The sequence below is a fragment of the Heyndrickxia shackletonii genome (assembly GCF_001420715.1).
Lineage (GTDB): Bacteria > Bacillota > Bacilli > Bacillales > Bacillaceae_C > Margalitia > Margalitia shackletonii.
In genome coordinates this window covers 438,599-639,318 of the sequence record NZ_LJJC01000015.1, presented here as the reverse complement: position 1 = coordinate 639,318, position 200,720 = coordinate 438,599, and the positions used below count along the sequence as shown (strand labels likewise).

General features: G+C 36.7%; 186 protein-coding genes, 4 pseudogenes, 1 riboswitch and 1 other annotated feature (1 of these 192 cut by a window edge). Of the genes and pseudogenes, 122 read left to right on the top strand and 68 right to left on the bottom strand.

The annotated features are described in order from the left end of the window. From AN964_RS24785 to AN964_RS24775, 3 genes are all read right to left on the bottom strand, one after another. A partial coding sequence (locus AN964_RS24785) for a transposase (RefSeq protein WP_161809322.1) occupies positions 1-260 on the bottom strand: 260 nt, incomplete at its 3' end. Between the two features lie 163 nt (positions 261-423). Further along, positions 424-810: an iron chaperone gene (locus AN964_RS24780; protein WP_055742445.1), complete on the bottom strand. Its 387-nt coding sequence runs from the start codon at positions 808-810 to the stop codon at positions 424-426. Between the two features lie 77 nt (positions 811-887). Beyond that, the gene (locus AN964_RS24775; RefSeq protein ID WP_055742444.1) at positions 888-1,382 is read right to left on the bottom strand and encodes a DinB family protein; all 495 of its coding nucleotides are present in this window, start codon (positions 1,380-1,382) and stop codon (positions 888-890) included. Between the two features lie 151 nt (positions 1,383-1,533). Here AN964_RS24775 and AN964_RS24770 point away from each other — a divergent pair, with 151 nt between their 5' ends. After that, a complete protein-coding gene (locus AN964_RS24770; RefSeq protein ID WP_055742443.1) occupies positions 1,534-2,199 on the top strand; it encodes a hypothetical protein in 666 nt (221 codons plus the stop codon). Between the two features lie 586 nt (positions 2,200-2,785). Here AN964_RS24770 and AN964_RS26580 read toward each other — a convergent pair. After that, entirely contained in the window at positions 2,786-2,947 is a 162-nt protein-coding gene (locus AN964_RS26580) for a hypothetical protein (RefSeq protein ID WP_161809321.1), read from the bottom strand. Between the two features lie 748 nt (positions 2,948-3,695). On the opposite strand from AN964_RS26580, the gene csaA reads away from it, so the two are divergent. The 13 genes from csaA (at position 3,696) to AN964_RS24705 (ending at position 17,539) form a co-directional block, all read left to right on the top strand. Continuing rightward, entirely contained in the window at positions 3,696-4,025 is a 330-nt protein-coding gene (gene csaA / locus AN964_RS24765; RefSeq protein ID WP_055742442.1) for a chaperone CsaA, read from the top strand. Between the two features lie 428 nt (positions 4,026-4,453). Beyond that, positions 4,454-4,786 (top strand): hypothetical protein, encoded by a 333-nt coding sequence (locus AN964_RS24760; protein WP_083489550.1) that lies wholly within the window; start codon positions 4,454-4,456, stop codon positions 4,784-4,786. A gap of 656 nt (positions 4,787-5,442) precedes the next feature. Next, positions 5,443-6,228 carry a helix-turn-helix transcriptional regulator gene (locus AN964_RS24755; protein WP_055742441.1) on the top strand — a complete coding sequence of 262 codons (786 nt, stop codon included), beginning with the start codon at positions 5,443-5,445 and terminating at the stop codon, positions 6,226-6,228. Between the two features lie 59 nt (positions 6,229-6,287). Next, positions 6,288-6,644, top strand: coding sequence for a VOC family protein (locus AN964_RS24750; RefSeq protein ID WP_055742440.1), 357 nt, complete (start codon positions 6,288-6,290; stop codon positions 6,642-6,644). A 2-nt stretch (positions 6,645-6,646) separates the two neighbouring features. After that, positions 6,647-7,111, top strand: a complete 465-nt coding sequence (locus AN964_RS24745) for an SRPBCC family protein (protein ID WP_055742439.1) — start codon at positions 6,647-6,649, stop codon at positions 7,109-7,111. An 86-nt stretch (positions 7,112-7,197) separates the two neighbouring features. Beyond that, positions 7,198-8,400, top strand: coding sequence for an ATP-binding protein (locus AN964_RS24740; protein WP_055742438.1), 1,203 nt, complete (start codon positions 7,198-7,200; stop codon positions 8,398-8,400). Positions 8,401-8,610: 210 nt separating this feature from the next. Beyond that, positions 8,611-9,702, top strand: coding sequence for a metallophosphoesterase (locus AN964_RS24735; protein WP_055742437.1), 1,092 nt, complete (start codon positions 8,611-8,613; stop codon positions 9,700-9,702). 101 nt (positions 9,703-9,803) lie between these two features. Further along, positions 9,804-10,451: an SIMPL domain-containing protein gene (locus AN964_RS24730; RefSeq protein WP_055742436.1), complete on the top strand. Its 648-nt coding sequence runs from the start codon at positions 9,804-9,806 to the stop codon at positions 10,449-10,451. Between the two features lie 329 nt (positions 10,452-10,780). Further along, positions 10,781-11,464 (top strand): helix-turn-helix transcriptional regulator, encoded by a 684-nt coding sequence (locus tag AN964_RS24725; protein WP_055742435.1) that lies wholly within the window; start codon positions 10,781-10,783, stop codon positions 11,462-11,464. Between the two features lie 15 nt (positions 11,465-11,479). Continuing rightward, entirely contained in the window at positions 11,480-12,670 is a 1,191-nt protein-coding gene (locus AN964_RS24720) for a MalY/PatB family protein (RefSeq protein ID WP_055742434.1), read from the top strand. 184 nt (positions 12,671-12,854) lie between these two features. After that, on the top strand, positions 12,855-14,225 hold the full coding sequence (locus AN964_RS24715; protein ID WP_055742433.1) for an APC family permease: 1,371 nt from the start codon (positions 12,855-12,857) through the stop codon (positions 14,223-14,225). A 44-nt stretch (positions 14,226-14,269) separates the two neighbouring features. After that, entirely contained in the window at positions 14,270-14,926 is a 657-nt protein-coding gene (locus AN964_RS24710; RefSeq protein ID WP_055742432.1) for a carboxymuconolactone decarboxylase family protein, read from the top strand. Between the two features lie 582 nt (positions 14,927-15,508). Next, positions 15,509-17,539 (top strand): Na+/H+ antiporter, encoded by a 2,031-nt coding sequence (locus tag AN964_RS24705; RefSeq protein ID WP_055742431.1) that lies wholly within the window; start codon positions 15,509-15,511, stop codon positions 17,537-17,539. Between the two features lie 212 nt (positions 17,540-17,751). On the opposite strand, the gene AN964_RS24700 is transcribed toward AN964_RS24705, so the two are convergent. Continuing rightward, complete coding sequence (locus AN964_RS24700; protein WP_055742430.1) at positions 17,752-18,825, bottom strand: branched-chain amino acid aminotransferase; 1,074 nt, start codon at positions 18,823-18,825, stop codon at positions 17,752-17,754. A gap of 203 nt (positions 18,826-19,028) precedes the next feature. On the opposite strand from AN964_RS24700, the gene AN964_RS24695 reads away from it, so the two are divergent. After that, positions 19,029-19,703, top strand: a complete 675-nt coding sequence (locus tag AN964_RS24695; protein WP_055742429.1) for a GNAT family N-acetyltransferase — start codon at positions 19,029-19,031, stop codon at positions 19,701-19,703. Between the two features lie 2 nt (positions 19,704-19,705). Here the strand turns inward: AN964_RS24695 and AN964_RS24690 are convergent, their stop codons facing one another. Continuing rightward, entirely contained in the window at positions 19,706-20,113 is a 408-nt protein-coding gene (locus AN964_RS24690) for a hypothetical protein (protein ID WP_055742428.1), read from the bottom strand. Positions 20,114-20,690: 577 nt separating this feature from the next. On the opposite strand from AN964_RS24690, the gene AN964_RS27405 reads away from it, so the two are divergent. Continuing rightward, positions 20,691-20,819 (top strand): hypothetical protein, encoded by a 129-nt coding sequence (locus AN964_RS27405; RefSeq protein WP_268888360.1) that lies wholly within the window; start codon positions 20,691-20,693, stop codon positions 20,817-20,819. A 227-nt stretch (positions 20,820-21,046) separates the two neighbouring features. Here the strand turns inward: AN964_RS27405 and AN964_RS24685 are convergent, their stop codons facing one another. The 5 genes from AN964_RS24685 to AN964_RS24665 form a co-directional block, all read right to left on the bottom strand. Then, the gene (locus tag AN964_RS24685) at positions 21,047-21,715 is read right to left on the bottom strand and encodes an MgtC/SapB family protein (RefSeq protein WP_163258595.1); all 669 of its coding nucleotides are present in this window, start codon (positions 21,713-21,715) and stop codon (positions 21,047-21,049) included. Between the two features lie 114 nt (positions 21,716-21,829). Further along, entirely contained in the window at positions 21,830-22,300 is a 471-nt protein-coding gene (locus AN964_RS24680) for a low molecular weight protein-tyrosine-phosphatase (protein ID WP_055742426.1), read from the bottom strand. A 132-nt stretch (positions 22,301-22,432) separates the two neighbouring features. Further along, complete coding sequence (locus AN964_RS24675; RefSeq protein ID WP_055742425.1) at positions 22,433-23,242, bottom strand: MurR/RpiR family transcriptional regulator; 810 nt, start codon at positions 23,240-23,242, stop codon at positions 22,433-22,435. A gap of 34 nt (positions 23,243-23,276) precedes the next feature. Then, the gene (locus tag AN964_RS24670; RefSeq protein WP_055742424.1) at positions 23,277-23,957 is read right to left on the bottom strand and encodes an N-acetylmannosamine-6-phosphate 2-epimerase; all 681 of its coding nucleotides are present in this window, start codon (positions 23,955-23,957) and stop codon (positions 23,277-23,279) included. 1 nt (position 23,958) lies between these two features. After that, positions 23,959-25,494 (bottom strand): PTS transporter subunit EIIC, encoded by a 1,536-nt coding sequence (locus AN964_RS24665; RefSeq protein WP_055742423.1) that lies wholly within the window; start codon positions 25,492-25,494, stop codon positions 23,959-23,961. 463 nt (positions 25,495-25,957) lie between these two features. Between AN964_RS24665 and AN964_RS24660 the strand changes: the two genes are divergently transcribed. From AN964_RS24660 to AN964_RS25895, 9 genes and pseudogenes are all read left to right on the top strand, one after another. Continuing rightward, positions 25,958-26,449 carry a PTS sugar transporter subunit IIA gene (locus AN964_RS24660; RefSeq protein WP_055742422.1) on the top strand — a complete coding sequence of 164 codons (492 nt, stop codon included), beginning with the start codon at positions 25,958-25,960 and terminating at the stop codon, positions 26,447-26,449. Positions 26,450-26,640: 191 nt separating this feature from the next. Further along, a complete protein-coding gene (locus tag AN964_RS24655) occupies positions 26,641-27,909 on the top strand; it encodes a beta-ketoacyl-[acyl-carrier-protein] synthase family protein (RefSeq protein ID WP_055742421.1) in 1,269 nt (422 codons plus the stop codon). A 474-nt stretch (positions 27,910-28,383) separates the two neighbouring features. After that, entirely contained in the window at positions 28,384-28,998 is a 615-nt protein-coding gene (locus AN964_RS24650; RefSeq protein WP_055742420.1) for a 3'-5' exonuclease, read from the top strand. 60 nt (positions 28,999-29,058) lie between these two features. Beyond that, positions 29,059-30,855, top strand: coding sequence for an oligoendopeptidase F (pepF, locus tag AN964_RS24645; protein WP_055742419.1), 1,797 nt, complete (start codon positions 29,059-29,061; stop codon positions 30,853-30,855). Positions 30,856-31,064: 209 nt separating this feature from the next. Further along, entirely contained in the window at positions 31,065-31,709 is a 645-nt protein-coding gene (locus tag AN964_RS24640; RefSeq protein ID WP_055742418.1) for an SDR family oxidoreductase, read from the top strand. Positions 31,710-31,786: 77 nt separating this feature from the next. After that, positions 31,787-32,557: a class I SAM-dependent methyltransferase gene (locus AN964_RS24635; RefSeq protein ID WP_055742417.1), complete on the top strand. Its 771-nt coding sequence runs from the start codon at positions 31,787-31,789 to the stop codon at positions 32,555-32,557. Positions 32,558-32,605: 48 nt separating this feature from the next. Beyond that, positions 32,606-33,079 carry a DinB family protein gene (locus tag AN964_RS24630; RefSeq protein ID WP_055742416.1) on the top strand — a complete coding sequence of 158 codons (474 nt, stop codon included), beginning with the start codon at positions 32,606-32,608 and terminating at the stop codon, positions 33,077-33,079. A gap of 84 nt (positions 33,080-33,163) precedes the next feature. Then, positions 33,164-33,700, top strand: coding sequence for an HAD-IIIA family hydrolase (locus AN964_RS24625; RefSeq protein ID WP_055742415.1), 537 nt, complete (start codon positions 33,164-33,166; stop codon positions 33,698-33,700). Positions 33,701-33,739: 39 nt separating this feature from the next. Then, positions 33,740-33,973, top strand: a pseudogene (locus AN964_RS25895) (helix-turn-helix domain-containing protein); the annotation flags it as partial. Positions 33,974-34,275: 302 nt separating this feature from the next. Here the strand turns inward: AN964_RS25895 and AN964_RS24620 are convergent. Further along, a pseudogene (locus AN964_RS24620) lies at positions 34,276-34,688 on the bottom strand (class I SAM-dependent methyltransferase); the annotation flags it as partial. Positions 34,689-34,769: 81 nt separating this feature from the next. After that, positions 34,770-35,345 (bottom strand): LOG family protein, encoded by a 576-nt coding sequence (locus AN964_RS24615; RefSeq protein WP_055742414.1) that lies wholly within the window; start codon positions 35,343-35,345, stop codon positions 34,770-34,772. Between the two features lie 155 nt (positions 35,346-35,500). Between AN964_RS24615 and AN964_RS24610 the strand changes: the two genes are divergently transcribed. After that, positions 35,501-36,037 carry a GNAT family N-acetyltransferase gene (locus tag AN964_RS24610; protein ID WP_055742413.1) on the top strand — a complete coding sequence of 179 codons (537 nt, stop codon included), beginning with the start codon at positions 35,501-35,503 and terminating at the stop codon, positions 36,035-36,037. 149 nt (positions 36,038-36,186) lie between these two features. After that, positions 36,187-36,750, top strand: coding sequence for a GNAT family N-acetyltransferase (locus AN964_RS24605; protein WP_055742412.1), 564 nt, complete (start codon positions 36,187-36,189; stop codon positions 36,748-36,750). Positions 36,751-36,945: 195 nt separating this feature from the next. Here the strand turns inward: AN964_RS24605 and AN964_RS24600 are convergent, their stop codons facing one another. Then, a complete protein-coding gene (locus AN964_RS24600) occupies positions 36,946-37,659 on the bottom strand; it encodes an SGNH/GDSL hydrolase family protein (protein ID WP_055742411.1) in 714 nt (237 codons plus the stop codon). Between the two features lie 361 nt (positions 37,660-38,020). On the opposite strand from AN964_RS24600, the gene AN964_RS24595 reads away from it, so the two are divergent. From AN964_RS24595 to qoxD, 6 genes are all read left to right on the top strand, one after another. Continuing rightward, on the top strand, positions 38,021-38,488 hold the full coding sequence (locus AN964_RS24595) for a GNAT family N-acetyltransferase (protein ID WP_083489548.1): 468 nt from the start codon (positions 38,021-38,023) through the stop codon (positions 38,486-38,488). Between the two features lie 253 nt (positions 38,489-38,741). After that, on the top strand, positions 38,742-39,806 hold the full coding sequence (locus AN964_RS24590; RefSeq protein ID WP_055742409.1) for an alpha/beta hydrolase family protein: 1,065 nt from the start codon (positions 38,742-38,744) through the stop codon (positions 39,804-39,806). A gap of 496 nt (positions 39,807-40,302) precedes the next feature. Continuing rightward, on the top strand, positions 40,303-41,238 hold the full coding sequence (gene qoxA, locus AN964_RS24585) for a cytochrome aa3 quinol oxidase subunit II (RefSeq protein WP_055742523.1): 936 nt from the start codon (positions 40,303-40,305) through the stop codon (positions 41,236-41,238). Between the two features lie 19 nt (positions 41,239-41,257). After that, positions 41,258-43,204, top strand: a complete 1,947-nt coding sequence (qoxB, locus tag AN964_RS24580; RefSeq protein WP_055742408.1) for a cytochrome aa3 quinol oxidase subunit I — start codon at positions 41,258-41,260, stop codon at positions 43,202-43,204. Further along, on the top strand, positions 43,201-43,806 hold the full coding sequence (gene qoxC / locus AN964_RS24575) for a cytochrome aa3 quinol oxidase subunit III (protein WP_055742407.1): 606 nt from the start codon (positions 43,201-43,203) through the stop codon (positions 43,804-43,806). Before qoxB ends, qoxC begins: the two co-directional genes overlap by 4 nt. Then, positions 43,806-44,093, top strand: coding sequence for a cytochrome aa3 quinol oxidase subunit IV (gene qoxD, locus AN964_RS24570; RefSeq protein ID WP_055742406.1), 288 nt, complete (start codon positions 43,806-43,808; stop codon positions 44,091-44,093). Before qoxC ends, qoxD begins: the two co-directional genes overlap by 1 nt. Before the next feature lie 210 nt (positions 44,094-44,303). Here the strand turns inward: qoxD and AN964_RS24565 are convergent, their stop codons facing one another. From AN964_RS24565 to AN964_RS24550, 5 genes and pseudogenes are all read right to left on the bottom strand, one after another. Continuing rightward, a complete protein-coding gene (locus AN964_RS24565) occupies positions 44,304-45,098 on the bottom strand; it encodes a hypothetical protein (protein WP_055742405.1) in 795 nt (264 codons plus the stop codon). Next, positions 45,088-45,612 carry a sigma-70 family RNA polymerase sigma factor gene (locus AN964_RS24560; RefSeq protein ID WP_055742404.1) on the bottom strand — a complete coding sequence of 175 codons (525 nt, stop codon included), beginning with the start codon at positions 45,610-45,612 and terminating at the stop codon, positions 45,088-45,090. Before AN964_RS24560 ends, AN964_RS24565 begins: the two co-directional genes overlap by 11 nt. A gap of 496 nt (positions 45,613-46,108) precedes the next feature. Then, positions 46,109-46,195, bottom strand: a pseudogene (locus tag AN964_RS27230) (YjcZ family sporulation protein); the annotation flags it as partial. Positions 46,196-46,369: 174 nt separating this feature from the next. After that, positions 46,370-47,281: a DMT family transporter gene (locus AN964_RS24555; protein ID WP_055742403.1), complete on the bottom strand. Its 912-nt coding sequence runs from the start codon at positions 47,279-47,281 to the stop codon at positions 46,370-46,372. A 421-nt stretch (positions 47,282-47,702) separates the two neighbouring features. After that, positions 47,703-48,995, bottom strand: coding sequence for a serine hydrolase domain-containing protein (locus AN964_RS24550; RefSeq protein ID WP_055742402.1), 1,293 nt, complete (start codon positions 48,993-48,995; stop codon positions 47,703-47,705). 315 nt (positions 48,996-49,310) lie between these two features. On the opposite strand from AN964_RS24550, the gene AN964_RS24545 reads away from it, so the two are divergent. The 3 genes from AN964_RS24545 to AN964_RS24535 all read left to right on the top strand — a co-directional run bounded on the left by AN964_RS24545 (position 49,311) and on the right by AN964_RS24535 (position 52,314). After that, positions 49,311-50,090 carry an arginase family protein gene (locus AN964_RS24545; protein ID WP_055742401.1) on the top strand — a complete coding sequence of 260 codons (780 nt, stop codon included), beginning with the start codon at positions 49,311-49,313 and terminating at the stop codon, positions 50,088-50,090. A 189-nt stretch (positions 50,091-50,279) separates the two neighbouring features. Then, entirely contained in the window at positions 50,280-51,527 is a 1,248-nt protein-coding gene (locus AN964_RS24540; RefSeq protein ID WP_055742400.1) for a multidrug effflux MFS transporter, read from the top strand. 112 nt (positions 51,528-51,639) lie between these two features. Beyond that, positions 51,640-52,314 carry a YdeI/OmpD-associated family protein gene (locus AN964_RS24535; RefSeq protein WP_055742399.1) on the top strand — a complete coding sequence of 225 codons (675 nt, stop codon included), beginning with the start codon at positions 51,640-51,642 and terminating at the stop codon, positions 52,312-52,314. Between the two features lie 70 nt (positions 52,315-52,384). Here AN964_RS24535 and nhaC read toward each other — a convergent pair whose 3' ends face one another. Next, positions 52,385-53,782 carry a Na+/H+ antiporter NhaC gene (gene nhaC, locus AN964_RS24530; RefSeq protein WP_055742398.1) on the bottom strand — a complete coding sequence of 466 codons (1,398 nt, stop codon included), beginning with the start codon at positions 53,780-53,782 and terminating at the stop codon, positions 52,385-52,387. Positions 53,783-54,231: 449 nt separating this feature from the next. Between nhaC and deoR the strand changes: the two genes are divergently transcribed. From deoR to AN964_RS24505, 5 genes are all read left to right on the top strand, one after another. Beyond that, a complete protein-coding gene (gene deoR, locus AN964_RS24525) occupies positions 54,232-55,176 on the top strand; it encodes a DNA-binding transcriptional repressor DeoR (RefSeq protein WP_055742397.1) in 945 nt (314 codons plus the stop codon). 212 nt (positions 55,177-55,388) lie between these two features. Continuing rightward, entirely contained in the window at positions 55,389-56,060 is a 672-nt protein-coding gene (gene deoC, locus AN964_RS24520) for a deoxyribose-phosphate aldolase (protein ID WP_055742396.1), read from the top strand. Positions 56,061-56,227: 167 nt separating this feature from the next. Continuing rightward, entirely contained in the window at positions 56,228-56,626 is a 399-nt protein-coding gene (locus AN964_RS24515; RefSeq protein WP_055742395.1) for a cytidine deaminase, read from the top strand. A 90-nt stretch (positions 56,627-56,716) separates the two neighbouring features. Continuing rightward, a complete protein-coding gene (locus AN964_RS24510; protein WP_055742394.1) occupies positions 56,717-57,895 on the top strand; it encodes a NupC/NupG family nucleoside CNT transporter in 1,179 nt (392 codons plus the stop codon). Positions 57,896-58,050: 155 nt separating this feature from the next. Continuing rightward, positions 58,051-58,683 (top strand): AmiS/UreI family transporter, encoded by a 633-nt coding sequence (locus AN964_RS24505; protein WP_055742522.1) that lies wholly within the window; start codon positions 58,051-58,053, stop codon positions 58,681-58,683. A 336-nt stretch (positions 58,684-59,019) separates the two neighbouring features. Here the strand turns inward: AN964_RS24505 and AN964_RS24500 are convergent, their stop codons facing one another. Together AN964_RS24500 and AN964_RS24495 are read right to left on the bottom strand one after the other, a co-directional pair. Then, entirely contained in the window at positions 59,020-59,652 is a 633-nt protein-coding gene (locus tag AN964_RS24500) for a TetR/AcrR family transcriptional regulator (protein ID WP_055742393.1), read from the bottom strand. 887 nt (positions 59,653-60,539) lie between these two features. Next, positions 60,540-61,517: an aldo/keto reductase gene (locus tag AN964_RS24495; RefSeq protein ID WP_055742392.1), complete on the bottom strand. Its 978-nt coding sequence runs from the start codon at positions 61,515-61,517 to the stop codon at positions 60,540-60,542. Between the two features lie 432 nt (positions 61,518-61,949). Between AN964_RS24495 and rlmN the strand changes: the two genes are divergently transcribed. Then, entirely contained in the window at positions 61,950-63,011 is a 1,062-nt protein-coding gene (gene rlmN / locus AN964_RS24490) for a dual-specificity RNA methyltransferase RlmN (RefSeq protein ID WP_055742391.1), read from the top strand. Between the two features lie 38 nt (positions 63,012-63,049). Here rlmN and yfkAB read toward each other — a convergent pair whose 3' ends face one another. Together yfkAB and AN964_RS24480 are read right to left on the bottom strand one after the other, a co-directional pair. Next, on the bottom strand, positions 63,050-64,174 hold the full coding sequence (gene yfkAB / locus AN964_RS24485) for a radical SAM/CxCxxxxC motif protein YfkAB (protein ID WP_055742390.1): 1,125 nt from the start codon (positions 64,172-64,174) through the stop codon (positions 63,050-63,052). A gap of 196 nt (positions 64,175-64,370) precedes the next feature. Then, on the bottom strand, positions 64,371-64,892 hold the full coding sequence (locus AN964_RS24480) for a ribonuclease H-like YkuK family protein (RefSeq protein ID WP_055742521.1): 522 nt from the start codon (positions 64,890-64,892) through the stop codon (positions 64,371-64,373). Between the two features lie 156 nt (positions 64,893-65,048). Between AN964_RS24480 and AN964_RS27220 the strand changes: the two genes are divergently transcribed. Further along, entirely contained in the window at positions 65,049-65,678 is a 630-nt protein-coding gene (locus AN964_RS27220) for a hypothetical protein (RefSeq protein ID WP_235950604.1), read from the top strand. Between the two features lie 392 nt (positions 65,679-66,070). Here the strand turns inward: AN964_RS27220 and scpC are convergent, their stop codons facing one another. Both scpC and AN964_RS24465 read right to left on the bottom strand, forming a co-directional pair. Next, positions 66,071-67,582 (bottom strand): succinyl-CoA:acetate CoA-transferase ScpC, encoded by a 1,512-nt coding sequence (gene scpC / locus AN964_RS24470; RefSeq protein ID WP_055742389.1) that lies wholly within the window; start codon positions 67,580-67,582, stop codon positions 66,071-66,073. Between the two features lie 318 nt (positions 67,583-67,900). After that, entirely contained in the window at positions 67,901-68,551 is a 651-nt protein-coding gene (locus AN964_RS24465; RefSeq protein WP_055742388.1) for a LytTR family DNA-binding domain-containing protein, read from the bottom strand. Between the two features lie 251 nt (positions 68,552-68,802). Here AN964_RS24465 and AN964_RS24460 point away from each other — a divergent pair, with 251 nt between their 5' ends. Then, positions 68,803-69,054, top strand: coding sequence for a DUF3949 domain-containing protein (locus AN964_RS24460; protein WP_055742387.1), 252 nt, complete (start codon positions 68,803-68,805; stop codon positions 69,052-69,054). A 184-nt stretch (positions 69,055-69,238) separates the two neighbouring features. Here AN964_RS24460 and AN964_RS24455 read toward each other — a convergent pair whose 3' ends face one another. Beyond that, entirely contained in the window at positions 69,239-70,360 is a 1,122-nt protein-coding gene (locus AN964_RS24455) for a LuxR C-terminal-related transcriptional regulator (protein ID WP_055742386.1), read from the bottom strand. A gap of 213 nt (positions 70,361-70,573) precedes the next feature. On the opposite strand from AN964_RS24455, the gene AN964_RS24450 reads away from it, so the two are divergent. Both AN964_RS24450 and AN964_RS24445 read left to right on the top strand, forming a co-directional pair. Next, the gene (locus AN964_RS24450) at positions 70,574-71,329 is read left to right on the top strand and encodes an SDR family NAD(P)-dependent oxidoreductase (RefSeq protein WP_055742385.1); all 756 of its coding nucleotides are present in this window, start codon (positions 70,574-70,576) and stop codon (positions 71,327-71,329) included. Positions 71,330-71,371: 42 nt separating this feature from the next. Further along, positions 71,372-72,115 (top strand): SDR family NAD(P)-dependent oxidoreductase, encoded by a 744-nt coding sequence (locus AN964_RS24445; RefSeq protein WP_055742384.1) that lies wholly within the window; start codon positions 71,372-71,374, stop codon positions 72,113-72,115. On the opposite strand, the gene AN964_RS27685 is transcribed toward AN964_RS24445, so the two are convergent. Beyond that, positions 72,086-72,415: a DUF5673 domain-containing protein gene (locus tag AN964_RS27685; protein ID WP_055742383.1), complete on the bottom strand. Its 330-nt coding sequence runs from the start codon at positions 72,413-72,415 to the stop codon at positions 72,086-72,088. The genes AN964_RS24445 and AN964_RS27685 overlap by 30 nt on opposite strands. Positions 72,416-72,848: 433 nt before the next feature. Between AN964_RS27685 and AN964_RS24435 the strand changes: the two genes are divergently transcribed. Then, positions 72,849-73,682, top strand: a complete 834-nt coding sequence (locus AN964_RS24435) for a hypothetical protein (RefSeq protein WP_055742382.1) — start codon at positions 72,849-72,851, stop codon at positions 73,680-73,682. A 78-nt stretch (positions 73,683-73,760) separates the two neighbouring features. Here the strand turns inward: AN964_RS24435 and AN964_RS26865 are convergent, their stop codons facing one another. Together AN964_RS26865 and AN964_RS24430 are read right to left on the bottom strand one after the other, a co-directional pair. Next, positions 73,761-73,937 carry a hypothetical protein gene (locus AN964_RS26865; protein ID WP_163258594.1) on the bottom strand — a complete coding sequence of 59 codons (177 nt, stop codon included), beginning with the start codon at positions 73,935-73,937 and terminating at the stop codon, positions 73,761-73,763. Positions 73,938-73,972: 35 nt separating this feature from the next. Continuing rightward, positions 73,973-75,922, bottom strand: coding sequence for an aconitate hydratase (locus AN964_RS24430; RefSeq protein ID WP_055742381.1), 1,950 nt, complete (start codon positions 75,920-75,922; stop codon positions 73,973-73,975). Between the two features lie 93 nt (positions 75,923-76,015). Between AN964_RS24430 and AN964_RS26570 the strand changes: the two genes are divergently transcribed. The 4 genes from AN964_RS26570 (at position 76,016) to AN964_RS24415 (ending at position 78,206) form a co-directional block, all read left to right on the top strand. After that, entirely contained in the window at positions 76,016-76,162 is a 147-nt protein-coding gene (locus AN964_RS26570) for a hypothetical protein (protein ID WP_161809319.1), read from the top strand. 13 nt (positions 76,163-76,175) lie between these two features. Next, a complete protein-coding gene (locus tag AN964_RS24425) occupies positions 76,176-77,201 on the top strand; it encodes a 2-hydroxyacid dehydrogenase (protein WP_055742380.1) in 1,026 nt (341 codons plus the stop codon). A 24-nt stretch (positions 77,202-77,225) separates the two neighbouring features. After that, complete coding sequence (locus AN964_RS24420; RefSeq protein WP_055742379.1) at positions 77,226-77,609, top strand: VOC family protein; 384 nt, start codon at positions 77,226-77,228, stop codon at positions 77,607-77,609. A gap of 129 nt (positions 77,610-77,738) precedes the next feature. Next, positions 77,739-78,206, top strand: a complete 468-nt coding sequence (locus AN964_RS24415) for a hypothetical protein (protein ID WP_055742378.1) — start codon at positions 77,739-77,741, stop codon at positions 78,204-78,206. A 111-nt stretch (positions 78,207-78,317) separates the two neighbouring features. On the opposite strand, the gene AN964_RS24410 is transcribed toward AN964_RS24415, so the two are convergent. After that, positions 78,318-79,058, bottom strand: coding sequence for an IclR family transcriptional regulator (locus tag AN964_RS24410; protein ID WP_055742377.1), 741 nt, complete (start codon positions 79,056-79,058; stop codon positions 78,318-78,320). A 166-nt stretch (positions 79,059-79,224) separates the two neighbouring features. Between AN964_RS24410 and AN964_RS24405 the strand changes: the two genes are divergently transcribed. From AN964_RS24405 to AN964_RS24390, 4 genes are all read left to right on the top strand, one after another. Then, a complete protein-coding gene (locus AN964_RS24405; RefSeq protein ID WP_055742376.1) occupies positions 79,225-80,100 on the top strand; it encodes a dimethylarginine dimethylaminohydrolase family protein in 876 nt (291 codons plus the stop codon). Positions 80,101-80,120: 20 nt separating this feature from the next. After that, complete coding sequence (locus tag AN964_RS24400) at positions 80,121-80,882, top strand: dimethylarginine dimethylaminohydrolase family protein (protein WP_126647835.1); 762 nt, start codon at positions 80,121-80,123, stop codon at positions 80,880-80,882. Between the two features lie 49 nt (positions 80,883-80,931). After that, positions 80,932-82,341, top strand: coding sequence for an amino acid permease (locus AN964_RS24395; protein ID WP_055742374.1), 1,410 nt, complete (start codon positions 80,932-80,934; stop codon positions 82,339-82,341). A gap of 70 nt (positions 82,342-82,411) precedes the next feature. Beyond that, complete coding sequence (locus AN964_RS24390; protein ID WP_055742373.1) at positions 82,412-84,043, top strand: M20/M25/M40 family metallo-hydrolase; 1,632 nt, start codon at positions 82,412-82,414, stop codon at positions 84,041-84,043. A 21-nt stretch (positions 84,044-84,064) separates the two neighbouring features. Here the strand turns inward: AN964_RS24390 and AN964_RS24385 are convergent, their stop codons facing one another. Then, positions 84,065-85,483, bottom strand: a complete 1,419-nt coding sequence (locus AN964_RS24385; RefSeq protein ID WP_055742372.1) for an amino acid permease — start codon at positions 85,481-85,483, stop codon at positions 84,065-84,067. Positions 85,484-85,538: 55 nt separating this feature from the next. Beyond that, entirely contained in the window at positions 85,539-86,609 is a 1,071-nt protein-coding gene (locus tag AN964_RS24380; RefSeq protein ID WP_055742371.1) for an aromatic ring-hydroxylating oxygenase subunit alpha, read from the bottom strand. Between the two features lie 138 nt (positions 86,610-86,747). Between AN964_RS24380 and dsdA the strand changes: the two genes are divergently transcribed. The 9 genes from dsdA to AN964_RS24335 all read left to right on the top strand — a co-directional run bounded on the left by dsdA (position 86,748) and on the right by AN964_RS24335 (position 96,401). After that, positions 86,748-88,100 carry a D-serine ammonia-lyase gene (gene dsdA, locus AN964_RS24375; protein ID WP_055742370.1) on the top strand — a complete coding sequence of 451 codons (1,353 nt, stop codon included), beginning with the start codon at positions 86,748-86,750 and terminating at the stop codon, positions 88,098-88,100. A 109-nt stretch (positions 88,101-88,209) separates the two neighbouring features. Further along, positions 88,210-89,046 (top strand): basic amino acid ABC transporter substrate-binding protein, encoded by an 837-nt coding sequence (locus tag AN964_RS24370; protein ID WP_055742369.1) that lies wholly within the window; start codon positions 88,210-88,212, stop codon positions 89,044-89,046. A 195-nt stretch (positions 89,047-89,241) separates the two neighbouring features. Beyond that, positions 89,242-89,898 (top strand): amino acid ABC transporter permease, encoded by a 657-nt coding sequence (locus AN964_RS24365; RefSeq protein ID WP_055742368.1) that lies wholly within the window; start codon positions 89,242-89,244, stop codon positions 89,896-89,898. Then, a complete protein-coding gene (locus AN964_RS24360) occupies positions 89,895-90,617 on the top strand; it encodes an amino acid ABC transporter ATP-binding protein (RefSeq protein WP_055742367.1) in 723 nt (240 codons plus the stop codon). The genes AN964_RS24365 and AN964_RS24360 overlap by 4 nt, the downstream gene beginning before the upstream one ends. Before the next feature lie 165 nt (positions 90,618-90,782). Next, positions 90,783-91,805: a Bug family tripartite tricarboxylate transporter substrate binding protein gene (locus tag AN964_RS24355; protein ID WP_055742366.1), complete on the top strand. Its 1,023-nt coding sequence runs from the start codon at positions 90,783-90,785 to the stop codon at positions 91,803-91,805. 91 nt (positions 91,806-91,896) lie between these two features. Beyond that, on the top strand, positions 91,897-92,352 hold the full coding sequence (locus AN964_RS24350) for a tripartite tricarboxylate transporter TctB family protein (protein WP_055742365.1): 456 nt from the start codon (positions 91,897-91,899) through the stop codon (positions 92,350-92,352). 21 nt (positions 92,353-92,373) lie between these two features. Next, positions 92,374-93,900 carry a tripartite tricarboxylate transporter permease gene (locus tag AN964_RS24345; RefSeq protein WP_055742364.1) on the top strand — a complete coding sequence of 509 codons (1,527 nt, stop codon included), beginning with the start codon at positions 92,374-92,376 and terminating at the stop codon, positions 93,898-93,900. A 213-nt stretch (positions 93,901-94,113) separates the two neighbouring features. After that, positions 94,114-95,706: an ATP-binding protein gene (locus tag AN964_RS24340; RefSeq protein ID WP_083489543.1), complete on the top strand. Its 1,593-nt coding sequence runs from the start codon at positions 94,114-94,116 to the stop codon at positions 95,704-95,706. Continuing rightward, positions 95,703-96,401, top strand: a complete 699-nt coding sequence (locus AN964_RS24335; RefSeq protein ID WP_055742363.1) for a response regulator — start codon at positions 95,703-95,705, stop codon at positions 96,399-96,401. Before AN964_RS24340 ends, AN964_RS24335 begins: the two co-directional genes overlap by 4 nt. Before the next feature lie 74 nt (positions 96,402-96,475). Here AN964_RS24335 and AN964_RS24330 read toward each other — a convergent pair whose 3' ends face one another. Then, positions 96,476-97,357 (bottom strand): DUF4349 domain-containing protein, encoded by an 882-nt coding sequence (locus tag AN964_RS24330; protein WP_055742362.1) that lies wholly within the window; start codon positions 97,355-97,357, stop codon positions 96,476-96,478. A gap of 406 nt (positions 97,358-97,763) precedes the next feature. Between AN964_RS24330 and tet the strand changes: the two genes are divergently transcribed. Next, positions 97,764-99,731 carry a tetracycline resistance ribosomal protection protein gene (gene tet / locus AN964_RS24325; protein WP_055742361.1) on the top strand — a complete coding sequence of 656 codons (1,968 nt, stop codon included), beginning with the start codon at positions 97,764-97,766 and terminating at the stop codon, positions 99,729-99,731. A 47-nt stretch (positions 99,732-99,778) separates the two neighbouring features. Here tet and AN964_RS24320 read toward each other — a convergent pair whose 3' ends face one another. Then, positions 99,779-100,960, bottom strand: a complete 1,182-nt coding sequence (locus AN964_RS24320; protein WP_055742360.1) for a NupC/NupG family nucleoside CNT transporter — start codon at positions 100,958-100,960, stop codon at positions 99,779-99,781. Between the two features lie 218 nt (positions 100,961-101,178). Here AN964_RS24320 and AN964_RS24315 point away from each other — a divergent pair, with 218 nt between their 5' ends. After that, a complete protein-coding gene (locus tag AN964_RS24315) occupies positions 101,179-101,628 on the top strand; it encodes a MarR family winged helix-turn-helix transcriptional regulator (RefSeq protein WP_055742359.1) in 450 nt (149 codons plus the stop codon). A gap of 18 nt (positions 101,629-101,646) precedes the next feature. Further along, the gene (locus tag AN964_RS24310) at positions 101,647-102,840 is read left to right on the top strand and encodes an MFS transporter (protein WP_055742358.1); all 1,194 of its coding nucleotides are present in this window, start codon (positions 101,647-101,649) and stop codon (positions 102,838-102,840) included. 54 nt (positions 102,841-102,894) lie between these two features. Here AN964_RS24310 and AN964_RS24305 read toward each other — a convergent pair whose 3' ends face one another. Together AN964_RS24305 and AN964_RS24300 are read right to left on the bottom strand one after the other, a co-directional pair. Further along, positions 102,895-103,380 carry a QueT transporter family protein gene (locus AN964_RS24305; protein ID WP_055742357.1) on the bottom strand — a complete coding sequence of 162 codons (486 nt, stop codon included), beginning with the start codon at positions 103,378-103,380 and terminating at the stop codon, positions 102,895-102,897. Between the two features lie 8 nt (positions 103,381-103,388). Further along, positions 103,389-103,433, bottom strand: a riboswitch (PreQ1 riboswitch). Between the two features lie 65 nt (positions 103,434-103,498). Further along, positions 103,499-103,960, bottom strand: a complete 462-nt coding sequence (locus AN964_RS24300) for a PaaI family thioesterase (protein WP_437177126.1) — start codon at positions 103,958-103,960, stop codon at positions 103,499-103,501. Positions 103,961-104,120: 160 nt separating this feature from the next. Between AN964_RS24300 and AN964_RS24295 the strand changes: the two genes are divergently transcribed. Then, a complete protein-coding gene (locus AN964_RS24295) occupies positions 104,121-104,885 on the top strand; it encodes a MerR family transcriptional regulator (protein WP_055742356.1) in 765 nt (254 codons plus the stop codon). Between the two features lie 897 nt (positions 104,886-105,782). Here AN964_RS24295 and AN964_RS24290 read toward each other — a convergent pair. Next, positions 105,783-107,531 carry an alpha-glycosidase gene (locus AN964_RS24290; protein WP_055742355.1) on the bottom strand — a complete coding sequence of 583 codons (1,749 nt, stop codon included), beginning with the start codon at positions 107,529-107,531 and terminating at the stop codon, positions 105,783-105,785. 163 nt (positions 107,532-107,694) lie between these two features. Between AN964_RS24290 and AN964_RS24285 the strand changes: the two genes are divergently transcribed. The 9 genes from AN964_RS24285 to AN964_RS24245 all read left to right on the top strand — a co-directional run bounded on the left by AN964_RS24285 (position 107,695) and on the right by AN964_RS24245 (position 118,975). Beyond that, a complete protein-coding gene (locus tag AN964_RS24285; RefSeq protein ID WP_055742354.1) occupies positions 107,695-108,966 on the top strand; it encodes an extracellular solute-binding protein in 1,272 nt (423 codons plus the stop codon). Between the two features lie 227 nt (positions 108,967-109,193). After that, on the top strand, positions 109,194-110,477 hold the full coding sequence (locus AN964_RS24280) for a carbohydrate ABC transporter permease (RefSeq protein WP_055742353.1): 1,284 nt from the start codon (positions 109,194-109,196) through the stop codon (positions 110,475-110,477). Further along, positions 110,478-111,320, top strand: a complete 843-nt coding sequence (locus AN964_RS24275; RefSeq protein WP_055742352.1) for a sugar ABC transporter permease — start codon at positions 110,478-110,480, stop codon at positions 111,318-111,320. It begins immediately after the preceding gene. Between the two features lie 96 nt (positions 111,321-111,416). Continuing rightward, the gene (locus AN964_RS24270) at positions 111,417-113,786 is read left to right on the top strand and encodes a glycoside hydrolase family 31 protein (protein ID WP_055742351.1); all 2,370 of its coding nucleotides are present in this window, start codon (positions 111,417-111,419) and stop codon (positions 113,784-113,786) included. 30 nt (positions 113,787-113,816) lie between these two features. Continuing rightward, a complete protein-coding gene (locus AN964_RS24265; RefSeq protein WP_055742350.1) occupies positions 113,817-114,839 on the top strand; it encodes a LacI family DNA-binding transcriptional regulator in 1,023 nt (340 codons plus the stop codon). A 170-nt stretch (positions 114,840-115,009) separates the two neighbouring features. Further along, positions 115,010-115,732 (top strand): ThuA domain-containing protein, encoded by a 723-nt coding sequence (locus AN964_RS24260; protein ID WP_055742349.1) that lies wholly within the window; start codon positions 115,010-115,012, stop codon positions 115,730-115,732. 97 nt (positions 115,733-115,829) lie between these two features. Next, positions 115,830-116,858, top strand: a complete 1,029-nt coding sequence (locus AN964_RS24255) for a Gfo/Idh/MocA family protein (protein WP_055742348.1) — start codon at positions 115,830-115,832, stop codon at positions 116,856-116,858. A gap of 92 nt (positions 116,859-116,950) precedes the next feature. After that, on the top strand, positions 116,951-117,988 hold the full coding sequence (locus tag AN964_RS24250; RefSeq protein ID WP_055742347.1) for a Gfo/Idh/MocA family protein: 1,038 nt from the start codon (positions 116,951-116,953) through the stop codon (positions 117,986-117,988). An 18-nt stretch (positions 117,989-118,006) separates the two neighbouring features. Further along, positions 118,007-118,975 (top strand): sugar phosphate isomerase/epimerase family protein, encoded by a 969-nt coding sequence (locus tag AN964_RS24245; RefSeq protein ID WP_055742346.1) that lies wholly within the window; start codon positions 118,007-118,009, stop codon positions 118,973-118,975. Between the two features lie 309 nt (positions 118,976-119,284). Here the strand turns inward: AN964_RS24245 and AN964_RS24240 are convergent, their stop codons facing one another. Both AN964_RS24240 and AN964_RS24235 read right to left on the bottom strand, forming a co-directional pair. Beyond that, the gene (locus tag AN964_RS24240; RefSeq protein ID WP_055742345.1) at positions 119,285-119,575 is read right to left on the bottom strand and encodes a hypothetical protein; all 291 of its coding nucleotides are present in this window, start codon (positions 119,573-119,575) and stop codon (positions 119,285-119,287) included. A gap of 127 nt (positions 119,576-119,702) precedes the next feature. Then, positions 119,703-120,116: an NUDIX hydrolase gene (locus AN964_RS24235; protein WP_321198488.1), complete on the bottom strand. Its 414-nt coding sequence runs from the start codon at positions 120,114-120,116 to the stop codon at positions 119,703-119,705. A 252-nt stretch (positions 120,117-120,368) separates the two neighbouring features. On the opposite strand from AN964_RS24235, the gene AN964_RS24230 reads away from it, so the two are divergent. Beyond that, the gene (locus tag AN964_RS24230; protein ID WP_055742344.1) at positions 120,369-122,036 is read left to right on the top strand and encodes a hypothetical protein; all 1,668 of its coding nucleotides are present in this window, start codon (positions 120,369-120,371) and stop codon (positions 122,034-122,036) included. Positions 122,037-122,276: 240 nt separating this feature from the next. On the opposite strand, the gene bioB is transcribed toward AN964_RS24230, so the two are convergent. From bioB to speD, 6 genes are all read right to left on the bottom strand, one after another. Further along, positions 122,277-123,254: a biotin synthase BioB gene (gene bioB, locus AN964_RS24225; protein WP_055742343.1), complete on the bottom strand. Its 978-nt coding sequence runs from the start codon at positions 123,252-123,254 to the stop codon at positions 122,277-122,279. 316 nt (positions 123,255-123,570) lie between these two features. Then, complete coding sequence (locus tag AN964_RS24220) at positions 123,571-123,942, bottom strand: hypothetical protein (RefSeq protein ID WP_235950599.1); 372 nt, start codon at positions 123,940-123,942, stop codon at positions 123,571-123,573. A gap of 68 nt (positions 123,943-124,010) precedes the next feature. Further along, positions 124,011-124,529 carry an acyl-CoA thioesterase gene (locus AN964_RS24215; protein ID WP_055742341.1) on the bottom strand — a complete coding sequence of 173 codons (519 nt, stop codon included), beginning with the start codon at positions 124,527-124,529 and terminating at the stop codon, positions 124,011-124,013. A 170-nt stretch (positions 124,530-124,699) separates the two neighbouring features. Then, entirely contained in the window at positions 124,700-125,587 is an 888-nt protein-coding gene (gene cidR, locus AN964_RS24210; protein ID WP_055742340.1) for a cidABC operon transcriptional activator CidR, read from the bottom strand. A gap of 136 nt (positions 125,588-125,723) precedes the next feature. Beyond that, on the bottom strand, positions 125,724-125,849 hold the full coding sequence (locus AN964_RS25875) for a YjcZ family sporulation protein (protein ID WP_152982461.1): 126 nt from the start codon (positions 125,847-125,849) through the stop codon (positions 125,724-125,726). 108 nt (positions 125,850-125,957) lie between these two features. After that, the gene (gene speD / locus AN964_RS24205) at positions 125,958-126,776 is read right to left on the bottom strand and encodes an adenosylmethionine decarboxylase (RefSeq protein ID WP_055742339.1); all 819 of its coding nucleotides are present in this window, start codon (positions 126,774-126,776) and stop codon (positions 125,958-125,960) included. Between the two features lie 186 nt (positions 126,777-126,962). Here speD and AN964_RS24200 point away from each other — a divergent pair, with 186 nt between their 5' ends. Beyond that, the gene (locus AN964_RS24200) at positions 126,963-127,628 is read left to right on the top strand and encodes a Dph6-related ATP pyrophosphatase (RefSeq protein WP_055742338.1); all 666 of its coding nucleotides are present in this window, start codon (positions 126,963-126,965) and stop codon (positions 127,626-127,628) included. A 224-nt stretch (positions 127,629-127,852) separates the two neighbouring features. On the opposite strand, the gene AN964_RS24195 is transcribed toward AN964_RS24200, so the two are convergent. Together AN964_RS24195 and AN964_RS24190 are read right to left on the bottom strand one after the other, a co-directional pair. Further along, positions 127,853-129,211: an IS1182 family transposase gene (locus AN964_RS24195; RefSeq protein ID WP_055742329.1), complete on the bottom strand. Its 1,359-nt coding sequence runs from the start codon at positions 129,209-129,211 to the stop codon at positions 127,853-127,855. A gap of 141 nt (positions 129,212-129,352) precedes the next feature. Beyond that, a complete protein-coding gene (locus AN964_RS24190; protein ID WP_055742337.1) occupies positions 129,353-130,465 on the bottom strand; it encodes a 3D domain-containing protein in 1,113 nt (370 codons plus the stop codon). A 609-nt stretch (positions 130,466-131,074) separates the two neighbouring features. On the opposite strand from AN964_RS24190, the gene AN964_RS24185 reads away from it, so the two are divergent. Beyond that, on the top strand, positions 131,075-132,910 hold the full coding sequence (locus AN964_RS24185; protein WP_055742336.1) for a PAS domain-containing sensor histidine kinase: 1,836 nt from the start codon (positions 131,075-131,077) through the stop codon (positions 132,908-132,910). A gap of 162 nt (positions 132,911-133,072) precedes the next feature. On the opposite strand, the gene AN964_RS24180 is transcribed toward AN964_RS24185, so the two are convergent. Both AN964_RS24180 and AN964_RS24175 read right to left on the bottom strand, forming a co-directional pair. Continuing rightward, positions 133,073-134,053: a DMT family transporter gene (locus AN964_RS24180; protein ID WP_055742335.1), complete on the bottom strand. Its 981-nt coding sequence runs from the start codon at positions 134,051-134,053 to the stop codon at positions 133,073-133,075. Positions 134,054-134,318: 265 nt separating this feature from the next. Beyond that, positions 134,319-134,867, bottom strand: coding sequence for a DUF3231 family protein (locus tag AN964_RS24175; RefSeq protein WP_055742334.1), 549 nt, complete (start codon positions 134,865-134,867; stop codon positions 134,319-134,321). Between the two features lie 224 nt (positions 134,868-135,091). On the opposite strand from AN964_RS24175, the gene AN964_RS24170 reads away from it, so the two are divergent. The 4 genes from AN964_RS24170 (at position 135,092) to lipA (ending at position 137,926) form a co-directional block, all read left to right on the top strand. Then, positions 135,092-135,589: a CBO0543 family protein gene (locus AN964_RS24170; RefSeq protein ID WP_055742333.1), complete on the top strand. Its 498-nt coding sequence runs from the start codon at positions 135,092-135,094 to the stop codon at positions 135,587-135,589. After that, positions 135,582-136,067, top strand: coding sequence for a CBO0543 family protein (locus tag AN964_RS24165; RefSeq protein ID WP_055742332.1), 486 nt, complete (start codon positions 135,582-135,584; stop codon positions 136,065-136,067). Before AN964_RS24170 ends, AN964_RS24165 begins: the two co-directional genes overlap by 8 nt. 128 nt (positions 136,068-136,195) lie before the next feature. After that, complete coding sequence (locus AN964_RS24160; RefSeq protein ID WP_235950830.1) at positions 136,196-136,960, top strand: lipoate--protein ligase family protein; 765 nt, start codon at positions 136,196-136,198, stop codon at positions 136,958-136,960. Between the two features lie 12 nt (positions 136,961-136,972). Beyond that, positions 136,973-137,926, top strand: coding sequence for a lipoyl synthase (lipA, locus tag AN964_RS24155; RefSeq protein ID WP_055742330.1), 954 nt, complete (start codon positions 136,973-136,975; stop codon positions 137,924-137,926). A gap of 143 nt (positions 137,927-138,069) precedes the next feature. Here the strand turns inward: lipA and AN964_RS24150 are convergent, their stop codons facing one another. Beyond that, entirely contained in the window at positions 138,070-139,428 is a 1,359-nt protein-coding gene (locus AN964_RS24150) for an IS1182 family transposase (RefSeq protein ID WP_055742329.1), read from the bottom strand. Positions 139,429-139,903: 475 nt separating this feature from the next. On the opposite strand from AN964_RS24150, the gene AN964_RS24145 reads away from it, so the two are divergent. The 7 genes from AN964_RS24145 (at position 139,904) to spoIIP (ending at position 148,121) form a co-directional block, all read left to right on the top strand. Further along, positions 139,904-141,409 (top strand): DHA2 family efflux MFS transporter permease subunit, encoded by a 1,506-nt coding sequence (locus AN964_RS24145; RefSeq protein WP_055742328.1) that lies wholly within the window; start codon positions 139,904-139,906, stop codon positions 141,407-141,409. Between the two features lie 204 nt (positions 141,410-141,613). Further along, on the top strand, positions 141,614-142,387 hold the full coding sequence (locus tag AN964_RS24140) for a class I SAM-dependent methyltransferase (protein WP_055742327.1): 774 nt from the start codon (positions 141,614-141,616) through the stop codon (positions 142,385-142,387). 348 nt (positions 142,388-142,735) lie between these two features. Beyond that, a complete protein-coding gene (locus tag AN964_RS24135) occupies positions 142,736-143,929 on the top strand; it encodes a GTP-binding protein (protein WP_055742326.1) in 1,194 nt (397 codons plus the stop codon). 85 nt (positions 143,930-144,014) lie between these two features. Continuing rightward, positions 144,015-144,956 (top strand): metal ABC transporter substrate-binding protein, encoded by a 942-nt coding sequence (locus AN964_RS24130; protein ID WP_055742325.1) that lies wholly within the window; start codon positions 144,015-144,017, stop codon positions 144,954-144,956. 186 nt (positions 144,957-145,142) lie between these two features. Beyond that, complete coding sequence (locus tag AN964_RS24125) at positions 145,143-145,871, top strand: metal ABC transporter ATP-binding protein (protein ID WP_055742324.1); 729 nt, start codon at positions 145,143-145,145, stop codon at positions 145,869-145,871. Beyond that, a complete protein-coding gene (locus tag AN964_RS24120; protein WP_055742323.1) occupies positions 145,796-146,650 on the top strand; it encodes a metal ABC transporter permease in 855 nt (284 codons plus the stop codon). The genes AN964_RS24125 and AN964_RS24120 overlap by 76 nt, the downstream gene beginning before the upstream one ends. A gap of 307 nt (positions 146,651-146,957) precedes the next feature. After that, positions 146,958-148,121: a stage II sporulation protein P gene (gene spoIIP / locus AN964_RS24115; protein ID WP_161809318.1), complete on the top strand. Its 1,164-nt coding sequence runs from the start codon at positions 146,958-146,960 to the stop codon at positions 148,119-148,121. Between the two features lie 95 nt (positions 148,122-148,216). Here spoIIP and AN964_RS24110 read toward each other — a convergent pair whose 3' ends face one another. Further along, the gene (locus AN964_RS24110; RefSeq protein WP_055742322.1) at positions 148,217-148,684 is read right to left on the bottom strand and encodes an NUDIX domain-containing protein; all 468 of its coding nucleotides are present in this window, start codon (positions 148,682-148,684) and stop codon (positions 148,217-148,219) included. A gap of 220 nt (positions 148,685-148,904) precedes the next feature. Between AN964_RS24110 and AN964_RS24105 the strand changes: the two genes are divergently transcribed. Then, positions 148,905-150,137, top strand: coding sequence for an ATP-binding protein (locus AN964_RS24105; RefSeq protein ID WP_055742321.1), 1,233 nt, complete (start codon positions 148,905-148,907; stop codon positions 150,135-150,137). Positions 150,138-150,220: 83 nt separating this feature from the next. Further along, entirely contained in the window at positions 150,221-151,033 is an 813-nt protein-coding gene (locus AN964_RS24100) for a VOC family protein (protein ID WP_055742320.1), read from the top strand. Positions 151,034-151,318: 285 nt separating this feature from the next. On the opposite strand, the gene AN964_RS24095 is transcribed toward AN964_RS24100, so the two are convergent. After that, positions 151,319-152,143, bottom strand: a complete 825-nt coding sequence (locus tag AN964_RS24095) for a GDSL-type esterase/lipase family protein (protein WP_055742319.1) — start codon at positions 152,141-152,143, stop codon at positions 151,319-151,321. 296 nt (positions 152,144-152,439) lie between these two features. Here AN964_RS24095 and AN964_RS24090 point away from each other — a divergent pair, with 296 nt between their 5' ends. The 8 genes from AN964_RS24090 to AN964_RS24055 all read left to right on the top strand — a co-directional run bounded on the left by AN964_RS24090 (position 152,440) and on the right by AN964_RS24055 (position 160,914). Beyond that, complete coding sequence (locus AN964_RS24090; RefSeq protein ID WP_055742318.1) at positions 152,440-152,949, top strand: RNA polymerase sigma factor; 510 nt, start codon at positions 152,440-152,442, stop codon at positions 152,947-152,949. Beyond that, positions 152,946-154,022 carry a DUF4871 domain-containing protein gene (locus AN964_RS24085; protein ID WP_055742317.1) on the top strand — a complete coding sequence of 359 codons (1,077 nt, stop codon included), beginning with the start codon at positions 152,946-152,948 and terminating at the stop codon, positions 154,020-154,022. Before AN964_RS24090 ends, AN964_RS24085 begins: the two co-directional genes overlap by 4 nt. A 100-nt stretch (positions 154,023-154,122) precedes the next feature. Further along, positions 154,123-154,902: an ABC transporter ATP-binding protein gene (locus tag AN964_RS24080; RefSeq protein ID WP_055742316.1), complete on the top strand. Its 780-nt coding sequence runs from the start codon at positions 154,123-154,125 to the stop codon at positions 154,900-154,902. Between the two features lie 2 nt (positions 154,903-154,904). Further along, positions 154,905-156,536 (top strand): hypothetical protein, encoded by a 1,632-nt coding sequence (locus AN964_RS24075; RefSeq protein ID WP_055742315.1) that lies wholly within the window; start codon positions 154,905-154,907, stop codon positions 156,534-156,536. Between the two features lie 344 nt (positions 156,537-156,880). Next, positions 156,881-157,597: a DUF8832 domain-containing protein gene (locus AN964_RS24070; RefSeq protein WP_244885905.1), complete on the top strand. Its 717-nt coding sequence runs from the start codon at positions 156,881-156,883 to the stop codon at positions 157,595-157,597. A 432-nt stretch (positions 157,598-158,029) separates the two neighbouring features. Next, positions 158,030-158,605 (top strand): DeoR family transcriptional regulator, encoded by a 576-nt coding sequence (locus AN964_RS24065; protein WP_055742313.1) that lies wholly within the window; start codon positions 158,030-158,032, stop codon positions 158,603-158,605. A gap of 28 nt (positions 158,606-158,633) precedes the next feature. Continuing rightward, positions 158,634-160,253 carry a copper resistance CopC/CopD family protein gene (locus AN964_RS24060; protein WP_055742312.1) on the top strand — a complete coding sequence of 540 codons (1,620 nt, stop codon included), beginning with the start codon at positions 158,634-158,636 and terminating at the stop codon, positions 160,251-160,253. Positions 160,254-160,266: 13 nt separating this feature from the next. Then, the gene (locus AN964_RS24055; RefSeq protein WP_055742311.1) at positions 160,267-160,914 is read left to right on the top strand and encodes a YcnI family copper-binding membrane protein; all 648 of its coding nucleotides are present in this window, start codon (positions 160,267-160,269) and stop codon (positions 160,912-160,914) included. A gap of 36 nt (positions 160,915-160,950) precedes the next feature. Here AN964_RS24055 and AN964_RS24050 read toward each other — a convergent pair whose 3' ends face one another. Further along, positions 160,951-161,889, bottom strand: a complete 939-nt coding sequence (locus tag AN964_RS24050) for an alpha/beta hydrolase (protein ID WP_055742310.1) — start codon at positions 161,887-161,889, stop codon at positions 160,951-160,953. Between the two features lie 464 nt (positions 161,890-162,353). Between AN964_RS24050 and AN964_RS24045 the strand changes: the two genes are divergently transcribed. The 3 genes from AN964_RS24045 (at position 162,354) to AN964_RS24035 (ending at position 165,441) form a co-directional block, all read left to right on the top strand. Then, positions 162,354-163,307: a GNAT family N-acetyltransferase gene (locus AN964_RS24045; protein WP_055742309.1), complete on the top strand. Its 954-nt coding sequence runs from the start codon at positions 162,354-162,356 to the stop codon at positions 163,305-163,307. After that, the gene (locus AN964_RS24040) at positions 163,304-164,116 is read left to right on the top strand and encodes a nucleotidyltransferase domain-containing protein (RefSeq protein WP_055742308.1); all 813 of its coding nucleotides are present in this window, start codon (positions 163,304-163,306) and stop codon (positions 164,114-164,116) included. Before AN964_RS24045 ends, AN964_RS24040 begins: the two co-directional genes overlap by 4 nt. Before the next feature lie 34 nt (positions 164,117-164,150). Next, positions 164,151-164,397 (top strand) — a binding site (T-box leader). A gap of 48 nt (positions 164,398-164,445) precedes the next feature. Further along, positions 164,446-165,441 (top strand): tryptophan--tRNA ligase, encoded by a 996-nt coding sequence (locus AN964_RS24035; RefSeq protein WP_055742307.1) that lies wholly within the window; start codon positions 164,446-164,448, stop codon positions 165,439-165,441. Between the two features lie 185 nt (positions 165,442-165,626). Here the strand turns inward: AN964_RS24035 and AN964_RS24030 are convergent, their stop codons facing one another. After that, positions 165,627-166,139: a hypothetical protein gene (locus AN964_RS24030; RefSeq protein ID WP_055742306.1), complete on the bottom strand. Its 513-nt coding sequence runs from the start codon at positions 166,137-166,139 to the stop codon at positions 165,627-165,629. Between the two features lie 136 nt (positions 166,140-166,275). Here AN964_RS24030 and AN964_RS24025 point away from each other — a divergent pair, with 136 nt between their 5' ends. Then, complete coding sequence (locus tag AN964_RS24025; protein WP_055742305.1) at positions 166,276-166,671, top strand: VOC family protein; 396 nt, start codon at positions 166,276-166,278, stop codon at positions 166,669-166,671. Between the two features lie 34 nt (positions 166,672-166,705). Here the strand turns inward: AN964_RS24025 and AN964_RS25870 are convergent, their stop codons facing one another. Continuing rightward, positions 166,706-166,873, bottom strand: coding sequence for a DUF4083 family protein (locus AN964_RS25870; protein WP_235950465.1), 168 nt, complete (start codon positions 166,871-166,873; stop codon positions 166,706-166,708). 476 nt (positions 166,874-167,349) lie between these two features. Between AN964_RS25870 and AN964_RS24020 the strand changes: the two genes are divergently transcribed. Continuing rightward, positions 167,350-170,097, top strand: a complete 2,748-nt coding sequence (locus AN964_RS24020; protein WP_055742304.1) for a dynamin family protein — start codon at positions 167,350-167,352, stop codon at positions 170,095-170,097. 223 nt (positions 170,098-170,320) lie between these two features. Here the strand turns inward: AN964_RS24020 and AN964_RS24015 are convergent, their stop codons facing one another. Further along, positions 170,321-171,376, bottom strand: a complete 1,056-nt coding sequence (locus AN964_RS24015; RefSeq protein WP_055742303.1) for a lactonase family protein — start codon at positions 171,374-171,376, stop codon at positions 170,321-170,323. Between the two features lie 235 nt (positions 171,377-171,611). Here AN964_RS24015 and AN964_RS24010 point away from each other — a divergent pair, with 235 nt between their 5' ends. The 4 genes from AN964_RS24010 (at position 171,612) to AN964_RS23995 (ending at position 175,798) form a co-directional block, all read left to right on the top strand. Beyond that, positions 171,612-172,298 carry an IspD/TarI family cytidylyltransferase gene (locus AN964_RS24010; RefSeq protein ID WP_235950454.1) on the top strand — a complete coding sequence of 229 codons (687 nt, stop codon included), beginning with the start codon at positions 171,612-171,614 and terminating at the stop codon, positions 172,296-172,298. Positions 172,299-172,302: 4 nt separating this feature from the next. Beyond that, a complete protein-coding gene (locus AN964_RS24005) occupies positions 172,303-173,058 on the top strand; it encodes an SDR family oxidoreductase (protein ID WP_055742301.1) in 756 nt (251 codons plus the stop codon). A gap of 22 nt (positions 173,059-173,080) precedes the next feature. After that, positions 173,081-174,397, top strand: a complete 1,317-nt coding sequence (locus AN964_RS24000) for a CDP-glycerol glycerophosphotransferase family protein (RefSeq protein WP_055742300.1) — start codon at positions 173,081-173,083, stop codon at positions 174,395-174,397. A gap of 177 nt (positions 174,398-174,574) precedes the next feature. Continuing rightward, positions 174,575-175,798, top strand: coding sequence for a CDP-glycerol glycerophosphotransferase family protein (locus AN964_RS23995; RefSeq protein ID WP_055742299.1), 1,224 nt, complete (start codon positions 174,575-174,577; stop codon positions 175,796-175,798). A gap of 225 nt (positions 175,799-176,023) precedes the next feature. Here the strand turns inward: AN964_RS23995 and AN964_RS23990 are convergent, their stop codons facing one another. From AN964_RS23990 to AN964_RS23985, 4 genes are all read right to left on the bottom strand, one after another. Continuing rightward, positions 176,024-176,212, bottom strand: a complete 189-nt coding sequence (locus AN964_RS23990; protein WP_055742298.1) for an aspartyl-phosphate phosphatase Spo0E family protein — start codon at positions 176,210-176,212, stop codon at positions 176,024-176,026. Between the two features lie 479 nt (positions 176,213-176,691). Next, positions 176,692-176,847 (bottom strand): YjcZ family sporulation protein, encoded by a 156-nt coding sequence (locus tag AN964_RS25865; protein WP_083489538.1) that lies wholly within the window; start codon positions 176,845-176,847, stop codon positions 176,692-176,694. A gap of 33 nt (positions 176,848-176,880) precedes the next feature. Further along, positions 176,881-176,970, bottom strand: a complete 90-nt coding sequence (locus tag AN964_RS25860; RefSeq protein ID WP_083489537.1) for a YjcZ family sporulation protein — start codon at positions 176,968-176,970, stop codon at positions 176,881-176,883. Between the two features lie 247 nt (positions 176,971-177,217). Then, positions 177,218-177,826: a nucleotidyltransferase family protein gene (locus tag AN964_RS23985; protein WP_055742297.1), complete on the bottom strand. Its 609-nt coding sequence runs from the start codon at positions 177,824-177,826 to the stop codon at positions 177,218-177,220. Between the two features lie 338 nt (positions 177,827-178,164). Here AN964_RS23985 and pepV point away from each other — a divergent pair, with 338 nt between their 5' ends. Further along, on the top strand, positions 178,165-179,577 hold the full coding sequence (gene pepV, locus AN964_RS23980; protein ID WP_055742296.1) for a dipeptidase PepV: 1,413 nt from the start codon (positions 178,165-178,167) through the stop codon (positions 179,575-179,577). A gap of 45 nt (positions 179,578-179,622) precedes the next feature. Here pepV and AN964_RS23975 read toward each other — a convergent pair whose 3' ends face one another. Together AN964_RS23975 and AN964_RS23970 are read right to left on the bottom strand one after the other, a co-directional pair. Beyond that, positions 179,623-180,585, bottom strand: coding sequence for a D-2-hydroxyacid dehydrogenase (locus AN964_RS23975; protein WP_055742295.1), 963 nt, complete (start codon positions 180,583-180,585; stop codon positions 179,623-179,625). A gap of 135 nt (positions 180,586-180,720) precedes the next feature. Continuing rightward, positions 180,721-181,281 carry a 3D domain-containing protein gene (locus AN964_RS23970; protein WP_055742294.1) on the bottom strand — a complete coding sequence of 187 codons (561 nt, stop codon included), beginning with the start codon at positions 181,279-181,281 and terminating at the stop codon, positions 180,721-180,723. A gap of 261 nt (positions 181,282-181,542) precedes the next feature. On the opposite strand from AN964_RS23970, the gene AN964_RS23965 reads away from it, so the two are divergent. Continuing rightward, the gene (locus tag AN964_RS23965; protein WP_055742293.1) at positions 181,543-182,625 is read left to right on the top strand and encodes a helix-turn-helix domain-containing protein; all 1,083 of its coding nucleotides are present in this window, start codon (positions 181,543-181,545) and stop codon (positions 182,623-182,625) included. Positions 182,626-182,728: 103 nt separating this feature from the next. On the opposite strand, the gene AN964_RS23960 is transcribed toward AN964_RS23965, so the two are convergent. Next, positions 182,729-182,929 (bottom strand): cold-shock protein, encoded by a 201-nt coding sequence (locus AN964_RS23960; protein ID WP_055742292.1) that lies wholly within the window; start codon positions 182,927-182,929, stop codon positions 182,729-182,731. Between the two features lie 304 nt (positions 182,930-183,233). On the opposite strand from AN964_RS23960, the gene AN964_RS27625 reads away from it, so the two are divergent. Further along, positions 183,234-183,758, top strand: coding sequence for a CotG/ExsB N-terminal domain-containing protein (locus AN964_RS27625; RefSeq protein WP_437177125.1), 525 nt, complete (start codon positions 183,234-183,236; stop codon positions 183,756-183,758). Positions 183,759-184,210: 452 nt separating this feature from the next. Here the strand turns inward: AN964_RS27625 and AN964_RS23955 are convergent, their stop codons facing one another. Continuing rightward, a complete protein-coding gene (locus tag AN964_RS23955) occupies positions 184,211-184,684 on the bottom strand; it encodes an exosporium protein C (RefSeq protein WP_183102066.1) in 474 nt (157 codons plus the stop codon). A 397-nt stretch (positions 184,685-185,081) separates the two neighbouring features. On the opposite strand from AN964_RS23955, the gene helD reads away from it, so the two are divergent. The 6 genes and pseudogenes from helD to AN964_RS23925 all read left to right on the top strand — a co-directional run bounded on the left by helD (position 185,082) and on the right by AN964_RS23925 (position 193,262). After that, positions 185,082-187,379, top strand: coding sequence for an RNA polymerase recycling motor HelD (gene helD / locus AN964_RS23950; RefSeq protein WP_055742291.1), 2,298 nt, complete (start codon positions 185,082-185,084; stop codon positions 187,377-187,379). 142 nt (positions 187,380-187,521) lie between these two features. Next, positions 187,522-188,787, top strand: a complete 1,266-nt coding sequence (locus tag AN964_RS23945) for an ATP-binding protein (protein WP_055742515.1) — start codon at positions 187,522-187,524, stop codon at positions 188,785-188,787. 1,109 nt (positions 188,788-189,896) lie between these two features. Beyond that, complete coding sequence (locus AN964_RS23935) at positions 189,897-190,988, top strand: CotH kinase family protein (protein WP_055742289.1); 1,092 nt, start codon at positions 189,897-189,899, stop codon at positions 190,986-190,988. A gap of 167 nt (positions 190,989-191,155) precedes the next feature. Then, positions 191,156-191,365 (top strand): annotated as a pseudogene (locus AN964_RS27680) (DUF2642 domain-containing protein); the annotation flags it as partial. Between the two features lie 610 nt (positions 191,366-191,975). Continuing rightward, positions 191,976-192,485, top strand: coding sequence for a hypothetical protein (locus tag AN964_RS26560; RefSeq protein ID WP_161809316.1), 510 nt, complete (start codon positions 191,976-191,978; stop codon positions 192,483-192,485). Between the two features lie 111 nt (positions 192,486-192,596). Further along, positions 192,597-193,262, top strand: a complete 666-nt coding sequence (locus tag AN964_RS23925; protein ID WP_055742287.1) for a YwrJ family protein — start codon at positions 192,597-192,599, stop codon at positions 193,260-193,262. 314 nt (positions 193,263-193,576) lie between these two features. Here AN964_RS23925 and AN964_RS23920 read toward each other — a convergent pair whose 3' ends face one another. The 3 genes from AN964_RS23920 to galU all read right to left on the bottom strand — a co-directional run bounded on the left by AN964_RS23920 (position 193,577) and on the right by galU (position 196,898). Continuing rightward, entirely contained in the window at positions 193,577-194,566 is a 990-nt protein-coding gene (locus AN964_RS23920; RefSeq protein ID WP_055742286.1) for an NAD-dependent epimerase, read from the bottom strand. 55 nt (positions 194,567-194,621) lie between these two features. Continuing rightward, positions 194,622-195,923 (bottom strand): UDP-glucose dehydrogenase family protein, encoded by a 1,302-nt coding sequence (locus AN964_RS23915; protein ID WP_055742285.1) that lies wholly within the window; start codon positions 195,921-195,923, stop codon positions 194,622-194,624. Positions 195,924-196,016: 93 nt separating this feature from the next. Further along, positions 196,017-196,898 (bottom strand): UTP--glucose-1-phosphate uridylyltransferase GalU, encoded by an 882-nt coding sequence (gene galU / locus AN964_RS23910; RefSeq protein ID WP_055742284.1) that lies wholly within the window; start codon positions 196,896-196,898, stop codon positions 196,017-196,019. A gap of 286 nt (positions 196,899-197,184) precedes the next feature. Between galU and AN964_RS23905 the strand changes: the two genes are divergently transcribed. The 3 genes from AN964_RS23905 to AN964_RS23895 form a co-directional block, all read left to right on the top strand. Further along, complete coding sequence (locus AN964_RS23905) at positions 197,185-198,282, top strand: CotS family spore coat protein (RefSeq protein ID WP_055742283.1); 1,098 nt, start codon at positions 197,185-197,187, stop codon at positions 198,280-198,282. After that, the gene (locus AN964_RS23900) at positions 198,279-199,943 is read left to right on the top strand and encodes a glycosyltransferase family 4 protein (protein WP_083489536.1); all 1,665 of its coding nucleotides are present in this window, start codon (positions 198,279-198,281) and stop codon (positions 199,941-199,943) included. Before AN964_RS23905 ends, AN964_RS23900 begins: the two co-directional genes overlap by 4 nt. Positions 199,944-200,227: 284 nt before the next feature. Next, a protein-coding gene (locus AN964_RS23895; RefSeq protein WP_055742282.1) for an amidase family protein crosses the window boundary here: on the top strand, positions 200,228-200,720 show its start. Its footprint extends 998 nt past the window's final position; the window shows 493 of its 1,491 coding nt (coding positions 1-493); it begins with the start codon at positions 200,228-200,230; the stop codon falls past the right edge of the window.

Below are 200,720 nucleotides of genomic sequence, written 5' to 3'. Positions count from 1 at the left end.
ATATTCGTTTTTAATTCTTCAATCGTTTGACGCATCGAACGAATGCCAAATGTATATTGAATAAAGGTAAGTTTAATCAAGATCACGGGATCAATACTTGGGCGTCCAACTGCGGAATATGTTTCTTCCACTAAATCATAAATGAAAGAGAAATCAATCGCTGCCTCCATTTTTCGGACTAAATGATTTTCGGGAACCAACTGGTCTAAAGCGATCATTTCTACTTGATCACGTTGAATGGAATTATGTTTTGAAAGCATCTTCATCACCCCAAGTATTATTTCTATTTATATTTTAAAACAAAAAAGACTGTAGGCAAGCTCGATCTTCATCGAGTTTGTCTACAGTCTGAAGCTCAGATTTAGATATCTGAGCTTTTTATTATTTTTTTTATTTACTAAGCCTAGTTACATTATTAAAAAGTTATTTCTTGTCCACTAATTTTTCTTGTGCTTTCTTCATATTCTCAGCAACCCTAAATTTAACTATCCTACTAATCAATTCATATGGAAGTGGCTTCGATAAAGGAAAATGAATCGAACCTTTTGTTCTCTTATATTCTGATAGTTCTTGTTTAAAAGCATTCATTCCACTTGAAGTTGGATAAAACCCTATATGATTTTTCCACACAGCAAAATGTACTAGGTTCCCGTAAAACGAAAAGGTTGGCATTTGGTAGCTTATCTTTTCATCGGCTTCAGGTGCAGCCTCTTTTATAACTAATCGTAATTTTTTTAGTGTCTTCTGAATCTCAAGAGGAAATTGTAAGATGTATTCATCAATTGTTTTAAATGTTTTTTTATCTTCCATATTTTCTCCTTGTCAAAAACAGATAAATTTTAGAGACTTATTTTAACCTATACCTTATTAAATAGTCCTTCCCCTTTTTAGTCAAACAGTCCCCTTCTGATTAGATTAGCTGTAATAGGTTTTCGTCCTAGTTCACGGGACCACACAGATAACTGACCAATATGATGTATTTCGTGAGCAATAACATGACGCATTGCTTCTCCATACTTGAAAATTTCTAATTCTCCATCTGAATTAGTTTCTGAAAAGAATAGATTCTCCATATCAGGTTCCCAAGCCAATACAAAAGCTTTTACTTCCTCATGATATGATTTTGATAGTTCTCTGACTTTCTCCAATGTAGCCCATGACTCAAATGGTTCACTACATTCCTGTTTTTTCGGTATTTTTCCTTTCATATCGCAAATCCAACTGTATTCCACATCCACAATGTGAAAAAGTGTTTTTAGGATTCCTCCAACTCCTCCAACTCCTCCAGTTCTTACCTTCAGCAATTCATCTTTTGGTACATCCTCACACCAAGAAAACCACTCATTACGAACTTGCCAGTTATATTGAAACATTGTTTTCATCAATTATCCCACCTTAATTTAGCTACTATTATAATTAATTCGGGATACAAGCAATGTATACCTCTTTTAAGAAACACGGGGATGTATATTGCTCCTGACCAAAAGGTAAATTAACTATGAGGTGTTTATTATTCGATGCAGAATAGTGTTTTTGCTTTTTCTTATCAGTGGAATAAGTAGTAATCAAGTTTTAATTAACGCAGAATCTAAAACGATTGTTGCAAAATCCGAAGAGGCAAAGGTTGTTTTATATGCTGTTAAAAGTGATGGAATGTACAGAAATTTTGAAATGAAGATAAATAAAGGGATGAGGTTCTTCCCCTTTTGGTTGAATGTTACGAATCCAACGTATGCACCGGAGATTTTATACAAAGACATAAACCGGGATGGCATTAAGGATTTAATTATTGTTTTAACAAGAGGTTATGGGACAGGTGCCCGAGATTCTGAGGTTCATGTGTTTCATAAAATTCGCACCAATATAGGTGAAGTTGATAAAGAAAATCTGGTAGACAATCCAACCGCCATTATTTTAAAAAACGTAAAAACAAGTCTTTCCAAGCATCAAGCCATAGTGAGAATCGGCAACCGGAAAACAATTATTAATATTGATTCATTGCATATTCCGCAAGAGCACTTATTCAGTGATATAGCATTGGGAAATATTAAGCACTATGATGTTATCAACGATCATTTGGTGGCGTCCGTTAGTGCACAAATTTCTCCTACTACGTTTATTGGCATGTTAGAAATTACATACGAATTTAAAGATAAGATGTATCAGGCAAAGAAAATAGAGTTTAAACGAGTGAAATAGTATAAGGGCTTCGAGAATTTATACTTTTTAAAATCAAAATGTGGAGAATGTGAATGCTACTGTACCAAGCTCATTTATGCAGGAAAAAGCTTTGAAACAAAAACAGCTTGCAACGGTACCAATAGAAGTATTTTGGAAGTAAGGCGCATAACTTGATAAAGCGGTCAACAGTTCCGTTATTTGTGACAAAATGGAGTATTTTCTTAGTTTTGCGGACAGAGAATCCCTTATTTACCGAAAAAACATGGTTTTCCTTGTGGTTTTTAGTAAATAACGGAACCAGTGTCCGCATAACTCTTAAATTAGGGTCATTTTATGTGAATAGCGGATTCTCTGTCCGCTAACTACAAACATGGGAATGAACCTACAGTTTCTAGAGTGCAGGTCTCTAATCCCACTTATACAAAAGTGATTACAAGTAAGGAAAAATATGAATTTACATTGACAAAAACTTCTGTCATTTTATATTTGAATTTTCTCAGGTCAGGGTATACTATAAATGTATAAACATAAAATAAACCAAGGAGTTGTAACTCCTTGGTCAAATCTGTAACTACTGTTGCAAAGACGGTATGTTCTGGTTGAATTATTGCTGAGAAGAACCACCTTTACGTTTTGGTCGACGCGGGTGGTTTTTCTTTGTCGTTTTTTTACGCTTGCCACTTACTAATCGCTTTGCAAAAGCAGTAGCAAGTGCAGCAAAGAATACATTTAATGTATTCTCTATTAACGACTTGAAAACATCCATAGGTACATCACCTCCTTAACCATAAAAGGAAGAGGGAACATACCGTCCCGCATCAAAGTAGTTACTAAAAGAAGTATAACATAATAGTATAATGCGATTTAGAATATTCTATTTTTTTGTGGTGTATCTTCAAAATCCTCTGTTTTGGATCTAGCTAATAACTGAAGTATACAAAAGTTGTACAATGAAGTAATTTCTCTTGTCCAAAATAAAATGATGAACGGCTTTCAAGCAATTCGAAAATTTTATCAGCTCATCCTGATCTAATAAATAACAAGTTTATAAGTATTACGTACCAAAATTAGAAAAGACACTTGATATTATCTACGAAATCCAACAAAAAATGAAAAAATCCTTATATTTACGGAGTTTAAGAAAATCCATTCGAAAAAGGTTTAATATTAATCCGCAAATTATTAATGGAATGACATCAAGAAGTATTCAAACAGTTAAATATCTGATGAAATGAAAAACTCATTCATACCAGAATGGGTTTTTTTTAATATATAGTGGAACTTTGTATGTATTGCCCGCAGGACGGTATGTTTACGTAATTTAATTACGTGAAGATCTATCCTTACATTTGCGATGATTCGGGTGGTTTATTCTTTGTCTTTTATTACGCTTGTTGTTTCCTATTTGCTGTGCAAAAGTAGTAGCAAGTGTAACTTGGACGTGTTTGTTTGATTTTCCCTCCCATGAGTAATATTGTAAAATCAGAAGAACTAATAAAATGGAGGTAATATTCATGGCAACAATCGAAGATTTTTTAAAGTTAGATATTCGTGTTGGTACCGTGATAAAGGCAGAACCATTTCCGGAAGCACGAAAACCTGCCATAAAATTAGAAATTGATTTTGGCGAAATTGGAATCAAACATTCTTCCGCACAAATAACAAAAAGATATGACCCACAACAACTTATTGGGAGACAAGTAGTAGCTGTAGTAAACTTTCCTACCAGGAGAATTGCGGGTTATAAATCTGAAGTATTGGTACTTGGCGGAGTTCCAGAAGAGGGGGATGTGGTACTATTAAAACCGGATGAGCAGGTTAAAAACGGTACTCCAATAGCTTGAAATACAAAAGCAAACCTTATTATTTCTAGTAAACGTAGCGGTTCTCTAAGAAGGATCGCTTTTTTTCATCATCATCTTTTTTAGCTATAATTACACTGCACAATTTCATAATCTAGGTGAATTTTGTCGAATATTTGGTATTGACATTCTATTTCATTTTATGTAAATATTTTACTGGATATATTTTTTTCTCCGAAAAATTAAACTACAAACTCTTCTTTGATTAGAAGTCATCAATAACCACATTATTACTTCTATGTTTTTATCTCTATTAATAAATTCCAACACCTTATAGTAAGTAAAGTACTTGGTAACCTAGAAAACAGTAAAGCTATATTCTGTCTTTTTGTTAAGCCATCTTATGGGTACATTTTTATATGTACTCATGAGGGTATATATATAAATTTATCCTAAGGAGGATTTTATTTATGGGACATGATATTTACGGGCAAAATAAAGCGGGTGAAGCAATTGCTTATATTCGTTTTACGATGAGGGATTCTTGTGCCTACACTTTTTACCATTTATTAGATGCAACGGATTGTTATGCAGGTGTTAGCGGATCAGGTGACAGCAAAACCCTTTCATTGCCGCAAATGGAAAAGGCATTGGAGGCAAAAAATGAATTATTTAATGAAGATTTTTCAAAACAGCCAAAGGATGATTTTTTAGTATGGCAACAGAAGGAAATCCAGAAATTTATTACTAGTTGCTTGGAAACAGCTCAAAAAGAAGGAAGTGTCAAAGTCTTGTTTTCTTAAATGTTTTAATAGCAGCTTAAGTGTATAGCGGATTACCCACATTTTCCTCTTCCTTGTTGCCACATCTTCCTTACCTTTTCAAAAATCCGGAGACTACAAGTTTTTCATTTTTTTTCAATGACCTAAGAGCAATATCAAGGGTATACTCCTGAAAGAATTCTTCGTCCCATTTTTATAGAGAAGTTGGAATTGGAGATGAAAAGACAATAAATTTTTGATTTGTAATTTACAAAATATTCTTTATTCTAATAGTTGATTATTTGCGGGAAGAACCGAACCACCCTTATGCTTGCGGCGAAAAGCGGGTGGTTTTTCTTTTCGGTTTTTTTACTTCTGCTGCTTAATATTCGCTGAGTAATAGCGGTAGCAAGCGCAGCAAAGAATACATTCACTGTATACTCTATTAACGACTTGAAATTATCTATAGGTATATCACCTCCTTACCCATAATAGGAAGGAGAACATACCGTCCCGCATCAAAGTAGTTACTACAGTCAGTATAGAATATGTCTTCTAAAAAAATAGTGTAAAGGAAGGAGCGCGCCGAGGCTCCATACGAGCAGCATAATGCTACATATAGTTGAAGGAATTCTCAATAGTTCAGAAGAATCTTATAAGAGCAGAGAAGTAAATTCTAATAAAAATAGGTGGCTGTAATGGAAAATAAGAATGATCAAATGAAGGCGGTAAAAATATCTATCGACTATATGAAAAAGAATATAGATACAGAGATTACTTCTGAAGAACTTGCTTACTTAGTCGGTTATAGCACCTATCATTATTCACGGATTTTTAAAGAAATTACAGGTGTTTCGCCACGGCATTATTTATCTGCCTTAAGAATGGAGGCAGGGAAGGAAATGCTGATAAGCTCCAAATCGCCTTCTATTTTAAAAATCCTTTTGTTAATTGGTTTTAGAAGTTTAGGAACATTTAGTTCGAAATTTAAGCAATTTGTAGGATTATCACCTAAGCAATTTCAATTAAGTACTAACGATTTACATGATTTTGTTAATGATTACAAGGACAAGGAATCCCCTTTACTGCTTGCATCTGCACCGCCGATATTATCTTGTCACCTTGAAGTGCCGGCAACTTTTAAAGGAATTATTTTTGTTGGCCTTTTTCCACGTGCGATTCCAGACCAGAAACCTATAATAGGCACAGCTTTTACCCAAAATCAAACAAGTTGTGTTTTTTCAGATATTCCGCTTGGAACTTATTATGTATTAGCGGCTGCATTAAAATGGAGTGTAAATCCGAAAGACTACTTTCTACTGAACAGGGCTTTGCGAGGCAAGTACGATAAGCCGATTGAAATAACCAAGTTTACTGATACAGAAATTACAATAAGCCTGAGAGAACCCTTACCAACCGATCCGCCGATTTTAGTGAACTTGCCCCAGCTTCTATATGAACAGGTAAAGAAGAAAGCAAACTAGAAGAAAGTTTCGGAATAATTAACTGGTAAACTATTCATAAAACCGAGGAGGGAAATAAAATGTTAAATAAAGTATGTGTTCTTACCGTAAAAGTGGAAAATTTGAAAAAAGCGATTGAGTTTTATACGGAGGTTCTGGATTTTAAAGTTTATAAACATTATGGGGAAAAAATCGCTACTTTAGTTCATGATGAAATTCCGATTGTGTTGGAGGAAGAGGGAACAAATAAATCCGGAGAAGGTCAAAATGTTTTACTTGGCATTCTTTCAGAGCATATTGAAAGTGATTTTAATCGATTAAAGTCAAAAGGGGTAAAAATTCTCTTCGATGAACCTAAACCGTGCCCACCTGGCCGCTATATTGTCATAGAAGATCCTTCGGGAAACCAAATTGAAATTTTGGAGTTTACGAATTAAATATGGTGGGAATAAAACACCAGGCATACATTAAGGTAGAAAAGGAGAAGGTATTTCAGACGTTAACCACCGCAGAGGGTTGGAATGCATGGTTCACCGATCGAACAATCATCAATATAAATATTGACGGGACAGGTGAAATCTGGCTTCGTTGGTCATATGGGGATGATCATCAAAGAGAAATCGTTGATGGTGGAAAAATAATAGAAACCATTCCTTGTGAGTCTTTTATTTTTCAATGGAAACCAGGTAAAAATACGACGACTGTAAAATTTCAATTACATCCCTTTAAAGAGGGGACGTTGCTAATCTTAGAAGAAGACGGCTATACAAATGATGATATAACCTCTTGTATTGGATGTTCGGTAGGATGGGGAGAAGCTATTACCTTATTAAAAGTTTTTTTAGAGCATGGGATTGTTTATAAAGGAGATTTATTACTAGGTTTTGAGGATGACCACGGGTAGTGCCTGACACCATGATGTGATACTATATGAGTAGGAATATTTATCCTGTATAGGAAAATGCTAAAAAGACTTTTTTAAGGTGCAACATGGAAGAATTTTATACTCATATAAATAAAAAATTATATTATATAACAGTTTGCATTGTAATAACTATTATGGCAATGGGATTATTAGAGGGTAACGCTATTATTGGCTGGTTGGAGTTTGGGTTTGTTTTACATAGTCTGTTAGTAGTGATTTTATCTGTATGTTTATTGCTATATCCTAAGCATGTAACTCATTTGTTCAGAGCCGTCATTATTATCTTAGCGTTTTGTTATTTTTATACCATCTTTTTTCTGTACCCTGGTATTGGGTCTAATTTTATTTTTCTTTGTTTTATTCCTGCAGTTGCTATTTTGTTTTTTGATTCAAAGCTATTTTATTTTTCCATTCCGCTTAACAGCATTCTAATGACATTTACGTTCGTTTATATTAATTATTTGGATGAAGAATCTGCTTATTACTATATTAAAGAAAATTTAATCGGCAATGTGATAAATTTTATCGGGAGTCAAGCACTGATCTGCTTTACTTTCTATTTAACGTACGGGCGAATGAAAAAACAGCAATTATATTATGAACAAATTAAGCAGTCAGAGCGATTAAAGACAACTGGCCAATTGGCCGCTGCATTGGCCCATGAGATAAGAAATCCTTTAACAGTGGTCAAAGGCTTTTTACAGTTATATGAAAAAGACACAGCATATAGCGCCGACGCAAAAAGACATTTCAGGCTAATGATAGATGAATTAAATATAGCAGAAGAGGTGCTTTCTCAGTTTCTATCAATCGCGAAACCGAATAGAAATGCAGTGACAGAAACCGTGAATGTTAGATCTGTTCTTCAAAGTGTAGTAGATCTGCTTCAATCCTATGGGTTTTTTCGAGATAATAAAATTGAACTTAAGGTAATGGAAGATTGCTTTATCGCTGTCAATAACATTGAGATTAAACAAATGCTCGTCAATATTATCAAAAATGCCATTGAGGCTTCTAAAATTGGCGATTCCGTTATTGTAACGGCAGAAAGGAAAAAGGATTTTGTTGAAATAAAAGTGACCGACTTCGGGGATGGAATGTCTGAAGAGGAAGTGAAATCTCTCGGTACTCCTTTTTATTCATTAAAGAGTAAAGGGACTGGCTTGGGGATGATGATTTGCTTTAATATAGCAGCTAAGTATAATGGGACTATTGACTTTCATAGTAAAAAAGGCGAAGGAACCACCGTTACGATACGATTTCCTTAATAAGGAATAGGCAAAGAGCAAAAGGCATCTTTGCTTTTTTGTTTCCCTTCATTTTTAAAGATGCCTTAATTCGGGTGTATAGCCGTATAAATGAACGATGTGTAAATAAGGAGAGGGTAATGTCCACGAGTATGCCTGACACCGAAAGGAAAATGGAGAATTTTGTCGAATATCAAAAAATAAAATCAAGGAATAAAGGAGTTCCCTACATTGGACAAAATAAGAGAATTATCTATCCCAAATCATGCAAGAATTATTGTTATATCCGATATCCATGGAGAATTAGAGCTTTTTCAAAGGCTGCTAGACAAAGTTCAGTTTAGCAAAGAGGATTACCTCATTATTAATGGTGATCTTTGTGAAAAGGGAAGCAACAGTATGGGCGTAGTCCAATACATAATGGAATTAGAAGCAAATAATCCAAAAGTTCACGTCATAGAGGGCAATTGTGATACATTAGTGGAATATCTTTTAAATGAAGATCAGAATATTATAAACTACTTATGCACAAGAAAGCATTCCATCATGAATGAATGGCTGGAGAATATCGGTTACAAGATTTCATCAGAATCAAGCGTTAAAGAGGTAAAGGAACAATTATGGAGGCATTTTTCAAGGGAAATAAAATGGTTAACAGAACTACCAACTGCCATTGAAACGGATCATTATATTTTCGTTCATGCTGGGCTGGAGGACATTGAAAACTGGAAAGACACGAGCAGAGTTGCTGCCATTTCGATCCCAGAGTTTTTACTTAAGTCACATCAAGCAAATAAATATGTTATTGTCGGACATTGGCCAGTTGGAAATTATACTTCAAAAACTTTATCGAACAATCCAATCATCGATCAGGAGAAAAAAATCATTGCAAATGATGGTGGGAATAACGTAAAACTTTCTGGGCAACTAAATGCCTTTATTATTACTCCGTCCTCCTCAGGGGATAATTTTTCTCATACATACGTGGACCGTTTTCCTACAACGAAGGTAATAAAACAATTTAACGCAGATTCATCTTGGACAGGTTCCATTTCTTATGTAAATTATGCTCTTACTCCAATTGAAAAAGGAGAGCATTTCACCTTATGCAAACAACCGGGAACTGACCAATTACTCTATGTGAAAAATGAGTATATCCTTCAAAAGGATAGAGGCTATGAGGCAAAAGAGGAGGTCTCTTGCACACAAATAAGTGTAGAAAAAGAGGACATTGTTTCTATCATTGATGACAGTTGCGCAGGATATGCCTTGATAAAAAAAGACGGATTCGTCGGCTGGGTAGCTAAGGAAGCTATAGAATGATAGTAAGTCCTAAACATTAGGAAATTTTTAATACTTTTCACACTCCCCATTCCACCTTTTTCTTCATAAAATCTAATATTAAAGAAAAAGGTGGAATGCCTATGTATTATCCCTCCTATCGTGATGATTCTCCTCGTGTAATAACGGTTATTGGAAGGGCAACTCTTTCTCGAAAACCGGATACCGTTATCATCCAATTAGAAGTGATGACAGAGAATGAACAGATTCAACAAGCACAACAGGAAAATGCGTATAAAATGAATCAAGTAATCCAAACTCTTATACAATCAGGAATTATAAAGGAAGATATTCAGACTTCTTCTTATATCATCCATCCTCGATATGATTACGTGGATGGAAAACAAGTATTTAAGGGCTATCAAGTAATCAATTCGATCATGGTTAAAATAAAAAAACTGGATCTAGTCGGACATATTATTGATACGGCTGTTAAAAATGGGGTAAATCAGGTATCCAACATTCAATTTACACTCGAAAATCAACCAATTTACTATCAAAAGGCGCTGAGCGATGCCTTAAAAAATGCTCTGGTAAAGGCACAGACGCTTGCGGAAACATTAAAGGTAAATTATGACCCCATCCCCATAAAAATTGTAGAGGATATTAGTGAAATGCCCCACCCTTTTCAAAAATTTGCGTTGGTGGAAAATAGTATGTCTACTCCTATTGTGCCTGGCGAGATGGAGATTAAGGCAAAAGTGGAAGTGCAAATGGAGTATTATGGATAAACATCCGTTAAAAAAGCGCATATCAGTCATTTTGATTTGCGCTTTTTTAAGTGGCCCAAGTCGAAAAATGTAGTTTTTTTAATGTTGTGAATATTCCATAAAAATATTGACACATAAATAAAAATAAAATATATTTATCGTAATAAAAATTTATTATCCTAATAAAAAATAATCATTGATGAAAGCGAGGGGAATATGTAACAACATTTTTTTACATCTCTATTGAAAGCGTTTTCATAAAAGGTAGAACTGTCCTTGTGGAACGGACAAATAAAGAAAATGTCCACGGGTGGTGCCTGACACCACTTGGTGAGGGGTGGTAGTTTCATATGAGTGAGAGCGTGTCTTTGCAAATTAAGAAGTATATACCGTTGGTGGAGTTCTTGGGAAGTGTAATGGGAAGCCATTGTGAAGTGGTTTTGCATGATGTTCGTAATATCGAAAATTCTATTGTTGCCATCAAAAATAGTCATATAAGCAATAGAAAGGTAGGGGGTTCCTTAACAGATCTTGCATTAAAAATATTAAAAGATAAATCATATATAGGAAAGGATTTTCTGATTAATTATGCCGGCAAGACACAGGATGGCAAGATTGTCCGTTCGTCCACCTTTTTTATAAAGGACGATATGGGAAATGTAATAGGAATGCTTTGCTTTAATATGGACGTAAGCAAAATGGTGGAAACTAGGAATCTATTAGATAGTTTGATTAACGGGGCAATGGAGGTTCCGGAAAATGGCTTGCAGCTTGAAGGAAAACAACCTGGACATCATGATCCGCCTATAGAAGATTTGCATACTTCCATAGAGGATCTTACAACATCCATCGTTTGCAAAACTATATCAGAAACAGGTATTACTCCAGATAGAATGTCATCGGAAGAAAAAATGGAAGTGATTCAAAAACTAAATGAAAAAGGTGTTTTTTTAATCAAAGGCTCCGTATCAGAGGTAGCAAAACATATGAAAACATCTGAAGCAACGGTATACAGATACTTAAATAAAGCTTAATGGAGGAAAAAGAACATGAAATATAATTTTGATGAGGAAATAAATCGTTTTAATACCAGTTCCGTTAAATGGGATGAAGTAGATACTATTTTTAATGGTGAAAACCTTCTGCCTATGTGGGTAGCTGATATGGATTTTAAGGTGCCAGAACCTGTCATTGAAGCAATAAAACAACGGGCAGAACATGGCATCTTCGGTTATACAGCACGGAACGATTCTTATTACGAAGCAATCATTAATTGGATGCAGCGGCGCCACAATTGGAAGGTGGAAAAAGATTGGATTTGCCATGCACCTGGTGTCGTTCCAGCATTAGGGATGATCGTTCGAACCTTCACAAAACCGGGGGATAAAATCATTATACAATCGCCTGTCTACTACCCTTTTACAAATGTAGTAGAAAAAAATGAGAGAGTCATTGTCCAAAATCCATTAAAATACGAAGACGGTAAGTATGTTATGGATTTCGAAGATCTGGAGAGTAAAATCGATCACGACGTAAAAATGATCATTATTTCCAGTCCTCATAATCCGGTTGGAAGAGTGTGGACGAAAGAAGAACTTACCCAACTAGGAGATATTTGTCTAAAACATAATATCCTTGTTGTATCAGATGAAATCCATTTTGATTTAATTTTAAAGGGACATTCCCATACGCCATTTGCTTCCATTTCAGAAGAGTTTGCCCAAAATTCGATTATTTGCACTGCTCCAAGTAAAACATTTAATTTAGCAGGATTGCAAACATCCAATATTATTATTCCGAATAAAAATATACGTGAAAAATTTACAAATACATTAGAGTCCCTTTTCATAGGCATGACTAGTACCTTTGGCCTTGTAGCAACAGAGAGTGCATACCGTTATGGGGACGAATGGCTCGATCAACTACTAGTATACTTACAGAAAAATCTAGAGTTTTTAACTGATTATATTAATCAAAATATTCCAGAGTTAAAAGTAATCCCAACAGAAGGCACCTATCTTGTTTGGATTGATTGCAGAGAATTGGGGCTTGAGGCAAAAGAGCTTGAACATTTAATGCAAAAAGAAGCGAGAGTTGCATTAGATGAAGGCTATATATTTGGCAAAAGCGGTGAAGGCTTTACAAGAATGAACATCGCTTGTCCGCGCTCTATTTTGGAAGAAGGGTTAAAAAGAATCGAGAAGGCAGTTAAAAGTGTCAGGGGGGTTGCCTCGAAATAAAAATTCAATAGGATTTCCCAACTGTGAAAATGTCGTTCGAGTACTTTCATAAAGCAGTTAATTCCCTCTTCGTACAGATTCGGGCGACAAAGATTACTAAGATAGTGAATGAGAAAGCTATTTTAGTAATTTTTTTAACGAGAGTATTCAGAATGTTCCAAATAATGTTAAGGGGGATTGGGAAATGGCTAGTCAAGAATCGAATTTAAAGAAAGTATTAGGATTAGGGGATGTAATGGGAATTGCGGTAGGTCAAATTATCGGTGCAGGTGTTATGGCATTGACAGGCGTTGCAATCGGAATGACTGGAAGTGGTATAACACTCGCTTTTATTCTTTCTTCTGTTTTTACCATTATTACTATTTTGCCAATCGCCATAATGGGATCTGCTATACCTACAACAGGCGGATTATATCGATATTCCAGCCGCTTATTATCTTCAAAAGTAGGATTCTTTTGGATGTTGTTATTTATTCTTGGTAATTTGACTATTGCAATGTACGCCATTTCGTTTGCCCAGTATATGCAAGGATTAGTGCCATCTATACCGATGACACCTATTGCATTCGGACTACTCACGATATTCTATCTTTCTAATATTGTAGGTGTAAAATTTGCAGCAATAGTGGAAAAAGTGATGGTAATCGTGCTCTTCCTTGGTTTAGCAGTCTTTATCATATGGGGTTTTCCAGAAGTAAATTATTCCGTATTTAATGCTAAAGAGATGTTTCCACATGGGGCAGGTGGATTTTTTACCGCTGTCGCATTGCTTTCCTTTGCAACTGGAGGTGCTCAAGTAATTGCTGAGCTAGGCGGGGAAATGAAAAGACCTGGAAGGGATATTCCATTAACCATCATTGTTACGACCATTGGAGTAGGTATTCTTTATGCGTTTATGGCAACTATTGCAGTTGGAATTCTACCGATCTCCGATGTTGCTAACAAGCCGTTAACCGATGTTGCAAGAACGATTCTACCGCATCCGCTATTTATTTTCTTTATGATTGGCGGGGCAATGTTTGCATTAGCAACAACCTTAAATGCCACCTTATCTTGGATCACAAAGGGAATCTTGATATCTTGCGAGGATGGATGGCTTCCGAAATCATTGGGGAAGGTCAATAAGAAATTCGGAACACCACATTGGCTGCTAACTGTATTTTATGTTGTTGGTTTGATCCCAATTCTTACAGGACTATCGCTTGAAACCATTTCGGCATTAGGTACTGGAGTGTTACTGGTTGCAAATGTTATCCCAATCATTGCCTCTTCACAATTGCCGAAAAAATATCCGGAATTATATATGAAAGCACCATTTAAATTATCGAAAACAGCATTAAATATTGTCGTTGTTCTTGCCGTGATTCTCTTGGCAGTTCAAGGATACTTACTATTATCATCCTTATCTTACAAGTTTATGATCGGTGCTGGTATTTACATGGTTGCCGCTGCACTTTATGTCATTATCTTCGGTAACAGATTAAATATCAAAAAAAATCTAAGCTTTGCGGAGGATCCAGATTCCCCGCAACATCCAACCAATATTGGAGCTTAGGGTTTTCTGAATAAAAAAATGTCAAATAGTGGGAGGTATCGAAAATGACAGACGATAATTTATATAAAAAGTCGTATATTCGTAGATTAAGTGAATTAGGAAAGCTGGCACCGGATACGATGAAAAAGTTTACGGCTTTCGATCAGCAGGCATTAGCAGAAGGGGTGCTATCTAAAAAGACAAAGGAACTAATTGCGGTTGCAGTGGCTCATGTTACTGGTTGCCCGTACTGTATTGAGGCGCATGTTTCAAGTGCAAAAAGATTAGAGGTTTCAAAGGAAGAAATGCTGGAAGCCATTATGGTGGCAACAGCGTTAAAAGCAGGTTCAGCACTCGCTCATGGGGTAAATGCGTTAAATGCCTACGATGGAACAGGTGGGGAGGAGCTTTACAAGAGGTCGAATAAAAACCGACTGATGGAGTTTAAAGAGATGAATGCTGATTCGTTTCATGCTTTTTCTCTGTTTAATCATCAAGCATTGAAGGATGGATTGTTGAGCCGAAAAGAGAAGGAATTAATTGCCGTTGCGGTTGCTCATGTTACAGGGTGTGCCTATTGCATTGATTCCCATACGAAGAGTGCGAAACAATTAGGAGTCACCCTAGAAGAACTTGCGGAATCCATTTTTGTAGCTACCGCGTTAAAGGCAGGTTCAGCACTCGCACACAGTGTTAATGCTCTCAATGCTTATAACGACTAGTTAACAGTAATTTCTGCAAAACTAGATAAGCAGGAGGGGGTATGGAATGAAGATTCCAAAAACATTTCCTTCACTAGGGTTTCGTGATTATCGATTGCTTTGACTAAGCTTTTCTATGGCTAATTCCGGACAATATGCCGTTACGGTTTCAGTTAGCTGGCTTATCTTTTCTTTATCTAAATCATCCGTTCTTGTGGGTTTGATTATGTTCGTTACCATGATTCCGGGAGTAGTATTTGGTACCATCAAAATAATAATAAGTTTAAGGATTCCGAGTTAATGGACTTGGAATCTTTTTTTTGAGGGTAAAAAAATGTAGAAGCAATGAAACAAGGTTTTTCATTTTAAAACATGACCAATATTAAATGGTCGGTGATGTAATAAAAGCAACAAATAAACGAAAAATAGAATGGTAAAACTGTTTTCGTAATTGGTATTAAATACTTAGGCAGACTTCGTTTCGGGCATCTTTTCTTAAAAAGGATATCCATTCTTAAATCGGGTAAGTAAGTTTATAAGATTACTTTTACAAAAGCAACAAAATCTAAGAAAAGAGCCAATGGTAAAGGAGAATGAAAATGAATGGATAATTTACTGATTGTCTTATTGTTATTAGCAATTATTGGTCTTTCCAACGTTATTAATCATCTTGTTCCATTTATTCCTGTACCCCTTATTCAAATTGCTCTTGGTGTCGCTATTGCTGTCCTTCCATTGGGAGTCCATGTTCCGATGGAAACCGAATTGTTTTTAGTATTATTCATTGCACCACTGTTATTTAACGATGGAAGAAATGTATCGAGGATTGCTTTGTGGAAACTAAAAACACCTATTTTATTATTGGCACTCGGGCTTGTGTTTGTTACCGTGTTCATCATTGGGTATTTCATCCATTGGTTAATTCCAACGATTCCTCTTCCTGCATCTTTTGCCTTGGCAGCGCTTTTGTCACCGACAGATGCAGTAGCAGTAAGTGCAATGTCAAGCCGGGTTAAGATGCCGAAAGTTATTATGCATATTCTTGAAGGAGAAGGCTTGATGAATGATGCATCAGGACTTGTCGCTTTTAATTTTGCCATTGCGGCAATGGTAACCGGAGTGTTTTCATTAGCAAATGCCAGCATAAGCTTTGTTATTATTGCAATTGGCGGTTTTGTGGGTGGTGCCTTTCTGGCATTTATTATTATTAGGTTAAGGGTTTTAATACGGAGATTTGGGATGGAAGATGTAACAATCCATATGCTGATTCAAATTCTTACTCCATTTGTTATTTACCTGATAATCGAACATTTTCATCTATCAGGAATATTGGCAGTAGTGGCAGCTGGAATTGTGCATGCCATTGAAAAGGATCGTGAAAAATCACCAACTGTTGACCTGCAAGTTGTTTCCAAAAGCACTTGGACAGTCATTTTATACGTTTTAAACGGTTTGGTATTCGTTTTACTTGGAATTCAGATTCCCAGTGTAGCTAGTACGATTATAAAAGACCCATTATATAATAATTTTGTTGCATTAAAATATATCGTTCTCATTACTGCCGCATTATTAATTCTTCGTTTTGTCTGGGTTCTTCTGTCGGGAACTATCGGTTTGAAGATTAGAAAACGTAAGATTGGAAAATTAGGTTTCAGACAAATAGCCATTACGACGATTGGCGGTGTAAGAGGGGCAGTCACATTAGCAGGAGCTTTTTCCATTCCGTACGTTTTAGAGGATGGAAGCCCATTTCCTGAACGATCCTTAATTCTTTTTATTGCAGCAGGTGTCATCCTATTAACGCTGATTATTGCAAGTATATTCTTACCTGTGATTGCAAAATCCGATGGGGCTAAGGAAGTAGAGAGGGAAAAAATAAAGGAATGGGCCCTTATTCAAATGAGTATTGCTGCAATTCGTACTATAAGGAATAGCATGAATGATGATAATCGCGCATCCGCTTTGTCTATTATTACATCCTACAATAAAAAAATTCATCAACTTCGATATGGAAATGAAGAAGCAGGCTCATCCGCCATAAAGAAGGCAGAAGTAGATATTCGGATGGAAGCATTAGAAGCGGAGTCTCAATATGTTGCAAAACTTATTAAAAATAAAGAAATTGACAGAGATACCGCCTATCGTTGCCAAGAACATATTCACCGAATGGAAATTGCGATTACCAACCAAATGAAATACAAAGCTCTCGTTTTCTGGAGTATGGTAAAAAGAATCCTCATTCGTATCGCACAAATTTTTACTCCTAAAAAAGAGGCACTGCTACAGCAACGCAGGAAGCAATTTCAAAAAATAGCGGAGTTAAAAATAGAAATGGCAAAAGCAGCAATCGATCAATTGATCAAAGCAATGTCGCAAGAAAATAAAGATATTTGTTATTTAGTGATTGGCGAATATAATGAATTGATAATGAAGCTAAAGAAAATGAAGGATAAAAATACATCAAAAACCAATGAACGGTATGAACGAGAGCTAAAAGATAAGGCTTTCCAAGCAGAAAGAGATGCGCTCCAAAATATGTTTGAAAAGGGGCAAATACCTGCTGATCTTGTTAGAAAGCTAAGGCAGCAAATCAATATTAGGGAAGTATATTGGATGGAAGGGAAAAGTTTGTAGCGAATGCAAATAAAAGAAAGCCACTAGGAAATTGAGGCTTTCTTTTTTAAGTCTTTGTTTAGCGCAAGCAGCCGTCGGTTAGCGGATCTCTCCAACTTCTTCCGATAATAAGTCAACATCTGCTCGTGAACTGCCTAGCTGTGTTTCCTTTCTCTCAGTCGAAGACTAGGAAATCCGTACTCCGATGAGCAAGGCGCCTGCGCTTTTCTAAATTATTTTACTTCAAGAGTCCAATCAAATGGATCGGGTTCCGTTCCATTTTGTAAATTTGTTAGTGTATTATATAGCTTTTGGGATAACGGTCCGGTTTCTCCATTATTAATATCCATCTTTTCGCCTTCCCAATTTAATTCACCGACTGGAGAGATGACAGCTGCTGTCCCTGTTCCGAATATTTCCTCAAGGGAACCATTTTTGTAACTGTCATAAATTTCATCGATTGAAATTTTTCGCTCGCTTACAGGAATACCCCAGTATTTTAATAGACTGATGACAGAATCACGTGTGACCCCTGCTAAAATACTGCCATTAAGTTCAGGAGTTACTACTTCCCCATTGATTTTAAAGAAGATATTCATACTTCCTACTTCTTCAATGTATCTTTTTTCGATTCCATCTAACCATAAGACTTGAGAATAACCTTGTTTTTCCGATACTTCCTGTGCCTTTAAACTAGATGCATAATTTCCTGCAGTTTTTGCTTTTCCTGTTCCACCGGCTACTGCACGGACATACTCCCGTTCTACAAAAATTTTAACAGGATGAATTCCTTCTTTATAGTAAGAACCAACCGGAGATAAAATAATCATTAGTTTGTAGGATGTAGATGCTGCTACACCTAGATAGGGTTCCGTTGATATGATAAAAGGACGAATATAAAGGGATGTCCCCTCAGCAGTTGGAATCCAATCCTTTTCCATCTCTATCAATTTTATTAAAGCCTTCAAAACAAAATCTTCATCAATCCGGGGAATACATAAGCGCTCATTAGACAAATTTAATCTTGCCATATTCATTTCAGGCCTAAATAGAAGTACTTTGTTTTCCTTTGTTTTATAAGCCTTTAATCCTTCGAAAACGGTTTGTCCATAATGAAAGATCATGGCGGCAGGATCTAATGTGATGGGCTGGTAGGGCACAATTCGAGGATCATACCATCCCTTCTCTACCGTATAATCCATAATGAACATATGGTCTGTGAAAATTCTTCCAAATTCAAGCTGTTCCGAATTCGGTTTCTGCTTTTTAGAATGGCTTTGGGTAATTTGAATTGTTTGATCTTCCATTTCAATCCTTCTTTTCTTATGGAGTTTAATAATTTTAAATACTATTATTACAGTTTTAAAGCATTAAAGCAATCCTTTTTGCAAGAATATTAGATAAACTTCATTCCATATTAAACCCTTTTCCACTTCTTCTATTTTAGAGGAGTTATTCGGGTCTGAATCGAAACTATAGGAAGTGAATGTGTATTATAGGAGGAATTTTATTGTTGTCTGATTTTGAACTAATGAGAATTCATGTAAACGTTTTGTTTCGACATGATGAGGAAAATAGAATTACGTATGTGAACGAACCTCCGTATGATGAAGCGCCCCGGGTTTTTATCGGTGGAACTAAAGATGGTTATGTAGTCAGGTATCATCGATCTCTTAGTGAAGAAGTGGTCAATGAATTGGAGCAAACTATTAGTTCGGATAATAATCCTCCCTTAGCTGAAATTATTTGTATTCTAAACAAAGATCGGGAGATAAACAGTATTGAGGTTGGACCTGCATATTTTTTTTCGGGTGTGAAAAGTAGTGCAAACAGAGCAGTGAAGGTCACTTCCTCCAATCAAGAGATTTTATTGCCGAATTTCCCCTATACATATGAGGAATTTGAATTGAAGCAGCCATGTTACGCCATCATCCAAAATGGAATTGCTGTTTCTTTATGCTGCAGTGCCAGACAAACGGATGCCGCTGCCGAGGCAAGCTTATTTACATTGGAAGAATATCGTGGAATGGGATACGGGATGGAGGTTGCGAATGCATGGGCATCGGATGTGCAGAATCAAGGGAAATTAGCCTTGTACAGAACGTCTTGGGATAATTTCTCCTCTCAATCAGTGGCGAAAAAGCTGCAATTAAGTCAATATGGAATAGATATCCATATTAGCTGATTTCAATGTGGGGATTTTTCCCTTACCTTCAAAATATCCTCGATAATCGCCAAATGAAAAGCTGCCCAAGCTTTTTCACGAAAATGGAGCAATACACTAACAATTAGAATAAGCAGGTATATAATTCCAAAAATAGCCCAAAGTTTACTGCCATCTTGAAAGAGAAACTTCTCTAATTGTGTGGCAAAAAGGAATAATAGCCACGGAATGGAGGACACAAAGAGAGGAATGATACCGGACGCATTTCTCTCTTTTATCATGCGATAATAAATAAGTGTTAAAGTATTGCTATCAATAGATTCATAAAAATCCTTTATTTCCTTGATTTCGGTTAAAAATTTGACCTGTTTCACTCCGCTTTGCTTTAATTGCAAATAAACCTTATGTGCATCTCCACGCAAAGAAAACATATTTCCTCCTTGTATTGATTCATGTCGCTGAAACGAATCTTTTCCGGTTACATTTTATCTAGTTTGTGGAAAATAATACATTCTATACGGTTTATGGTTATAGCAGGTAGGGTGATGCCTGAAAACGTGATTGGAATGATAATACGTTCAGCAAAGAGGAGGATTTGTGCTCGAGAATAAGATCGGACCGGGAATTAGTCTATGAAAGAGGTGGGAATGTGCCCGAACGCTGTACAAATTGAGAGCAACAGTAATATTGGGAGGGTGAATGTGCCCGAACGCTGAATAAATTGAAAACAACGGTAATATTCAGAAAAAGAATGTGCCTGGAAGAAGACGGTAACAATACGAGGAGAATCTTTCCCGCAAATGGGGCTGGAGAAGAAAAACGGTAACAATACAAAGAGAATCGTTCCCGCAAATAAGGCAGAAGAAGAAGAACGGTAACAATACGAGGAGAATCTTTCCCGCAAATGGGGCTGGAGAAGAAAAACGGTAACAATACAAAGAGAATCGTGCCCGCAAATAAGGCAGGAGAAGAAGAACGGTAACAATACGAGGAGAATCTTTCCCGCAAATGGGGCTGGAGAAGAAGACGGTAACAATACGAGGAGAATCTTTCCCGCAAATGGGACTGGAGAAGAAAAACGGTAACAATACGAAGAGAATCGTGCCCGTAAATAAGGCAGGAGAGGAAAAACGGTAACAATACGAGTAGAATCGTGCCCGCAAATAAGGCAGGAGAAGAAGAACGGTAACAATACAAAGAGAATAATGCCTGAGAATGCGGTCGGAATAAAAAAACGGGAACAATACGAGGCAGATTGTTCCCGTGAAAAGGAAAACAGTAACGAGTGGGGAGCAAATGCCCGAATATGAAGCCTAACCAAAGAAACTGGCATCATTGAACTTGGATTCTGACAAAATGACAATCTAATCAAATTTAATCCTTTCAATTTCAGGCAGTTGCTGAAGCGCTTTTATAATATCATTATCTTTTATTCCCTTATTTGATTTTAGCTGAAAGTCGATAATATAGTGGGGTTGCGTATCGGTTAATTTAACTTTTACTTGATACGTTACTACTTCAAGGTTTTGTGATGTCAAGGTATCCAGAATACTAGGTATGACTTCGTTGGAAGAAACGTGGATATTCATTTTATGTGACTTCGATATAATAGGTTGAAATAATCTTTTTAATACTTCTAGACCTACTAAAACAAGCACAGTTCCGCAAATACTTACAATGTACATACCCGATCCGATAGCAAGCCCGATTCCCGAAGTTGCCCAAAGTCCTGCTGCTGTCGTAAGGCCGCGAACAGATTGGCGCTGAACAAGGATGGTTCCAGCTCCTAAAAAGCCGACTCCGCTAACTACCCCGGCTGCAATACGGCTCGGATCAAGCTCAATCGTACCATTATGTACAACGTCGAAAAAAGCGTACTTAGAAACGATCATTGCAAGGGCGCTACCAACTGCCACTAGAAAATGAGTGCGCAATCCTGCTTCTTTGAAACGCTTCTCCCGTTCAAAACCAACGAGTGCCCCAAGAATCCCGGCTATCACGAGCCTCGCGATGAGTTCAATTTCTGTCATAATGCTAACTTTCCCCTTTTCACAAAGTGTTTGATTATTCGTTTTATTTAGGATACCATTGCCAAACTTTTAATTCCAGAAATTAAAAAAATCCCGCCGAAAGACGAGATAATTTTATTACTTCTGTAAATGATGTTCCTCACGAATTTTCTCAAGCAACGCCCTGCACCCTTGTGAAACTAAATCATACGTTTCCTGAAAATCACCCGTATAATATGGATCTGGAACATCTTTTTTATGTTCGGTTAAATCCAGCAGGCGAAGGATCTTCGGATGATTTGTTTTCCCAGTTAATTGATAGATGTTTTTTACATTGCTCGTATCCATGCCAACTATGTAATCGAAATTCTCGAAGTCATCCTGTTTCATTTGGCGTCCCACAAGACCCTCAGTGGAAACGCTGTATTTCTTCAAGATAGTAAGAGTGCCCTTATGCGGCGGATCCCCAATATGCCATGAACTAGTAGCTGCAGAATCTACTGTTATTTGATTGGTCAAATTTTCTTTTACAAGCATGTCACGAAAAAGGGCCTCTGCCATAGGGGAGCGACAAATATTCCCGAGACAAACGAATAGGACATTGATCATGTGTTCGGCTCCTTTCCTTCTATTATATAGTGCTTATTATATCACCTATTCTAAGAACGGTATTCTCTTAAAAATCTGTTGAGTAAAAACATGAAAAGAAAAACTCCTCTACAGAAGAGGAGTCGATGTTTGTTAAGTTCTATCTATATGCGATAAAGAAGAGATTACTGATACTGTTTCAGTATATATTTTATTTCTATAAGGATCTTGTAAAAAATGCACGGTAATTCGGTCGATTAAAAATAATGCACTTAAATCAAGCCCCGTAGAGAAATAGCCATTTCGAATAGGGTGAACTGTCCACAGTACCTCGTGTGATAATTTGGTTAACGGAGTATCACCGTAAGCCGTGAAGGAAACGATTTTTGCACCATTTTTCTTTGCTCTTTCTATTGGAATAAGTAGATCCCTTGTTTGTCCGGAACGGGAAAATGCGAGTAGAAGATCGCCTTCCTTCAGCAATGCACTCCTTATGACCATTAAGTGCGGATCTGTTACTGCTTCGGCAATAAACCCCATCCTGCTTAAACGGTAGTTAAGTTCCTGTGCGGCAAGTCCTGAACTGCCTAAACCATATATAAAAATTCGATTTGCTTCTTTTATTAATGATAAAACACGAGAAAAGGATTCCTTTCCAGATAACGATTGGATATCATGGAATATTTCGATGTATTGATGATGTAATGCATCATCGATATCCGTGCTCTCCTCCGTATGATTTTCCCGAGCCAGCTTTAATTTTAGCTCCACAAAATTTCGGCAGGAGACTTTTTTGGAAAATCTAGTAATAGAAGCAACAGAGACTCCTGTTTTTGCCGCAATCTCTTTAATATGACTTTGGGAAGCTTCCTCTGGAGAAGAGAGTAAATAATCCGCTATTTGCCGTTCTTTATCTGAAAAAGAAGAATATCTTTCCTGAATATCCTTTAAAAGTGATGCCACTTATAACTCCTTTCTCCTTCGAAACAGTGGTTAACTACTTGCGAATCATATCAGTAAAACGTGCTGTAATTTGCTGTGGTCTGGAAATGGCACCGCCAACCACAACGGAATGTGCCCCAAGATCCAACACCTGTTTAGCCATTTCCGGCGTAATAATATTTCCCTCTGCTATAACAGGAATGGACACGGTTTGAAGGATGTCTTTTAAAAATTTAAAATCACTATCATATAGTTTACATCCTTTTGTTTCATTTGTGTATCCGAATAGGGTAGTAGAAACACAATCGAAACCTAATTGTTCCGCATTTTTTGCATCCTCCACAGAAGAGATGTCAGCCATTAACTGTACTTCCGGCCCATTGGTTCTGATATAGGATACAAGCTCTTCAAGTGTTTCTCCATTCGGTCTCGTTCTTAACGTAGCATCTAGTGCAATCATTTCACAGCCGCTTTCAAGCAACTCAGCCAATTCTTTTTTTGTTGCGGTGATAAATACCTCACTATCCGGATAATCTCTCTTGAGGATACCTATCACTGGTAAATCAATTTCCTGTTTAATAGCGATAATATCCCCTTTAGAATTAGCACGTATTCCAACTGCTCCGCCCATTTTAGCAGCAAGAGCCATTTTTGCCATAATAAATGAGCTGTGAAGCGGTTCATCTGGAAGTGCCTGGCAAGAGGCGACTAGCCCTTTTTTTATGGTCTCTAACATTTTATCCACCTACAATTTCTTCGATTTCGTTTTTGATAATTGTTACATCCGGTCCATAAATAACTTGAATGCCTTTTCCTTTCGAAACGACACCTTTTGCACCGGTTTGCTTCAAAATATCTTCATTAATAGAAGTTTCGTCTTTTACCGTTACACGCAAGCGAGTAGCACAGCAGTCCACATTTTCAAGGTTTTCAGCGCCACCTAATGCGCCAATAATGACTTGGGCACGTTCACTTTTATTAGTAAAGGTAGCAGTTGTTTCACCTGCATCCTCACGTCCTGGTGTTTTAAGATTAAACTTTTTAATGAAGAAGGTGAAGGAGAAGTAGTATAGGAAGAACCATACAACTCCAACAACTGGAACAAGCACCCAGTTTGTTTTTGCATTACCTTGTAAGATTCCAAATAAAATAAAGTCAATAAATCCGCCAGAGAATGTTTGCCCAATCGTAATATGAAGGATGTGGGCCATCATAAACGCTAAACCATCGAAAAATGCATGTAGAACATAAAGCCCTGGTGCAATAAATAAGAATGAAAATTCAAGTGGTTCTGTAATCCCTGTTAAGAAAGAAGTTAATGCAGCAGATCCCATTAAACCAGCAATTTTCTTTTTGTTTTCAGGTTTTGCAGTCCGATAGATGGCAAAAGCAGCACCAATCAATCCGAACATCATCGTAATAAAACGGCCAGACATAAATCTAGAAGTTCCTATAAAGAAGTGCTTTGTATTTGGATCAGCTAATTGAGCAAAGAAAATTCGTTGAGTTCCTTCCACTAAATGGCCGCCAACAACAGCAGTACCTCCTAGACTTGTTGTCCAAAATGGCATGTAAAAAATATGATGAAGTCCAAAAGGTCCAAGTAATCTGAGAATAAATCCATAGAAGAATGTTCCGATATACCCTGTTGCTTGAACAATTCCACCAAGCTTAAAGATTCCGCTTTGAATAAATGGCCAAATAATAAACATTACAACGCCTAAAATAATAGCTGCAAATGAAGCGATAATTGGAACAAAACGAGAGCCACTAAAGAATCCTAAGAATGGCGGCAGCTGAGTCTTGTTATATCGATTGTGTAACCATGCTGCTAAAATTCCGACCACTACCCCTCCGAATACACCTGTTTCTAGGGTTTGAATACCAAGAACCATCCCTTGTCCTGCAGCAGCAGGGTTTTCTGTATTCATCTTATGAGTGATAGTAAGCATTGCTGACATCGTCGCATTCATTACCAAAAAGGCAAGAACACCGGCAAGACCAGCTGTACCTTTATCTGATTTTGCTAAACCAACTGCAATACCAACTGCAAAAAGTAAAGCTAAGTTAGCGAAAACTATATTTCCTGCACTTGACATAATTGTAAAGATGGATTGAAGCCAAGATACATCTAAAAATGAATAGGCTTTTACGGTATTTGGGTTCGATAATGCTCCACCAATTCCCAATAAAAGACCGGCAGCCGGCAATACAGCAATTGGTAACATAAAGGACTTACCGAACTGCTGAGCTTTCTCGAAGAAACTATTCATCAAAGTACCTCCTAACATGAAAATTATTTACACACAAAGTATATAACATTACTAAAATATAATTCAAGAAAAATTTAAAAGCGTTTTCAATTGATATTCAAAAATTCATGATTTGAAAAAGAATATATACATGCGAAAAAATGGTTTGCAGCAAGGGTTTATCCATATCATTTTCTGGACCTTTGAAAAATTTTAATGTATATGATTTTTCAAAATCGTAATCTTGCGTTAGAATAGTAATCGTTTTTTATTGCAGATTAACGGGAAGGTAATACCCGCCTTAAAAATTGAAGGAAACTAAGTAGTGGAGAGTGACTGCACGAAAAGCTCGATTGGTTCGGGCATGCAGGAGCAGGTCACCAAGACGTTGCAACAGGCTGTTGCGTGTTTAGCCATATCAGTTGGAAACCCTCGACTGATATAAGTTCCACTTTATTTAGGCCAAATGACTGGAGGAATTTACATGTTTAAATCATTATTTAAAAAAAGTGATAAATCTATTACACTATTGGCACCCTTAACGGGTAAGGTTGTTCCATTAGAAGAGGTTCCTGATCAGGTCTTTTCACAAAAAATGATGGGGGATGGAGTAGCTATTATTCCATCAAATAGCACAGTATACTCCCCGTTTGACGGAGAGATTGTAAATGTTTTTCAAACAAAGCATGCCATTACGTTACGTTCAAACGAAGGCGTAGAGATTTTAATTCATATGGGATTAGATACTGTTAACCTTAAAGGAGATGGGTTCGACATAAAAGTATCAGATGGAGAAAAAATAACAAAAGGAAGTTTATTGGCAAATTTTGATCTAACTAAAGTAAAAGAAGCAGGCTATGAAGTCATTACCCCGATTATATTATTAAATGGGGACACTTATGAAATAAATCAACAGTCTCTTAGTAATATGGTTAACGGCGGAAATGATATTTTGATGGAGATAACTAAAAAGTAATCAATGAGGAAAAGTACTTTTGCCATAGGTAAAGGTACTTTTTTTAAATAGAAAAATACTGAATATAGCAAAAAAGCGTCATATTGTATGAATCCCAAAAAAAGAGTTATATTTAATTATGACATCATAAATTTTCTATAACTATGCATAATGAATAGATTTTTAATTAGGAATAGTAGGAAGTGAATAGTATGACATTAAAGTCTACACGAATTGTTGTGACAGGTATGGGTGCTGTCACTCCTTTTGGGATTGGGGTAAATCCATTTTGGGACGCTTTGCTTGCAGGTAAGTCTGCTGTAAAGGAAACGGAAAATGAGCTATGGAAGAAGTGGATTCCAGTGCTAGCGGAAATCCCTGAATTTGATCCTTTAGAGTATCTTACGAAAAAGCAAGTAAGAAATACAGACCGTTTTACCCAAATCACGCTTATTGCGGCGGCGGAAGCAATCAAGGATGCGGGCTTGTCATCGGATGACCCGGATGTGGCATGGAAGCCTGATACTTCTGCTCATCGAATTGGTATTTCGGTTGGTACTGCATATGGCGGTGTTGGCACATTGGCGGAAGGCGCCGAGACTTTGACGATGAATCCAGATAAAAGAATGAGTCCTCGCTTACTATCCAAGTCATTGCCTAATGCAGCTGCGGCTGCGCTTGCCTTGAATTACGCAGTTCGCGGACCAGTGATGACATATACAACGGCCTGTGCCTCTTCCGCCAATTCGATTGGGGAAGGGGTGGCCTGGCTGCAGACTGGGAAAGTAGATCTCGTCATTGCCGGCGGTTCAGAATCTTTGTTCTCACCGGTTGTTTTATCAAGTCTTCGTTCTGCAGGAGCGATTGCAACCGAAGGACCAGAGGACTTTAGTGCTTGGAGCAGACCGTTTGATGCGAATCGCAAGGGAATGGTTGCCGGAGAAGGAGCAGCTTTCATGGTGTTGGAACCTTATGATCGTGCAGTGAAACGCGGTGCGAAAATCTATGCAGAACTTGCCGGCTACGGGGCTTCCAATGATGCCTACCATGAAACAGCACCGCATCCAGAAGGAGCTGGTGCAGCGCTTGCTATTGTACAAGCGCTTGAAGATGCGGGAATTGATGCTAATAAAATCGATTATATCAATGCTCATGCTACAGCGACGCCAGCTGGAGACAAGGCGGAATCTATTGCTCTTAAGCGGGTATTTGGGGAACAGCTTGCCGACATTCCGGTGAATTCTATTAAAGGAGCGATTGGCCACTTAATTGGAAGTGCCGGTGCTATTGAAAGTATTGCATGTATTAAATCCATCGAAACCGGAATGCTGCCGCCTACGCTTCATTGTACAGACCCTGATCCAGATGCACCAAGTAATCTTGTTTTAAAAACACAGCAGCATCATGTGAAGCATGTTTTATCCAATTCATTTGGCTTCGGTGGACAGAACGGATCTTTGATTTGGAAAAGCGTAGAATAAGAGCATTTGCTGGGAAAAATGAAAAATGAAACTAATCGGAGGACCAAATCTCATAATGATTTGGTCTTTTTTATAAAAACAATGTAATGGTTTTGGCGGACAATGGTTCCGTTATCTGTGACAAAACGGGTTCATTTCACATGTATGCGGACATCAGTTCCGTTATCTAGCAAAAAAGCAGTGATTTTCTTGCACTTTTTCGTAAATAACGGATTCAGTGTCCTCATAACCCTGAAATGGAGGCCATTTAATCAAAATAGCGGATCTGGTGTCCTCCTATGATTTTTATTCCACAATATCGGTCCAACTGACCTGCTTCATAAAAAGGCATTTTTTAATGATGCTGTGAGCAAAAAGATAAAAATTGCTGGACAATAAAGGTTATAATAAGAATATAATTGAAGAGATATTTTTGTGAACGAAATGTTAAGACTATTCAAACATATTATATAGTGAAATTGGAAAGGAGTAATAATGAAAAATTTCATTGCATTTGATTTTGAAACGGCAAATCGCAATCGCCATAGCATTTGTTCTGTAGGGATGGTATTCGTGGAGGATGGCAAAATCGTGGATTCTGTATATTCATTAGTGGATCCGGAAGAATCGTTCGATTATGGGAATATTCAAGTCCATGGGATTCAGGCCTACGATGTTGAAGGGGCGCCAACTTTTGACGCCTTTTACGAGTCTATTAAAGGCAGAATAGAAAATCAGGTCATGGTCGCGCATTTCCTCCCTTTTGACGGCTACGCTCTTAGAGATAATTTAAATCGATACAATGTAACTCCAGTATCCACCCAACTACTTTGCAGCTATCAACTATCTAAAAAACTTTTAAAGGGACGATCAAGTTATACTTTAAAATCCTTGTGTGACCATTATGAAATTGACCTTCTCCATCACCATAATGCACTGGACGATGCGAAGGCTTGTGCGGAAATTATGATCAACCTTTCCAATGAATTTGGAATATATGATCTGGATACGATTTTTCAAAAAACGAATATCAGAGCTGGCGAGATTGCTCCTAGCTACTATCGTTCATCATTAGTTTCTAAAAAAATGAAAACAAGTGATGCTTCATAATTTGGGGGTACCGAAAAGCGGAGTCCAACTATTTATCATATAAAAAAGGGGTAATGAATAATGACTATATATGCATCAAGGCAAGAGATACCAGAAAAGGAAAAGTGGAATTTAACAGACATTTATCCAACAGTCGAGGATTGGAATAAGGATGTTCAGTATATTGAACAGGCAGCGGAAGAATTGAAGAAATTTGATGGGAATATTCATGATGGCAAAGCGTTGCTTTCTTATTTAACAGAAAACGAAAAAGTATCGTTTAAATTTGGTAAAGTGTATGCATATAGCATGCTGTCTGTTGATCTTGACACAAGAGATACCGCTTCTCAGTCTCTCCAGGATAAAGCGAAACAGGTTGGGGTGAAGGTGAGTTCAGCTACATCCTTTTTCATGCCTTTCTTACTTGGGCTAGAGGAAACAACTTTGAAAGCCTATATGGAGGAAGAAAAAGGGCTTCAGTATTTTGAAAAGGATTTACATGATGCCTATCGTTATAAAGCACATGTTTTATCGAAAGAAAAGGAAGAGGTATTGTCCCAGCTGGGTGAAGCTCTTTCGGCACCTAGCCATACATACGGTATGATGAATAATGCAGATATTAAATTTGGTAAAGTGACGAAGGCAGATGGAGAAAAAGTGGAGCTTACACGCGGTATGTATGCGAAGCTGATTGAAGATCAAGACCGAAATAAACGAAAAGAAGCCTATAAAGCTTATTATCAACCATATGTTCACTTGAAAAATTCTATTGCATCCACACTCGGTGCAGCCATTAAAAACAATGTGACGGTTTCGCGTTTACGTCACTATCCTTCTGCTTTGGAAAAAGCATTGTTTGCAGATAATGTCCCGAAAGAAGTGTATGATAATTTAATTTCAGCTACAAAACAAAATATTGAACCGCTTCACCGGTATGCGGAAATCCGTAAAGAAAAGCTAGGACTGGATGAGCTGCATCAATATGATTTAAATGTTCCGCTTGTGGAAGGCGTGGAAAAGGAAATTTCCTTTGATGAAGCTTATAAAACAATGCTAGATGCGTTACGTCCGCTCGGCGATGATTATATCAACACACTTGCATCCTTCAAGGAAGCTCGTTACATTGATGTTCGCGAAACACCGGGAAAACGTTCTGGTGCATATAACTTGGGCGTATATGGAGTTCATCCATATGTGCTGTTAAACCATCGCGATAACATCGATGGATTGTTTACATTGGCACATGAGATGGGTCATGCTATGCACAGTCATTATTCTCATAAAACACAGCCGCAGAATACGGCTAAATACAGTATTTTTGTAGCGGAGGTAGCCTCTACTGTCAATGAGGTACTATTGATTAACTATTTGCTCAATAAAGAAACGGATGAAAAACTCCGTCAGTATTTGCTTAATCATTTTATCGATAAATTTAAAGGGACATTATTTACCCAAGTCATGTTTGGGGAGTTTGAAAAAATTACCCATGAGCTGGCTGAAAAAGGTGAACCGTTAAATGCTAAGGTATTTAGCGAAGTATACGAAAATCTATTTAGAGAATACAACGGGGATCAAATCGTATTTGATGAGGAAGTAAAATATGGATGGTCACGAATTCCGCATTTTTACCGTCCATTTTATGTATACAAATATGCGACAGGATTTGCTTCCGCCGTCCATATTGCAAACCGTATTCTAGACGGCGATTCCAAAACCCAAGCTGCATATTTGGAATTTTTGAAGAGCGGAAGTGCGGAATATCCGCTAGATCTTTTGAAAAAGACTGGTGTGGATTTAACCTCTCCAGAACCGGTGGAAAAAGCCTTAAAGCAATTTAGCGAGTTAGTGGAAGAGTTTGCAAAGATACCGATAAAATAATAGCTCCTCAAAAAGAATTAGCATACCATGAACTTGATGTTGGTATGCTTTTTTCTTAAATTATTTTTTGCTTTCGGAATGGGGAAAATGGTGTATAAGGGCTAAAGAAGTCAAAGAATATTCCATTTACATCGAAGACAATAATAGGTAGATGGTGAAATCTCTGTTGAAAATTTCTCATGAATTAATTGTAGAAAGGAGTGTTTGCTTTGAAGGTATTAGTAGTTGGAGCAAACGGTCAAATTGGAAAACAGCTGGTGAGGCTTTTAAAAGAAAGCTCCGAATACAGTGTTCGTGCATTCGTGAGAACAGACAAGCAAATAGAGGAGTTCGAACACTTAGGGGTAGAGGCGATACTAGGGAATCTCGAAGGAAAAGTGGGTGAACTTGAAGAAGCAGCTAAAGGCTGTGACGCAGTGGTCTTTACAGCTGGATCCGGCGGACAAACGGGCTATGATAAAACACTGCTGATTGATCTGGATGGAGCAGTAAAAATGATAGAAGCGGCTGAAAAAGCAGGGGTAAAAAGATTTATCATGGTCAGTGCTATTCAAGCTCATAACCGTAATAATTGGAATGATCAGATCAAGCCATATTATGTGGCAAAACATTATGCAGATAGAATTCTTACACAAAGTGAATTAATATATACCATTATACGGCCAGGAGGTCTCGTTAATGAGCCTGGTACAGGTAAGGTGAGAGTTGCAGAGAACCTTGAAAGAGGATTTATTCCAAGGGAGGATGTGGCAAAAACAATCTTCGCAGTTATGAACGAAGCGAATACTTTTCATAAATCATTTGATATTGTATCAGGAGAAACCCCTATTTCAAAAGCGGTTAGAAGTATATAAACTGTCTTTTACATGCCTTCAAAATTTCCGCCACATAATAAGGAAAGTGTTCTTAAAAAAATATTGGCGATGTGAAGATGACAAATATAACTAAGTTTAATGGAAAATCAATCGTTTATTCGAAATTCCGTCCAGATTATCCGAACGAATTAGTAATGGATATGATTTTTGAAAATAAGCTAAAAGAAGATTCAATCGTCGCGGACATTGGTTCTGGTACTGGTATTATGACAAAGAAATTATTAGATCATGGCTTCAAAGTATTTGCAGTGGAGCCAAATACTGAAATGCGTAAGGTAGCAGAAGAGAAACTGAAAAAATATAAACTTTTCATTTCTGTTGAGGGTTCTGCAGAAAATACCACATTGTTAAAAAGAAGTGTTGATTTCATAACGGTTGCTCAAGCATTTCATTGGTTTGATTTAAAAAGGTTTCAAAAAGAGTGTCAAAGAATATTAAAAGTATATGGAAAAGTTGCAATTATATCCAATGAACGAATGACAGAAACTTCTATTAATCAAGAAATTGAAACCGCCTATAAACGATTCTGTCCAGATTTCAATGGTTTTTCTAATGGATTAAATAATTCCGAAGAAATTTACGATAGATTCTTTAAAGAAAATTATTCAGTGAAAATTTACGAAAACCCACTGTCATATAATAAAGAGGGTTTTATTGGCCGTCATTTATCCTCTTCCTTTTCCTTAACGAAGGACGACAAATATTATCCAAATCTCGTCGAAGCCTTAAGCAACATATTTGAAAAATACAGTAAAAATGGCATTATTTCAGTGCCTAATTTAACTAAATATCGATGTGGATGTGTCAAAATAATCGATGAAGGTTAAAAAGTAGTAATGCAATATGAGAGAACCACATGAAAAGGAGAATAGGAAATGAAACATTATTTATTTGATCAATTATATTTTGTTCGGAACAATACCTTGAATGAATTGGCGGATGTTACCGATAGTTTATCTGATATTATCCCGGCAGGTTTTAATAACAATATCAAGTGGAACGCAGGCCATATTTTCTTTATTCAAGAGAAGTTTTCTTTTCATTTTGCCGGAGAGGAAATGAGTATTACGGAAGAATTTTCAAAGTTGTTTTGTTCAGGCTCAAAACCGGAAGAAGGCAACTCGAATGTACCATCAATTATGGACATTAAAGAAATGCTTAGTAAGCAAGTGGAGCGGATAGAAAAAAACTTTAAACACCGCCTTAAAGAAATTTCCCCCATAGGAGGATATACAACATCTAAAGGATTGCCTCTGTCAAGTGTGGAAGAATTCCTCAGTTTTTGCCTTTATCATGAAGGGATGCACTTTGAAAAAATAAAGCTATTAAAAAAAATGCTTAATGCATAATTTTCCTTTTGAAGAATTTCTATAGGTTTCTTGTTTAAGAGGTAGGTTACTAGAATAAGAGAATTTGAAAGGAGAAATATATATTTGAATTCAAAAAAGATAGAAGCAGTGTTTATTGATCGTGATGGGACGATTGGTGGTACTGGGCATTTTATTCACCCAAAAGATTTTACACCTTATCCTTTTAGTAAAACTGCTTTAAAGCTATTGAAAGATAATAATATTAAAATATTTGCATGTACAAATCAACACCGAATAAGTAAAGGGGAAGCTACAATCAGTGAATTTTACAATGAGTTTAAGTTATTAGGATTTGATGATGCATTTATTTGTCCCCATAACCCTAGCGAGGGATGTGATTGCCATAAACCTAACCCGGGATTGCTTTTAGAAGCATCAAAAAAATACAATTTGGACTTAATGAAGACTGCGTTTATCGGGGATGTTGGTTCAACTGATATGTTAGCCGCTCATTCTGTTGGGGCAATCAAAGTTTTAGTATTAACTGGATGGGGAAATGGTTCCCTTCATCATCACCGGCATACATGGTCAAACGTGGTGCCGGATTATATTGCGGAAAACTTACTGGATGCAGCGAAATGGTTAATGGATAATGTTTAGTAAAAGGTTGATCAGCAAAAAATTAATAAATTCAGATGGGAAATTGCTGATCGTTTACAAATCCGACAGCCACAAGCTTCGAAACACCTGCGTGTACTTAGTGATGCAGGAATTGTTGAAGCACACGCAGATGCGAATCGGCGCATCTACAAATTAAGACCAGAGCCATTTATTGATTTAGATGCATGGGTTAAGTCTTACAGTCAAATCTGGGAGGAAAGATTTGATCGCTTGGATGATTATTTAAAGGATATGCAAAAAAAGAACAATTGAGAAAAATGGGTTAATATATCAAAAAATTCGCAATTTTACCGACTTGATTATCTTTTGGAAGCCTTAAAATAAGTAGAGAAAACAGACCAAACGCATACGTAAGTGTTTTATTTTGCGGTGTATTTTATATTAAAGGCGTGACAACTGACATCTGTTTTGGCACGCCTTTTTTTGACAACTAAAGCTCCACGTTTGCCAATCATGAAGAAGAGCTTCGCCAGAGACCCTGTAAGAATACTATGTTCTTAAAGTGGTTGAATAAGAAAACGTCCCTACATCTCGTAGGAACGTATAAAAAACATTTACTTTTCTGCTGAGATAATTAAGAACATAGGTCTCCGAAGTTCATCTTTCATTTTCAGGAATGTTCTTTAACATTTCATCAGAGGGAACTGGTTCCTTGACTGTCCTTATAATAAATTAAGTCATTGACATAAGTTGAAAAAGTACGGTGATATTTTATCACGTTTTCAGTTATGAATGTTGTCTCACGAAGCCCTTCCGATTGGTAATGATCAACTGCCCAATGCCAGGCAATTCCTCTGGTCATCATAATACCAATCTTGTTCATTCCGAGAAGTGAAAATGGGATGTTCAACTGAAAAGAACCTCCAAGCTTCAGACAAGCGTAGACTTTTTTACAGATTGCTTCAAAGGACTTAATATAGTAAAAGGCCAATGAACTGATTACAACATCAAATGGTGAGTCTGAAAATTCCTGTGTCAATTCCATTTAACAAAATGCACTTCAAAAATGAACCCTTTAAAATAGCCAGGTCTGCTTTTTTGTCGATCTTTATTTTTCGGTATTGTATGATTTTACTGTAGGCGGTTCGTATGAATTAAATTTATCAAGCAAGCCTTTTGGATCATTATCTACTATGGCCAAATTACGATACTTTTCATGTAAAAACTGCTCTTCTGCCATGTGATTAAATAACGCGACTAGAGGGTCATAGTAATGATTAATATTTAAGAGTCCGCATGGTTTTTGATGCAGTCCTAATTGAGCCCATGTAAAAATTTCAAAGAACTCTTCTAAAGTTCCTGGACCACCAGGCAGTGCTATAAATCCATCCGCCAAATCTGCCATCTTTGCTTTTCTATCATGCATGGAATCTACGATAATCAATTCTGACAAGTTCTTATGGGATATCTCTCTTTTCTCTAAAAAACTCGGCATAACACCAATAACAGTTCCTCCTGCTTCCAGAACTGAATCCGCAACGGCACCCATGACTCCAACACTAGCTCCACCGTAAACAAGGGCAATTTTTCGTTCTGCTAATTCTTTGCCAAGTTTTTTTGCCTCTTCTATATAGACATTTGATGCTCCATTACTCGAACCACAAAATACGGCTAACTTTTTCAATATATCGCCTCCTAAATTATTTCCTTTTACGATTATATTAAACTTTCAGATATTGTTAAACTTAAAATATTAAATGAAATGAATTTCAACAAAGGTAAAAGGATTATTCTGATATTGGAATTATATAGGAAGTCAAATAAAAAGGAGCTCAACTGATGGATTTAACATTAGAATCTAATCGAATATTATTAATGTGTTTTAAAAAGGAAGACGCTTATAGAATTGCAGAGTTAGCAAATAATGAGGAATTAGCTAATATACTTGGTCTTCCACACCCATATAAAATAGATATTGCACAAGAATGGATTGCTACTCAACCTGAATTAATTAAAATGGGAATCGAATACCCATTAACCATCATCGATAAGCAAGTAAAAGAAATAGTTGGGACAATTACTATAAGGGTGGATAACAAAAATAATAAAGGTGAACTTGGTTATTGGATAGGTAGGGATTTTTGGGGAAAAGGTTATGCATCAGAAGCAGTAAATAGGATGATAGAATTTGGTTTTATTGAACTCCATTTAAATAAGATTTGGGCGTCTGCTATTTCCAGAAATATTGCGTCCATCAAGGTATTGGAAAAATCGGGATTTCAAAAGGAAGGAACGTTAAGACAAAATAAACTACTTTTAGATACTTATGAAGATGTAGATGTATTCGGTCTTTTAAGATGCGATTATATCAAATAATAATCGTGTATTGTAATTTTCTTGAAATGGCACAGCAATATGGTAAGTTTTTTTCATATTTATTTTCTCCATTATCTTTCTTTATAAAATTTTATAAAGTAAAAGTAATACCCTATTACAGAAAAATATTTAATAATGGAGTGAAACCAATGGTAGATTTGAGGTATAAACCACTAATTGTAGGAGAGAAGGTAAAACTAAGGTCTTTTAATGATTCGGACCTTCCTTATTTAGAAGAGTGTTTAAAGGATCCGGAGGTTATAAAACTTACAGGAAGTACTTCAGAATTCGATAGGGAATCTGTTATTCATTGGTATAAAACAAGAAATGAACAAAAAGACCGTTTGGATCTAGCAATTGTTGATAAATCCGTAAACATCTTAGTAGGAGAGGTGGTAGTCAATTTATATGATGAAAAAAAGGAAAGTATGAATTTTAGGATCCTCATTGGACCACGGGGAAGAAATCGTGGATTAGGAACGGAAGCTACCAACCTCATAATTGATTACGTCTTCAAAAATACGAATCTAAATCAATTAACCTTAAGTGTTTATGAATTTAATCCTAGAGCAAAAAAAGTATATGAAAAGGTTGGATTTGTTTTAGATAGTATAGATAAAAACGATTTAGAATTTGAGGGAGAATGGATCGACTCCATAAATATGATATTGACAAGAGATAATTGGTTGAAAATGCATAATGAAGAAGAGTAGATGAAGATCAATGGGGAAAGGCAGCTTTCTTAATTGAACGTATGGGCAAAGAGATAGTAAGGAGTTGCGGTGGAATCGCTTTTCTTTTTTTAATATAATAACTTAATAATTATAAAAAATAGGAAAGGATTTTTATCGCCTTTCCCATTTTGACAATAGCACCATCATTTCCATCTATTTTTTGTAAATCTCCTATTATTGGAGACCTAATGCTTCCAATCCGATTTTGGCAAGTATCTCATGCCCTAATGGTGTTGGATGGTTATCCTCGGGTAAAATATATCTATCTTGTTTTTCTTCAAAAGCATTAAATGCATCTGCAAAAACTACACTATTTCCTGTATTTGAAATAACATCCCGGATAGAGGTGTTGATTGGTGAAAGTAAATAATCAACATAATAATGTAATCCATCATCTCCTAATTGAAACGGATTAAAAATATTGTAAGCAATGATTTTAGCATCAGTCAGTGACCGAATTTCATTAACAATATCACCAAGGTTTTGCAGCATAGGATCAATGTAAGTCTGTAAAACGTCGGGGTCTCCATTACCAGCTAATAATCCTTGTAGAAAATCATTTGTGCCGATGTTCAAAGAAACAACATCTGCATGTTTTACTGCATTACGAAAGGCATTATCCGTCCGCAACGCATTTAACAATTGGCCAGATGACATTCCTGGTACACCAAGGTTGCGTAACCGCATATCCGTATTTTGCGCAATAATAGAAGGATAAGCAAGTTTAGATGGATGATTATTATTATCCAAATTGTATCCGTACGTTATCGAATCCCCCAGCGCAACGAATGCTTTTTTGGCATTTACGCTCTTTGCTTCTCCCGTAGATGCAAATAAAGAACCGACCAACATTAATACTCCTAACCACACCATTAGCTTTGTCTTCATCACTTCACCTCTTTATTATTTATAAAACCAGTATAAATAAAGTAAAAATACAGAAGTGTCGAATCCTGGAAAATATATGAATTTTATTTTCATCCATATTGTTAAGTTATAAGTATTTCATTATATGAAGCGATCAAATTTAGATTAAGAAGGAATTGCAGCAAGAGAAGCAGAATAGATAATATACGTTTTCTTAGCATCTAAATATTATCTAAATTGAGTGGGTTAGTATTATGAAACTAATAAATGGCGAATTTACGGTAAAACTTAATGGCATAAATCATTGGGTTAAATTTGAGGGCAGCGAGAATAGTACCGACTATATTAAATAGAATCGGAACGTTTTAGAAGGAGAATTATTATGGAGTTTCATTATTATAATGAAAGATATAAAAATTTAATTGAACAATATACCTTATCAGAGGAACAGCTCTGTTTTACTGCCACTCCAAAAGACTGCGTGGAACTTTCAAAGAAAGATCCAGAAAGATATTCTATATTAGCTATTGAAGGTGAACAGTTAGTAACGTTTTTTGTTCTACATAAAAATGAGGGAGTAAAGTCTTATTCAAATAATAAACATGCAATATTATTAAGAGCTTTTTCAACAGATTTTCATCATCAAGGCAAAGGATATGCAAAACAGGCATTAATGTTATTACCTAAATTCGTTAGGTCACATTTTCCCGAAATGAACGAAATTGTTCTAGCAGTGAATCTAAAAAATGAAGTGGCACAAGGATTATATAAAAAATGCGGTTTTGTTGATGAAGGTGTAAGAATGATGGGGGAAAAAGGCGAACTTATTATGATGAGCTACCATTTGTAACTTTTAAAATGTGTATTATTTACGGAAGACCCAGAAATGCATTTCATTTTCCACAAGTTCGAACAAAGACTGAACATGTCAAAAAAGTCCAGGCTTTTTTAGCATGGTCTATAACCTACATCATTCCTCTATTTCAATAGAATGCCAGAAAATCAATGGTTATCATCAGCTGTTGGTTTGGTCATAAAAAGTATATGAAACAGGTAAGTGAGAGATTGGTTAATGATGAAATATGAACAGGGGGTATACTAAAATGAATTCGAATATAAAGGTTGGCAGAGTTATTAAAGTAATAGAGGATTTCAATAGACAAGAAATTTATGAGGAAAATAGATATTTTCGTTCTTTTCCCATTAGCATATTTTATCCAACAAATGAAATACAGGAGACAGACATTACTTCATTATTCCATCCTGCTATCCATGATGCTATAGATGCTTTTTCAAAGGCGGGGATTGGGGAGGAGAAGTTGAGAGAAGTTTTTATTTCGGTTAAGGACAATGCAACGCCTTTACAAAATACTTCGTTTCCAGTCGTTCTTTTGTCACCTGGTTTCGGCATTGATCGTGATTTGTACATAGAAATCATTACAGCTATTGTTCAAAAGGGATATATAGTAGTTGCCATAAGTGTCCCATATGATAGTTTTTTAACGGTTTTTCCAAATGGGAAAGTTATAAAGCAAGCAGAAAGATTTCCGGATGATCAATCACAGATAGTAATGAGAATGGACGATGTTCGTCTTGTATTAGATTCTTTGGACAAATGGAATCAAGAAGAATTTTTTAATGGTATATTTGATACTGATAAAATCGGTATGATTGGGCATTCCCTTGGTGGAGCTACCGTTTTTAATCTAGCAGCTATTGAAAAACGTGTACGTTGTGCTATTTTATTAGACGCAAGTTTGCATTTACTCGATGACAAGATTCCAAATATCCCTATACTAAATATTCGGCAAGAGGCAGCTTCGTTTGAAGAGTATCTTACTGCAATTATGGAGGAAGAGGACGATGGGGCAAGCGAGACGATTGCTAAGCGTTATATAGAAAAACAATTAGATATGTATGAACACTTACCAGCAAGCAGTTCATTTATAAAAGTAATAGGAGCCCATCATCTGTCATTTTCAACAATTGGAAGACTAATATCCGATGTATCTCCAGATGTTACTAATTCGATACAGGAGCTAGCTAGTGCATTTCTGGAGGAGTTTTTGAAAGAAGAACAAGGTACCTATTCAGAAAGAATGAACGAAAAAAATAGACCATTGAATATCGTGGAAATCAATGGAGGCGGTTTTCCTGTTATTTCATAAATTTCTCTGATGTTGTTATAACATATTTCAAAGAGCTTTTCACATAAAAGGTATTTCTGCAAATATGCAGAAATGTTTTTTTTAAACATTTAATAAGTTAAGGGTATTTTTTAGTAATTTAAGTTTGCTAGATACCTAATTTTCCAACCAATTTCCCCTAATTAGTTATTAACAAAACCGTAAATTTTTTCATTAATTTTCACAAATTGTCCGCGTAGAAAAGACAAAATACAGAAATGTCCACGGGTAGTGCCTGACACCAAAATGGGAACAGCGTTTGTCCCTTCATTAGTGACGGCAATATGAACTAGTGGTGAACGACATATGAAGAATTGTTGTCGACTTTGTGAAATTGCGCACAAATTATTTTATTTTGAGTAGAATTTACCATAAAGATTAAAAGAGAATGAGAAACACATTAAAAAACAACGAAATTTCACTAAAAAAATTTGTGAATCAATACACAAACTCTGACTTAAGAAAGGAGAAGAGAATGTTGCAAATAAAAAAACTCCCATGGAAACGGTTATCTTTCATACTGTTATCCGCGCTATTTTTATTAAGTGGCTGTGACACTAGTAATATTGCAGTTTTAAATCCAAAAGGGCCAGTTGCCCAAAAACAATATGATCTTATTGTTTATTCATTTTGGCTGATGATGATTATCCTAGTCGTTGTTATGGGACTCTTTATTTTTATGGTATTCAAATATCGAGAAAAACGACTAGCAGCAGATTATGTTCCGCCAGATCATCATGGCAATAAGTGGCTTGAAATTATTTGGACGGCAATCCCGATTGTCATCATTATCGCAGTTGCCATACCGACTATTAAAGCAAATTATGCATTGGAAAAAGTGCCTAAGGGTTATGAGGATAAAAAGCCTATTATCATTAATGTTACATCGGCAGACTGGAAATGGATTTTTAGTTATCCGGATCAAAATATTGAAACGGTAAACTATGTCAATATTCCAGCCGGAAGACCGGTTAAGTTTCAATTAACATCTGCTGGAACTATGGCTTCTTTCTGGGTGCCGGAATTGGGAGGACAAAAATATACGATGCCAAATCACTCCATGGAATTGATTCTTCTAGCAGATAAACCAGGGTCCTACCAAGGAAGAAATTCCAACTTTAATGGTGAGGGTTTTGCTCATATGGATTTCGAAGTTCTTTCACAATCTCAAAAGGATTTTGATAAATGGGTAAAAGATGTGAAGGGATCAGCACCTAAACTAACAAAGAAAGACTATAACAAAATTTTAAAACCAGGTTTAGTTGGACGAATGACATATACGGGAACTCATTTGGCATGGGTGAGTACACCACATCAACACAATGTTATGAAGGTAAAAGACAATAGTCAACACGAACATAATATGGATGGAATGGACATGGACAACATGGATATGTCCGATCATAAACACTAGAAGATGGGAGGAGAACAGAATGAAGCTTGATGAATTTTTCGTCACAGGTGAGCCGATTATTTACGTAACGGAAGCGGGAATTGCTCTTGCGATGATCGGTATACTGTTTTACTTAACCTATTTTAAAAAATGGAAATGGCTTTGGAAAAACTGGCTTACAACTGTTGATCATAAAAAAATCGGTGTCATGTATATATTAGTTGCGGTCTTAATGCTATTCCGCGGCGGTGTCGATGCACTAATGATGCGAGCCCAACTTACGGCTCCTAATTTAAAACTATTAGATGCAAATCATTACGATGGAATTTTTACGACACACGGTACTATCATGATTTTGTTTATGGCAATGCCATTTTTAATGGGGTTAATAAACATTGCAGTTCCATTGCAAATTGGGGCACGTGATGTTGCCTACCCAATGTTAAATTCCTTTAGCTTCTGGACATTCGCAGCAGGCTGTGCACTATTTAATATTTCGTTTATTATCGGTGGTTCACCGACTGCAGGATGGACGTCCTACTTTCCGCTCGCAGGAACGGAATTTAGTCCTGGCGTAGGAAACAACTATTATGCAGTTGCCTTGCAAATTGCAGGTATAGGTACATTAATTACAGGAATTAACTTTTTAGTGACGATTCTTAAAATGAGAACAAAAGGCATGACCATGATGAAGATGCCGATGTTTGTATGGTCCGTGTTAATCATGTGTATCATTATCATTTTTGCATTCCCGGTATTAACGGTGGCATTGGCATTAATGACATTTGATCGTATAGCCGGAACTCACTTCTTTACGATGGCAGCTGGCGGTATGCCAATGCTTTGGAGTAATCTGTTCTGGATTTGGGGACATCCTGAAGTATATATCGTATTACTGCCATCATTAGGTATTTACTCAGAAATTATCAGTACGTTTGCGAAAAAACGTCTCTTTGGTTATAAATCAATGGTCTTTTCGATGTTGGCAATAGCTTTATTCAGTTATTTTACATGGGTTCACCACTTCTTTACGATGGGGAACACCGCAGCCGTTAACTCGTTCTTCTCGATTTCGACGATGCTGATTGCAATACCAACCGGTGTAAAACTGTTTAACTGGATTTTTACCATCTATAAAGGAAAAGTGAAACTAACATCCGCCATGCTTTGGTCTTTAGCTTTTATCCCGAACTTCCTTATTGGTGGGGTAACTGGTGTCATGCTTGCGATGGCGGCAGCGGATTATCAATATCACAATAGTTATTTCTTGATCGCGCATTTCCATTACACATTGATACCAGGGGTAGCATTCGCATGTTTTGCCGGTTTGCATTATTGGTATCCGAAGATGTTCGGTCATATGTTAAACGAAAAGCTTGGAAAAATTACGTTTTGGTTCTGGATGGTCGGATTTAACGTATGTTTCTTACCGCAGTTCGTTCTTGGTTTAAAAGGAATGACTCGTCGGATGTATACGTATCAAGCAGGACTTGGCTGGGATAATTTAAACATGGTTTCCACAATCGGCGGTGTATTGATGGGTATCGGTTTCCTTGTCCTTGTATGGAATATTGTCTATAGCGTTCGCCACGGTGAGCGTGATGTAACAGGTGATCCATGGGATGGACGTACATTGGAATGGGCTACACCAACTCCAGTACCTCATTATAATTTTGCGGTAGCTCCTGTTGCGGAAGATATCGATGCGTACTGGAATATGAAGCAAAAGAAAACACCTTTATATAAAAAAGAAGATGTAAAACCAATCCATATGCCAAATAATACAGGAATGCCGTTCGTTGCGGCCGTAGGATTTGGACTTGGTGGTTTCGGACTTGTCTTCTCATGGTGGTGGCTTGCGATCATTGGGTTAATTATTGTACTTGGATGTCTTGCATGGAGATCTTTTGATCCCGATAAAGGCCACCATATCCCAGTGAAGGAAATATTAGAAACGGAAGAAGCTGCAAGGGGTGAGGTAGTATGAGTGAACATTTAGACACTTCTTTACCGTTAGAATATCAATCTGAACAAAGCAGATTAAATATATTTGGCTTTTGGATTTTCTTAGGTGCAGAGATCGCTCTTTTCGCGACTCTCTTCGCTACCTATTTTGTCCTTTCCGGAATGACTGCTGGAGGACCGAGTCAACTGGATTTGTTTAAAGAAAAAGATGTTATGGTAGAAACGATACTACTGTTAGTCAGCAGTTTCACTTGCGGTCTTTCGATTTTTTCTATGAGAAATAATAATAAGAACGCAATGCTAACATGGTTCATCCTAACATTACTCTTAGGTGCCGGCTTTATCTACTTCGAACTGCATGAGTTTATTGACTATGTACACGAAGGAGCTACCATGCAAACAAGTGCTTTCTTATCTGCCTTCTTTGTCTTGCTTGGTACACATGGTGCCCATGTTACAATGGGGATTCTTTGGGGAATTTTACTGATTATCCAAGTGATCAGAAATGGTTTAAACCCTGTAACATCTAGAAAATTCTTTATCATCAGCCTATATTGGCATTTTCTTGATGTTGTTTGGATCTTTATCTTTACATTTGTGTATTTAGGAGGGCTGATACAATAATGGAACATCAACATTCCAAATATCCTATTGGTCATATTATTGGTTTCCTTCTTTCGTTAGCAATGACGATACTCGCTGCGATTGTGGCGCTGCGTTCAGGGTTGCCTAAACCAGCAATCATGAGCATCATCGGTGTCTTGGCCTTCATGCAAGCAGGTATGCAGCTCTTCATGTTCATGCATATCAAAGAAAGTGACAACTCAGTTGTTCAAATCGGCAACATTATATACAGCATCATCATCGCCCTAACCATCGTCCTGGGCTCTGTCTGGGTAATGCATAACTAAACTGCATTGAAGGGTGCCTGGCACCACTCGTGGACAATTTGCATTTTTGTTCACATACAGAGGACAGATTTAAAAAGGCGGAAGTAATCATGCAAAGGTAGTTTTTCGTTATGATCGAGGGGATTTACAAATAATAAGCTGATGCCGGATCCTTGTATTTAAAACTAAAACAACCTTATCCTGGGAATGGATAAGGTTGTTTAATTCTTTTTAATAAATGCCTCCAAATTCATCACAATTAAATTCGATTGTAAATGCTTTTTCATTGGATACCTTATTCAAAATGAAAATTCCTTCAATTCGTATACGATATTTTTTGCCGCCATCTACTATAGAAGATTTATAGGAAGTCTGTTCCCATGTACCTGCACCAGAATACTTTGCTAATTGTGTTGATACATTGTCTACTCCTACAAATATATTACGGTCAAGTTCTGCATTATATTGCGTTTTAAATTTGGCTGTTACTTCAATTTTTCTTATAATATTAGGAATGTATATATAGGTTGGTTTAGTTGTTTCTCCATCCAAATCTGTTACTGCAGGCTCAAGATCGGAGGACCTAGCAGCTATTTCTTCACGTTCTGTTTTTAAGTCTGCCTCTAACATACTTTGAATCTCTTTTTTAAATTTTTCTGGTGTAACCCAATGATTAAACTCTTCAAAAGGTGAAAGGCCGATAGTTGAGCCGACTTTCTGTTCGTTCGCTTTTTTTACAATTTTTTTATATTGCTCATAATATTGTTGTTTCTGTTCTTCTGTAAGTGGATGGGAAGAATGATTGGAATTACTCTGGGGAGTATTTTCTTCTTTAACGATGGAAAGCATAACTGGTACTGCTAAAACTACTGTTATCATTATAAAGAGAGCAAATACCACTACCGGTTTTAAATAAAAATTAGACGTACGTGATTGACGAACACGATATCGAATAGTTGCTTTTTCATTTTCTGTTAATGTAATATTTACCGGAATAGACTTCTCTAGTTCATCTTTAATATTCATACTCTAAGTCACTCTCCTCCATTGTTAATTTCGCTAACTTTCTTCCTCTTGCTAAACGTGTTTTTACTGTATTAGCTGAGCAATTTAAAACATCTGCAATTTCAGTTATTGATAATTCTACATAGTAATACAGCCAGATGACCTCTCGATATTTAACAGGGAGGGTACTTACTACTTCTGCAATGTTTTGATTTTGTTCTTTTTGTATATATTCAACTTCAACGGAATCGTAATTTTTCCATATTTTCATTTTCTCTGTAACTACTAATTTTCTATAATGCCAGCTTTTTAAATAATTTTGACACTCATTTACTGCAATCCGATATAAATAAGTTTTAATAGAAGAACGACCTTCGAAACGATCCAGATTTTTATAAAATTTAATGAAAACTTCTTGTATGATATCTTCTGTTTTTTGAATATCTTTTACATATGTAAAAATTAAGCGTTTTAAATAATCGCCATGTTGATCCATCGCTTCATTTAAGTGACGCTCCTTCTCATCAACAGTCAAAAGATTACCCCCTCTCATATAGGTTAGACAAAGCGGTAAGCTATTCGGTTTCATTTTGAAAATAAAAAAACTATAAAATCCTTTGTTGATTTTATAGCGTGGATCATTTTATCGTTATGGAAAGAAACTGTGTGTTTTATATTATTTTTGTGCGGTAGTTCTGGATGAGGTGTTCCACTATCTAAATATGCATTTATCCAGTTAAATTTATAATAACAAAAAGATTTATACTCTTTAAATTTTTTGTTTTTAATAAACGATGTCCAAACTAGTGGCTGGTTATTTATGCATTTTTAATTCAGGAATATTTAATAAGTTTAAGTATTTCAGTAGTTCCATATAAGTAGCAAGTAAAAGGAATGGAGTGATACCCCATTCTCAATTCATTTATCAAAATAAGGTGAAGTCTGTGTACAACAATTATCACATCATCTTACCAGAAAAACGGGAAAAATCCTCCGATAAATACAGGGTCAGCTCCGCCAGCAGCACCGGCTCCACCTACATATGATGCACCAACAATAATTAACAGAATAAATAAAACAACAATTAACGCAAATCCGCCTCCAGTAGTGCCACTCATCTCAACACCTCCCACCGTAACTCATTCAATAGTTAAACTATGATATTTAAATAAAAATTGTCTGTACATGCACCTATTCATAGATGAAGAAAAGGTGCCAGGCACCACCCAAAAAAGATACCTATGAAAACATAGGTATCTCGTAATTTATTATACTTTCAATGTATTTACATTTTATTTAGATGCGCCGACCTGAATATCTGTAGCGTTGTGGATTTTCGGTGTGCGATTTACAAAATAAATACTGAAAACAATGAGGATAAGTCCGATAACTAAATTAATAGTAACTGGTTCATGAAGAACGATCGTACCAACCACTAAAGCGATAAGTGGAACTAAAAATGTGCAAGTCGCCACTTTACTAGCCTCACCAGAACGCACCAAGACAAAATAAGCAAGCCAAGCTAACGGGATTCCGAAAATAGCCCCATATAATAAACCAGAAATATAAGGTAAGGTCAAATGGATGGCAGCAAGACTCTCTGTATCAACTCCCACAACAGACATAACGAATCCACCGACTAGGCATTGGATCGTAACAAGCCAAATGGCATCGACCTTGTCTCCAGACTTTTTCAAGAATACCGTACCAATCGCCCAGCTAATCGCTGTAATTAGTGCTAAAACTACTCCAATAACAGAAACTTCAGCACTTAAACTTTTAAAACTAATGACTATTACTCCAAAAAATCCGAGAATCAAGCCTAAAATCTTGAATCCAGACATTTTTTCCCCGAGCCATAGCCATGCAAGAAAGCCGACTAACACTGGCTGGAAATAGACAATAACGGAAAATAACCCAGATGGCAAGTATTGCAATCCGACGGTTTGCAACCCGAAAAATAAAATGACATTAAAGATTGTGGAGATCAAGTATACAAACCAGTTCTCCTTCATATGAATTTGTTTATACCTTGGAATCGTTACAATAAGGAGAAAAATTCCTCCTAAAAATGTCCGCATTCCCGAAAATAAAATAGGCGGTGTGTAGTTCAACGCAATTTTATAAATGGGCCAGCACAAACCCCAAACGAGCACAAGAAATGATATCAATAATACAGATCGGGTTCGTGATAGTTCACCCATGATGATTCCCCCCTCATTTTTTACATACAAAAAGATTATACGCCTGTTATAAAAAAATGACTATACTCTAGAATCACCAATATGAAAAGTACAAGCACCACAATTATAACGTACGGATTTCGCGTCTTCGACGAGCTTATGCCTTACCACTGGGAGAAGTGGTAAATATACGCTAGCTGATAGGCGCTAGAATTAGACAGAGACTAGAAATCTGGTAATTAAAAAGGAATCTAGATGCCCGAACATGCAATTGGAAACGGAAATTGGTAACGAAAGAGGAGGATAGGTGCCCGAAAATACGTTTAGAAAGGGAAACCGGTCACCAATGCTGAGGATTGATGGCCAAAAGTGCGATTGGAAAAATACTTATTTTTAAATCTTTAATTAAGAGCCAAGCAAGCCTGGCTCTTCATCACCACTATTATTCAACCTTGAGCAGCATTCTCATTCCTAAAAACGCTGCCCATGATTCCTTTTTTTCATTGAAATGGAAACGGATAGTTCTTCCTTTTTCGCTTATAAGCGTGTTGTTTTCTCCAACCCTTAAAGGCAATGTTTCATTTTCCAATATTGCTTTCAAATGATTATCCTCTAAATGAATTTGCAAACGGGAGCCTTCGTTTGACTGATAGGTACCAACATATGAAACTAATTCCTCTTTCGCAACATTCTCTGCAAAAGGCTCCACACTTCGCTTTTCACCAAGTGGAATTCCGAGAGCTGTATTCACCGCTTCCAGCCAAATATCCGCGGCAGGAGCATTCGAAACATTTGTTAAAACCGCTACAACAAGTCCCTGTTCCGGAACGAATCCAAAATTAGACGATACACCAGGCTGCCCTCCGCCGTGCTCCACTAAGGTAACTCCATGATAACGAGGGGTAACCTCTAAAGCATATCCATAGTAGGAATTTCTGGCATATTGAATTACAGGACGCCACATTTTTTCGATGAATTTCTTTGAAATGATTTCTTTTCCCCCATTAACAAAGACCTCACCATACTTCACTAAATCGCGTACACTAGAACGGATTCCACCCCCAACTTCATAGTTTCCGAGAGTTGGCCATGGCTGCTTCTGATATTCGCCCTCAGTAAAAACATATGGGGTAGAGACGTTATCCATTTTAGACAGCTCTTCAATACTAAAAGTGGAACGGTACATTTTTAACGGATTTAATAGGCGTTCCGTAACAAATCGCCTAAATAAACAGCCGGTTACTCTTTCGATAATAGCTCCTAATAATAAAAACGCATCATTACAGTAGCTAAAATATTCGCCCGGCCTTCCTAAAATATCGTGGTCATCCCCCGCTAAATAATCAAGATGCTCCCGAAGTTTGTTTAACTCCTCTCGCCGTCTCAATGGTGCTAGACCAGTTGAATGAGTTAGCAAATGATGAATTTTAATAGAATCTATGTCCGCTATGGTAGGAATTCTGAATTCAGGCAAGTATTTTGTTACCGGGTCATCTACACATAGTTTTCCTTCCTCCTCTAATGTTAAAATCGCAAGAGCGGTAAAAGATTTTGTTACGGAGGCAATGCCAAACATCGTATCGGCATTTATAGGTTCCCCAGTTTCAACATCTTGTACACCGAATCCTTTTTCATAAAGAACTTTTCCATTTTTGCTGACGGCAATAGCTAGCCCCGGAATATGATCTGACTCCATTCTGGCATAAACTTGCTTTTCAAAGGATGTCCAATCCATTTCAATCACCTCTTATAAAGTTACTATTACTATATTATCTAAAAATTCTATGCATTTTGGAAGCGGGAATGAGGGACAAGGGCCCTACCTCCTCAACCCACCCTTATCCGAAGCAAAATCTTTTGTTGAAAAAGGAGGAAGTTATATAATATCCATATAACAATTTTCAGTAGCATTTTGCCATATCTAAAACTAGTTTTTATGAGATTGGATAACATGCAGCACTGATTTCACCTCGATTTATTTACTATTCTCTATTAAAATATTGCTCGTGTTAAAACCAATCTCTTATAATACGATAGGAGATGAAAGAGGATGGGGTTATTAAATAAAGGAATAACCATCATGAACTTTGACGAAACGTATTTTGCACAGCAAGCGCTACAGCATTACCCACATGACAACATTAATGTTCAGCAATTACAACATGTTAGTCTTTATTGCGAAGAAGACTCTTTAAAAGAGATAAATAGCTTTTTACAGAAAAGACAGCATAGAGGAATTACGTTTATTGGTAGTGGCAACTATCATTATGTCACTTACTTATTATTAAAAGATATGAAAAAGCCATTTAGCTTAGTATTATTTGATAATCATCCAGATATTGGCCAAAACAAAGGGGATCGAATGCTCTCTTGTGGTACATGGGTCTCTTATGCACTTTCCAACATTCCGCTTTTAAAAAATGTCATCATCATTGGCCCGACTGGCAGTGAGGCAAGTCGTATCCAAAGCCCTCGTATAAATGTTTTTTCTTTCAAAGGTAATCAAGTCTATTCAACTGCATCTATTCTATCTGCGATTCCAACCGACAGAGTGTATATAAGTATTGATAAAGATGTCTTAAATCCAAATGAGGTTCAAACAAACTGGGACCAAGGTGTGATGACAATCAATACGTTACTTAGCTACTTAAAGTCTATCCTACAGTTTAAAAAAGTGGAGGGGGTGGACATATGCGGGGAGGAAAAGCTATCTCCTCTCCAAGCTATACTTCCAAACTATCAAAGTATTATTCACAAAAATGAAAAGGCTAATCTAAAAATTTTAAATAGCTGCTTAAAAGGGTATGAAGCACAATTAAAAGGGGCATAAAGTTTTTTTTATCCTTCCTAGATGCTGAGGAGGGATTTTTTTATCCTGCATTTCTGTTCGGCGGCATTCGTTTTTCATTGAGTAAATTTCCGATTCATTTTCTTTGAAAAGTAAAGCATGAATATACTAAAATTTAATGAATATATTCATTACTTAGATATATTTCCACCATCATCTTAAAAAAGGAAGATAAAGAATATGAGTTTAAACAACTTGGGTTTAGAAAGTAATGCAAAAATGCACCGATTAAGACTGGCTCTCATCCTCGGTTCACTTACCGCATTTGGCCCGTTATCCATCGATATGTATTTACCTGCACTCCCAACTTTAACCAAACAACTTCATACTAGTACATCTGTTGCACAGCTTAGCTTGACAGCGTGCCTCATTGGGATGGCAGTAGGCCAACTTTTTGTGGGCCCATTAAGCGATGTGAAAGGGCGGAGAAAGCCTCTTTTAATGACGCTTATCTTTTATTCCATTGCATCCCTGCTTTGTGCTGTAAGTTCGTCCATCTGGATACTCATAATTTTACGTTTTATTCAAGGTGCGACTGGTGCTGCTGGCATTGTCATTGCTCGGGCTTCTGTTCGGGATATGTTCTCGGGAACCGAGTTAACAAAATTCTTTGCTTTATTAATGCTTGTGAATGGTGCAGCACCAATTTTAGCACCGATTGTCGGAGGACAAATTCTTCATTTTGTTTCATGGCGAGGAGTATTTATCGTATTGTTTTTCATTGGCATCCTTATGTGGGCTGCTGTTACATTTGGACTTCACGAAACATTGCCAATGGAAAGACGATCTAAAGGTGATATCTCCCATACGTTTGCTGCTTACCTTCGATTATTAAAAGACAGGGAATTTATGAGTTTTGCCTTTTCGCAAGGCTTTGTTTCGGCTGCGATGTTCGCGTATATTTCAGGGTCACCTTTCGTATTACAGGAGATTTTCGGTGTCTCCCCTCAAGTTTTCAGCATTATTTTTGCCATTAATGGGATTGGTATTATTATCGCTTCGCAGGTTACAGGGCGGCTTGCAGGAAAAATTGCAGAGTTAAAGTTATTTATATTCGGTATTAGTTTAGCCGCTATTGGCGGTTTGATTTTTCTTATAGTGATCTTAACCGGTGGAGGATTAATAGCTGTAATTCCATCATTGTTTATTGTCGTTTCTTGTGTAGGGATTGTCGGGACCACCTCATTTTCATTAGCTATGCAAAATCAAGGCGGCTCTGCAGGAAGTGCGTCTGCATTACTTGGTTTGTTGCCATTTATTTTTGGCTCGATTGCTGCACCGCTTGTCGGAATTGGCGGCAGTCATACCGCATTGCCGATGGCGATTGTTATTGCTGTCTGTGACCTCGGAGCCTTATTTTTATTTTTACTGATTAAAAAGAGCACCAAGAAAAAGGTTGCACAACAAACCATCCATTAAAACTGTTTGGAGCCTAATCCGAACGGTTTTTCTTTTGCTAAAAAAGGCAATATTGTAGGAAGAAATGATAAACTAAAATTATAAATTTAGTAGAGGGAGAAATGAATGTAGTATGAGTGCACCGAAAACTGTAATTGAAAAATTAAATTTAAACAAATATCCTACTAAGCTTATTTTGAACAAGCCTGATGATATAAATGATTTTAATGAACTGGAATATGATACGGATATCAAACAGAATCAATATGATCTCGTTTTTCAGTTTATATTTTCGATAGAAGATTTCCTTCAGAAATTACAATTCGTAATCGAAAAACAGTTAGTAGAAGATAATGGTTACTTATTTTTTGCCTATCCGAAAAAGAATAATCCTCAATATGAGGAATACATTGATCGAGACCGTTTTTTACAAGAAATCAATTTAGATGAAGATGGATATGTTCCTGGAAGCAATTTAAAATTCTCGAGAATGGTAAGTTTGAATGATGTGTTTACAGTTGTAGGTCTGAAAGCTGCACCGAAGAAAGCGAAGAAGCCATCTAGTGCAAAAAGTCAATGTGTCGACGATTATATTGAGCATGTGGAAGATATTAAGCAATATTTGCAGTCAAAAGAGGAAATATTAAATGCCTACAATCAGCTAACCCCTGGATATCAAAAGGATTGGGCACGTTATGTATACAGTGCAAAGCGAAAAGAAACACAAGAAAAGCGTCTGCTGGAAATGGAAACTGTTTTAGCAGAGGGATATAAAACAATGGATTTATATAGAAGAAATAAGAAATAAATATAAAATTAAGCTGATATTAAAGGCAGCTAGCCTCCTTTAATATCAGCAGTATCTAATCTAAAGTCTATTAAGCACTGATTTTTTCTGTTTCTTTAATGGTTAATGTTTTCCCCGTAAATCCAAAAAATATGGTTAAGATTGGGGAAAGCAAACAAAAGAAGGAGAATGGTAAGTAATGTAAGGTGCCGACACCTAGAACTTTCGTTAAAAAGACACCACATACACTCCAAGGGACTAACGGGTTGACAACTGCTCCCGCATCTTCAAGAACTCTGGAAAGATTCTTATTGGCAAGGCCAAGCCTCGCAAATGATTGCTGAAACGCTTCTCCTGTTAAAATGACAGATAAATATTGTTCTCCAATGAAAACATTCACACCGATTGCTGTGAAAGCAGCCGACATAATGACCGTACCAATTTTGTTTAATCCTCTACTTAAGGATTGTAATAAAACTGGAATTATACCTAAGGTTAAAGTGAGACCAGCCATACAAAGTGCAAGAATGACTAATGACATTGTGAACATCATGCTATTTAGCCCTCCTCTAGTAAGCAGGCTATCAATCATTTTGTTCCCAGTATGAGATACATAACCATTAAATAGTACTTGGAATAATTCTGTGCCTGATATAGGGTGATGAAAATAAGAAAGAATAATGGCAAAAAATGAATTAAAGGCCAGCGAAATAAACGCAGATATTTTTTTATAGGCAAAAATTCCAAGTAACACAATTGGAAGCAAGCTATACCAATGAATTAAATGGGTATGAACTAAACTGTCTTGAAATCCTGAGAGTCTCGTCATATTTTTGGATGATATGTTAAATGAAAGAATAACATAACCAATACAACTAATAATAAAAGCTGGGATGGTGGTCCATGCCATATTACGAATATGTTCAAATAAATCTACTTTCATAATGCTAGATGCTATATTCGTTGTATCTGATAATGGTGACATTTTATCACCGAAAAATGCTCCGGAAACAATGGCACCGGCCGTAATGGCTAATGATGCGTCAAGTGCCGATGCAATTCCGATAAATGCAACACCTAATGTAGCGGAAGTCGTTAACGAGCTTCCAATCGACGTTCCTACAATTGCAGTAAGGACAAAGACAATCGCATAAAAGAAATGTTGAGTAACAATATGAAAGCCTCCGTATATTAAAGTTGGAATAGTCCCGCTGATCATCCATGCAGCAATCAATATTCCGATTAGGAAAAAGAGAAAGACGGCTGATAAACCATTTTGCGCCCCAATTACCATACCTGTCTCCAAGTCCTTAAAAGAAATTTTTTTGATGAGCCCGAAAATAATTAATACAAAGATAGATAGCAGTATGGGGATTTGTGGTGCTGCAGAAAATTTAATGATACTAAAACTGATTAATCCCACAATCAAGATAGTTAGTATTAATGCTTCCGGCAACGAAGGTGTATACACCTTTTTCATTTGATTCATGTTGCAAACCTCCTATGATGTAAAAAGAAATAAAAAAGAGAGCTTCCTTGTCCCAATTAGGGACGAAGAAGCTCTCCGCGGTACCACCCTAGTTAATGATATTACTCATTCACTCATTTCTTTCCAAAAATGCACACGGTGTATTTCATTCTGCTTATCGCCTGGATTTTCAGCGACCATCCAGTTTCTTTATGCTGCTAATAAGAGAATTACTAGTGTCCGTGATTTGGAATAAACTATTAACTTTTATACTTAAACGCTTTTAAGCTTTTATGCAATAAAGTAATCGGTTATTAATATATCATGTTTTGAAAAATAATCAAGTGGAAATTTTGGCTTCATCTGAAGAAGTGAAGAAGCTAAAATAGAATTCCCTTTTACAAATGTTCAATTTCCTACCTTAATTTGTTAATATAAATATATAGTACGTTCAAATTTGGAGGATGGGTATGGAAGCGGAAAAACTTAAAAAGGTAATAGAGGCTGCAAGACTCTATTATTTACTTGATTATAATCAACATCAAATTGCAGATAAATTAGGAATTTCGAGACCCACGGTATCAAGATTGTTGCAAATTGCAAAAAATGAAGGCATCGTTCAGATAAAGATTATGGATCCGAATGATGATGTTGAACAATTATCCAAACAAATTGAAAAAAAGTTCAATTTAAAAAAAGCAATTGTTGTTTCAGTCCCTCAATATGAAGACAATATTATTAAAAATTATATTGGGGAGAAAGCAGCAGCATATATGCATGATATCGTGAAAGATGGCGATATAATTGGGGTTACTTGGGGAACAACCTTATATCATGTTGCGTTAGAATTAAAGCAAAAGTTTGTGAAAGACGTGAAAGTTGTTCAACTAAAAGGTGCAATCAGTCATTCTGAAACAAACACCTATTTTTCAGAAATTCTCTATCTTTTTGGGAAAGCATTTAATACGAATCCAATCCATTTGCCGCTGCCGGCAATTGTGGATCATATCGTCGTAAAACAGGCGATGGAGGCGGATAGACATATTAAGAAAGTGTTGGATATAGGGAGAGAAGCAAATATTGCTATGTTTACTATTGGTGCTGCAAAATCAGAATCACTATTGTTCCAATTAGGATATTTTTCCGAAGAGGATATGAGAATGATTCGTTCCAAAGGTGTCGGTGATATTTGTTCGCGATTCTTTGACCAGGATGGCAACATCTTAAATGAAAACTTAAATAATCGGACATTAGGCATTGAATTAAGTGAATTAAAACAAAAAGAATATTCCATCCTAGTCGCTGGTGGAGCGCAAAAAATAGACGGAATTTATGGAGCGCTTAAGGGTGGATATGCTAATGTAATCGTCATTGATCAATTTACAGCTAAATTTTTGCTGGATAGAGATGAATAATTAATAATGAAAGCTCTCAGAGGGAACTGAGAGCTTTCATTTTGTAAAAATTTAACCTCTGGAAGAATTTGATTTTTACATTTGTTCAAGTCAATATTTACAATTGTTCTATCTCTTGGTATAGTACTTGTGTAAAGGTTTTCAGATTAATTCATAAAATCGTTTTCATATAGTTGATAAATTAGTAACGAGAAAAAGGGAGGAATAGTAAGATGAATCATTCTTTAGCCAAAATGATTGACCATACTTTGTTAAAAGCAGATGCAACGAAAGCAGAAATTCAAAAATTAGCAGAGGAAGCAAAAGAATATTCATTTGCATCCGTTTGTGTCAATCCAACTTGGGTAAAAACGGCTGCAGAAATATTAGAAGGAACACCTGTTAAAGTGTGTACGGTAATCGGTTTTCCGCTTGGAGCAACTACAACAGAGGTTAAAGCGTTTGAAGCAAATAACGCCATTGAAAACGGTGCTACTGAAATCGATATGGTCATTAATATCGGGGCTTTAAAGGACAAGCAGTATGACATGGTTGAAAAAGATATCAAAGCGGTTGTAGAAGCTGCAAAGGGCAAAGCTTTAACTAAAGTTATTATTGAAACTTGCCTTTTAACTAATGAGGAAAAGGAAAAGGCATGTGAGTTGTCCGTTAAAGCAGGTGCTGATTTTGTGAAAACATCAACTGGGTTCTCCACAGGTGGAGCAACAGCAGAAGATGTGGCATTAATGAGAAAAGTTGTAGGTCCAACAATTGGAGTTAAGGCTTCTGGCGGTGTGAGAAGCTTGGAGGACGCAGAAAATATGGTGAATGCAGGTGCTACACGTATAGGTGCAAGCTCCGGTGTTGCTATTGTAAACGGTCAAACATCAACATCTTCTTATTAATTGATTGATTTATATTAAGTTTAGTTTCAAGGCATCTTTTCTTAAACGAGGTATCCATTCCCTGGAATGGGGAAACCAATATTGTTTTCTTTAAAATAGTTATTGTCACTGAAAAAGCCAACAAAGTTTAAGAAAAGTGCCTTGGTTTTTAGAGAGGAGAATGAAGGATGAATGTAAATTGGCTGATAGAACAAGCGATAGAAGCTCGGCAAAAGGCGTATGTTCCGTACTCATCATTTCAGGTTGGCGCTGCTTTGTTAACGGAAAATGATAAACTTTACCTTGGTTGCAATATTGAAAATGCCTCCTATGGTTTAACAAATTGTGCGGAAAGAACAGCGATTTTTAAAGCGGTTTCAGAAGGGGAAAATCGTGTTAAAGCAATTGCGATTGTTGGAGATACGGAAGGGCCTATTTCCCCATGTGGTGCTTGCCGTCAAGTTATTGCAGAGTTCAGTGATGACAATACGAAAATTATCCTGGCTAATTTAAATGGTGATTTTGTGGAAACAACCATTAATGAACTTTTACCTGGCTTTTTTTCCAAAAAAGATTTAATAAAATAAATAATTTGTTTAATCTATAGCACTAATATTTTTAATTGTTTTGTAACCGTATCCAATTGAACTTAAAAACTACAACTAGGAGAGACAATAATGAAATATCTAATTTCCATTCTCGGAATTATAGTCGTTCTCGGTCTAGCATTTCTGGCAAGTAATAACCGTAAAGGGATCAAATATAAACCGATTGTGATTATGATTGTGATTCAGTTAGCTTTGTCGTATTTATTATTAAATACTAAATTTGGATTACTTATTATTAAAGGAATCGCGGATGTTTTCACTAAGTTATTAGAATATGCAAATGAAGGAGTTTCGTTTGTTTTTGGCGGAATCGCCAACAAAGGGGAAGCACCTTTCTTCTTAAATGTCTTACTGCCAATCATTTTTATCTCTGTGTTAATAGGAATCTTTCAATATCTTAAAATCCTTCCGTTTATTATGAAAGGGATCGGGTTGCTGATAAGTAAAATTAATGGTATGGGAAAATTGGAATCTTATAATGCGGTTGCCTCCTTAATGGTTGGACAATCAGAGGTATTTATCACACTAAAAAAACAATTACACCATTTACCTAAGCATCGTTTGTATACTTTATGTGCATCTGCAATGTCAACCGTTTCTATGTCTATCGTTGGTGCATATATGACGATGATCGAACCGAAATATGTTGTAACAGCGTTAGTCATTAACTTATTCGGAGGATTTATTATATCTTCTATTATCAATCCATATACAGTAGATAGCAAAGAAGATATATTAGAAATCCAGGAAGAAAAACAAAGCTTTTTTGAAATGCTGGGCGAATATATTATGGATGGTTTTAAAGTAGCAATCATCGTTGGTGCAATGTTAATTGGTTTCGTTGCATTAATGGCTGCAATTGATAATGTTTTCGATTTAATTTTTGGCATTTCCTTCCAGCAAATACTAGGATACATCTTTGCTCCAGTCGCATTTTTAATGGGTATTCCGGCTGGGGAAATAGTGAAAGCAGGAGGAATTATGGCAACAAAGCTTGTAACCAATGAATTTGTGGCCATGATAGATTTAACGAAAATTAAAGATAGCTTAAGTCCTAGATCTCTTGGAATTATTTCGGTTTTCCTTGTATCTTTTGCAAACTTCTCTTCCATTGGGATTATTTCAGGAGCAGTGAAAGGGTTGAGTGAAAAGCAAGGTAACGTCGTTGCACGCTTTGGACTAAAGCTTCTGTTTGGTGCAACATTGGTAAGTGTTTTATCCGCTATTATTGTTAGCTTTATTTTGTAATGAAAAATGGAAAAAGGCATTTCCTATTAAATACATAGGAATTGCTTTTTTCTTTTTCATTCCATATTCAGAAATTCCCATCAAGCGCAAGAAACAATATAAAGAGAGGTGAAATAATGCGGTGATAAACGACGATGTTTTTCACAGCATTCTATATGGGTGACGTTGGTTTATTATTATCCGGAGCAACATTATTTTTGAATAGTTTAATGTTACTTGGCAAAGCAGATAATAAGAGTGTAGGAGTCTTCAATTTGTTTGTAGGGCTACTACAAATTATTTTTCCTATTTATTTAATCGCTGTATCTGATCAAGATCATTGGACGATTTTTAATTTGGCCTGTGTATTTCTCTTCGGGCTAACTTATTTATTTGTAGGAATCATTAATCTGACTGGCATTGATGGAAGTGGATTAGGGTGGTTTTCCCTATGGGTATCTATTATAGCCGTTGTTTATATGATCCTATCCCTTGTCCACAATCATGACATCATTAACACATTAACATGGGCTATGTGGGCTTATTTATGGTTCTTATTCTTTTTATCCATGGCACTAAATAAAAAAATAGATGTTTATATAGGTAAGGTTGCATTTGTTCAATCGTGGGTTACTCTTACGATTCCTTCTCTTTTATCTTTAACAGGGGCATGGAAAATGGAGTATGTCTCAAACATATGGATCTATGTTCAAGTGATTTCATTGGTTTATTTCTGTTTTTGCACAGGAAAAATAATGTTAGCAGCCAATAATCGAAAAAATGAACAGGACTTATCGGTTTCGTCATGAGTTGTTTTTGAGTAATATGGAACTTAAAAAGAAACAGGTCTCACGTAGAAATAGGATCTAAATTAGCAAGTTAAAACGCATGAATATGATGATTCATGCGTTTTTGTGTGTAATTTTACTAAAGGGACTGTTCCCAAAATGCTCAGCCTTTATACCTAAAAAAGTATTTAATTGCTTCAAGACGGATATTATGGTTGCAGTCTTCACAACAAAATACACTCTTCTTATTTTCTTTGTATAATTGGTACTTTCTAGTTCCTTCATACACTTTAAAAACTTTCCGGCAACTACAACAAATTACGTCATAAGAAAACATTTTCATTCCCCTCAAATTATTCATATCTTTTGAGTTGCCCTATCAAAGATTGTCATTAACTCTATAATATAATCCTTAACCCTTAATTGGGGATTTCTCATTAATTCAATGCTAAATCCGTCAATGGCATTCCTAATGGTTAAAGCCATTACTCTTGCTGATAGAGAAGAAAACTCTCTGAAAATTCCTTCCTCCATCCCCATGCGAAGAATATTTTCAATTGGAAGGAATATAGTTTCATCATGTTCAGCAGCAAACCTTAGTTTTCCATCCTCCGTTCTCTCATTAGATACAATCTCTATAACCGCAAATACATGCTTTCGATTTTCATTAACAAAATTCAAATTTGATTCGATGTACTTAATAAGTTTGCCTCTGGCAGATGATTCTGCTTCTATTTGCGGGCTTATAAAAGATTGACATGCTAAATAATATTCCATTACTACTTGCTCAAGTAATTCCTCTTTGTTTGAAAAATGATAAGAAATGATCCCCTTACTTATATTTGCACGTTTTGCGATTTGTCCTAATGATGCCTGCGCATAACCCAATTCAGAAATAGTCTCAATTGTACATTCTACAATTTGAGTTCTTCTTGCCTTTTCGATAAATGATAATTCCTTTTGTTCATTTGTTTTATTTTTTGTATTCATGTTTTAATTTTAGTACGTTCGTACGAAAAATTCAATGGGGATATGTCGGAAAGTATTATATCTAAAATGATAATAACAAATTGAAAAAACAGCCAAGGAACTTAAAAAGGAATATGGGTTACATTGACCAGAAGAAAGGCCACGTAGAAAAATGCAAGGGTCACAATAAATTGGATGGAGGGAGCGAAAAACGGCCAAGGCAACCTTTCATTGTATTCCTTTTAAACTATTCTATTTTCTTACAAGATATCCTTATTAAATTTTTTTACATTTCTATTTAATAGTTCAGTATTTTTTTCAAAAGTTCAGCGTTTTCCTCACATTTTTCAGCACTCTCCTCATTTTTTTGAACAATCCTCTTCGACTTCAGCATTCTTACCTATTTTTTCAGCGTTTTGATCCAAAAGTTCAGCGTTTTTCCCTTATTTTTCAGCACTCTCATCATTTTTATCAGCAATCCTTTTCGACTTCAGCATTCTTATCTGTTTTTTCAGCGTATTAATCCAAAAGTTCAGCGTTTTCCACTCATTTTTCAGCACTCTCCTCATTTTTTTCAACAATCCTCTTCGACTTCAACATTCTTATCTGTTTTTTCAGCGTTTCAATCAAAAAGTTCAGCGTTTTCCTCTCATTTTTCAGCACTGACATAAAAAAGAAAATGGGTTACATTGACTGGGAGAGGGGGCACGTATAAAAACGCGAGAGTGACATTAAATTGGTTCGAGGGAGCGCGTTAAGTCAAGCAGGATTCGATTTACTAGGCGATTTCATATATAACCATCACCAATCGCTAATCTAAAGGGAATAAGAAAAACCAAATCGCATAGTGATTTGGTTTACTTATTGGTATGTTGCTTTATATTTTTCTCTAAAAAGGCTGAATAAATTTACGGCATTGCGTTTCCACGGGATGCAACATATAACGAATACCATTCTTCCCTTGTCATTTGCTCCGCTTGACGAACAGCATCTTCACAATTTTTAATGCGTTCAGGGTCAGTTGTTCCAATCACTGGCTGAATTTTAGCCGGATGCCGCAATAACCAGCCGAGAACAATTGCCTCCCGGGTAGTCTCTTTTTCAAGTGCCATTTTTTCTACTAATTCTTTTGTTTTTATATCGGCTTCCGTTAAACTTAAGCTTTCATTCCCGGTATATATACCCCTTGCCAATGGCGACCACGCTTGAATTTGAATATCACTCACCATGCTGTATTCTATTAACCCTTCCGCAAAACGGGTGCCAAGTCCTGCTTTTTGATTGACCAATACTCCTTGCTCCACCCAGTCAAGCTTATGTAAACTCATTTCAAGCTGATTAACAATCAATGGAACGTCACAGTATGCCTGAAGTAATTGAATTTGTCCCATGTTCATATTGGAAACACCAAAATGGCGTACTTTGCCTGAAAGCTCTAACTTTGCAAAAGCCTCACCAACTTCTTCGGGCTCCATTAATGGGTCTGGACGATGCAATAATAGCAAGTCTAAGTATTGCACACCAAGTCTTGATAATATTTCATCAACGGAATTCAAAATATGCTCTTTGGAAAAATCATATCGGCCAGGAGCATGCTCATCTTGAAAGCGAATGCCGCACTTACTTTGAATTACAATTTTCTCGCGAAGTCCAGGCTGTGATTTTAAAATTTCACCAAACACTTTTTCTGCCTTACCTCTTGTGTAAATATTCGCATGATCAAACATGGTAATTCCGGTTGATAGAGCGGCATCAACTGCTTTTTCTCCTTTTAAAACATCCTCGTTGGAAATTGGGCTGTTATCCCAGCTGCCTCCAAACCCCATGCAGCCTAAAACCATTCTGCTAGATGAAATCTTTCGCTTTTCTAAAGGCATAATACGCATGCAATGACCTCTTTTCATTTTTAATGGCACTTTTCTTAAACAAAGCTGCTTTTTAATAATTGTAAATCTTATAAACTTCTTCTTTAGGTCTGGAATTCGGATTTTAAACAATTTATTAAAAGCAACAACTATTTAATAAGGTTAATACTATAATCAATTTTATGAAAAGTACTGCCATTCATGCAACTTAAATGGTCAATGTCTGCCTAGTTATGTTTCCGTTGGTCTCACCTGAGACTCCGAAATCCGTTCGTTAGATCCAGCGCCTAGGCTTTTCTTATTGGAGCATTCATCCAATCTTATCATCATTTGGGGTGTTTATTTTCCGCGAAATATTGTTATAATAGACTTTTGAGAGATAATAGAAATTCATCATAGATTCATGTTAAAATAGATAGTATTGCAATAAAACTGTCGAAAAGAGGTTTTAAAATGACAAAGCAATCCATTTACGGATTAACAATAGATCAGCTTACAGAATGGCTTTTAGAGCATGGACAAAAGAAATTCCGTGCTACGCAAGTGTGGGAATGGTTATATCAAAAACGTGTAACAAGCTTTTCTGAAATGACAAATATTAATAAAGACTGTCTTCAATTACTAGAAGAACATTTCGATATTGAAACACTGAATATCCAAATAAAGCAAGAATCCAAAGACGGAACGGTAAAATTACTGTCTCAATTACAGGATGGAAATTTAATTGAAACAGTATTAATGCGTCAAAAATATGGTCTGTCTGTATGTGTGACAACACAAGTTGGCTGTAATATAGGGTGCTCCTTCTGCGCAAGCGGTATTCTCAGAAAAAATCGCGACCTTGTAAGCGGAGAAATTGTGGAGCAAATCATGAAGGTCCAACAACACTTAGACGAAGCAGGAAACGGTGAACGAGTGAGTCATATTGTGGTAATGGGAATTGGCGAACCATTTGACAACTTCGATAACTTAGTTAATTTCTTAAAAATCGTTAATAATCCAAAAGGTCTTGCGATTGGTGCCCGTCACATTACGGTTTCTACAAGTGGTCTTGCGCCGAAAATTTACGAATTTGCGGATCTTGATCTACAGGTAAACTTAGCAATTTCCTTACATGCGCCAAATAATGAACTTCGTACGCAAATTATGAAGATAAATCGTGCATACCCATTAGAAAAACTAATGCCTGCTATCGATTATTATTTAGAAAAAACAAATCGACGCATTACATTTGAATATATTTTATTAAATGATGTAAATGATCATAAAGAAGAAGCATTACAGCTTGCCAAACTATTAAAAGATAAACGTCATCTTGCCTATGTGAACTTGATTCCATACAATCCTGTAAGTGAGCATATTCAATACAAACGAAGCACAAAGGAATCCATTCTGACTTTCTACGATACATTAAAGAAAAATGGAATCAACTGTGTTGTTCGCCAGGAGCACGGAACAGATATCGATGCAGCATGCGGTCAGCTGCGAAGCAAACAATTGAAAAAGGCAAATTAAGAAAAAAGGAGCTTGAATTTCAAGCTCCTTTTTCATATTTATAGTCTTGATTTTCTCACAGTAAAATCTGTTTGTGGATAATATTTATTTTTCACAAGAATATTAGGACCTAGACACTGGACAGAAGGACAATGACAGTTTAGTGATTTTGCAATTGGTTGTTCCATCCATTTTTCAAACATGTTTGGAAGCGTATCATGTTGGATATTCCCAAGCGGTGGTGTATCTCCAAAATCAGTAACAATGACATCTCCGCTAAAAATATTAACATTTAATCGGGAGCGTCCATCGGGATCATTTCGAACCGTTACATTTTTACTTTTATATAATCTTTGAAGCAATTTCAGGTCTTCCTCGTTTGCGCTGCATGGATAAAAAGGCAGTGTTCCAAATAACATCCAAACGTCCTCTGAGCGAATGTCGAGGAGATGATGAATGGCATCGCGCATTTCATCCAATGTAAGTACTTCGAGATTCTCAGCGAAATCACTTGGGTACATCGGGTGAATTTCATGTCTGGCACATTTCATTTCTTCTACTACTTGATGATGGATATGCTCCAAATAGGGAAGTGTTCTTTTGTTTAACATTGTCTCAGCAGAGACCATGACACCTTCCTCTGCCAAGATTCGGCTATTCTCAATCATTTGGTCGAATAATTTTTTTCGTTTTTCGCGAGTTGGTTTCCTTAACGCATTCGCAAATCCGATGTCGATGAATTCATCCGTTGTTCCCCAATTGTGAGATATATGTAAAACATCTAAATAAGGTGAAATTTTTAAATAACGCTCTGTATCGAGGGTTAAATTAGAATTGATTTGGGTCCGAACACCTCTTTCATGTGCGTATTGTAATAAGGGCAGCACATAATTCTCGATAGATTTCTTTGAAAACATTGGTTCGCCGCCGGTGATACTCATTGCACGCAAAGCAGGAATTTCCTCTAATCTTTTAATAAGGAGCTCAAGCGGCAATGCGTTTGGATCCTTTGGCTGAAGGGTATAGCCAACAGCACAGTGCTCACAGCGCATATTACATAGTGTAGTAGTAGTAAACTCAATATTGGATAATGTCATTCGCCCATGTTCTTTTACATCCAGGTATGCTTCCCATGGATCATAGTCAGGGCTAATTAATCTTATATTACTTGATGCAGTTTGCATAAAAAGGACTCCTCGTTTGTAAATTATTACTCTAGCATTATCAAAAACGAAACGGAAAATGTCAATGGATTATGAAAATATGGAAAGGTGCTCAATTTTCAATTATTTTCTTTAAAAGGATATATGGATCGAAAGGATTTTATGACATGAGGAGAAAAAGCTTATGTAGTAGGTACCTTTTTTTAAAAGTACCTATTCATTTTGTATAACGATTTGCATAGCTGGAAGCAACAAAAGCATTGGGCTTAATTTTCGGTTCGACTCCAATAGATTCCATTCTTGCGACCATTTCCTTTACAAATTCCCTTGTTTTGTTTCGTTTGCCTGCCCCAATATCGATATGACCCTCCATGGTAAAAGCTGCCCCTTCATAAATATTAGGGAGAACAATATTAATTAATTGATTTTTCCGATCCTCTGTAAATAAAGATACAATTTCTTCTGTTAACGATAACTCATAGGAAATCCGTTCATGCAAATGGGTCATCTTTCTAGGAATCAAGACCTTTCTGATGCAGGCCCAAACACCGTTTCCTTCTTGCTGTATAACAATTCCTGTAATAAAAATAGTATGGAATTTATGAACCTGTGAATCGGTGCCAACCATTAATTTAAATTTTCCTTTTGGGTTTAACTCCATGAACTCTAAAATATGATGAAAAACCTCTTCGAAGGACATTGTTGATTTTTGCAAATTTTGAAATGGTGAAATGTACATAGGTGATGGTTTCAATTGAATAACACCCGTCTTTCTATTTAAGGAAAGGATTTGTTTATGTAACATAATATGGTTTGTTCTTTATGGTCGTGCAGGGGAATTGGGTTGTACCTGTTCCATTTTGGAAAGGATGATAAAGAAAAGGGGAGATGCATAATGCTAGGAAATCGTATGCTTGGGATATCGATTATGATTGGCGGAATTCTCATTTTAATAGGAACTGTTCTGCATCCTATCTTAGTTGACCCATATGCTGGGGAAGAAGCTCTTCATAAATTTAAGCATTCCCAAATGTGGATGTTAGATCATATTCTGATGCTGATCGGCATGTTCCTATGGCTTGGAGGACTAGCCGGAAGCAGTTCCTATTTTAGAAAAAACGGAGCTGCAATGTTCTATATATCATTAGGATTATGGATTTTAATCCTTACCGCCGAACTAACAATATTACCGTTAATCGGAAATGAAATTATAGGCAGGCATCATGGTGTATTGAAAAAGGTTTGGGAGGCAATCTTTTCATTTGGACTTTTAGCCGGATATTTTGCCGTGGCTTGCAGTTGGGCAGGGGTTGCATTATATGGCTGGTGTATGAAGCGTACGGAGAATTCATTCTCCACATGGTTCCAAAATAGTGGATTTTATAGTGGGGTTTGGGGCTTTGCGGGGATTGTATTCACCTGTTGCTTTTTTAAGACGGCATATATTGTACTTCCTCTTACCTCGGGACCGGCCTATCTTTGGACAATGTGGTGGGGATGGAAGTTATTTCGGAAAAAGATATAAATTTTCATCCTTATCCCTTAATGACTCCAGATTATAAGCAGACACAGAGTACGTTATTTGCCGGAAAACATAAGGAACTCTTTGTTTATTATCAAATATCGGAACATTCATTCCCTGATTGTGCCCGTTCTCGAGCTCTATGGGGAAATTCGGTCACAATCAGCGCCAGATCGTGCCCGTTCTCGAGCTCTATGGGGAAATTCGGTCACAATCAGCGCCAGATCGTGCCCGTTCTCATGCACCATGGAGAAATTCGGTCACAATCAGATCCAGACCGTGCCCGTTCTCGAGCTCGATGGAGAAATTCGGTCACATTCCGTTATTCAGGAATTCACCTTTCAATAAAAACATTAGCCCGCTAATAGTAGAAGCGGGCTTACGATTTTATTTAACTAATTCAGCGCCTTTTCCAGCATAGTTCCGTTCTTTTTATAATTTATATGCCATGAAAATGCTTTTTCCAACACATGTGGAGTTTGGCCGCCTCTTGTTTTTGCTTCATTATAATATTCCCAAAGCTGATCACGGTATAACGGATGTGCACAATTTTCGATAATGAGCGGTACACGCTCAATTGGAGCCAACCCTCTTAAATCAACATAGCCTTGTTCTGTGACAATAACATCTACATCATGCTCTGTGTGGTCCACATGGGATACAAAAGGAACGATGCTTGAAATATTCCCATTCTTCGCAATGGACTTCGTTACGAAAATTGCCAGTCTTGCATTTCGCGCAAAGTCACCTGAACCGCCGATTCCGTTCATCATATGGGTGCCGCTGACATGTGTGGAGTTAATATTGCCGTATATATCCACTTCCAAAGCGGTATTAATAGAGATCAGGCCTAAGCGGCGAATGATTTCGGGATGATTGGAAATTTCTTGCGGTCTTAACATGAGCTTATCTTTATATTGATCTAGATTGGAATAAACCTGTTTCATTTTTTCATCTGATAAAGTAATCGAACAACAAGAAGCAAAACTTACTTTGCCAGCATCGATTAAGTCAAAAACAGCATCCTGTAAAACCTCTGAATACACTTCTAAGTCCGTAAACTCCGATTCGATAAGTCCATGTAAAACGGCATTTGCCACAGAACCAATCCCCGATTGCAATGGAGCTAGTTTATTTGTTAATCTGCCTGCTTCCACTTCTTTTCGTAAAAAAGAGATTAGATGGTTCGCCATTGTTTGTGTTTCTTCATCAGGCTGAACAATGGTGGAAGCAGAATCAATTTGATGAGTGAAAACGATTCCAACAATTTTGTCAGTGTCCACGGGAATGCCTAGAGTACCGATTCGGTCACTTACCTTCGTCAATGGGATTGGACTTCTTTCTCCTTGATTTCCTGTTTCATAGATATCATGAAGTCCTTCCAATCCTTGTGGCTGAGCCGTATTAATTTCGACAATAATATGCTTAGCTTTTTCTACAAAGATGGATGAATTTCCAATGGAAGTGGTAGGAATAATCATGCTATCAGCACTTATCGCAACTGCTTCTACAATGGCGTAATCAATAGGACCAAGTGCACCTGCACGGATAGATTCCGCCATATGGGATAAATGTTGATCGACGAAAAGCAGTTCCCCTTGATTGATGCTTTTCCGCATTGTACTGTCCGCTTGAAATGGGATTCGCTTGTTTACCATTCCAACCTCAGCCATTAATTTATCAATATCGGATCCTAAGGAGGCACCTGTATAGATATTCACCTTCAATGGTTCTTCTTTTGCTCTTTCTATTAGTGCTGTTGGAACTGCTTTTGCGTCACCGGCTCTTGTAAAACCGCTTAATCCTAAGGTCATTCCGTCTTTTATCCAGGAAGCTGCGTCCTTTGCTGATACAATCCGGTCTATTAAACGAGCGTCTCTTATATAATTAGAAGTATTAATTTCCATTTAAGGTCACCCTTTGTTCACTTTTTAAAAATTTTATCAATTTATGAACAAGGATTCATTAGTTTTGGTATGAAAGGGCTTTATTGTTGCTTTAAACAGAAAATTTCTAACATAAAGCAGAAAAATGGATGGAAAATAAAAAACAGTTTGTACCTAGTATTACAAACTGTCATTTTTATTGTTTAAAAGTTGTCTTTGTCAAACGAAAGCAGCTATTTACAAGTGCTCTTCCGATTTTCTATTCTAGAATAAGCGGGCATCAGCTCCATAACAGTGAATAGTCCATTCGTCGATAAGCGAGAAAATTTTGCTTTTCTATCAGAAATGAAGAATCTTACGAAATTGACTTGAGTACGTTTGACTAACAGGTATTCTAGTTCCATCTTTCATTAACAACAAAAAGGTTGAATGAGATTCGGGATGGATTTCCGCAATATAATGAATATTAATGATATAGGACCTGTGACATCGAATAAACATATCGCTTGGAAGATAAAATTCTAACTCTGTTAAATTTAACTTGTGCACACCAACCAGATTTTCTGAGTGCACATTGGTCTTTCTGCTTAAGGCTTCTAAAAACATTACCTGCTTAAAGGGTACTGGATACCAACGATCATTCGCTTTTATCGTTAAAAATGAGGGTGGAAATTCGAGCGGCTTTTTCGGTAAAATGGCTGTCACACAACCTTGAACCCTTTCTCCATCTAATATTGGTACAGACATACCGAAATATGGAATGCCCAAAACATCCTTCTCAATGTAATCCGTAATCTTTTCCTGGAACGATAAAGCTTTAAATGATGCAGTTCCTTCACGAATCCTGTCTCCGGGTTTTATTTTTAAATCAATTTGATTACTTGGCTGATAGTATATATATTGCTGACTATTCGTCACTGCTATGGACGTATACTTTGGAACCAAATCCTGCATAACTTCCATGATGGACAAAACCGTTTGCTGATCCATGGTGATCAGTCACCTTCCCTGTCAAAATTGAATAAAAACAACAAACTGCAGCGCTTACAATTCTATTATAACACGTGATGTCTACCGTAAAGTGGCTGGCATCACTAGTGGATAAATTCGTAACTGTACTTCTGACACGGTCAGGAAATTACTGTTTAAAGTTAGATAAATAACTTTATATATTTTTGAATCATATTTGTTTTTTAATCGTATGTATACTAATAAATCCTTTTTATAGGGGGAGAAGTGTGATGGATATCGCATTGATTGTTATCCTATCAGTATTAGTTCTATATTTTATTGTTATGATTCCTCTACAATACAATTACATTTCAGAAATGCAGGAAAGGAAGGCTGAAACCCAGAAAACAAACGAGGAAATTATTGATGACATGTCATTTGAAAATCAACAGCTAACCTATAATATGCAAGGAAATCTCTTTACCTTGCCATCTAGTATTGTAGCCTGGATTATTTATAAAATACGTCATCGGGCTGTATAAGATGTGTAGAAATAGGCTCAGAATATGGGTCAGGAAAAGGAGCTATTGGCGTAGAAGGTACAGTTCACTACAAAAATGGTGAGTGGAAAATTAAAGAGTCAAAAGAGAATTGGGTAAGTTAAATAACTTTGAAATATATACAAAAGAGGTGAGAAATAGCACCGCACCTCTTTTGTAATTGTGTTTATGTTAATAATCCTAATCTAAAAGCAGAAGCAACGACTTGAGTTCGATTCTTCGCTTGAAGCTTTGTCATTAAGCTTCCCACATAATCCCGCACAGTATGCTCACTTAAGTGCAGCAGCTCCCCCATTTTTTTATTGTCATATCCTTCCGCAAGCAAATCCAGGATCATCGATTCCCGTTCTGTTAAATGAACCAAAGATTCAGTGACACCCTCATCATTGCTTCTCGATAAATATAAGCCTATTCTTTTCCCAACCTGTTCGAGCAGCATTAGCTCATCTTTTGAACAATCAAATTCCACTCCCATTTGATCAAAAGTTACCCACCCATACACTTGATTGTGATGGACAATCGGTACAAAAATAACAGAAGAAAGGTTAAATAATTTGATATGTTCTTCTTTTACAAAGATATGAGGATCCTTTAAGAAAATTGGCTTTTTTGTGTGAAAAACAGTCGTCATATTTGCTCCTATATGGCCTTTCATACTTTGAACTTTAGGAAGTTCTGCCCCTATTACACCATAAAACTGCTGGGACCATGGTATGTATGCGTAAAATACACATCTTTTATAATGAAAAATTTCTTCACACTTTTTTAGGATAAAGGGGAGATCCTTTTCTCCTGAGCAACTAATCAACAGTTTGTTTAATTTATCTAGTTGTTTCAATCTATTTATTTCAACTAAATCAGGTGTTTTATCGAAATCCTCTGTTTCATCTATTATTTTATTAAAGGTGAAAATAAGATGAGAATAAATGGATAGTAAAAACATAATGATGGCAAGAGTATTTTGCTTCGCAGTGGCTATTAAAGTCATGATAGCTTTTTCAAAAATATATAGAAACAAGTTAAAATACTTTGCGTTTATAGTAGAAATTTGAGATTGCAGCCAAGTTTCGAATATCTTTTTATATTCATCATCTTTCAATTTTAGATCCAGGTGGATAAGTAAATGAAAAAAGGATTCTAGAACGATTCCTGTTATCTTTCTATCCTGCTCCGAAAAGTAAGATTCCAGATTCAAATAGATATTTATATTTTCTTCAATCTTCTTCTGATGGCTTCTAATAAATACGATAAATTGTTCAAAAGTCATTTCCTCATAGAGGTGTTTCATACTATTCTTCTCCTCGAAACAAATTAACCCTATAAATGAAGGATATCTTACTTGTTATTATACAGCTTTTTGTAGGATAGTAATCGAAAATGAAGGGAGTAAAATGAAGATATAGATAAGAGAGAGTTAATAAGATATGCGTTTCTCTAGTATCTAAGACAGCACCTTTTACATGGTGGTGCTTAAAGTTACAGAAAGGAATCGTGATATAAAATGAGACTTGAAAATAAAGTTGCCATCATTACGGGCGGGGGCACAGGCATAGGCAAAGAAACCGCTTTATTGTTTGCTAAAGAAGGGGCAAAAATTGTTATTACAGATATAAATCAAGAATCTGGTAATCAAACTGTAAAAGACATTCAAGACAGTGGCGGAGAAGCTTTATATATTCGCCATGACGTAAGCAAGGAAGAGGATTGGAAGAAAGTTGCAGATGATACCATCAAGACATTTGGAAAAGTAGATATCCTCTTCAATAATGCAGGTATATATATCATTAAACCAGTTGCTGAGATTGAACTCGAAGAATGGAACCGACTAATGTCCATCAATGTAACCGGAGTATTTTTAGGAATGAAGCACATCATGCCATTAATGGCGAAACAAAATAATGGTTCGGTCATCAATGCATCTTCTATTGCAGGATTAACTGGTGCTCCTGGACATGTTTTATACGGCGCAAGTAAAGGTGCAGTCCGTATTATGACAAAAGATGCGGCAATGGAATATGCACCTTTTGGGGTTAGAGTAAACTCTATCCATCCTGGATACATTGATACTGGAATGGCAGACTATGCATCAGAGGTATCAGGTAATTCAAAAGAGAAATTAGGAAAAGACCTATTCCCACTTGGAAGACTTGGATCTGTGAAAGATGTTGCAAATACCGTTCTATTCCTTGCATCGGATGAATCAGCTTTTACAACTGGATCAGAATTTGTCATTGATGGCGGTGCAACAGCTAGATAATAGTACTTTGGGAAAAATATGAACTAAAAGGAGCGATACAAGATGAAACTAGATAATAAAGTAGCAATCGTTACAGGTGGAGCAAGCGGCATTGGCGAAGCATCCGTTCGTCTGTTTGCGGAAGAAGGGGCAAAGGTGGTAATCGCTGATTTTTCCGAACGCGGCAAGCAATTATCAGATGAATTGAATGCAAAGGGATACGATACTTTATTCATTAAAACAGATGTTACTAGTGAAGAAGATGTTAAACATATGGTATCCGAAACAGTTAACCATTATGGAAAGCTTGATATCTTGTATGCCAATGCAGGAGTTGCTGATGATGCTCCAGCACATGAATTAACCTATGAAAAGTGGAAAAGAACCATTGAAATTAACTTATCAGGCGTATTTTTATCCGATAAATACGCAATTGAACAATTTTTGAAACAAGGAAATGGCGGTGTCATCGTTAACGCCGGTTCTATCCACAGCCATGTATCTTTACCTAATCCGACTGCATACTCCGCAGCAAAAGGCGGTGTGAAGTTATTAACCCAAAACTTATGTACAGCATATGCCAAAGAAGGTATTCGAGTAAATGCTGTATGTCCAGGCTATATCGATACACCATTACTTACTAAAGTAGATCCAAAAACGAAAGAATATCTTGCATCCTTACATCCGCAAGGAAGACTAGGTAAACCAGAAGAAATTGCAAAGGCAGTTCTCTTTTTAGCAAGTGATGACTCATCCTTTGTAAATGGTACAAGCCTTTTAGTTGATGGAGGTTATACTGCTCAATAATGAAGAAGGGAGGTTTCCAGATTTGGAACCTCCCTTGTTATTTTTGGGTCGTAATCGGTGTACCAAGAGTATTTTTTTCAAGAAGCTTGCCAATCGGCTTTTCATCTTTTTTTCTACTATGATTACGTATTTTTGTTGAGAGTAAGTAGTTAGCGTTAATTCTCCATTTGGATAGAAAAAATTTGTGTTTGGGAGCCATTCCAATTTGCAGCTTTCTATATTCTCCCAAGGGATAAATGTATCCGCAATCGAAATTCCTATTTTCCCTATCTTTCCATATTGAAATAAAATAGAAAACATCGAAAATCCTACCATGGTGCTAATGTACAGCAAAAGCACGTTTCGCAAACCATAAGTCATAAGAGAAAAAATTAATAAGAATATATATAAGACTAAGGCGATAATAAATATCCGTGTTCGCCACCATTTTCCAGTCCCTTTGACCCTAAACATCCTCTTATGTACAGGTTCACAATTACCGAAATGAACTAACAGTAGAGTTCTTAGGAAATAACCCGCAAGTGTACGTACCACGGAAAAGTTCTAAAGGACATTATTAGATTCGAATGAAGGGAAATGTCCTTTAGAAACTCCCCCTCACTTTTGAAATTCCTTGCATTCTCCTCTAAATGGTATTATTTCAATCACATGAAATCCTCAGTCTTAATGTCCCGTATCTTAGGCGAGCCGCATAAAATATTACATGCTTATGGGGAGGGAGGTGTAGACTTAGGTGGGATTATTTATTAATAAGAATGATCACCCAGAGGTTTTTCATAATCCAGGAAACATTCAAGAATCAAATCAAGATTTTGCTAAGACAGATTATCTAACAGTACTAATCAAAGGACAAAAAGAAGCCTACGAATCTTTGCTCCACTCCTTTTACGATCTAAAAAATCTCCATCAACAACAGGAAACTAACCAAATAAATCAGTGGAACGATATTGGTAATCAGTTGAAGAAACTGAGTGAAAATCATCAACGACAGGAGACAAATCAAATAAATCAGTGGAATGAAATCGGAAACCAACTGAAGGACCTGCGTGAGAATCATCACATGCAAAAGGAATTTGAAAGCCATGTGATGGACTGGTTGATAAAATTAGATGAGGAGAATAACAAGCTTCAAGGTATCTTGGAAAATGAGGGTCAATTAAAACAAGAAATAATGGAGAAAATTCATAGTGTAAATCAGTCTACCCAAGAAATTATAAAAAGACTGGAACAATATGAAGCGACCAATCAAGATCTTACCCAAAAAATTAACGAGCAGCTGGATAACCACCAACAGATGGCTGAGCAATTTACCAAGCAGGAAGATATTCAAAAAGAAGTATTAACCAGATTGGATACCCAAGAGGCATTAACAGAAAAAATCCTAAGACAGATCAACCATATTCGTTCCATTTTATTCGAAAGAACGAATTATTTAGCGGAGAAAATTGAAAGCGGCTATAAGATCACTTCTTCTTATGTTTATAAATTAATGACAGGCTCTGATAAACCCCTGACCCTTTTGATGATGAATCAAAAGGAGGAGGAGACACAGAGAAAAACAGATTAGAAACATATCGTCATGGAGGATGTTCAGCAGAACTTAAAAAAGTGGAATGGGGATATAAACCGCCCATTCCACAAAGCATTAATCTAATAATCGATTATTCTCATCCACCGACATTAACTTTGCAGGATTTCTGCTGCCATCTGCGTTCAGTTCACCTTTTCCATGGCAAACGTTACAGGTATATTGCCAGCCCTCATCATCGGAAAGCATCCCTGTGCCTTCACAGGCTTTACAGGTTATTTCTCTGTCGATCATTTTCATCCCTCCATATAAAATTTCATGAAACGCTTTTATGCGTTCTGCCCCACATGATTTGCTTTCACCCAGTTGATTAATCCGCCGCTTAGCATGATTTCAATTTGGCGTGATGAAAGCAAATGCTTCACTTTTATTTCATTATTTTTTCCTTTAACGGTGATAGTAATCTCATTTCCGTTTTGTATCTTAGATTTGATATCCTTCAGTTCAAGTACATCGCCTTGTTCCAAATTGTCATAGTCCGCTTCGTTGACAAAGGTAAGAGGCAGAACACCAAAGTTTACAAGGTTTTGCCAATGAATACGGGCAAAGTCTTTTACTATCGCAACACGGAGCCCGAGATATCTTGGGGCAAGAGCTGCATGCTCTCGACTCGAGCCTTGTCCATAGTTGAATCCGCCAATAATAGCGTGGTTGCCTGTTTCTTTTGCTCGAGTGTAATACGTTCTATCTATTATTTCAAAAGTAAACTTACTAATCTCTGGCAAATTACTTCGATAAGGCAGAACCCTTGCTCCACCTGCAAGAATTTCATCCGTTGAAATGTTGTCTCCCATTTTTAACAGGATTGGCAATTCCAATGAGTCCGGAAGTTCATCCATTGAAGGGATAGAAGCAATATTAGGCCCTTTATGTAGCTTTACTTCTTTTGCCTTCTCGTATGGCAAAGGCTCATCTAATAGTTTTTCATCAATAGTTGGATTGGCAGGCTCCTGTACTTTGGGATAGGGAATGCCAATTGTCCTCGGGTCTGTAATCACACCTGTTAATGCAGAAGCTGCTGCTGTTTCCGGACTGCAGAGAAAGACACTGTCCTCTCTTGTACCTGAACGTCCAGGGAAATTTCGCGGAGTGGTGCGCAAGCTGTTTCTTCCAGTTGCCGGTGCTTGTCCCATTCCAATACAACCATTGCAGCCCGCTTGATGCAGACGTGCACCAGCTTGAAGCAAGCTCGCAATATGGCTTTCCTTTACTAAGTCCGTTAACATTTGTCTGGAAGTCGGATTAATGTCAAAGGAAATTCCGTCTGCGATATGCTTCCCTTTTACAATTTCCGCCGCAATAGCAAAATCACGATAACCAGGATTCGCGGATGAACCGATATAAGATTGGTAAATAGGAGTACCGGAGATTTCAGAAACAGGTACCACATTGCCTGGACTTGATGGCTTTGCGATAAGAGGTACAACCTCTGATAAGTTCAATTCTTCATCTATGTCGTATGTTGCTCCCTCATCAACCTCAAGAGGAGACCAATCGTTTTCTCTACCTTGTTCAATTAAGAAACGTTTTATTTCTTCATCTGAAGGAAAAACCGTGCCGGTTGCTCCTAATTCCGCTCCCATATTGGCAATAACATGACGATCCATTGCACTTAAGGTCTGAACCCCTGGTCCGTAATATTCAATGACTTTTCCGACCCCGCCTTTTACTCCATGCCTGCGGAGCATTTCCAAAATGACATCCTTTGCACTTACCCAATCAGGAAGCTTACCCGTTAATTTTACTCCCCAAACCTTTGGCATTTTTACATAAAAAGGCTGCCCGGCGATTGCCATCGCAACATCAATGCCACCGGCACCCATTGCCAGCATTCCCATACATCCATTCGCACAGGTATGACTGTCGGAACCTAACAGCGTTTTTCCCGGTTTAGCTAATCGCTGCATATGAACCGGATGGCTAACACCATTACCAGGCTTACTAAAATAAATGCCAAACCTGCGTGTAGCGCTTTGTAAAAACAAATGGTCATCAGGGTTTTTATTGTCCACTTGAATCAGGTTGTGATCTACATACTGTGCAGAGGCTTCCGTTTTTGCACGTTCCAGTCCCATCGCTTCTAGTTCCAGCATCACCATAGTACCAGTTGCATCCTGTGTTAATGTCTGGTCGATCTTAAGCCCAATTTCTTCTCCAGGTATCATTTCTCCAGAAACAAGATGGCTTTTAATTAATTTTTGGGTCATATTCATTGGCATAAAATAACCTCCAGATGAAAATCAATAATAATTTGAACCTTTATATAAAGTGCCTATATTTGTAAAAAATATACGTGGTGTCAGGCACCACGAATGGACAAAACGAAAATTACGCTTGTAGTGATCATTTATTTTGCTTTTTACTTTTTCTATAAAAAATATAAAACAGCGTTCACCAATTATATGGAGAATACAAATGATGAAGTGAAAACAAAGGCAGCGGTATCTATACAAGGTTAGGAAGGAGTTATACATGAAAGCAGTTATTATAGGCGACGTATTTGTAACGGCGGATCAATTTGAAGAGGCTATTAAACAATGGGATGCACCTATCGATCAAGTGGTGAAGTTAAGCTGGGGCCCAAACAAAAAAGAGGAATTTCAAGAAGCGATATTAGAGATTGAAAGGTCTGGACCAGAAGCAGTCTCTCCACCGAAAGGATTACTGGAGCAAATTGTGGATGCAGATCTTTTACTTGTCCATTTCGCACCAGTTTCCCAAATCGTTCTAGAGGCGGCTCAACAGTTAAAGGTAATTGGAACATGTAGAGGTGGTATGGAACATATTAATCTAGCATTTGCCAAAAGCAGGGGAATCCCAGTCGTAAATGTTATACGTAATGCTGAAGCAGTTGCTGATTTTACGATTGGGTTAATATATAGTGAAACACGGAATATTGCCCGTAGCCATCATGCGTTAAAAGCGGGGAAATGGGTAAAGGATTTTCCTAACTATTCTTATACAAAATCAGTTAAGGATCAAATAGTTGGAATTGTAGGTTTAGGCAATATTGGCAGAATCGTAGCAAAAAATTTAATTGCATTGGGTATTCCTGTTATAGGTTCTGACCCATATGTAACATCGCAGGAATTATCAGAAGAAGGAATAGAAATAAATCTCGTTTCTTTAGATGAATTGTTTGAAGCAGCATCCATTGTAACTGTACATGTCCGATTATCAGAAGAAACGAAAGGACTTATAAAGGAAAATCATATTTTAAAGATGAAAAAGGATTCCTATTTAATCAATACATCTAGAGCTGAGGTAATGGAAGAAAAACCTCTATGTGAAGCACTTGTAAATAAACAGATTGCCGGTGCAGCAATAGATGTTTTCTGGCAGGAACCTATACCTCAGGGGCATCCATTACTACTATGCGACAACGTGACATTAACACCGCATATTGCCGGGGATACGGTTGATGCATTACCTAAATCACCTATTAAGCTAGTTGAAAATCTCAAGAAAACGTTAAAACTTGAAAAGATTGAAGCATGAGATATGTTAGAGGAGGAAAATATAATGACCATAAAAAAATTCGAACATGTAGGAATTCAAGTGAAAGATATAGACACAACGATTGAGTTTTATACAAGAGTGGTAGGATTAGAATTAATAGAAAAACAAAATCATGTTGATCCTTCTCTTAAATTAGCCTTTTTAGGCATAAAAGATACAAAGGAACCGATTATAGAACTAATTTCAGGATACAATCCAAATTTGCCGACGGAGGGGAAGGTTCATCATTTTGCATTGTCCGTGGATAATATTGAAGCAGAAATTGCGAGATTGAAGGAACACGAAGTTACATTTGTGGACGAAGCCATTACAACATTACCAAGTGGTGCAAAATATGTTTTCTTCTATGGTCCGGATGGTGAATGGATCGAATTATTCCAATCATAATGCAAGGCGGTGTCATGCACCAAAACTAATGGTGCATGACACCGCTTGTTGCGAGAACTCAAGTTTGTTATAGTATCTTTAGATGTCCCTTAGAGATTCCACTCAAGCTTCATAAGGAGTTGATAATCCATGACAAAATTAGAAGATTTACAAGTGGAATTAGCAAATTTAAAAAAAAATAATCACAAGCTATTCGAAGAGATAATCATTCCTGAGTTAAAACGAAAAGTTCAAGAGTTTTTGGATGCTTTTGAGAATTATTTTAGAGAAAGAGGATTTGTCGTGAAGAAAGATCAGGGTACCATTCGGGTTGCCTACAATTCACTTGAATTCTCTGCATTCACGAATAATGACCATGATATCTTTATTATGAAAGAAAGAGAACAGATTGCTTCTATTTCGGTAAAATATAAAAAAACGAGAATGGGGATACATCTTGTGCCGGCAGATCCCGTTGAACGGCTAGCAAAAGAAGTAGAAAAAGAAAAAAACATCGCGGAGGAAATGAGAAATCCTCATTTTTACTATACTGGAAGTGAATTCGGACATGTGTACGAAACTCCTCAATCCGTTTTGGAAAGTATTTTTCATGTATAGAATGCAACTAAAAAAGAAAAAGAACATAGAATAAAGGTTTGATGCCTAACTTCTATGTTCTTTATTTTTATGAGATATTTTATTATTTCTTTAAAATATGTATACCCTGTCTTATCTATAATAATATCCCATTTTCTTTGAAATATTTCGTCCTGCATTTACAACATGATTAATAACAAACTCCATTTTAACATCGGTCATTTGAAAACTAATAAACTTAACACTTACGGCTCCCACCACTTCACCCAATCGATTAAGAATTGGGGCAGCTACTGTAGAAATCCCTTCTGTATGTTCGTCCTCCCGAACTAGATAACCATCACTTTTTATTTTTTTTAGTAGTTCAAAAAAATCTATCCTGTCTTCCTTTGGGACCAACTTGTCCATAATTTGATCTCTTTGAGCTTCCGTCATAAAAGCAAGCATCGTTAAGTTTGCAGCACCGATATTCATTGGTGTCCGAAGACCAAGCTGATCATGGATTCGGATAGTATTTTGCTCACAATCAATCCTTTCAATTAACAGAGCCTCCATGCCTAATGGCTTGCTTAAGTACACACTTTCCCCAACCGCATGCATTAATTTCTCTAACTCAGGTCTGATAATGCTAACATAATCCATCGAATCGTACACTTTAAGCCCATACTCAAGCCATGCGTTTCCAAGCCCATACAGTTTGCTTTCCGGATCTTGTTGAATCATTTCGTGTTTCATCATTGCCTGCAGAAGACGATGAATGGAACTTACGGGTAAATTGCATTCTTTAGCTAATTCTGTAATGGAAAGAAATCGGTTCTCTTTGTATGAAGTTAGGACTTTTATTATTCCCATTGCTCGATCAAGTGATTGCATATTCAAAACCCACCTTTGTGTTTATTATAAACCGTGTTATAGAAATAAAAAATTATTTTGATTATTTTAAATAGATTGACACGTTTAATGGTATACATTTATACTCGAAACATAAACATTTCCTTTATGCGGAATTGTTTTCCACTATACGGAAAAGGTGATGAGAATGAAGTATAGCCATTCTATGTTTAATAAGCTAAAGCATGTTATTTTAAAACATCCAAAAGATGCCTTTATCAGTCAAGTGCATTTAAGCAATGAATGGGAAAAGTACAATTATCTGGAAGAACCTATTTATGATGAGTCATTAAGTGAATACGAGGAGTTTGTAAGTATTTTGAAGGAGCATGTTGATCAAATCGACTATTTACCTTTTTCAGAAGAAACTGGACTTGATTCCTTGTATGCCCATGATCCAATTAAATTTACAAAAGAGGGAGCCATTATTCTGAAATCCGGAAAATTATTGAGACAGCTAGAAGCCAAGATTTATAAAGAATTTTTGTTAGAAAAAAACATCCCGATTCTTGGTGAATTGACAGGCGATGCTATCGCAGATGGCGGAGATATTATCTGGTTGGATGACAAAACGCTTGTAGTAGGGCGGGGTTACCGGACGAATGATGAAGCCATTCGACAATTACGAGAAATTACCTCTCACTTGGTGGAAGAATTTATTGTTGTTCAGCTCCCGCACGATCAAGGAGAGTCAGAGTGTCTGCATTTAATGTCATTCATCAGTATGGTGGATCATGATTTGGCAGTAGTACATTCACCATTGATGCCTGTATTTTTTAGACAGCTTTTACTGAAGCGTAAGATTCAGTTAATTGAGGTCCCTAAAAATGAATATCTTACACTAGGTTGTAATGTCTTAGCGCTTGCACCACGTGTTTGCATCCTTCCTTATGGGAACGTATACACAAAACAACAACTTGAAGAAGCGGGTGCGACAGTTTATGAATACAAGGGAAAAGAAATTTCTTATAAGGGAACAGGCGGGCCAACATGCTTAACCTCGCCGGTAATCCGCACATATTAAAATCGGATGGAGGAATCAAAATGTTTAAACAGGTTATTGTAAAAAAACCAAGTAGTAGCTATGTAAATGGATTAACAACAAGCGATTTAGGAAAGCCAGACTATGAAAAAGTGTTGGTACAACATGATAACTATATACAAGCATTAAAGAAATGCGGAGTAGAGGTGGAATATCTTTTAGAAAGTGATGAGTTTCCTGATTCAACCTTTGTGGAAGATACAGCTGTATTAACTCCTGAATTTGCTGTTATTTCGAACCCTGGTGCAGAAACGAGGAATAAAGAAATTATTGAAATGGAGAGTGTTATTAAAAAATATTATGACGATATTCGATATATTAAAGCCCCAGGAACCTTAGATGGTGGAGATGTATTACAAATTGATGACCATTTTTATATTGGAATTTCTGAACGCACCAATGAAGAAGGAGCAGAACAATTAAAAAGGATACTAGAGTCTGCTGATTACAAAGCAACCATTGTACCATTAAAGGAGTTTTTCCATTTGAAAACAGGGATTGCTTATCTTGGGAACAATCAAATCATTGTTGCAGGGGAATTTGTTGATCACCCGGACTTTGATCATTATGAGAAAATTATCGTAACAAAAGAGGATGAATATAGTGCTAATTGTATAAGAGTTAATGATTATGTCATTATTCCGAAGGGCTATGAAGAAACAAAAAGAAAGCTTAACGAAGCTGGTTATCAAATAATTGAACTTGAAATGTCAGAATTCCAAAAGCAAGATGGCGGCTTGAGCTGTCTATCTCTACGATTCTAATAGAAATATATATATAAGGGAAGATTCTTAGGTTAGGAGGTTTGGATATATGGAAGACATTAAAACCCATGAACAATTGAATCGTTCAATGAAAAAACGTCACCTATTTATGCTCTCACTTGGCGGAGTGATTGGAACGGGACTTTTTTTAAACGCTGGTTACACCATCCACCAGGCGGGAGCTGGCGGGGCTTTATTAGGTTACTTAGTAGGTGGTCTTATTCTATATATGGTAATGGTTTGTCTAGGTGAACTTGCTGTGCATATGCCTGTCACAGGTTCATTCCAAAAATATGCCTCAGAATATATTGGCCATTCAGCAGGATTTTCACTTGGGTGGATGTATTTCATTGGGTCCGCTGCAACAGCGGGAGTGGAGTTTACAGCAGCAGGAATATTAATGAAACATTGGTTTCCACATGTACCTACTTGGCTTTGGTGTGCTGTCTTTATTGTTCTTCTATTTTCATTGAATGCATTAACGACCAGAGGCTTTGCAGAGGCAGAATATTGGTTCTCTGGAATAAAAGTAGTTGCAGTTATCGTCTTTATTATCATTGGGGTAGCTGGAATTTTTGGATTTGTACACTTATCTGACCGTCCTACACCTTTTCTTAAGAATCTTGCCCCAACTGGTCTTTTTCCGGCAGGGATTCCAATAATATTTGTTACCATGATGAATGTTATCTTTTCTTACCAAGGCTCAGAACTCATAGGAATTGCAGCAGGCGAGAGCGAAAGTCCTGAAAAGAACATTCCAAAAGCAATTCGAAATGTTCTGTTTAGAATCATTGTGTTTTATATAGCATCAATCATTATTCTCTCTGCTATTTTCCCTTCTAAAGAATTAGGATTGCTGGAAAGTCCGTTTGTAACGCTCATGAGCATAGCAGGTGTGCCTTATGCAGCAAGTATCATGAATTTTATTATTTTAACTGCCATATTATCAGTAGGGAATTCATGTCTTTATGCTTCAACACGATTACTTTGGTCTATGTCTCATGATGGAATGGCACCAAAGATATTTGGAAAATTATCCAAGCGAAAGGTACCACTAAATTCTCTTATTTTTACCATCATCTTTTCTCTTTTATCGTTATTAACAAGTGTCGTGGCAGCCGACACGGTATTCGTACTGCTAATGTCCATTGCGGGAATATCTGTCACAATCTCATGGATGGGAATTGCTCTATCACAGTATATGTTCCGTAGGAAATATATAAAAGCGGGCGGAAAAACAGAGGAATTACACTATAAAGTTCCTTTTTATCCATTTGTACCGTTATTTTGTTTAGGATTTTGTTTGTTCATTCTCATCTTCCTAGCTTTTGATCCTACACAGCGAATTGGACTCTTTTACGGGATAGGCTTTTTAATTTTTTGTATACTATTCTATAAGATTAAACAATCGAGAAAATCAAAAACAGCAGAAAATAGTAGCATCACCATGAGAAAATAAAAACAGTTAGTTGTTTTAAAAAAATTACTAGGATTTTGTCTATAAAAACATAAAAAGGAGTTAAGGCAAAATGATTAACATGAAATGGGGAACTCCTGAGAAGTTAAGAGAGTTGCTTTGCGAGCTTGTAAGCTGGAAGAGTATTACATTATCTGACGGCGAGAAACAATTTCCCATTCTGCTGAAGGAGAAGCTCAAGGATCTGGAGCATTTTCAAAAATATCCTGAACACCTCTCTTTGCATCAAGCTGATTTAGGACGCCAATTTTTAACAGCTATGTACAAACACCCTGAAGCCACTGATACTATTTGTTTAATCAGTCATTTTGATACAGTAAACACAGAGGAATATGGTGATTTGCAACCGTTTTCAACAATGCCGGAGAAATTAACGCAGTTATTTCTCGAAAAGTACGATGATTTCTCTCAAGACGCTATAAAGGATCTAGAATCAGGTGAATACCTATTCGGCCGCGGAACAATGGATATGAAAATGGGACTTGCTATGCATATGAGACTCATTGAAAAAGCAAGTCTGGAAAATTGGCCGGTTAATCTATTGCTGTTAACCGTCCCAGATGAAGAGGTAAATTCCTCTGGGATGAGATGTGCAGTTCCGGTACTGCTCCATTTGCAAGAACAATATAATCTTACGTATAAACTATTTTTGAACGGGGAACCAGTCTTTTCACAAAAGCCGGCAGACCCTCAGTACTATATTTACACAGGAACAATTGGTAAAATTATGCCGGCCGCTCTCTTTTATGGAAAGGAAACACATGTAGGAGAACCGTTTGGAGGAATTACATCACCATTTATCGCTTCGTTTCTAACACAAAAAATGGAATGGAATACAGAGTTCCAAGAAACCGTATTAGGGGAAAGGACACCTGTTCCTGTTACACTTCAACAGAAAGACTTAAAGCTGGAGTATTCTACACAGACACCATACCGTTCAACGGCTCTTTACAATGTCTTTCTAATGAAACGAAATGCTTCGGAAATCATGGATTTGTTCGAGCGCATTGCCAATGAAGCGGCAAATGATTGCAATACTGTTTATTTGCAAGTCTGTCAAAAGCACAGGGTTGAACCTGTTGGAAAGGTAAGAGTTATTCGATATCAGGAGCTACTGCAGTATGCGAAAGATAAATTTGGATGGGAATATATAGAAGAAATAAAAAAGGAAATCCATGCAAACCAGGAATGGGATGACCGTGAAAAGTCGTTCAGAATCACGGATAAATTGATGATTCAATGCCAAGAGCTTTCACCGTCTATTGTAATCCTTTATGCACCTCCTTATTACCCAGCAGTAAATTCTGCTGGAAATGAGCTTGCAGAGGAATGTGTAAAATTCGTGACGGAAAGAGCACTTGAAAAATATAATTTATCTGTAGAAAGAATTCATTATTTTAATGGTATTTGTGATTTGAGTTACGTTAACTATCAGGATTCCTATGAAGGATGGACAGCGTTTGAAGCGAATACACCTGTGTGGGGAGATAGTTATGATGTGCCATTTAAGGGAATGGAAAAGTTGAATGCTCCGGTACTAAATGTAGGTCCATTTGGAAAGGATGCACATAAACGAACAGAGCGTTTGCACATAAGAAATGCATTCGAGGAAATACCATTCATTGTAGAAGAAATGATCTACATGATAAGCAGCAAGAAAAAAACCGCTGATTTGAAGTCTTAAATCAGCGGTTTTTCGAGTATATTATAGATCTTCCTTTGAAATTGGAATGGATGGAACATCAGAATGACTCATCTTTCTTCTTGTAAAAACAAAATAATAATATAAATAGCATGCGATAATAAATCCAAATCCCCAATATAATGATGTTCGCTGAGTAGGGTCAAATGCGGTGAAAACAAAGATAAATAAGCACATAACAATACACAGGATTGGAATAAACGGGTAAAGACGGACTTTAAATGCTAAATCCTCGACCTTTCCTCCATCTTTCACAAACTTTTTACGGAACCGTAATTGGGCAACGGCAATCGCTAACCATGTAAGGGTTCCGCCAATTCCGCTTATTGCTAATAGAACAACAAACAATGTATTCGCTGCCACAATACTAGTTAATAAGGAAAGCAATGCAAATCCCAAGGTAATAAGTAAGGCGTAAGAAGGAACCCCGCGTTTATTAAGCTTTTTAAAAATAGATGGTGCCATCCCACTTTCTGAAAGAGAAAACAAAATTCGGGTACAGGCGAATAATCCGGTATTTCCTACTGAGAGTATCGCCGTTAATATAACAAAATTCATGATATCAGCTGCATACGGAATCCCAATCATATCAAATACCGTTACAAACGGACTTTCCAGCACTCCTGCTTTTTGCCATGGAACAAGAGCGGATAAGACAAAAATAGCAAGGACATAAAAGATTAGGACGCGAAATACGATATTTCGGATTGCCTTTGGAATATTTTTCTCTGGCTCTTCCGTTTCTCCAGCAGCTACACCCATAATTTCTGAACCTTGAAATGCATAGATAACCGTCATCATCGATATGAATACACCTACCATACCAGCTGGAAATATGCCATCACCGATAAAGTTAGACAGATAAGGAGCTGGATCACTATGCATAGGGATGATTCCAAAGATTGCACCAAGACCGACGATAATAAAAAGAATAACTGTTAACACCTTGATGCCTGCAAACCAATATTCTGTTTCAGCAAAGCTCCGTGTCGTAAGCGAATTAATGGAAAAAAGAATAATGACAAACAAAGCACACCAAATCCAAACAGGAACGTCGGGGAACCATCTTTTCATTAAAACACCAGCTGCGACAAATTCAAGTCCAACATATAATGCCCAGCTTAACCAATAAATCCAGCCAACGACAAAGCCTGTAGCGGGGCCGATGAATCGTGTCGCATGTGCTTGAAAAGAACCCGAAACAGGCATCACTACGGATAACTCACCGAGGCACACCATTGCTAAATACATTAAAAGTCCGCCCACTAAATATGCCAAGATAGCACCTGCTGGACCTGCTTCTCCGATTGCATAACCAGATCCTAAAAATAGACCAGTACCGATTATTCCTCCTAATGACATCATGAATAAATGTCTGCTCTTCATCGACCTTTTTAGTTTCGGTTGATTTTCATGGTCCATACCCAATCACCTATTTTCCGATAAATTAGTAATACGGAGGCGCTTACATTTTGTTTTATAAAGGTAAAACCTTTTCTAAATCTCTTTGTAAAAGTAAATGAAAATGGTGAACTAAATTTTCTGTAAGAGAAAATCTACCTTGTGTATATGCTCCAGTATCAATTCCCTTTTGAACCGTTTCACAAATTTCTAAATCCTCTTTACGCACCAATTGATCGATTGCCATTAGCTCCTCTTCTTCCTTTGTTATCTCTTCCTTCATAAAAAAAGTTGTGTATACATACTTCGTTGTCTTGTGATCAATAGGGATTGATTGATGTATCGATAGATTAGGAGGACCTGGGTCGAACGAGAACCATGTATTTGGATAAAGCCAATAATAACGGCCGCCTTGGCCTAAAGGGAAATTGCTATCCAATCCTTTGAGCGGTGTGCTCTGATAGGAATAATTATCATACATCTTATACTCATATTGATTCATATCGACCTTTGAGACGAGCGCCTTATGAACAATGGAGCAGTGGTCACATTCAAGATAATTATCAATACCAATCTTCCAATTGGATTTGCAGATCGTTTCCTTCACACGTACCCTTTTTAAATCACCAAGATTATTTTCCTTTACATGGTTGAACAAGCCAGGAAATTGAACAGATAACGGGGAAGCATTTGAATCAAGATTAACAAAAATAAAAGATTCGAATATTTCCAGTTTAATTTTTTTTAAGCAAAAATCCTTATGGTCGAAATTCTCAACCCCCATCATATTAGGTGCTTTGTTAAGAGAACCGTCCAAATTATAGGACCATGCATGATATGGGCAAACTAGAAGCGGTTTATTTCCCTCACCATCCACAAGTTTAGATGCCCTGTGTGAACAAACATTATAAAAGGCACGAATTTCCCCATCTTTTCCACGAAGGACAATAATCGGTCTATCTGCAACTTCAGTTGTGAGATAATCACCAGCTCTAGTAAATTGGCTAATATGGCCAACATATTGCCATGTCCTGCTAAATATTTCTTTCTTTTCTATTTCTAAAACATCGGGATTGGTATAAAGCCATGACGGTAAAGTATGTGCTTCACTTAACTTTTCACTAACTCGGTGTGTTATGTTATTCAATGATTGAACCTCCTTTTGAAAATAGAATCAGAAAATTATTACAATTATATGAACAATTAAAATAAAAAGAAGTAATGTGACAAGTATTTTTTATGCCGATATATAATAAATGTAAGAAAATCTTAGGAGGGTCTAGGAATGTCCACAAAATTAGAAGGTAAAAGCGTTCAAGAATGGATAGAGGAATATCCATTACTACATAAGCTGATCAAAATGGACGAGGTATTGTGGGTAAATCCGCATTATAATGCGAAAAACAAAAACACTAATTTATCCATTTCTAATATTTCCGAAGCTGCGGAACGACTTCAACGTTTTGCACCATATATCGAAACTGTTTTCCCTGAAACGAAAAACACAAATGGAATCATCGAATCCCCGCTTGTGGAAATAAATAAAATGAAAAAAGCCATGGAGCAAGCTTATCAACTAGACATTCACGGTACACTCCTTTTAAAATGTGACAACGACTTGCCAATCTCGGGATCTATTAAGGCTCGAGGAGGTATTTATGAGGTTTTAAAGCATGCAGAAGAGCTTGCTCTTGAGCATGGAATGTTGAAAACGTCTGATTCCTATAAGATATTTGCTTCACCTGATTTCCGGCAGTTTTTTTCCCAATATAAAATTGCAGTAGGATCAACCGGTAATTTAGGCTTGAGCATAGGCATCATGAGTGCCGAGTTAGGCTTTAAGGTTACTGTTCATATGTCTGCGGATGCGAAGCAATGGAAAAAGGATCTTTTGCGGAGCAAAGGTGTAAACGTAATTGAATATCCATCTGACTACAGTAAAGCGGTGGAAGAAGGACGGAAACAAGCAGAAGCGGATCCAAACTGCTATTTTATCGATGACGAGAATTCCAAGGACTTATTTCTTGGATATGCAGTCGCAGCTTCTCGCTTAAAAAAGCAGCTTGAGGAAATGGATATTACAGTGGACGAAAAACATCCACTATTTGTCTACCTTCCATGCGGTGTAGGGGGAGGACCGGGAGGAATAACATTTGGTCTAAAGATGGAATTCGGTGAACATGTGCATTGCTTTTTTGCGGAGCCGACCCATTCGCCATGCTTTCTAATAGGACAAATGACGGGACTTCAGGATAAAGTATCCGTTTTTGATTTCGGTCTGGATAATCGAACAGATGCGGATGGTTTAGCGGTTGGAAGATCGTCAAGCTTTGTTGGGAAGACAATTGGTAATATGTTGAGCGGATGTTTTACTATACAAGATCAAAGGCTTTACAATTTCCTTCGGGAACTAGCAGACCAGGAAAATATTTTTCTTGAGCCGTCAGCACTTGCAGGATTTTTCGGTCCTATTCAGCTTGCTAGTCAAAAAGAGGGGGAGAAATATCTAACAAACCAAAAGCTGCAAACAAATATGGATAACGCCACACATCTTGTGTGGGCAACAGGCGGAAGTATGGTCCCCGAAGAAATGATGAAGGAGTATTATCGCAGAGGTGTCCATGATAATGTCGAATGATAGCATATCCAATAGAAACTACTAGAATTATTTCGAACATTCCCCCTTCTAATCTATTTCCGTTTTCAATATAGATGAAATATAGGAAAAGTTTACTAGGGGGAAATTTATGAAGAATAAACTATTAAAGGTGTTCCTTTCTTCGCTAGCGATTAGCTTATTATTGCTTGTATCGGCATGTGGGACAAGTGAGAAAACTACTACAGGCTCATCTGATAAACCAGCCTCAGGTGAGACACAACACAAGAAATTAAGAATAGTAACGGATGCCACCTATGCTCCAATGGAATCATTGGATGGCGATAAGATTGTTGGATTTGATGCGGATATATTAGATGCTGTCATGAAAGCTGCAGGCTATGACTACGAATTGGTGAATGTTGGATGGGATCCGGTATTTGTGGAGGTTCAAGGTAAAACAGCAGATGCAGGTATTTCGTCCATTACGATTAATAAGAAGCGGCAAATGACTTATGATTTTTCCCTACCTTACTTTGAATCTATAAATAAAATTCTCGTACCAAAGGATAGCTCTATTCAAAGGGGTGCGGATTTAAAAGGAAAAACAGTTGCTGTTCAAAACGGGACAACTGGACAAGAAATTGCGGAAAAAGTTCTTGGCAAAGATTCACAGCATATTAAGAAGTTTGAAAGTAATGTTTTGGCAATTATGGAGTTGTTAAAAGGCGGTGCAAATGCTGTGGTAGCAGATAATGCTGTTGTGGAAGAGTACGCCAAAAACAATCCGGACAAAAATTTAAAAGTAATCACTGACCCTTCTTTTTCATCTGAATTCTATGGGATTATGTTACCGAAGGGCAGTAAATTAAAAGTAGATCTTGACAAGGCAATAAAGCAAATTATAGATGATGGAACCTATACAAAAATTTATAAAAATACGTTTGGTACAGAGCCAAATATTGATGCACTAAAAAAACAATTTTAAGCTTACATGAATTGCGTAACGAACGGAAAGGGTTACGCATTTTTTTATTTTGACGGAAGCGACTTTTAATAAAAACAAATTGTAGTTGTTTTCTCTTACCCTATGTATTATGGCGCTTTTTGAATTTGCATTGGTGATGAAATAGGATTCCTTGCACAGGAATTCAACTAAAACCTTTATAGAAGGAGATGTACGATGAATTTTCGTTTTGATCTAATTGCACACTATATCCCATATTTTTTACAAGGAACACTTACGACGATAGAGGTTTCCATATTAGGGATTATTTTCGGAACGATTATTGGTCTGTTAATCGGAATTGGAAAGATGTCAAAAAATAAAGTAATACGATTTCCATTTGTTTGGTATATCAATTTTTTTCGAGGAACACCACTATTTGTTCAAATTCTCCTCGTACATTTTGCAGTGATTCCAACTTTTACAGGAAAAACAAATGCTTTTGCAGCATTAATAACGGCTCTTTCAATAAATGCGGGGGCATATATTTCTGAAATTTTCAGGGCAGGTATCCAATCGATTGATAGAGGACAAATGGAAGCTGCCAGGTCTCTGGGAATGACACATTTACAAGCGATGAAGCTTGTCATTTTGCCACAAGCGGTAAAGAGAATGATTCCACCTCTTGGCAATGAATTCGTTGTACTAATCAAAGATTCTTCACTTGGCGCTGTTATTGCAGCACCGGAGCTTATGTATTGGGGGCGTGCAATGCAAGGAGAGTATTATCGTCCCTGGGAGCCATATTTAACCGTCGCACTTATCTATTTCATCTTAACCCTCACCCTCACATATCTTTTGAATTTTATTGAAAGAAAGGTGAGCACGGAATGATTAAAGTTGAGAATCTAAAAAAGTCATTTGGAAATAATGAAGTTTTGAAGGAAATTAATGTTGAAATAAAGCCGCAGGAAGTAGTCGTTGTCATTGGCCCTTCCGGATCAGGAAAATCAACCTTTTTAAGATGCATCAATTTACTAGAAACAATCACAGATGGTCATGTGTACATCGAAGGCACTGACATAACTGATTCTAAAACAAATATTAATGATATCCGGACCGAAGTAGGAATGGTGTTCCAGCAATTTAATTTATTTCCCCATAAAAGTGTGATGGAAAATATTATGATGGCACCAATACATGTACGAAAGTGGGAAAAGGAAAAGGCACGCCAAAAAGGGCTTGAGCTCCTGAAAAAAGTAGGGCTATTAGAAAAGGCGGATGCTTACCCGGATTCACTTTCAGGAGGCCAAAAGCAACGGGTGGCTATTGCCAGGGCCTTAGCAATGGAACCGAAGATCATGCTATTTGATGAGCCAACCTCTGCACTTGATCCCGAAATGGTTGGGGAAGTATTGGAAGTCATGAAACAGCTTGCCAAAGAGGGCATGACCATGATAATTGTAACGCACGAAATGGGCTTTGCCCGCGAAGTAGGCGATCGTGTGTTATTCATGGACGGCGGCTATATTGTGGAAGAGAATATTCCATCTGAATTGTTTGACCATCCAAAACATGAAAGAACGAAGGCGTTTTTGAGTAAAATATTATAGACCCTATTCTGCTTTAAGAATAGGGTTTTTTTTATGTTTATCGTGTCCGTGAACTTTATGAACAAAATAGCGTTATCGTTTTTAATACACATTAAATGACTAATCTATCAAAATACTTTTATTAGTATAAAATTTAGAAAACGCTTTCAAATGAGGGGGATTTATATGATATCAGTTAAAAAGTTTTCCACAATATTGTGTGCGGGGGCTTTGACGTTAAGCCTAGGTGCATGCGGCAGCAAAGATACATCCGGCTCCGCAACAAAAAATACCGGCTATCCGAAAAAGTCCATTACGGTCGTAGCACCATCTGGAGCAGGAGGCGGCTGGGACATGACAGCTCGCTCCTTTACAAAAGTGCTAAGTGAGACAAAGCTTGTCAAAGTACCGCTGACCGTCGAGAACAAGCCTGGAGGCGGCGGGGCTGTTTTCATGGCGGAATATGCAACAAAAGAGGCACAAAATAACGATATGTTATTTGTAAGTTCACCACCGATCATTATTAACAATTTGAAAAAAGAAGGAAACAGTCCATATGGAGTTAAAAATACCACTCCATTGGCTCAGCTGACAAAAGACTATGGAGTTATTGTAGTAAAAAATGATTCTAAATTTAGGGATTTAAAATCTGTGCTGGAGGAAGTAAAAAAGGACCCAACAAAGCTAACCTTTGCCGGAGGCTCCGCACCAGGTTCTATGGACCATCTAGTTGCCATTCTTCCGGCATTTAAATACGGTGTAGACCCGACAAAAATTAAGTATGTTTCATATGATGGCGGCGGGGAAGCGATTACAGCACTGCTTGGCGGCAATGCAGATGTAATAGGAACAGATGCTTCCAGTGTCAAGGAATTTTTAAAAGCAGGAAAGATTCGTGTCTTAGCTGTTACATCTCCTGAACGTTTGTCTGGTGATTTTAAAGACATTCCAACTGCAAAAGATCAAGGCATTGACGCAGAATTTACGATTTGGCGTGGTATTTTCGGTCCAGAAAAAATGTCTGCTGAAGCGAAGGACTATTGGGAAAAAACAATCGGCAAGCTTGTAGAAACGCCAGAATGGAAAAAAGAAGTCGAAACACAAGGCTGGGAAATGCAATATAAAAATGGAGACGACTTTAAAACGTTTTTAGAAGATCAAGAACATCAAGTCCGGCAATTATTAGAAGCATTAGGTATGCAAAAATAAGTGCAATGACTGACAAGGGGATAGGGGGGAACTGGATAAGATCCCTCCTGCAGGTCAGTTTTCGCTATTTTTCTCGAAGGAGGTATCTGGAATGAGCGTCAAATTTGACCGAGTTGCTGCTGTATTATTTTTAGCCGTAGGCATCCTTTTTATCGTTGGAAGTAAGCAACTGGCAAGCTCTTCTTACGGAAGTAAAGTAGGTCCTGACATTTTTCCATTTTTTCTTGGAATTATTCTTGCTGTATTAAGTATTCGATTATTTTATGAAACCTTTCGTTCCCAGTCACAAGGAGCACAAAAGGAAAAACTGCAATATAAGCCATTTTTAATTATTTTCGTGGCAACATTGATTTATATTTTAACGTTAGAAACTATTGGATATGTGATTACAACGTTTTTATTTTTATTTGTGTGTTTTCAAACGATGGAAAGGACTAAATGGATTACATCACTTATTATCTCAGCTGCATTTTCCGGCGTTGTTTATTTTATTTTTGTCGAAGTGCTGAAGGGAACATTGCCGGGATGGCCAGTCTGGTTTTCTTAGGAAAGGGGGAGTAAAAACATCATGAGTACCATTGAATATTTAGTACATGGATTTGGGACGGCAGTCATATGGTATAATCTACTATTTGCATTCGTCGGAGTATTAATTGGGACGGCAGTCGGTGTTTTGCCAGGAATTGGCCCGATGAGCGGGGTGGCTCTGCTTATCCCCGTAACAGCTTCCATTACGGGGGGGCTTCCGCCGGAAACAGCCGCAACGAGTGCGATTATATTACTTGCAGGTGTTTACTATGGGGCGATGTATGGCGGATCGACCACATCAATTTTATTAAATACACCTGGTGAGTCATCTTCTGTTGTTACAACATTGGATGGCTACCAAATGGCAAAAAAGGGTCGGGCAGGAAGTGCATTATCCATTGCAGCAATCGGCTCCTTTGTCGGCGGGATTGTCACACTTATTGCTTTAATTGCATTGGCAGAACCATTATCTAATATTGCCCTTAAGTTTGGACCTGCTGAATATTTTTCGCTTATGCTTTTAGGACTTGCAGCAGTAAGCGGATTGGCAGGAAAATCTGTTACGAAAGCGTTAATTATGACCGTTTGCGGTTTATTATTGGGAACCATCGGAATCGACAGTGTTTCTGGAATTGCTCGTTTCACTTTTAATATTCCATGGCTATATCAAGGGGTTGAATTTTTAACCATTGCCGTAGGATTATTTGCACTTGGAGAGGTGTTTAAGACCATCCTTGAAAAAGAAGAGGAAGAGGGAGGCATTGCGAAAATTAATAATATGATTCCTTCCAAAGCAGAAATGAAAGAATCTGCCGGTCCGATTGCCCGGGGATCCATTCTTGGATTTTTCGTTGGGATATTACCCGGAGCAGGAGCGACTCTCGCATCTTTTTTCTCTTACCTTTTAGAAAAAAGAATTTCAAAGAATCCATCCAAATTTGGAACTGGAACGATTGCTGGGGTTGCTGCACCAGAGACGGCGAATAATGCAGCATCCGGAGGTGCAATGATTCCTTTATTAACATTAGGAATTCCAGGATCAGGTACGACGGCCATTTTAATGGGGGCGTTGATGATGTATAACGTCCAACCAGGTCCTTTATTGTTTGAAGATCATCCACAAGTAGCATGGGGACTTATTGCTAGTATGTTTATAGGAAACGTTATGCTTTTAATCTTAAATCTTCCTTTAGTAAAGGTTTTTGCCAAAATCATTGAGACGCCTAAAAAATATTTAATTCCATTAATTATTGCCATTTCGATTTTTGGGGTATATGCAGTTCAAGTATCAACAAATGATTTACTGCTATTGTTGGGATGCGGAGTTTTTGGTTATTTTCTAAGCAAAAATGATTATCCGATTGCACCCCTCGTTTTGGGGCTTGTCTTAGGACCGATGATTGAAAATAATATGCGCAGGGCACTTACCATATCGAACGGTGATTATTCGATATTCTTTACTCGTCCTATTTCCCTAGCGTTTTTAATTGTAACAGTACTTTGGCTGGTGATACCGATTTTAATGAAAGCAAAAGGAAAGAAAGTCGTTATTAATGTAGAAGGTTAATAGGTTTTGACGAAAAATCTCCTTTAATGGGAGGTTTTTTTATATAATAATAGTATAATTGTTGTGAATTTTAAGAATATACTTCGTTAAATGTTCATTAAATTGTTCAATCGATAATACCAATTCACATAAATATCAAGGGCTCTTCATCAACAACAAACATTCATGCTCATTTAAAAGACTTGCAACTTCAATTAATAGAGGTGTTTATGGTTGCGTTTACATACGAAATTAATGGCCGGGATATGTATATTAATTTTTATGATTGGGGGAATTTTTGAATACACCTTTCGGGATATGATTGAAACCAATCTAAAGCATGAAAAAGGAACGAAGGCATTAGCGGTTGCCGAAACGATTTCCAATATGCCGGACATTAGGGAAGCATTCTATACAAAGAATCCATCCAGCATTATTCAGCCAATCGTGGAGAAAATTCGCAAACTGGTTGATGCAGAGTTCATTGTAGTTGGAAACCGTGATGAAGTCCGATATTCCCATCCTAATCCAAAGCGAATTGGTCAAACCATGGTCGGAGGCGACAATGCTGCTCCGTTAAGCGGTAAAGCTATCATTTCCGAATCAACTGGAACACTTGGTCCATCCTTAAGGGGAAAGGCACCGATTTTTGATAAAGGGAAAGTCATTGGAGTGGTGTCTGTTGGGTATCTCCAGACCGATATTGAAGAAGAGGTTGTAAAGCTTCAGAAAAAAGTTCTTATCATTACTTTTCTTGTTATGATTGGTGGTTTACTAGCGGCAGTTCTTATTTCTTTCCATATTAAAAAAGCCATCCTTGGGCTGGAACCAAAGGAAATTGCCCGATTGTATCAGGAAAAGCATGCTATTTTGGAATCGATTCACGAAGCGATTATTGCGGTGGACAAAGAAGGGGGTATTACAGTTGTAAATGAAACAGCACATAAAATTCTTAAAATCCCGCTTAACATGATCCTTCGTGGAAAGAAGATCGATGATGTGATAGAGAATTCACGTCTTCTTGAAGTAGTGAAAGCAGGGAAGGCAGAATATGATCAGGAATTTATGATTCTCGGTGAAGTATATCTTGTTAATCGTATTCCAATATTTGATAAGCATGGAAAGGTAATAGGAGCAGTTGCAAGTTTTCGAAATAAAAATGATCTCTCCAAACTTCTTCAAGAGCTTTCCCATGTAAAAGCATATGCGGAAGGGTTAAGGGCCCAAACTCATGAATATTCGAATCGGCTTTATACCCTGCTTGGTTTGATTCAGCTTGGCTCATATAAGGAGGCGATTGATTTTATTTCAAAGGAAGTGGATGTGACTCAAGGGTTTATTCACTTCCTTATGAAAGAGATTCCCGATCCGGTTTTAGCCGGGTTCATTCTGGGGAAATTTAGCCTTGCAAGTGAATTGAAGATTAATTTTACAGTCGATGAATATAGTAGTTTTAAAGATATTCCGAAAGAGATAAGCAGGGACTCCTTAGTAACGATTATCGGCAATCTAATTAATAATGCATTCGATGCTGTTAGAGAGAATGGTAAGGAAGAGAAACAGGTTATTTTGTTTTTAACAGACCTTGGAAAAGAACTCATTATTGAAGTGGAGGATAATGGAAAAGGGATTGATTCGGAGACGACAAAAAGAATTTTTCAAAAGGGGTTCACAACAAAGGATCGACAATTTAATGCAGGGATTGGGCTTTCATTAGTACAACAGGCTGTCTACCTGCTGGGAGGTACGATAACTTTTTCAACAAAAGTGGGAGAGGGTACTCATTTCACGGTAGCAATTCCAAAAAATAGGGGGATTTTGGATTGAATGATAGAAAGGATATTGAAGTTTTAATTGTAGAGGATGATTTGCGAATTGCAGAAATACAGAAACGCTTTATCGAACAGCTGGAAGGTTTTCAAACAGTTGGGATTGCGGCAAGTTATATAGAGGCAAAAAGTTATATGGAACTATTACAGCCGGACCTGATTTTGTTAGATGTTTATTTTCCTGATATGAATGGTCTGGATATTTTAAAAGAAGCAAAGCAGCAGCCGAACCAAATGGATGTCATCATGATCACGGCGGCAAAGGAAATCGATAAAGTGCAAGAGGCCATTAGGATAGGGGTATTTGATTACATTATAAAGCCAGTTATTTTTGATAGATTTAAAAATACGCTTATTCGGTATAGAGAATATCATACAAAGCTTGTCGAACTGCGAAAGGACCAATTACTAGTTACACAAGAACAAGTAGATGCTTTATTACGAAAAGATATTGATAGTTATTCTTCCGATAAGTCACTATTACCAAAAGGAATTGATCCTCTGACACTGGTAAAAGTGTTAGAAGTGCTAAAATTAGTGACAAATGGCGTAACAGCTGAATTTGTAGCAAAGGAAATGGGGGTTAGCAGAACTACTGCAAGACGTTATCTGGAGCATCTGATTGCAGAGGAAAAGATCGCAGCGGATTTGGCTTACGGAACGGTTGGCCGACCGGGCGGGTGTATATGGTGAAATAAAATAGAGCCTTAGCCGGAAGTTGGCTAAGGCTATTTACGGACCAAGTATATTATTTTTCTATCGTATTATTATTCGATTTTTTTCCTTCGATATTTCCATATTAAAAAGACGATAAATCCGATCAAACCTAATAAAACAATTACCGGAAGATTTCCAATCACAAAAACTATTAACCACGAAAGGAAGGAAACAAGGAAATTAATGCTCTTCATAAATTGTTTTTTTGTTTTTTCCCAGGTGTTCAATTGATTATTCTCGAGCCCAGGTACAACCACTTTATTTTCGGCCAAATTAATGGTGACGGTAGAAAGGTCGACTTGATTGTCGAGATATTTTATTTTTCCTTCCAGCGTTTCGATTTCTTCCTGTACCTTAGATAGCTCATTCGAAATTTCCAATAATGTTTTCGTATCCTTTGCCTCGTTCATAAATTGTGTAAGTCTTTTTTCGGTTAATTTCTTTGATTTTAACCGCGATTGTAAATCCACATATTCCTCTGTAACATCCTGTCCACTAACGGATTGATTTTCCACTTTGATCCCTAATAGTTTTACCTTGCTGAGAAATATTTGAAACTGCGCTTGCGGAACCCTGACGGTTAGATAGCCTTCTTGTCGCTCCTTTGTATCCTCATACAGTCTTTGATCGACAATATAACCACCCATTTGACTAGAAAGATCCCTGATTTTATCCTGAACATCCGGCAAATTTTTTACTTCCATTTGGAGACTGGCATTGTAAATTACTTTCCGGGATTGCACGTTGTGATTTTTTACGGTGTCTTGCTTTGCTTTGCTGCTTTGATCTAAGGAGGATTGTTCTGTTGTTTTCACGTGACCGGCATCGTCACGGGAGGATTTACTGCCGCTTTTAGATGATTCACTATTGCTGCATGCAACGAGTAATAGAACGGACAAACTTACTGAAATAACAGTATTCCAAAATCGCATTCATTTCTCACCTCTTTCTTTAATAAAAGGCTCTTTTCTTAAACTATGTTGCCTTTGTAGCAGAAAGTCTTATTAGCATCATTAGTTGGGAATAATCCCTATTAAGAAAAATTGCCCAAAACAAAAATAAATGTAGAGCAATGATCTATACGAAAACAGCCTTAATTAATTTCTTTTCATAATAGACGTAAGTACGACGAAATGGTTACAAAATATTGGAAGGTAATTATAGATTGGTTATTTTTTAATAATTTTATAAATTAACTACTTTATGTAAATTTAATTTGCGAACTTTTTCCAAATCGATATAATGAAAATAATAAAACGATTGGAGTGATTATCGTGCGGAAATTTAACAAACGAAAAGAGGAAATGACAATGAGAAATGAAATGAGGATATTCATACATGAACATAATAAATATTGGAATTGTAGCGCATGTAGACGCTGGAAAGACGAGTTTGACTGAACGAATCTTATTTGAAACTAATGTCATCGACGAAATAGGCAAAGTCGACGAAGGAAATACCCAAACAGACACATTAGAATTGGAAAAAAGAAGAGGCATTACGATTAAAGCATCGGTCGTTTCCTTTATGTTGAAGTATAAAAAAGTGAATCTAATTGATACACCAGGACATGCGGACTTTATTGCAGAGGTCGAGCGTTCCTTCTCTGTTTTAGATGGAGCCATTTTGGTCATTTCTGCCGTTGAAGGGATACAAGCACAAACGAAAATCCTGATGTCCATTTTAAAGAAACTTGAAATCCCGACCATTCTATTTATCAATAAAATTGATCGTAAGGGAGCACAATCTGCTTCTTTACTCGAGAAAATAAAGGGAAAGCTAACGGAGAATATTATTCCTTTATACACTGTTGAAAATATAGGAACGAAAGAAGCGCAAATAGTTGCAAAGCGTTTTGAGAAGGATTTTCTTGAGGAAATGATCGAAATAGTTGCCATGAATGATGATGTCATGCTTGAATCGTATGTTAACGGAGAAAAAATATCGGAAAGTATGGTCTTTGGTGCATTGAGGAAACAAGTAAGAGAAGCAAAGCTATATCCTGTCTTTTTTGGATCAGCCATGACAGGTATTGGAGTACAGGAGTTGCTTGAAGGTGTCGCTGATATGTTTCCGGCTAATCATGGCGGGGGTGATACACCTTTATCCGGGGTGGTATTTAAAATAGAACGAGAACCATCCGGAGAAAAAATAGCTTATGTACGGGTGTATTCTGGAAGCTTGAATGTCAGGGACTATGTGAATATAAATCGTAAAAAGTTGGAAGGGGAAATCGAGACATATTCGGATAAAATTAAAAAACTTCAGCTCTTTCAGGAAGGAAGCTGTGTTCAATCTCAAAAAGTTGTTGCTGGGGATTTTGGCAAAGTATGGGGACTAAGAAATATCAGAATTGGAGATGTTGTTGGAGAGTGGTCCGATCACATCGTAGACATTCGATTCGTAAGTCCACAGCTGGAGACGCGAATTGAAGCAATCCATAAGGAAAAAAGTCATCAGCTATACCAAGCTCTTCAATACCTTGCCGAAGAAGATCCGCTCATACAAGTGATAAAAGATGATTTTCACCATGAACTTTATATTCGGCTGTTTGGAGAAGTCCAAAAAGAAGTGGTAGAGAATACTTTAAAGGAACAATACCATTTGGAAGTTTCATTTTCAGAAACCCGAATTGTATGTATAGAAAAACCAAAAGGCACTGGTTTAGCTTACGAAATAATGGGAGCTCCAGGTAACCCATTTTACGCAACAATCGGATTCCGAATTGAACCAGGGAAAATTGGAAGCGGTGTGACCTATCAGCTAGAGGTTGAATTAGGATCTTTGCCGCTGTCATTCCATAAAGCAATAGAAGATACGGTATATGAGGTTTTACAACAAGGTTTATACGGGTGGGAAGTCACCGATATTGTTATTACACTCACTCATTCAGGATATGCAAGTCCTGTCACTACAGCGGCTGATTTCAGAAATTTAGTCCCTCTCGTCTTAATGGAGGCATTGCAAAATGCAGGTACAAATGTATATGAACCTATGAATGAATTTGAATTAACGGTTCCGGTCGGCAGCATCAGTACAGCAATGTTTAAATTATCGGCTCTTCAAGCAGAATTTGAGGAACCCATTGCTAGCGAAGAGATGTTTATCTTAAAGGGAACCTTGCCTATGGCTGTAACGGATAAGTTTAAGAGAGGTCTGAATTCTTTTACAGAAGGTGAAGGTATTTTTATGACAAAGCCTTTTGGATATAAAAAAATGGAGAATGATTATCCGACAAGAAAACGGGTAGATTATAATCCATTAAATCGAAAAGAATATTTAATGCATGTGATGCGAACCATTTAACATAGGAAACACCTGTCTTTGATGAAAGGCAGGTGTTTTTCTGATACTTATAAGACAAAACTAACAATAATAGCTGACAAAACACTAACCAAAGTAGCCCCATACAGCAATTTTAACCCGAAGCGAGCAACGGTGTTTCCTTGTTTCTCGCTCAATCCTTTTACTGCACCTGCTATGATTCCGATAGAAGAGAAGTTCGCAAAGGAAACGAGAAAGACAGAGATAATTCCTAAGGATCTTGGGCTAAAACTTGCCTGAATTTTTGTTAAATCTATCATAGCGACAAATTCATTTGTAACAAGCTTTGTAGCCATAATTCCACCAGCTTTCACCATCTCTGATCCGGGGATCCCCATTAAAAAAGCAAATGGTGAGAAAATATAGCCTAGAATTTGCTGGAAGGATATGCCAAAAAACAAACTAAAAACATTATTAATCGCCGCCATTAAGGCTACAAATCCAATCAACATTGCTCCAACAATAATAGCAACCTTAAATCCATCTAAAATATATTCGCCAAGCATTTCGAAAAAACTTTGCTTTTCTTCTTCTTGAATTTCCAAGATATCTTCTTTGCTGTCGACCCTATAAGGATTGATGATGGATGAAATAATAAATCCTCCAAATAAATTTAGGATGAGTGCGGTCACGACATATTTTGGCTGAATCATCGTCATATACGCTCCAACGATAGACATGGATACCGTTGACATCGCCGAGGCGCACAGGGTATATAATCGGTGTGCGGGCAAATGGCTTAATTGTTTTTTTACCGTAATGAACACTTCTGATTGCCCAACCATTAAGGAAGCAACTGCATTATACGATTCCAATTTTCCCATCCCATTTACTTTACTCAACACAAATCCAATCCCCCTCATAATGAGAGGAAGGATACGCAAGTATTGGAAAATCCCAATTAATACAGATATAAATACAATCGGCAGTAAAACATTTAAGAAGAAAGGAGATTCTCCTTTATTGGCGATTCCTCCAAACACAAACGAAATGCCTTGTTGAGCATAATCGAGCAGCTTCACAAAAATATTAGCGATCCACTTAATGAAAATTAACCCAAATTCAGTATTAAGCAAAAGTGCCGCTAAGATGATTTGAATGACAATCATCAGAATAATAGGCCGGTAGCGAACTTGTTTCTTGTTGTTGCTTGCTAGTAAGGCTAATCCTAAAACGACCAGCAAGCCAATGATAGCAATAACGTATTTCATTTTTTTCCTCCAATTTAATGAGATGCTCCATTCATGCAGCAACGTTTACCACATACAATAATTTCATAAACCTATGATGACTCAACAACGTATATTCTATACGAAATGGAAACTTCAATAGTGGTGTCATATACTAATTAACTTGTATACAAATTATATTTACACATATATTATGTTATTATATAATAAATTATATGCTCATAAAGGAGAATCTCTCTATGGTGATATCAATGGATAAGTCAATTGGATCAGCTTCTGTTCGTACTAGTAAAAAAATGAGTCGAATATTGAACCTTTATCTAAAACCGTTCAATATTACAACCGAACAATGGAGTGTGTTAAGGACATTAAGTGAGTCGGACCGAATCTCCCAAAAGGAATTATCTGAGCTCGCAGATAAGGATCAAGCAACACTCACTAAAATCCTTGATTTGCTTGAGAAGCATGATTTTGTTAAGAGGATCGCAAATCCCACAGACCGACGCTCGTACCTTATTGCGATTACGGAAAGCGGAATGGATCTTACGAAGAAAGTTGCTCCATATTCGGAGGATATTTTTACCAAAATAATCAACGGTATCGACGAAAAATCGCTTGCGGTTTATCAAGAAGTATTGCTTTTACTTGAAGAGAATATCGATACACTACTAGAGCAAGAAAACAACTAGAAAGAAGGAATTTTATCAATGAATGATTCATCTAGGTTGTGGACAAAACAGTTTGTCGCCATTGTGATAATGGCTTTTTTATTTTTCCTATGTCTGCAATTACTTACAGCAGGATTTCCGGCTTTTATTACGGAAGTAAAAGACAATCCGACAGAAGGGGGTCTAATGACCACTGTCTTCATGTTGGCCGCAATTTGCACACGCCCATTCATCGGATCCTTAATACATCAGATCAATATTAAAATGATGAGTATTTTTTCCTTTGCCTTTGTTGCCATTACCGTAGGATTAAGCTATGGCCAGGAATCGATTTCCTTTTTAATCCTTTTAAGAATTTTTCATGGGATTGGCTTCGGGATTATGTCTACGATTCTTGCCACTATGGCAACGAATATTATTCCGAAGAAAAAGCTTGGGGAAGGTATTGGATATTACGGTTTAGCAACTAGTGTAGGTACAAGTATGGGACCGATGCTTGGTCTTGCAGTTCTCCAATATTTTTCTTTTAATCTATTATTGATTATTTCTGCTTTATTAGCGGTTATTACATTGATTCTCAGCTTTACTATTAAGAAGCCGCAATCTGCAGCAGCTCCTAAAAAGATGGAAAAAGGCGCATTCAAAAAATACGCATTTGATAAGACAGCCTTTATTCCATGTATTTTAACAGCCTTTTTTACGATTACTTTAGGGGGCGTTATCAGCTTCTTAAGGGAGCTTGGCAAGGAAGAGAATATTAGTGGGTCAGTTTCATTATTTTTCTTAGTGATGGCAATTGTTATGGTAGTTGCACGTCCGATATCCGGACGTTTGTTTGACACATTTGGCCATAAACTAATTATTTATCCTTCCACTGTGTGCGGTATTATCGGACTCTTCCTATTAGCAATCACACATAGCTCATGGACATTGCTCTTAGCAGGATTATTCTACGGGATTGCGTACGGAACCGTAACACCTACCCTTCAAGCAATTGCAGTCAGCATCGTAACGAAGGATAAGCAAGGTACGGCAAATGCTATGTATTTCTCCTCTATGGACTTGGGGATGGCAATCGGATCCACGGGGTTAGGATTATTAGCTTCATATACGGGTTATCATTTCATCTATGGTTTTTCCATCTTCTGTTTAGTTGCCTTACTAATTGTGTACACGTTATTATTCGGAAGAAAGAAAAGCTTGGATGTCGTTCCAGCAACTCAGAATATGTAAAAAAATCGGCAGCTTTTGGCTGCCGATTTTTATTTTGGTGCTTGACACCATATATTAAACTCTCTTTTCAAAGTGTATGCGTTGGTTTAGTAGATACATAATTGGTGCACCGATTGCCATTACAACAAATTCTCCAATAGCTGTTGTAAGCCAAGTAAATAAAAATGGCAATTGGAAGGCTAAATGAAGTTCTATTGCAATTAAGAACATGGTAATGGTAAATACAATCGTATTCACGATCATACGAGTCCAAATATTTTTGATAAAGCGGCTAACAAGGATCGTAATCAGTAATGATATAATCGATTGCCCAAATCCGAAAACAAGATCATAGGCCCGCATCGGTGATAAAAATAGATTCGTAAGAAATACACCTAATAAAACACCATAGATGAACTTTTTATTAAATACAACTAAATGATTAAACATTTCAGAAACACGAAATTGAATATTCGTAAACCCAAATGGCTGAATAAAAAACGAAACAGCAATGTAAAGGGCAGCGACAATTCCATTCCCTACAAGCGTTTTAACTTTCATATAAATTCTCTCCCTTAGTTTTTTATCGTGGGATGGTTTCGAACCACGTATTACATACACAAAGTATAATGATAGGCCTATTTAATCATCTAGTCAATTGATTTTTCTTCCAAAAGTCTCAGCTTTCTTCTTTAACCGGGACAAAATAATGATCTTTACGATAAGCTAATGCTTCCATCGTAGCAATCAATTCCCCGTCACTTTCGACTTTTATGTTATACCAAGCGGTTCGGTGGTTTCGTTTTTCTTCCATGGCAGTTGCTTTTAACCGGGAGCCTTTCTTACCTGGTGCCATAAAATTAACGGTAGTGGAAAGCCCCACTGATGTTTTTCCGTAAGAATTGCAGGCAACTGCAAACACAAAATCAGCAATGGCGAAAATAATGGCTCCATGCACGGTTCCATGGGCATTTACCATATGGTCTGCTACATCCAGCTCTGCAACTGCCATTCCTTCACCCATTTCTATTAATTCAATTCCTAAAAACTGGGCATAAGGTTCAATTTTTAACTTCTGAAAAATTTCGTCCTTATACTGGCGGTGTATCTCCATTTCATTAATGTCATGCTTCAACTTAATTCCTCCCAATTCCTTTGATGATAAGGTAATTATATACTATTTGGAATTTTCGATATTAAGAATAACGCAATGATTTTCATTTAAATAACTTTTTTCATCAAACCTATTTACATTAACGTTACGTAAAGGTGTATATTGATGTTGTCAGGAGGGATAACACGTGGAGTACACAGTGCAAAAACTAGGGAAATTGGCCGGAATCAGTACGAGAACTTTGAGATATTACGATGAAATTGGGATTCTTAAGCCGGCAAGAATCAATTCATCCGGATATCGGATCTATGGTCCTCGAGAGGTTGATCGTCTCCAGCAGATTCTTTTCTATAGAGAATTAGGAGTCAGTTTGGAAAATATCAAAAATATTATGACTGATCCGTCATTTGACCGCACCAATGCATTGAAGGAACACCGCGAAAAGCTTCTGGCAAAGCGTGCGCAACTAGATCAATTAATTTCCAATGTAGATAAAACAATAGCTGTCACAGAAGGGAGAATAACCATGTCAGACAAAGAAAAATTTGAAGGCTTTAAGCAAAAAATGATTGAAGAAAATGAAAAGAAATATGGAGCGGAAATTAGAGCCAAGTATGGGGATGAGACAATTGACCAATCCAATCAAAAAATCAAAGGACTAACAAAAGAACAATATGCAGAATTGGAAAAATTGGGTGAGGAAGTTCTTGTGACTTTAAAGGAGGCAATGGCCACCGGAGATCCTGCAAGTGATTTAGCACAGAAAACTGCGGAATTACATCGTAAATGGTTAGGGTACACTTGGGCAAGTTACAGTAAAGAAGCACATGCAGGGCTAGCGCAGATGTATGTGGATGATGAACGATTTGCAGCTTATTATAACAAAGTACAATCAGGTGCAGCGGAATTTTTGCGTGATGCGATTCTTATTTATACAGGAATGAAAAAATAAAAATGAAAGAAAGGCGATTGGGAGGACCCGATCGCTTTTTTCTCTAGGAGATAATAAGTCGAGACAGGAATAATGCCCAAAATCGTGGATAGGCAAAGGATACGGTAACAATAGAGAGAGAATCGTGCCCGAAATCGTGGTAAGGTGTGGGAAACGGTAACAATAGTGGGGGAATCGTGCCCGAAAATGTGGTCAGACGAAGGAAACGGTAACAATAGAGAGAGAATCGTGCCCAAAATCGTGGATAGGCAAAGGATACGGTAACAATAGAGAGAGAATCGTGCCCGAAATCGTGGTGAGGCAAAGGAAACGGTAACAATAGTGGGGAAATCGTGCCCGAAAATGTGGTCAGACGAAGGAAACGGTAACAATAGAGAGAGAATCGTGCCCGAAATCGTGGTAAGGCGAAGGAAACGGTAACAATAGAGTAGGAACTCGTATTCGAAATTGTGATCAGAACATGAAATCAGAAACTATGAAACTGTATTAAATGATGATATCCAAATTAATCCTTAAGCATAAGTTGCACAAAATTAAGTAATATTCACTTACATTGACCAACCGCTGCGGTTCATCTAGTGCTAGATATACTTTTATTTATCTTGATGCTTCATACAAGGTGAAATTCTTTTTCTGCTTCTTAAAAGTAGAGGAAAATGTCAATAAAACAACCGGGGTTTATTGCCCCCGGTTGCTTTTAAAAAATATGTTTAAAAAAATGAAACAGCATTCTCGGAATAGCGGTCAGGATATTCCCAATGATTTCCCCAATGATTTCTACTAATATACTTTTGAAAAAGGACTCCTTATTTTTCTTTCTCTTTTTTAACATGTGGAACTCCTTATTATGGAAAATATATCATAATATTACCGCCGTAAACATGAAAATTCAACATCTTATTTGATTTTCCAAATAGCAAACCCAAATGGAGGAAGATCCATTTCATCTTCAATCTCCACCTGACAATTATTCCATAAATCAAGTGCGGTTCGAATGCCATTAACAAACGGTATCTCCACTTCTTTATCACTATTATTAAGCATAAATAGTAATGTTTCGTCTTTTGACTGTTTTTGGTATACAAGATAATTTTTATTTCTATCAGCCTCTAAAAAACGAAACTCTCCATCATTGCAAAAAACAGGATACTGTTTACGCAGTTGAATAAGATGTTTTACAAATGTGAAAAGTTCCTGATCCTGTTTCTCTTGATCCCAAATCATACATTTTCGGCAGCCAGGGTCCTGTCCGCCTGTCATGCCGATTTCATCTCCATAGTATATACATGGTGTCCCGATGAAAGATAATTGAAATAATAATAGGAGCTTGATTCGGTCCTTATTTCCATCTGCAAGTGTCAAGATTCTGGGTGTATCATGACTGCCAAGGAGATTAAACGCCACCTCATTTACATTTTTCGGATAGGAATGGAGAACGTTTGTAATAACATTCTTAAATTCCTCTGCACTGATTTTTCCTTTAGCAAAAAAGTCAAGTGCACCTTGTGTAAAAGGATAGTTCATCACAGCATCAAATTGATCACCTTGCAGCCAAGGCATGGAATCATGCCAAATTTCCCCGAGAATATAGGCATCTGGTTTTATGCTTTTTACTGTTTTTCTAAATTCACGCCAAAATGCATGATCTACCTCATTCGCCACGTCCAGTCGCCAGCCGTCAATATCGAATTCTTCTATCCAATATTTTGCAACATCCAATAAGTATTTTTTTACTTCCTCATTTTCTGTATTTAACTTGGGCATCTGTTCCGTAAAGGCAAAGGTATCATAATTGGGAACAGGAGTTGTTTTCACAGGGAATTCCCTCAGATGGAACCAATCCTTATATTTAGATTTCTCTTGATTTTCCAATACATCCTGAAACGGACCAAAATAAAAACCACTATGATTAAAAACCGCATCCAACATGACTCTTATGCCATGTTGGTGACAAATGTCTACCAATCGCTTAAATGTCTTTTTGTCACCAAATTGTGGATCAATTTCCATATAATCAATGGTATCGTATTTATGATTCGAAAACGCTTTAAATATAGGAGTAAAGTATATACCGGTAACACCTAAATCCACTAAATGATCGATATGCTGGATAATTCCTTCAAAATCACCACCAAAGAAGTTATCCCTTAAAGGCTCTGTACTTCCCCAAGGAAGCGTATTTTTAGGATTAATAGAAGGATTACCATTTGCAAATCTTTCCGGAAAGATTTGATACCAAACCGTATCTTTTACCCATTCGGGTGCACGAAAAATATCCGCTTGATGTAAAAAAGGAAAGCAGAAATAATATGCTACATCATCACATGGGGCTTCTGTAAAGAATCCCTTTTCCGTATAAATAATGGATTCATCATCATTTGTAAGTTCGAAACCATACCGCATTCGCCTGAACTCTGGTGAAACTTCCACAAACCAATAATCAAATAACCCGTCATTTCCGCTAAATGTCATATCTTTATAAGAAAAAATCCAGCCATCCTTATTCCAGTGATAAGGATCCCCATATAAAAGCCTTACTTTCTCCACATCGTTTTTCTTTACCCGTAATTGAATATGCAGCGTTTTTTCGTTATAAGCGTAAGCAAAATTGTTTTTTGGACGGTGGTAGATTGCCTCCAATTGCATCTTTGAACCTCCCAATCTAGAAAATTTTTATCGTATTTTTAGGTAAAAATATCATAAAAAAATTTTTTGTGCAAACGGTTGCTTTTTCTAAATGTCTGAATATATAATAATAGTGCAAACGTTTTCATAGTTTTCTATTTTTAAAAACAAGGGGGAAATTACTTTGAAGAAGTTTTTAGCATTAGTGTTTACTCTTGCACTTATGGTTGGAATGCTGGCAGCATGTGGGCCAAAGGATTCGAGCAGCGGCAGTGCATCTGATGGAGGAAAGAAAGCAGAGGATACTAAGAAACCTGAAAAATTACTTGTTTGGGAAGATAAAAAAAGAGGCGTAGCATTAGAGCCTGCAATTAAAAGTTTTGAAGAAAAATATGGTATTAAAGTAGAGTACAAGGAACTTGGCATGGCGGATGAAATGCAAAAGCAGCTACCGCTTGATGGTCAAGCAGGAACAGGTCCAGACGTTTTGACTCTTCCACACGATCAGCTTGGGGCATTAGCAACACAAGGCCTTCTTGCGCCGATTAAAGTGGACCAGTCCGTTCTTGACCTTTACACAGAATCTTCTATTCAAGCAGAAACTTATAATGGAAAATTATACGGATTACCAAAAGCTACAGAAACACCAGTATTTATTTATAACAAAAAGTACATGAAAAAAGCTCCTGAAACCTTTGATGAACTGTATACATTTGCTAAAGATTTTACAAAGGGTGGGAAATATGGATTTTTAGCACTTTGGGATAACTTCTACTTTGCTAACGCAATTATGGCTGGTAATGGTGGATATGTATTTAAAAACAATGGCGGTACATTAGATGCTAAGGACATTGGTTTAAACAACGATGGAGCACTTACTGGTGCTGAATATATTGGAAAATGGTATAAAGAAGGATTATTTCCGAAAGGAATCGTTGGCAAAAGTGGCGGTTCTGCAAAAGACGGGCTTATGAATGATGGAAAAGTGGCATCTGAAATGGATGGTCCATGGGCATTCCAAGGTCTGCAAAATGCAAAAATTGATTTTGGTGTTGCACCACTGCCTAAATTACCGAATGGCGAATATCCAAAAACATTTGTAGGTGTTAAAGGCTGGCAAGTATCTGCCTTCTCTAAGAACAAAGAGTGGGCTACAAAGCTAGTAGAATGGCTGGCAAATCCTGAAAATGCAAAAATTCGTTATGAAAAAACTGGGGAGATCCCTCCTGTTAAATCTTTAATGGAAGACTCGATTATAAAAGATAATGAAGGTGCAAATGCTGTTGCAGTTCAATCTGAACGTGGGGTTCCAATGCCAAACATACCGGAAATGGGTCAAGTTTGGGAACCAATGGCGACTTCTCTTCAATTAATTGCAACAAACAAGCAAGATGCTAAGAAATCACTTGATGATGCTGTAAAAACCATTAATGAGAAAATAGCTTCAACAAAATAAGGATAAATGAGTGGTAAAGCGGTGCCTCTTTCTTGAGGCGCTGCTTCAAATTTTTAAATCAATGCTCCATAAAAAAACATATAGGGCACTTAGTCGTTCTTTAATTAAATGGCAACAAAAGACCCCAAAAGGAGGTTTGCATGTAAAGCTCTTTTGAGGGTTGGTATGAACCTCTAGATGCTAATGTTTCACTTACATATTATGAAGAAAGGGGAGCGGGTTTGTACATGGAAATGGAAGTAAGTCAATCAAAACATCAGAAATCTGCTGTAGCTTTGTCTATAATCCCGGGGTTTGGTCAAATTTATAATCGACAATATATTAAAGGAATTATTTTATTCATTCTTTCTTTTTCATTCATTGTAGTTTTTAAGGATCTTTTAAACATGGGGTTATGGGGAATTGTGACTTTAGGAGTAGAGGTGCCTAGAGATAATTCCATCTTTTTATTAATCGAAGGAATCCTAGCACTTATTGTTGTCGTATTTGGATTAGGTCTATATGCCTTTAATTTTTATGATGCTTTTCATAACGGGAAAAAGAGGGATCATGGTATCCAGTTAACTACCTTACGTCAGCAGTATCGCAATGTAGTAGATAAAGGGTTTCCTTATTTAATTATATCTCCTGGTATGTTTCTATTAATCTTTGTAGTTATTTTTCCAATATTGTTTGTGGTTTTGTTAGCATTTACTAATTATGATTTATATCATTCTCCGCCTGCAAAGTTAGTAGATTGGGTTGGCTTTAAAAACTTTACAGATATCGTAAAGTTAAATATTTGGAGATCTACATTTATTGATGTTTTTTCATGGACTGTCATTTGGACATTTGTTGCAACGACCTTTCAAATCGCTATCGGAATATTTTTAGCGGTTCTTGTAAACCAAAAGGATTTAAAATTCAAGAAACTTTTTCGAACGATTTTAATTTTACCTTGGGCTGTTCCGGCATTTGTTTCGATACTTGTATTTGCCGGGATGTTTAATGATACTTTTGGAACCATTAATAACGATATTTTAGCATTTTTCGGTATTGACCCAATTCCATGGCTAACAAATCCATTCTGGACGAAAGTTGCCTTAATTATGATCCAGTCCTGGCTCGGTTTCCCTTTTATCTTTGCAATGGTAACAGGAGTATTACAATCGATTCCAGGCGAATTGTATGAAGCTGCAACCGTGGATGGTGCGACTATTTGGCAGCAATTTAAAAGAATTACGTTGCCGATGATATTATTTTCTATCGCTCCGATTCTGATCACTCAATATACATTTAATTTTAATAACTTTAATATTATCTATTTATTTAACGGCGGTGGTCCAGCGGTTCCGGGCCAGACAGCCGGCGGCACAGATATATTAATTTCATGGATTTACAATTTAACACTTGAAACGAAGCAATATGCGAAAGCAGCTGCTATTACACTGATTCTATCGATCATTGTTATTAGTGTAGCGATTTGGCAGTTTAGAAGAACGAAATCATTCCAAGAAGAGGATATGATGTAAATGAGTATAAAAAAACAAAAATTCATTCGTTTAACTTTAACCTATATTATTTTGGCGATAGTTGCGGTCATGATTATTTACCCTATCTTGTGGATTGTTGGATCTTCCTTAAATCCCGGAGATAGTTTATCTGGATCTTCGATTATTCCAAAGAATGCCACCTTTTCACATTACAAAGAATTATTTGATTTGGATAAGAGCCAATATTTACTTTGGTATTGGAATACGTTAAAAATTTGTTTTTTCACGATGGTTTTAGCCGTTTTCATGATAGCCCTAATGGGATATTCCTTCTCTAGATACCGTTTCAAAGGAAGAAAATACAGCTTAATGACCTTTTTGATTTTGCAAATGATTCCAAACTTCGCTGCCCTTATTGCGATTTATGTATTAGCATTAGAAACACATTTAATTGATAAACATATTGGGCTCATTTTGTTCTATGTAGGTGGACTTCTTCCTATGAACACATGGTTGGCGAAGGGGTATTTTGATACGATTCCTAAGGAATTAGATGAATCTGCAAGAATGGATGGTGCTGGCCACTTCAGGATCTTCTGGCAAATAATTTTGCCGCTTGCCAAGCCTATTTTGGCCGTTATCGCCTTGTTCAGCTTTATTTCTCCCTTTACGGATTTTATTATTGCAGGCGTTTTATTGCGGTCAGAAGATAAATATACCCTTGCTGTTGGGCTTTACCAATTAGTGGCGAAACAATTCGGAAATGAATTTACAACATTTGCTGCAGGTGCTGTGCTCATCGCAATTCCTATTTCTATCTTATTTTTATCCCTGCAGAAATATCTCATTTCTGGTTTAACTGCCGGGGGAACAAAAGGGTAAACCATTTTATATTTTTAGAAATTAATTAGAAAAACGCATTTTTCAATAGAAATAACCTCTTTGAAAATAGCTTTACGAAAATAGGAGGTATACACCATGCAGGATACCAGCTTTGCCATCCATCCAGGAAATAAGAAACAATTAAAGGATACTCCATACCGAGACATCGGTTCGTTTGAAGCATATGAACAAAATGGGAGTTTCATAGAAATAAAATGTGAGCAAGGGTATGTAAATATTGTCCTTTACAGAGAGGATATCATTCGGGTTGTCATGAATCCTTTTCAAAAACCAATAATGACAAGCAGCTTTGCTTTAATCACAGGTCCTAGAGATGTTTTCTTTCAGGTTCAAGAGGAGCGTGATCATCTTTATATTACGAGCAACAATCTTAAAATGATGATCCAAAAATCACCGCTCCGAATCAATGTGTTTTCAATAGACGACAGACTGCTGGTTGGAGAAAGCGAACGTGGAATGGGCTTCAATGAGCAAAAGGAAGTTATATGTTTTAAGGATATGCAAGAAAATGATCATTTCTATGGATTTGGGGAAAAAACAAGCTTTCTAGATAAGCGTGGAGAAAAGATGACAATGTGGAACAGTGATGTATATGCCCCGCATAATCCGGAAATTGATGCGTTATATGAGTCTATTCCATACTTCATGACGCTTCGTGATGGGAATGCACATGGAATCTTTTTCGATAATACGTATAAAACCGTGTTTGATATGAAGAGTGAACAGGATTGCTATTCCTTTTGGGCAGAAGGGGGACAAATCGATTATTTTGTCTTAGCGGGCCCAACCCCAAAAGATGTACTGGAACAATATACAACTTTAACAGGAAGAATGCCGATACCGCCTAAATGGGCGCTTGGTTATCATCAATCCCGTTATAGCTATGAAACAGAGCAAGAGGTTCGTGAATTAGCAGCAACCTTTATGGAAAAGGGCATTCCTGTTGATGCCATCTATCTTGATATCCACTACATGGATGGATATCGTGTGTTTACATTTGATTTAGAACGTTTTCCGAATCCAAAACAACTTATTTCTGATTTGAAAAAATCAGGTATTAAAGTTGTCCCAATAGTGGATCCAGGGGTGAAAGAGGATCCTGAATACCAAACCTATCAAGAGGGGATATATGGTAATCATTTTTGCAAATATATGGACGGAGCAATCTATCACGGAGATGTATGGCCTGGAAATAGTGCCTTCCCTGATTTCACTAAAACTAAAACAAGAGAATGGTGGGGAGAGAAGCACCGCTTCTATACAGATTTAGGAATTGAAGGCATATGGAATGATATGAATGAACCAGCGGTATTTAATGAAACAAAGACGATGGATGTTAAAGTTATGCACGGAAATGACGGGAATCCCAAAACCCATAGAGAAATGCATAATGTGTACGGGCTTTTAATGGGTGAAGCAACTTATAATGCGTTAAAGCAGCAAAATAAAGGAAATCGCCCATTCTTACTAACGAGAGCAGGATATGCAGGAGTTCAACGTTATGGAGCAGTTTGGACTGGCGATAACCGTAGTTTTTGGGAGCATTTGGCGATGGCATTGCCAATGTGCATGAACCTTGGAATTTCCGGTGTACCGTTTACAGGACCGGATGTTGGCGGATTTGCTCATGATGCAACTGGAGAATTGCTTGCCCGTTGGACACAGTTCGGCGTTTTTACACCATATTTTCGAAATCACAGCGGACTTGATACCGTCAGACAGGAGCCATGGTCGTTCGGAGAAACGATTGAGAATGTGGTGAAGAAGTATATTCAATTAAGGTATAAATGGCTGCCGCATTTATATACCTTATTCTATAAGGCGAGTGAAACAGGCATACCAGTTATGAGACCTTTATTGATGGAATATCCAAATGACCCTAACACCTTTAATCTTTCCGACCAATTTTTAATTGGCGAAAATGTTATTATTGCACCGATTTTGAGCCCTACTACCAATCATCGTATTGTCTATTTGCCAGAAGGAAATTGGTATGATTACTGGACAAATAAACTTTATGAAGGGAATGCTCACATAATGGCAGAGGCTTCCCTTGACACATTACCGATTTTTGTAAAAGAGGGATCAATCCTTTCGCATGGCAAGTATATAAGGAACACTTCTGAATCATTGGAAAAGATGGAAATCCATATTTATAAAACGGAAAATGGTTCTAGTAAATATAGACTTTATGATGATGACGGAAAGACATTTGAATATGAGAATGGTGCTTACTTAATGAAGGAATTTCGCTGTCATTTCCATAGTAAAACGATTACAATAAACATGGAAGATTTACACAGTGTTTATCAACCAAGCTGGAGAACGCTTGAGTTCCACCTTCATGGTGTGGCGGAGGAAATAGAAGTAATATTTAATGAAAAGAAAATAGAAATAGATTTAGATGAACAAAAGGGAACTGCGATATTTCAAGCATCTATCTAGAATACTAACTTATGAAAAGGGGAGGGTAGCATGACAGTTACAATTAAAGATGTAGCAAAATTAGCTGGGGTTGCTCCATCAACAGTCTCGAGGGTCATTGCGAATAATCCGCGAATTAGTGACTCCACGAAAAAAAAGGTCAGGGATGCAATGGACTATTTAGGATATCATCCCAATATAAATGCAAGAAGTCTAGCTGCCCGATCTACACAGGCTTTAGGTCTTGTAATGCCGAGTTCCGCAGATAAGGCGTTTCAAAACCCTTTCTTTCCGGAAGTCATCAGAGGAATTAGTACAAAGGCCCACGAAAAAGGTTTTGCGCTCTATATTTCCACAGGTATGAATGAAGCGGAAATTTTTGATGGAGTAGTAGAAATGGTGCAAGGAAGACGGGTAGATGGAATCATTCTTCTTTCAACCAGTATGGATGATAAAATAGTCGAATATTTGTATTCTTCGCACTTTCCATTTACTGTTGTAGGAAAGCCATATAAATATGAAAATAAAATCTCCCATGTGGATAATGATAATTACCGGGCTGCAGGGGAATTAACGAAGCACTTAATAGATTTGGGGCATGAACGAATAGCGTTTATTGGAGGCAGTCTTAATCTCGTTATGACAACAGATCGGCTACTCGGTTATGAAAGGGCTTTACGGAATGCGAACATACCCTTTCGTGAGGATTATATTGTTCATGAGGAATTTTTAAAAGAAGGTGGAAGCGGTGCGGTTGAAGCTCTAATGGCATTAGCGGAACCGCCAACTGCCTTTGTCGTAATGGATGATTTAATGGCTCTTGGCGTACTGGGAATGCTGTCTGAAAAAGGTATATCCGTGCCGGATGATGTTTCTGTAGTGAGCTTTAATAATGTGATGCTTGCTGAATTGTCCAATCCGCCGTTAACAAGTGTTGATATCAATATTTTTCAATTAGGATACAGAGCGGCAGATTGCTTATTAGATACTCTTGAAAATGAAGATAAAAAGCCCGAACGAATCATTATTCCTCATAAAATAATCGATAGAATGTCGAGCGCTCCTTATAGATAAAGCAAGAAAAACTAAATGGAAAGATTGTTCTTTCCATTTTTTAATAAAATTGATCTGCAAATTTAATTATTTTAGAATCTTTCATTCGCATACATTAATTAGAAAGTCATATATTTAGGGACAGGGCTTCTTATCTCACTAAATTCATACTTAAAAAGGAGTGTTTTTTTATGGTAAAAGTTACAGTCTGGAATGAAAATCGACATGAAAAGAAAAATCCAGTGGTAGCCGGTATATATCCAAATGGAATTCACGGAGCTATTTCTGCTTTTTTAGAAAAAGGGGGCTTCGATGTTAAAACAGCAACATTAGATGAACCGGAGCATGGATTAACGGATGAAGTATTAGCAAACACAGATGTTCTTGTATGGTGGGGACATATTGCACATGATGAGGTGTCAGATGAAACGGTAAATAAAGTTGTTTCAAGAGTTTTAGATGGTATGGGGTTAATTGTTCTACACTCTGGCCATTTTTCAAAGGTATTTAAAAAATTAATGGGAACATCCTGCGACCTGAAATGGCGTGAAGCAGACGATCGTGAAAGACTTTGGGTTGTAGATCCAAGTCATCCGATTGTAGCGGGATTAAATCAATATATTGAATTAGAAAAAGAAGAAATGTACGGTGAGCATTTTGATGTACCTGCACCGGATGAGCTTATTTTCTTGAGCTGGTTTGAAGGCGGAGAGGTGTTCCGCAGCGGATGTACATATCGACGCGGAAACGGCAAAGTTTTCTACTTCCGACCTGGGCATGAAACATATCCAACTTATCATAATGAAGAAATTCAAAAAGTTATTACAAACGCTGTTAAGTGGGCTGCACCTGTAGACCATGCAAGACCTGTATATGGAAATGCCAAGCCATTAGAGGAAATTTCAAAAAAATAGCAGAGCTAATCTCATAATTTTATAGAAGCGGTAGATATCACCTTGAGCAAGAATGAAGGAAGTCAAACCGCTTTCCAATCTTAAGGAGGAATGCCAAATGACAATAATAAAGGTTGGCGTAATTGGCTGCGGGAGTATTGCTGGACATCGCCACTTACCCGAATATGCAGCGAATCAGAATGTCGAAATTGTGGCAGTATGCGATATTGTCGAAGAAAGAGCAAAGGAAAAAGCTGAAAAATATGATGCGAAATTTTACACCAAATATGAGGATCTTCTAGCAAACGAAGAAATTGATGCTGTCAGTGTTTGTACACCAAACTATCTGCATGCACCAGTCTCCATTGCAGCTCTGAACGCTGGAAAGCATGTACTCTGTGAAAAGCCAATGGCCACATCAGATGCTGAAACAAAAGCAATGATAGAAGCTGCTGAAAAAAACGGAAAAAAACTAATGATTGCTCATAATCAGCGATTTGTTCCTTCTCATGAAAAGGCGCGTGAATTCATTGAATCTGGTAAGCTAGGAAAAGTGTACAGCTTCCGCACTGCGTTTGGTCATGGCGGTCCTGAAGGCTGGAGCGTGGACGGTGCTGACAGTTGGTTTTTTAAAAAAGAGAAAGCATTTATTGGAGCAATGGGGGATCTAGGGGTTCATAAAACAGATTTGCTTCGCTATATTTTAAACGAAGAAATAGTAGAGGTTGCTGCTTTCGTCGATACATTGGCTAAAGAAAATTCAACTGTAGATGATAATGCGGTTTGTATTTTAAAGACGGAAAGCGGAATTGTCGGTACGCTTGCAGCAAGCTGGTCCTATGTTTCAAAAGAAGATAACTCAACGGTAATCTATGGTGAGAATGGTATTTTACGTCTAGAGGAAGATCCAGACTATTCCCTAGTGATTCAACATAAAAACGGGGAAGTGGAGAAGTTCGATTTAGGTAAAATCCAATCGAATGAGGATGGCGGTCAAAATACTTCCCATGTGATAGACCAATTTATTCATAGTCTTGTAGACGATACAGATGTGCCAATTAACGGGTATGAAGGGATGAAATCGCTGAATGTCATACTTGCGGCACTAGAGTCCAGCGAAACTGGCAAAATTACAAAGGTGAAATGAGAGTCATTGTAGAATCTATAAATATGAAAAAATAAGGAGAACCATGGCCAAAAAAAGTGGTCTAATCACTTTCTTGAAATGAGGTGTTTTTTATGAGTAAGTTACGCTTGGGTGTTATTGGTGTTGGTGGAATAGCAGTTGGTCGTCACATACCTGCTTTTCGAAAATTGAAAGAAGAAGTAACCATTGTTGCAGTAAGTGATGTGAATATTGAACGTGCAAAGAGTGTTGCAGAAGAATTTGATATTCCCCATTCTTATGAAGATTATCGTGACATGCTTTCAGAGGTAGATGCTGTTGTCGTATGTACTCCAAATAAATTTCATTCGGAAATAACCGTCCACGCTATAGAAGCTGGTGTCCATGTCCTTTGTGAGAAGCCAATGGCGATGACGGCTGAAGAATGTCAAGCAATGGTAGAAGCTGCGAAAGCAGCAAATAAAGTATTAAGTATCGGTTTTCACTACCGCTATATGAAAGAATCACAAGCAGCGAAAAAAATAATGGCCACAAAAGAAATTGGAGATCCATTAGTGGTCCGTGTTCAGGCATTACGAAGAAGAAAAGTACCGGGTTGGGGAGTTTTTACTAATAAGGATCTACAAGGTGGAGGCAGTCTCATTGACTATGGATGTCATTTGCTTGACTTATCACTATGGTTGATGGGGAATCCAAAGCCTATTGAAGTAACCGGAACTACATACAATACGTTAAGTAAACAGCCTGGCCAGGTCAATCAATGGGGCAGCTTCGATCACGAAACCTTCAATGTTGATGATCATGTAACAGGTTATATTCGTTTTGATAATGGTGCTTCGATGCTTCTAGAAGTTTCCTGGGCAGCTAATATCGAAAGTGATAAGGAAAGCGTTACAATTTCTGGCGACCAAGGTGGACTTGAGGTATTTCCATTTAAATTGAACTATGCGAAGCATGGGATGCTTTTTAATAGTGAAGCTACCTGGATTCCAAGTGAGGAGGATCCTGGCTACAGCCAAGCGAAGAACTTCGTGGATGCTTGTGTAAATGGAGCAGAACTAGTGGTGAAACCGGAAGAAGCCTTATTTGTTTCACAAATTATCGAAGCTATTTACAAAAGCAGTCAAGAGAAGAAAAGTGTACAACTTTAAGGAATGGTGGGGATAGTGATGAAATTAGGTGTTTTTACCGTATTATTCTCTGATAAGTCTTTTACCGACATGCTGGATTATGTAAAAGCTGCAGGGTTAACGGCTGTTGAAGTCGGAACGGGCGGTTATCCTGGGGATGCACACTGTAAATTGGATGAACTGCTGGAAAGTCAGGAAAAAAGAGATGCATACCTAAATGAAGTGACATCTCGCGGGTTGCAAATTAGTGCATTTAGCTGTCATGGAAATCCAATTTCACCGGATCCAGAATTTGCACAAGAAAGTCATGATGTTTTTGTCAAAACGGTAAAATTGGCATCCTTAATGAATGTACCGGTGGTAAATTGCTTCTCCGGCACCCCTGGTGATCATGAAGGCGCAAAATATCCGAACTGGCCGGTAGTAGCATGGCCAAACGAGTACGCAGATGTTTTAAAATGGCAATGGGAAGAAAAGTTGATTCCTTACTGGAAGGAATGGGGACAATTTGCAAAGGATCATAATGTAAAGATCGGCCTCGAGCTACATGGCGGTTTCTTAGTGCACACCCCATATACATTGCTGAAATTACGTGAAGCTACATGTGATGCCATTGGTGCAAACCTTGACCCAAGTCATCTTTGGTGGCAAGGAATTGACCCTGTAGCTGCAATTAAAATTTTAGCAAAGGAAAATGCCATTCATCATTTCCATGCGAAGGATACTTACATTGATCAGGATAATGTAAATATGTATGGTCTAACGGACATGCAGCCTTACGGAGATGTAAGAACAAGGTCTTGGACATTCCGTTCTGTGGGGTGCGGGCATGGTCTTCAAGAGTGGTCGGACATGATGAGCGCTCTTCGCACATATGGATATGATTATGTTGTAAGTATCGAACATGAGGATCCAATCATGTCAATTGAAGAAGGATTCAAGCGTGCGGTGAAAAACCTGCAATCAGTGCTTATTGAAGAAACACCTGCGGATATGTGGTGGGTGTAAAAGATACGAAAAAATGGAAAGAGATTGTCTCTTTCCATTTTTTTGAGTTATATGCTTGACCAGTTTATTGATTTGAAGCTTTGTTCGTTGCCAGAAATCTTTATGCGGACAGAGGTTCCGTTATTTGTGGCAGAAGGGGTATTTTTTTGAGTAAAGCGGACACACAATCCGTTATTATGGCAAAAGACAGCCATTTTCGAATGAATTTCATATTATAACGGAATGTGTGTCCTCTAACATGATGAAAAAAGGGCTTTTCAAAGGAATAACGGAACGTGTGTCCGGAAAATCTGTGACAAAAGGCGGCAATTATTTATCCCTTATCCCTTGATACAGATTCACCACACCAATCAGGAAATGCATGATCATTCCTACAACCGGAATAAATGCAAGGATATTTCCGATGATACCGAAGACGGAAGCGGATTTTGCTCTATTGGCTACAAAAGCAATGATTAAGCCGATAAAGTGAAACACAATCAATGTGCCTAACGGCGTCCAGGCATGAGCGAGAATGATAGCTCCGCCTAAAAAAGGAATACTAAAGAATAACTCCACTAAACCAATAATTATTTTATATAACCTCAAAATTGAACTCATTGAATTGAAATTCTCCTTTTTAGGATAATTATACCATTACTATAGGATGGATTAAAAAATCTTTTTGCAACTTTTCATACTCTATTTTTTTATGTCTATATTGTCTTACAGATGATAAAAATTCTTTTTATGATTTTAGTAAAGTAAATATATCATTTTTTTCAAAATCAGCGAGGATATTTTTCGGAAGCAATGTTTTTAATTGATCTTTTGTTGCCCAAAGATATTCAGAATGTTCATCTGATAATAGAATATCACCTGCTTCGCAATGACATAGGTATGTAATGAGCACAACTTGTCTTGTTGGATCTGTTTGAAAACTTGTTGCATATAAGATCTTGTTAATTTGAATCTCTAATCCGGCTTCTTCTTTTGCCTCTCTTTTCATAGCACTTTCCAAATCCTCGCCAAATTCAACCTTTCCGCCAGGGCATTCCCAGGTTCCTCCTCCGACACGTGCGTGATTATTCCGCTTAATAATTAGCACTTTTCCATCCTTTATAATAATTCCTTTAACAGCTACTATCATTTGATTTTTCACAATCACAACTCCTCCATATGATGCAGGTAATTTATTATTTTCAATTAATTTACACTTACTCGTCAATGGAATTGCATTACTGCTTTCAAAACTTGATGTCAGATACTGTACATACGTGATGGACATGTTCATTTATGGTGTCAGGCACTTTGTGAAACTTTTTTCAATGTTAATCGTATGTATTGTTATCTTGTATACTCATTATCTATGTGTTTTTATAATAATGGATGATGAATAAATGGGGGGAACATCATGATATATTTGCTGTCTGTTTTAGCTCTAACATGGAATCCTGTTATATGGAGAGTACATTATAAACAAAGATCATTTATTTCTTTTCAAGTAATTAGATTATTACTCGGTTTTGCGATTATTTTTTGCATTTCCTATTTTGGGTTAGTTGATCATACCTTGCAAGCTTTCATTAGTTATGGTCTATATATACTAGGTTTTTTTCTACTATTGGACATTTTATATGCTCAAACGAAGAAAGCAAGGATAACGCCGATTATTGGAGCGGTTTTCATTATTGCAGGTTTATTTTTCAGTTTTATCTATCCAATTACGATTACGAACGACAAATACGAGTTTGTCAAAGCAAAAGTAAAAACTGTATCCAAAATAGATGCATCCATCGATGAAAAGCATATTCCGGTTGTACCGGAAAAATATGCCCGTTACCGCAGCGAAAAATTAATAGGGGAGTTAAAGCATTCATCCTATTATGACCTAGGAGACTCAACCATTCAAAAAATGGATGGTCATCTATATTGGGTAACACCAATCGAATACACTGGGTTTTTCAAATGGATCAAAGGGGAGAAGGTTCCCGGATATATCAAAATGAGTGCGGAGGATGAAAGAGCAGAAGCACAATTAATAAAGACAAAAATGATATATGTGCCATCTGCATTCTTTGGAAAAAATGTCAAAAGACATGTCCGCAGCTTGCACAAAGATAAAATATTATTGGATGTCAGCTTCGAGCCAGACGACCAAGACCACCCTTACTATGTTATTCCATATGGGGAGTACAAAAAGTTTAGAAATATTGTCGATGTTCAAGGAATTTATTTAGTCGACCCTGCTACAGGAAAGACTAAGGAATATACACTTGCAAACCTGCCGGACTTTATTGATCACGCTATTCCAACAAGCGTTGCAGAAGATTGGAATGAATGGTATGGCAAATATGTTCACGGCTTTTGGAATTCGCACTTTTCCCAAGAGGATGTGATGGTTCCGACCCAATGGAAGGGTGTCGACGAAGTAAACGGTGTATTCAATCATGACCTGCAACTACATTGGTTTACGGACTTTACCCGTCCAAAATCAGGAAGCGGTTCAATGGTTAGCTATTCGATTTTAAATGCACGTACCGGGAAATTCACCTTTTATACAGAAGGGAATGGCCTCCTAAATGGGAAATCAGCCATGAACGTTGCGGAAAAAACCTTCAGGGCAAATAAATATGATGCGGGCACTCCTATTCTATATTCGATTTATGGTCAATTCACATGGGTAGTTCCGTTAATGGATTCGAATCATGTGTTAAGAGAAATGATGCTTATTAATGCAAAAGATGAAAAGGTATATAGCGCTGAGGACTCCAAACGAGCCTTATTTGATAACTATAAATATGCCATTGCCACAAAACTAGGAAACGATGTTGCAACACCAACAGATCAAGCGTTGCTTAAATCGTTAAAAGGAACCGTTACTCATGTATACAAAGCTGAAACGGCACAGAGTACAACGGTCAAATTCATGGTGGATGGCAGTGAGAAAATCTTTGTTGTACAATCAACGGATTTTCCGTATTCAATCTTTTTGGAGAAAGGTTCTGTCGTTGAATTTAAGTATGTTGATACGAATGAAACGATCGCTTCCATTAATGGGGAGTTTAAAATATTAAAATAAAATAAAAAAAGGAGTATCTAAAGCAAAAGATGCTCCTTTTTTGTACATTAAATAAAAAGTAAAAAGTGCTAAATAGATGATTTATAAAAAATTTTCTTCTGACAAAAAGAAGATCCCATGCAATTTCCTTTGAAAAGTGGATGAAGGACAAAACCAAGAAGAAAACAAACAAATGATCCTTCATACAAGTAAATGAGGATCAAAAAATGGTGATTAGTTCCATCCGCACTAACTTAACTATTAATTTGCAACTACATCAATCTCAAACCCAAGATCCTCTAATAACTGATGATCAGCCGTTGCAGATTGTCCTTCTGTTGTAAGATAATCTCCAATAAATATAGAGTTGGCTGGATAAAGACCTAAAGGCTGCAGGCTCCTTAAATTAACCTCACGTCCTCCGGAAATACGAATTTCTTTCGAAGGGTTTATGTAACGGAAGAGGCAGAGCACTTTCAAACAATACCTGGGGTTAAGCTCATTTACCCCCTCAAGAGGTGTACCTTCGACAGCATGAAGAAAGTTTACTGGAATGGAATCGGCATCAAGGATTTTAAGGCTTCTTGCCATATCTATAACATCCTGTTTTGATTCCTTCATCCCAACAATAACGCCGGAGCAAGGGGAAATGCCGCTATCCTTGACCAGATTCACCGTGTTAACACGATCCTGATATGTATGTGAGGTAGTAATACATGTGTGATGAGACTCTGAAGTATTAATATTATGATTATATCGATCCACACCTGCTGCCTTCAGTTTCGATGCTTGTTCAGGCTTTAGAATACCAAGACATGCGCAAATTTTAAGTGGATAGTTCGCTTTGATATCTTCTACAGCGGAAACAATATGATCCAGTTCCCGATTGGTTGGTCCGCGTCCGCTCGCAACAATGCAATAAGTTCCAGCCTGGAGTTCAGCGGCATGTTTAGCACCTTGTACAATCGTATCTTTGTCAACCAAGGCATATTTTTCAATCGGTGCCTTTGAAATAATCGATTGAGCACAGTAACCGCAATTTTCCGGGCAAAGTCCCGATTTTGTATTAATAATCATGTTTAACTTAACTTTGTTTCCATAATAATGCTTCCTTATTTGGTAAGCACCATGGAGTAATTCCAATAGATCCTCATCCGGGCAATTTAAAATGGCTAGCGCTTCATTATCCGTTAATTCATACCCATCTAAAACTTGACTCCCTAATAGTTTCCAATCCATCTGTATTCCCCTTTCCATCTGAAAGTACTATATGCTTCTATAGAATAAAGGAAAAACAGAAGTAATGTCAACTTTATATAAAAATAGGTTAACATTATTATATCTAATGTTAACCTATTCAATCACAATATAAACCCACAAATCTAAGATTGAGATAACATATATCCTATTACCTATAAGTGGAAATAAAAATAAGCAGAGAACAAAATGTCTCTGCTTTTCAAAGTAGGAGGGATGTGGGGAATCTCCTTTGAAATCTATCTATATGACAATATGAGGCAAAAGAACTACAAGAGGAAATTCGTGAAAAGGGGATTTATTTAATAATAGGAGCCCCAACGATTCTTTCTGGTGAATTCCCTAAGATCAATAAACTAATTCGGGAATATCCGATGCCTTTTATATTTATAAAAGTTTTCTTTAATACCGGAAAATCAATATCATCCTTCAATGTTTGAAGTTCTTTCTTATATAAACGTAAAACAGAACCTTGGACAAATGGAGGAGTATAACGACTTGCATCTTCATCCATCAATAAACTGCCCATGTACTGATATTTAAATTGCAATGCTCTAGTAAAGCTAACAACATGAACGAGTTTTTCGTAAAGCTCAGGGTATGAAGTCTGAAGCTCTGCTAATGCCTCTTTTGCAATTTTTAACTCATCAAGGCTTGTTAGTGTCAGCATCATCCATCCTCCTTAAAATATTTTTTAACTAATGAAGACTATGTCTAGATCCAGCGCCTACGCTTTTCTTAGTTATCCCATGGCTTGTTAATAGTAATGTAGCCTGCTAATTCCTTACTTTTTTGTCTTCTTAATTTACGTATTTCGGCACGTTCTTTACCTGTATTGTAAAGGAATTTTTCTTCTTCTGTTTCTGGTATTACACCTGGTACTTCCACTGGTTTCTTGTTTTCATCTAATGCAACAAAGGTTAAAAATGCGGTTGCTGCAATTCGGCGTTCGCCGGTCATGATATCTTCCGCGATGACTTTGCAGAAGATCTCCATAGACGTTCTTCCTGTATACGTAACAAATGACTCCACACATACGGAGTCTGTTTGATGAATAGGGCAAAGAAAATCAATCGAATCGGTTGATGCAGTAACACATTCTTTAATTCTAGAGTGTCTGCGTGCAGAAAGTGTGGCGGCATCGTCTAGTTTTTTCATTAAAATTCCGCCGAATAATGTATTATAATTATTTAAATCACAAGATAAAACTTGTGCAGTATTTACGATACGGCTTTCTTTCACTTTTTTTGCGTTCATATTACAACATCCTTTCTTGTTTGGAATCCAAAGATGAAATACCAGAAAGGTTTTTAGCCTACTATAAAATTGTAAGCCGCATCGTTATGTAAGTAAAATGGATATATTTTATGTGTAATATAGCTTTTATCTATGTAAATGCTTCCAACCATAATGAAAAGGCATACAACTTATATTCCTTTTTTGAGTTCCTTTTTTGTAAAGGTGAGCCATTCGCGAGCTGCGAAGGAAAGATACTGATGCTTTGCCCATATAATTCCTAAATTCCAGCTTATGGATGGGTTTACAACCTTTATTGATCGGACTTTTTTATTTAATTGATGGCACAGACTTTCCGGTAAAAGGGAGACCCCCAAATTCCAAGAAACCATTTCTTCAATAAAGGACCATTGAGAACTTTTAGAGATAATTTTTGGATCAAATCCTACACTGTGACAAGAAGAGATGATACGGTCATGCAGAACAAATTCCTTATTAAATAAAATAAAGGATTCATTTGCAAGCTCTATTAAATCGATTTGTTCGCGATTTGCTAACGGGTGAGAAGGATGCAAAATGAGATTTAAATCTTCTTCCATAAAGGAAAAATGGTTAAAAATTTCATTATTAGTTGGAAGCACAACAACGCCAACATCCAGTAAATTGTTTTCAACTTCCTCCTCTACTTTTTTGGATCCGTCCTCTGTTAATTGAAAGGTAATACCTGGATATTTATTAGCAAAAAGGCCAATAAATTTAAGCAAAAAATGCGCGTCAAAAATAGGGGGAAGTCCAATTCTGATGGTCCCCGTTTTAAGACCTAAGAGATTATCTAATTCCGATTCTAAATTATGAAAAGCCTGGTCCACTAACTTTGCTTGCTCTAATATCACTTTGCCGGCATCTGTTAATGTTAATTGCTTCCGAGAGCGGTCAAAGAGAGAAACACCCAGCTCTGTTTCAAGGTTCTTGATCATTTTGCTAATGGTGGGCTGTGTAATAAATAAATGCTCCGCTGCAATCGAGAAGCTATTATATTTCGTTACTTCGATAAAATACTGCAAATGCTTGATGTCCAAATAGATACACCTGCCTGGATAAAATGTATAAATAATATTTTACTTATCGACGCAATGTTTTTAAAGTCTTAGTCCTTTATAAATGGAAATGAAGCGTCAAACTGACGCCTCATCTTATAAAGGAGGTAGTGTGATGTTAACAAACCCAAGCAGCACCAACGATAATTAACAAGATGAACAATACGACTATTAATACAAACATGTTGCCTCCACCGCCCACTGGCATAGCATAACTATATCCTCTATTACAGCAAAATCCCATTATAAGCACCTCCATTCAAACAGGATTGTTATATTGTATGTAGAAACTATTTCTTTTGTATGGACGTGTGCTGAATAATGGGAATATAGGTGAAAGTATTTGAGTCTTTTAATAAAACCCGTCATCCATATTTTTTCCGTAAAAAATTTCATCCATTTCGGTTTGCAATTTTTTTGTAATATGTTCAATCTCAGCAGATGTTAGCTTATCTTTTGTATATCCAAATAGATAGTTATTAAGATCAAAATCCTTGAGCTTGCATTTTGTATGAAAAATATGCTCTTGGTAAACATTCACATCAATCATGTCATATTGGTTTATTATATTGTCAGGTATGTAATTTTGAATCGAACTAATTTCATGATCAATAAACAATTTATGACCAGTTTTATCTCGTGTAAATCCCCGAACACGATAATCAATGGTCATAATATCGGTATCAAAGGAATGAATAAGATGGTTTAATGCTTTAAGAGGAGAAATTTCTCCACATGTAGATACATCAATATCGGCACGAAAGGTGCTGATTCCTTCATCCGGATGATATTCCGGGTAGGTATGGACGGTAATATGACTTTTATCCAGCTGCATGACAACGGAGTCAGGCAATGGACCGGGTGACTCAGAAAAAGATTCATTCGGCACTTCTACAACTGGCCCCTCTGAAATAAGCATCGTTACACTGGCACCCTGTGGTACATAATCCTGTTGAGCAATATTTAAAACATGCGCCCCAATAATATCCGAAACAGCCTTAAGTATTTTCGTTAACCGGTCGGAATTATACTGTTCATCAATGTAAGCAATGTATGCTTCACGTTCGTCTTTCGTTTTAGTATAACAAATATCGTACATATTGAAGCTAAGCGATTTAGTCAGATTGTTGAAGCCATGCAGTTCAATTCGCTGTTCAGGTGTTAAATTCATTATGCATTTCCCCTTATTATAAATATTTTTATATTGCCCAATGATGGGGAAATCATGCTAAATTAAGGGAAAGCCAGGGGGAGAAGGTGCGATATTAACAAACCTTCATCCTAACCCTTTAATCTTTTTCGCACTTAAAAAAGATATGCTAAATTTAATTTATATCAAAGAAAAGGGGAAATCGTAATGAAAGAGAAAATCGTGGTTTCTTTTAGCGGGGGGAAGGATTGTGCATTAGCAATGAATAGATTGATAAAGGAAGGAAAATGGGAAATTGATTCACTCTTAACAACTGTTACGGATGATTACAACCGGACATCTATGCATGGGGTTCGCGAAGAATTCCTTGAAAAGCAAGCAGATTCATTAGGAGTAAAACTCCGAAAAGTGCGAATCCCCAGCCATTGCAGCAATGAAATATATCAACAAAAGATGAAAGAAGCAGTAGCGCAAATAAAAGAAGCTGGAATCCATTATATTATGTTTGGGGATATTTATTTAAAGGATGTAAAAGAATATCGTGAAAAAATGTTAGAAGGAACAGGATTAACACCAATTTTCCCTATCTGGGGTGAGAAGCCAAATGATTTAATTCGAGAGTATTTAGCAGAAGGCTTTCGAACAAGATTGACATGTGTGGATTCTGAACAATTGGATCCAGCATTTGTTGGACATGAAATTGACCCGCAATTCATCGAAGACTATCCATCGAACGCAGATATATGCGGTGAAAATGGGGAATACCACACATTTGTATTTGATGGGCCAATTTTCTCTTTTCCGATTAAGCATACATTAGGGGAAAGCAGAATAGCAGATAAACGTTTTTATTATGTAGATATTATTGATTAAAGAGGATTTTTTCTGAAGAATATGTGGGGAAATAGACAAACTTATACGAGGAACAATATTGATGTGAAAATATAAATAAAAAACGGAGTAACCTTTATCAAGGTTATTCCGTTTCAGATTGTAGACAAAAGGGGTTCGGAATGGTCACATTCCGAACCCCTTTTGATTTTGTTCTTACTTTTTTACCTTTTTGGGTGTATGCTGACCTCTCTCATCCTCATCTACTAGGCCATTTCCGGACCTTTCCATATCCAGTTGGCCATTTTCTTCAAATTCATGGCAGCGAAAGTAAGCATCGCCTGCATCGACAATTTTTTAAGTCCCCTTAACGTTGTCCAACGCATACCATGCTTTTCTTTTGCGTCTGCAAATACACGCTCAATCGTTTCTTTGCGTTTCGCATATATCGTTTTTACCTCTTTGTGATGACGAAGATGATCTGCTTCCTCAAGGTACTCTTGCCAAATATGACGAGTCACTACTTTTTGATGATCCTTACTCTCCGTACATTGCGATAAAAATGGACAATTAGCGCAAATATGCTTAGAAGATTTGTATTCACGATACCCTTCTTTTGTCGTGGTAGAGTAATTCAATATCTCCCCTGATGGGCATATGTAACAATCATAGTATTCATCATATACGTACTCGTGTTTTCGGAAGAAACCTTCTTTTGTACGTGGTCTTGTATAAGGTAAAGCAGGTGTCATTTCGTTTTCGATTAAGTATTTCGTGATGGCCGGTGTTTTATAAGCTGCATCTGCCGCAACGGCATCGGGCTTTCCTACAATATCCATTACTTGTTCTACTAATGGTTCTAGGATTACGCTATCGTGGGTATTTCCTGGTGTCACCATATTTCCTAAAACAAATCCTTTGCGGTCAGAAGCTGCATGAAAAGAATAGGCGAACTGTTTAGTCCGTTCGTCTTTCACATAGTAACCACTCTCAGGATCTGTGGTACTTTCTTTTATTTCTTTTGTATCTTCTTTTTCAAATTTATCTGGTGGAAATGGCTTTTTTCCATGATCTTCCCGGTCTTGATTGATTTCTTCTTGGAGCTGTTCTTGATAGGCACGTGTTTCTTTTCGGACCACCTTTTTTTCGAATTTACGTTTATTCGCACTCGCTTTTACATGAGTGGAGTCGATAAAAACATGTTCTGCACTTATCAAATTCTTTTCCGCTGCTGTTTTTAGAATTCGATAGAAAATCTGTTCAAACAAATCGGTATCTTTAAAACGACGCTCATAGTTTTTTCCAAAGGTAGAGAAATGAGGGACTCTATCATAGAAACCATAACCAAGAAACCAGCGATAGGCCATATTCGTTTTTAATTCTTCAATCGTTTGACGCATCGAACGAATGCCAAATGTATATTGAATAAAGGTAAGTTTAATCAAGATCACGGGATCAATACTTGGGCGTCCAACTGCGGAATATGTTTCTTCCACTAAATCATAAATGAAAGAGAAATCAATCGCTGCCTCCATTTTTCGGACTAAATGATTTTCGGGAACCAACTGGTCTAAAGCGATCATTTCTACTTGATCACGTTGAATGGAATTATGTTTTGAAAGCATCTTCATCACCCCAAGTATTATTTCTATTTATATTTTAAAACAAAAAAGACTGTAGGCAAGCTCGATCTTCATCGAGTTTGTCTACAGTCTGAAACGGAGTAACCTTTATCAAGGTTATTCCGTTTCATTTTTCACTCATCATTAGTTTAAAATCTTTATCTTAACCGTTCTGCGTCCAAAGGACACGGCCGCTTTGTGGGATGGCATGAGAATATCAATTCTATGTCCATTAATGGCACCGCCTGTATCACCTGCAATTGCAACACCATATCCTTCCACCCAGACCTTGCTGCCTAGAGGAATGACATTTGGATCAACTGCAATTAATTTCATATTAGGGTTTTTACGAATATCGTATCCCAGTGTGGTGATATGTCCTTTAGTATCTTGATAACTATAGGCTGTTGCGTTCATATACAATTCTGTTCCACCGGCAGGCTGTGGGTCTGAAACTACCGTTCGTTGATCGTCTTGGATTCTTGCCTTTGCAGCTGCTCTCTCTTTACGAATATTTTCTTTAATAGTATTGATTTGAGAATATAGACTAGATTTTGTTTGTTTCGCCCGCATGAGGTCTTGATTGATATTTTTATATTTTGCTTGAAGTGTATTAATCACTTCTTGCTTGGATGAAAGTTTCACTTGAAGTTCTTCTTGGCTTGCTGTTAGTTTTTTTCGTTCCGTCGTTAATTCGTCTTCTTTTTTGGCAATTTCTTTTTTATCGTTTTTAATTTTTTTAATATCCTGCTGCTGCTGATCCAATATTTCGCTATCAGCTGAAAGTAGGGTGGATATAGCACTAATTCGGTTAACGAGATCATCGAAGCTTTCTGCATTTAAGAGAGCGTCTAGGACAAAGTTGATTTTGCCCCGTTTTTGAAAAGCAACTAATCGCTTTTTTATGATATTTTTTCGTGCCAACACTTGATCTTCAAGCTGGACGATTTCTTCTTTCTTTTCTTCAATGACCTTGTTAACAGAGCTGATTTTATCCTCAATCGTTGAAATTTCATCTTTGTTTTTTTGAATTAAAGACTGAAGGGATTCCCATTCATTTTTTACGTTATTCAGTTCATCATTAACCTCTTGCTGTTCTTTTTCCTTTTCCGTAATAGCTTGTTGATTGCTTTGTAAATTTCTTTGCATGTTATGTAAGCTATCCACACTAGTCTGTGCATTCGCCGCTATTTCCGTAACAGAAAAACAAAGTGCAGCGGTGGCTAATACCACAATGCCTTTTTTCATTATTTGCATAGGGTAACCTCCTATTCCGTAGTTTAAGTTATAACATAAGAAGGTTAAGGCAAGATTACAGAACTATTACTCTTTATTACTTTTAAATGTCATAGGTAAATAATAGCAATGAAGACTAATAAATAAGTTGATTAAATAGAAATCGAAATCTACAATTAAGGTAAATAGTGGATGTGCAATCTCCTTAGTAGATAAAGGTATATTTTTAAGGATAAAGCTTATAGGTTCGAAAGTATTCTACTTATCAATTTGTTGAACAACCTACTTGAACAGACAGCTAACTCGTAGTTGTAGGAAGTCAGAACATTTATTTATTCTGGTAGAATCTGCTCGAAAAGTTTTTATAAGAGGGCTAAAAAACATGTTGTTAATAGTTCGATTCTTTTTTTATAGTAATAAGAAAGTATAAGTTTAGACTTTGTCTAGCTACAGCGCCTATGGGCTAGCGGATTTCTCCGTCTCCTCCCTGCGGGTAAAACATCAGCTCGTGAACTACCTCAGCACGGTTTCCTTTATCTCGAGGTGAGCGACTACGAAATCAGTACGCCGATAAGCAGGGTGCTTCTGCTTTTCTTATAAATTCACTAGAAAGGAACTGAATAGAGAAAGATGGACAGTTCTATTAATGCTTTAAAAAAGGAAAAAAGGCTTTTACTAGAAAAGTATTTAAAAGAAAACATGCCTAGATACGAAACAATTTTTATGGAGAATGAGGATGCAATATATGCTCTGGATTTAGATGGTCATTTTATGAAAGTGAATCCTGCATGTGAAAGGATTCTCGGAATTCAAGCGGACAATTTAGCGGAAATGACTTTCCAAAAACTTGTTCCAGTGGATGATTTACATAGAGTTTTTCAAAACTTTCATGATGCCTTTGAAGGGAAAATCCAAAACAATGATTATAAAATTACCAAAAATAGCGGGGATCAGGTTTTTTTAAATGTTACGAGCCTGCCGATTATTGTGAATAATGAAGTAGTTGGAATATATGGAGTCGCTAGAGATATCACGGCAATAAAGAAAAAAAACGCAAAAAATCGTAAAGAACAGGATATACATAGATTATTGACAGAAAATTCACTGGACATAATTGTAAGAACAGATTTGGATGGGAATTTTCTTTACCTTTCCCCTTCGTGCGAGCACATTCTTGGCTATACCCCTGAAGAGTTGCTTAACCAGAATAAATTTTCGTATGTTCATTATCATGATAAAAAGAGAGTTATGAAAAACCGTAGTGATGTTATCAGCAAAGGTGAAAATGGAAGAACGACCTTTCGAATGCGTAAAAAGAATGGAAATTATGTATGGGTAGAATCTCTGTTCAAGCTTATCAGAGACCCAAAAACAGATGAAGTAACAGAAGTAATTAGTGTTATTAGAGATATTACGGAAAGAAAATTATCAGAAGATGATGTTAAGAAAAGGGAAGAAACCTACCGGAATTTAGTGGAGAATGCACCGGATGCGGCTATTTTAGCAGCCGGAAATGAAATTCTGTTTATCAATGATACCGGTGTGAATTTACTGGGAGCTTGTACAAAGGAAGTAATATTACAAAAATCACTACTGGATATCATACATCCCGATTATCATGATATTGCATCTAAACGAATGAATCTGGAGGAAGATGGAGAAGACTTCATCGAATATAGGCTTATCCGCTTGGATGGAAGCGAAGTTGATGTGGAAATGAAAGGAATTACGACCATCTATCGAAATAATCCGGTCAAACATATTATTATTCGTGACATTACGGAACGCAAAAAAACACAGGAGCTTCTGTTGCATTCTGAAAAATTATCTGTTGCTGGTCAACTGGCTGCAGGAATTGCTCATGAAGTAAGAAATCCATTAACGGCTATCAAAGGTTTCCTTCAACTTATGCAATCAGAGTTAAAAACTCATTCCAATTATTTTAATATTATTGAATCTGAAATGGACAGAATCGAAATTATTCTTTCAGAGCTATTAGTCCTTGCCAAGCCACAGGATTTGAAGTTTGAAATAAAAGAATTAGCCGTAATGATTGAGCATGTGAAAGCGCTGATTGATACACATGCCATTATGAAAAATATTGTGATCAGCACCAACTACGATTGTGACAATCTCAAGATTAAATGTGATGAGAATCAATTAAAACAAGTATTTATTAACCTGTTGAAAAATTCCATTGAGGCCATGCCTGACGGCGGTAATATAACAATTGAATTAAAAGAACATGGTCAAGATAAAGTAAAAATGTTATTTAAAGATACAGGATTCGGTATTCCAAAGGAGCTTTTGAAAAAGATTGGACAGCCATTTTTTACAACAAAAGAAAATGGCACGGGACTCGGTTTCATGATATCCAAACAAATCATCGAAAATCATCATGGCACTATTCATATTTGGAGCGACTCGAAAGGAACGATCATTGAAATTATCTTGCCGCTAAACTAAACATTCCCACCCAGAACAACTCCATAAAATGACATACAGCACAAGATAGCCTTGTGCTTTTAGTTTGGTAGTAACAAGATAAAAAACTTACGTATAAAAAGCTTGGTCCATGGCAGAACCAAGCTTTTTAAATTTCCTTTGATGAGATTGTTGAATTCCTTTTTATATTCCAACGTTTCGATGGTCTCCAAGGAATTGTTTTTTACGCGTAATTTGTGCCACATAACTATGCATTACCATCCCAACAATCACGACAAACATTCCGAACCACGAAAGAAGAGACGGATTTGGAATGGATAGAAACAGCAGTTCTCCGATTAAGGTAAAAAGCACTTCCATGGATTGGGTAGCTTCTACAGAAGCAAGTTTTTGCATATTTCCTCTTACCATATCGGTTGCTTTGAAAAATAAAACAGTTGCAATAACACCGGAGCAGATGGCAACTAATCCTGATTGAATGGTTTGGCCGAAGCTAGGCAGCCCAACGGTAAAAACTCCATAGACAGATAATAAAATCCAGAGAGGCAAGCTAGCCAAAGTCATGCCTAGTACACGCTGATACGCATCTAAACGTCCCATACAAATATCCATCATTTTTCGATTTCCCAACGGATAAGCTAGTGAGGCGATGAGAACAGGTATTACTCCGAGCAGAACATTTTCAAGGGAAACATGCTTGGAATGCTCTAATTGCATTAGAATAATTCCTAATAAAATGATAAGCGACATGACCAATCCTTTATACGGAATTTTTCCTCGAATCTTCACCGGGCCGTTGATAGTCTCCACTGTTTCAAAAAAAAGCGGAGTGAGCAGGGCACCTGAAATAATCGTAATCTGCCATGTTCCTGCAATAAGCCAACCCGGTGAATAAGCGGCAGCAAAGCATAAAGGTGCATAAAAAAGTCCAAATCCAACAAAGCTCCATAGCAGCCAGCTGACGGGACGTACTCTTAATTCGTGGAAAAGTTCCTTGAGATTTCCTTTTATTCCTACAATACATACTAAAAATGGGACCATGAATATATATCTCAGCGACGCACTCCAAATCCAGCTTCCCCCTGATAAGTCCATCGCCTGATTAAGAATAAAAGTAAACGCAAAAAAGAAGGCAGCACAGATGCCAAGAAAAATCGGTCGCAATATAAACACCTCTAATTAGTAACAATTTCGGTAACCTAAACGATAATATTATATAAATATATCTTAATTTTGATGTTCATTCAATGGGAAGTTTGAATATTCTCATAAATATAGATGGCTTTGTACACTTTATGTGAAATGGTGAATTAGCGTGGATTTTATGCTGAGGAATAAATTGGTCTCACGGAAGACAACAGCACCCGCGAGACTTATCACTAATATTTACATATTAAAATTTTTCCCTTATTTGGAAATATGGCGGATATCAACTGCCAGGAGCTCCGGGAGTATAATAATACGGAGGTACTTTTATCCAACCGTTTCTTCTCATTAAAGTTTTAAAAGAGGAACCGTACTTTAAAAGTTCATATTGAATTTGTAATAATAACTCACATGAATCACTTCTGACTGACATAGCCAATGCTTGTCCGATTAATGTAATTTGAGCTGCCACTTTTACAGAAACCAGATTAGCTAGTTCTTCATCTGTATACTTTACCCCAAGAGGAATGGAATTTGGATCTGACTTTGGCTTTTCCTCTGAGGTATCGGGAAGTGGAATTCCTTCTTTTTTAAAAAAAGTTCTTAATTGGTTTGAAATTGCCTTTGATGATTGCTCGCCATTTTTTAATGCATGTATTAAATCATCATCATTTGTTGTGTTTAAGCCAATTTGATAAACACTAATTCCCTCTTCTAACATGGTCAAAAGGACCCATAGACTATTAACTTCTCCGACATGAAGTGGATTTTTCTCCTCACAATCAATAAGAGTTTTGAAAAAGTCTTTGGTTGATTCAAAAAGATTTGTCATAAAATGTGACCTCCTTATTGAAAAGTATTTTCATATTAATTTGTATTATTCGTTCCTTTTGTGTTAAAAAATGTAAGTTTAATTAATGAGTTTTAATTTTTCTAGGTAACATTTATTGGACACAACAGTTTTTACATCTTTGTATGAAAAAGGGGGCATATCACAAATACTATTTTTGTGAAAAATGTACATAGTAACTATAAAAAGAAGGCAGAGGATAATTTATGGTTTTCTCTAAAAATGTTTTATGGATTATCATCACTTCTATCATCGTCATTTTTCTTCTTTTCCTCATTGTGCCGAAAAATCGAATGCGGGAAGCGTGGTTAAATTTTATTTTTTTTCAAAGCTTAACGTGGGGAGCAGGGGTTATTTTGGCTGAATATGATTTGGTAAAAAGCACTTTTCGGATGTTTCCAAAGGCAACGACACAAAACTTTTTCAATGATTTTATTATTTTCCCGGTCTTTTCTGTACTTTATTATTTTCTTTTTCCATATCATCGAAATCGGTATATCCAATGTATATTTGTTCTGGGGGCTACTATTTTCATTAGTATATATGATTTTTCAGTTGAAAAATTTACGGATATGAAGAGATACATTCATTGGAGCGTATTCAACCAATTTATTCTGGCATTGATATTTAATTTAGGGTCCTTATGGTTTACAAAATGGTTTTTTAAGAAATCAAAGGAGCGTAATATGGTGAACTATGAATAGGAACATCATCATTGAGACATTAATATGGATTATTTCCTTTCTGTTGCTTTTTATTTTTGTTCCCAAACAAAAAATTCGTGATGCATGGGTTAGCTTTTTATTTATGCAGCTTCCAGCCTGGATTCTTGGACTTGCAGTTGTCCAATATGGGCTTATTGAATATCCAAGTCGTTTCTTTGCTCATGCGGTACGGACAAGCTTTACATTTGAGTTTCTTGCCTTTCCTGTGATTAGTGTTCTTTTTAATATCCATTATCCAACCCAAAAAGGTTTTTGGTGGAAAATCTTTTATGTTTTTGCCTTTCCTACTATATTAGTACCAGTTGAAGTCCTAATATTACGCTATACTGACTTGGTTAAATATATTCATTGGACATGGTACACTTCATGGATCTCCATCATGCTCACTCTTCTTCTTTCCTATCTATTTTATAAATGGTTTAACAAGAAAAATAATGTAAGTAAGGGATTCCGTTGACAAAGATGGGGAGAATGTTAAACTAAAATTGTTTAAAAAAGGGACACAATTAAAGAATGGGAGTGGGAAAAACCTTGGAAGAAGAATGGTTATTTCTTGATACTGGGATAAGCTCTCCTGCGTTTAACATGGCAATGGATGAGGTTCTTCTTAACTGGCATAGTAAAGGGGAGATTCCACCTGTGCTTCGTTTCTATGAATGGGAGCCGGCGGGATTATCACTGGGACATTTTCAGAAAACAGTTGGAAGAATCGATGTTTCTGCCGCAAAGGAGAGGGGAATTGACATCGTCAGGCGTCCGACCGGGGGTCTCGCGGTATTGCATGACAAGGAGTTAACCTACTCTGTTATTATTAGTGAAAAACATAAAAAAATGTCGCCTTCTATCATTGAATCTTATCGGGTCTTGTCCCAAGGGTTGTTAGAAGGTTATCGATTACTTGGTATTTCAGCTGAATTAGCGATACCGGATGCCCCGATAGGGAAAACGGGGACAGCTGTTTGTTTTGAGGAAGCATCATGGTATGAATTAGAAATTGGCGGGAAAAAGGCTGCAGGAAGTGCCCAAACCCGACAAAAAGGGGTCATTTTACAGCATGGCTCGATTCCAATGGAGATGGATGAAGATGCTTTATATAATCTATTTATCTTCCCTAATGAAAAAGTAAAGCTAAGAGCGAAAAACGCATTTAAAGACAAAGCTGTCTCGATTAATCAGATTTTGGGCAGAAAAGCAACACTGGAAGAGGTTAAAGACGCTTTTAAAAATGGCTTTAAAAAAGGGCTGAATATCGAATTAACTCCTTATGAACCACCACAACAAATGATCGATGAAGCTCAAAGCCTAATGGCAGAAAAGTATGCAACAGATAGTTATACCTTTTATCGATAAGGAGTGTACATAGTGGTTAACAAAAATGATGAATACTTAAGAAAGCCTGAGTGGTTAAAAATTAAATTAAACACAAACAAAACCTATACCGGTTTGAAAAAAATGATGCGCGAAGAAAGATTGCATACCGTTTGTGAGGAAGCAAAATGTCCTAATATCCATGAGTGCTGGGCGGTACGAAAAACAGCAACCTTTATGATCCTTGGTGATCTTTGTACACGCGGCTGCCGCTTCTGTGCGGTGAAAACTGGGTTACCGACTGAATTAGATTGGGAAGAACCGGAACGTGTAGCTAGATCTGTTGAAGTAATGGGATTGCGCCATTGCGTTATTACCGCTGTTGCACGTGATGACCTTGCTGATGGAGGTGCGGCTATTTTTGCTGAAACGATTCGTGCAATTAGACGCCGTGTTCCATCTTGTACGGTAGAAGTGCTGCCTTCAGATATGAAAGGTGATTACGAAAGCTTGAAAACATTAATGGATGCAAAACCGGATATTTTTAACCATAATATCGAAACAGTGGAGCGATTAACAAAACGAGTTCGTTCTAAAGCAACTTATCAACGTTCATTAGAACTTTTGAAAAGAGTAAAAGAAATTAGCCCGAATACACCAACAAAATCAAGTATTATGGTTGGACTTGGTGAAACGAAAGAGGAAATCATTCAAGCAATGGATGACCTACTGGCACATAATGTAGATATTATGACAATCGGTCAATATTTACAGCCTACTAAGAAACATCTTAAAGTTGAACGCTATGTACACCCAGATGAATTTGCAGAATTAAAGGAAATTGCCTTGCAAAAAGGTTTCAAACATTGTGAGGCAGGTCCACTCGTTCGTTCAAGCTATCATGCAGATGAGCAAGTGAACAAAGCTGCACGTTTAAGACAAATGCAGGGAGAAAACTTAGAGCCTGATCTGGTAATTAGCCAGTATAAATCACAGTTTTCAAATTGACGGAAAAAAATCGAATGGTTTTACCATTCGATTCAGATTGTAGACAAAAGGGGTTCGGAATGGTCACATTCCGAACCCCTTTTGATTTTGTTCTTACTTTTTTACCTTTTTGGGTGTATGCTGACCTCTCTCATCCTCATCTACTAGGCCATTTCCGGACCTTTCCATATCCAGTTGGCCATTTTCTTCAAATTCATGGCAGCGAAAGTAAGCATCGCCTGCATCGACAATTTTTTAAGTCCCCTTAACGTTGTCCAACGCATACCATGCTTTTCTTTTGCGTCTGCAAATACACGCTCAATCGTTTCTTTGCGTTTCGCATATATCGTTTTTACCTCTTTGTGATGACGAAGATGATCTGCTTCCTCAAGGTACTCTTGCCAAATATGACGAGTCACTACTTTTTGATGATCCTTACTCTCCGTACATTGCGATAAAAATGGACAATTAGCGCAAATATGCTTAGAAGATTTGTATTCACGATACCCTTCTTTTGTCGTGGTAGAGTAATTCAATATCTCCCCTGATGGGCATATGTAACAATCATAGTATTCATCATATACGTACTCGTGTTTTCGGAAGAAACCTTCTTTTGTACGTGGTCTTGTATAAGGTAAAGCAGGTGTCATTTCGTTTTCGATTAAGTATTTCGTGATGGCCGGTGTTTTATAAGCTGCATCTGCCGCAACGGCATCGGGCTTTCCTACAATATCCATTACTTGTTCTACTAATGGTTCTAGGATTACGCTATCGTGGGTATTTCCTGGTGTCACCATATTTCCTAAAACAAATCCTTTGCGGTCAGAAGCTGCATGAAAAGAATAGGCGAACTGTTTAGTCCGTTCGTCTTTCACATAGTAACCACTCTCAGGATCTGTGGTACTTTCTTTTATTTCTTTTGTATCTTCTTTTTCAAATTTATCTGGTGGAAATGGCTTTTTTCCATGATCTTCCCGGTCTTGATTGATTTCTTCTTGGAGCTGTTCTTGATAGGCACGTGTTTCTTTTCGGACCACCTTTTTTTCGAATTTACGTTTATTCGCACTCGCTTTTACATGAGTGGAGTCGATAAAAACATGTTCTGCACTTATCAAATTCTTTTCCGCTGCTGTTTTTAGAATTCGATAGAAAATCTGTTCAAACAAATCGGTATCTTTAAAACGACGCTCATAGTTTTTTCCAAAGGTAGAGAAATGAGGGACTCTATCATAGAAACCATAACCAAGAAACCAGCGATAGGCCATATTCGTTTTTAATTCTTCAATCGTTTGACGCATCGAACGAATGCCAAATGTATATTGAATAAAGGTAAGTTTAATCAAGATCACGGGATCAATACTTGGGCGTCCAACTGCGGAATATGTTTCTTCCACTAAATCATAAATGAAAGAGAAATCAATCGCTGCCTCCATTTTTCGGACTAAATGATTTTCGGGAACCAACTGGTCTAAAGCGATCATTTCTACTTGATCACGTTGAATGGAATTATGTTTTGAAAGCATCTTCATCACCCCAAGTATTATTTCTATTTATATTTTAAAACAAAAAAGACTGTAGGCAAGCTCGATCTTCATCGAGTTTGTCTACAGTCTGAATCGAATGGTTTTACCATTCGATTTTTCATTTTAATAAAAAGTATTTCGAAATTCGTAATTTTAGCTTGACAAATCTTTTGAAGGTATGTAAAATTCAATACATTGTGTTAGTACTTACAAATATTAATCTACTAATCTATTGTAATTATTCAAATCATGGAAAAATGCATTCCCGCTTCTTGGCGGGTATTTTAAATGCATTCCTCAAACATTATCATTTGCTGGTTCTTATCAACCTTATTATTATGTAACCCAAACTCATCTTAGAAAATGGAATTTTATTTTAAAACGTAGCAATACCTGGTGAATTTACAGCAATGACACTAACTCAACTTATAAGAGTAAAAAAAATATACAACATCAAGGAGGAACAGAAACAAAAATGAATACGACAAAAATGAATAGTTCGGTTCGAACAGGTCCCATTTTTACTGTGATGCTAATTGGAGCTGTGATTGCCTTTTTGAATCAGACGTTAATCAATGTTGCTTTGCCACAGATGATGAATAGACTTCATATTTCTGCGACAACAGCTGACTGGTTAACTACTATTTTTATGCTTGTAAACGGAATTGTTATCCCTATTACGGCTTATTTAATGAACCGTTTTACAACAAGACAGCTTTATCTTACCTCTATGGGTTTATTTGCAATAGGTACATTAATCTGCGGCATTGCTCCGAATTTTTCTGTTATTTTAATCGGAAGAGTAGTGCAGGCTGTTGGTGCAGGAATTTTATTTCCATTAATTACGAATGTGATTTTTATTTTATTTCCACCTGAGCGCCGTGGCTTTGCAATGGGTCTATTTGGTGTAGCAATGAACTTTGCTCCTGCTGTCGGTCCTACATTATCCGGGTGGATTGTCCAAAGTCATTCATGGAGAGTTTTATTCTTTATCATATTTCCATTCGCGCTCTTGAACTTTATCATTGCGATTTTTCTTATGAAAAATGTTTCAGAAACGAGTCGCCCGAAATTGGATGTTATAGGTGTAATCTTATCCACCATTGGGTTTGGCGGAATTTTATATGGATTTGCAACAGCAGGTACAAATGGCTGGGGTGGAGCCGATGTCATAAGCATGTTCATTATTGGCGGTATCAGCTTAATTTTGTTTGTATGGAGACAATGGGTGGTCGAAGAACCTATCCTGGAATTTCGAATTTTCCGCTATAAAATTTTCTCGCTTACTACCGTTATTAACGTTGTCGTAACAATGGCAATGTACTCCGGTATGATACTAATGCCGATCTATATGCAAAATGTACGTGGATTTTCACCGCTCTTGTCTGGACTTATGCTTTTGCCTGGCGGAATTGTGATGGGAATTATGTCGCCGATTACCGGAAAATTATTTGATAAATATGGTGCGAAATGGTTAACGGTTATCGGTCTCGCAATTACGATATTAACCACTTTTGCTCTTACAAGGCTGGAAGTAACCACGACATTCACCTATATTGTAACGGTGTATACGATAAGAATGCTGGGAATGTCATTAGTGATGATGCCAATCTTTACGGCTGGTTTAAATGAATTATCATCCAATTTAAATAAGTTTGGTACGGCAATGGTTAATACACTTAGAATGATTGCCGGAGCAGTCGGGATGGCATTCTTCGTCTCTATTATGACGAATAAAGGTGCTAGTCATATGAAAGATATTATGATACAAGAACATATTTTGAAATCGGATAAAGTACATTTTTTACTTGCAGAGCATCAAGGTATGGTCATGGGAATTAATGATGCCTTTATGGTAGCGACCGCCTTATCCATTGTTGCGTTTCTTCTATCCTTTTTTATCCGGAGAACAACCCCTCAGAAGGATACGATTTCTAATCGGGTAAGAAAGCCAAGAAGGAAAATAGTCGGAGTTCAATAATCATTGAAAAGTCATTGCCGGTTTTGAAATTAATCAACATCATACGAATAAAGCCTACCCCATCTTTGATGAGAGGTAGGCTTTTGTTTTCCTATAAGATAACTTTTTCTTATGTTAAAACATTAAAAATCGAACATTTTCATAAAGTACCTTCTGTCTTATAGTAAAAATATAGTAACGAAGAAAGGCCGGAGGGGATAAAGAATGGAGCAAACAAAAAAGGATGTCAGGCAACAATTTGGGCAAAGTGCGCAGTCCTATGTGGAAAGTAAACAGCATAAAGATGGGAATGATCTTCAGAAGCTAGTAGGAATGGCAAGCATTACGGGTAAGGAAGAACTGCTTGATATTGCAACAGGCGGGGGGCATACGGCTAATGCATTTGCATCCCGTGTGAGAAGTGTAACGGCACTTGATTTAACAAAGGAAATGCTAGCTGCTGCTGAAAAATTTATAAAAGGCAATGGGCATCATAATGTTCAGTTCATGGAAGGGGATGCTGAGAAATTACCATTTGCGAATGAAACTTTTGATATTGTAACTTGCCGAATTGCACCGCATCATTTTCCGAATATCCGTGATTTTCTTTCAGAGGTTAATAGGGTATTAAAAAACAATGGTCAATTCTTACTGGACGATAATGTTGCACCAGAGGAAAAAGCTTTTGATGAATTTTATAATACGATAGAAAAAATACGTGATTACAGCCATTTTCGTGCCTGGAAAAAATCAGAGTGGATTCAGATGCTAGAAGATAACGGTTTTGAAGTAGGAGAGTGGCACCGCTTTGAGAAAGTGTTTATTTTTGAACCATGGTGCAACCGAATGAATTTATCAGATAAAGAAAAAGAGCATTTAAATTCATTTATATTAAATGCTTCCGAAGAGATAAAGGCTAAATTTGCTATAAAAGTGGAAAATAGTCGTGTTGTTTCATTCAAAGGGGAAGCAATTGTTTTGAAAGCATTAAAAAATTAAGTATTATCCTACCGGTGCATTCATATTTTGTTGCACCGGTTTTTTTGGGGGCATTGGTAAAAAAGTTTGGAAAGGATCGTTCAAGCTTGCTTAAAATGAAAAAGAAAAAAAAGAGTTGACGCAAGCTAATGTATCATCTACAATATAAAAACGTAATCATTACGATTTGAATTATAGTTATGTATATTAAGTGAAATTCATACATATTAATGGTGGAAAGTTTAAAAGTAGATTGTAAATCGTAATGAATTCGTTTTGGATTGCTTGGAATATTCAAGAAGACAAATAGGATATATTATTTTTGTTCACTAAATCGTAATCATTACATTTTAAAAAGGAGGAAACATAATGAGTAAAATACCAGTAACAGTATTAAGCGGATATTTAGGGGCAGGAAAGACAACTATTTTGAATCATATTTTGCAAAACCGAGAGAACTTGAAAGTGGCTGTCATTGTCAATGACATGAGTGAAATTAATATTGATGCAGAACTCATAAAGCAAGGAGGGGGACTTCACCGAACAGAAGAAAAGCTTGTTGAATTATCAAATGGCTGCATTTGCTGTACATTAAGAGAAGATCTATTGATTGAAGTGGAGAAATTGGCGAGAAATGGGGAAGTCGATTATATTGTGATTGAGTCAACGGGTATTAGTGAACCAGTACCTGTCGCTCAAACCTTTTCATACATAGATGAGGAATTAGGGATTGATTTAACAAATCTATGTAAATTAGATACAATGGTTACGGTTGTCGATGTTAATCGATTCTGGAAGGATTTCTCTTCAGGCGATTCATTATTGGATAGATTGCAAAATGTCAGCGAGGGTGACGAAAGAACAGTAGCTGATTTACTTATTGACCAAATTGAATTTTGCGATGTCCTTATCATGAATAAATGCGATTTACTTGAAAACGACCAGCTGGAACAATTAGAGCATTTCTTAAGAAAGCTTCAACCTGAGGCTAAACTACTTCGAATAGAACATGGAAAAATTAGTCCATCAGAAATACTAAATACCGGATTATTTGATTTTGAAAGAGCTAGCCAATCTGCTGGATGGTTAAAAGAATTGGAAGCAGAGGAACATATTCCGGAAACAGATGAATATGGGATCAGTTCATTCGTTTATCGAAGTAACATTCCATTTCATTCTGAGCGATTTTGCACTTGGATAGAGAATCTTCCTGCTGAAATTGTCAGATCAAAAGGAATTGTATGGTGTGCTACAAGAAACGACGTTGCGCTGTTGTTATCACAAGCCGGACCATCCATTGAACTTAGTCCGGTTGCGTATTGGATTGCTTCACTTTCTGAAAAGGAACAATCTTATTATTTCGAAAGCGAGCCTGAACTTTTACAGGAATGGGATTCGCAATATGGTGATCGAAAAACAGAGCTTGTGTTTATCGGAATTGACATGAATCAAGAAGAAATCCTAGCATCTCTGGATCAATGTTTACTCACAGAGGAGGAAATAAAACAGGATTGGACTAAATTGGTAGATCCATTTTCATGGATAATAACGGAGCAGATGTAATGATATGCTTGAAAGTGAAAATAATAGTTGGTATAAATCGGAATGATTACATTTTTAAAATATCATGATAGAATGGAGAATAGTAATGCGTTATTTAAAAAATGTTAAAGTGTTAGTGCTTCTTTGTACATTTATTCTTTTGCTTGCAGGATGTGCCAATAGCGGAGACACGAATAAGGCAAAAGACAATGGAAATAAGAAAATGAAGGTAGTTACGACTTTTTATCCAATGTATGAATTTACAAAGAAAGTTGCCGGGGATAAGGCGGATGTACAACTTTTAATCCCGGCGAACGTTGAACCGCATGATTGGGAGCCAACACCAAAGGATGTAGCAAACATTCAAAATGCAAAGCTTCTAGTATATAACAGTGATTCTTTGGAAACATGGGTCCCAAATATAAAGAATAGCTTAGGAAATAATGGTCCGACGTTTGTTGCTGCCAGTAATGGAATCTCCTTAATGAAGGGTGTTGGAGATGAGGAATCAAAAGGCGGCAGCCAAATGGACCCGCATGTATGGTTAAGCCCTGCGCTTGCTGGGCAAGAAGTGAAAACCATTACGCAAGCATTAGTAAAAGCAGATCCTAAAAATCAAAGCTATTATGAAAAAAACAGTAATGAATATTTAAATAAATTGAATAAACTTGATAATAAATTTCGTACGGAATTAAAAGATGTAAAGAGAAATGAAATTATCACACAACATGCAGCATTCGGCTACCTTGCCAAAGAGTATCATCTGAAGCAGGTTCCAATTGCAGGGCTGTCTCCAGATCAAGAACCTAGCCCGGCAAAGCTGGCGGAGCTGAAAAAATTCGCTAAAAAGCATGATTTAAAAGTTATATATTATGAGGAATTGACTTCTCCAAAGGTTGCCGAAACACTTGCAAAAGAAATCGGTGCTAAGACTGAAGTGCTTAATACATTAGAAGGGTTAAGCAAAGAAGATCAGAAAAAAGGAATGGATTATATTTCTGTAATGGAAGAGAATTTAAAAAGCCTAAAACAAACGTTGAATGAGTAATAACTCTAATGAGAGATATTCACAGGCTTAGAATATAAATGTTGGTCAATCTACTTTTTCTTTTGCTGTTATTCGGCATTAAAACATATTCAGGTAGATTGACCAACAATATATTTTTTTACAGAGAAAATAGTTAATATTTCTTCCTGATGATAGATTTAAGTGTTATAGAAAGGATGCAAAAATATGAAACTAGCAGCATTAGATGATATTGTTTTTGGCTATTCTCATTTTCCAACATTAAATGGAATTTCATTTGAAATAGATTCAGGAGAATTTGTAGGGATAACAGGGGCTAATGGCGCCTCCAAATCGACTATGCTTAAATTGATGCTTGGATTAATTAAACCATGGTCTGGAAATGTATTTATAAGTAAAAAGAACAGCTCAGGAGATCCATTAAAAATTGGGTATGTGCCACAACAAATTGCCTCTTTTAATGTCGGTTTTCCTAGTACGGTTATTGAATTAGTTCGTTCTGGCAGATTTCAAGAAAAGAAGTGGTATCAACGACTAACGGAAAAAGACCATATATTAGTAGAAAATGCCTTGAAAATGGTGGGAATGTGGGAATTTAGGAATAAAAAAATTGGTGCCCTTTCTGGAGGGCAAAAGCAAAAAATTTGTATCGCAAGAGTTCTTGCTACAGAACCAGATTTATTAGTTTTAGATGAACCAACAACTGGAATGGATTATGAAAGTCGCCAAAGTTTTTACGAATTCATGCGCCATCAAGTAAAAAAACATAAAAGAACGGTTGTTATGGTAACACATGATGGGGAAGAAGCGGGTGCTAGCTTTGATAAAGTCATACATCTCGAGAAAGGAGAACACGGAGAATGGAAATGTTTAACCTTGAGTTCATGCAACGGGCATTTTGGGCAGGCGGACTCATTGCTATCATCGCACCTATAATAGGAATATTTCTTGTGTTAAGAAGACAGGCTTTGATGGCTGATACGTTATCGCATATTTCTTTAGCGGGTGTGGCGATTGGCTTTTTTATTCATTCCAATGTAACGTTTTCCAGTATGTTGATTGTTATTATTGGTGCCATCGGAATTGAATATATGCGCCGGTCTTATCATTCTTATTCCGAAGTTTCGATTGCTATTTTAATGGCGGCAGGTTTATCCTTTGCATTATTTTTAATGAGTGTAACGGATGGCGGGATGAGCCCAAATATAGAGCAGTATTTATTTGGATCGATCGTCACGATTAGTAGTGAGCAAGTAAATGTTTTAATAGGTGTAACATTCCTTGTGCTATTATATTTTCTTATTTTTAAGAGGCAATTATTTTTAATGACGTTTGATGAAGATACAGCCCATTCAAGTGGAGTGAATACGAATCTATTATCCTTATCGTTTAGCATCCTAACAGGTCTTGCGGTCTCCGTTATTATTCCAACTATTGGTGTTTTATTAGTTTCCGCCCTATTAGTGCTCCCGGCTTCCTTCGCGATTAAATTAGCGAAAGGTTTTAAGTATGTTTTTATCACTGCTATTCTTGTAGCTTTAGGTAGTGTTTTTATCGGATTAGTTTCTTCTTACCACCTTGGAACTCCTCCTGGCGCCACTATTACATTGCTTTTAGTTATCATCCTCTTATTAGGATTTAGCATTCAAAAAATAGCTACTTATATAATTAGAATGAGAAAACGAAGGAAGAATCCTTTAAAAAATATAGACTAGTCATCCATCTGACTAGTCTGTTTTTATGCCAATATCGTATACATACGGCTGAGCCGGTTCCTTATTTTTTCGACAGATTTAACAGATAAACTTACAATGAAACAGCCATTTTCATTTTCCTCCTCCTAGTTGAGAAATAGGATTGAATTATACAGCATATACATTATAAATCGTAATCATTTTGATTATTGTTCACCTACAAGCGTTACAAGAGAAACAATGACTTGAATCTTCTTTAAGAAATTTATCTATTAGATTCTAACAATAAAGTTACATTCATAGAATGCTAGTAATAGGAGGTAGACAAATGTTTGAAAAAAATCATAAACCAATCCATATTGTCGTTTTTTTAAGCAGGATATTTGTTGGTGTGATAATGGTTTTTTTATTTGTATTCTGTTTAGTCATTTCACCGTTGAGTCCTTCATCCGCATCCTTAAAACATTCTATGAGCAAGTCAGATATTTCAGGTTTGTTTGTCTATATGCTACAAAGTGAAAACCACTCGTTGTTTGCGGACAAGCATGTCCATGCTGATATTTCTCTATCTAAAGTTCTATTCACTCTAGTAACAAATATCAACCCCTCCAAGTCTATTACTCTACTTGGGAGCGAAATACCAGGATTAGATGTATACAATACGGAAATTGCAATTGCTGGAAAGGGGACAAACCTTACAAATCTTCCATTTGATCCTCCTCCTAAATCAGATGATGACATCACGAAGGAGCGGCAAATAGCTGATGAACAAAACGTAAATGATAAGGAGAATAACTCTGGAGGAAACAATCAACAAGGCCAAGATGATAAAAACAACTTGAAAAAGGCAGTATATATTTATCATACACATAGTTGGGAATCATTTTTACCGCTAATCAACGGTGCTAAAGTACCCGATGACGCAACAAGTACAAATAATAAAATTAACGTAGTAGCTGTAGGAACGAGACTAAGTCAAGACTTGATAAATAAAGGTATTGGTGTAGAACATGATACTAGTAATATGGGTGCAGAATTAAAGGGGAAAAATTGGAATTATAATAATTCCTACACCCTTTCGCGTGAGCATGTTCAGGAAGCGATGACAGGGGATCGTGACGTAAAGTTTTTAATAGATATTCATCGGGACTCGCAACGAAAGGCGATTACTACAACGACTATTAATGACAAAAAATATGCAAGAATAGATATCATTGTTGGAAAAGAAAATCAAAATTATAAAGAGAATTTAAATTATGCCAAGGAACTAAACTCTTTGTTAGAGAAGTTATATCCGGGTCTGAGTCGTGGAGTTTTTATTAAGAGCAAGAGTGATGGAAATGGGATTTATAACCAAGACCTTTCTAATCGTTCTATTTTGCTTGAGTTTGGTGGTGTCGATAATAATTTAGAAGAATTATATAATGCGGTGGATGCTTTTGCTAAAGTATTTAGTGAGTATTATTGGAAAGCGGAAGAAGTAAATGGCTAAACTTTCTCCTATTAATTATCAACTTGATTTGTATAAAAAAATAGCTCAGGTATTGTCCTGAGCTATTTTTTTAAAACGTAAAATACTCCAATAGCTTAATTACCATTTATTATGTCAAGATTAGATTTTATTTTAGATATATTGTTTTTAATAAAGGGAATAATTTGTTCGGGTAACTGATTTAAATGAAAAAACCGTGCTTCTTTTTCTTGATGGTTATTCTGGTTTATTTCTCCTTCGTATTCAGTACATAAGTACACGATCGCAACAGGATGATATTCATCGCCGCTTTCCAGGACACGATTGATTAATTCCTTACCTGAATATACACTTAATAATTTTAGCTTCAGTAATTTTACACCTATATCTTCTAGAACAATTCGTGCCATACACTCTTCAACGGACTCATTTAACTGTAAAATCCCACTTGGTATGTTCCAAGTTCCGCCTGCGTTTCGAGTCAATAATACTTCTCCTTGTTTATTAAGAATAGCTACACATGGGCGTACAACAATTAATGGAGAATTTCCAATCATTTTTCTTATATCTTCACAATAATCCATCATATCCCACCTTAAACGTATTTCTTTCATAAAACGCTGTCTTTTAATAAATGATGATGTGCTAAATTCATTTAAGTACGCTCTTTAATTTATCTTATATTAAAACCTATTCCGTTTACTAGGACATTCAAAAAATGTTTATAAATTCAATTTTGAATTTTTATAAAATTTAAAACTAACATGGTATAATTGACTTATATTAGAAAATAAGGGGTCCAATATGAAAAAGACGGGGCGTATTACACTTATTTGCATTTCTTTCTTGTTTTCAATTGTCGAATATTTTTTTTCTAGCGATGGTCTTTTATTAGCAATAATCGATTTTACCGTTGCTGCAATCATTGCATGGTTTGTTGGGTGGCAGCTTGATAAAGTAAGGTTATTTGCAAAGGAGAAAAAGGAAAGTGAGGAGAATTATAAACAGTTAATTGAACTGTTTCCTAAATCGGTCATTATTCACCGAAACTACGACATTCTTTATGTTAATAAATCTGCCTTAAAATTAGTAGGTGCCCTTCAGATGGAAGAATTAGTCGGAAAGTCCATTTTCGATTTTATTGATGAAGAGAAAAAAGAGCAGATACAAGAAAGGTTGGATTATTTACATAAAACAACAGAGCCTATTTCCGTCACAAATCTGAAATTAAAACTTTTAGACGGGAAGAATATTTATATTGAGTCAACATCCTTATCTATTGTTTATGAAGGAAGCTCTGCAGTATTATCCATTTGCAAGGATATTACCAGGAGCAAGGAACAAACCGAACAAATGCTTCAAAAATCAGAAAAGCTGGCACTTGTTGGACAAATGGCAGCAGGAATTGCACATGAAATCCGGAACCCTCTGACGTCTATTAAGGGTTTTATTCAGTTATTCCGGTCTAATACAGAGGAAAAAACGTATTATGATATTGTCCTTTCAGAGCTTGATAGAATTAATCACATTTTAGGGGAATTTCTTGTATTGGCAAAACCAACAGCAGTTGATTATAAAGAGGTTGATCTTCCGTTGATCCTAGATGATGTTGTGACTTTAATTAACACACAATCTATTTTGGCAAATATAGAAATTCAAACGGTGTACGCAGATCAATTGCCATCCATTTTAGGAGAAGCAAATCAATTAAAACAAGTCTTTATTAATGTTTTGAAAAATTCTATTGAAGCGATGCCACATGGAGGAATTATTCAAATAAAGGCGGAAAAGAAGGATGATTCCCTGATCTCCATTTATTTTATCGATCAGGGGGTGGGAATACCGGAGGAACGTATCCCTTCGCTTGCAGAACCATTTTATACAACAAAGGAAAAGGGGACAGGCCTGGGATTAATGACCTGCTATAAAATCATTGAAGGGCATCGCGGCAATCTCCTTATTTCCAGCAAGGTTAACGTAGGAACGACAATTGAAATACGGCTTCCAGTTGCAACAGAAAAGCCAATTGCAATTTAGAATGCAAGGATAAGTATTTGAAACACAAATATAATCATAATTTAGATATGCAGCAGTCTATATAATGGAACGGAGGAAACCCAATGGAATTTTCATTCGATCATCTTGTCCATTTTGTTCAAAACCCACAAGAAGCGGTGGAAGAAATGAAAAGTATTGGACTTCATGCTTTTGTAGGAGGTAACCATGAAAAATGGGGGACCTATAACTCTTTAGCTTATTTCGGGTTAAGCTATATTGAATTTTTGGGGATAAGGGATCGTGTTAAAGCGGAAGAAGCGGCGCTCCATCATGATCTTACTAATCAAGTTATTAATCTTTTACCGACTATTCAAGGGTTTAATAGAATCGCTCTGCGAACAAATCAGATAGAGGAGGTTGCTGAGAAGGCGCGCATACTTGGTTTTAACATAGATGGGCCAGTTGAAGGGACGAGAACAAGAGATGATGGTGTAACTATCAGATGGAAAATGCTTTTTATTAAGCATGAGCAAACGGAATTGCCTTTCCCTTTTATCATTCAATGGGATCAGAGTGATGAGGAGCGTCGGCTGGATTTAAAAGAAAAAATAAATGGACATTCTATTGGTAGAGTAGAAATAGAGGATCTAGTGTTTGCCGTCCATGATTTGGAAAGGCAAGCGGATAAATGGAGTCGTCTATTTGGATTAAAGAAAAGTGCCCCTTATGTAGATGAGGACCTGAAAGCGACCTGTATTCAGCTTTCCTTAGGGGGCGGAAATCTCTCGTTCGCCTCGCCTTCGGGTGACGGTTTTCTTTCTGATTATATGAATCAACGTGGAGAAGGGCCGTTTTTGCTAAGGCTACAAGGAGAGCAGTCTATTCCGGCACAAAAGATTCTAGGTTCATATTTTCAAGTAATAGGGCAGGGATAAAAAACAAATTTGTCTTCGATCTTAAAAAATAGCGGACAGAGATTCCGCTATTTTTATTAAATGGTCCTAATTTAAGAGCTAACCGGACACAGAATCCGTTAATCACGCAAAAACACAAGAAAATGATTGCTTTTTTGTAATATAACGGAACCTGTGTCCGCAAACATTAGGATTTACCCCATTCTGTCACAAATAACGGAACTAGTGTCTGCCATTATTAGTCCGTAACTACTATAAGCTGTAGATCTGGCTGACCGTCTACTTTAGGTGCTCTGCACTACACTATTATGTCGATGTCGGCATTGCAGTATGCTGGAATTCGTAGAACATTTTCCTCGAAATTGCTAAATAGCCTTTTGAATTTGGATGAACACCATCAGGGCTAAGGTATTGTAAATGCTTATCATTGATAACTTTAGATGTTTCCACTACGATTGATGAATGGATTTGATCGGCTGCTTTATAAATATTAATATTCCACTTTGGCAGTAATTTATTAGCCAATCCGTAAAACTGATTGTTTGGATTAAGTGGATTATATAATTCCAAATATACTAATGTTGCTTTTGGATTTAGCCTATTGATGTGCGTCGTTATTTGCATTAGGTTATTTTCAAAATCGTTTTGCAGTGTACGGAAAGATTGAATCGTTTGATAAATATTTTTTTGCTTAGCCAATCGAAGAATATCATTTCCCCCCACATTAACGGTAATAATATCTGCACCTTTTATTTCGTTATCAAACTTTCCCTGCTGGATAAGGTCATTAAGCTCCGTACTTGTAATGCCAGGAATGCCTTCATTGCTTGAAATAACCGTTTTTCCAGTAGCATGTTTTAATTCATTTGAAAACTGTGTAATGAAATCTTCCTGTTGATTTGCGCCAATTCCTTTAATCACCGAATCTCCAATAGCTAAATGATGAATTTTATGTGCTTTCATTTTAGCAAAGTATTGTAAATAGGAAGTTTCCTTATGATGTTGTTTTTTTGCAGACATTGCATGTGCTCTTTGCAATTTGTTTATTTGATATTGTGGGTAGTAATACCAAGCAGCTCCGACTCCTGCAACGATAATAAATAAAATAAGTATATATTTAATCCATTTCATGTTGCTTCTCTCCTTATATTTTTACATTATAACAAGTTAGGCATCATTTCATTCTGAAAATAAATCCAATATATTTTCAACCTCGGAAAATTTTTTAAAAAAACTGCGATATACATAAAATCAATTCGTCTAATGTAATTAAAGGCAGCTTAAACTTCGTTGTTTATATAAAAAAAATCCGTATTTAAGGTTGTAGCCTTTTTAAGAAAAAATGCCCCGAAACTAAAAATAATATAGGATTTAAAGCAATTAACGAAAACAACCTAATTAGAAGACCGATATCGGAGGGTGAGAATGTGGATAGTAAAAAAATCATTTCCGATTGGTTTCATCAGTATAGCGACGATATATATCAATTTTTCCTTTACCGGATTCGGCCGAGTGATGTGGAAGATCTAGTTCAAGAAGTATTTATTCGAGCGATAAAAGGCTTGCAATCTTTTCAAGGAAATTCAAGTCCGAAGACTTGGCTTTTCAGCATTGCTCGTAATGTGGCAATTGATGAAATCAGGAAAAGAAAACGAAATAAATGGAGGGAGCCACTTGCTAATCAGGTGAATATAGAGCCGATTGATCACCTCACACCAGATTTCTTTCTGGAATTAAATGAGGGAAATAAGCTTTTATATAAATCGATTCAATCCTTAAAAGAAAATTATCGTGACATCTTAATCCTTAGGGGAATCAATGAGCTAACGACAGAGGAAGCTGCTGTAATATTGAACTGGAGTGATAACAAGGTTCGCTCCACTTATCATCGTGCAAAAAAAGCTTTACAAAGGCAGTTAGGAGGGACAGATAGATGAACCATCCAAACGAAGATTTGATAGAAGATAAGCTGAAAAATTTGCCTAAACCAAAATTAAATACGGAAGTGAAAAACAACATTTACTTTTCCTTGATGAGGGATGATCTCTATAAAAAGAAAGAGCCTGCTTTTTATACAAAGAAGATCGTCTTATCTCTGGTTGGGGTGTTTGCTTTAGTTATTTTCAGTTTCACTGTGGCGAGCAGTATGATAAAAAACAGCAATAATACCAACACCAGCTCCTTTTCTTTATCCATTGATCATAAGAATAAGGTCGATATAAAAAAACTTATTCCGTACAGAGAAAGTTATGTTGGTGATAGCAGCGCCATAGTGGGAATTCTCCAGCAATTGCCTGGCAATCAGTATATAAAAGGTGGAGTTTCCCTAAGTACGAAAAAAGAACCGTACGGAATCCATGTTCATTACATTTCGAATGAAAAGTATTGGAGCAGGGATAACACCGAAAGAATTTTTCTTTATAACGCAACCACTTTATTTATTCTGATAAAAAATGTCGATGAGGTTTCATTTGATGTTAATACAAAAGAGGGTACACAATCCTTCCATACAACCAGAAAAGAACTAGGAAGCTTTTACGGTGTAACATTACGAGAATTATCTAAGAATCAACGGCAATGGGAAAATCTATTAAACCACACTTTTACCGATAAGGAAAAAGTGCAAAGCTTCTATGACAAACAAATTTTTCATAATGTAGATTGGACATTAAGCCCAACGTTCAAATCAGATAATAGTACAACGATGATTGGAAAAAAAGGAAAGTTAGGCATAATGAAATCTGACTTTACTGCTAGCCACCCTGGTAAATATTTGTGGGGTTTTTGGGGAGATAAAAACGAATTACAAGGTCCGGTAAAAATAATTGGAATGAAAAAGGATTCGGGGAATGTAACAAAGATTTTTTCGACCAATCAGCTAATAGGTCCTATACATGGAGCAGACCAGCATATCCCTTGTGATATGTACTTTCCTAGCTCAGGAGTTTGGTGCCTATATGTATATTTAAATAATAAGCCATTTGATTATATTGTTATAAAGGTGCATTAAGTCGGATAGTGAGAACATTATCCGACTTCCTTTTTACCCACCACTCATCAGGAAATATATGCTAAAATATGAATATATCGACTAAAAGTGGGTGTGAGTAATGGGAGAAGAAGTTTTAAGTATACATGATTTACGAAAAAATTACGGATCAAAAGAAGTATTACAGGGAATTAATCTCACCGTTGAACGAGGAGAGATTATTGGATATATAGGGCCAAATGGTGCTGGAAAAAGTACGACGGTAAAACTCTTGTTGGGCATTGAAGAGGGATATTCCGGTGAAATTAAGATTTTTGGAAGGGATATATCTGATGGAAATATAGATTACAAGAGAAGAATTGGATATGTGCCTGAAATTGCGGAAGTATATGATAATTTAACAGGACAGGAGTATTTAACTTTTATCGGTGAGCTTTATGGGCTGGATTGTGACCTTGCAGATTATAAGGCTAAAAGTTTAATGGAATTATTCGGTGTAGGCGAAGTGTACCATTCTCGAATTGCCTCATACTCAAAAGGAATGCGGCAAAAACTTCTTATTATTTCAAGCATGCTGCATAATCCGGATATTTTATTTTTAGATGAACCGATCAATGGATTAGACGCAAATAGTGTCATGATATTCAAGGAAATATTAGTTCAGTTGGCTGCACAGGGAAAGACAATCTTTTACTCCTCCCATATCATGGATGTTGTGGAGAAGATCAGCAGCCGAATTATTCTGCTTCATGGCGGAAAAATTGCTGCGGATGGCAGCTTTGCGGAGCTGAAGGATCAAAATATGGAAGGAACGTTGGAGGAAATCTTTAATCAGCTAACTGATTTTCATGAACATAAGGATATTGGTACGAGATTTGTCTCTGTCGTACAAGAGGTGTAGAGATGAGGGATATTAGAACATTAAAGTTTTTAGACAAATTTAGCGGTCTATTCCAAAAGTTTGGTGTCGATTATCCCGCCATGAGAAAAATACTGCAAGTCAAACTTATCATGGATCAGAGAAGGGTACCGACCATCTTTAGCCAAGGGGCGCAAAGTAAGAAAAAGAAAGCGGGAGACGATGGAAATGGGTTTTTAAAATCCCTTTGGTTGTATGCCTTTTTTGGACTACTCACAATCCCGTTTATTGTTCTCGGCGAAAATTATCTTTTTCAAATGAGTATTATGTTTGGCTTTGTTATGTTTATCGTCATGACATCGATGATCTCCGATTTTTCTTCTGTTTTACTCGATATTCGCGATAAGAATATTTTACATACAAGGCCAATTGATAAGAAAACAATCAGTGCAGCCAAGATGATGCATGTATTCATTTACTTGTTCTATTTAACAGGATCTATCGTTGCAATTCCATTGATTGTAGGACTTTTTAGACATGGGATTATCTTTTTCTTACTATCTATTATTCTTATCATATTAATGGAAGCATTCATACTAGTAATAACGGCATTGATTTACATGTTAATTTTAAAATTCTTTGATGGGGAAAAATTGAAGGATATTATAAATTACGTCCAAATTGGGTTATCATTTTCCATCATGATTGGCTATCAAGTGCTGGGAAGATCATTCGAGTTTATCAATTTTCATGTGGTACTCACTCCAAAATGGTGGCAGGTGTTTATTATCCCGATGTGGTTTGGAGCACCATATGAACTGATTTTAAACGGACATTTTGATTCTTTTTACGTGCTATTCTCTATTCTGGCTATTGTTGTTCCAATTATCGCCTTTTTCATCTATTTGCGGTTAGTCCCGGCTTTTGAGAAAAATCTGCAAAAGCTTGCCACGCATAGTGTGAAAAAAGAAAAGAAACGAAGCAAATTAGAAAGCAGCTTCATCAAAATGATATGTTCAGGAAAAGAAGAACAGGCATTTTTCCGCTTTGCCAGCCTGATGATGAAAAATGAAAGGGATTTTAAGCTGAAGGTCTATCCATCATTAGGGTTCGCGATCATTTTGCCTTTTATATTTTTGTTTAATAGTCTTAGAGACGGCGGATTTTCCAGTATCTCCTCTGGAAAAGGATACTTAACAATTTATTCTACGATGATCATTATTCCAAGTGTCATCACCATGCTTAAGTTTTCTGGAAAATATAAAGGTGCATGGATATATAAAGCATTGCCCCTTGACCATCTATCCCCATTATTTAAGGGAACATTGAAGGCGTTTTTGGTACGTCTCTATCTTCCATTGCATTTGGTGCTTTGTATTTTATTTATCGCCATTTTTGGAGTAAGGGTAATCCCAGACCTTATTTTGGTATTTTTAATTTCTGCTTTTTATTCGATAGTTTGTTTTATCATCCTGAAAAAAGTCATTCCATTTTCGGAAAGCTTTGAATCGGTTGGGCAAACAGAGAGTTGGAAAATCTTTGTTTTGATGATCCCAATTGCCATTTTTGCCGTGCTGCACTATTTAAGCACCTTGGCAAGCTTTGGTGTGTATATCTACATTTTTATTATGTTGGTTGCAAACCTTTTTCTTTGGAAGAAAAGGATACGTGCCTAACCATTTTTTGGTGGCACGTTTATTTTCATGCAATAATCCAATAAGTTATTCCAAAAATGATTGCTGCAACAGAGGTTAATATTAAAATGGATAGCAGATACCCATTAAACTAGGCTTAGATATTAGGGACTGTATTTCCTGCGGTACTTTTTTATAAAAAATAAATATGAATTTTACATTGCAAATGTTCAACATTATAATGTTAATGGATAAAAATATAAAATTAGGAAGGAGAATAACAACTGAAAAAGTATCTCATTTCTATTTTGCTCGTTGTAACGGTTGTCTTGTCTGGATGTGGAGGTGCAGTAAATGTTCCTATGTCACAAATGGAACATAAGGGCATGAGTTCGATGCAAGGGAAAGTGACACCTACGGAAGCTGATTGGACAACCCCTAAGGAAATTAAACCAAATCAGGAATTCCCTATTTCTATTTTAATTAAGGATAAGAAAGGGAAACCGATACCGAAATTTGATGTAGTTCATGAAAAATTAATGCATATGATTATTGTAAGTAAAGACCTATCTTATTTTTCCCACATTCACCCCGAGTATAAAGGGAATGGTGAATTTGATATCAAGACCTCCCTTCCAGCAGCTGGTGACTATAATATCATTACAGAGTTTACACCAAAAGGCTCGGAGGATAATGGTTTGCAAAGACATTGGATTCATGTGGAGGGAGTTGCTCCCGCGCAAGAATCGATTGAACCGGACAAACATATGACAAAAGTGATTGATGGGAAAAAAGTGACCCTTTCCTTTGATCATATTATGGCAGGCATGGACTTAGATATGAAGTTTACAATTCGTGATGCCAAAACAAATAAGCCAATCACCAACTTAGAGCCTTATATGGGGGCAATGGGTCATGCCGTTGCGATAAGTAAAGATTTAAAAGAATATCTACACATCCATCCAATGCCGTCAAAAAAACAGGGTCCAGATGTAACATTTATGGTCTATTTCCCGAAAAAAGGTGTCTACAAAATCTGGGGACAATTTCAATATGAAGGAAAAGTGTTTGTAGCTCCATTTGTAGTGAAAGTGGATATGTAAAGAAAGAAGCTATGCTTAATAGGGTATAGCTTTTTTTGATGAGGAAATTTGCTACGAACGTGATATGCCTAAAAAACAGAGTTACGCGTAAAAACTTTAAAAACGTGCCCAGTATCAAGGTCAAGCATAGAAAATGGGAATAATAGTGATCGAATCGTACCCAAATCCGTGACAGCGAGGAGAAGAAAAGAGGCAATTTGGTGAAGGCAATAGGAATCCAGTAGAAAATCGTGCAGGAATAGGGTGTATTTGATACCTGAAAACCTTCCCACGTTCATCTTATGGTAACAAATCCTGCTCTGCCTTACTGTTTTCGTCACTATTTCGTCTGAAAAAATACAACATTTTTTCACAAATAGTCACATATAATAGGTTGATATTCCAATTGGAAACAAGTAGTGTATAGGAAGAACCGATATAGGAGGTTTTTAAATGTTACCCGCAGAAAGACAACAGCAAATATTAAAATGGCTGGAGAAGGAAAAAACAGTTACAGTGTCTGAACTAAGTAAAAGGCTTGATGTATCGGAAATGACAATCTATCGAGATATTAAGCCGCTAATTGATCAAAATAAAATATTAAAGACATCTCGTGGTATTTCATTTATTCAAACATCACCTATCCTCTCGCAAAATTGTACATACTGTTATAAAGATGCAAACACCAGACATAGTGTGCAATTAATTAAAATAGATCAAACTATTGAACATAACTGTTGTCCACACTGTGGCCTACTTCGGTACTCGGATATTGAAGACCAGGTTTCACAAATCATTTGTAAGGACTTTTTAAGCGGGACGACCATTAGTGCAAAAATCGCCTATTACCTAATCGGTGCTGATTTTCATATGAATTGCTGCAAACCACAAGCCATTGTATTTGAATCTTACAAACAAATAGAACAGTTTCAAAAGGGCTTTGGAGGTTCCATTTTTACCTTTGAAGAGGCAATTTCGGAATTGAAAAGACGGATGAAGAATCCGCATTCGGATCATTGTTCTTCATAAGTTGGAATAATATTGGGGGGAACAATTGATGAAAATAAATAAATTTTTTACTTGGTTCTTATTTGTATCAATCCTATTAATATCTTTACCGCATACATCATCTGCACATGCCTATATCGTAAAATCCACACCAGCAGAAGACGAAGTGTTGGAAAAATCACCTTCAAAAGTCAGTATTCAATTTGATGAGGAAATCCAGCCTGCCTTTCGGTCACTAAAGGTATTGGATCAAACGGGTAAAAGAGTGGATCGGAACGATGCCCATATCAATAAAAAGAACAAAACGATTCTAGAAGGAAATTTGAAATCCAACTTAGGGGACGGTACCTACACCATTCAATGGAATATTATTTCAAGTGATGGACATCCCGTTAATGGAACAATACCATTCCAAATTGGCAATGCGGGAAAAAGTGTCGGGCAAGCTGCCGCTGCTACATCCGGTTATACGCCACATGCGGATATGATCGTCATTCGCTGGTTATTTTATATTAGTTGTTCATTATTTGTCGGTGTTCTCTTTTTCTCTTTATTTGTTTATAAGGGAAAATCATTGTACTTTTCCAACAAGGTCTACCGAATTTTGCGTTATTCTATCTGGGGATTGTTCCTAAGTATTGTGCTAAGTCTTCCGCTTCAGACTACGATAGACTCCGGGTTATCATGGACAAACGCCATTCATTTTTCCTTGTTAATGGAAACCATTAAAGATACAAAATTTGGCCATATATGGCTGGTACAAATAGGACTAATGATTATTTTATCTTTCATTACCTATTTATTCATCCATTCTAAAGGAAAAAAACAAATGGCATATGCAGGAATCATAGCGCTGTTTGCCATCTTAGTTTCGAAATCCTTTATAGGACATGCAACGACCTTTAAATATCAATCAATTGGGATAACAATAGATTTTCTGCATATGGCTGCAGCAGCACTTTGGATAGGAAGTTTATTAGCGATTATTTTCCTTCTTCGAAAAAAAGAGGATGAAACATCTTATTGGTCCTCTATCCAACAATATTCGTATTGGGGTGCAGCATTTGTCGCCATTATCGTAGCAACGGGAATGTATGAAAGCTTTCAATTTATCCCGACATTTAATGCTCTTTTCCATACATCGTATGGTCAAATCATTATCGCGAAGATTGTTCTTTTATTATTCATGATAGGATTCGCACTTTTTAACTTTTTAAGAGGAAAAAGCAAAAAGAAAGCATTGGGACCATCCATATGGATTGAATTTGGCGTAGGTGTCATTGTCTTCATTCTTGCAGCGTTCCTAACCAACTTACCGACAGGACTTGCTGCACCAGGGGATGTACAACAAACGACAGTCACAAAGGATGGATATTCCATCACTCTTCATATTACGCCAAATAAAATAGGTAAAAATGAGTTCAAGGTTGATATTCTTCGAAAAGGGAAACAGGTCCAAAATCTTGATCAAGTATCGTTATCCCTAATATGTCTTGATATGGATATGGGGGAAAACAAAGTCCAATTTAATCGTAACGATCTGCAAGAGAATAAGCCGGTAACTGGAGTTCTAAGTATGGCAGGGCGCTGGAAAATTCATGTTCACGGTTTAACGGATTCACTACAAAATATTGATGCAGACTTTACCATTACAGCGGGGAGTCAGTAAAGGAGAAAAGAAAATGAAAAAATTTATCAAAAAATTAACCAAAGTCACTTTGCCAACAATCGCCGGCTTATTTTTATTCGCTGGCATAGCAAGTGCGCATGTTACGGTAAAACCAAATGTTTCTGCACCAGGTGCTTGGGAAACGTATACGATTAAAATTCCGGTTGAAAAAGAAATTCCAACTACAAAAGTAACCTTGAAAATTCCAAATGGGGTAGAGTTCCAAGAATATCAGCCCGTACCAGAGTGGAAAGTTACAACAAAGAAAGACACATCTGGAAAAGTAACAATGGTCACATGGGAAGCAACTGGAGATGGGATTCAACCTGGCCAATTTCAACAATTCAACTTTGTTGCGAAAAACCCTGATAAAGAGGGAAGTGCAGCATGGGATGCTTATCAATATTATAAAGACGGGTCAATTGTAGAGTGGACTGGAGATGAAAAATCCGACACACCACACTCCATTACATCTATTACAACAGCTCAACCAAATGTAAGTGGGGCAACTGCAAATAATCATCACGCTGACAATAAGGTAAAAGAAGACACTTCAAAAACAGAATCAGAAGAATCTAATTCAACACCAATTATTCTTTCTATTGTGGCTTTAGTTATTGCGGTAGTTGCTCTTATAGCATCACTTCGTAAAAAGAAATAATGAAAAAGAACGGCAATCAAATGGTTGATTGCCGTTTTATTTTAAAAACCTCAATTGTCTTAAAATCCAATTATATACGGCATTAAACACATCCTGCCTATTAATCTCATTTAACATCTCATGCCTGCCTTCTTTAAAAAAAACACTATCAATATTTCTCAATCCATTTCGTTTATACTGATCAATAACTTTCAGGACCCCTTTTGATCTTCTGCCAACCGGATCTTCCTCTCCGCTAAAAATAAACATTGGCAAATCCTTGGGAATAAATTGAATAAGCTGGTTCTGATGAATCCTTTCCATCCCAGTAAGAAGATCATAGAAAAATCCGGCACTGCAAACGAACCCGCAATAAGGATCCTTCATATATTTTTCTACTTGGTGAGGATCATTACTTAACCAGTCAAACTCCGTTTTCGGTTGTTCAATATTTCTGTTGTAGTTCCCGAATGTTAACCGATTCATGAGTGGGCTTGGTGTTTTCGGACCGTTTTTCCGCATCTCCCTTTTAGCAATGCTCTTTCCGACTTTCCCAAGCAACCCAGCATTGCCGCCTGTTCCTGAAATAATAACACCGTTAATAGAATCTGCATATTTTTGTATATACCTTCTTGCCAAAAAAGATCCCATGCTATGCCCGAACAAGAATATCGGTGTGCCTGGATATTCTTTTTGTATTACCTTATTAATCTCATAAAGATCATCCACCACCCGCTCAAAACCATCTTCATCAGTGAAATATCCATGAAGCCCCGCCCGTTCCCCCGTTTGACCATGTCCGCGATGATCATTGCCAAATACAAAAATTCCATTAGAAACTAAAAAACTGGCAAATTCATCATATCTTTCAATATGTTCCGCCATTCCGTGTGATATATGGATAATGGCTTTGGGGATTACATCTTCTGCTTCCCATTTTTTTAAATAAACTTCTGTCTGATCATCCATTCGAATCCACTCTGATGATATCTTCATGCCTTCCCACCCTTTGTGTTCAACTGTTAAAGAAATTATACGAGAAGATAGTGCGTCGGAACAATAAAAAAAGTCGTGAAAAAATAATTAAAGGGGTACATACAAATTGTGAACTGGTCACATAAACGAGGGAAAAGGCAGGATTAATTTCGAAACAGGGAGCGGAAAAATGAACGGGGAACATAAAAAGGAGAGCGGTCTCATTCAGAAGAAAAAGGGTCACATAAACTAGTAAAAGGGTAGCATGAATTTCGCAACAGGGAGCGAAAAAATGAATAGGGAACATTAAAAGGAGAAGGGGTCCCATTCAGGAGAAAAGAGGTCACATAAACTAGCCTAAGGGTCACATTAACTTAAAAACAGGGAACAAATAAATAAACTGGAGAATTATAGAAATGAATAAACAAGTACGCTAGAATATCAGTATATTCTAAAATTTATAGACCGAGAGAGATGAATGATGAATGACTGCCACAAGCATTAGGTTATTTCAAAACGAAGATACTGATAAAATCGTTCAACTGCTAAATGAAAATGCCGAACATCTTCAAACAAAAGCAACTACAACGATCGAAGAATTCAACCAGTTTTTAGACGAGCCTGGAGAGGAAATCAGGGAAAATACATTTGTTGGATGGAATGGGGACCAAGTTATTGCCTATCAATCTTTATGTTTTGTAAGAAGTGATGAGTATATTAATGTGTATAGCTATGGAACCGTCCATCATCAGCATAGAAGAAAAGGGATTGGTTCTTTGCTCCTTAAGAATACGTTAAAATATTTAAACCAGCGTGCGGCGCAGGAAAAAAAGAAAATTATTTATAATCAAATGGTTACAGTGAATCAGGCCGGTCAGAACGAGTTAGCAGAGAAATTTGGATTGGAGAAGAATACGGACCTGTATTCTTATAAATGGACAAAATCCAATTCAGCTCCAAAACAACCTATTTTGCCAAATGGGTATCATTTTTTTACTCCAACACATAGAGATGCTAAGGACTGGGCCAAGATAGACAATGAAGCCTTCTCATGGCGAAAAAATAACGACGGGATGAATCCGGAAAATGTTATCTACGAATTTAATAGTTTAGAATTTTCACCAGATTACTATATTCTTTGCAAGAATGAAAATAATGATCCCATTGGCTTCATTTGTGGACGAGAAGAAGAACCACAGCATGCCGTCATTTCTACGTTAGCTGTTCGTCCATCTTATCAAGGGCAAGGGATTGGAAAAGCATTGCTTCATGAGGTGATCAAGAGAATGGTGGCACATAATATCCAGCAGATTCGCTTATCCGTAGATGCCAATAATCCCACCTCAGCGATTAACCTATATGAAAAATCAGGTTTTACAATGGATAACAGAATGATTCATTACTATTATGAAATAAATCCTATGAAGGAGGTTCTATGATACCGATAATCGTAAACAACTTGATAAAGGATTACGCTGAACTGCTTTATGAAAAACTGCCTAACACGATAGAGGGAGTCTATCTCCATGGTTCCATCGCGCTGAATGCCTTTGATGATTCCAGTGATGTAGATTTTTTAACGATAACCAAACGTCCATTATTGCAAGAGGAAATTCAAACATTAGAAAAAATTCATCAAATAATTGCAATGAGGTATCCGAAACCGGAATTAGATGGTATGTATCTCCAGCTGAATGAAATCGGTAAGAATACAGAAACGGGCTCTACTCCCTTTTACAATGGCGGAATAATGCATGCAACTGGTGCTTTTAATCAAAACCCTATTACATGGTGGGTTTTAAAACATTCTGGAATTAGAATTATTGGCCCTGCTATTGATCAGCTGAAAATTGGCGTAGAGCCAGAGGACTTCATTAAGTATGTTCATGCTAACATGAATTCTTATTGGAAAAATCGAGTGAGGAATTATAGAACTTTTGATTTCTCCGCGATTCCAGACGAGCTCATTGAAGCGGAAATTGAATGGGCTGTTCTTGGAGTGTTAAGGCAATTTTACACGATAAAAGAGCATGAAATTATTTCAAAACTAGGGGCCGGCAAATATGCACTGAACCACCTTCCGAAAGAATGGAATAATATTATCCAAGAAGCAATCAGAATTCGTGAAAAATCCGAGGTAAGCAGCTACCAATCCAACGAAGAAAGAATTTCGGATGCAGTAAACTTTTTATCCTTTCTTATTCAACATTGCAATGACTTGGTAGATGCGAATGGAGAGGTATTGTAATTTACAAATTTATTCTATATAATAATTAGTATAATGTAGAGCAATGATGAAGAAGAGTAAGCTTGAGAAACACTTAAGAGAGCTGATGGCTGGTGAAAATCAGTGTGTGACTTTTGCTGAATGGGCTTCTGAGCTTCCTAACTGAAATAATAGTAGGTTGGGCGGATCGGTCTTACCGTTAAAAGAGACAACGCATCGAAATAATATTTCCGTGCGGTAAAGTGCGCTTACTTTAGAAGGTAAGCGAATTAAGGTGGCACCACGGGCTTCCCGTCCTTTTTAGGATAGGGGGGCCCTTTTTGTGTTTTGAAAAGATAGGAGGATATATAATGAAGACAGTATTAACAGGCGTAAAACCAACGGGAAAGATTCATTTAGGAAATTATATCGGGGCAATTAAGCCAGCATTGCAATTGGCATTAAATCCAGATTATCAGCCGATTTATTTTGTTGCAGACTACCATGGTTTAACGAAAACGCAAAATGCAGAGGAAATGCAAAAACTATCTACAGGTGTGGCATCCGCATGGTTAGCGCTCGGACTTGATCCGGAGAAGGTTATTTTTTACCGTCAATCTGATATTCCAGAGATTTTTGAGCTTTCATGGGTATTAGCATGCTTTTCACCAAAAGGACTAATGAATCGTGCCCATGCCTATAAATCGCTGGTAGATCAAAATAAGCAAGCAGGCAAAGAAAGCGATGACGGCGTAAATATGGGGCTCTTCACATACCCAATTCTAATGGCTGCGGACATCTTAATGTTTCATACAGATATTGTCCCTGTTGGAAAAGACCAAATTCAGCATGTAGAAATCGCACGTGATATCGCGGAATATTTTAATAAAAATTATGGAGAGACATTCACATTACCTGAATTTAAAGTGGAAGAAGAAACAGCCGTTTTGCCGGGGCTTGATGGCAGAAAAATGAGCAAGAGCTATAACAACACCATTCCTTTGTTTGAAGATGCTGATACATTATATAAATTAATAAAAAAAATCAAAACGGATTCTACTCCGCCGAATGAGCCTAAGGATCCAAATCAATCGATTATATTCGAGCTTTATAAGGAATTTGCATCCCCTGAAAAAATCCAAAAGCTAAAAGAAGCCTATGCAAATGGAATCGGCTGGGGAGATGCTAAGAAAGAACTATTTGATGTCATGAATTCCTATTTAGAAGAACCGCGTGAAAAATATCATGAACTAATGGCAAATCCAAAAAAGGTAAATGAAATACTGTTGTCCGGTGCAGAACAAGCAAGGCAAAAAAGTATTCCATTTATGAAAGAAATACGCAGAAAAATTGGTTTAATGAATTAAGATTTCCATCAAAGCGGGTCGATGTTGCTTAATATGTAAATCGAACCCGCCAATTTTTATTTTATAAAATTAGATTAAAAATCTTTTCCATGATTTGTACCATCACAGTACGTAGTCTTGTCAAAGTTTGGCAGTTTGTTAAATTTAGTAGCCGTAATATCATCGGAAAGATTTGTGAATATTATTCACTCCTTAAAAACATCTACTATTCGATCCGCCTTGATTCTTTTTTGGCATAATGATATTAGCTGATCAAAAAATGTTTCCACTTCATAACGGGATGTTGGAATAGGAATATGGATGTGGGTTGAACCAAAAAGTTGTTTAAAATAGGCTTTTCTTTCTTGGTTTTTCCCATCCCGTTTCAGTGGATTATACTTCCAAGTTATAACCTCTTTACCATCATCCTGTTCGATAATATTCTGCATCTCTGCTAAAGTCGTAGACTTGTTTTGTGGATAAATAACCAAGTAATAACGGTTATTTCGATGCCAATCTATAAATAATAAGTAATAACCTGATTCCTCTGGCTTAGAGAAATGATAACCGGCAATAATAGGTTTTCCATTCGTCCACTGATGGAATCCGTTGATAGTACCATTCACAATATTCATTTTCACAATATCATAAGACGTTTGATTGTTCATCATACAATCATCCACCTGTGCACAAATAAAAGCAGCCACTTTTTTCTCCATTCGTCCATCCCTCCTTTTTCAATATAATAAAAGGAATGCTTTGTTTTCAACATAAAAAAACTATATAATTTCCATAACAATTCTTAGCAGGAATTGCCGCTTACATACCAATTCAAAAAAACGGGGAGGTTTGTTTATGAAAAAAGTATATACCCGCCTTAATATTGAAAATTGCAAGGAAGCAATTGAATTTTATGCTCAAGTGCTAAATGGAGAAATTAAAAATGTTCAGCTTGCAGACGGTGTTGAAATGTTTAAAGGGCACGAGGGAAAATACATTCATGCCGAACTACATTTAAACGAACATTATGTTATTTACTTTAATGACATCTTTGGAAACGAGCCTGTAAAAGGAACCAATATTATCATGGGGCTTGATTTTGATAGAGAAGAAGAGTTGCGAAAGGTTTATGATGAGCTATCAAAAGAAGGAAAAGTGACAATGGAACTCCAAGATACATTTTGGAATGCCCTTTATGGAAAAGTAACCGACAAATACGGTATTCATTGGGAATTAAACTATCAAAGATAAGTGGGATGGAGGGGCAGGTCCCTTGTCCCGCTCTTCACTTCTCCTGATTTACCAAAATCTTATCCAGTTTTTCCTCTATTCTCCGAAGCTGCTCCATTTTAATTTCATGATTCTTTAAAAGTCTTCTGATGAATAATCCAAAGGAAATAAAAAATAAAACAACCAATAAGTAAACTATAACCACAGACAAATAGTCCGTCATAAACATATCAAACACCTCACTTATGTTCTCATTTACTTACGTATTCACATTAAGAAAGTTTCAGCAAAAATGAAACGGTGCCCCTTAATAAAAAGTATAAGTTTTTTATCAGATAATTTAATTTAACCAGATTAGTCTTTAACTAGCAGATTTCTACAATGTTATAAAACCGACACATTTCTGTAGTACAATTGAAAGGAAAATGAAATTTATCGCATATAGGACTTTGTTACAATAATAAGATAGAATTGGAGAAGTCTATATAAATACTCTTTTGCATTTAAGACTTAAATAAAGGCTCTTTTCATACTTTGATGCTTCATAATACCTTAGTAATATTGTCCTTATACAACTTTAGAATGGCTTGCTTTTTTGGAAAGTTGCCCTATCTAACATGTATAGGGGTATTTTAACGAGGATGTGAAAATCAAATAATTGCTATGAAAATCCTAACTAATGACACCGGGGGTTCAAAAATGACATTAGAGGAACAATTAATTAACAAAACGTATTACAAAGTAACCTATATGAACGGGCAGGAGGGAAAACATCCTATTCAGGTTCTGGGAGACGCTTATTTATTGGAACAGCAAAACGATCTTCCTGACCTCTCTTTTATTCGATATGCCCAAGGTGAAGTGTATTTTCAGTATAAAGATTTTGAAGCAGCAATTTTTAAATGGGAAAACATTCATAATGAACTGCAGCCGTGGGCTAGAAAAAATATGGCCGATGCTTATTTAGAGCTAGGTTTAGTTAAGGATGCGGAGGAAATATATCTTTCCATTCAACCGGAATCACCATCACCAACCCTTCATGCGGAGGTTTCCCTGCAATTATTTTCTTTGTACATGGATCAAGGAAATATTGACAAGGCGGACAAAGTACTGAAGGAAGTGGTTTCATTAAATCCTGACTATCCAAATGTAACAGAAATTGCTCGAAGGTTTTATGAAGAGCAAGAAAAAGTACAGGATGCTGTGGAGCTTGCAGTAAATGAAGCGATGCGTACGGACTCTTTAGAATGGTTCCAATTCGTGGGTGAATATGTGGAAAAAGGTTGGACAAAAACCTACAAGCCAGAGTATTTCAAGGATTTCATTAAATCCGTTCACCAAGTCGATCTAAAATGCTTTGAGCAAACAGTTGCATCCCTTTGGAAAAGCTTTAAAAAGGGAGATAGTTATTTAGAGTGGCTAAAGGTGCTTAATCATGTACTTTCTGAAATGGAAATCCATAAAAATGCAGTAATTTCTTCTTTATATAAAGAAGCTTATGTTGATTTAATTGAAGGAAATTATTATATAAAAGAAATATCAACTATTATTCCTGACCATTTAACAAATTGGCAAAGGGTATCAGTTGCAACTGACAAAATTTTTGCTGCTTCCGCCATTTTAGCATGGAGTGAAATGTTTCCTTCCAGCATAGATTTAGGAGTAATCAGTGATGCTGAGTACAATATTTGTCATACAGAAAAACTTGATAATGTTTTATCGTATTGTTTAAAGCTATATAACTCTATAGCTGAATGGGCTAGAAGTCATGAGTTGGAAGTTGGACAAAAAATGAAATGGATGGTTCAACAATTGATGGATAGTAACGTTCAGCATCTGATGATAGCGGGACCAACCGGAAATGGAAAATCATCCTTTATTAATTCCGTTCTTGGCGAAAATATTTTGAAACCATCTACCTCCTCGATTGTTGTTTTTAAAGATAGTGATGCAGTAGATATTCACGAGATTACAGATACAACCATCAAACGAGTGGAGGATATTTCTGATTTTCAGCAAATAACAGCTTCTCAGCTCCATACAAAGGTAATCGAATTTGGTTTACCTTGCGACTTTTTCTATAAAAATGGGATAGCTTTTATTGATTCTCCAAGTTTTCAAGGAAATGCAAAGACAAGAAACGAATTTTTCCATTATTTGCAGTTAGCAGATAGCCTTATATTTGTATTAAATGCAAGTGTACCATTTACAGATAAAGAATGTGACATCCTATTGCAAATACAAAAATTTGCTCCAAGTCTCCCGATTTATTTCGTATTAAATAAAATTGATACGATATATGGTGAACATGAGGCTAATCGAATTATCGAGGAAACCGAGTCGCGTCTATCAGAATATTTTCCATCTGCGAAGGTATTTCCGTACTCTTCCGTCTATGACAGCGGGGATCAATTAGACCAATTGGCAGAATTTGTAAAGGCTGACAATGATCATGAAGCTCTTCAGCAAGGACGTACAGAGAAACTATTATTCTTGATTCGTCAATTGATTACGGAACTTTTGGAAAGACGGGTAAAAATGGAAACAGATATTGTGAATTCCATCAGCTGGAATGAGGATATTGCCGGCAGGTTAACAGGAGCGCTCCATCAACTGAAGGATCTGGAAGGGGAAAAAATTCAGCATATCCAAACAGAATATCAAATGATGGAAGAGGAGATAAGGAATGAAGTAATTAATACCATTCCAACCATTTTGAAAGGCTGCACAGACTTTATAAAAGAAGACAGCGATTTCCGTCATTTTCACAGTGAGCTGAACGATGAAATGAATAATCGTGTGCAGGACTATCTCCACAATGATATTCTGCCTAAATATTACGAGCTCTTGAAAAAATGGATTGCCAATACTAATGGTGAATTCAATCAATGTAAGGAATATTTAGATGAAATGTGTGAAAGTTTAAATCGTCTATATGGGGAAGATCGTTTAAAATTGGAATTTGATTTCCGTGTAATCGACGATTGGAGCCGTGACGCCGACAGAATGACCAATGCGGTACGTCTGGAAAAAATAAATATTTTATCAAAAAATACTCCGACTCAGCTATTATTAACAGGTGCCGGGAAGCTGTTTGGCGGAATGAAGCAAAACAGGTCCATGCTTTATAACAAATATAAAAGCATGGTGGATAGTGAAGACTACTATGAGGTAGCTGTTATTATTGCAAATAAATTCCTGCAGCAATTCGACTTATTTGAAAAAGGATTGGATCGAGACATATCCATGTTCTTCCATCATCCATTATCCGTTTTTGAACAGATAATAGCAGAAACATATGAAAAAATTCAAAGTCAAAATGATACACTGCAAAATTTACGTGCAAATCCGGAAAGTTACAAGGATCCAATCACATTGTTCGAGGTCAGATTAAGACAGTATGAGTGGATAAAAGATGTTGGGAAAGACGTTCAGCCTATTTATTAGGTTGGCGGGATGTCCTTTTATAATGAAAAAAGCAGCCAAATCAAAAAATTGGCTGCTTTTTTACATTGTTTAGCTTCAGCGCTTATTGGCTAGTGGATTTCTCCGTCTCCTCCCTACGATAACTCAACATCAGTACGTGAACTACCTCACTGTGTTTCCTTTATCTCGAGCCTGCAACCACGAAATCCATACGCCGATGGGAAAAGCGCTTCCGCTTTTCTATTTAGTAATTCAAAAACTTCACACAAACCGGATAAGGAACTGCCACATCGGATTGCAGTAAGGACAATTTTCCAGTTTCCGTATCACGCACATAGAGAACAAGATTTCCTGATTCTTGGTTGGATGCCACTAGGAATTTCTCCGTCGGATCCAGTATAAAATCTCTTGGCCAAGAACCTTCTGTAGAAGTATGCTCAATAAATGTGAGTTTTCCTGACTCTTGATTTATACTAAAAACTGCAATTGAATCATGTCCCCGATTAGCGGCATATACAAAGCGTCCGTCAGAAGAAACATGGATGGCGCTTCCTTGACTGTTCTCTGTAAAATCTTCCGGAATAGCAGAAATATATTGCAGTTCTTTAAAACTGCCATCTTCCTCATGATATTCTAAAGCAATAACCTCAGAGCTTAATTCGGTCATTAAATATGCATATTTCCCATTTGGATGAAACTCCAGATGTCTGGGGCCGCTGCCAGGTTTAACAGATAAACTGCTCACCTCTGTTAAATTTTCATCATCTAATTTGTAGGTAATCAATTTATCGATTCCTAAATCAACTACCACAGCATATTTTTCGTCGGGGGTAAAGCCGGAATAATGCGTATGAGGTTTTTCCTGTCTCTCCGAAGGGCCGGAACCTTGAAGTTCAATAACCGAATAAGCAGGATGAATGCCACCATCCTTATTTGTAAGATACGCTGAAATGTTGCCTTTATGGTAATTTGCAGATAAAACAAAATGATTGCCGCTGTCCACACTTACATGACAAGGTGAGGAGCCTGGAAGCAATTGAATATTTTTTCTTTCAAGTGTGCCTGAATTCTCAAGGATGGAATAGGCAGCAACTCCTCCTTGTTCTCCTTCTTTTATAACGGAATAAAGATATTGATTATCGTTGCTTATAGCTACATATGTTGGATTCTCAAGCTCTGCAGCTACCTTCACATCACTAATTTTTTTATTCTCGGTATCTAAGGTGAAGGAATAGATTCCTTTGCTATCACCTTTTGTATATGTACCAACAAAGCCTGTAAATTTATTATGACTACTCATCCTTTTTAAGCTCCTTTTGGATAGGCGTTGATTTTACTAGCTATTTGATAAGATTAACCAGCAAATCATGAACCTATATATTTCCTGATTATTATAACATATATGCTGCCAATTCATGATGGAAGTACCGATTTACGTTTTTGTTTCCATTAGAACCACTTTAATAGTATAATATTTTTCAAAGTTATTTGAATTTGCTCCATATTTTGAATTTACACAAGATGAGGTGAATTTTTTGAAGGAGTATAGTTTTATACTTTTATCAGGCGGCGTAGGAAAAAGAATGCAGCTTGATATTCCAAAACAATTTTTATTAATTGGTGGAAAGCCAATCCTGATCCATGCCTTAGAGAAAATTGATGTCATCGAGGAAATAAAGGAAATCATTATTCCATCACCAAAGGAATATATAGAAAAAACGGAAGAAATCATTTTTCATTATGGATTTTCAACTCCCATCCATTGTATAGAAGGCGGAGAAACCAGGCAGGAATCAGTTCATAAAGGGCTTCAGCAGACCAGATTCGAAAGCGTTATCATCCATGAGGCTGTAAGACCATTTGTAACGGTGGAGGAATTCAGAAAGTTACTTTATGTCGATGCGGAAAACGCGATTTACGGACAGGATATTCCATTTACGGTTTTAGAGGGAACAGAGTATATTGAAAATAATTTGCACAGGGATAGGCTCATAAATGTCCAATTACCCCAGAAATTTAATAAATCAAAATTGCTTTATGCACATGAATGCGCAAAAGAGGAAGGAAGGAACTTTACGGAAGATGCCAGCCTTTTCTTTCATTATTTTCATTCAAACATTAAAGTGCTAGCAGGAAGCGATTATAATATTAAAATTACGAAGCCAATAGACCGGAAAATAGCGGAAATTATTTATAAAGAATACATTTTATTGGAGGGGTAATGGGATGGCAAAAACATGCGTCATTACAGGTGCTAGCCGAGGTATTGGAAGGGCGATAGCAATTACTCTCAGCAAAAGGGAGGATATTGCAAATATTATTCTCATTTCCAGAACGAAAGAAGGCCTTGCGGAAACGGCTAATAAAATGAACAAAGAAAAGCATATTGAATGCTATGCAATGGACTTAACCAATTATCAGGATGTGGAAAAAGTCATTGCATCTGTAGGAAACAGATTTGGCACCATTGATTATTTATTAAATGTTGCTGGATACGCCAATCCCAAATCCCTCTTAGAAACCTCCATTGAAAATTGGGAAACTACTTATAAAGTGAATGTCCATTCTATTTTTTATATAACGAAAGAAGTAGTGAAGTTTATGAAGAGAACAGGAGGAAAAATCCTGAATGTTGCCTCTACCGCAGGCAGTTCTGCGCGACCTGGCTGGCTTGCTTATGCCTCTTCCAAAGCAGCGATCATTAGCATGTCGCAGACTTTATCGGAGGAATTATCAGAGTATGGTATTTTGGTATATTGTATTTCTCCGGGAAGATGTGCGACAGAGCTTAGAAGAATCCTTGCACCTGATGAGGATCAAAGCACTATTATGCAGCCGGAACATGTAGGCGAAGTTGTAGATCATTTGCTTTCTGACACGGGTATTTGTTTGGATGGACAAAATATTGTCGTTCGTAAGCAAGTTACAAAACCAATAAATCAAAGCATAAATAAGAAGGAACTAACAGAACAATCAATGTAAACAGCATAGAGAGGCGGTTACAATGCATTTCAATCAACAATTATTAAACATTATCCAAATTATTCTACTTGTAATGATTCTTCTATCTGTTAATAAAAACTTCAGTAAATGTAAGCTGTTGTTAAAGCGTTTCATTGTTGTATGCATTTACTATGCATCCAAATTATTTCCAAGATCGGAGAAAATCATTGTATTTGGTGCGGAAAATGGAATGGGGTTCCGGGGAAATCCAAAATATCTTTTTCTCGAGATGACAAAGAATCCGGAATATCGGTGTATTTGGATTTCTAAAAGCGGAAAGGTGGTAAAAGAACTGACAGATAGAGGGTACACTGCCTATAAGCATAATAGCTTAAAAGGAATCTATTATCAGCTAAGAACAAAGTTAGTAATTCATTCCCATTCGATTAATGATGATTTTTACAAGGTCTTTTTAGGAGGTGCAATCTCCTATCTCACGTGGCATGGTGTTGGATTAAAGAAAGTGTGGGGGGCACATAGCAAAACATTTTCCTATAAAATTCTCCATCATCCTAGTTTTATCAGACGCTTTTTTGGGAAATTCGTAATAAAAACAAATTCAGCAAAAATAAATTACGTTGTATCCACTAGTCCAAGGGTTTCATCCTATTATCCTGAAACCTTTTTAGTAGACAAGGAGAATGTCATTGAACTTGGCCAGGTAAGGAATGATATCTTTTTTCAAACGTCTGAAGAAGATGACAAGATTCCCGATTATATAAAAAAGAACAAGGTCATTTTGTATATGCCGACACATCGGAATTTTGGGAAATTAGATAAGCCTATTAATCTTGTCTTCGACTTTGAAAAGCTGGATAAGTTTTGTGAAAAAATGGGGTATATTTTTATTGTTAAAAGACATATGTACAGCAGCGGGAGTATTTCGAAAAAATATAAGCATATCATTGATGTCAGTGATAAATCCTATGATCCTCAGTTTTTATTAAAGTATGCAGATTTACTCGTAACCGACTACTCCAGCTGCTACACAGATTATTTATTACTTGACAGACCAGTTGTGTTTTATTGCTATGACTTAGAAATGTACTTGCAAAAATCAAATGAAATGTACTTTGACTATTTCGATGTAACTCCAGGGCCAAAGCCAAGTACGTTTCAAGATTTCCTTCAGTCATTGCAGGACATGATTGAGGATCATGCCATTTATCGAGAAGAAAGAGAACGGGTTTTAAATGTTTTTTATTCAAAGGAAAATCAAGAAATGGTTTTGGAAAAACAGGTGAATTATATTCACAACTATATTTTAAAGGGAAGTAAAACAAAAGTTCATGTCAAAGGCACGGATGCTTCTTTCTAAGGCTCTTTTCTTAAGCTTTGTTGCTTTTGTATATAAAAATCTCTTGGGTTCATAATGAATAAACTTTTATAAGAAAAGATGCCCCGAAACCAAGTCTGCTTAGGATTTATAACACATATGACGAAAAGCAACAATTAATGCAAAACAGCCCTTTCAAAAGAAAGGTAGGTGCCAATAATGTCTTATTTACGATTAATGCCGACCATTTTTGTAAAATATACGATGAAATGCGTCTATATGATTATTTGTCTGTTTTTTAAGGTGAACTCAAATAAAATTACCTTTGCATCCTATAGATCGGATAAACTCAAAGATAATTTATATTTCCTATGCAATGAGCTGCAAGCACAATATCCTAATTATCAATATCATTTTGTTTTTAAAAAGTTTCATAGTTCTTTTAGAGGGAAAATAGATTACTTTTTCCATTTATCAAGAGCTATTTATGAAATGGCAACCTCTAAATTTTTTATCATTGATGACTATTATTTTCCGGTATATGTGATCAGTCCAAGAGAGGGTACGGAAGTGATCCAGCTTTGGCATGGTTCCGGCGCTTTAAAAAAGTTTGGATTAAGTACAGTCGGAAAGCTTTATGGTCCAAGTGAAAAATACTTAAAGCATGTAAAAATTCATTCGAACTATGGAAGGGTATATGTTAGCTCCGCTGAGGTAGTCCCTTATTATAGTGAAGCTTTTGGGATGCCAGCAAAGCGAATTTATCCTCTTGGGGTACCAAGAACGGACTATTTATTTTCATCAGAAAAAAGAGAACACCTAAAGAAAACTTTTTATGAGAGGTATCCAGAATTAACTTGTAAAAAGCTTATTTTATATGCACCGACCTATCGGGGGAAAAGTCACTATCAAGAGGCATTTCAATGTCCGCTTAATCTCCGAATGATGAGGGAAAAGCTGTATCCTGATTATGCTTTACTCATTCACCTCCATCCCTATATGCAAAATGGCATAACCATAGAGGAAAAGGAAAAGAATTTTGTCTACCATATAAAGGATATCTTCACCATTCAAGAATTATTATCACTCGCAGATATTCTTATTACCGATTATTCAACGGTCTTTTTTGATTACAGCTTACTCGGCCGTCCAATTGCCTTTTTCGCAAATGATTTGGAGCAATATATCAGTGAGCGGGATTTTTATTATGATTACTTGGATATAATACCGGGACCATTTTTTACTAAGACAGATCAACTTACGGATTGGGTGGCAAAAGGAGAATTTGATTTAAAAAAGGTTGCCACCTTTCGAAACCGTTTTTTTGACTATATTGATGGGAAGGCAACGAAAAGAATTGTACGGCATTTGATGAGTGAAAATGCAATTCAACCAGTGGGGTATCAAAAGGATAATGGTGAGCCGGAAGAAGGAGCAATTTGATTGCTCTTTTTTTATGATTCATCGTGTTAATAATTAACACCCTTATAAGTAAGTGACACTTGAGTGATTATTCACATTGTGATGAAAAAAATAAAGAGGTTTTAAAAAATTTCATAAAAACTCCTGCGTAGAAATCAAAAATGAATAAGTATGATAATTAAATAATCATACTTGTTAACTTCTCTCCACACCAATTTAAGTGAATTTATTGTAGAAATCTCCTCATTATTCTTTAGAAGTTTCCCGAAATCCTTTCATTAAAGACTGATAAGCATAAATAAGCTTGTCCAATTCCTGACTATGAAAAAGGGTTTCCGGACTCCTAAGCCCTTTCTTCTCACCAATTTCCACCATTTGCTTTCGTAATAGATCAATTTGGACAGTTAAATCTAGCAGGTTGTAGTAGTTCTTCATTATGCCAACTCCTACTATAATGAAATTATCTCAGCAACTAGAGGATGTTAATCCGCTAATTGGTCCACATTAGTATCTTGAAGGATAATTACAAAAATTTCTATTTATGTATAAGAAAAAAATAAAATAGATACTAAAGTAATAGGACATATGTAATATTATGATAGATAATGGGTAAAAATGGAACCCTTTCGACAATGAAACTACCAATTTGACAAAATTCGATAACCTCTTTGTTAGAATACAAAAAAATTGTACCATCAAAAAAAGATGTAACAATGGTACGAGACAGTATTCATTTTATAAGCTATCGAGTTTGCCGGAGAACAAGGAATTATCGTTTAACTCAACTAATGACAGGGAGGCAGGAATATTTCATATTCTGTCCCTTGTATGTGGTGTAAAAAGGTGCTAACTAATAATATTAGTTAGCACCCTATGTTTTCTTTACATAGATTTTTTAGCTTAATAGTGGATATTTAAGCCCAGCAAACAGCTCCAATAATAATTAGAAGGATAAACAATACGACGATAAGCGCGAAACCGCCGCCATAACCGAATCCTCCTCCATATCCATAACCGCAGCCACCATATCCACCGTAGCCACCGTATCCGTATCCCCAACGACCAAACATAAAGATCCTCCTTTCAGAAAGGTTTACTTATAATTAGTAAACGTAAGCTGCTCCTACGATAATCAGAAGGATAAACAATACGACAATTAGTGCAAAACCTGCACCGTAACCTGCACCATCCACAATATCACCCCCATGGCTTATTCCTTAATAAACTATGTATGTTTCACGATTCTGGATTGGACTTCTCACATAAAAATTTTTTGCGAAAAGAAAATTAGTGATTACGACTAAGAAGAATTCCTTTTTAGGTATGATTCTTCACAAAAAAATAAAGAGATGGTTTTAACCTTCATTGTAGGATAACCCGTTTGGGGAAATTTTCGGCTTTTCACTAAAATGAAACACTTTATGCATTGTTAAGATAACGTCAATCACCCTCTATCATTAATCTCTGATAATCTTCAGGTGTATCGATGTCTTTAGGATATGGATATTCACTAAGACAATGAGATAAAAAACGGCGATTATTCCTGATTATGTCTTTCCCTCCTTTATCTCCATTGATGGATGCTAACTCACGAAAAAAATGTGAGCTGAAGAGAGTAGGATGACCAACAAAACCGTCGCGGTATTTCATTTGAATGATGCTCTTTTCATTTTTAGTTAAAAACTTCTGGAGAAAGGATTCACAAATATTTTGTATATCATCTGAATGCAGTTTCGGCTGATCACCAAGCAGGATAAGTGCTGCTTGGGCATCTGGAGGAAGGGAACGAATAGCCAAAGACAGGCTATACCCCATCCCGAGCTCAGGGTAGTGATTGTTGATTGGATCGCATGGAAAAGTGGAAACAATTCTTTTTAGTGGTACATTACTATCGGGGACAACGACTTTAACTCCTTCAAAAGGGAACAGAAAGGTGTTGGAAAGAATGTGTTCGATAATGCTAATTCCTTTCCAAGGTAGCAATAGCTTAGGTGTCCCCATCCTAGTAGACTGTCCACTTGCTAAGATTACTGCAAATATTCCTGTCATTGTACTTAAAATCCCCCCTAAACATAGTCATTTCTGTGGATCGAAAAGAAAAGTCAATTATTTTTTTATGTGTTGTATTTGCTGTATATTTCATCTTTCAATAATGCATTATTTAGTCTAAAAAATTCATTTTCATTACTTTATTAAATATATCCACCAATGATAATTAGATATTCCAAATTGGCAACATGTTCCCACTGCCGTTCAATAATAATAACTTTTAGCTTCTTAAGTTTTCGAGGTCATTGTTTTGCATTTACTATGATAAAATAGCAATAAGGTCTGGAATTGAAATATTCGAAAAATTATATAACCTGTTTATTTGGGAGTGAGGAGAAATGGTTAATTGGTACCAGGAAGTACAAGACAGAAAAGAGAAATTAGTGGAGGACTTATTTGGATTATTACAAATAGAAAGTGTGAAGGACCTAAGTACGAAAACAGAAGTTCGTCCAATGGGAGAAGAAATAGGAAAAGCATTAGATTATATGTTGCAACTATCAGCTGAAGCTGGATTTAAAACGAAGAATTTAGCTGGATATGCTGGATATGCTGAACATGGGGAACATTTAAGTGATGACTATGTGGGGATTTTATGCCATGTAGATGTAGTGCCTGCTACGGGAAACTGGACTAGTCCGCCATTTGAACCGACTATTCGCGATGGAAAAATATTTGCTCGCGGCTCTATTGATGATAAAGGTCCGACCATGGCTGCCTATTATGGATTGAAGATTGTAAAAGAGCTGGGACTCCCAGTGAAACGAAATGTCCGTATTATATTTGGTACAGATGAAGAAAGTGGAATGAGCTGTATGAGACATTATCAAGAGGTAGAAAAATTGCCGGTGATTGGTTTTGCTCCGGATGCCGATTTTCCAATCATTAATGCGGAGAAAGGGCAAATGAGTATAAAAATAACCCTAAACAAAACGAAAAATGAAAAGCAGTATAATTTAAATCTTGTCTCGTTTTCCGCAGGAAGCAGAATAAATATGGTTCCTGAACAAGCGGCGGCTGTATTATATGGGGATAACAGTGAAGTCCTTGAAAAATTTGAGGAATACTGTCAAGAAAATCAATATCATTATAGTATGGAAGTTTTAACAAATACCGTAAAACTTACCTTATTTGGTATATCAGCACATGCAATGGAACCTTTTGCCGGTCGAAATGCGGGAACAGCCCTTGGCGAATTTTTAAACCAATTCAAGCTTCAGTCTGAAGTTCAGCCATTTGTATCGCTTCTATCACAATTACATAACGACTATTACGGTGAGAAATTTGGAATAACATTTTCTGATGATGTAACAGGACCACTTACGGTTAACCCTGGTATTATTCAATATGATCAAGAAGGGGAAGGTTCGATTTTTCTTAATTTGCGCTGTCCAGTAACATTAGATTTTGCTCAAACGAAAGAGAGAATTGTGAATGCAGTAGAAGAAAAGGGATTCAGCGTAGCAGAATGTCGTGAATCTGCGCCGCATTTTGTAGATTCCAATCATCCAATGATTAAGGCTTTACAAAAAGTTTATCAAGAGGAAACGAATCAAGAGCCAACACTTTTATCTACAGGCGGAGCAACCTATGCACGCTTTATGGAAAAGGGTGTAGCATTTGGAGCATGCTTCCCGGGGAAAGAATACAGAGCCCATCAGCAGGATGAATATATAGAGGTAGAAGATTTATTAAAAGCAACCGCGATTTATGCAAGAGCGATATACGAATTAGCAAATTTAGATTCGTAAAAAGTAATAGAGGGTGAACAAAAAAGTTTGTTCACCCTCTGCTATTTAATAACCTTTCTCATAATCAACAACATTAATAGTCGGCTTATCTTCTTCTATATATTTCTTTAAATTTGGAAGGAAAATTTCCTCTATTACTCTCCTATCATAACTCTCGGTTGATCCGGAGGTATGCGGTGTAATGATGACATTTTCTAACTCCCAGAGTGGACTGTCCTGAGATAATGGTTCTTTCTCAAATACATCTAATCCGGCACCAGCAATTTTTTCCTCTCTTAAAGCATCTATTAGATCCTGCTCGGCAACTGTATCCCCGCGGCCAATATTGATGAAAAAGGCAGATGGCTTCATCAGTGAGAACTGTTCTTTACCGAACATGTGGTAAGTTTCTTTTGTGGATGGCAGTGTCACCACAACATAATCACATTGGGGAAGAATATCATTTAACTGAGAAGCGGTATACATCTCATCTACATATTCCTCCGGTTTTCCTGAAAAACGCACCCCAATGACCTTCATTCCGAATGCTTTGGCAAGTTTTGCTGTTTCTTTTCCAATGGCACCGACACCAATAATTCCTACTGTTTTCTCATGCATTTCAAGACTTAAATTTGCATGATGCCAAACTTTATTTACTTGATTCCTTACATATGTATGTACTTTTCGGGTTAACCCAAGCATCAGTGCAAAAATGGTTTCTGAAATTGGGTAGGCATGCACCCCGCTAGCAGTCGTAATCATCATTTGCTTAGCAGCCATTTTTTCCAAAGGAAAGCTGTTAACTCCGGCGCTCCAGCTTTGGACCCAACGTAAATTTGAATCTTGCTCAATGCAATACTCTTTTATTTCCTTTTTCCATCCTGCAATAATCTCTGCATCTTGGAGATGGTCCAACCATACGGAAGAATCCTTTCCGATGATAACCTCCCAATCTGGGATTATTTCATTGATTTTATCCATATACTTCCTGTCGATATTTTGCGTGATGACTAGTTTTTTCTTATACATTAAATCATCCCTTTTAGAAATTTTAGTTAACTTTGGATATTCCTATTTTAACAGAGATTTGGAGCGATGGTAACTTTATAGAGGGGAATACACATTAAAAGAAAAACCAAAGCACCTTATTAGGATGCTTTGGTTCTATTTAACTATCCTTATTTTTACTTTTTTATTTCCCCATTTATAGCATTGTTTAAGCGTTGGATAAAATACATCGATTTTATTGCCTTTCACAGAGCTTCCTTTATCTGCTGCAATAGCATATCCATAACCTTCGACATATACCTTTGATCCGAGCGGGATTACCCTTGGATCTACGGAAATGACTTTCGAATTAGGATGTTTTTTTAGGTTGATGCCAGTAGCTGTGATGCCTCTGCATCCTTTGCAGCTGATCGTATATGCTGTAGCTGTTACCGTAAGTTCTTTTACTGTTTTGCTTTTTGCAGTTGCTTTTTTAGTCTTAACAGCAGATGCTTTTACAGGTGCAGCAACGTTTAATTTTTGATTAATATGTATCGTGTTAGTAGAGAGATGATTCCATTGTTTTAATTGTGTAATGGAAACTTTATATTTTTTGCTTATTTTATATAAACTATCGCCTTTTTTAACTGTGTATGTATTGGAGGCTGCAAATGCGCCGTTTGATAATCCAAACGTTATTATAAGCAACGTACTGAAAGTAAGAATTAATTTCTTCAAGTTCTTTGCTCCTTTAGGTTTGTCGTAAGAAAATAATACCATTGGAATGTGACAATTATATTTCAACGGTGTACTAATTCTGTTACAGGATGTTAAAAATCATGGAAAGGATATAAAAATTAGTCCATTAATTTCCAGAAAGTACTTTTCAACCAGCAGTAGAAAGAAAATTCAACTAATAATTGATAGTCGATTTACACTTGCTATGCTATTCTTTGGGTACAATGCGCATTGAAAAATTATTTGCTTGGAGATGGGAACATGTTAAACAGTCAATTGATAGGATCGTATATTTCGAGATTACGAAAAGAAAAGGATTTCACCCAAATGGATTTAGCCAATTCTTTGAATGTAAGTCATCAGGCTGTTTCAAAATGGGAAAGAGGAGAGTCGTTGCCAGACTTAGGAACACTTGTGGAATTAGCATCAATGTTTGAGATTACGGTTGATAATCTTTTAAGCGGCGGAAAAAAGGATGCGGAGGAGGCAAAAAAAGAACCGTTTATCAAAAATATTATAGAAGGGCATCCTAAACATGCTGCTCACTTTATGAATACTAGGACGATTCATATTAACGAACTTGTCGATATGGCCCCTCTGATGAAGGCAAGTTCACTCGAAGAATTGACATCGAACGTGGATGAAGATGTGTTTTCCATTCAACACTTGGTTGAATTGGCTCCATTTCTAACAGAAGCAAATTTAAATGAATTAATAAAAAAACTAAATCCAAATGGCCTTTCGATTTCAGATCTATCTCATTTTGCCCCATTTATTAGTAATGAATTGCTAGTAGAATTAGCTAATATTACTGAAATAACCGATTTTAAGGAATTGGTTCATTTGGCCCCGTTCCTTGATGAAGAGATTATTTCATTATTAGAGCGTGTCCCGAATGAAAAAATTGATTGGAACGATATTGTGCATCTAGCTCCATATTTAGAAAGAGATGCAATTATCCGACTTGTTACTAAAAAATCGGAGGGCAAACTTACAGTCAAACAAATTTCGATGATTGCCCCATTTTTGGACGGAGATATGCGTACTCTTCTAGATTATTTATCTTTAGAAGAACTGGAAGTTAATGATATTACCGATCTGCTGCCTTTTTTAGAAAAAGATAGCAGAGTAGATTTAGTTAAAAGGGTTACCAAAGTAAATTTAACGGTGAATCAAATTGCAACAATTGCCCCATTTTTAGAAGAGGATGAATTAGAACAAATGCTAGGAGAAGAGAATCTAAAAATTACTCCCAAAAACTTAGCGGCTTTAGCCCCATTTCTTACGCAAAAAGCATTAGTGAGACTAGTTGAAAACTTTTCGAGGAACTATGAATCTAAATGAATATTTCCATTCGAATTATGATTGGTCGTTGCGGTTTTAAAATTCATATTAATGTTTCCCTATAATGAAACAAAAAAGACTCCGACACCGGAGTCTTTTGTCACTATTGCTTTTGAACATTTGTTGCTTGTGGTCCGCGGGCACCTTGCTCAATTTCAAATGTAACAGTCTGCCCTTCTTCAAGAGTCTTGAAGCCTTCCCCTTGAATTGCTGAAAAATGAACAAATACATCATCTTGTCCTTCGACTTCAATGAATCCAAAGCCTTTTTCTGCATTGAACCACTTAACTTTACCTGTAACCATTCAATTACCTCCAACACGGATATTTCCAATATGTATTTCCATTCATAGTATTTCAAGATAGAACGTGTTTTTATACAGTCTTTTTTGAAAATGTGGAACACGAAGGGTAAATATCCATTTTTAAAATATATTTTTCACCCTATAGTTTTTACCGAATCAACAAGAAACTATACATTAAAATTTATAAAAAATGGGGGAAATTTTTATAACATAAACGTCTGTCCTGTACGTAAAAACTTCTTCAACATACGCTATTGTAGTGATAAGTTTAAAAAACTTTCATGTTATAGATAATAATAAGGAGATGATTTATGTGGGATACACAGCATTAGAGGTCCAAGATGCTGTACGGGAAGGTGAAAAAAGAGGACTAAGCCACTTTTTTTATCAAGAACCAAGGGCTCAAGGTTCTAGAAGACGTAGGTCAAGTAGTAGTGAAGTGCGTCAATCAAGAAGGAGTGCAAGTAGTAGATCAAGAAGGAGTGCAAGTAGCAGATCACGTCGCAGTGTAAGCAGAAGTGCAAGCAGAAGTGCAAGTCGTCGTTCCCGTCGTCGTTCACAAAGACGTTCGAGAAATCGTTCACGTCTATTGATAGTGTTTAGATCGTTGAGAAGTAACTCTAGACGACGTATGAGCTCACGTTCGCGAAGACGCTCGAGGAGAAGTCGTTCCCGTCGTCGTTCGGAAAGTCGTTCCCGTCGTCGTTCGCAAAATCGTTCGCAAAGACGTTCGAACCGGAGTTTTAACCGCCGTTCAAGCAGCAGCTTTAGCCAACGATCAGGACGCGGTTCAAGACGCAGTAGACGCAGTTCAAATAGAGGTTTCTAACTTTTGCACAAGTCTTCAATTTAACGAATGCCACCTCAAAAACATATATTCCATTTATAAATGCTTATCGTAATTCCCTAATGAAGAGTGAAATTTACTCATAAGACATTATCTGGTTGCATCTGTTCGTTTGATTATTCATTATATTCAACTATTTACCTTAATGTGCTTTTTACAGTTATTGATTTATAGGAATCCTGACATGTATGGTACAGGAGTAAATCCACTTGAAAGCAGTAAAACTATTGAAAAAACAGTAAAACGATTAAAGATGTGGTTTAGTAATGGTCATACCTCAAGCTAATCGAGCAGTCACTGAAAAAGGGATAAAATCGAATCAAATGAAAATATTTTTGATAGAAATTTAATGGAGAAACCCGTCACTATAGTATGGCGGGTTTCTCCATTAAATTAGCTTCATCCCAAAGTGACCTTTTCAGCAATCGTTAAGATTATAGTTTGTCTAAGAATCTGACTAATCTGTCGAGTTCACTGTCGAGTTCTTTGACAATTTCTCTGTCGTGATCTCTTCTGCGATCTTTGTTACGACTTCTATCACCTTCTCTTGCTAACCCATTAAACGTAATTGGGCCGACTACACTTGCTTCTGAATCACTAGTTATATTTTCAGCAGTTACCTTATAAGTATGTGATCCATCTCTCACATTCCTATCAATACATTGAATCTTTGCAATATAGTTTTTATCTGATGCTGGATCAGGTTCTACTATCTTTTCGGTAGTATAAATTTCTACACCATCACGATAGATTTTAAATAAAATTTTCGATGTACCACTTACCCCTTGTACACCTACTTTTGCAGTTAGCTTTACATGATTTTCATATGCATGCGTCGTTGGAATAGTTATATCTATAGTTGCTAATATTAATTTTCTCGGTGAATGGGGGATAGTATTTGATCTCATTTTATTAAACTTAGGAACTGGCTCTATAGCTTGATAATCAATATCTCGAACCATAATCTTCTTCACTCCTTATCTTTTGATAAAATACAATAAAAACACTTTAGTTTAGGTATTCTCACCATTATCCTACGTAGTATTAGATAAATGGATATGGAGCAAAAGTTTATATTTGTGAAAATAGGCATGTGACCAAAGGATAAACTCAGTAAAATACACAAAACAATGATTCTGATGATTGGAATTAGAGGAATTTACAAAAATATTAGACATTTCGTTGAAAGTATAATACAATTAATTTTACGTTTTCAAAAAGTGCAAGTTATTTAAGTCATGAATTTTCAACTGAATTCATGGCCTTTTTGCGTCTGTATTTACATTAGAGAGGGGGCCTCAGGTAGTGCAAAATATCCAGCATCCTGATTATCAAGAAGAGCTTGAACGTTTGGAGTTTACTAAAAAGTATATGGAAATTGTGATCAAAGCATCTGAATCGACAGAGGAAAACTTCAGGGAGAATCTCAAGAGTTCCCTTGAAGGAATCGATTTAAAGGACAGTAGTTTAAGTTACATGAGTATGCTGACCAACTCAAACCTTTTAAGAAGAACGGAAGAGGAAGTGAAAAGATTAAAAAAGTTTGAGAACAAACCTTATTTTGCGAAGATCAATTTTCTACGGGAAGAAACTAATCAAGAAGAAATCCTCTATATCGGTAAAGTTTCTCTCTTTGATAAGGAAACACAAATGCCGATCATTGTGGATTGGCGCTCGCCAGTTGCTAATCTTTATTATGACGGTCGTTTAGGAGAGGTTTCTTATGAAGCAGAAGGCGAAAAATATGAGGGGTTTTTATCACAAAAACGGCAATTTATCATTGAAAATGGAGAGCTTACGGATATTCGTGATATTGATTTAACCACCAATGACGAACTTCTGCAGATGTCCCTGGCAAATAGCTCAAGCAACCGGCTTACAGAAATAGTTTCCACCATCCAAGAGGAGCAAAATAATGTCATCCGCGCTGATCTGAATAAACCAATCATCGTTCAAGGTGCAGCAGGAAGCGGAAAAACAACCATCGCTTTACACAGATTATCTTATTTCATTTACACCTATGCTGAACACTTTACTCCAAATCAGTTAATGATCTTAGCCCCAAACCGATTGTTTATCGATTATATATCGGAAGTACTTCCCGAACTGGGAGTCGAAAATATTCATCAAACCACCTTCGTTGATTATGTATTAAAATGCATCGGCAAAAAGATAAAATTAAAACACCCAGATGAGAAATTACTGAAATTTATGAACCGTGAGATCCAGGAACCTGAATTAACAAGATGGATTTCGGCATTTAAAGGATCTTTGCAATTTAGGGATATTATCAATCAATACTTACAAGATATTTTAAAAACCTTATTGCCAAAAGAGGACTTCTATGTTTCGAAATTTAGACTTTACAGTGCAAAAAAATTACGAAAGCTGATTACTTATGAATATGAATACCTTCCATATTATCAACGAATAGAGAAAATTAAACGCGTTCTGCAAAACCATGTTAGAACAGAAAAAAAGACAATGATTGAAAAAATCACAAATTTTTATGATGAAAAATTAGAAAGAGCATTATACAGCAAAGCGGATCCTGAGAATCGGCGCAAATATGTCTCCATGGCATTGGATAAAAAGGATTATGCTTTAAAAGAAATAAATAAAGAAGTCAGAACAGCAGTAAATACTTATATGAAGCAAATACCAAAACATGATTTGTTTCATTATTATAAAGAACTTGTCACCAACAAAGAGCTCTTTTCAAAATATGCGCCAGATTTAACTGAGCAGCAAATAGAATTCTTCTGCAACTATCAGTTTTTGTTATATACAGAAAAAAGCTTTGAAATAGAAGATTTATCCGCACTGCTTTATTTGCAAGGAAAATTATTTGGAATAGATAAAATGCTGCGCGTGAAGAATGTTGTCATTGATGAAGCCCAAGATTACAGCTACTTTCAGCTTTTTGCGTTAAAAAGCGTACTGGAAACAGATATGTTCACGATAGTGGGTGATCTGGCTCAAGGTATTCATTCTTACAGGGGAATCAATGACTGGAGCATTGTATATAAAGAAATCTTTCCACGTGCCAGCTACAAGACATTGCAAAAAAGCTACCGTACCACCATTGAAATTATGAATGCGGCCAATGAAATCTTAAAGCTATTGCAATTAAATCTTCCAACGGTAGAACCGGTTGTTCGCCATAGCCAAAAACCAACATTTATAGAAACAACTACGGAAAAAGCAACGATTGAAAAAATTTGCAGTGAAATTGAAAGAATGTATTCTGAAGGGATAAAGACGGTAGCCGTTATTGGCAAAACAAATAATGAGTGCAAAAAATTGGCGAAGCTTTTCGGAAAATATTCTACATTGCCTATTCAGTTTTTACAGGAAAATGAGGAAATAAATAAAGATGAAGTGGTAATCGTCAGCTCCCATTTATCAAAAGGGCTTGAATTTGATGCTGTGATTGTATGTACATTGGATGAAACATTCGAGGCAAATGAAATTGATATTAAGCTTTTGTATGTATCCATGACAAGACCTTTGCACCGTTTGATGCTATTTGGAAAAGATAAATCATGCTTTTTACTTGATCAAATAGAAGATGCATCTCTTTTTGGAGAACTTGTCTCATAAAATGGAAAGGAGCCAAAGCCTTATATTAAGGAACGGCTCCTATTTTTTATGTAAAAAATTCCATGAATTTGTATGGATTGCAGGATATCTATCACATTTTGTCGTATTTTATGCAGTAAAAAATCACGGAAGTAGGGTACTAATGATCCTTGAAAAAATCCTTTTGCATCTGCTAATCATTTTAATTCCCGTTCATATATATACCCTTTTTTTTGAAAATAGAAAGATTGGAAAATCCCCTTATTTATTTGGAGTGATAAATGGAATTACTGCCATTGTAACCATGTCTTTTTCTTTCAACGCATTCGGCATGGTGTGGGATTTAAGGTATGCTCCTCTAGTAATAGCATTTTTATACGAAGGTCCGATATCAGGATCAATTGTTATGATCATTATTGCACTGAAAAGAACAATTACAGGCGGAGATGGTCTAATCGTAGCCTATTTGTGTTTGATGTTTACTGTGATTTTGCCATTGTACATGCATAAAAACTACTGGAATATAAGTAAAACAAATCGGATCAGAAAGGCATTAATTGTGGGAATATGGACAGCTCTTGCCCAGGTAATAATTACATATGGCTACTTTTTAATTAATGGTTACCCGAATCATACGAATAAAGAGCTATTTCTTTTCGTTGTTTTATATGGAGTTGTACAGATAATAGGTACTGCAGCGTCTTCCACCCTTCATGAACGAATGATTGAGAAACAATTATTGCAAAAGGAAATGTCAAAAGCGGAAAAATTGCATACTATTGGGGAACTGGCGGCATCTATTGCCCATGAGATCAGAAATCCTTTAACAGTGGTGAAGGGCTTCCTGCAACTGATGAAAAAGCAGGAAAAAGGAACAAATCTCCAATATTTAACCCTTGTCTTGAGTGAGCTGGACAGGGCTGAGGTTATCATTAGTGATTATTTGAATTTCGCTAAGCCTCGGCTAGAAAAAGTAGAAAAAATTAAACTCGGTGATTTCATTTCAGGTATTATCACTTTAATTCAATCCTTAGCTGTTGCAAAAGGTGTTATTTTAGACGACAAAGTGGATGAAAATCCTCCTATTATTACAGATAAAGATCAGCTTAAGCAGGCAATAGTGAATTTTATTAAAAATGCTATTGAGGCTACACCGCAGGGAGGAACGGTTTCTGTGAACCTAAAGCGGATAAATAACTTTGTTTATATTGTAATATCTGATACAGGAAAAGGAATGACAAACGAGCAACTTTCCAGAATGGGGACTATATTTTACACAACGAAGGAAAAGGGAACCGGCCTTGGTACAGCTGTCTCTATTAGAATCATTGAAACAATGAACGGAAAAGTCACATATGAGAGTGAATTAAATGTTGGAACAAAGGTTACGATTCAGTTACCGATAGTAGAAGACGAAAATGGTTTATGATGAAAACAATGATGGATTAACCTGAATGAATTTTGATATTCCCCCAAAATGAAAGAGGAGACAGCACGGCTCCTCTTCAAAAAATAAATTAATCTTTTTTTACTAAAGTAAGTGACCACATATTTCCATCTTTCCACACTCTGTTTGTTGTTCTATACTGGGAAGTCCTGCGCCCGGAAGTGCGACGCCGGGAAGTGCGGCGCCTGGAAGTTCGACGTCGCGAAGTACGGCGACGTGTCCATCGAGAAGTCCAACGAGAAGTACGGCGACGGGATCTGCCCGTATTACGCCGCGAAGTACGACGAGATGTCCAACGACTAGTACGGCGCCTAGAACTTCTGCGACGAGATGTCCGAGATCTGCGCCCTGAGCTTGGATCTTGCAGCATAAAATCAATTAAGCCAGAGATATTGCCATTTTCAACAGCACGTCGAATATCTCTAGAAGAATAATTACTCATGGTTAACCTCCTTTAAGCATTGAAAGATTTGAATCTTTTTTATGAGATAAGAAAATATATGATTTTCAACTCATAAGTTTTTAACAGGTCTATGCATTGTCTAGCTACAAGTGAAATTGGCACTTCAAATTTCACCAGCGCCTATCGGCTAGCGGATTTCTCCGTCTCATCCCTACGATAAGTCAACATCGGCTCCTGAGGAACCTCGCCGTGTTTCCTATATCTCGAGCTTGAGACTACGAAATCCGTACGCCGTTGGGCAAGGCGCTTGCGCTTTTCTAATGCTAGAAAGATTCCCATATATCTTTCATTGCTATATGGTACGTGTATCCTACAAAAATGTATGAGACATTCGTGTATATTTCGAAAAAAAAATAGATAAATGATTCATGTGTCAATGCCTGCTTTTTTTTCATAACAATAAATAAGAAAAGCGTAAGCTCCTCGCCCATAGACGTATGGACTGTAGGGGCTTCGACTGAGATAAAGGAAACACAGTGAGGTAGTTCACGAACTGGTGAAATTAGCACTTCAAATTTCACTTGATGTTGACTTATCGTAGGGAGGAGCCCCGGAAGTCCACTAGTCTATAGGAGCTGAAGCTAGACAATAAGAAAAGCAAAAGCTTAGAAAAGGCAGGTGTTCATTTATGGCAAAACACGAACAAATGATCAATTATCATTTATATGTTCATCCTTTAGACTTGAGGGAGTTGAAAAAGGATATTTGGAATGATGAACCTGTTCCGGGGAAGCTGACCATTAATCAAAAAAAATTCGATATTGATGTTGTATACAGGGGTTCCCATATTCGGAAGCTTGCAAAAAAGTCCTATAATATCTCTTTTTATAAACCTAGTAATTATAAAGGGAAAAAAGAAATTCATCTAAATGCGGAATATAAGGATCCTTCTATGATAAGAAATAAACTTTCCCTCGATTTTTTCGCAGATATAGGCGTTCTATCTCCCGAGTCCCAATATATTTTTCTCCAATTAAATGGTCGACAAGAAGGAATTTATCTGGAATTAGAATCCGTAGATGAACATTTTTTGAAGAGGAGAAGCCTCCCTGACGGGTCGATTTTTTATGCAGTAGATGGAGATGCAAATTTTTCACTCATAAGTGAACTAGATGATGAAACAAAAAAATCATTATTATTAGGGTATGAGAAGAAATACGGAAAAGATAGTGATGATCATTATCTTCAAGAACTTATATTTATCATTAACACTTTATTAAAGGGTGAGTTTGAGAAGGAAATCGTTCATCATTTGGATGTTGAAAAATATTTAAGATGGCTGGCTGGCGTTGTTCTTACTCAAAATTATGATGGTTTTGTTCATAACTATGCATTGTATCGAAATGGAGACACGGGATTGTTTGAAATTATTCCATGGGATTATGATGCAACATGGGGAAGGGATGTAAACGGGAAATATATGCAGGAAGATTATGTTCGAATTGAAGGATTTAATACATTAACAGCTCGGTTATTAGATGTGGATTCTTTTAGAAAAAAATATCAAGGTTTGTTGATGGAATTTTTATCGAATCAGTTTACTGTGGAGTATATGAAGCCAAAAGTCGAGCAGTTATTTAACTTACTTCACCCCTATATTTTAATGGATCCGTATAAAAAAGATCAAGTTGAAAAGTTTAAAGAGGAACCAAATCTTATACTCCAGTTTATCGAATTAAGAAACGATTATTTAAGATCAAAAATAAATAAACTTGACTGATAAATGATAGAAAAGTATTTCATTTACCTTCCATATTATTGCTTACACTATAAGTGAGTCAACATTCCATATAGGCTAAAGTTGAATTTATTATAAATAGTTATTTATCCCGTTTCAAGATTTTAATAGACACGTATATATACAGTATGAATAACCCTAATGGATAAATGACAAGGAGGATAAAAATGGAGAGTGGCAATATGAATTACTCAAATCGGACTCAGCCTACCTTAAAAATACCCCACTCGTTATTAAGCAAAAATATAACCGTATATAGAGGCGGACCTGAATCTAAAACTGGAAAACTTATGGACGTAAAACCAGATTATCTTGTAATTTATGCTGATAATAAAATCATTTACTATCGATCGGAACACATCAAAAGCATTACAGAAGATTCCAAAACAAATGCAGCTCAAACGAACAATGCCCAGGAAGAGAATCCATTTTTCTATCAAGAAGATAACTTTTTAAGTTTATTAACTAATTTTTTGAATAAGAAAATTCAAATTGACCAAGGCGGTCCAGATTCAAAGCAAGGAAAGCTGTTAGAAGTAGGCAGTGACTACTTAGTTCTTAGTACAGATGATGACGGAATTGTGTATTATTACTTGCCTCACATTAAAAGTATTATGGAACTCGAAAGTAATGAAAATGATGGCGAGGAAGATTCTGTTGAATCTTCAACTTGGGTAATGGAAGAAAAAACAGAAGACCCGGTGATGACAAATTTTCTTAGAGGGTCAGATTTTAATCATCTTTGCTCACTGTTGACCCATAACTGGGTATCTATTAATCGGAAAGGTCCTGAAGCATTAGAAGGAATATTTGTTGATAATTCTGAAGGATTCTTTACCCTTGCGAATAATCAAGAACTATACCGTATAAATCCATTTCATGTAAGAAATATAAGTATCGGGCCTAAAGGAGCAATGAAACAGCAGCAAAATAATAATCAGCAAGAAGAGCAAACGGACAATATTATGGATGAATCAAGCAGTGAAAATTTTCCGGTTACCTCCTCCATTACAAGCGGGCAAAGAGAATCTAGTGGAATTTGGGGCGAGAGCGAAGATCGTGAATCGAGTGAAAATAGAAGCACAAGTAGAGGACGCCGTACCAGTAGACACAGAAGCACAAGCAGCAGCAGTAACCGAACAAGTAGACGTAGACGCACAAGCAGCAGCAACCGAACAAGTAGACGCAGACGCACAAGCAGCAGCAACCGAACAAGTAGACGCAGACGCACAAGCAGCAGTAACCGAACAAGTAGACGCAGACGCACAAGTAGTAGTTACCGAACAAGTAGACGCAGACGCACAAGCAGCAGCAACCGAACAAATAGACGCAGACGTTCAAGCAGACGCCGTAATCGAAGAACAAGCAGCAGCTCCTCTAGAACAACAAGAAGACTTGAATCAATCGTCAGATCCGTTAGTTATGACTGGAGACCATTGTCATAATTATTACAGCGAAAATATTTTTACTATTTCATAAGATGGGTGCATTGTGAAAAGCTCTTTGCTCAGTAGCATGTCTTCAACGAGACAAAATGAAATGCACCCATTTTTATACGAATGCTAGCAGTTTTGAAAGGAGGTCTAGTTATTGAATGGGATAAACAGCTTTCTTGGTCAAGAAGTCGAGATTGAGATATCTGGGAAAACATTTATTTCTGGGATATTAATTGATGTAGGTTTAGACATCCTTGTGATATATGATGGAAAGCAATTTCTTTATATTCCTTTAATTCATATACATTGCATCAAAGAAAAAATAGAGAAAGAAGTTACAGAAGATCCTCCAGATACCCTGCTTATTTTTAATGAATCTGAGCCTATTTCCTATCGGAAAACATTAAACCATTCAAAAGGACAATTTCTTGAATTATTCATTACCGGAAACAGATCCATCCACGGATATATTACGAGTGTCTTAAATGACTATATCGTGTTTTACTCACCTGTATACAAAACAGTATTTATATCTATGCAGCATGTAAAGTGGTTTACTCCTTATTCCCATCAATTAACTCCATATACTTTAGAAAATAAGGATCTTCCTGTTGTTCCAACTAATTTTCCATTAGCACGTTCATTTGAAGAGCAATTAAAAAAATATGAGGGGAAATTACTCGTATTTGATTTAGGAGATAATCCAGATAAGATTGGTTTAGTGAAGCAAGTTTCTAATAATATTATTGAATTGATAACGGCAAATGGACAAAAAGTATTTTGGAAGTTCATTCATATTAAAACTGTTCATATTCCATAATTAAATAGAAAAAGACATATAAAGGAACCTTAGTTTTATTGAACTAAGGTTATTTGTATAAGGGTAAGAAAATATAAAATGTTTTAACTTACAAATTATTAACAAATTCAACCTTGTCTAGCGTAAGCAGATATCGGCTAGCGGATTTCTCCGCCTCCTCCCTACGATAAGTCAACATCAGTTGAAAATGGGAATGCTTATTTTCACTTGTTCGTGAACTGCCTCACTATGTTTCCTTGATCCCGAGGTGAGCGACTACGAAATCCGTACGCTAGAGCTGCGGCGCTTGCGCTTTTCTTATCCGAAACATGAAGTTATGAAAGATTATAGTACTCTTTAAACCATTTAACGAAATTTCTTATCCCATCCTCAATATTTGTTTTGGGTCGATAGTCAATGAACTTTACTATATCCTCAATATCAGCAAAAGTTTCTTGAACATCTCCTGGTTGAATCGGAAGGAAATTTTTATTCGCCCTCATACCGAGTTGGTCCTCTAGTACTTGGATAAAATCATGCAGCTTAACAGGTTGATGGTTCCCGATATTATAAATTTTATATGGTGGTGATAAGTCGATAGGGAGACCTTTCTCTAATAAGCGAAATATCGATTCTATTATGTCATCAATATAGGTGAAATCTCTTTTCATATTTCCGTAGTTAAATAAATTTAATGGCTCCTGTTTGATAATAGCATTAGAAAAGATAAAATAGGCCATATCAGGCCGTCCCCACGGACCATAAACAGTGAAGAACCTTAGTCCGGTGGTCGGAAGTTTATACAGGTGACTGTACGTATATGCCATTAGTTCATTTGCTTTTTTCGTAGCAGCATACAAGCTAATGGGCTGATCAACCCGATCACTAACGGAAAATGGAACTTGCTTGTTATTTCCATAAACGGAACTGGACGATGCGTAAATTAAATGCTTGATTTGATGTTCTTTACAACATTCTAATATATTTGCAAACCCAACAAGATTGGATTGAATATAGGCGTGAGGATTTTCTAAACTGTACCTGACACCGGCCTGGGCGGCCAAATGAACAACTTTCTCTATTTCGTACTGCTTAAAAAGACTGCTTAATAATTCCATATTTTCGATGGAGCCTTTAATAAAAATAAAATTCTTTGATTTTTTCAATATTTCAAGACGGTCATATTTTAAGGTTTGATCATAGTAATCATTTAAGTTATCAATACCTAAAATGCTATATCCTTCGTCTAATAGGCGCATCGATAAATGAAACCCGATAAAACCTGCACATCCAGTTACGAATATATATTTATCATTTTGCTGCACCTTAAAGAACTCCTTTATTCATGTAATTAATACTGGCAGGAAGTACTGCTCATGATTAAAAATTGCCTACCCCAAAATAGCGGTATCCCAATTCCACCATTTTTGAAGGAGACAGGGTATTTCTTCCGTCAAATAGAAGGGGATTGGATAATAAAGATTTTGCATGTTTCCAATCAATTTCTAGGATTTCTTTCCATTCTGTTAAAATCAAAACAGCATCTGCGCCTTCCAGAGCTTCAAGAGGGGTCAGCGTATATTTGACAGTCGGATAAATTTTTTTAACATGTTCGGATCCTTGGGGATCATAGGCGGCAATGGTAGCTTTATTATTTAGGAGGTAATCGATTACTCTTAGAGAGGGTGCTTCGCGAATATCATCTGTTTGTGGCTTAAAGGTAAGGCCAAGAACAGCAATACGTTTTTCGGTTAAACTGCCTAATACTTGTTTCACTTTTTCCATAAACCAATCTGATTGCGTTTGATTCACATAAGAAACAGCTTCAAGAATTGGCATTGGAATGTCCACTTGGGAGGCTAACGCTAATAATGCTTTAATATCTTTCGGAAAACATGATCCACCGTAGCCGATACCAGCCTGAAGAAAATCAGAACCTATTCGTTTATCCATCCCCATCCCTATTGCAACTTGTTTAATATTTACGCCTTTTCCTTCACACAGTCTTGCCAACTCATTTATAAAAGATATTTTTGTAGCTAAAAATGCATTAGAGGCGTATTTTATCATTTCTGCTTCTTTTATCGTTGTATAAAGAATGGATGTGTCTACATCCTTATATAATTCTTTCATAATATTCCGTGCTTTCTCTGACTCACAACCAATTACAACCCTATCGGGATATAAGGCATCATGTAATGCTTTCCCTTCCCTTAAAAATTCCGGATTTGAAACTATGTCGAATGATATGGAGATATTTCTTTTGCTCAATTCCTTCATCATGATGTCATTCAATTTATCCCCAGTGCCTACAGGAACAGTGCTTTTGATGACAATAACCTTGTAATCATCCATGAATCTCGCTATTTGGCTAACTACTTCTTCTACATAAGTTAAATCGGCTTTTCCGTCTTCTAAAGGCGGAGTGCCAACCGTGACGAATAATATGTCACATTGTTTTATAAAGTCCTCTATATTACTAGTAAAGGAAAGTCTCCCCTCTAATAAATACTCATGGAGAAGTTCCTCTAGTCCTTCCTCATAGAAAGGAAGCCTGGATTGATTAAGTTTATGAATCTTTTCTTGATTCGTATCCACAACGGTAACGAGATAGCCATATTTCGCCAAAACAATACTTGTTGTCGTTCCAACATAACCTGCTCCAATTACTCCTATTTTCATATTTTTCACCTCTATTCTGCTTTTGAAATGCTCTTACTTGCATGGTTAAACATTATTGACCAACAATTTACACTGGCTAAAATAGTAGAACCATTATCTATTCTCTTCTCGCTCAATGACCTCGTATAAATACTGTAATACATCTTCTTTTAACTCTTGTCTTTGGAGCGCAAAATCAATCGTCGCTCTAATAAAGCCTGCTTTATCCCCAATATCATAACGTTTCCCTTGAAAGTGATACGCTAAAACTGCTTGAGACCTGTTCAAGATATTGATAGCATCCGTCAATTGAATTTCTCCGCCGGAGCTTGGTGGTAAGTCTTTTAATATATCAAAAATCTCTGGCCTTAAAATATATCTACCAAGAATAGCTAAACGTGAGGGGGCGTCTTCTTTTTTTGGTTTTTCGACCAATTCTTCAACATTAATTACATTTTCATTCATAACGCAGCCATTTGGTTTAACAATCCCATATTTCGAAACCTCTTCGTATGGCACCTCTTGAACGCCAACAATCGAAGAATGATAACGATTGAAGACATCCATCATTTGTTTCAAGCAGGGCTTTGTCGATTGGACAATATCATCGCCTAATAGAACGGCGAAAGGCTCTTGGCCAATAAAGCTTTTCGCGCAAAAAACGGCATTCCCCAGGCCTTTTGGTTCTTTTTGGCGAATATAATGGATATTTGCTAATTCTGATATAGATTGAACGCTTTGAAGAAGTCCAAATTTATTTTTCTTTAATAGGGTTTCTTCTAATTCATATGATTTATCAAAGTGATCCTCGATAGAACGTTTACTGCGGCCGCTTATGATTATGATATCCTCAATTCCAGATGCAACTGCTTCTTCAATGATGTATTGAATGGTTGGTTTATCCACAATCGGAAGCATTTCTTTTGGTAATGCCTTTGTTGCAGGGAGAAATCTCGTACCAAGTCCGGCAGCTGGGATTATTGCTTTACGAATCATTCTCTCTCCCTCCTTATGTCAAACTAACTTTTTAGTCGTTTATTCTTTCTATGATGAAAACACACATTGAGTATGTGGGAATGACCTAGAAAAGAAAAATTTATTTATTTTACTAGGTATTTGTGTTTAAAAAACAGCTATCATAATAGGGCATTAATCTGCTTCCTACATTTGCACATTTTATTAACCCATAAATGAGTGAACTACCTATACAATAATTTTTTCAAGACATACATTAATACAAAATGTACTAAAACCCCTAATTCAAAAAACTAGGAGGGGAAAAATGGATAATATTAAAATTGGACCTTGGGAAGAGGAAGCGGGTTCGAATGAATTCTTTGTACCTGAATATATTGAAAATCTAGCAAAAAAGGTACTAGAACGCTACAATTTCTCCGTACAAAGTATGCAAATCATTACAACAAAACCCGATAAAGGAGGTGCCATTTGGAAGCTTACTACAAATGAAGGACCAATGAGTTTAAAGCTCTTACACCGAAGGCCGACAAGAAGTATGTTCAGTTTAGGTGCTCAGGAGTATCTAGTAGATGTTAAAAAGGCAAGGGTGCCGATGATTATTAAGACGAAGGATCAGCAAAATTATGTAGAGGCTGGCGGAAAGCTATGGTTTGTTGCTGAATGGATAGAGCCACTTACACCTGTCACAAAGGACTTAGAAGGCGCAAAGCAACTTTGCGCAGCACTTGGCGAATTTCATCGTTTAAGTAAAGGGTACGTACCGCCACACAGGGCAGAAATTGCGTCCAGATTGTATAAATGGCCGGAAAACTACAAAAAAATAGTAACGAAAATGGATTGGTTTCGAAATATTGCGAGTGTATATAATGAGATGCCTGCAAGCTACTATTTATTATTCGTATTAGATGAATTTGAAAAACAGGCAATAGCCGGATTACAAGCCCTTAACCAATCAAGCTATTCGGAAATGGTGAAACTCGGTAATCAAAATTGGGGACTAGTACATCAGGATTATGGTTGGTCCAATGGGCAAATGGGACCGAATGGAATGTGGATTATAGATCTTGACGGGGTGGCATATGATCTGCCGATTCGTGATTTAAGAAAGCTAATTAGCGGTACAATGGCAGATTTAACGAAATGGGATACAACATGGATAAGAGAAATGATTCAAGCCTACCATAAGGAAAATCCGATATCACCGGAGCTTTATGAAATATTAATGATTGATTTGGCGCTGCCAAATGAGTTTTACAAGAATATTAAAGAAGTAGTGTATGAGCCGGATAAATTTTTAAATAATGAAACAAAAATAATGATAAGGAGTATTGTCAACCTGGAAAAAACAAAATGGACTGTATTGCAAGAATTACAAGAAGACTGGAAAGGAGTGAAACAATGAGAATCTTAATGATTTGTACAGAAAAACTCCCTGTTCCACCCGTATTAGGAGGTGCGATTCAAACCTATATATCTGGAATTCTTCCATATTTAAGCAAGTCCCATGATATAACGGTACTAGGAGTTAATGCTGATTCACTCCCTGACGAAGAAACGTTGGATGGAGTCCATTATGTAAGGGTACCAGGTACAGTTTTTGAAATTTATAGAGAAGGCGTTATTTCTTATCTTGAATCCAATCAATTTGACCTTATTCATATTTTTAACCGTCCACGCCTTGTCCTTCCTATAAGGAAAATTGCACCAAATTCAAAAATTACTTTGAGTATGCACAATGATATGTTTAAACCTGACAAAATTGAACCGGAGGAAGCTTCCGCTGTTATTGAAGAGGTTTCGAATATCGTGACAATTAGTAATTATATCGGTGAGGAAATTAAACGTTATTTCCCCCAAGCTGCGGACAAAATACGTACTATTTATTCAGGAGTAGACATAGAACGGTTTTTACCTGGACATCATGAAAAGATGCAGAATATCCGAAATGAGCTTCGGGAAAAGCATGGTTTAGAAGGTAAAACCGTTATATTGTTTACAGGGAGACTTTCCAATAATAAAGGTGTAGATCGGTTAGTTAGGGCATTACCGGAGCTAGCAAAAAAATTCAATGATCTTGCTCTTGTCATTGTCGGAAGTAAATGGTTTAGTCAAAATGATGTGACAGATTATGTTGCTTACGTCAGAGCATTGGCCAATAAATCACCAGTACCTGTTATTACAACTGGTTTTGTTTCGCCAAGCGAGATTCAAAATTGGTATGCGGCAAGTGATCTCTTTGTTTGTACGTCACAATGGCAGGAACCACTTGCGAGAGTGCATTACGAAGCAATGGCAGCCGGTCTTCCAATTGTAACGACCGCAAGAGGTGGAAATCAGGAAATTATTGAAAGAAATGAGAATGGACTTGTCGTTGGAAACCCAGAAGACCCGAGCGAATTTGTAGATAAAATTAGTGAGATATTATCAAGCAAATCTTTGATGAAAAGAATGGGAGAGACAGGAAGAAATCTAGCGATATCAAAATATACGTGGGACAGAGTAGCCAACGATGTGCTAGAGGTATGGGAACAATCTCTTCAATCTTCTGAAGTTATCGTCGAAGTTGAAAACCCTCACGACGATAGTAAAATTATTGATATTGAGGAGATTCGCGATCGGAAACGAAAGCATGAGGAAGATTCGAAATACTCCACGCATCATAAGCGAAAGCACGAGAAAGATTCGAAATACTCTACGCATCACAAACGAAAGCACGAGGAAGATTCGAGATCCTCTACGCATCGCAAACGAAAGCACGAGGAAGATTCGAGATCCTCTACTCATCGCAAACGAAAGCACAAGGAAGATTCGAGATACTCTACCCATCACAAACGAAAGCGCGAGAAAGATTCGAAATATTATACACACCACAAACGAAAAAGATCTTCAAGAGGAGAAAGAAAATATAGAGATGAAAGGTATACCAGACGATATCGAAAAGAGAATTCCAGGAAGCTTCTTTCAAACAGAAAATATAGAACTGCTGAAAAAAGTATAGTTACCTCTATAAAAGTGCACGAAAAGATCATCAAATCGATTAATTATAGATGGAAACCTATGTAAGGATAAAAAACCAATGACCGGGATCATTGGTTTTTTTATGAAAGAAAGCATATTAATGTAAAGATAATTGTTGAAGGAATAACAATCCAAACTCTCTAATGTATTAGCAATCACTATCGTTGAAATGGTGGCAATCGCTGTTTCCGTTGAACATTCCCCTAACTGCAAAAAAATCGTGCAAAATGGCATTGGAGACTTACGTCATACTAAGCGAATTTTTTATAAAGGATTTTTATCCCTAATCAAGAATTTATATAGTAAGAAAATAAAAAGGGGAAACAATGATGGAAAATCCAAAATTAGAAATATTACAGAAGGAATGGATAGTAGAAGCAACCATTTCTGATATGCAGAAAAAAATGGAAAATGGTGAATTAACATCAAAGGAACTTGTCCTGATGTACTTGCAGAGGATCGCTCAATTGGATAAGAATGGCCCAAAAATAAATTCCATACTTGAAGTCAACCCGGATGCGGTACAAATTGCTGCTGGATTAGATGCAGAGAGAAAACTAAAAGGCCCAAGAGGACCACTACATGGAATTCCTATCCTCATTAAAGATAATATTGATACTCATGATAAAATGCATACAAGTGCAGGTTCCTTAGCACTAGCAGAGTCTGTAGCACCTAAGGATTCTTTTGTGGTGAAACAGCTAAGAGAAGCAGGTGCCGTTATTCTTGGAAAAACCAATATGACGGAATGGGCGAATTTTATGGCGGATAATATGCCGAGTGGATACAGTTCAAGAGGTGGACAAGTATTAAATCCATACG

Excerpts from the sequence above, each read along its gene's own strand:
- AN964_RS24780 (WP_055742445.1), bottom strand. The coding sequence starts at position 810 with ATGGAAGATAAAAAAACATTTAAAACAATTGATGAATACATCTTACAA.
- AN964_RS24775 (WP_055742444.1), bottom strand. The coding sequence starts at position 1,382 with ATGAAAACAATGTTTCAATATAACTGGCAAGTTCGTAATGAGTGGTTT.
- AN964_RS26580 (WP_161809321.1), bottom strand. The coding sequence starts at position 2,947 with ATGGATGTTTTCAAGTCGTTAATAGAGAATACATTAAATGTATTCTTT.
- csaA (WP_055742442.1), top strand. The coding sequence starts at position 3,696 with ATGGCAACAATCGAAGATTTTTTAAAGTTAGATATTCGTGTTGGTACC.
- AN964_RS24760 (WP_083489550.1), top strand. The coding sequence starts at position 4,454 with ATGGGACATGATATTTACGGGCAAAATAAAGCGGGTGAAGCAATTGCT.
- AN964_RS24755 (WP_055742441.1), top strand. The coding sequence starts at position 5,443 with ATGGAAAATAAGAATGATCAAATGAAGGCGGTAAAAATATCTATCGAC.
- AN964_RS24750 (WP_055742440.1), top strand. The coding sequence starts at position 6,288 with ATGTTAAATAAAGTATGTGTTCTTACCGTAAAAGTGGAAAATTTGAAA.
- AN964_RS24745 (WP_055742439.1), top strand. The coding sequence starts at position 6,647 with ATGGTGGGAATAAAACACCAGGCATACATTAAGGTAGAAAAGGAGAAG.
- AN964_RS24740 (WP_055742438.1), top strand. The coding sequence starts at position 7,198 with ATGGAAGAATTTTATACTCATATAAATAAAAAATTATATTATATAACA.
- AN964_RS24730 (WP_055742436.1), top strand. The coding sequence starts at position 9,804 with ATGTATTATCCCTCCTATCGTGATGATTCTCCTCGTGTAATAACGGTT.
- AN964_RS24725 (WP_055742435.1), top strand. The coding sequence starts at position 10,781 with ATGAGTGAGAGCGTGTCTTTGCAAATTAAGAAGTATATACCGTTGGTG.
- AN964_RS24720 (WP_055742434.1), top strand. The coding sequence starts at position 11,480 with ATGAAATATAATTTTGATGAGGAAATAAATCGTTTTAATACCAGTTCC.
- AN964_RS24715 (WP_055742433.1), top strand. The coding sequence starts at position 12,855 with ATGGCTAGTCAAGAATCGAATTTAAAGAAAGTATTAGGATTAGGGGAT.
- AN964_RS24710 (WP_055742432.1), top strand. The coding sequence starts at position 14,270 with ATGACAGACGATAATTTATATAAAAAGTCGTATATTCGTAGATTAAGT.
- AN964_RS24705 (WP_055742431.1), top strand. The coding sequence starts at position 15,509 with ATGGATAATTTACTGATTGTCTTATTGTTATTAGCAATTATTGGTCTT.
- AN964_RS24700 (WP_055742430.1), bottom strand. The coding sequence starts at position 18,825 with ATGGAAGATCAAACAATTCAAATTACCCAAAGCCATTCTAAAAAGCAG.
- AN964_RS24690 (WP_055742428.1), bottom strand. The coding sequence starts at position 20,113 with ATGTTTTCTTTGCGTGGAGATGCACATAAGGTTTATTTGCAATTAAAG.
- AN964_RS27405 (WP_268888360.1), top strand. The coding sequence starts at position 20,691 with ATGGGGCTGGAGAAGAAGACGGTAACAATACGAGGAGAATCTTTCCCG.
- AN964_RS24680 (WP_055742426.1), bottom strand. The coding sequence starts at position 22,300 with ATGATCAATGTCCTATTCGTTTGTCTCGGGAATATTTGTCGCTCCCCT.
- AN964_RS24670 (WP_055742424.1), bottom strand. The coding sequence starts at position 23,957 with ATGTTAGAGACCATAAAAAAAGGGCTAGTCGCCTCTTGCCAGGCACTT.
- AN964_RS24665 (WP_055742423.1), bottom strand. The coding sequence starts at position 25,494 with ATGAATAGTTTCTTCGAGAAAGCTCAGCAGTTCGGTAAGTCCTTTATG.
- AN964_RS24660 (WP_055742422.1), top strand. The coding sequence starts at position 25,958 with ATGTTTAAATCATTATTTAAAAAAAGTGATAAATCTATTACACTATTG.
- AN964_RS24655 (WP_055742421.1), top strand. The coding sequence starts at position 26,641 with ATGACATTAAAGTCTACACGAATTGTTGTGACAGGTATGGGTGCTGTC.
- AN964_RS24650 (WP_055742420.1), top strand. The coding sequence starts at position 28,384 with ATGAAAAATTTCATTGCATTTGATTTTGAAACGGCAAATCGCAATCGC.
- pepF (WP_055742419.1), top strand. The coding sequence starts at position 29,059 with ATGACTATATATGCATCAAGGCAAGAGATACCAGAAAAGGAAAAGTGG.
- AN964_RS24635 (WP_055742417.1), top strand. The coding sequence starts at position 31,787 with ATGACAAATATAACTAAGTTTAATGGAAAATCAATCGTTTATTCGAAA.
- AN964_RS24630 (WP_055742416.1), top strand. The coding sequence starts at position 32,606 with ATGAAACATTATTTATTTGATCAATTATATTTTGTTCGGAACAATACC.
- AN964_RS24610 (WP_055742413.1), top strand. The coding sequence starts at position 35,501 with ATGGATTTAACATTAGAATCTAATCGAATATTATTAATGTGTTTTAAA.
- AN964_RS24605 (WP_055742412.1), top strand. The coding sequence starts at position 36,187 with ATGGTAGATTTGAGGTATAAACCACTAATTGTAGGAGAGAAGGTAAAA.
- AN964_RS24600 (WP_055742411.1), bottom strand. The coding sequence starts at position 37,659 with ATGAAGACAAAGCTAATGGTGTGGTTAGGAGTATTAATGTTGGTCGGT.
- AN964_RS24595 (WP_083489548.1), top strand. The coding sequence starts at position 38,021 with ATGGAGTTTCATTATTATAATGAAAGATATAAAAATTTAATTGAACAA.
- AN964_RS24590 (WP_055742409.1), top strand. The coding sequence starts at position 38,742 with ATGAATTCGAATATAAAGGTTGGCAGAGTTATTAAAGTAATAGAGGAT.
- qoxB (WP_055742408.1), top strand. The coding sequence starts at position 41,258 with ATGAAGCTTGATGAATTTTTCGTCACAGGTGAGCCGATTATTTACGTA.
- qoxC (WP_055742407.1), top strand. The coding sequence starts at position 43,201 with ATGAGTGAACATTTAGACACTTCTTTACCGTTAGAATATCAATCTGAA.
- qoxD (WP_055742406.1), top strand. The coding sequence starts at position 43,806 with ATGGAACATCAACATTCCAAATATCCTATTGGTCATATTATTGGTTTC.
- AN964_RS24565 (WP_055742405.1), bottom strand. The coding sequence starts at position 45,098 with ATGAATATTAAAGATGAACTAGAGAAGTCTATTCCGGTAAATATTACA.
- AN964_RS24555 (WP_055742403.1), bottom strand. The coding sequence starts at position 47,281 with ATGGGTGAACTATCACGAACCCGATCTGTATTATTGATATCATTTCTT.
- AN964_RS24550 (WP_055742402.1), bottom strand. The coding sequence starts at position 48,995 with ATGGATTGGACATCCTTTGAAAAGCAAGTTTATGCCAGAATGGAGTCA.
- AN964_RS24545 (WP_055742401.1), top strand. The coding sequence starts at position 49,311 with ATGGGGTTATTAAATAAAGGAATAACCATCATGAACTTTGACGAAACG.
- AN964_RS24535 (WP_055742399.1), top strand. The coding sequence starts at position 51,640 with ATGAGTGCACCGAAAACTGTAATTGAAAAATTAAATTTAAACAAATAT.
- nhaC (WP_055742398.1), bottom strand. The coding sequence starts at position 53,782 with ATGAATCAAATGAAAAAGGTGTATACACCTTCGTTGCCGGAAGCATTA.
- deoR (WP_055742397.1), top strand. The coding sequence starts at position 54,232 with ATGGAAGCGGAAAAACTTAAAAAGGTAATAGAGGCTGCAAGACTCTAT.
- deoC (WP_055742396.1), top strand. The coding sequence starts at position 55,389 with ATGAATCATTCTTTAGCCAAAATGATTGACCATACTTTGTTAAAAGCA.
- AN964_RS24515 (WP_055742395.1), top strand. The coding sequence starts at position 56,228 with ATGAATGTAAATTGGCTGATAGAACAAGCGATAGAAGCTCGGCAAAAG.
- AN964_RS24510 (WP_055742394.1), top strand. The coding sequence starts at position 56,717 with ATGAAATATCTAATTTCCATTCTCGGAATTATAGTCGTTCTCGGTCTA.
- AN964_RS24505 (WP_055742522.1), top strand. The coding sequence starts at position 58,051 with ATGGGTGACGTTGGTTTATTATTATCCGGAGCAACATTATTTTTGAAT.
- AN964_RS24500 (WP_055742393.1), bottom strand. The coding sequence starts at position 59,652 with ATGAATACAAAAAATAAAACAAATGAACAAAAGGAATTATCATTTATC.
- AN964_RS24495 (WP_055742392.1), bottom strand. The coding sequence starts at position 61,517 with ATGCGTATTATGCCTTTAGAAAAGCGAAAGATTTCATCTAGCAGAATG.
- rlmN (WP_055742391.1), top strand. The coding sequence starts at position 61,950 with ATGACAAAGCAATCCATTTACGGATTAACAATAGATCAGCTTACAGAA.
- yfkAB (WP_055742390.1), bottom strand. The coding sequence starts at position 64,174 with ATGCAAACTGCATCAAGTAATATAAGATTAATTAGCCCTGACTATGAT.
- AN964_RS24480 (WP_055742521.1), bottom strand. The coding sequence starts at position 64,892 with ATGTACATTTCACCATTTCAAAATTTGCAAAAATCAACAATGTCCTTC.
- AN964_RS27220 (WP_235950604.1), top strand. The coding sequence starts at position 65,049 with ATGCTAGGAAATCGTATGCTTGGGATATCGATTATGATTGGCGGAATT.
- scpC (WP_055742389.1), bottom strand. The coding sequence starts at position 67,582 with ATGGAAATTAATACTTCTAATTATATAAGAGACGCTCGTTTAATAGAC.
- AN964_RS24465 (WP_055742388.1), bottom strand. The coding sequence starts at position 68,551 with ATGGATCAGCAAACGGTTTTGTCCATCATGGAAGTTATGCAGGATTTG.
- AN964_RS24460 (WP_055742387.1), top strand. The coding sequence starts at position 68,803 with ATGGATATCGCATTGATTGTTATCCTATCAGTATTAGTTCTATATTTT.
- AN964_RS24455 (WP_055742386.1), bottom strand. The coding sequence starts at position 70,360 with ATGAAACACCTCTATGAGGAAATGACTTTTGAACAATTTATCGTATTT.
- AN964_RS24450 (WP_055742385.1), top strand. The coding sequence starts at position 70,574 with ATGAGACTTGAAAATAAAGTTGCCATCATTACGGGCGGGGGCACAGGC.
- AN964_RS24445 (WP_055742384.1), top strand. The coding sequence starts at position 71,372 with ATGAAACTAGATAATAAAGTAGCAATCGTTACAGGTGGAGCAAGCGGC.
- AN964_RS27685 (WP_055742383.1), bottom strand. The coding sequence starts at position 72,415 with ATGTTTTCTATTTTATTTCAATATGGAAAGATAGGGAAAATAGGAATT.
- AN964_RS26865 (WP_163258594.1), bottom strand. The coding sequence starts at position 73,937 with ATGATCGACAGAGAAATAACCTGTAAAGCCTGTGAAGGCACAGGGATG.
- AN964_RS24430 (WP_055742381.1), bottom strand. The coding sequence starts at position 75,922 with ATGCCAATGAATATGACCCAAAAATTAATTAAAAGCCATCTTGTTTCT.
- AN964_RS26570 (WP_161809319.1), top strand. The coding sequence starts at position 76,016 with ATGGACAAAACGAAAATTACGCTTGTAGTGATCATTTATTTTGCTTTT.
- AN964_RS24425 (WP_055742380.1), top strand. The coding sequence starts at position 76,176 with ATGAAAGCAGTTATTATAGGCGACGTATTTGTAACGGCGGATCAATTT.
- AN964_RS24420 (WP_055742379.1), top strand. The coding sequence starts at position 77,226 with ATGACCATAAAAAAATTCGAACATGTAGGAATTCAAGTGAAAGATATA.
- AN964_RS24415 (WP_055742378.1), top strand. The coding sequence starts at position 77,739 with ATGACAAAATTAGAAGATTTACAAGTGGAATTAGCAAATTTAAAAAAA.
- AN964_RS24410 (WP_055742377.1), bottom strand. The coding sequence starts at position 79,058 with ATGCAATCACTTGATCGAGCAATGGGAATAATAAAAGTCCTAACTTCA.
- AN964_RS24405 (WP_055742376.1), top strand. The coding sequence starts at position 79,225 with ATGAAGTATAGCCATTCTATGTTTAATAAGCTAAAGCATGTTATTTTA.
- AN964_RS24400 (WP_126647835.1), top strand. The coding sequence starts at position 80,121 with ATGTTTAAACAGGTTATTGTAAAAAAACCAAGTAGTAGCTATGTAAAT.
- AN964_RS24395 (WP_055742374.1), top strand. The coding sequence starts at position 80,932 with ATGGAAGACATTAAAACCCATGAACAATTGAATCGTTCAATGAAAAAA.
- AN964_RS24390 (WP_055742373.1), top strand. The coding sequence starts at position 82,412 with ATGATTAACATGAAATGGGGAACTCCTGAGAAGTTAAGAGAGTTGCTT.
- AN964_RS24385 (WP_055742372.1), bottom strand. The coding sequence starts at position 85,483 with ATGGACCATGAAAATCAACCGAAACTAAAAAGGTCGATGAAGAGCAGA.
- dsdA (WP_055742370.1), top strand. The coding sequence starts at position 86,748 with ATGTCCACAAAATTAGAAGGTAAAAGCGTTCAAGAATGGATAGAGGAA.
- AN964_RS24370 (WP_055742369.1), top strand. The coding sequence starts at position 88,210 with ATGAAGAATAAACTATTAAAGGTGTTCCTTTCTTCGCTAGCGATTAGC.
- AN964_RS24365 (WP_055742368.1), top strand. The coding sequence starts at position 89,242 with ATGAATTTTCGTTTTGATCTAATTGCACACTATATCCCATATTTTTTA.
- AN964_RS24360 (WP_055742367.1), top strand. The coding sequence starts at position 89,895 with ATGATTAAAGTTGAGAATCTAAAAAAGTCATTTGGAAATAATGAAGTT.
- AN964_RS24355 (WP_055742366.1), top strand. The coding sequence starts at position 90,783 with ATGATATCAGTTAAAAAGTTTTCCACAATATTGTGTGCGGGGGCTTTG.
- AN964_RS24350 (WP_055742365.1), top strand. The coding sequence starts at position 91,897 with ATGAGCGTCAAATTTGACCGAGTTGCTGCTGTATTATTTTTAGCCGTA.
- AN964_RS24345 (WP_055742364.1), top strand. The coding sequence starts at position 92,374 with ATGAGTACCATTGAATATTTAGTACATGGATTTGGGACGGCAGTCATA.
- AN964_RS24330 (WP_055742362.1), bottom strand. The coding sequence starts at position 97,357 with ATGCGATTTTGGAATACTGTTATTTCAGTAAGTTTGTCCGTTCTATTA.
- tet (WP_055742361.1), top strand. The coding sequence starts at position 97,764 with ATGAACATAATAAATATTGGAATTGTAGCGCATGTAGACGCTGGAAAG.
- AN964_RS24320 (WP_055742360.1), bottom strand. The coding sequence starts at position 100,960 with ATGAAATACGTTATTGCTATCATTGGCTTGCTGGTCGTTTTAGGATTA.
- AN964_RS24315 (WP_055742359.1), top strand. The coding sequence starts at position 101,179 with ATGGTGATATCAATGGATAAGTCAATTGGATCAGCTTCTGTTCGTACT.
- AN964_RS24310 (WP_055742358.1), top strand. The coding sequence starts at position 101,647 with ATGAATGATTCATCTAGGTTGTGGACAAAACAGTTTGTCGCCATTGTG.
- AN964_RS24305 (WP_055742357.1), bottom strand. The coding sequence starts at position 103,380 with ATGAAAGTTAAAACGCTTGTAGGGAATGGAATTGTCGCTGCCCTTTAC.
- AN964_RS24290 (WP_055742355.1), bottom strand. The coding sequence starts at position 107,531 with ATGCAATTGGAGGCAATCTACCACCGTCCAAAAAACAATTTTGCTTAC.
- AN964_RS24280 (WP_055742353.1), top strand. The coding sequence starts at position 109,194 with ATGGAAATGGAAGTAAGTCAATCAAAACATCAGAAATCTGCTGTAGCT.
- AN964_RS24275 (WP_055742352.1), top strand. The coding sequence starts at position 110,478 with ATGAGTATAAAAAAACAAAAATTCATTCGTTTAACTTTAACCTATATT.
- AN964_RS24270 (WP_055742351.1), top strand. The coding sequence starts at position 111,417 with ATGCAGGATACCAGCTTTGCCATCCATCCAGGAAATAAGAAACAATTA.
- AN964_RS24265 (WP_055742350.1), top strand. The coding sequence starts at position 113,817 with ATGACAGTTACAATTAAAGATGTAGCAAAATTAGCTGGGGTTGCTCCA.
- AN964_RS24260 (WP_055742349.1), top strand. The coding sequence starts at position 115,010 with ATGGTAAAAGTTACAGTCTGGAATGAAAATCGACATGAAAAGAAAAAT.
- AN964_RS24255 (WP_055742348.1), top strand. The coding sequence starts at position 115,830 with ATGACAATAATAAAGGTTGGCGTAATTGGCTGCGGGAGTATTGCTGGA.
- AN964_RS24250 (WP_055742347.1), top strand. The coding sequence starts at position 116,951 with ATGAGTAAGTTACGCTTGGGTGTTATTGGTGTTGGTGGAATAGCAGTT.
- AN964_RS24245 (WP_055742346.1), top strand. The coding sequence starts at position 118,007 with ATGAAATTAGGTGTTTTTACCGTATTATTCTCTGATAAGTCTTTTACC.
- AN964_RS24240 (WP_055742345.1), bottom strand. The coding sequence starts at position 119,575 with ATGAGTTCAATTTTGAGGTTATATAAAATAATTATTGGTTTAGTGGAG.
- AN964_RS24230 (WP_055742344.1), top strand. The coding sequence starts at position 120,369 with ATGATATATTTGCTGTCTGTTTTAGCTCTAACATGGAATCCTGTTATA.
- bioB (WP_055742343.1), bottom strand. The coding sequence starts at position 123,254 with ATGGATTGGAAACTATTAGGGAGTCAAGTTTTAGATGGGTATGAATTA.
- AN964_RS24220 (WP_235950599.1), bottom strand. The coding sequence starts at position 123,942 with ATGCTGACACTAACAAGCCTTGATGAGTTAAAAATTGCAAAAGAGGCA.
- AN964_RS24215 (WP_055742341.1), bottom strand. The coding sequence starts at position 124,529 with ATGAACGCAAAAAAAGTGAAAGAAAGCCGTATCGTAAATACTGCACAA.
- AN964_RS25875 (WP_152982461.1), bottom strand. The coding sequence starts at position 125,849 with ATGGGATTTTGCTGTAATAGAGGATATAGTTATGCTATGCCAGTGGGC.
- speD (WP_055742339.1), bottom strand. The coding sequence starts at position 126,776 with ATGAATTTAACACCTGAACAGCGAATTGAACTGCATGGCTTCAACAAT.
- AN964_RS24200 (WP_055742338.1), top strand. The coding sequence starts at position 126,963 with ATGAAAGAGAAAATCGTGGTTTCTTTTAGCGGGGGGAAGGATTGTGCA.
- AN964_RS24195 (WP_055742329.1), bottom strand. The coding sequence starts at position 129,211 with ATGCTTTCAAAACATAATTCCATTCAACGTGATCAAGTAGAAATGATC.
- AN964_RS24190 (WP_055742337.1), bottom strand. The coding sequence starts at position 130,465 with ATGCAAATAATGAAAAAAGGCATTGTGGTATTAGCCACCGCTGCACTT.
- AN964_RS24185 (WP_055742336.1), top strand. The coding sequence starts at position 131,075 with ATGGACAGTTCTATTAATGCTTTAAAAAAGGAAAAAAGGCTTTTACTA.
- AN964_RS24175 (WP_055742334.1), bottom strand. The coding sequence starts at position 134,867 with ATGACAAATCTTTTTGAATCAACCAAAGACTTTTTCAAAACTCTTATT.
- AN964_RS24170 (WP_055742333.1), top strand. The coding sequence starts at position 135,092 with ATGGTTTTCTCTAAAAATGTTTTATGGATTATCATCACTTCTATCATC.
- AN964_RS24165 (WP_055742332.1), top strand. The coding sequence starts at position 135,582 with ATGAATAGGAACATCATCATTGAGACATTAATATGGATTATTTCCTTT.
- AN964_RS24160 (WP_235950830.1), top strand. The coding sequence starts at position 136,196 with ATGGCAATGGATGAGGTTCTTCTTAACTGGCATAGTAAAGGGGAGATT.
- AN964_RS24150 (WP_055742329.1), bottom strand. The coding sequence starts at position 139,428 with ATGCTTTCAAAACATAATTCCATTCAACGTGATCAAGTAGAAATGATC.
- AN964_RS24145 (WP_055742328.1), top strand. The coding sequence starts at position 139,904 with ATGAATACGACAAAAATGAATAGTTCGGTTCGAACAGGTCCCATTTTT.
- AN964_RS24140 (WP_055742327.1), top strand. The coding sequence starts at position 141,614 with ATGGAGCAAACAAAAAAGGATGTCAGGCAACAATTTGGGCAAAGTGCG.
- AN964_RS24135 (WP_055742326.1), top strand. The coding sequence starts at position 142,736 with ATGAGTAAAATACCAGTAACAGTATTAAGCGGATATTTAGGGGCAGGA.
- AN964_RS24130 (WP_055742325.1), top strand. The coding sequence starts at position 144,015 with ATGCGTTATTTAAAAAATGTTAAAGTGTTAGTGCTTCTTTGTACATTT.
- AN964_RS24125 (WP_055742324.1), top strand. The coding sequence starts at position 145,143 with ATGAAACTAGCAGCATTAGATGATATTGTTTTTGGCTATTCTCATTTT.
- AN964_RS24120 (WP_055742323.1), top strand. The coding sequence starts at position 145,796 with ATGGAAATGTTTAACCTTGAGTTCATGCAACGGGCATTTTGGGCAGGC.
- spoIIP (WP_161809318.1), top strand. The coding sequence starts at position 146,958 with ATGTTTGAAAAAAATCATAAACCAATCCATATTGTCGTTTTTTTAAGC.
- AN964_RS24110 (WP_055742322.1), bottom strand. The coding sequence starts at position 148,684 with ATGGATTATTGTGAAGATATAAGAAAAATGATTGGAAATTCTCCATTA.
- AN964_RS24105 (WP_055742321.1), top strand. The coding sequence starts at position 148,905 with ATGAAAAAGACGGGGCGTATTACACTTATTTGCATTTCTTTCTTGTTT.
- AN964_RS24100 (WP_055742320.1), top strand. The coding sequence starts at position 150,221 with ATGGAATTTTCATTCGATCATCTTGTCCATTTTGTTCAAAACCCACAA.
- AN964_RS24095 (WP_055742319.1), bottom strand. The coding sequence starts at position 152,143 with ATGAAATGGATTAAATATATACTTATTTTATTTATTATCGTTGCAGGA.
- AN964_RS24085 (WP_055742317.1), top strand. The coding sequence starts at position 152,946 with ATGAACCATCCAAACGAAGATTTGATAGAAGATAAGCTGAAAAATTTG.
- AN964_RS24080 (WP_055742316.1), top strand. The coding sequence starts at position 154,123 with ATGGGAGAAGAAGTTTTAAGTATACATGATTTACGAAAAAATTACGGA.
- AN964_RS24075 (WP_055742315.1), top strand. The coding sequence starts at position 154,905 with ATGAGGGATATTAGAACATTAAAGTTTTTAGACAAATTTAGCGGTCTA.
- AN964_RS24070 (WP_244885905.1), top strand. The coding sequence starts at position 156,881 with ATGAGTTCGATGCAAGGGAAAGTGACACCTACGGAAGCTGATTGGACA.
- AN964_RS24065 (WP_055742313.1), top strand. The coding sequence starts at position 158,030 with ATGTTACCCGCAGAAAGACAACAGCAAATATTAAAATGGCTGGAGAAG.
- AN964_RS24060 (WP_055742312.1), top strand. The coding sequence starts at position 158,634 with ATGAAAATAAATAAATTTTTTACTTGGTTCTTATTTGTATCAATCCTA.
- AN964_RS24055 (WP_055742311.1), top strand. The coding sequence starts at position 160,267 with ATGAAAAAATTTATCAAAAAATTAACCAAAGTCACTTTGCCAACAATC.
- AN964_RS24050 (WP_055742310.1), bottom strand. The coding sequence starts at position 161,889 with ATGAAGATATCATCAGAGTGGATTCGAATGGATGATCAGACAGAAGTT.
- AN964_RS24045 (WP_055742309.1), top strand. The coding sequence starts at position 162,354 with ATGACTGCCACAAGCATTAGGTTATTTCAAAACGAAGATACTGATAAA.
- AN964_RS24040 (WP_055742308.1), top strand. The coding sequence starts at position 163,304 with ATGATACCGATAATCGTAAACAACTTGATAAAGGATTACGCTGAACTG.
- AN964_RS24035 (WP_055742307.1), top strand. The coding sequence starts at position 164,446 with ATGAAGACAGTATTAACAGGCGTAAAACCAACGGGAAAGATTCATTTA.
- AN964_RS24030 (WP_055742306.1), bottom strand. The coding sequence starts at position 166,139 with ATGGAGAAAAAAGTGGCTGCTTTTATTTGTGCACAGGTGGATGATTGT.
- AN964_RS24025 (WP_055742305.1), top strand. The coding sequence starts at position 166,276 with ATGAAAAAAGTATATACCCGCCTTAATATTGAAAATTGCAAGGAAGCA.
- AN964_RS25870 (WP_235950465.1), bottom strand. The coding sequence starts at position 166,873 with ATGACGGACTATTTGTCTGTGGTTATAGTTTACTTATTGGTTGTTTTA.
- AN964_RS24020 (WP_055742304.1), top strand. The coding sequence starts at position 167,350 with ATGACATTAGAGGAACAATTAATTAACAAAACGTATTACAAAGTAACC.
- AN964_RS24015 (WP_055742303.1), bottom strand. The coding sequence starts at position 171,376 with ATGAGTAGTCATAATAAATTTACAGGCTTTGTTGGTACATATACAAAA.
- AN964_RS24005 (WP_055742301.1), top strand. The coding sequence starts at position 172,303 with ATGGCAAAAACATGCGTCATTACAGGTGCTAGCCGAGGTATTGGAAGG.
- AN964_RS24000 (WP_055742300.1), top strand. The coding sequence starts at position 173,081 with ATGCATTTCAATCAACAATTATTAAACATTATCCAAATTATTCTACTT.
- AN964_RS23995 (WP_055742299.1), top strand. The coding sequence starts at position 174,575 with ATGTCTTATTTACGATTAATGCCGACCATTTTTGTAAAATATACGATG.
- AN964_RS23990 (WP_055742298.1), bottom strand. The coding sequence starts at position 176,212 with ATGAAGAACTACTACAACCTGCTAGATTTAACTGTCCAAATTGATCTA.
- AN964_RS25865 (WP_083489538.1), bottom strand. The coding sequence starts at position 176,847 with ATGTTTGGTCGTTGGGGATACGGATACGGTGGCTACGGTGGATATGGT.
- AN964_RS23985 (WP_055742297.1), bottom strand. The coding sequence starts at position 177,826 with ATGACAGGAATATTTGCAGTAATCTTAGCAAGTGGACAGTCTACTAGG.
- pepV (WP_055742296.1), top strand. The coding sequence starts at position 178,165 with ATGGTTAATTGGTACCAGGAAGTACAAGACAGAAAAGAGAAATTAGTG.
- AN964_RS23975 (WP_055742295.1), bottom strand. The coding sequence starts at position 180,585 with ATGTATAAGAAAAAACTAGTCATCACGCAAAATATCGACAGGAAGTAT.
- AN964_RS23965 (WP_055742293.1), top strand. The coding sequence starts at position 181,543 with ATGTTAAACAGTCAATTGATAGGATCGTATATTTCGAGATTACGAAAA.
- AN964_RS23960 (WP_055742292.1), bottom strand. The coding sequence starts at position 182,929 with ATGGTTACAGGTAAAGTTAAGTGGTTCAATGCAGAAAAAGGCTTTGGA.
- AN964_RS27625 (WP_437177125.1), top strand. The coding sequence starts at position 183,234 with ATGATTTATGTGGGATACACAGCATTAGAGGTCCAAGATGCTGTACGG.
- AN964_RS23955 (WP_183102066.1), bottom strand. The coding sequence starts at position 184,684 with ATGAGATCAAATACTATCCCCCATTCACCGAGAAAATTAATATTAGCA.
- AN964_RS23945 (WP_055742515.1), top strand. The coding sequence starts at position 187,522 with ATGATCCTTGAAAAAATCCTTTTGCATCTGCTAATCATTTTAATTCCC.
- AN964_RS23935 (WP_055742289.1), top strand. The coding sequence starts at position 189,897 with ATGGCAAAACACGAACAAATGATCAATTATCATTTATATGTTCATCCT.
- AN964_RS26560 (WP_161809316.1), top strand. The coding sequence starts at position 191,976 with ATGAATCAAGCAGTGAAAATTTTCCGGTTACCTCCTCCATTACAAGCG.
- AN964_RS23915 (WP_055742285.1), bottom strand. The coding sequence starts at position 195,923 with ATGAAAATAGGAGTAATTGGAGCAGGTTATGTTGGAACGACAACAAGT.
- galU (WP_055742284.1), bottom strand. The coding sequence starts at position 196,898 with ATGATTCGTAAAGCAATAATCCCAGCTGCCGGACTTGGTACGAGATTT.
- AN964_RS23905 (WP_055742283.1), top strand. The coding sequence starts at position 197,185 with ATGGATAATATTAAAATTGGACCTTGGGAAGAGGAAGCGGGTTCGAAT.
- AN964_RS23900 (WP_083489536.1), top strand. The coding sequence starts at position 198,279 with ATGAGAATCTTAATGATTTGTACAGAAAAACTCCCTGTTCCACCCGTA.